This window comes from Actinoalloteichus sp. AHMU CJ021, from assembly GCF_002895405.1.
GTDB lineage: Bacteria > Actinomycetota > Actinomycetes > Mycobacteriales > Pseudonocardiaceae > Actinoalloteichus_B > Actinoalloteichus_B caeruleus.
Genome location: NZ_CP025990.1, coordinates 3,738,897 through 3,969,582 on the forward strand (window position 1 = coordinate 3,738,897; position 230,686 = coordinate 3,969,582).

177 protein-coding genes, 4 tRNA genes, 3 rRNA genes and 10 pseudogenes (1 of these 194 running past the window's edge) are annotated in these 230,686 nt (G+C 70.1%); 108 read left to right on the forward strand and 86 right to left on the reverse strand.

Annotated elements, in window-relative coordinates; all coding sequences use genetic code 11:
- Positions 1-185: 185 nt before the first annotated feature.
- The 4 genes from C1701_RS16210 to C1701_RS16225 all read right to left on the reverse strand — a co-directional run bounded on the left by C1701_RS16210 (position 186) and on the right by C1701_RS16225 (position 3,835).
- The gene (locus C1701_RS16210) at positions 186-482 is read right to left on the reverse strand and encodes a hypothetical protein (RefSeq protein WP_026419075.1); all 297 of its coding nucleotides are present in this window, start codon (positions 480-482) and stop codon (positions 186-188) included.
- 373 nt (positions 483-855) lie between these two features.
- Complete coding sequence (locus C1701_RS16215) at positions 856-1,641, reverse strand: AfsR/SARP family transcriptional regulator (protein WP_026419076.1); 786 nt, start codon at positions 1,639-1,641, stop codon at positions 856-858.
- A 500-nt stretch (positions 1,642-2,141) separates the two neighbouring features.
- Positions 2,142-3,173: an AraC family transcriptional regulator gene (locus C1701_RS16220; RefSeq protein ID WP_051314008.1), complete on the reverse strand. Its 1,032-nt coding sequence runs from the start codon at positions 3,171-3,173 to the stop codon at positions 2,142-2,144.
- 233 nt (positions 3,174-3,406) lie between these two features.
- Positions 3,407-3,835: an MmcQ/YjbR family DNA-binding protein gene (locus tag C1701_RS16225; protein ID WP_081715483.1), complete on the reverse strand. Its 429-nt coding sequence runs from the start codon at positions 3,833-3,835 to the stop codon at positions 3,407-3,409.
- Positions 3,836-4,059: 224 nt separating this feature from the next.
- On the opposite strand from C1701_RS16225, the gene C1701_RS16230 reads away from it, so the two are divergent.
- The 10 genes from C1701_RS16230 (at position 4,060) to C1701_RS16275 (ending at position 15,552) form a co-directional block, all read left to right on the forward strand.
- Positions 4,060-5,871 carry an NPCBM/NEW2 domain-containing protein gene (locus C1701_RS16230; RefSeq protein WP_026419078.1) on the forward strand — a complete coding sequence of 604 codons (1,812 nt, stop codon included), beginning with the start codon at positions 4,060-4,062 and terminating at the stop codon, positions 5,869-5,871.
- A gap of 125 nt (positions 5,872-5,996) precedes the next feature.
- Positions 5,997-6,446 (forward strand): MarR family winged helix-turn-helix transcriptional regulator, encoded by a 450-nt coding sequence (locus C1701_RS16235; protein WP_051314009.1) that lies wholly within the window; start codon positions 5,997-5,999, stop codon positions 6,444-6,446.
- Complete coding sequence (locus tag C1701_RS16240; RefSeq protein WP_103056157.1) at positions 6,443-8,227, forward strand: DEAD/DEAH box helicase; 1,785 nt, start codon at positions 6,443-6,445, stop codon at positions 8,225-8,227. The genes C1701_RS16235 and C1701_RS16240 overlap by 4 nt, the downstream gene beginning before the upstream one ends.
- A complete protein-coding gene (locus tag C1701_RS16245; RefSeq protein WP_051314011.1) occupies positions 8,224-8,853 on the forward strand; it encodes a hypothetical protein in 630 nt (209 codons plus the stop codon). Before C1701_RS16240 ends, C1701_RS16245 begins: the two co-directional genes overlap by 4 nt.
- A gap of 389 nt (positions 8,854-9,242) precedes the next feature.
- Positions 9,243-10,184 carry a DUF5996 family protein gene (locus C1701_RS16250; RefSeq protein WP_026419079.1) on the forward strand — a complete coding sequence of 314 codons (942 nt, stop codon included), beginning with the start codon at positions 9,243-9,245 and terminating at the stop codon, positions 10,182-10,184.
- A 426-nt stretch (positions 10,185-10,610) separates the two neighbouring features.
- Complete coding sequence (locus C1701_RS16255; RefSeq protein ID WP_103056158.1) at positions 10,611-11,819, forward strand: cytochrome P450; 1,209 nt, start codon at positions 10,611-10,613, stop codon at positions 11,817-11,819.
- 52 nt (positions 11,820-11,871) lie between these two features.
- On the forward strand, positions 11,872-12,090 hold the full coding sequence (locus C1701_RS16260) for a ferredoxin (RefSeq protein WP_443098119.1): 219 nt from the start codon (positions 11,872-11,874) through the stop codon (positions 12,088-12,090).
- A gap of 428 nt (positions 12,091-12,518) precedes the next feature.
- Entirely contained in the window at positions 12,519-13,562 is a 1,044-nt protein-coding gene (locus C1701_RS16265; RefSeq protein ID WP_337661736.1) for a DUF418 domain-containing protein, read from the forward strand.
- Positions 13,563-13,690: 128 nt separating this feature from the next.
- Positions 13,691-14,878: a histidine kinase gene (locus tag C1701_RS16270; protein ID WP_155886149.1), complete on the forward strand. Its 1,188-nt coding sequence runs from the start codon at positions 13,691-13,693 to the stop codon at positions 14,876-14,878.
- The gene (locus C1701_RS16275; protein ID WP_026419081.1) at positions 14,875-15,552 is read left to right on the forward strand and encodes a response regulator; all 678 of its coding nucleotides are present in this window, start codon (positions 14,875-14,877) and stop codon (positions 15,550-15,552) included. The genes C1701_RS16270 and C1701_RS16275 overlap by 4 nt, the downstream gene beginning before the upstream one ends.
- Before the next feature lie 61 nt (positions 15,553-15,613).
- On the opposite strand, the gene C1701_RS16280 is transcribed toward C1701_RS16275, so the two are convergent.
- A complete protein-coding gene (locus C1701_RS16280) occupies positions 15,614-16,255 on the reverse strand; it encodes a TetR/AcrR family transcriptional regulator (RefSeq protein WP_051314013.1) in 642 nt (213 codons plus the stop codon).
- 77 nt (positions 16,256-16,332) lie between these two features.
- On the opposite strand from C1701_RS16280, the gene C1701_RS16285 reads away from it, so the two are divergent.
- Positions 16,333-17,529: an alpha/beta hydrolase gene (locus C1701_RS16285; protein ID WP_103056160.1), complete on the forward strand. Its 1,197-nt coding sequence runs from the start codon at positions 16,333-16,335 to the stop codon at positions 17,527-17,529.
- Between the two features lie 127 nt (positions 17,530-17,656).
- Positions 17,657-18,010: pseudogene (locus C1701_RS27520) on the forward strand (TetR/AcrR family transcriptional regulator); the annotation flags it as partial.
- Positions 18,011-18,356: 346 nt separating this feature from the next.
- On the opposite strand, the gene C1701_RS16295 reads toward C1701_RS27520, so the two are convergent.
- The 4 genes from C1701_RS16295 to C1701_RS27530 form a co-directional block, all read right to left on the reverse strand.
- Entirely contained in the window at positions 18,357-20,015 is a 1,659-nt protein-coding gene (locus C1701_RS16295; RefSeq protein ID WP_103056161.1) for a PD-(D/E)XK nuclease family protein, read from the reverse strand.
- A gap of 276 nt (positions 20,016-20,291) precedes the next feature.
- Entirely contained in the window at positions 20,292-20,609 is a 318-nt protein-coding gene (locus tag C1701_RS16300) for a hypothetical protein (protein WP_103056162.1), read from the reverse strand.
- A 219-nt stretch (positions 20,610-20,828) separates the two neighbouring features.
- Complete coding sequence (locus tag C1701_RS27525) at positions 20,829-21,365, reverse strand: AAA family ATPase (RefSeq protein WP_337662302.1); 537 nt, start codon at positions 21,363-21,365, stop codon at positions 20,829-20,831.
- Positions 21,362-21,883 (reverse strand): hypothetical protein, encoded by a 522-nt coding sequence (locus C1701_RS27530; RefSeq protein WP_337662324.1) that lies wholly within the window; start codon positions 21,881-21,883, stop codon positions 21,362-21,364. Before C1701_RS27530 ends, C1701_RS27525 begins: the two co-directional genes overlap by 4 nt.
- A gap of 305 nt (positions 21,884-22,188) precedes the next feature.
- Here C1701_RS27530 and C1701_RS16310 point away from each other — a divergent pair, with 305 nt between their 5' ends.
- The 4 genes from C1701_RS16310 to C1701_RS16325 all read left to right on the forward strand — a co-directional run bounded on the left by C1701_RS16310 (position 22,189) and on the right by C1701_RS16325 (position 27,819).
- Positions 22,189-23,028 (forward strand): SAM-dependent methyltransferase, encoded by an 840-nt coding sequence (locus C1701_RS16310; RefSeq protein WP_337661737.1) that lies wholly within the window; start codon positions 22,189-22,191, stop codon positions 23,026-23,028.
- Between the two features lie 959 nt (positions 23,029-23,987).
- Positions 23,988-25,112 (forward strand): J domain-containing protein, encoded by a 1,125-nt coding sequence (locus C1701_RS16315; protein WP_026419088.1) that lies wholly within the window; start codon positions 23,988-23,990, stop codon positions 25,110-25,112.
- Between the two features lie 1,258 nt (positions 25,113-26,370).
- The gene (locus C1701_RS16320; protein ID WP_035274231.1) at positions 26,371-27,360 is read left to right on the forward strand and encodes a hypothetical protein; all 990 of its coding nucleotides are present in this window, start codon (positions 26,371-26,373) and stop codon (positions 27,358-27,360) included.
- Between the two features lie 273 nt (positions 27,361-27,633).
- Complete coding sequence (locus tag C1701_RS16325; protein WP_026419089.1) at positions 27,634-27,819, forward strand: hypothetical protein; 186 nt, start codon at positions 27,634-27,636, stop codon at positions 27,817-27,819.
- A 624-nt stretch (positions 27,820-28,443) separates the two neighbouring features.
- On the opposite strand, the gene C1701_RS16335 is transcribed toward C1701_RS16325, so the two are convergent.
- The 5 genes from C1701_RS16335 to C1701_RS16355 form a co-directional block, all read right to left on the reverse strand.
- Entirely contained in the window at positions 28,444-29,415 is a 972-nt protein-coding gene (locus tag C1701_RS16335) for a ferric reductase-like transmembrane domain-containing protein (protein ID WP_026419090.1), read from the reverse strand.
- On the reverse strand, positions 29,405-30,736 hold the full coding sequence (locus tag C1701_RS16340) for a hypothetical protein (RefSeq protein ID WP_103056164.1): 1,332 nt from the start codon (positions 30,734-30,736) through the stop codon (positions 29,405-29,407). Before C1701_RS16340 ends, C1701_RS16335 begins: the two co-directional genes overlap by 11 nt.
- 121 nt (positions 30,737-30,857) lie before the next feature.
- A complete protein-coding gene (locus tag C1701_RS16345) occupies positions 30,858-32,024 on the reverse strand; it encodes a SagB/ThcOx family dehydrogenase (protein WP_103056165.1) in 1,167 nt (388 codons plus the stop codon).
- Between the two features lie 613 nt (positions 32,025-32,637).
- Positions 32,638-33,552, reverse strand: a complete 915-nt coding sequence (locus C1701_RS16350) for an NYN domain-containing protein (RefSeq protein ID WP_103056166.1) — start codon at positions 33,550-33,552, stop codon at positions 32,638-32,640.
- A 120-nt stretch (positions 33,553-33,672) separates the two neighbouring features.
- Entirely contained in the window at positions 33,673-34,248 is a 576-nt protein-coding gene (locus C1701_RS16355; protein ID WP_026419092.1) for a sigma-70 family RNA polymerase sigma factor, read from the reverse strand.
- A 46-nt stretch (positions 34,249-34,294) separates the two neighbouring features.
- Here C1701_RS16355 and C1701_RS16360 point away from each other — a divergent pair, with 46 nt between their 5' ends.
- Complete coding sequence (locus C1701_RS16360; RefSeq protein ID WP_051713362.1) at positions 34,295-35,068, forward strand: zf-HC2 domain-containing protein; 774 nt, start codon at positions 34,295-34,297, stop codon at positions 35,066-35,068.
- A gap of 250 nt (positions 35,069-35,318) precedes the next feature.
- Here C1701_RS16360 and C1701_RS16365 read toward each other — a convergent pair whose 3' ends face one another.
- The gene (locus C1701_RS16365) at positions 35,319-35,978 is read right to left on the reverse strand and encodes a TetR/AcrR family transcriptional regulator (protein WP_103056167.1); all 660 of its coding nucleotides are present in this window, start codon (positions 35,976-35,978) and stop codon (positions 35,319-35,321) included.
- A gap of 184 nt (positions 35,979-36,162) precedes the next feature.
- On the opposite strand from C1701_RS16365, the gene C1701_RS16370 reads away from it, so the two are divergent.
- From C1701_RS16370 to C1701_RS16385, 4 genes are all read left to right on the forward strand, one after another.
- Entirely contained in the window at positions 36,163-36,951 is a 789-nt protein-coding gene (locus C1701_RS16370; RefSeq protein WP_103056168.1) for an enoyl-CoA hydratase/isomerase family protein, read from the forward strand.
- Positions 36,944-38,551: an AMP-binding protein gene (locus C1701_RS16375; protein ID WP_103057069.1), complete on the forward strand. Its 1,608-nt coding sequence runs from the start codon at positions 36,944-36,946 to the stop codon at positions 38,549-38,551. The genes C1701_RS16370 and C1701_RS16375 overlap by 8 nt, the downstream gene beginning before the upstream one ends.
- Before the next feature lie 113 nt (positions 38,552-38,664).
- Entirely contained in the window at positions 38,665-39,297 is a 633-nt protein-coding gene (locus C1701_RS16380) for a GNAT family N-acetyltransferase (RefSeq protein WP_026419096.1), read from the forward strand.
- 149 nt (positions 39,298-39,446) lie between these two features.
- Positions 39,447-40,679 (forward strand): DUF4241 domain-containing protein, encoded by a 1,233-nt coding sequence (locus tag C1701_RS16385; RefSeq protein WP_103056169.1) that lies wholly within the window; start codon positions 39,447-39,449, stop codon positions 40,677-40,679.
- 325 nt (positions 40,680-41,004) lie between these two features.
- Here the strand turns inward: C1701_RS16385 and C1701_RS16390 are convergent, their stop codons facing one another.
- Positions 41,005-41,361 carry a hypothetical protein gene (locus tag C1701_RS16390; RefSeq protein ID WP_155886150.1) on the reverse strand — a complete coding sequence of 119 codons (357 nt, stop codon included), beginning with the start codon at positions 41,359-41,361 and terminating at the stop codon, positions 41,005-41,007.
- A 286-nt stretch (positions 41,362-41,647) separates the two neighbouring features.
- Here C1701_RS16390 and C1701_RS16395 point away from each other — a divergent pair, with 286 nt between their 5' ends.
- A complete protein-coding gene (locus C1701_RS16395) occupies positions 41,648-42,385 on the forward strand; it encodes an IclR family transcriptional regulator (protein WP_245588826.1) in 738 nt (245 codons plus the stop codon).
- 446 nt (positions 42,386-42,831) lie between these two features.
- A complete protein-coding gene (locus C1701_RS16400) occupies positions 42,832-43,590 on the forward strand; it encodes an alpha/beta fold hydrolase (RefSeq protein WP_026419099.1) in 759 nt (252 codons plus the stop codon).
- A gap of 69 nt (positions 43,591-43,659) precedes the next feature.
- On the opposite strand, the gene C1701_RS16405 is transcribed toward C1701_RS16400, so the two are convergent.
- Complete coding sequence (locus tag C1701_RS16405) at positions 43,660-44,652, reverse strand: LLM class flavin-dependent oxidoreductase (RefSeq protein WP_035292205.1); 993 nt, start codon at positions 44,650-44,652, stop codon at positions 43,660-43,662.
- Between the two features lie 517 nt (positions 44,653-45,169).
- On the opposite strand from C1701_RS16405, the gene C1701_RS16410 reads away from it, so the two are divergent.
- A complete protein-coding gene (locus C1701_RS16410; protein WP_026419100.1) occupies positions 45,170-45,907 on the forward strand; it encodes a hypothetical protein in 738 nt (245 codons plus the stop codon).
- On the opposite strand, the gene C1701_RS16415 is transcribed toward C1701_RS16410, so the two are convergent.
- The 3 genes from C1701_RS16415 to C1701_RS16425 all read right to left on the reverse strand — a co-directional run bounded on the left by C1701_RS16415 (position 45,882) and on the right by C1701_RS16425 (position 50,843).
- On the reverse strand, positions 45,882-47,033 hold the full coding sequence (locus tag C1701_RS16415; protein WP_026419101.1) for an acyl-CoA dehydrogenase family protein: 1,152 nt from the start codon (positions 47,031-47,033) through the stop codon (positions 45,882-45,884). The genes C1701_RS16410 and C1701_RS16415 overlap by 26 nt on opposite strands.
- Positions 47,034-47,070: 37 nt before the next feature.
- Positions 47,071-49,170, reverse strand: a complete 2,100-nt coding sequence (locus C1701_RS16420; RefSeq protein WP_026419102.1) for an ATP-binding protein — start codon at positions 49,168-49,170, stop codon at positions 47,071-47,073.
- Positions 49,171-49,244: 74 nt separating this feature from the next.
- Positions 49,245-50,843 (reverse strand): carboxyl transferase domain-containing protein, encoded by a 1,599-nt coding sequence (locus C1701_RS16425; protein ID WP_026419103.1) that lies wholly within the window; start codon positions 50,841-50,843, stop codon positions 49,245-49,247.
- Positions 50,844-50,969: 126 nt separating this feature from the next.
- Here C1701_RS16425 and C1701_RS16430 point away from each other — a divergent pair, with 126 nt between their 5' ends.
- From C1701_RS16430 to cutA, 5 genes are all read left to right on the forward strand, one after another.
- Entirely contained in the window at positions 50,970-51,602 is a 633-nt protein-coding gene (locus tag C1701_RS16430) for an SACE_7040 family transcriptional regulator (protein ID WP_245588827.1), read from the forward strand.
- A gap of 343 nt (positions 51,603-51,945) precedes the next feature.
- On the forward strand, positions 51,946-53,550 hold the full coding sequence (locus C1701_RS16435; protein WP_155886151.1) for a hypothetical protein: 1,605 nt from the start codon (positions 51,946-51,948) through the stop codon (positions 53,548-53,550).
- 286 nt (positions 53,551-53,836) lie between these two features.
- A complete protein-coding gene (locus tag C1701_RS16440) occupies positions 53,837-54,115 on the forward strand; it encodes a hypothetical protein (protein WP_026419106.1) in 279 nt (92 codons plus the stop codon).
- Positions 54,116-54,399: 284 nt separating this feature from the next.
- Positions 54,400-54,732 carry a hypothetical protein gene (locus C1701_RS16445; RefSeq protein ID WP_103056170.1) on the forward strand — a complete coding sequence of 111 codons (333 nt, stop codon included), beginning with the start codon at positions 54,400-54,402 and terminating at the stop codon, positions 54,730-54,732.
- A gap of 232 nt (positions 54,733-54,964) precedes the next feature.
- Complete coding sequence (cutA, locus tag C1701_RS16450) at positions 54,965-55,276, forward strand: divalent-cation tolerance protein CutA (RefSeq protein ID WP_245588828.1); 312 nt, start codon at positions 54,965-54,967, stop codon at positions 55,274-55,276.
- Between the two features lie 310 nt (positions 55,277-55,586).
- On the opposite strand, the gene C1701_RS16460 is transcribed toward cutA, so the two are convergent.
- Positions 55,587-56,801 (reverse strand): acetyl-CoA C-acetyltransferase, encoded by a 1,215-nt coding sequence (locus C1701_RS16460; protein WP_026419110.1) that lies wholly within the window; start codon positions 56,799-56,801, stop codon positions 55,587-55,589.
- A 151-nt stretch (positions 56,802-56,952) separates the two neighbouring features.
- On the opposite strand from C1701_RS16460, the gene C1701_RS16465 reads away from it, so the two are divergent.
- Together C1701_RS16465 and C1701_RS16470 are read left to right on the forward strand one after the other, a co-directional pair.
- Positions 56,953-57,894, forward strand: a complete 942-nt coding sequence (locus tag C1701_RS16465; RefSeq protein ID WP_030105230.1) for an SGNH/GDSL hydrolase family protein — start codon at positions 56,953-56,955, stop codon at positions 57,892-57,894.
- 221 nt (positions 57,895-58,115) lie between these two features.
- Positions 58,116-58,541, forward strand: coding sequence for an SSI family serine proteinase inhibitor (locus tag C1701_RS16470; protein ID WP_026419112.1), 426 nt, complete (start codon positions 58,116-58,118; stop codon positions 58,539-58,541).
- 181 nt (positions 58,542-58,722) lie between these two features.
- Here C1701_RS16470 and C1701_RS16475 read toward each other — a convergent pair whose 3' ends face one another.
- A complete protein-coding gene (locus C1701_RS16475) occupies positions 58,723-59,901 on the reverse strand; it encodes an MFS transporter (RefSeq protein WP_026419113.1) in 1,179 nt (392 codons plus the stop codon).
- Between the two features lie 222 nt (positions 59,902-60,123).
- On the opposite strand from C1701_RS16475, the gene ald reads away from it, so the two are divergent.
- The 10 genes and pseudogenes from ald to C1701_RS16520 all read left to right on the forward strand — a co-directional run bounded on the left by ald (position 60,124) and on the right by C1701_RS16520 (position 75,269).
- Entirely contained in the window at positions 60,124-61,242 is a 1,119-nt protein-coding gene (gene ald / locus C1701_RS16480; protein ID WP_030105232.1) for an alanine dehydrogenase, read from the forward strand.
- 428 nt (positions 61,243-61,670) lie between these two features.
- Positions 61,671-61,823 (forward strand): hypothetical protein, encoded by a 153-nt coding sequence (locus C1701_RS16485; protein WP_245588829.1) that lies wholly within the window; start codon positions 61,671-61,673, stop codon positions 61,821-61,823.
- Positions 61,816-62,463, forward strand: coding sequence for a hypothetical protein (locus tag C1701_RS27535; protein ID WP_337661738.1), 648 nt, complete (start codon positions 61,816-61,818; stop codon positions 62,461-62,463). The genes C1701_RS16485 and C1701_RS27535 overlap by 8 nt, the downstream gene beginning before the upstream one ends.
- Before the next feature lie 381 nt (positions 62,464-62,844).
- Positions 62,845-64,080 (forward strand): ATP-binding cassette domain-containing protein, encoded by a 1,236-nt coding sequence (locus tag C1701_RS16495; RefSeq protein WP_026419115.1) that lies wholly within the window; start codon positions 62,845-62,847, stop codon positions 64,078-64,080.
- Positions 64,080-64,931, forward strand: coding sequence for an ABC transporter permease (locus C1701_RS16500; protein ID WP_026419116.1), 852 nt, complete (start codon positions 64,080-64,082; stop codon positions 64,929-64,931). Before C1701_RS16495 ends, C1701_RS16500 begins: the two co-directional genes overlap by 1 nt.
- A gap of 397 nt (positions 64,932-65,328) precedes the next feature.
- Positions 65,329-69,045, forward strand: a complete 3,717-nt coding sequence (locus tag C1701_RS16505) for an ABC transporter ATP-binding protein (protein WP_103056172.1) — start codon at positions 65,329-65,331, stop codon at positions 69,043-69,045.
- Between the two features lie 93 nt (positions 69,046-69,138).
- Positions 69,139-72,900 (forward strand): multifunctional oxoglutarate decarboxylase/oxoglutarate dehydrogenase thiamine pyrophosphate-binding subunit/dihydrolipoyllysine-residue succinyltransferase subunit, encoded by a 3,762-nt coding sequence (locus tag C1701_RS16510; RefSeq protein ID WP_081715478.1) that lies wholly within the window; start codon positions 69,139-69,141, stop codon positions 72,898-72,900.
- 722 nt (positions 72,901-73,622) lie between these two features.
- A complete protein-coding gene (locus tag C1701_RS27540) occupies positions 73,623-73,772 on the forward strand; it encodes a hypothetical protein (protein ID WP_337661739.1) in 150 nt (49 codons plus the stop codon).
- Between the two features lie 260 nt (positions 73,773-74,032).
- Positions 74,033-74,455, forward strand: a pseudogene (locus C1701_RS16515) (DUF3558 family protein); the annotation flags it as partial.
- 220 nt (positions 74,456-74,675) lie between these two features.
- Entirely contained in the window at positions 74,676-75,269 is a 594-nt protein-coding gene (locus C1701_RS16520; RefSeq protein ID WP_103056174.1) for a DUF3558 domain-containing protein, read from the forward strand.
- Between the two features lie 560 nt (positions 75,270-75,829).
- Here C1701_RS16520 and C1701_RS16525 read toward each other — a convergent pair.
- A complete protein-coding gene (locus C1701_RS16525) occupies positions 75,830-76,867 on the reverse strand; it encodes an IS110 family transposase (protein ID WP_443098120.1) in 1,038 nt (345 codons plus the stop codon).
- A gap of 497 nt (positions 76,868-77,364) precedes the next feature.
- Between C1701_RS16525 and C1701_RS16530 the strand changes: the two genes are divergently transcribed.
- The 5 genes and pseudogenes from C1701_RS16530 to C1701_RS28160 all read left to right on the forward strand — a co-directional run.
- Positions 77,365-78,453, forward strand: a complete 1,089-nt coding sequence (locus tag C1701_RS16530; RefSeq protein WP_337661740.1) for an IS110 family transposase — start codon at positions 77,365-77,367, stop codon at positions 78,451-78,453.
- A 459-nt stretch (positions 78,454-78,912) separates the two neighbouring features.
- Positions 78,913-79,326: a hypothetical protein gene (locus C1701_RS16535; RefSeq protein ID WP_030229001.1), complete on the forward strand. Its 414-nt coding sequence runs from the start codon at positions 78,913-78,915 to the stop codon at positions 79,324-79,326.
- A gap of 55 nt (positions 79,327-79,381) precedes the next feature.
- Entirely contained in the window at positions 79,382-79,975 is a 594-nt protein-coding gene (locus C1701_RS28155) for a DUF3558 domain-containing protein (protein WP_081893303.1), read from the forward strand.
- 5 nt (positions 79,976-79,980) lie between these two features.
- A complete protein-coding gene (locus tag C1701_RS27545; RefSeq protein WP_337661741.1) occupies positions 79,981-81,048 on the forward strand; it encodes a hypothetical protein in 1,068 nt (355 codons plus the stop codon).
- Between the two features lie 108 nt (positions 81,049-81,156).
- Positions 81,157-82,365: pseudogene (locus C1701_RS28160) on the forward strand (nucleotidyltransferase family protein); the annotation flags it as partial.
- Positions 82,366-82,414: 49 nt separating this feature from the next.
- On the opposite strand, the gene C1701_RS16560 reads toward C1701_RS28160, so the two are convergent.
- Positions 82,415-82,897 carry a hypothetical protein gene (locus tag C1701_RS16560; protein WP_103056177.1) on the reverse strand — a complete coding sequence of 161 codons (483 nt, stop codon included), beginning with the start codon at positions 82,895-82,897 and terminating at the stop codon, positions 82,415-82,417.
- The gene (locus C1701_RS16565; RefSeq protein ID WP_337661742.1) at positions 82,828-83,385 is read right to left on the reverse strand and encodes a DEAD/DEAH box helicase family protein; all 558 of its coding nucleotides are present in this window, start codon (positions 83,383-83,385) and stop codon (positions 82,828-82,830) included. Before C1701_RS16565 ends, C1701_RS16560 begins: the two co-directional genes overlap by 70 nt.
- Before the next feature lie 622 nt (positions 83,386-84,007).
- Between C1701_RS16565 and C1701_RS27550 the strand changes: the two genes are divergently transcribed.
- Entirely contained in the window at positions 84,008-84,370 is a 363-nt protein-coding gene (locus tag C1701_RS27550) for a hypothetical protein (protein WP_337662325.1), read from the forward strand.
- Positions 84,371-84,668: 298 nt separating this feature from the next.
- Positions 84,669-84,911 (forward strand): hypothetical protein, encoded by a 243-nt coding sequence (locus C1701_RS16575; RefSeq protein WP_337661743.1) that lies wholly within the window; start codon positions 84,669-84,671, stop codon positions 84,909-84,911.
- A 244-nt stretch (positions 84,912-85,155) separates the two neighbouring features.
- On the opposite strand, the gene C1701_RS16580 is transcribed toward C1701_RS16575, so the two are convergent.
- From C1701_RS16580 to C1701_RS16590, 3 genes are all read right to left on the reverse strand, one after another.
- The gene (locus C1701_RS16580; protein WP_103056178.1) at positions 85,156-85,485 is read right to left on the reverse strand and encodes a hypothetical protein; all 330 of its coding nucleotides are present in this window, start codon (positions 85,483-85,485) and stop codon (positions 85,156-85,158) included.
- 77 nt (positions 85,486-85,562) lie between these two features.
- Positions 85,563-85,931, reverse strand: a complete 369-nt coding sequence (locus C1701_RS16585; RefSeq protein ID WP_337661744.1) for a hypothetical protein — start codon at positions 85,929-85,931, stop codon at positions 85,563-85,565.
- 626 nt (positions 85,932-86,557) lie between these two features.
- Positions 86,558-86,902 carry a VOC family protein gene (locus C1701_RS16590; protein WP_103056179.1) on the reverse strand — a complete coding sequence of 115 codons (345 nt, stop codon included), beginning with the start codon at positions 86,900-86,902 and terminating at the stop codon, positions 86,558-86,560.
- 74 nt (positions 86,903-86,976) lie between these two features.
- Here C1701_RS16590 and C1701_RS27555 point away from each other — a divergent pair, with 74 nt between their 5' ends.
- The 4 genes and pseudogenes from C1701_RS27555 to C1701_RS16610 form a co-directional block, all read left to right on the forward strand.
- Positions 86,977-87,729: a hypothetical protein gene (locus tag C1701_RS27555; RefSeq protein ID WP_337661745.1), complete on the forward strand. Its 753-nt coding sequence runs from the start codon at positions 86,977-86,979 to the stop codon at positions 87,727-87,729.
- A 725-nt stretch (positions 87,730-88,454) separates the two neighbouring features.
- Positions 88,455-88,883, forward strand: coding sequence for a hypothetical protein (locus tag C1701_RS16600; protein WP_103056180.1), 429 nt, complete (start codon positions 88,455-88,457; stop codon positions 88,881-88,883).
- Positions 88,880-89,479, forward strand: coding sequence for a DUF3558 domain-containing protein (locus C1701_RS16605; protein ID WP_103056181.1), 600 nt, complete (start codon positions 88,880-88,882; stop codon positions 89,477-89,479). Before C1701_RS16600 ends, C1701_RS16605 begins: the two co-directional genes overlap by 4 nt.
- Positions 89,480-89,929: 450 nt before the next feature.
- Positions 89,930-90,337, forward strand: a pseudogene (locus C1701_RS16610) (DUF3558 domain-containing protein); the annotation flags it as partial.
- On the opposite strand, the gene C1701_RS16615 reads toward C1701_RS16610, so the two are convergent.
- Positions 90,334-91,689: an SLC13 family permease gene (locus C1701_RS16615; RefSeq protein ID WP_443098121.1), complete on the reverse strand. Its 1,356-nt coding sequence runs from the start codon at positions 91,687-91,689 to the stop codon at positions 90,334-90,336. The pseudogene C1701_RS16610 and the gene C1701_RS16615 overlap by 4 nt on opposite strands.
- Positions 91,690-92,191: 502 nt before the next feature.
- On the opposite strand from C1701_RS16615, the gene C1701_RS16620 reads away from it, so the two are divergent.
- Complete coding sequence (locus tag C1701_RS16620; protein ID WP_103056182.1) at positions 92,192-93,778, forward strand: alanine/glycine:cation symporter family protein; 1,587 nt, start codon at positions 92,192-92,194, stop codon at positions 93,776-93,778.
- 638 nt (positions 93,779-94,416) lie between these two features.
- Positions 94,417-95,217 (forward strand): MFS transporter, encoded by an 801-nt coding sequence (locus C1701_RS16625; protein ID WP_337661746.1) that lies wholly within the window; start codon positions 94,417-94,419, stop codon positions 95,215-95,217.
- A 2,520-nt stretch (positions 95,218-97,737) separates the two neighbouring features.
- Here the strand turns inward: C1701_RS16625 and C1701_RS16640 are convergent.
- Positions 97,738-98,010, reverse strand: a pseudogene (locus C1701_RS16640) (DUF3558 domain-containing protein); the annotation flags it as partial.
- A 1,618-nt stretch (positions 98,011-99,628) separates the two neighbouring features.
- Here C1701_RS16640 and C1701_RS16645 point away from each other — a divergent pair.
- Positions 99,629-99,838 carry a hypothetical protein gene (locus tag C1701_RS16645; protein ID WP_337661747.1) on the forward strand — a complete coding sequence of 70 codons (210 nt, stop codon included), beginning with the start codon at positions 99,629-99,631 and terminating at the stop codon, positions 99,836-99,838.
- Positions 99,839-100,495: 657 nt separating this feature from the next.
- Here the strand turns inward: C1701_RS16645 and C1701_RS16650 are convergent.
- From C1701_RS16650 to C1701_RS16670, 4 genes are all read right to left on the reverse strand, one after another.
- The gene (locus tag C1701_RS16650; protein WP_103056185.1) at positions 100,496-100,894 is read right to left on the reverse strand and encodes a hypothetical protein; all 399 of its coding nucleotides are present in this window, start codon (positions 100,892-100,894) and stop codon (positions 100,496-100,498) included.
- A gap of 1,357 nt (positions 100,895-102,251) precedes the next feature.
- A 5S ribosomal RNA gene (gene rrf, locus C1701_RS16660) occupies positions 102,252-102,368 on the reverse strand.
- A gap of 89 nt (positions 102,369-102,457) precedes the next feature.
- Positions 102,458-105,579 (reverse strand): 23S ribosomal RNA (locus C1701_RS16665).
- 372 nt (positions 105,580-105,951) lie between these two features.
- Positions 105,952-107,466 (reverse strand): 16S ribosomal RNA (locus tag C1701_RS16670).
- Together the 16S, 23S and 5S rRNA genes form the textbook arrangement of a ribosomal RNA operon.
- Before the next feature lie 22 nt (positions 107,467-107,488).
- Between C1701_RS16670 and C1701_RS16675 the strand changes: the two are divergent.
- Positions 107,489-107,731, forward strand: a pseudogene (locus C1701_RS16675) (DUF3558 domain-containing protein); the annotation flags it as partial.
- 483 nt (positions 107,732-108,214) lie between these two features.
- Here C1701_RS16675 and C1701_RS16680 read toward each other — a convergent pair.
- The 5 genes from C1701_RS16680 to C1701_RS16695 all read right to left on the reverse strand — a co-directional run bounded on the left by C1701_RS16680 (position 108,215) and on the right by C1701_RS16695 (position 110,821).
- A complete protein-coding gene (locus C1701_RS16680) occupies positions 108,215-108,868 on the reverse strand; it encodes a DUF3558 domain-containing protein (RefSeq protein WP_337661748.1) in 654 nt (217 codons plus the stop codon).
- On the reverse strand, positions 108,865-109,155 hold the full coding sequence (locus C1701_RS16685; RefSeq protein ID WP_026417089.1) for a hypothetical protein: 291 nt from the start codon (positions 109,153-109,155) through the stop codon (positions 108,865-108,867). Before C1701_RS16685 ends, C1701_RS16680 begins: the two co-directional genes overlap by 4 nt.
- Before the next feature lie 23 nt (positions 109,156-109,178).
- Complete coding sequence (locus C1701_RS27560) at positions 109,179-109,313, reverse strand: hypothetical protein (protein ID WP_272500032.1); 135 nt, start codon at positions 109,311-109,313, stop codon at positions 109,179-109,181.
- 495 nt (positions 109,314-109,808) lie between these two features.
- On the reverse strand, positions 109,809-110,366 hold the full coding sequence (locus C1701_RS16690) for a DUF3558 domain-containing protein (protein ID WP_245588660.1): 558 nt from the start codon (positions 110,364-110,366) through the stop codon (positions 109,809-109,811).
- A 29-nt stretch (positions 110,367-110,395) separates the two neighbouring features.
- Entirely contained in the window at positions 110,396-110,821 is a 426-nt protein-coding gene (locus C1701_RS16695; protein WP_103056187.1) for a hypothetical protein, read from the reverse strand.
- A 220-nt stretch (positions 110,822-111,041) separates the two neighbouring features.
- Here C1701_RS16695 and C1701_RS16700 point away from each other — a divergent pair, with 220 nt between their 5' ends.
- The 4 genes from C1701_RS16700 to C1701_RS27565 all read left to right on the forward strand — a co-directional run bounded on the left by C1701_RS16700 (position 111,042) and on the right by C1701_RS27565 (position 114,680).
- Positions 111,042-111,452, forward strand: a complete 411-nt coding sequence (locus C1701_RS16700) for a hypothetical protein (protein WP_337661749.1) — start codon at positions 111,042-111,044, stop codon at positions 111,450-111,452.
- Between the two features lie 1,342 nt (positions 111,453-112,794).
- Positions 112,795-113,184, forward strand: a complete 390-nt coding sequence (locus C1701_RS16705) for a hypothetical protein (RefSeq protein ID WP_103056188.1) — start codon at positions 112,795-112,797, stop codon at positions 113,182-113,184.
- A 15-nt stretch (positions 113,185-113,199) separates the two neighbouring features.
- Positions 113,200-113,838 carry a DUF3558 family protein gene (locus C1701_RS16710; protein ID WP_103056189.1) on the forward strand — a complete coding sequence of 213 codons (639 nt, stop codon included), beginning with the start codon at positions 113,200-113,202 and terminating at the stop codon, positions 113,836-113,838.
- A 5-nt stretch (positions 113,839-113,843) separates the two neighbouring features.
- Positions 113,844-114,680 (forward strand): hypothetical protein, encoded by an 837-nt coding sequence (locus C1701_RS27565; RefSeq protein ID WP_337661750.1) that lies wholly within the window; start codon positions 113,844-113,846, stop codon positions 114,678-114,680.
- A 37-nt stretch (positions 114,681-114,717) separates the two neighbouring features.
- On the opposite strand, the gene C1701_RS16720 is transcribed toward C1701_RS27565, so the two are convergent.
- Complete coding sequence (locus tag C1701_RS16720) at positions 114,718-115,635, reverse strand: universal stress protein (RefSeq protein WP_337661751.1); 918 nt, start codon at positions 115,633-115,635, stop codon at positions 114,718-114,720.
- Between the two features lie 2 nt (positions 115,636-115,637).
- On the opposite strand from C1701_RS16720, the gene C1701_RS16725 reads away from it, so the two are divergent.
- A tRNA-Thr gene (locus C1701_RS16725) sits at positions 115,638-115,713 on the forward strand.
- Positions 115,714-116,351: 638 nt separating this feature from the next.
- A tRNA-Thr gene (locus C1701_RS16730) sits at positions 116,352-116,427 on the forward strand.
- 224 nt (positions 116,428-116,651) lie between these two features.
- Here the strand turns inward: C1701_RS16730 and thiG are convergent.
- A pseudogene (gene thiG / locus C1701_RS16740) lies at positions 116,652-117,023 on the reverse strand (thiazole synthase); the annotation flags it as partial.
- Here thiG and C1701_RS27570 point away from each other — a divergent pair.
- Positions 117,010-117,153: a hypothetical protein gene (locus C1701_RS27570; RefSeq protein WP_337662326.1), complete on the forward strand. Its 144-nt coding sequence runs from the start codon at positions 117,010-117,012 to the stop codon at positions 117,151-117,153. The pseudogene thiG and the gene C1701_RS27570 overlap by 14 nt on opposite strands.
- 963 nt (positions 117,154-118,116) lie before the next feature.
- Here the strand turns inward: C1701_RS27570 and C1701_RS27575 are convergent.
- Entirely contained in the window at positions 118,117-118,521 is a 405-nt protein-coding gene (locus C1701_RS27575; RefSeq protein ID WP_337661752.1) for a hypothetical protein, read from the reverse strand.
- Positions 118,522-118,992: 471 nt separating this feature from the next.
- Positions 118,993-119,475 (reverse strand): SMI1/KNR4 family protein, encoded by a 483-nt coding sequence (locus tag C1701_RS16750; RefSeq protein ID WP_103056191.1) that lies wholly within the window; start codon positions 119,473-119,475, stop codon positions 118,993-118,995.
- Between the two features lie 121 nt (positions 119,476-119,596).
- Between C1701_RS16750 and C1701_RS16755 the strand changes: the two genes are divergently transcribed.
- Positions 119,597-119,902 carry a tyrosine-type recombinase/integrase gene (locus tag C1701_RS16755; protein ID WP_337662304.1) on the forward strand — a complete coding sequence of 102 codons (306 nt, stop codon included), beginning with the start codon at positions 119,597-119,599 and terminating at the stop codon, positions 119,900-119,902.
- 536 nt (positions 119,903-120,438) lie between these two features.
- Here C1701_RS16755 and C1701_RS16760 read toward each other — a convergent pair.
- Both C1701_RS16760 and C1701_RS16765 read right to left on the reverse strand, forming a co-directional pair.
- Positions 120,439-127,218: a polymorphic toxin-type HINT domain-containing protein gene (locus C1701_RS16760; protein ID WP_103056192.1), complete on the reverse strand. Its 6,780-nt coding sequence runs from the start codon at positions 127,216-127,218 to the stop codon at positions 120,439-120,441.
- A 52-nt stretch (positions 127,219-127,270) separates the two neighbouring features.
- Positions 127,271-130,585 carry a LamG-like jellyroll fold domain-containing protein gene (locus tag C1701_RS16765; RefSeq protein ID WP_337661753.1) on the reverse strand — a complete coding sequence of 1,105 codons (3,315 nt, stop codon included), beginning with the start codon at positions 130,583-130,585 and terminating at the stop codon, positions 127,271-127,273.
- A gap of 1,074 nt (positions 130,586-131,659) precedes the next feature.
- Between C1701_RS16765 and C1701_RS16770 the strand changes: the two genes are divergently transcribed.
- From C1701_RS16770 to C1701_RS16805, 8 genes and pseudogenes are all read left to right on the forward strand, one after another.
- Positions 131,660-132,514 (forward strand): helix-turn-helix domain-containing protein, encoded by an 855-nt coding sequence (locus tag C1701_RS16770; RefSeq protein WP_337661754.1) that lies wholly within the window; start codon positions 131,660-131,662, stop codon positions 132,512-132,514.
- Complete coding sequence (locus tag C1701_RS16775; protein ID WP_103056195.1) at positions 132,511-132,702, forward strand: DUF397 domain-containing protein; 192 nt, start codon at positions 132,511-132,513, stop codon at positions 132,700-132,702. The genes C1701_RS16770 and C1701_RS16775 overlap by 4 nt, the downstream gene beginning before the upstream one ends.
- Positions 132,703-132,803: 101 nt before the next feature.
- Positions 132,804-133,007 carry a DUF397 domain-containing protein gene (locus tag C1701_RS16780; protein ID WP_443098161.1) on the forward strand — a complete coding sequence of 68 codons (204 nt, stop codon included), beginning with the start codon at positions 132,804-132,806 and terminating at the stop codon, positions 133,005-133,007.
- Positions 133,008-133,141: 134 nt separating this feature from the next.
- Positions 133,142-133,438, forward strand: a complete 297-nt coding sequence (locus C1701_RS16785) for a hypothetical protein (RefSeq protein WP_337661755.1) — start codon at positions 133,142-133,144, stop codon at positions 133,436-133,438.
- A 177-nt stretch (positions 133,439-133,615) separates the two neighbouring features.
- Positions 133,616-134,362, forward strand: a complete 747-nt coding sequence (locus C1701_RS16790) for a hypothetical protein (RefSeq protein WP_026418435.1) — start codon at positions 133,616-133,618, stop codon at positions 134,360-134,362.
- 1,320 nt (positions 134,363-135,682) lie between these two features.
- Positions 135,683-135,862: pseudogene (locus C1701_RS28165) on the forward strand (histidine kinase); the annotation flags it as partial.
- Between the two features lie 209 nt (positions 135,863-136,071).
- Complete coding sequence (locus C1701_RS16800) at positions 136,072-136,374, forward strand: response regulator transcription factor (RefSeq protein WP_337661756.1); 303 nt, start codon at positions 136,072-136,074, stop codon at positions 136,372-136,374.
- A 95-nt stretch (positions 136,375-136,469) separates the two neighbouring features.
- A tRNA-Ala gene (locus tag C1701_RS16805) sits at positions 136,470-136,545 on the forward strand.
- A gap of 432 nt (positions 136,546-136,977) precedes the next feature.
- On the opposite strand, the gene C1701_RS27580 is transcribed toward C1701_RS16805, so the two are convergent.
- Entirely contained in the window at positions 136,978-137,346 is a 369-nt protein-coding gene (locus C1701_RS27580) for a hypothetical protein (RefSeq protein WP_337661757.1), read from the reverse strand.
- 182 nt (positions 137,347-137,528) lie between these two features.
- Here C1701_RS27580 and C1701_RS16810 point away from each other — a divergent pair, with 182 nt between their 5' ends.
- Entirely contained in the window at positions 137,529-138,350 is an 822-nt protein-coding gene (locus C1701_RS16810; protein WP_016696954.1) for an SDR family oxidoreductase, read from the forward strand.
- Positions 138,351-138,390: 40 nt separating this feature from the next.
- On the forward strand, positions 138,391-139,317 hold the full coding sequence (locus C1701_RS16815) for a LysR family transcriptional regulator (RefSeq protein WP_103056197.1): 927 nt from the start codon (positions 138,391-138,393) through the stop codon (positions 139,315-139,317).
- Positions 139,318-139,811: 494 nt separating this feature from the next.
- On the opposite strand, the gene C1701_RS16820 is transcribed toward C1701_RS16815, so the two are convergent.
- Together C1701_RS16820 and C1701_RS16825 are read right to left on the reverse strand one after the other, a co-directional pair.
- The gene (locus C1701_RS16820) at positions 139,812-140,123 is read right to left on the reverse strand and encodes a hypothetical protein (RefSeq protein ID WP_103056198.1); all 312 of its coding nucleotides are present in this window, start codon (positions 140,121-140,123) and stop codon (positions 139,812-139,814) included.
- A 497-nt stretch (positions 140,124-140,620) separates the two neighbouring features.
- Positions 140,621-141,526, reverse strand: a complete 906-nt coding sequence (locus C1701_RS16825) for a helix-turn-helix transcriptional regulator (RefSeq protein WP_103056199.1) — start codon at positions 141,524-141,526, stop codon at positions 140,621-140,623.
- A 167-nt stretch (positions 141,527-141,693) separates the two neighbouring features.
- On the opposite strand from C1701_RS16825, the gene C1701_RS16830 reads away from it, so the two are divergent.
- From C1701_RS16830 to C1701_RS16840, 3 genes and pseudogenes are all read left to right on the forward strand, one after another.
- On the forward strand, positions 141,694-142,521 hold the full coding sequence (locus C1701_RS16830) for an SDR family oxidoreductase (protein WP_337661758.1): 828 nt from the start codon (positions 141,694-141,696) through the stop codon (positions 142,519-142,521).
- A gap of 436 nt (positions 142,522-142,957) precedes the next feature.
- The gene (locus C1701_RS16835; protein ID WP_103056201.1) at positions 142,958-143,158 is read left to right on the forward strand and encodes a hypothetical protein; all 201 of its coding nucleotides are present in this window, start codon (positions 142,958-142,960) and stop codon (positions 143,156-143,158) included.
- Positions 143,155-143,871: pseudogene (locus tag C1701_RS16840) on the forward strand (DUF2637 domain-containing protein). The gene C1701_RS16835 and the pseudogene C1701_RS16840 overlap by 4 nt, the downstream one beginning before the upstream one ends.
- A gap of 34 nt (positions 143,872-143,905) precedes the next feature.
- Here C1701_RS16840 and C1701_RS16845 read toward each other — a convergent pair.
- Both C1701_RS16845 and C1701_RS16850 read right to left on the reverse strand, forming a co-directional pair.
- On the reverse strand, positions 143,906-144,403 hold the full coding sequence (locus tag C1701_RS16845; protein WP_103056202.1) for a DUF6933 domain-containing protein: 498 nt from the start codon (positions 144,401-144,403) through the stop codon (positions 143,906-143,908).
- Between the two features lie 103 nt (positions 144,404-144,506).
- Positions 144,507-145,937, reverse strand: coding sequence for a Fis family transcriptional regulator (locus C1701_RS16850; protein WP_103056203.1), 1,431 nt, complete (start codon positions 145,935-145,937; stop codon positions 144,507-144,509).
- A gap of 205 nt (positions 145,938-146,142) precedes the next feature.
- Here C1701_RS16850 and C1701_RS16855 point away from each other — a divergent pair, with 205 nt between their 5' ends.
- The 4 genes from C1701_RS16855 to C1701_RS16870 are packed head-to-tail and all read left to right on the forward strand — an operon-like array spanning position 146,143 to position 154,073.
- Positions 146,143-148,011, forward strand: coding sequence for a helix-turn-helix transcriptional regulator (locus C1701_RS16855; RefSeq protein WP_337661759.1), 1,869 nt, complete (start codon positions 146,143-146,145; stop codon positions 148,009-148,011).
- 56 nt (positions 148,012-148,067) lie between these two features.
- Positions 148,068-149,651, forward strand: coding sequence for a class I SAM-dependent DNA methyltransferase (locus C1701_RS16860; protein ID WP_443098123.1), 1,584 nt, complete (start codon positions 148,068-148,070; stop codon positions 149,649-149,651).
- Positions 149,644-150,855: a restriction endonuclease subunit S gene (locus C1701_RS16865; RefSeq protein WP_103056205.1), complete on the forward strand. Its 1,212-nt coding sequence runs from the start codon at positions 149,644-149,646 to the stop codon at positions 150,853-150,855. The genes C1701_RS16860 and C1701_RS16865 overlap by 8 nt, the downstream gene beginning before the upstream one ends.
- Positions 150,855-154,073, forward strand: coding sequence for a type I restriction endonuclease subunit R (locus C1701_RS16870; RefSeq protein ID WP_103057074.1), 3,219 nt, complete (start codon positions 150,855-150,857; stop codon positions 154,071-154,073). Before C1701_RS16865 ends, C1701_RS16870 begins: the two co-directional genes overlap by 1 nt.
- 138 nt (positions 154,074-154,211) lie before the next feature.
- Here C1701_RS16870 and C1701_RS27585 read toward each other — a convergent pair whose 3' ends face one another.
- The 5 genes from C1701_RS27585 to C1701_RS16890 form a co-directional block, all read right to left on the reverse strand.
- Positions 154,212-154,937: a hypothetical protein gene (locus C1701_RS27585; RefSeq protein WP_337661760.1), complete on the reverse strand. Its 726-nt coding sequence runs from the start codon at positions 154,935-154,937 to the stop codon at positions 154,212-154,214.
- Between the two features lie 14 nt (positions 154,938-154,951).
- Positions 154,952-155,284 (reverse strand): helix-turn-helix domain-containing protein, encoded by a 333-nt coding sequence (locus C1701_RS16880; protein WP_103056207.1) that lies wholly within the window; start codon positions 155,282-155,284, stop codon positions 154,952-154,954.
- Between the two features lie 157 nt (positions 155,285-155,441).
- Positions 155,442-155,786 (reverse strand): hypothetical protein, encoded by a 345-nt coding sequence (locus C1701_RS16885; RefSeq protein ID WP_103056208.1) that lies wholly within the window; start codon positions 155,784-155,786, stop codon positions 155,442-155,444.
- Between the two features lie 48 nt (positions 155,787-155,834).
- Positions 155,835-155,999 carry a hypothetical protein gene (locus tag C1701_RS27590; RefSeq protein ID WP_337661761.1) on the reverse strand — a complete coding sequence of 55 codons (165 nt, stop codon included), beginning with the start codon at positions 155,997-155,999 and terminating at the stop codon, positions 155,835-155,837.
- Positions 156,000-156,201: 202 nt separating this feature from the next.
- Positions 156,202-157,398, reverse strand: a complete 1,197-nt coding sequence (locus C1701_RS16890; RefSeq protein WP_103056209.1) for a hypothetical protein — start codon at positions 157,396-157,398, stop codon at positions 156,202-156,204.
- A 240-nt stretch (positions 157,399-157,638) separates the two neighbouring features.
- On the opposite strand from C1701_RS16890, the gene C1701_RS27595 reads away from it, so the two are divergent.
- The 3 genes from C1701_RS27595 to C1701_RS16900 all read left to right on the forward strand — a co-directional run bounded on the left by C1701_RS27595 (position 157,639) and on the right by C1701_RS16900 (position 158,388).
- Positions 157,639-157,899, forward strand: coding sequence for a hypothetical protein (locus C1701_RS27595; protein ID WP_337661762.1), 261 nt, complete (start codon positions 157,639-157,641; stop codon positions 157,897-157,899).
- Entirely contained in the window at positions 157,892-158,134 is a 243-nt protein-coding gene (locus C1701_RS16895; RefSeq protein WP_245533498.1) for a hypothetical protein, read from the forward strand. The genes C1701_RS27595 and C1701_RS16895 overlap by 8 nt, the downstream gene beginning before the upstream one ends.
- 65 nt (positions 158,135-158,199) lie before the next feature.
- Complete coding sequence (locus tag C1701_RS16900; protein ID WP_337661763.1) at positions 158,200-158,388, forward strand: hypothetical protein; 189 nt, start codon at positions 158,200-158,202, stop codon at positions 158,386-158,388.
- A gap of 142 nt (positions 158,389-158,530) precedes the next feature.
- Here C1701_RS16900 and C1701_RS16905 read toward each other — a convergent pair whose 3' ends face one another.
- From C1701_RS16905 to C1701_RS16915, 3 genes are read right to left on the reverse strand one after another with little or no spacing between them, the layout of a single operon-like run.
- On the reverse strand, positions 158,531-160,513 hold the full coding sequence (locus tag C1701_RS16905; RefSeq protein ID WP_337661764.1) for an FtsK/SpoIIIE domain-containing protein: 1,983 nt from the start codon (positions 160,511-160,513) through the stop codon (positions 158,531-158,533).
- A gap of 26 nt (positions 160,514-160,539) precedes the next feature.
- A complete protein-coding gene (locus C1701_RS16910; RefSeq protein ID WP_103056212.1) occupies positions 160,540-160,872 on the reverse strand; it encodes a hypothetical protein in 333 nt (110 codons plus the stop codon).
- Positions 160,862-161,218, reverse strand: coding sequence for a WhiB family transcriptional regulator (locus C1701_RS16915; protein WP_337661765.1), 357 nt, complete (start codon positions 161,216-161,218; stop codon positions 160,862-160,864). The genes C1701_RS16910 and C1701_RS16915 overlap by 11 nt, the downstream gene beginning before the upstream one ends.
- Positions 161,219-161,638: 420 nt before the next feature.
- Here C1701_RS16915 and C1701_RS16925 point away from each other — a divergent pair, with 420 nt between their 5' ends.
- On the forward strand, positions 161,639-162,034 hold the full coding sequence (locus C1701_RS16925; RefSeq protein WP_103056214.1) for a helix-turn-helix domain-containing protein: 396 nt from the start codon (positions 161,639-161,641) through the stop codon (positions 162,032-162,034).
- Between the two features lie 152 nt (positions 162,035-162,186).
- Positions 162,187-163,344: a hypothetical protein gene (locus C1701_RS16930; RefSeq protein WP_103056215.1), complete on the forward strand. Its 1,158-nt coding sequence runs from the start codon at positions 162,187-162,189 to the stop codon at positions 163,342-163,344.
- Here C1701_RS16930 and C1701_RS16935 read toward each other — a convergent pair.
- The 4 genes from C1701_RS16935 to C1701_RS16950 all read right to left on the reverse strand — a co-directional run bounded on the left by C1701_RS16935 (position 163,321) and on the right by C1701_RS16950 (position 167,635).
- Positions 163,321-163,890 carry an NUDIX hydrolase gene (locus C1701_RS16935; protein WP_103056216.1) on the reverse strand — a complete coding sequence of 190 codons (570 nt, stop codon included), beginning with the start codon at positions 163,888-163,890 and terminating at the stop codon, positions 163,321-163,323. The two genes, C1701_RS16930 and C1701_RS16935, sit on opposite strands and share 24 nt — an antisense overlap.
- 931 nt (positions 163,891-164,821) lie before the next feature.
- Positions 164,822-164,929: transfer RNA gene (locus C1701_RS27600), tRNA-Ile, on the reverse strand.
- A 472-nt stretch (positions 164,930-165,401) separates the two neighbouring features.
- Entirely contained in the window at positions 165,402-166,514 is a 1,113-nt protein-coding gene (locus C1701_RS16945; protein ID WP_103056217.1) for a SagB/ThcOx family dehydrogenase, read from the reverse strand.
- The gene (locus C1701_RS16950; protein ID WP_103056218.1) at positions 166,514-167,635 is read right to left on the reverse strand and encodes a SagB/ThcOx family dehydrogenase; all 1,122 of its coding nucleotides are present in this window, start codon (positions 167,633-167,635) and stop codon (positions 166,514-166,516) included. Before C1701_RS16950 ends, C1701_RS16945 begins: the two co-directional genes overlap by 1 nt.
- A 487-nt stretch (positions 167,636-168,122) precedes the next feature.
- On the opposite strand from C1701_RS16950, the gene ileS reads away from it, so the two are divergent.
- Positions 168,123-171,299 carry an isoleucine--tRNA ligase gene (gene ileS, locus C1701_RS16955; protein WP_337661766.1) on the forward strand — a complete coding sequence of 1,059 codons (3,177 nt, stop codon included), beginning with the start codon at positions 168,123-168,125 and terminating at the stop codon, positions 171,297-171,299.
- Positions 171,300-171,336: 37 nt separating this feature from the next.
- Here ileS and C1701_RS27605 read toward each other — a convergent pair whose 3' ends face one another.
- The 3 genes from C1701_RS27605 to C1701_RS16965 form a co-directional block, all read right to left on the reverse strand.
- Positions 171,337-171,663, reverse strand: a complete 327-nt coding sequence (locus C1701_RS27605) for a hypothetical protein (protein WP_337661767.1) — start codon at positions 171,661-171,663, stop codon at positions 171,337-171,339.
- A 156-nt stretch (positions 171,664-171,819) separates the two neighbouring features.
- Positions 171,820-172,020: a DUF397 domain-containing protein gene (locus C1701_RS16960; RefSeq protein ID WP_103056220.1), complete on the reverse strand. Its 201-nt coding sequence runs from the start codon at positions 172,018-172,020 to the stop codon at positions 171,820-171,822.
- A gap of 62 nt (positions 172,021-172,082) precedes the next feature.
- On the reverse strand, positions 172,083-172,946 hold the full coding sequence (locus C1701_RS16965; protein ID WP_103056221.1) for a helix-turn-helix domain-containing protein: 864 nt from the start codon (positions 172,944-172,946) through the stop codon (positions 172,083-172,085).
- Positions 172,947-173,417: 471 nt separating this feature from the next.
- Here C1701_RS16965 and C1701_RS16970 point away from each other — a divergent pair, with 471 nt between their 5' ends.
- Positions 173,418-173,651, forward strand: coding sequence for a hypothetical protein (locus tag C1701_RS16970; RefSeq protein ID WP_103056222.1), 234 nt, complete (start codon positions 173,418-173,420; stop codon positions 173,649-173,651).
- A complete protein-coding gene (locus C1701_RS16975; protein WP_103056223.1) occupies positions 173,648-174,004 on the forward strand; it encodes a hypothetical protein in 357 nt (118 codons plus the stop codon). Before C1701_RS16970 ends, C1701_RS16975 begins: the two co-directional genes overlap by 4 nt.
- Before the next feature lie 136 nt (positions 174,005-174,140).
- Here the strand turns inward: C1701_RS16975 and C1701_RS16980 are convergent, their stop codons facing one another.
- The 4 genes from C1701_RS16980 to C1701_RS17000 all read right to left on the reverse strand — a co-directional run bounded on the left by C1701_RS16980 (position 174,141) and on the right by C1701_RS17000 (position 177,295).
- On the reverse strand, positions 174,141-174,323 hold the full coding sequence (locus C1701_RS16980) for a DUF397 domain-containing protein (protein WP_103056224.1): 183 nt from the start codon (positions 174,321-174,323) through the stop codon (positions 174,141-174,143).
- 40 nt (positions 174,324-174,363) lie between these two features.
- Entirely contained in the window at positions 174,364-175,107 is a 744-nt protein-coding gene (locus C1701_RS16985) for a hypothetical protein (RefSeq protein ID WP_337661768.1), read from the reverse strand.
- A 535-nt stretch (positions 175,108-175,642) separates the two neighbouring features.
- Positions 175,643-175,957 carry a hypothetical protein gene (locus tag C1701_RS16995; RefSeq protein ID WP_337661769.1) on the reverse strand — a complete coding sequence of 105 codons (315 nt, stop codon included), beginning with the start codon at positions 175,955-175,957 and terminating at the stop codon, positions 175,643-175,645.
- A 651-nt stretch (positions 175,958-176,608) separates the two neighbouring features.
- Positions 176,609-177,295: a PEP/pyruvate-binding domain-containing protein gene (locus C1701_RS17000; protein ID WP_103056226.1), complete on the reverse strand. Its 687-nt coding sequence runs from the start codon at positions 177,293-177,295 to the stop codon at positions 176,609-176,611.
- On the opposite strand from C1701_RS17000, the gene C1701_RS27610 reads away from it, so the two are divergent.
- The gene (locus C1701_RS27610; RefSeq protein ID WP_337661770.1) at positions 177,264-177,428 is read left to right on the forward strand and encodes a hypothetical protein; all 165 of its coding nucleotides are present in this window, start codon (positions 177,264-177,266) and stop codon (positions 177,426-177,428) included. The genes C1701_RS17000 and C1701_RS27610 overlap by 32 nt on opposite strands.
- A gap of 222 nt (positions 177,429-177,650) precedes the next feature.
- On the opposite strand, the gene C1701_RS17005 is transcribed toward C1701_RS27610, so the two are convergent.
- The 9 genes and pseudogenes from C1701_RS17005 to C1701_RS17030 form a co-directional block, all read right to left on the reverse strand.
- Positions 177,651-179,627 carry a hypothetical protein gene (locus C1701_RS17005; RefSeq protein ID WP_103056227.1) on the reverse strand — a complete coding sequence of 659 codons (1,977 nt, stop codon included), beginning with the start codon at positions 179,625-179,627 and terminating at the stop codon, positions 177,651-177,653.
- Positions 179,628-179,737: 110 nt separating this feature from the next.
- The gene (locus C1701_RS17010) at positions 179,738-180,451 is read right to left on the reverse strand and encodes a hypothetical protein (RefSeq protein WP_337661771.1); all 714 of its coding nucleotides are present in this window, start codon (positions 180,449-180,451) and stop codon (positions 179,738-179,740) included.
- 134 nt (positions 180,452-180,585) lie between these two features.
- Positions 180,586-181,122, reverse strand: a complete 537-nt coding sequence (locus C1701_RS17015; RefSeq protein ID WP_337661772.1) for a Crp/Fnr family transcriptional regulator — start codon at positions 181,120-181,122, stop codon at positions 180,586-180,588.
- Between the two features lie 222 nt (positions 181,123-181,344).
- On the reverse strand, positions 181,345-181,524 hold the full coding sequence (locus C1701_RS28170; RefSeq protein ID WP_443098124.1) for a DUF6314 family protein: 180 nt from the start codon (positions 181,522-181,524) through the stop codon (positions 181,345-181,347).
- 56 nt (positions 181,525-181,580) lie between these two features.
- On the reverse strand, positions 181,581-181,844 hold the full coding sequence (locus C1701_RS27615) for a hypothetical protein (protein WP_026419758.1): 264 nt from the start codon (positions 181,842-181,844) through the stop codon (positions 181,581-181,583).
- A gap of 373 nt (positions 181,845-182,217) precedes the next feature.
- Positions 182,218-182,382 (reverse strand): annotated as a pseudogene (locus C1701_RS27620) (non-canonical purine NTP pyrophosphatase); the annotation flags it as partial.
- 378 nt (positions 182,383-182,760) lie between these two features.
- Positions 182,761-183,222 (reverse strand): hypothetical protein, encoded by a 462-nt coding sequence (locus tag C1701_RS17025; protein ID WP_103056231.1) that lies wholly within the window; start codon positions 183,220-183,222, stop codon positions 182,761-182,763.
- 713 nt (positions 183,223-183,935) lie between these two features.
- Positions 183,936-184,484, reverse strand: coding sequence for an AarF/UbiB family protein (locus tag C1701_RS28175; protein WP_443098162.1), 549 nt, complete (start codon positions 184,482-184,484; stop codon positions 183,936-183,938).
- Positions 184,379-184,933, reverse strand: a complete 555-nt coding sequence (locus C1701_RS17030; RefSeq protein WP_443098163.1) for an AarF/UbiB family protein — start codon at positions 184,931-184,933, stop codon at positions 184,379-184,381. Before C1701_RS17030 ends, C1701_RS28175 begins: the two co-directional genes overlap by 106 nt.
- A gap of 1,011 nt (positions 184,934-185,944) precedes the next feature.
- Between C1701_RS17030 and C1701_RS17040 the strand changes: the two genes are divergently transcribed.
- Positions 185,945-186,286, forward strand: coding sequence for a hypothetical protein (locus tag C1701_RS17040; RefSeq protein ID WP_337661773.1), 342 nt, complete (start codon positions 185,945-185,947; stop codon positions 186,284-186,286).
- A gap of 78 nt (positions 186,287-186,364) precedes the next feature.
- Here C1701_RS17040 and C1701_RS17045 read toward each other — a convergent pair whose 3' ends face one another.
- Positions 186,365-186,925: an anthrone oxygenase family protein gene (locus C1701_RS17045; protein ID WP_337661774.1), complete on the reverse strand. Its 561-nt coding sequence runs from the start codon at positions 186,923-186,925 to the stop codon at positions 186,365-186,367.
- A gap of 1,275 nt (positions 186,926-188,200) precedes the next feature.
- Between C1701_RS17045 and C1701_RS17050 the strand changes: the two genes are divergently transcribed.
- The 6 genes from C1701_RS17050 to C1701_RS17075 all read left to right on the forward strand — a co-directional run bounded on the left by C1701_RS17050 (position 188,201) and on the right by C1701_RS17075 (position 194,222).
- Positions 188,201-189,436, forward strand: coding sequence for a hypothetical protein (locus C1701_RS17050; protein WP_337661775.1), 1,236 nt, complete (start codon positions 188,201-188,203; stop codon positions 189,434-189,436).
- Positions 189,437-189,447: 11 nt separating this feature from the next.
- Entirely contained in the window at positions 189,448-189,927 is a 480-nt protein-coding gene (locus C1701_RS17055; protein WP_103056232.1) for a hypothetical protein, read from the forward strand.
- A 438-nt stretch (positions 189,928-190,365) separates the two neighbouring features.
- A complete protein-coding gene (locus tag C1701_RS17060) occupies positions 190,366-190,938 on the forward strand; it encodes a hypothetical protein (RefSeq protein ID WP_103056233.1) in 573 nt (190 codons plus the stop codon).
- Positions 190,935-191,873 (forward strand): ABC transporter ATP-binding protein, encoded by a 939-nt coding sequence (locus tag C1701_RS17065; RefSeq protein ID WP_103056234.1) that lies wholly within the window; start codon positions 190,935-190,937, stop codon positions 191,871-191,873. The genes C1701_RS17060 and C1701_RS17065 overlap by 4 nt, the downstream gene beginning before the upstream one ends.
- A gap of 7 nt (positions 191,874-191,880) precedes the next feature.
- Positions 191,881-193,056 carry an ABC transporter permease gene (locus C1701_RS17070; protein ID WP_030106612.1) on the forward strand — a complete coding sequence of 392 codons (1,176 nt, stop codon included), beginning with the start codon at positions 191,881-191,883 and terminating at the stop codon, positions 193,054-193,056.
- The gene (locus tag C1701_RS17075) at positions 193,053-194,222 is read left to right on the forward strand and encodes an ABC transporter permease (RefSeq protein WP_103056235.1); all 1,170 of its coding nucleotides are present in this window, start codon (positions 193,053-193,055) and stop codon (positions 194,220-194,222) included. The genes C1701_RS17070 and C1701_RS17075 overlap by 4 nt, the downstream gene beginning before the upstream one ends.
- Positions 194,223-194,632: 410 nt before the next feature.
- On the opposite strand, the gene C1701_RS17080 is transcribed toward C1701_RS17075, so the two are convergent.
- Entirely contained in the window at positions 194,633-195,913 is a 1,281-nt protein-coding gene (locus C1701_RS17080) for a helix-turn-helix domain-containing protein (RefSeq protein ID WP_337661776.1), read from the reverse strand.
- Positions 195,914-196,500: 587 nt separating this feature from the next.
- Here C1701_RS17080 and C1701_RS17085 point away from each other — a divergent pair.
- A complete protein-coding gene (locus C1701_RS17085) occupies positions 196,501-197,286 on the forward strand; it encodes an aminotransferase class IV family protein (protein WP_245588954.1) in 786 nt (261 codons plus the stop codon).
- Positions 197,287-197,362: 76 nt separating this feature from the next.
- On the opposite strand, the gene C1701_RS17090 is transcribed toward C1701_RS17085, so the two are convergent.
- A complete protein-coding gene (locus C1701_RS17090; protein WP_026420465.1) occupies positions 197,363-198,310 on the reverse strand; it encodes an AraC family transcriptional regulator in 948 nt (315 codons plus the stop codon).
- A gap of 80 nt (positions 198,311-198,390) precedes the next feature.
- On the opposite strand from C1701_RS17090, the gene C1701_RS17095 reads away from it, so the two are divergent.
- Together C1701_RS17095 and C1701_RS17100 are read left to right on the forward strand one after the other, a co-directional pair.
- Entirely contained in the window at positions 198,391-198,570 is a 180-nt protein-coding gene (locus C1701_RS17095; protein WP_156038830.1) for a hypothetical protein, read from the forward strand.
- On the forward strand, positions 198,567-199,313 hold the full coding sequence (locus tag C1701_RS17100; protein WP_103056237.1) for a hypothetical protein: 747 nt from the start codon (positions 198,567-198,569) through the stop codon (positions 199,311-199,313). The genes C1701_RS17095 and C1701_RS17100 overlap by 4 nt, the downstream gene beginning before the upstream one ends.
- Before the next feature lie 89 nt (positions 199,314-199,402).
- Here the strand turns inward: C1701_RS17100 and C1701_RS17105 are convergent, their stop codons facing one another.
- Positions 199,403-199,726: a hypothetical protein gene (locus C1701_RS17105; RefSeq protein WP_103056238.1), complete on the reverse strand. Its 324-nt coding sequence runs from the start codon at positions 199,724-199,726 to the stop codon at positions 199,403-199,405.
- Positions 199,727-199,843: 117 nt separating this feature from the next.
- Here C1701_RS17105 and C1701_RS27630 point away from each other — a divergent pair, with 117 nt between their 5' ends.
- Positions 199,844-199,987, forward strand: coding sequence for a hypothetical protein (locus tag C1701_RS27630; RefSeq protein ID WP_337661777.1), 144 nt, complete (start codon positions 199,844-199,846; stop codon positions 199,985-199,987).
- Positions 199,988-200,069: 82 nt separating this feature from the next.
- On the opposite strand, the gene C1701_RS17110 is transcribed toward C1701_RS27630, so the two are convergent.
- Positions 200,070-200,270: a hypothetical protein gene (locus C1701_RS17110; protein ID WP_337661778.1), complete on the reverse strand. Its 201-nt coding sequence runs from the start codon at positions 200,268-200,270 to the stop codon at positions 200,070-200,072.
- Between the two features lie 19 nt (positions 200,271-200,289).
- On the opposite strand from C1701_RS17110, the gene C1701_RS27635 reads away from it, so the two are divergent.
- Positions 200,290-200,496, forward strand: coding sequence for a hypothetical protein (locus C1701_RS27635; RefSeq protein ID WP_337661779.1), 207 nt, complete (start codon positions 200,290-200,292; stop codon positions 200,494-200,496).
- A gap of 222 nt (positions 200,497-200,718) precedes the next feature.
- Here the strand turns inward: C1701_RS27635 and C1701_RS17115 are convergent, their stop codons facing one another.
- On the reverse strand, positions 200,719-201,498 hold the full coding sequence (locus C1701_RS17115; RefSeq protein ID WP_103057078.1) for a very short patch repair endonuclease: 780 nt from the start codon (positions 201,496-201,498) through the stop codon (positions 200,719-200,721).
- A 9-nt stretch (positions 201,499-201,507) separates the two neighbouring features.
- Positions 201,508-202,869, reverse strand: coding sequence for a DNA cytosine methyltransferase (locus C1701_RS17120; RefSeq protein ID WP_035292752.1), 1,362 nt, complete (start codon positions 202,867-202,869; stop codon positions 201,508-201,510).
- 82 nt (positions 202,870-202,951) lie between these two features.
- On the opposite strand from C1701_RS17120, the gene C1701_RS17125 reads away from it, so the two are divergent.
- Complete coding sequence (locus C1701_RS17125) at positions 202,952-203,824, forward strand: Eco29kI family restriction endonuclease (RefSeq protein ID WP_211257290.1); 873 nt, start codon at positions 202,952-202,954, stop codon at positions 203,822-203,824.
- A 595-nt stretch (positions 203,825-204,419) separates the two neighbouring features.
- Positions 204,420-204,728: a hypothetical protein gene (locus C1701_RS17130; RefSeq protein ID WP_337661780.1), complete on the forward strand. Its 309-nt coding sequence runs from the start codon at positions 204,420-204,422 to the stop codon at positions 204,726-204,728.
- 713 nt (positions 204,729-205,441) lie between these two features.
- Here the strand turns inward: C1701_RS17130 and C1701_RS17135 are convergent.
- Positions 205,442-206,428, reverse strand: coding sequence for a TauD/TfdA family dioxygenase (locus C1701_RS17135; RefSeq protein WP_337661781.1), 987 nt, complete (start codon positions 206,426-206,428; stop codon positions 205,442-205,444).
- 379 nt (positions 206,429-206,807) lie between these two features.
- On the opposite strand from C1701_RS17135, the gene C1701_RS17140 reads away from it, so the two are divergent.
- From C1701_RS17140 to C1701_RS17155, 4 genes are all read left to right on the forward strand, one after another.
- On the forward strand, positions 206,808-207,821 hold the full coding sequence (locus C1701_RS17140) for a class I SAM-dependent methyltransferase (protein WP_337661782.1): 1,014 nt from the start codon (positions 206,808-206,810) through the stop codon (positions 207,819-207,821).
- A gap of 53 nt (positions 207,822-207,874) precedes the next feature.
- The gene (locus C1701_RS17145; RefSeq protein WP_103056240.1) at positions 207,875-209,254 is read left to right on the forward strand and encodes a serine hydrolase domain-containing protein; all 1,380 of its coding nucleotides are present in this window, start codon (positions 207,875-207,877) and stop codon (positions 209,252-209,254) included.
- 87 nt (positions 209,255-209,341) lie between these two features.
- On the forward strand, positions 209,342-218,971 hold the full coding sequence (locus tag C1701_RS17150) for a non-ribosomal peptide synthetase (protein ID WP_103056241.1): 9,630 nt from the start codon (positions 209,342-209,344) through the stop codon (positions 218,969-218,971).
- A 7-nt stretch (positions 218,972-218,978) separates the two neighbouring features.
- Positions 218,979-230,686 carry the 5' portion of a non-ribosomal peptide synthetase gene (locus C1701_RS17155; protein ID WP_103056242.1) on the forward strand. It continues 631 nt past the right edge of the window, so 11,708 of the gene's 12,339 nt are visible here — the first part of the coding sequence; the start codon lies at positions 218,979-218,981; the stop codon falls past the right edge of the window.

Sequence of the window (230,686 nt, forward strand, 5' to 3'; positions counted from 1 at the left end):
GCGGGTTCGGCACCGGGGCCTCGCTGGACGGCCGATGCCCGGTGAGCGGCGGGACCACGAGCCGGCCGTTCCGCGTGCGCGGCCTGGTGGCCGGCGGTCACCCCGGTTCCGGGCCAGCCCCGCCCCCGCGGGGCCGCGCCGTGGCCGCCACGTCGCGGGGCCGGGAGTTCGACCACGGTCGAGGGTCACTCGTCGACGACGGTGACGACGTGGCTCTCGATCCCCTCGGTGGCGCTCAGCAGGGTCAGCATCCCGACGATGCTGAGCACGACGACCGCCGTTCCGGTGATCAGGACGAGGAGGGAGAAGCCTCGTCGCGTCCCCCTCCGCAGCCCCACCGCCCCGAACGCCATCGCGACCAGGGCGGGAACGGGAGCGAGCGGGAAACTGGCGATCAGCGTGACCAGCGCGGCGAACGCGCTGACCGCACCGCCGACGAACAGGCCCAGGTCCGAATCCGACCGCGGACGCGCGTCACTCACGCCGTTCCTCCCAAGGGGATCCGGCCGCCCGTCCGCGGCCGAGGACGACCACCGCCCCTGGCCTCCGATTGTGGCAGGGCAGCCACGTCGTGGGTCCGGTTCCTCCGTTCCCGCCAACCACCCCGGGCGGCGGGTGGCGCGGCGATCCCTTCGGCCACGTGTCCCCGAGGGGGGCCGCCGGCCGGGGCGGGTCCGGCGGGCGCTCGGTGGGGCGGCGCGGCGCGGCCGCCGTGGTCATGCCGCCGGGTGTTGACCGCCGTTCCCACGCCCGGTGGGGTCCCCGGGCGGTTTCTGGACGCCGCCCCGCCCTGGGGGGGCTCGGCCCAGGACGGTGCTCGCGGCCAGCGCCGGCCCCCCGGGGCCGTGACCTGGGTCAGAGCCGGGGCAACGCCCCGACCGGTTCGGGGCCCAGCGGCTCTCCCCGCAGTACCACCTCGTGCAGGAGTCTGAGCTCGTGCCCGGGGCGGACACCCGTCGCGGCGACCAGTTCCGACTCCAGCCGCTGGTAGCGGTGCACCGCCTCGACACGGTGACCCGTCGCGTACAGGGCCCGCACCAGTGCCGCGACGAGGGGCTCCGACAGCGGATGCCGCTCACTGAGCTCCGTGAGCGGGTCGACCGTCGCCGCGCCGTGGCCCAGGGCCCGCATCGTCTCGGCCCAGTCGAGGGTGACGGCCAGGTGGCGGTGTCGGAACCGGGACCTGCGGTGGGCGGCCCACTGTCCCGTCACCCCGGCCAGCGCCTCTCCCCGCCACAGCGTCCTCGCCTCCTCCAGGAGCACGCGCCGGTGGTCGAGGTCGTGGACGCGGGCCGCCGAGCCCGCCAGCGCCTCGAACCGGACGGCGTCGACGTGCAGGGGATCGGTGGCCAGTCGGTAGCCGCCGTCGTGCCGGAACAGACTCGCCACGGCGACGGGGCCCGTCCGGGGCAACGCGGCGAGCACCTTCCTGATCCGGCTGACGTGGGTGTGCAGGGTCCGGCCGGCCTGCGGTGGGGGGTGTTCACCCCACACCCGGTAGAGCAGCTGGTCCCTTGGCACGACGCGGTCGACGTCGACGAGCAGCGCGGCCAGCAGTGCCCGCTGCTGGGGGCGCATCCCGCCGGCCACCGCCGGGCCGGGGCCCAGGATGGTCACCGGGCCGAGAACACCGAACCACATCGTCACTCCTCCGGCACAGGCCACTGACGGGCGGGAACGCCAGTTCGGGAACCGTGCCGGCCACTCGGCCGCGCCAGACCGTGAGGCCGGATCGGGTGGTCGGGGGTGCGAGGCGGGCCTCCGACCGACAGCCACGCCGTCACCGGGCACGGGCGACCACCGTCGCGCTCCGGCCTCGTGGCTGACGGGGCCGCGTCGCCGCCGGCCATGCGACCGCGACGACGTGGCCCCTTCCCCCGCCCATGGAAGGTTCCCCTCGGGCAGGGACCACGCTAACCGGCGAACGGCTCAGTGTCCTTGACGTACAGTGGACGAGATCATGACGTTCCGAGGACGGCAGGACAGCGAGACGACTCGCTCCCTCGGCATGATCGGCGGTCCCGGAAGGTTCCGGCCCCGTACCGGGGCGCGGGCACTGGCCGTTCGGATCGCCTCACCGGCTGCCGCCGCCGTGGTCGACACGCCCCTGTGGTGTGTTCCCCCGGCGGGTGACCCCACCCTCAGCGGTCGAGCGCTCCGCCAGTGGAGCCGGGATCCGCCCGGTGGTCGCCGGGCCGCTCGACCTCGGCCCCGGGGTTGTTCCGGTAGTCCCTGGGCGTCATCCCGTAGGCGGCCCGGAACGCCCGGCTGAAGGCCGCGTGGTGCCCGAACCCTCGGCGCTCGGCGAGGTGGTGGATCGGCACGCCGGCGTTGCGCGGGTCCCGGAGCTCCTGCCGAATCCGCTCCAGACGCTCCCGCCGGACCCATTCGGACACCGTTTCCGCCTCGTCCCGGAACAGGCGGTGCAGGTAGCTCACCGAGATGTGGTGTGCCGAGGCGAGCATGGCGGGCGTCAGCGGAGCGCCGAGGTTCCGACGCGCGAAGGCCTTGACCCGGAGGACCAGGTTCCGCCGTCTGGCCTCCGGGGACAGCTCTCCCCCGTCGACCACGCCGGCGAACATCGCGGCCACCAGGTCGACGAGCACGCCCCCCAGCCGGGCGGCCTCCTCCCGGCCGAACTCCGTGGGGGCGGCGGCGAGCTGGCGGAGGAGCGCGCCCAGCATCGCGCCCATGCCGTCCTGGTCCGTCATCCGACGTCCGATCGCCCGCTCGGACTGCCGACGTGGCATGGGCAGGCTGTCCTGCGGCAGTTCCACCGCGACGCCGTGGATCAGCGAACCGCTGCCGTTCCGCACGTGCACCCGGTAGGTGTGGGACGTGTTGGTGGTGTGGAAGTGGTGGGGCCCGTGTTCCGTCTCCTCCTGGCGGGCACGGGACACGCCGAGCGTCCCGCCCAACATGTAGGAGAGGTGGTAACCCCCCGGGTCGGACTGGCGCACGAGCCTGGCCGTGCGGTCCATGACCACCGGTTGGAGTGCGACCGGCCACACGACCACCGGGCCGAGCTCGATCAGCCGACGAGTGACCCGGTAGGCCCCGGCGTACTCGCTGGACAGCTCCATGGGGGCGTGCGTGCTGGCCATCAACTCACGCCAGCGCTCGAACCGCTCCGCCTCCGGCAGCTCCTCGCTGCGGAACACCGTCTCGCTCATGCGTCCCCCTTCGCCCCGGCCTCAACGCCGTCGGCAGTCACGTCCGCACCGGGGCACCGTTTCCGGAACGGGTGACCAGAAGAACGACGGTGGGCACCGCGATCTTCCCAACCGGTCGGCGTCCTCCGAGCGTGTTGGTCATCCCGCCCATGCCCCGCCCGGTCCCGAGCTCCCGCCGGCCGCGGCGGGGAGCGGCCCCTGCCGGCTCCGCACGCCTGGGACGGCGGGGACGCTCACTCCCCGGTCGGGCGGCCGCTCGCCACGCCGGGTCGAGCGCGCACGGGGAGGGCCGCGACGACGAGGTCGTGGGAGTCCTCCACCAGCTCGTCGAGGAGGTCGTCCGGGAGTGCGTGCGCGAGGTCGACGGTGATCCAGTGCCGCTTGTTCATGTGGTACCCGGGGATGACGCCGGGGTGGCGGTCCACCAGGAGGGCCCCGTACTCCGGCTCGCACTTGAGGGTGACCCGGCCGTGCTCGCCGCCCAGCGCGACCAGGGCGAAGATGCGCCCGCCGACCTTGAACACGGCGGTGTCCTCCCCGAAGGGGTACTCCCGCCGCACGCCGGGCAGTTCCTCGCACAGTCTCAGGACGCGGTCACGTGGGTCGAGTCCCCGGCCGTTGTCCGGGTCCTGCCGCGGTGTCCCCTCCGGTGGTGTGGTCATGGCGGTGATCCTGCCCCTGCCCACCGACGGGCACCACGTCGGTCCGTCGGGTGCCCGCACGGGTGCGCCCGCGACCACTCCGGCGGCGGTTCACGTCCCGTTCACATTCCGGTGTGCTGGACGGTCACCGACCGGTGACCAGTCGCCACCCCGGACTGGCACCGTCGGCTGGTCATCGACCTGTCAGGTGGCCGGCGGGGCTCCGCCGGCCGGAGAGGACCACCATGCGCCTGCCCACCAGGGTGGCGGCGAGCGGCCTCGCGCTCACCGCCACCGTCAGTCTGGCGGTGCCCTCCGCCGCCACTCCCTCCGACGGAGCCGAGGGCGCCCCGGGCGTCACGAACGTCAGCCGATCCGCCTCGGCGCCACCCACCACCACCTTCGACGTGTTCAGCGACATCCAGGGCCACCTCGACGACTGGGACGACGTCCTGGCCGACGCGGCGCTGACCAACCCGGACTCGGTGGCGACCGTCATCAACGGCGACATCGTCGACCGGGGTTACGACTTCGAGTACGAGGCCGTCAGCGAGGTGCTGCGCGCGCACGGGCGGGACCTCCCGCTGCTCGCGGCGATCGGCAACCACGAGGCGTACGCACCCGCCTGGTGCGACCAGCACACCCTCTGCCAGCCGACCTGGCCCAACGGTTTCACCGAGGAGGGGCTGTACGAGTCCTTCCACGACTTCGCGGGTACCGACAGCGTCTACCAGGAGCTGGTCATCGACGACGCGGTCATGCTGACCCTGGGTACCGAGCGGCTCATGTGGTGGGAGAACCCGAACTTCGACGACCAGGTGTACCTGAGCGACACCCAGCTGGACTGGCTGCGGGACAGGCTCGCCCACCACGGTCGCACCGGGCGGCCGATCTTCGTCTTCACGCACTACCCGCTGGCGCGCACCGTCACCCAGTCCGACGGTGACGCCGGCCGCTACCACCTCCAGGACGCCGAGCTGCGGTCGATCCTGGGTGACTACCCGCAGTCGGTGCTCTTCAGCGGCCACACCCACGCCCAGGTCACCCACGACCGGTGGGCCACCAGGGTCCGGGTGCCCGGTGGGCACCCGGACGGGTTCCTCGCGGTGGACACGGCGGCGGTGCTCAACCACCAGTACCTCCAGGTCACCACCGGCCCCGAGGGCGCGGTGATCCGCGCCCGCGACGCCCGCACCGGCGACTACCCGAACGAGGTCCGCGTGCACTCGGTGGACCCGAGGGACACCTTCGCGGTGGTCGGGGTCCGGGCGGAGGCCAGCACCGTCGCACCGGGCGACGAGGTGGTGGTGACGGCGCGGCTGCGCAACCACGGTGCGCGCGCCCTGCCGCAGAGCGTCCTGCGTCCCGAACCGCCGGCGGGCTGGGAGGTCGTGGATCAGGCCGAGCGGATCGTGGGCCGAGTGGGCCGGGGCGAGGACGCGGAGGTCAGTTGGCGGCTGCGGGCGGCCGACGAGCCGGGTGAGGCGGCCGTCGGGGTGACCGCCGAGGTCCGGGGCGCCGAGGTACCGGTGGTCGTCGACGAGGCGGAGATCACGGTCGCCGCGGCTCCCGAGGGGGAGACCCGGGTGTCGAGCCTGCCGTTCCTCGCCGAGGAGAACGGCAAGGGCCCGGTGGAACGGGACTCGACCAACGGTGCGATGGGCCGGGGAGACGGGGGGCCGATCCAGCTGGACGGCGTTCGGTACGACCACGGTCTCGGCATGCTGGCTCCGGCGGAGGTCTCGCTGTACGCGGGTGGCCGGTGCTCGTCGCTGAACGCGGTCGTCGGGCTGGACGACGCCGCTCCGCAGGGCAGCCAACGCCGGCCGTTGCCGGTGGGCACCCCGGCTGGCACCGCGGTCTTCGTGGTGCTCGCCGACGGCGAGGAGGTGTACCGGTCCGATGTGCTCCGCCGGGGCGAGGCCCCCGAGCGGATCGAGGTCCCCGTCGAGGGCGCCGAGCGGCTGCGGCTGGTCGTGGAGGACGCCGGTGACGGATCGGCGTGGGACTACGCGGACTGGGCGGAGGCCACCCTGGAGTGCGCCGGTCGCGTCTGACGTGGTCGTGGCCCGGGCCGGCCCGTGGGTGAGCCCCGCGGGCCGGCCCGGGCCTCCTCATACCCTGCCCCGACAGGAAATCTTAATCACTAAGATTCTTGACGATTAAGCTATCATCGCGAACCGTGGATCGCGAAGCCCAGGTCGAGCGCATCGTCCGGCAACTCCCGCTCTGGATGTCGGCGGTGGACGCCGTGAACGACGGGATCGCCCGCGAGGCGGGGATCAGCGCCTCCGACCTCGCCTGCCTGCACGAGGTGATCGTCGACGGGCCCCTCCCGGCCGGCGAGCTCGCCCGGCGCCTCCGGCTGACCACCGGCGCCATCACGCACCTGGTGGAGCGGCTGGTGCGGGCCGGCTGGGTTCGGCGGTTCCCCGACGACACCGACCGGCGCCGGGTGCTGGTCGAGGCGCTGCCGGGTACCGGGGAACGGATGATGGCCAGCTACGCGCCCCTCGACCGGACGACCCGGACCACCCTCTCCGAGTTCACTGCCGACGAACTCGCCGTCATCGCCCGCTTCGTGGAAGGCAGTCTCGGGGCCACCCGAACCCTGGTGGACGGTGACGCGTGACCACCTCTCCCCAGTGGACCTACCTCCCCGACCGGGCCTGCTGGTTCGTGTGGTCGCCGAACGGCGGGGTCCCGGCCGCGCCCTCCCCGGACCTGCCCTCGGTGCGGGCCACCACCACCCTCGCGGTCCCGGACGGCGACGCGGTCACACCCCGGGACGTCCAGGGCGTGGAGGTTCCGCTGCTGGCCGGGTGGGACTGGCTGGGCACTCGCCGGGCGGACCCCGCTGACGCGGGGTCCCTCGCCGGGTGGACCCTGCTGGCCCGCGACCCGACGCGCTCGGCGCTCCCGCTCCCGGTCGCCGCGCACTGCGCCCCGACCCCGGACGGGGGGCACGTCCGCACGGCGGCCGCCACCCGCGATGACGTCCTCGGCGCGCTGGCGCTCCTCGACGGCCTCCGGGGCGGTGGGTTCACCGGAAGCCTTCGTGGCTACCAACTGGCCGGTGTGCGATGGCTCGCCGGTCGGCGGTCGGGGGCGCTCCTGGCCGACGACATGGGCCTGGGCAAGACGGTGCAGGCGCTGGCCCTGATCGCGAACCACCTCGATGAGGCGCACCTCGTGGTCTGCCCCACCTCGGTGACCCCGACCTGGAGGCGGGAGGCCGCCCGCCACACGCCCGAGCTCCGCGTCCTCCGGGACGGCGAGGAGCCGCGACCGGGGACCCTCACGATCGTCTCCTACGCCCGCCTGCGCCGAGCTCCCCACCCGTTCGGCGACCGCCGGTGGGGGATCGTGGTCTGCGACGAGGCCCAGCAGGTCAAGAACCCCCGAACGCTGGCGCACCGCGCCGTCGCGGGGCTCGACGCCCGGTACCGGCTGGTGATGACCGGAACTCCGGTGGAGAACGACCTGGGCGACCTGTGGGCGCTGGCCCAGTTGGCCACCCCGGGCTCGCTGGGCACCCGCCGCCGGTTCCACGACCGCTACGTGGTCCCGATCCAACACCGGGGTTCACCCTCCGCCGCCGCGCGGCTGGCGGCGCTGACACGCGAGTTCGTGCTCCGCCGCACCAAGGCGGAAGTCGCCCCGGAGCTGCCCGACCGGCAGGTCGTGGACCTGCCCTGCCCGCTCAGCCGGGAGCAGCGGCGGCTCTACCAGGCGGCGTTGGACGAGACGTTCACCGACGGCCTGGGAACCGGTCGCGGGCGGCGGGCCAGCGTGCTGGCGCTGGTGACCCGGCTCAAGCAGATCTGCAACCACCCCGCCCAGGCCCTCGGCCAGCGCGGCCCGCTGCCCGAGAGGTCCGGCAAGTTCGACCGGCTCGTGGAGATGCTCGACGAGTCCCTGGGCGGCGGCACCGGCTGCCTGGTCTTCACCCAGTACACGAGCATGGGCCGCCTCCTCGTCGACCACCTCGGACGGCGCCACGGTGTCACCGTCCCGTTCCTGCACGGCGGACTGACCTCGGATGCCCGGGACCGGATCGCGGGTGACTTCCAGGGCGGCGGCGGGCCGGGGGTACTGGTGTTGTCCCTGCGGGCCGCCGGCTTCGGCCTCACCCTGACCAGGGCGAGCACCGTCATCCACTACGACCGTTGGTGGAACCCCGCCGTCGAGGACCAGGCATCCGACCGGGCGCACCGCATCGGACAGGCCCAGCCCGTCACGATCTACACCCTGCGGACCGCCGGGACCCTGGAGGACCACATCGCCACCGTCCACGAGCGCAAACGAGGTCTGGCGGAGGCGGTCACCTCGGGCGGTGAGGCCGAGCTGCTCGCCCTCTCCGACGACCAGCTCCGCGATGTCCTCGCCCTCCGCCCGGGAGCCCCGTCGTGACCGCCGAGTTCGGTTCCACCGCATGGGGGAGGGCGTGGTTGCGGCGCCTCGAACCCGTGACCAGCGCCGGGCCCGACCCCGACCGGGTTCGCGCCCGCGGCCTCGCCAGGCGGGCCGTGCGGGACCTGCGCATCCGGGACAACCAGGTGAGCGCCGTGCTCAGCGAACGCGGTCGGGACCACGCGATCACGTTGACCGTGCCCGCGTGGTCGCCGGACGAGGTCCGGACGGCGCGCCGACGGCTGCGGTCGTCCGTCGGACCGCCCGGGGGGCTCCACGAGGACCTTCCCGACGACCTCGCCGCGGAGCTGGAGACCGCCGGCCCGCGCATCGCGCCCGACCTGGGCGAGCTCACCGCGACCAGCTCGACCGGCCCCCTTCGACGCGCCCACCTGCTGGCCGTCTGCTACGCCCTGGTCCAACGCGTCGACGAGGAGCCGGCTCTGGCGGTCCGGTTGCGGACGCCCGCCATCCAGGACGTACTCGCCCCACCCGCTCCCGCGCGGTCCTCGATGGTCCCGTTGGCCGAGCTCGACCCGCACGACTTCTACGACCCGCCCCCACCGGGTGGCAGTCGGCCGGGCCTGGATTCGCGGTCTGGTGGCGGTGGTCCCCGCGCCCGGTGACCGGCACGCCCACCCGCAAGACCCCGGCCCGAGGACGGCCACTTCCGGCCACCGGAGGTGGGCCGGGCGGGAGGACGTCCCGCCCCTGCCGGGTCGGATCCCGACCACGTGCCTCGTCCCCGGCGTGACCGGCGCCTCGGCGCCTCCGGCGGCGTGGTCCGCCGCGCCCCTCCCCGCCCGCCCCACGGGCTCCCCGCCGGGGTGACGCTGGCGGATGAGTACCCGGAACCTCGTTGACCAGCCGAGACGTCGACGGAGCCCACCCGCCGGAGGAGGTCGGGGCGGACGACGGCACAGCACGTGCCGCCCTGTCTCGACTGGTCTCGGTACACCGCCCTGCCAGGACTGACCGACATGCGTCCCCCGGTCCCCGCGCCTACCGTCGGGACATGGAGACCCTTCCCGCGATCCCGCTGGCGGAGTGGCGGCCGACCAAGGAGACCCTGCACCGCTACCTCCAGGTCGTCGGCAAGATCCGACTGGCCGCCAGTGCCCGCCGCAACCACTGGTGGAACGTCCCCTTCCACCTGACGGGGCGGGGCCTGACCACGAGGCCGATGAGCGGCGGGGAGGACGACCGGATCTTCACGATCGACCTCGACCTCGTCGCACACGAGCTCCAGGTGGCGGCGCTCGACGGCCGGTCGGTCCGCTTCTCCCTGGTCGGGCGGTCGGTGGCCTCCTTCCACGACCAGACCCTGTCGGCGCTCGACGAGCTGGGCGTTCCGGTGCGCATCCCCCTCGACCACCCCTTCGACCTGCCGGACCAGAACCGCCCCTTCACCGAGGACACGGAGCACCGCGTGTACGAGGCGGCGCACGCCCTGCGCTACTGGCAGGTCCTGAGTCGGGTCAACCTGCTGTTGGAGCGGTTCAGCGCGGAGTTCCGGGGGAAGATCAGCCCGGTACACCACTTCTGGCACACCTTCGACATCGCCGTCACCCGGTTCCGCGGGCGACCGGTCCCCCAGTCGGCCGACACGGACCCGGTCACGAGAGAGGCGTACTCGGAGGAGGTCATCAGCGCGGGGTTCTGGTTCGGCGACGACCGGGTCCCCGAACCCACCTTCTACTCGTACACGGCACCAGAACCGGAGGGACTGACGGGCCACCCCCTGGAACCGGCCGCCGCCCGCTGGGTGGAGGGTGGCGGGGGGAGTCACCTCGCGGTCCTGCCCTACGACGCGGTGCGCACCGCACCGGACGCGGAGGACCAGGTCCTCGCCTTCTACCGCGGCGCGTACCGGGCAGGCGCGGCCAGCGCGGGGTGGGACGTCGACCAGCTCGCCTGCCCGGCTGGCATCACCGACCCGGTCCTGGCCCGGAGCTGAGGCCGGCCGACCACGACCGGCCCCCGGGATCGAGGTGGCCCCCCGAGGGCCCCACCCCGAGGAGCACCAGTCGAGACCAGTCGAGTCCGGTTCGGGGCGACGACGGCAGCCGGGCGCGGCAGCACCGGACGAGGGGCGGCGGCCCGGGCGGATCGGGACCCCGGCCACGACGCACCCGGCGGCGGTGAGCGCGCTCCCGGAATCCAGGCACCCACCTCGGGTATGGACGCCCCGCGCGGCGTTGACCTAGGGTTCCGTCCCGAGTGGACGGGGTACTCCAGCGCCACCACCACGGTCCGCCCGTGGCAGCGGCTGGTGGAGCGGCGTCCGGGCGTCCCCGCGCTCGTCGGATCACGACCAGGCGGTTCCCGTCCGTCAGTCCGGCCGCGGCTGCCGGTCCCGGTGCCGCCACGAGGGAGCGCCACCATGTCGCCGGAACTCCGATTACCGCCCTACACCCTGTCCCGGGCGCCCGGCGCCCCGTTCGACCCCCCGGCTGAGCACACCGCCCAGTACGGGGACCAGCCCGTGGGCCGGGTGAGCATCTGGGACGGCAGGCTCGCGGTGTGGCTGGTGACCCGCTACGACGACGCCCGCGTCGTTCTCGGGGACCGCCGCTTCAGCGCGGCGCACGGCCACCCCTGCTACCCGAGCAGGTTCGAGGCGGAACCCCCTCGGCCCCGTGTCTTCTTCTCCTCCCAGGACCCGCCCGAACACGGCGCCCTGCGCTCCCTGGTGGCACGGGACTTCCTGGCAAGGCGGGTGACCGCACTGCGCCCCACGATCCAGCGGCTGGCTGACCAGCTGCTCGACGAGATGGCCAGCGAGAACCCCCCGGTGGACCTCGTCGGGCGGTTCGCCCAGCCCCTGCCCTCGCTGGTCATCTGCGATCTGCTCGGCGTCCCCTACCAGGACCACGACTTCTTCCAACGTGCCGCGTCGACGGTCATCAGCCTGCACGTTCCGATGGAGGAGAAGCTCCGGTCCTTCGAGGCCCTGCGCGCCTTCCTCCGTGACGTGGTCAACGACAAGCGCGGTGACCCGGAGGACGACGTGCTCAGCCGCCTCGCGGTCCGGGTGCGGGCCGGCGAGCTCACCGCCGAGGACGCGGCGGACCTGGGTGTCTTCCTGCTCAACACCGGGCACGAGACCACGGCGAACATGATCGGGCTGGGGGTGGCCGCGCTCCTGGACCACCCCGACCAGATCCCCCTGGTGGTGGCCGACGACGACTCCACGGCGCGCGCCGTGGAGGAGTTGCTGCGCTACCTGACGATCATCCACGCGGGCCAGCGCCGGTTCGCGACCGAGGATGTCGACCTCGGGGGTGTCACGATCCGCGCGGGCGACGGCGTCGTGGTGTCGCTCCCGGCGGCCAACCGGGACCCCTCGGCCTTCCCTGGTTCCCCGCCGGACCGGCTGGACGTGACGCGGCGGGCACGGCACCACCTGGCCTTCGGCCACGGGGACCACCTGTGCCTGGGGCAGCAGCTCGCGAGGGCGGAGCTGCGGATCGCGTTGCGCTCGCTGTTCGAGCGGTTTCCGGGTCTCCGGCTGGCCACCCCGCTCGAGCGGATCCCGTTCAAGCACGACGCCCAGATCTACGGGGTGCACGCGCTCCCGGTCCGTTGGTGACCGGGTTCGACGTCGTGACGGGGTGAGCACCCCGGTGTCCAGGAGGGGGTCCGTGATGCGGGTCAACGTCGACGTGGACGCCTGTCGCACCGCCGGGCAGTGCGTGGTGCTCGCGCCCGACGTCGTCGACCAGTCGGCGGAGGCCGGGCGGGTCATCCCGCTCGCCGCCGCGGCGGAGGCACTGGCGGCGGGGGTTCGGGAGGCCACCGTGCCCTGCCCTGCCCCGCATCCGGCTCACGCCCATCCGAGCGGAGGACCGGCACTCCGGTGACGTCGTCCATGCCGATCGGCCACGCCGGCGGCGTGGGGCCAGCGCGTCGCCGGCGGCCGCCGGGCCGGCGCGGCCACCCGAACGGCACGGCAGCTGGCGGGGACCCGTGTCAGCGGACACGGCGGACCGGAGCGTGACGCCGCACGCTGCCCGGTGCGACTTCCCCGGCCCCGCGCGGCGGGACGCCCCGGCATCCGGCCAGCCCCGGGTGGTGCCCGGGACCTCGGCTCCCGTCCGGGGCGGGCGCGTCGTGACCTCCCCGCGCGGCGGGTCCGGGCCCCCGACACCCCGACGACTTCCCCGGCCCCGAGCAGGCCGAGGGGGTCGGCTACCGCCGCCACCTCGGACGGTGCCTCCGCCTCGGGGAGGAGCCGGATCTCGTCATCGCGGGGGAGGCGGGCGCGGGCGCGGTGGGCCACCATCCACGCATGTCCTCGTTCCCATCACGTCCCAGCTCCGCGCCGACCACGGCGCCAGCACCACCCGCCCCGGTACGTCCCCAGGGCAGGGTGCACGCCCTCGACGCGCTTCGAGGCTTCGCGCTGTGCGGGATCATCTTCGTCAACATCCCGCAGACCCTCGACATGATGCCGGTGCTCGGGGACGCACCCGAGGTTCTGCGCCTGTTCGTGGTCGGCAGGTTCTACCCGATCTTCTTCCTGCTCTTCGGCGTGGGTTTCGGCCTCTTCCTGCGCTCGGCGGCCAAGCGCACCGACCGTCCCCGGCCGCTGCTGGTGCGCCGGCTGGTGGCTCTCGGCGTGGTGGGAGCCCTGCACCACCTGCTGCAACCCGGTGAGGTGCTGCTGCCCTTCGCGGTCACGGGCCTGCTGGTGCTGCTGCCGCTCAGCTTCTGCTCCGGCAGGGTCAACCTGGTCGTCGGTCTCCTGTTGACGGTCCTGGGGCTGGTGGCCGGCGTCGGAGGGCTCGGGCTGCTGCCCGGCCTCTTCGTGCTGGGTTTCGCCTTCGCGCAGCTCGGGGTGGCGACCCGTCTCCCCGAACGGACGACGGCGCTCGTCGTCTCCTCGGTGGTCGCGGCGGTGGTCGCCGCCGGCTCGTACTGGGTGGTGGTCCACAGCGGCGCCGCCGAGGGGGTGACCCGCCGCGTCGGTCTGCTGTTCTCGTTCTCGATGGCCGCCGCCTACGCCGCCGCGTTCCTCGCACTGCTGGCGGTCCCCGTGCTGGGGTCGGCCCTGACCGCGCTGCTGGCCCCGCTGGGCCGGCTGGCGTTGACGAACTACCTCTCCGCGACCCTGCTGTTCGTGGCGTTGGGAACGGCGCTCGGTCTCCCCGGCTCCTCCCACTGGGCCGTCGCCACCGCGCTCGGGGCCGGCATCCTGCTGGCCCAGGCGGTCTGGAGCCCGCTGTGGACCCGCCACTTCCGCTACGGCCCAGCTGAGTGGGCGTGGCGTTGCGTGACCTACTGGCGGTGGCTGCCAGCACGGGTGGCACCGGCGGACGGCGCCTCCCGGTGAGGAATTCCGGTGGGCGGCGCGGGCCGGCGGGCGGCCGGCCCGCGCTGGCACCAACCCGGCGGGTCCGGTGGTGGACGCGGGCCCTGACCGCCGCCGGGGCACGAACCCCCGTCGCCAGGGACGCGGTCGTGGCCCTGGGACTGGCGCTCCTGCTCGTGGTGGTCCGGGTCGGGGCGGCGCTGGCCGTCAACGGCGGCATCCTGCCGGAGCCGCTGTGGACCGTCGTCCTGATGAACCTCGTCGCCAGCGCCGACGTGGCGGTCCTCGCGATTCGGCGGCTCGTGCCCCGCACCGCGCTCGTGCTGGCCACCGTCGTCGTCCTGGTGGCCTCGCTACCGCCCTTCGTCTACCCGGGCACCGGTCTCGGGCTGGTGGTGTGCGCCTACACGGTGGGGAGCCTGTTGCCCCGCCGGCGGGTCGTGCTCACACTCGCCGTCCTCGCCCTGGTCCACGCGGTGGGTGGTCTGCTGTCGGTCGCGGTGCTCGACGGCCGCATCACCCCGCTGCCGACCTTCTGGGGCAACGACGGCACCAACGCGCGCAACCTGCTGCTGGCGTCGCTGTTCTCCTACGGCCTGGCCGGCCTCCTCGGGCTCTACACGCGGACACGGCGGGACTACCTCGACGAACTGGCCGCCAGGGTCGACCGGCTGACCGCCGAACGCGCCGAACGCGCCAAGGCCGCGGTGCGGGAGGAGCGCGCCAGGATCGCCAGGGAACTGCACGACGTCGCGGCCCACGACCTCTCCGCGATCGTCGTCCAGGCTGGGGCCGCGGACCGGCTGGTGGACCGCGACCCCGCCCTGGTGCGGGAGGCCTTGCGGGGCATCCGAGGTCAGGGGCGGGCGACGCTGTCGGCGATGCGGCAGCTGGTGGGCATCCTGCGCACCGACGCCCCCGAGGACGACCAGGGCCCGCTGCCCTCGATGGGGTCGGTCGAGGAGCTGGTGGAGGAGGCACGGCGAGCCGGGACGGTGGTCACGCTGTCGGTGTCCGGCCCCGAGCAACCGCTCCCGGTGGCGGTGGACGTCGCCGCCTACCGGCTGGTGCAGGAGGCGATCAGCAACGCCCGCCAGCACTCCCCCGGCGCCGAGGTGGCGGTCGTCGTGGTCCGGTCTCCCGAGGGTCTCGAGGTGGCGGTGCGCAACGGCGCCGCCACCACCGGTGGGGACGCGACGGGCTCCGGTGGCTACGGTCTGATGGGTATGCGGGAACGGGTGCGGCAGACCTCGGGTCGGCTGCGGGTCGGACCGACGGCGGACGGGGGTTGGCTGGTGACGGCGTGGTTCCCGACGGAACCGGAGGGGCGGGAGTGACGGTTCGGGTGCTGCTGGCCGATGACCAGGCGATGGTTCGCGCAGGGCTGCGCACCATCCTGGAGGCCGAGCCGGACCTGGCGGTGGTGGGCGAGGCCGCGGACGGCGACCAGGCCGTCCGTGAGGCACTGCGCACCCGGCCGGACGTGCTCCTGCTCGACGTGCGCATGCCGGGCACCGACGGCATCACGGCGTTGGAACGGCTGGCGGACGCCGGGCTCGATCCTCCGGTGTCGGTGCTGGTGGTGACGACCTTCGACCTGGACGAGTACGTCTTCGCGGCGTTGCGGGCGGGGGCGAGCGGCTTCCTGCTCAAGGACGTGGAACCGGACGAGCTGGTGGCCGCCGTGCGCACCACCGCCCGCGGCGAGGGACTCATCTCGCCGAGGGTGACCCGCCGGTTGATCGCCGAGTTCGCCCGCCGGTCGACCGACCCACCACCACGCGAGCCCACGCCGCTGCCCGCGCATCCGGGACTGACCGAACGGGAACGCGAGATCCTCGTGCTGGTCGCGCGGGGCCTGTCCAACGCCGAGATCGCCGCGACCCTGGTCGTGGGGCAGTCCACGGTGAAGACGCACGTCGGGAACCTGCTGGCCAAGCTGGGCTGCCGCGACCGGGTGCAGGCGGTCGTCCTCGCCTACGAACACGGTCTGGTCCGTCCCGGCGGCTAGCCCGGGACAGGGCAGGTCGGGTGCCGGGGGTGCCGGGGGTGCCGGGGGTGCCGGGGAAGGGTCAGTGCGCGGTCTCGTCCCCACCGGTGGTGGGTCGCCCCACCTTCGTGGTCAACGCCCGGACCGCCGCGTCCACCGCCGCCAGGTGCACCGCCCGCTCCTCGGGTGCGGGTCGCAACAGCAGCGACCACATCAGCCCGTCCATCAACGCGATGACCAGGCACGCCAGGGCCTCGTGGTCGTGGCCGGCTGGCAGTTCGCCCACGGATTCCGCGTAGGCGAACACCCGGGCCAGCTGGTCCCTGGCCGGGCGGTCGAGTGCGGTGATCACGGCCCGGAACGCGGGGTCCACGACCGCGCGGGCGGAGAAGGCGGCCCAGATCCGGGACTCGGCGAGCCGGCCGTCGTCGAGGGGGAGGTACTCGACGACGGCCGCCCGGAGCGCGTCGGGGAAGGACATCAGACCGGGGCCGAGGCGGATCTCCGCCATGCGGCTGGCGGCCCGGCTGATGGCGGTCTCCAGTGCGAACCGCAACATCTCGTCCTTGCTGCGGAAGTAGCGCTGGACCGCGCCGACCGAGCACCCGGCCTCCGCCGAGACGGTTCGGACGCTGACCGCCTCCAACCCCTCGCGCTCGATGATGCGGAGCAGGGCGTCCGCCACGTGGTGGCGGCGTTCCTCACGGTCGACGTGCCTCGGCATACCCCCAGTCTCGCGCATACCCCCACGTAGGAATACAGTCGTATTCGATACGAACGTATTCCTACGTGGGAGGTTCCATGTCCAACACCGCGAGCGGCCGCTCACGCCAAGCCGGCCGGTGGCTCGCCCTCACCGGTGGCGCGGCGACGGGCCTGGCCGGGGCGGCGGCCGCCGCCACCGCGCTCCTCCCCATGCCGAGCCTCGAATGGTGGGCGGTGGGTCTTCTGGTGTTGGAGTTCAGCCTGCTGGTCAGCGCGGCGGGAGTCCTGGGCCTGGTCCTCGGCCTCCTGGGCGGACGACGCGCCAGCGGCCGGGGGAGGCGCTGGACCGCCACCGCCGTCGTCGCGGTGAACCTCGCGCTGGTCGTCTCGGGGGCCCTACCCGGCCTGTCCGCCTGGTCCACCGCGCGGGACCTCGGCGCCCCCCTGACCCTCGGCGGCTACCTCGACGGGCTCAGCGGCGAGGCGGACCGGGGCCCCGACGCGACCGTCCGCTACGCGGAGGTGGACGGCGAGGACCTGATGCTGGACGTGTGGCGGCCCACCACCGAACCCGCACCCGACCGCCCGCACCCCGTCGTCGTGAACGTCCACGGTGGAGCCGAGGACGCCCCGCAGAGCCCCTTCCCCCGGTGGGACGTCTGGCTCACCGAGCTCGACCACGTGGTCTTCGACGTCGACTACCGGTTCTTCCGCGACGGCGACTGGCGGACGCCGCCCGGCGACCTCAAGTGCGCGCTGGGCTGGATCGCGGCCAACGCCGAACGGTACGGGGCGGACCCGGACCGCATCACCGTGATGGGCCAGTCGGCCGGCGGGTACCTGGGGTTGCTCGCCTCGTACACGACCACCGAGGAGCTGGGGCCGACCTGCGACGCCCCGGCGGAGCCGGCGGAGGTCTCCGCCGTCATCGCCTGGTACGCGCCCGGGGACGCGACAGCGGAGATCAGCAAGCACCCGAGGTTGGGCGAGGACGTGTGGCGCCAGCTGAGCGAGGAGACCTGGCGACTGGCCGACGAGGACTGGGTGCCCGCCTCTCCCAGCAGCTACCTGCGCCCCGACCTGCCGCCCACCCTGCTCATCCAGGGCGGGCGGGACGTCCTCCAACGGGCCGAGCGGACCCGGGCGTTCGCCGACCTGCTGGAGGAGGCCGGCGTCGACCACACCCTGGTGGAGATCCCCTACGCCGACCACCAGTTCGACCTCAGCTGGGGCGGTTTCGGCAGCCAGCTCGCCCGACACGCCATCAGCGAGTTCCTGACCACCCACGGGTGAGCGCGCTCAGCTGGGCGGCCGAGGCGGCCAACCCGGCTGGAGCACCCGACCGCCCGGTTCCGGGGCCGTGAACGCCACGGGGAGCAGGACGGTTCGTCTCGTCCCGCTCCCCGTGCCCTGTGCGCGGATGAGCACCCGGAAGGCGCCCGACTCCCGGCGGCACGGCGAACGGTCCCGCCAGGCGATCCTGTCCGCGACAAGGGACCTCATCGTCGAGCTCGGCTACCCCGGGGTCACCGTCGAGGCGATCGCGGCACGAGCCGGGGTGGGCGAGGCGACCATCTACCGGTGGTGGCCCACGAAGGGCGCGGTCGTCCTCCACTCGATCCTGGCCCTCAGCACGCCAGACGAGGAAGACCAGGTCATGCTCCCCGACACCGGGGACCTCGAAGCCGACCTCCGCGCCGTGTCGCGGGCGACCGTCGCCGAGTTCGCCGCCCCCGCCTTCGAGCCGCCGAGCCGCGCGCTGAACACCGAGATCACCGACGATCCCGAGCTGGCGGCCTCCTACGGGGAACGGCTCGGCGGCCCCTGGAGCGGGCGAAGCGGGAACGCCTCCGATCCGCGCGACGGGCCGGACAACTCGCGGCGGACGCCGACCTCGACCTGGTGCTCGACCTGCTGTACGCGCCCGTCCACCATCGTGGGCCGCCGCGGAGCGGACCGCTCGCCCGGAGTACGCGGACGCGCTGGTCACCGCGGTCCGCGCCGGCTTCCGACCGGCCTGACGCCGCCTCGCCGCCCTCGGACGTCCCCGTTGGCACGCGGCGGCGGCACCCACCGACCGCGCTCCCGAACCCGCCAGCCCCGATCCGCCCCCGGCGCGGTCAGAACGGCGGCGCCTCCACGGCGACGGCGGCGGCGCCACCCGCGCGGGACGCCGAGGCCACCTCCGCCGGGCGTTCCCCCCTGCTCGGGCACCACCCGCCGACCGGGCAGGTCCCACAGGCGGACGACGGGCGAGGCCGGAAGTCGAGATCACGGCTCCAGGGCGCCGCCGCGTCCGCCACCCGGCGACGGGCGGCCGCGAGCAGGGCCTCATCGGTGACGTCGACCGTGTACACCCGAGCCTCCTCCCGACCCAACACCTCCAGCTCCACCGCTGCCCCACCCTGGTGCGCGTCGGCCCGCACCACCGCCGCCAGCATCAGCACGTCCACCGCCAGCGCCAGGTAACGGACCATCGCGTCCTCGACGCCGGCCGGCAGATGCCCGAGGGTGCTCTTGGTCTCCCGCCACCGCCGTGCCGCACCCGCCCGGTAGACGAGGTCCGGACTGGCGGCCACCACGACGTCCGCCGTCGAGTCGTGGACCCGGTGGACCGGTTCCACCCGAACCGACGCCACCGCCTCACCGCGCAGCGGGCACCGGTCAACGTGCTGGCGGAGGAACGGCCACGCCGCCTCGTACTCCGAGTCGGTCAACACCTCCTGGTGGGCGGGCACCCCGGTGCCCGGTTCGGGAAGGTCCTCGACCACGCAGGCGACGGCGTCCGGCCTCGCGTGCGCGGCGGCCAGCCACCGGTGCACCGCGAGACCGCGCAGCTGCGCCGGCCCGACGCCGTCCTCCTTCGGCAGGTGCAGCACGTTGTCGCCGAAGTAGCGGGCCGGACAGCCGTGGTACCGGTCCAGTTCGGACGCGCTGACCGACCGGGTGTGGGTGGCGGGTTCGGCCAGGCCCAGCAACCCCGCCGCCCTCGGCATCGCGGGACACGTGGAAAGCCAACCGCACTGGTCGCAGTCGCGCCCCGGGCTCAGGCGGGTACCGCTGATGAGCTCGGCGATGACCGGACGCGCCTCCCGCTGGTAGAAGTCCCGCACCTGCGCCTGGGAACCGAGGTCGGCCACCACCGCCGTTCCACCGTCCCCCAGGCCCACCTCGACGACCGTCACCCGGTCCGGCCGCCCGTCGCCCTGCCGTCCGTCCGCCGTCGTCCCGTCCAGCGCGAGCTTGGCCGCCACGGCCGCCCACCGGTGGCTCTCCGCGCCGTCGCGGGCGGAGCCCACCCGCAGCCGACGCACCTCCCGCAGCGCACCGTCCGGGCTCTCGTAGTACAGGCCCCAGGCCGTCAGTTCCCGGTTCCCGTGCGTGATCTGCCGTTCACCGACCAGGGACAGCGGCCCCACCTCGTCGACCCGCTCGTCGTGGGCCTCCAGGTAGTTCCAGACCGCCGCGTCCAGGAAGCTCCGGGCCAGCGCGTGGAGGGTGACTCCGCTCCTGCTGACCTCCCGCCCCGCCGCGCGGATCGCCTCCTGCTCGTCAACACCCCGGTGCACCGAGGTGACCGCGCCGACCACGGCACCGAGCAGGAACGGCCACGGCTCGGGACGGCGGACGGACCTGTCCGCCGGAGCCACCCCGGGACGGGTCGCCAGGTTCAGCCGCCCGGGGCAACCGCCCCCCACCTGGTCGAGAAGGGAAGCCTTCACCCGCACCCGGTCCGGGCGCCCCCGGTAGGCCAGGTCCGCCGGCAACGGCTCGCTCATGTCGTCCTCCTCCCAGTGGGCGGGCGCCCGACACGTCCCGCCCCGCGTCCCGAGCCCGGACGGGGCTGGTGCCGTGGCCGCCCACCGCCTCCGGAAGCCGCGTGGTGTCCAGCCCTGGAGCGCGATGCGCGCTCGCGGCCCCCACGCCGTGGTTGGGCGGTCAGCGCGCGCCAGCCGATCACCCCGCCTGTATACCAACACCGAGGCGCGTGATCCCGGCTGGTCGTCGCCCCACCACTCGCCCTGGTCCGACCGGTCACCCGCATGGCGGGGGTCTCACCTGCCCAGGCGCGCCGCCACCTTGTCGATCTCGTCCACCATCTCCCGCCAACCCCGCAGCCGTGAGACGGGGCCCGCGGGATCAAGCCCGTTCAGCAGTTCGCGGCGGTGGGAGTTGCACCGCTGCCGCACCTCGCGGCGTCGACGGCCAGTCGCGGCAGCGGCCTCGAGCAGGCACCGCTGGAGGCGTTCCTTCGGGTTGCCGATCCGTTCCACCTCGCCCGGCGGCGGCAGCGGGATCGGCTGCCTGCCCCTCGGGTTCCCCGCCCGCTGCCTGATCGCGGCCCCATCCAGCAGGAGCCACGACTCCGTCATCCGATATCGGTACCACCGGGATCGCCTCCTGCGCGACGGAGCAGGAGGCGACCGCGTCCAGGATCTCGTTCCGCCGGGCATCCGAGCCCGCGTTGTCCGCGTCGCGGTGCACGACCAGGACAACCACCGGCTCCGACCTCAGCAGGTCCCGGAGGCAGTAGTCACGGCGTCTCGGCAGGTCCTTGGGGACGCGGGGCAGCTTCGTGAAGTCCGGTGTGCTCAGCCCGCAGCGGGACATCCCGTTCGAGGAAGGGCGTCTCCACGAGGCGCGCCAACGGTAGGTCCGAGGTCCCCTCGGCCAGGAAGAGTCCGGAGTACGAGGAATTCATGCCAACCCTCCTCGAAGAGCTGGGTCTGGGCACCGGGCGGCGTGACCAGGTAGGCAAGGACGTCGACTTCGGAGAAGCTCTCGCCGCGTCCGTCGTTGGCCCGGTCGCGCCAGGAACGGCGGAACGGCAGCAACGACAGCGCCGACACGATCCTCCCGTCAGGGAGTCGGCGGGGACGGAGATCGGCGAGGAGCAGATCGTCCTGGGAACACTGGCGCACGACACCCGGGGAATGGGTGTTGACGATGACCTGGCGGAACGGGTTGTCCGGATCGGGCTCCTCGCTGGCGTCCACGGCGAGGTCGCGGATGAGATCCACCACCGCCGACAGGTTCGCGGGATTCACGCCGTTCTCCGGCTCCTCCATGCAGATCAGCCCGGTGAACGTGGGGTCCTCCATCAACACGCAGAGCGCGAGGAACCTCAGGGTCCCCTCGGAAAGCCCGCGAGCGGGTAGCCGAAATCCCCCTTCTCCTGGAGGAGGAGCGTGAACACCTCGCGCACTGGATCCGGTTCCACGGCCAGTCGTTCGGCGCCGACGCCCACCAGGTCCGTCAGCCGGTCCACCACCCGCGCGAAGACGGCCTCGGGATCGTCCTGCCCGGCCGCACCGCCCGCCTTCTCGGTGGCGATCCGGTGCAGTGTCGAGGCCAGGTGCTTCCCGCTGGTACTCATCGACCTCGGCGCGGAGAAGGCGTCCGGAGCCCGCAGGGCGGAGGGCTCGAGCGCGAGCCTCCTCCAACTCCGCATCTCGCGCCGAGCCGCGAGGATCGTCGGGTAGTCGTTCGTGGTCACGGTGCTCAGCACGGTCCGTCCGGTACGCGCGGCGGCCCGAGGCTGGGGTTTCCCCCGGCTTCCCCCGTCGCCGTGCACGTTGATGACGGTGCCGTTCTCCCGCTCCTCCGTGGACAGGTAGGGCCCACCTGACCGCCGCCCCCTGACCACGCTGTCCCGGAACCGCTTCGACGGGCCGAACGGCAGGTGCCGCGCGGCCTCGGTTCGGTTGATGCCGTCGCGGCTGGACCGTCCACCCGCACGAGCTTCCCCAGGCGGGGCGCGCCTCCGCCGGCACGTGCGATCAGCGCAAGATCCAGGCTCGATCGGCGGTGACGAGCAAGGACAGATCACCGGTACTACTACTGCTGGTAGTCGAGCGAGCCGGCAGCGGAGCCACTGTTCACCCTTCGGACCCCTTTGCCTACTCTTTGGGGTGATCCATTTCCGGCGTTACGTGAGTGGGGCTGCTGCACATGTCAGGCGCGGACGAAGCACAGACCGGCGGATTCCTGCCGAGCGAGATCGACACCACCCGGCCCAGCATCGCGCGGGTCTACGACGCGTTCGTGGGTGGGAAGGACAACTTCGAGGTGGACCGCGAGGTCTACCGCCAGATCCTCCAGATCGCCCCCGAGGCCGCCGACACCGGCCGGCTCTGCCGGGCGTGGCTGATCCGGGTGGTCCGGTTCCTGGCGGGCGAGGCCGGGATCACCCAGTTCCTCGACCTGGGTTCCGGGCTTCCCACGGCGGAGAACACGCACCAGGCCGCGCAGCGGGTGAACCCCGAGGCCAGGGTCGTCTACGTCGACAACGACCCGGTGGTCGCCGCGCACGGACGGGCCCTGTTGGAGGAGAACGACCGCACCAGGTTCGTCGCCGGCGATCTGCGGCACCCGGCGACGCTGCTCGCGGACCCGGTCATCAGCGCACACCTCGACCTGTCGCGGCCGATCGCGCTGATCCACTCCAACACCCTGCACCACGTGCCGGACGAGGACCGCCCTGGCGAGGTGATGTCGGCCTATGTCGACGCGCTGGCCAGCGGCTCATACCTGGCCATCAGCCACCTGCACATGCCCGCTCCCGACGACGAGCACCACGCGCTGGCGCAGGAGGCCCAGGTCAAGTTCCTCCACCTCATGGGCAGCTGCATCTTCCGGAGCCGTGAGCGGATCGCCGGCTTCTTCGAGGGCGTGGAGCTGGTGGAGCCCGGTCTCGGCTACCTGTTCGACTGGTGGCCGGACGGCCCGCAGGACACCCCGCCAGCACGCGGGGACCACCTGCTGCTCGGCGGCGTCGGCCGCAAGCCCTGATCGCGGGCCGCGACGGCGAGGGGCGAGGGCGGAGGAGGCGCTGACCGGCCGCCGGGGCTGACCGCCCCGTCCGGGCACGGCACCGGCCAGCGCCGTCCGCACCGGGTCGGGGACCGCACCCCGACCCGGTGCCGGAACCGCCGGCCGCACGGCGAGCCAGGTGGGGATGCCGGATCCGGCCTCGAACCCGTGCGGAGACCGGCGGCACCTCGGACGGACGAACCCGGCGTAGCGGTCGACGGACGCCGTCCGCCAGCGAGCACCGGGCCCCGTCGGTCCGGTGACGGCGACATCCCGTCCTCGGCAACGGAGCCACCCGCCCGCCACCGGTCCGCGCCGAGGGCCACCGACACCGCCGTCGAACCGTGCCACCCCGGCCCGAGACGACCGGGCGAACGGACGCGATCGGCGCCACCTCCTCGCCCGACGGGCCCGGCCCGGCGCCCCGGCCGGTGGAACGCCCGGCTCCGCCAGCGCACCTGGGGAGAACGGCGTGTGCGCGGAGGACGAACGCTCCCCGGCCGCGAACAGCCTGCCGGCCCCACCGCCCGCCGCCCGCCGCCGCGGCCTCCTGTTGGCGCGCTCGGTCGGGCGCGATGGAACACGGACGGGGCCGCTCGGGGCGCGAGGCCGCCGAGAGCGCGGAGCACCGACCCGGAGCACGCGGAGCCACGAGCCCACCCCGCCGCCCCCGAGCACCGGACCAGGCCGCTCCCCCGGTGCGGGGCCGGACGCGGTGTGCGCACCGGACCGGGCGGCGATGCCACACCCGCGAAGCCGACGCCGGGCACCCGGGTGCCGTCACCCACCGTGGACCTCCCCCGCGAGAGACGTGCCTGACCGCCCCGGCACCATGATCAACGGACGCCCCCGCGAGGCGCACCCGGCGGCTCGCCCCGCCCGGGACGCCTCTCCTACCGTGTCCGCGCACGCACTGACGGCGATCGGAGTTCCGCACCGTGGTCGACCACTACGAACTGCTCGGTCTGTCCCGTGACGCGACCACCGCCGAGGTCAAGTCGGCCTACCGCCAGCTCGCCAAGACGATGCACCCGGACGCGGGTGGCACGGCGGGCGCGTTCCGGCTGCTCCAGGACGCCTACGAGACGCTGACCGACCCGCTCCTGCGCCGCCAGTACGACCGCGACCGTGCCAGGGCCGCCGCGCCGCCGGCCGCTCCAGGGGACTCCCGCTCGCCCTCCCGCTGGCACTCACGGCGACGCGGCCACCGCCGTCCCTTCGGCACCGACCCCGATTTCGTCCCGCCCACGCCCAAGGTGGATCCCGACGACCTCGACTGGTGGACGACCGTCCGGGAGACCGACCACGTCCGGCACGTCCCTCCCGCCGGCTGCGGGCACGCCCCACCTCTCGCGGCCACCGGGCTGTGGGCGGCGCTGCTCGCGCTCGCGCCGGTGATGGTCGGCTCGCCCGTCTCGCTGATGATGTGGCTGCTGCTGGTCGCGGCCGCCGCGGGCTGGGTGATCCGGATCGTGCGCCGCCAGCTGGCCGCGAGCCGGACGGACCGCGCCTTCGCCGAGGAGTTCGGTGACACCCGCGTCTTCGGCCGGCCGGGAGCGGAGCGGGACGAGGTCGCCGAACAGCTCACCGCCGACCTGCTGACGACGTACCTGACCCGGATCCCCGGGGTGCGGATCTTCCACGGGTTGGCCATGCCCGACTCCGTGTTCTCCGATGTCGACCACGCGGTGCTCTGCGGCCGCAGGCTGGTCCTCGTCGAGTCCCGGGCCTGGCTGCCCGGCCACTACGCCGTCGACGAGGACGGGGAGCTCTGGCGCAACGGGCACCCGTTCCGGGGTGGGAGCGTTCGCCTCCCCGACGTGGTCGCCGCCTACCGCCGGCTGCTGCCCGGAGTCGAGGTCCGGGGGGCGCTGCTCCTCTACCCGAGCCGGGCCGGCGAGATCACCACCGAGGAGGACGACGGTTCGATCTCCGCCCCGATGACCCCGGAACGGTTCGTCGACGAGGTCGGCGCATGGTTGGCCGAGGACCCCACGGCCGTGGACGCCGACCTGTTCAAAGCGGTCCTGAACCAGGTGGTGTCCGCCTCGGCCCGCTCCTGACCCGGGCCTTCCGGTGCCGGACGACCCGAGCGGCCGCCAGCGGACGGGATCGGCGTCCCACCCGAGGCATGACCGCGGCCCCGGTGGGGTAGTCAGGAGGTGCCGGCGCGGTCGTGTCCCCCGGGCTCAACACTCGGCCGTCGCGGAATACCGGTCCGGCCGGAGCCGCGTTCGGGTCATCGCCGTGAGGCGACCGCCGCGCCGGCCCTACTTGGGCTCCCGAGCTCCTCCGCCGGAGGGCAACCGCCGTCCGAGTGGCGCTCCCACCACGGTCGGTGTCGTGGACCGGTGCGCGACCAGCTCCGAGGAACGTCCTCCCCACCGGCGGGCCGTGCTGCGCCCGGCGCAGTACGACACCAGGTGCCGTCGGCCATCCGGACCAACCGACCTCGGATCCGTACCCACGGTGACCGAGCTGCGCGACCATGGCGGGAGGCGCACCGAGCACGGGAGGTCGTGGTGTCGGACCGCACGGAGGCATCACCGCACTCGCCCGCCCAGGAGCGCCGTCGACCAGCTCCTCGACGCCCTCCGCAGCGTGACCGGCGAAGTGCTCGACCACTCGCGCGGCGCGGCGTTCCGAGTAGCCCGTGGGAGGAGACCACCCGGACGCCGCCACCGCGCCGGACATCCCGGTCCCGAGCTTCTTCCGTTCCCCCACGCGGTGTCCCGTCCCAACCCTCAGCCGGTGCCCGACGTCGATTGAGGCATCAGGCCAGCCGGGCACTCCGCCACGGTCTCCGCGCAGGTCAGCACGGCCAGACCGCCACGGGGCGCCGCGGGTCAGGCCAGCGGTGAGGGCCACGGCTGAGGAGGGGCGGCACGCGAGCCCGGGCGGGGTCCCTGGCGTCCGGAGGAGCACGAGGGGGGTGGGCTGGACCGCGGGTTCGAACCAGGCCCGCGCCCGGGTGCCCGGCTCGGCCCGGCCGAGGCCCCTCCCAGCCCGACCACGGCCGCCCGACACCGCCGAGTGGCCCACCTGGCGCGCCACCGGCCACCGGCGCCGCTCTCCCCCGGACGCCCCCTCGGCGCGGCGGCCGTCCGCGTGGTCGCCGGTCCCGCCGTGGTCCGCCCGGATGGCGGCGGCTCGGAACGGGAACGGTGCGCACGGGTCCCTCGGGAGGCCCACCCGAACGGCAGCGGCTGCCCGCCGGGCGGTCACGGTGAGCAGTCGAGGCGCACGACGCCGGATGGCCGCTCCATGTCCCGCCGCGACGGATCCGCCGGCGGTGCCACCGCAGCGAGAGGACGAACCGCGATGAGACACCCCGCACGGTCAGGTGGGGAACGGGAGCCGCAGCGACTGCTGAACCTCGCCGCCGCCGAGCTGCGTCGTGGCCTTGCCCCCGGCTGGTCGTCCGTGCAGGTGCTCTGCCGGGCGGCCGGGCAGCACGCCGAGTGGGAGGTGTGGGTGGTGATGCCGGACGGCACCAGCCACCGCGTCCCACCGCCGGAGGGCCTGCCGCCGCTGCTCGACCGGGTCAGGACGACCATGTACCAGCCGGGGACCGGGACGTGGGTCAGCGGAGTCCTCGTCCTCGACCAGAAGGCGGGTTCCTTCGAACAGCGGTGGGAGTTCGACAGGGAACCCCGCTGGGCCATCCGACCTCCCCCCTCGGTCTGGCTGGAGGAGCTGCGCCGACACCCCCGGGACGACGAACGGCTGCCCAGCTGGTGGCGGGACCACCTGGCGCGGGTCCAGCCGACCGGGACCTCCCCCGCCAACCAACGCCCACCCACCGAGGTGGCGGCCCCGCCGACCCCCGACCGGCCGGACGGGGTGCCGCGACGCGGCCGGGCCCGGCCTGGCAGGGACCGCCGCGCGACGGCCGGCCCGCCCACGGCCCCCGGCACAACCCCAGCGGCGACCCGCGCCGAGTTGCGCCAGGCACGGGTGTTCGACGGTTCCGACCCCGACGGGCGCCCCCGTGCCACCCGCGAACAGGTCCCCCCCGCCGAACGCTCTCCCCTGCTCTCCTACCTGGAGAACGCGCCGACCGTGTCGGCCGTGGCCACCGGCCCCGACGAACTGGACCCCGCCCTGCCGGCCACCGTGCCGCACACCCTGCACTCCGACGGCGTCTGGGTCTGGTCCGGTGCCGTCCCCTACTACCTGCGCGAACACGACGTCCCCCCCGAACCGGACCTGGTGGCGCACGTGCGGTCGCGCCGGTTCCGGCTCCCCGTGCCGCCGGCGGCCGAGCTGGACCCGGTCCCCGGGAGCGTCGAGGAGCACGCCGAGGAATAGACCGAGGGAGGACGGCGTTGATCCGAGCGGTCGGCACGGGGCTGGTCCCCCGGGCTCAACACTCCTACCGTCGCGGAACACCGGTTCGGCCGGAGCCGCGTTCGGATCTCCGCCGAGAGGCGACACCCGTGCCGACCCCGACCCTCACCGATCCGCCCGCTCCCAGCGTCCGACTTCCCTCCCGCCGCTCCCGCGAACGGATCCGGCCCCGAAATCCTCAGGCGGATGTGCTCCGGACGCGTCCCGGCGACGACGTCGGGGTACCCCAGGAGCATGGAACGACACGACCGAGACGGGCTGAACCCGCAGCCGCCCCTGGCTCCGGACACGCCCACCCCGCCGGAGCTGGACGTCCGGCTACCGGAGTTGGACATCGACGCGGAGGACCTGGCGGCGGTGGACCCGGAGCTCGACACGGCGGACTCGGTGGACAGCTCCGACCAGGAACCGCCGGACTGACGTTGCCGCCGGTGCTGGCTCGACAGCGCCGGGGCCGCGGGTCCGCCCGGTCGCGGCCGCACTCCTAGTGCCGAGCCGCCCCGGTGGGTCCACGTTCGAGGAGGAGGCCCGATGACGCGCGACCGCCGACGGCGCCGGGGTGCGGGTGCGCGTGGCTCCCCGTCCTCGCCGCGTCCCGCCGACGGGACCCGTCACTCCACCTCCCGAGCCCCCGACGACCCGGCTCGACGGGATCGGGAGGAACCATCACCGGACTTCCCGGGCACACCCGAGCCGGACGACAGCCCACGGGAACCCACCCGTGACGACGTGCCGCCCGTGCAGGAACCCGACGAGCAGCCGACCTGGCCGGAACCCGACGCGGTCCCGCCCACCCCGGAACCACCACGTCACCCCCGCCGGCCGCACCCCGACCTCGGTCCGGACAGCGCACCCCCCGCATAGGCGCGAGCGCCCCAGCCGCGTCCCACGTGCGCAAGGGCCTCACCAGCCCAGCTCCGCCACGGCCATCGGTCGGCGCCCCCCGGCTCGCCTCGTCCCGGGGTCCGCTGGCCCTCGCCGAGGATGATCGGAGGCCGGCGCCCGCGCCGGCGCTCGGCCTCCCACTCCGCTGCCGTGCCACCGTCAGTGGCCGTGCCCCGAGTGGTCGTGCCCCTCGTGGTCCCCGTGGTGGTCGTGCCCCCCACCGTCACTCGTGCTGGTCTTCGGGTAGTCCTCGCGGTCGGCGCCCCCGGTGTTGCCGGTGGCGATGACGACGAGCAGTGCCACCACGACCGCCGCCGCACCGAGCCGCAGCACCAGGGAACCGACGTCGCGCGCGCTGAGGCCAGCGGACCACTCCGAGGGACGCCACGGCACCCGTTCACCACGCCGCGCCGGGTACAGGAGCCGCCACAGGAACAGCAGGGCCACCGGGATCTGCATCACCCAGAGAACGGTGCGCAGGCCACCCGTGAACCACACGTTGGTGCCCCACAGGAACGTGTGCCAGATCCCGAGCACGTAGACGACGATGATGAACCGGTGCGTCATCCGCCACAGGCGAGGGCCCATCCGGTTCCGCACGTAGTAGGTCAGCCCCATCGGCAGGGCCAGCCAGAAGGCGATCACACCGATCGCCACCGCGAACCGCCCTGGCGCGTGCGAGTAGAGCCCGGGCACGAACGCGCCGAGCAGGTCGTTCCCGCTGTCCCAGCTGAGCACCAGGGCGTGGGCGAATATCAGGGCGATGACCGTCAGGCTGGTCGTCCGGTGCAGCCGTTCGATGGTGGCGGGACGCAGCCTGATCCACGCCGGCCGGCTCCCGCCGACGAGCAGGCCGAACAGCACCGTGACCCAGGACCACAACAGGGCCGACCAGCCGAAAGCCTGGCTGAGCCAGTAGGGCCAGTTCGCGGCGGCGTCGGCCATGAAGGGCATCACCAGGGCCGTGTCCGACGTGCCGTTGTCGATCCGCCAGTGCAGGATCCCGTAGACCGACGCCGTCACCAGCAGGGCGATCGCCAGGTCCGGCAGCATGGCTCTGAGGTCGGACCGCAGGGTGCGGTCCCTCCTGTCGCGGCGCGGAGCGGGCGCCGCTGGTTCGTCAGTGTGCATTGCTCCTGGTCCTCCTCGTTCGCCCCGGCCGGCCACGGTGCCGACCGGGTGGGTCGCCGGCCCTTCCCCGGCCGGCGGACGACGGCGGTGTGGTGCTCCCCGCCGCCGAGATCTCCCCGTCCACCACGGCCAACCGACCGCGACACGCGAGCGCCAGCAGCGCGGCGAGTCCGCCGGAGGAGGCCGCGGCCAGGACGGCGGGCTGGTATCCGGACGACGCGGCCAGGCCGCCGAGCGCGTTGCCGGCGGCGGCGCCGGTGAAGGTCGCGGTGATGCCGCAGGCGACGGCCTCGGTGCCGGCCCCGGCGCGGGCGTGGCGGGCCACGAGATCGAGGGTGTGGACCACGACGGGCCCCGACCACCAGCCCGCGGTGGCGGCCAGCGCCACCGGTGTCACGGGCCCCTCGTCGACGGCGAGGAGCAGGGTGGCCGCCGGGTACCCGGTCAGGAGCAGCGGTATCGCTCGCGCCGGCGTGGCCCCGGCACACCGGCCACCGGACCACGGCCCACCGCGCACGCCGCCCACCCCGAACGACGCCACCGCGAGGCCGAGCACCCCGGACATGGTGTGTCGGCGCCCCAACACCGCGAACGCGACGCGCAGGGTGCCCAGCACACCGCCGTCCACCGCGGCGACGGCCAGTACCAGGGGGCACGGGGACGCGGCGAGGGCGGCGAGCACGCCCCTGGGCCGGCGACGCCTCCTCGCGCCAGCACCGGGTACGTCACCACCCGGGGCCGGGTACCGGCGGGCGCGGTCGGCCCGCCGCCGCCCCTCAGCGTCCCGGGTGGCCAGCAGTGCGAGGAACCACGACGCCACGCGGAGGACCAACACCACCCCGCCCGGCACCGTCGTGGCCGACCCCGCCGCCACCGCGATCGCGGCCGCCGACAGCGGACCGCCCACCAGGGCGAGGTCAAGGGTCGCGGCGTCCACCCCCAGCGCGGCCCGCCGGGTTCCCGGTGCGGGCACCACCTCGGACCAGGGGGCCCGCTGCTCCGGGGCCACCCGGAGCAGGGTGGCCCCGGACGCGAACGCCACCAGCACCGGGGCCGGCCCGGCGGCCGGCCCGCCCAGCGCGACCACCAGTGTGACGAAGCAGCCCGGGTTGGTCGGGGCGAGGACCACCGTCGACCGCCGAGGGCCGAACAGGTCCACCCGCCGACCCTGCCACGGCACGGCCGTCGCGTCGCCGATCGCCGCCGCGCCGCTCACCCACCCAGCATGTGCGTGGGAATCCGTGGCCTGTACCGCCAGCAGCAGCACTCCCACCGGGTACGTCCGGAGCGCCACCCTGGAGAGCAGTGCGACGGCCACCATCCCGGTGACCCCTGGTTGACCAGCGAGTTCCCGGTAGCGGGACGGCAGGGGTCGCAGCGGCCAGCTCCGGCTGGCCGCTGGTGCTCCGTCTCCTCCGGACGCGGCTGGTCGGCCGGCCGGCTCAACCGGTTCCGTGGGGACCCGCCGTCAGACTCGACCGGTCGACCAGCCCGGCGCGGGTGACCCCCTTCGGCATGCCGTTCTCGGCGAGCACGGGATGTCCCGCGCCGAACATGTAGACCGTGCCCTCCTCGAAGCCGTCGACACCGAGGGAAGCGTCGGTCTCGTCGTCCCGGAACGCGGCGCTCTGCCAGGCGCCCAGCCCGAGCGCGGTGGCCGTCAGCACGAAGGTCTGGCCGAGGTGTCCCGCGCTGAGCAGGGTCACCCGCAGGGCCCGCGAGTTCCGGTACTTGTACATGGTCCGTTCGAACACGGCGGTCACGAAGCACACGAACGCCGAGGGCGTGCACATCTCCGACTCGTAGGTCAGCCGGTGCAGCCGGGCCCGGTCGAAGTCGGCGTCCACCAGTTCGAGCGCGTGCGACTCCCCGTCGTAGTGGTACAGGCCGGGCGGGACCCCCTCCACGTCGAGCACCGCCACGTAGCCCTCGAGTTCGTGGCGGGCGCCACCGCACGGGCTGGTGCGCAGCATGAGCGTTCCCAGGTCACCGGCGTCGTAGAGCTGGGTGGGCGCGAAGGTGTAGTGCAGGACCGAGGACAGGTCCCGCATGCTCACCTCCGCCCCGGTGAACACGCGGTGGGTGCGGCGGCGCAGCAGGACGTCGCCGAAGTCGTCGGTCATCCGCCGCACGTCACGGGGCAGGTAGACCCGGGGAGCCCCCGGGTAGTGCTTGAAGATCGCCGGCGGGGTCCCCCCGGTCTCCCGCACCCAGCGCGCGTCCGCCCGCCGCTGTTCCACGCTGTCGCCGGTGTAGATCGCGTTGCGGGTGCCGAAGTGGAAGAACCGCGCGTCCTCGCCCCAGTCGCGCCAGGCCGTCAGGAACCGTTCCTCCCGGTCGGCGGCCGACCTGGGGATGAGCAGCCCGTCCTCGGCGAGGAGTTCCACCGCGGCGCGGACCGAATCGGGATCGTGGTCGGGGTGGTCGGCGACCACCGCCTCCACGTCGGTCCACTCCTCGAACAGGCTGAGCAGCCGCACCGCCTCGGCGTCCACCGCCACCGCGTTCTCCGTCTCCTCGTCGGTGGAACGCGGTTCCAGGTAGTTCTCCGCGGTGAGTTCGCCGTCGTGCCAGTACAGGGCGAGACTGCGCGCGCGTCGGTATTCCATGCCACCCCTGCTTCCGCTGCTGGGTCGGCCGCGCTCGAACGGCCGTGGACAAGCTTGACGTCGGGACCGGTGGGACCGACCCGGCTCCGCCCCCGCCACCGGGCGCGGGTGGGAGGGCCGGGAACGCGGTGGGGACCGCGTTCCCGATGGGTCGGCGGCCCGGCGGCGTCCGAGGACACCGGGCCGGACCGCCGACCGTCAGCCGCGGCACCGTTCGGCGACGCGGGTCCCCGCCCGGATCAGGCGTGGTTGTTCAGGATGCGGGTGCGGGTCCGCTTGCGACGCACCTTCAGCTCGACCTTCTTCTTCATCGTCGGCACCTCCCTTCACGATCGGCGGGACCGGGACGGGGTGTCCCGGCACTCGCGCCGGAACGGAGCAGGCGGTGCGACAGGCTGGTACCTCGGCGGCCGCACCTCCGGCGCTCGTCACCCCACGAGTCGCCCGGGACGCCCCCCTGGTTCCCGGCTCCGGCGCCGTGTTCCGCTCGTCCCGGCCGCGACCAGCGCTTTCCGCCACGACTATCACCCGGGCGGACCAGCGGCCGCCGCTCCGCCGGGCAGAGCGGGACAGGGCGGGCCGCCCGCGCGTCCGGGGCCGAGGCAGCCGAAGGTCAACCCGGTTCGGCCAGCTCCGAGTCGGTGGCCGGGTGGGGCCCGTCGGGCTGGGGCACCAGCCCGACCACGATGTCGGAGCCAGAACGCCCCACCTCGCGGACCACCTCGGCGGCGACGAGGAGCTCACGGAACCGGGTGAAGCCGTACCGCGACTCCCTGAACTCGGGGTCCACCCGCAACATCCAGGTCTTCAACGCGCTCGCGGTGGCCCGCGCGCTCCCAGCGGACTCGAAGGCCCGGCGCACCAGCGCGACCACCTCGTCGAGCGGGCCGGGCGCCCCGACGGGTTCCTCCCCACCGCCGGCGCCGACCTCGGGCGGCGGGTCGTCGCCGGTCGGCGTCGGACACCGGGACTCCGCCGAAGGCCCGGGAGAGGGGGCACCCGACCCGGTCGACATCCCCGCGAGAAGCCCGTCCCACACCACGTACTCGGAGCAGACGGAGGCGAGCCTCGGGCTCGCCGCCCGCCGAGGGCCGACGCCGACGACGCGACGGCCGTGCTCCCGGAGTTTCGTGACGAGCGGGGAGAAGTCGCTGTCCCCGGTGGCCACCACGACCGTGTCGAGGTCCGGGTGGACGAGGAGCGCCTCCATCGCGTCGACGGCGATGCGGATGTCGGCCGCGTTCTTCCGGGTCGCCCCGTGCCCGACCTGGATCAGGTCCACGCCCGCGTGTTCGAGGACCTGGTGGTACCGGCGGAAACGGGGGTCGGCCCAGTCCGCGTAGCCGCGCCGGATGCGGGCGCCGCCCCACGCGTGGCACAGCCATCGGACGACCGCCGCCGCGACGCCCTCCTCGGCGAGCGCGGGACCCGTACCGAGCACGAGGTTCTCGACGTCCAGGTACAACGCCACCTGTCCCCGCCGCCGCTCCGCCGGCGAGCACGGCACCCACCGTTCGTCGAAGGCCATTCCCAGCCCACCTCCCCGCCCGGCTGGCCCCGGCCGCACCACCCACGACGGCGACGTCCGCCTGGTGGTGGCCTCCCGTGGCTCTGCGGGCCTGCCCGCCCGGCCCCGGCCCTCCCGAAGTCAGCCGGTCCCCGACCGCGCCCCGTCGAGCGCGCGCATCAGATCGTCCCGGGCCCGGGCCACCCGGGACCGCACGGTCCCCACCGGGCACCCGCACACCTCGGCGGCCTCCTGGTAGGACAGCCCCAGCACCTGGGTGAGGACCAGGACCTCCCGCCGCTCCGGTTCCAACTCGTCCAGCAGGAGGTCGAGTTCGACCGCCCCCTCGAAGCCGCCCGAGGTGCGCCGCACCCGGGAGTGCGCGGCCTCGGCCGACCGTTCCCAGTCCTGCCCGCCCACCACCGTGGGACGCCGACCGGCGTAGCGGAGCTGGTCGACCACCGCTCGCCGCGCGATCGAGAGCAGCCAGGCACGGGCCGAGGAGCGCCCCTCGAAGGAGGGCAGCGCGCGCAACGCCCGCAGGTAGGTCTCCTGGGTCAGGTCGTCCGCGCTGTCCACGGTGGTCAGATGGGCGGTGAACCGCCACACGTCCCGCTGGGTGGCGCGCACGAACGCCGCGATCGCCTCGCGGTCCCCCGTGCCAGCCGCCACGGCCAACCGTGTGGTCTCGTCGTCGAAAACCCCACGCCAGGTCACAGATCAGTAGCGTAGCGCAGTGTCCCTACGGAACCGTGTCCGCCGAATGGCCGACAATCAGGGTGTGGAGTGCGAGACCTGCCGTGAAGCGTTGTCGGCCCGCATCGACGGGGAACGGGAACCGGTACCGGCCGAGGTGGTCGCGCGACACCTGGAGTCCTGCGCCCCCTGCGTCTTCTGGTACCGACGCGCACAGGCCCTGACGCGATCGCTGCGGGTTCGTCCCGCGCCACGCGCACCGGACCTCGTCGACGCGGTCCTGCTGGCCGCTCCCGCTGTCGGAACTCGGCGGCGGCGGCCCCCGGCCCACCTGGCGGTCAGGATCGCGTTGGCCGTCGTGGCGGTCGTTCAGGTCCTGATCGCCGTCGGGCCCTACCTGGGTGTCGACTTCGGATTCGGTCACGACCACTCGGGTGAGCCACACCTGCTGAACGAGAGCACCGCCTGGAACGTGGCCCTGGGCCTCGGCATGTTGTGGGCGTCGTTCCGAGTGGAACACGCGCGGGGCATGGTGCCGGTGTTCGCGGGCTTCCTGGTGGTGTTGGCCGGATTCTCGGTCTGGGACCTGGTGCGGGGCCAGGCACCCGTCGAGCGGGTGGCCTCCCACCTGGTCCTGCTCGTCGGCCTGGTCCTGCTCGTCGTGGTGCGCCGCCGGTCCTCCGGCCGCAGTCCCACCCCGGGTCGGCCGGATGTCGGCGACCGGCGGGTGAACGAGGCCGCGGACCGGGACTCGCGGGAGTCCCGGGAGGCGGACGGCTCTCCGCTGCCGGGCCGGCACCTGCACTCGGCGAGTTCCGAACGACACTCCTGGGTGGCCTGATCGGGGCCGGACCACCCGCGACACCCCCGTCAGCGCCCCGAGACGCCCGAGGCGTCACCACCCGCCCGTACCAGTGGCACCCGCCGACCCCGCCGGCACCGCCGGCTGCGCGGGGCTTCCCGCCGGCACCACCGACGGCCGCTCACCGGCCGGGGGCGCCCGCACCGCCCGAGGAACCGCGACCGCGCCGCGCGGGGCGGCGCCCCACCAGCACCGCGGCCCACGACCCTGGGCAGGCGGGATCCGCCGGTCAACCACCCCCTGGCCCGGACCAGATCTCACCGACCAGGCCCCGGCACCAGTCCACCTCGTCCACGAGTTCCAGTTCCTCCGCCCCCAACACCCGCGACGCGAGCTGGGCGTGCCCCAGCGCCACCTCGGACAGCGCCATCGGCCCTCCCGGGTCGTACCAGCGGGCCACACCGGTGCACATCTCCAACAGGGCGAGCCGCGCCATGCCGGGCGCCTCCACCCGGAAGGCGCCCGAGGCGCGGCCCTCGTCGATCGTGGTCCGCCAGTAACGCTCGTACTCGTCGCGCAGCGACATCACCCCGCCCCGGCGGTCCCCCGACAACGCGCGCAGTTCCCCGTCGACCACCCTGGTCTCCCTCGGCCGGAGGGCGTGGGTGAGGACGTGCAGCTGCACCAGCGCGTTCATCCTGGGACCGGCCCCCGCCCGCTGCTGGGTCACCCGTTCGGCGGCCAGGACGAGCCGACGCAGCCCACGGGACATGACATCGGCGAGCAGGTCCTCCTTGGTGCCCATGTAGTGGTAGAGCGACGCCGAGGACAGCCCCGCCTCCTCCGCCAGCTCCCGGATGCCCACTCCGTGGAAGCCCCGTTCCGACCACAGCCGTACCGCGGCGGCCCTGATCCGTTCCTCCGCGCCGACGGCGCCTCGCTGCGGCATTCCCGCCCCCGTTCCCGTCCGCATCACGCTGCGCGAGCGCCACGGCCGCGAGCAGGACGAACACCCGGTGACCGGTCACGCGCGGTACGTGCCCGGAGCGGGGTATTGACGACGTGAACACCCCGCTCCTACCGTCCGGTCCTGACTCTATCGATCGATCGATCGGACCGCGGAGGCGCCGGGGATGACCGTTGACTACCAGTACGAGAACGGGATCGCCTGTCTCCACCTCAACCGGCCGCACCGGCTGAACGCCGTCGTCCCCGAACTGACCGAGGCGCTGATCGACGGCCTGCGCCGCGCGGGCGGGGACGGTGCGGCCGTGGTGGTCGTGGCCGGGCGGGGACGCGCGTTCTGCGCGGGACACGACCTGCGGGAACCCACCCCCGAGGAGGACCCGCTCGGCACCAGGGCCAGGGTGGACCGCCTCCAGGACGTCACCAGGGAGATCCGCCGGTTCCCCGGGCCGGTGATCGCCGCGGTCCACGGCTACGCGCTCGGCGCCGGCTGCGAGTTCGCCCTCGCCTGCGACCTCGTGGTGGCGGCGGAGGACGCGTCCTTCGGTTTCCCCGAGGTCGGGGTCGGCCTCAGCGTCACGGGCGGCATCTCACGCCTCCTGCCCCTTGCGGTCGGCCCGATGCGGGCCAAGGAGGCGCTGATGCTCGGCGACCGGCTGGACGCGGAGACGGCCTCGGGACTCGGCCTGGTCAACCGGGTGGTCCCCGTCGGGACGCACGAGGCCGCCGCCCGCGAGCTGGCCGAGCGGTTGCGGGAGCGGCCCCGCACCGCGCTGACCCTCGCCAAACGTGTGCTCGACAGCGGGATGGACCACACCCTGGAACAGGCCATGTCGGTCGAGCTGGACCACGCCGTCACGACCCGCTTCACCTCGGAATCCGATGTGGGTCGGCAGGAGTTCGAGCGTCGCCGCGCCGACACGGGCTCCGACCCCGGGCGGGTCCGCCATGAGTGAGCTCGCGACGGGACCCGGTGGGCTCGCCGCCCACCGGGTGCCGGACCTGGTCACCGCGGTCCGGCGCGCGGCGGAGCGGTGGCCCGACCGGGTGGCCTGGACCTTCGACCTCGACCCGGGGTCGGCGGACCCGGACACCCCCCGTGCCGCGCCGGTCCGGCTCACCTTCGCCGAGGTGGACCGGCGCACCGCCCAGGTGGCGGCGGCACTGCGGGCCCGGGGGGTGCGCGCCGGCCACCGGGTGGCGGTCCTGCTGCGCAACCGGCCCGAGTACCCCCTGGTCTGGCTCGGTCTCGCCCGGCTCGGCGCGGTGATGGTCCCCGTCAACGCGAAGTACCGCGGCGTCGACACCGAGCACCTGCTCCGCACCGCCGGCACCCATGCCGTCGTGACCTCCCCGGAGTTCACGGACCTGCTCGCCGCGTTGCCCGCCACGCTTCCCGGCCTGGCGAACGTCCTCCTGGCCGAAGACCTGGCGACCGACCGGGGGGCGGCCCCCGTCAAGGACCACCAGCCGGAACCGGAGGACACGGTGAACATCCAGTTCACCTCCGGGACCACCGGTCGTCCCAAGGGATGTGTGCTCTCCCACCGGTACTGGACGGTGCTCGGCGGCGGCATGGTGGCGGAGTTCCCGCACCTGGGCGAGGCGGACGTGCTGCTCACGGCGCAGCCCTTCTCCTACGTCGACCCGCAGTGGAACGTCGTGGCGGCCCTGTTGGCCGGGGCGGAACTGGTGGTGCTCGACGGCTTCCACCCGAGCAGCTTCTGGTCGCGGGTGCGGGAACACCGGGTGACCTACTTCTACTGCCTCGGGGCGATGCCGACGCTGCTGCTGCGGATGCCCCCCTCCGTCGCCGACCGGGACCACCGGGTGCGGGCCGTGCAGTGCTCCGCGATCCCTCCCGCCCTGCACGGCGAGTTGGAGCGGCGCTGGGGCGTGCCCTGGTACGAGGCGTTCGGGATGACGGAGACCGGAGCGGACATCAGGGTGGGTGCCGAGGAGCACGACGAGCTGGTGGGCACCGGTTGCCTCGGCCGCCCCACCCGTTCCCGGGAGGTGCGGATCGTCGACTCCGACGGGAACCCGGTGCCCACGGGGCTGGTCGGCGAGCTCACCCTGCGGGGGCCCGGGATGATGCGCGGCTACCTCGACGATCCCGAGGCCACCGCCCGCGTCATCCGACAGGGCTGGTTCCACACCGGGGACCTGGGTCGACTGGACGAACGAGGGCGGGTGTACCACTGTGGCCGGTTGAAGGACATGGTCCGGCGGGCCGGGGAGAACATCGCGGCCAGGGAGGTGGAGGAGGTCCTGCTCACCCACCCGGCCGTGCGACTGGCGGCGGTCACCGGTGTCGTGGACGAGCTTCGCGGGGAGGAGGTCAAGGCCTACCTGGCGCTGCGGGAACCGGACGCGGTGTCCCCCTCCGACCTGGCCGAGTTCTGCGCCAGCCGCCTGGCCGCCTTCAAGGTTCCCCGCTACTGGGAGTTCCACCCCGACCTCCCCAGGACGGCGTCCGAGCGGGTCACCAAGGCGATCCTCGGGGAACTGGGCGGCGCGGTGTTCGACCGGTCCACGGGTTCCTGGTCGCCGTGACCCAGCCGCCCCGACCCGAGGCGCGGCATGGCCGCCCGGGTGGGCCGCCCGACGCGTCACGGCGGCGATGCCAGCACTCCCGTTCCACCCGCCCACGAGGTCTGCGAGAAGCGATGAACACGTCCCTGTCCCCCGTCTCCGCCCTGTCCGCCGAGGCGGCGGCCCGGTTGCGCCACATCTACGAGAGCGGGTTCGCCGAGCACCTCCGGGCCCCGTTCACCGAGGCGGTGGCCTCGGGACGGCAGGACGAGGAGGCACTGGCGCTGGTCGACGGCGACGGCGCACCGCTCGGCCTCGCGGTGCTGCGTCATCTCGGCGACACGCGATGGACCTACCTGCGGTACCTGGTCGTTGACGAGTCCCAGCGGGGGCGGGGGGTCGGCGCCGCGTTGTGGCGGGCGATGACGTCCCGGCTCGCCGCCGGGGGGCGGTCCCGGCTGCTCTGGGACGTCGAGGATCCGGAGGAGGACGGTGTCGACGAGGTCGAGGAGCTGGTCCGGCGCCGGCGCATCCGGTTCTACGAACGTCAGGACGGCGTGTTGCTCCAGGTCGAGGGGTACCTCACCCCTCACGACACCCCGGGAGGGCGGCCCCAGTGGGACCCGATGCGGCTGATGACCGCCCGACTCGCCCCGGGGGAGGAGGCGCACCTGCGGGACCTGGTGATCGCCGTCTACCGGCACCGGTGGGGCCTTCCCGAGGAACACGCCGTCGTCGCCAGCACCCTGGACCGGTCGGGGCTCTGACGTCGGAACCCGCTGCTCCCACCCGCGCCTGGTCGCCGCCCGGTCCGGGTGCGCGGCGGTGGGCGCCCTGGCCGGGGCGCCCGGCGGAACCGGTCGTACCGGGCACCGGCTAGTTTCCCGGGCGGAACCCGAGGAGCTGGAGGACGGCCATGACAGCGCCGATCATGAACGTGCGGTACGGCGAGGACTGGGACGCGGATGCCCGTGACCTGCTCGGGCCGCTGCGCACCGCGACCGCGCGGGCGCGGCACGAGGCCGGGACCCGGTACGCGGTGCTGCTGTCCAACGGGGACGCCCCGCAGGCCCTGCTCCAGGTGGGCGTGGCCGACCGCTACCTGGGCGTGTGGCTGTTCGACGGGCAGCGGCGCCGGGCGGCCCGCATCGAACTGCGGGAGATGCTGGAGGGGCGGCTCTTCCCGCTGGCGTTGGAGCACTGGGGTTACCAGGCCGAGGACCAGGCCGAGTTCGACCCGGGTGCCGCCCTCCACCGCGAACGGTACGACCACCGTGGCCGGGTGACGGTGCACCGGGAGCCGCGAGGCGCCGACGGACCCGCCAGCGAGACGGTGAACGTCATCGACGCCGACCCGTTGTGGAGGGACTTCCCCGAGTTCGGGGACTGGGTCCCCCTGCTGACCAGCCTCTCCGGCGCCTCCACTTCGACGTCCACCCCGCGTCCGACCCTTCGGGAGGCGGAGGACTCCGAGGTGGTGGAGACCCCGGTTCCGGCCGGGACCCGGTTGTGGGAGCCGCCGCGCCCCCTGCTGCCGGAGCGGCCGGATCGCCTCTTCGTCGAGGGCTGCCGGTCCGTGTTCCGCGACGGGCGGCCCGCGCTCAGCCGGGACCCGCTCGCGGCGGGGACGCTGGTGCTCCCGACCGGCCGGGTGGTGACCGCCGACCCGCATTCGGTGGAGGCGGACACCGATCCGCTGGTCGTGCGCCTGCCGAAGGGACGGCATCCGGTCGAACTCGCGCTGGTCGACACGGAGCGACCGGGAGAGGGACCGCTGGTGGCCGCCGCGCGCGTCCGGTGGGGTGGCGGTGTCCCGACGAGCTGGGAACCGGCGCTGCGCGCGGGCCAGGACCCGCTGGAACTGCGCGCGGGGGAGTTCTTCGGTTTCGGTGTGGACTCCGGGCTGGCCTGCCTCTGCGCGGCCGAGGCCACCGGATGGGCGGCACGCGTGGTCAGCGAGGACGCGGTCCCGCCGGTGGACGTGGAGAAGCCGGTCGAACTGGTGGACTCGTCGTCCGGGGGTTCGCTGGTGGTGTTCCGGGCCGGGGAGGGGGACGGCAGCTACCCGACGTGGCTGGGACGGGACGCGGAGGGCGCACCGTGCGCGCTGGTGGTCGACTTCCTCCTCGTCTCCACCGAGGACGAATAGCTCGCCGGGGGGCGCCTCGCGATGCCCCCTGGGACGCGGAGAACTGCCGTTCCCGGTGACCCTGCTGCCACTCCCCTGAGCCGGCGCGGGAGCGGACCGAGTAGAACGGGCAGCCGGTTGAGCGGGTGACGTACCAGCGCGACAACTCGGGTCCGCCGCCGACGGGGGGGAGGCGGGGATCGTCGACGGCGGACCGAGTTGGGGCGGTTCGGTGCCGGGCGGGGGGCGGCACGGCACCGAACCGCGTTCCGCACGACCCGGGGAGGCGTGAGGCGCGGGAGAGACGACGGGGACATCGTCTTCGCCGCCCCGGGTTGGCGGTGGTTCAGCTGAGGCAGCCCGAACGGGGCGCGGGAGCCGCGATCAACGGGGACAACCAGAGGTCGGGTGGGGGAAGTTCGAGCAGTTCGTTGAGGGTGTCGGCCAGGTGCCCGCCGCGCTGCCAGACGATGCCGCCCCGGCTGCCCGCCTGGTCGAGGACCATCCGGACGGCGACCGTGTCGGTCATGTCGTAGACGTAGACGGCGTCGAGGTACTGCTTCTCCCGCCGGTAGCCGACCACGCAGGACAGCTCACCGGCATCGTCGGTCATCAGCTCGAAATCCCAGCCGGCTTCCTTGATGAGCGCGAGACAGGAAAGCTCCGGATATTCGCGAAGCGCCTGCTCCCGGGTAATCGCCATGACCCCTCCTCGCCACCTCGACTTCGGCGCGACTCCGGACGGCGCTCCGGGTCGCTGCCGATCGCCTGGGGCGATGATGCCACACCGTGCACATTCTACCCAACTAGTTCATATTGTGCACCACATGAATTGGTTTCGGAAGCCATGAACGCCAGCCGAGGACAAACCGCGATGATCAGCGGAAATGGCGGGAGACACCGTCCCGAAAGTCGGTTTGCGTAGATAGTGCACAATAATTTGCCATCGAATTCCCAGGAAAGATCATCCAAGAGAGGGAGTGGCCGACGTGCTGAACGAAGACCGGCGACCCGTTTCGACAGGATCGCCGGCTGATTCCGCACCTCCTCCGGGAGCTAAGACCCTCGACACCGGACTGCGAATCCTGTGGGCCCTGCGAAACCACCCCGACGGCCTCACCCACGCCGAACTGACCAGGACGCTGGGCATCGAGCGCACCGCCGTCTACCGGCTCATCGGCACCCTCCAGTCGAACCGGCTGGTCACCCGGACCGAACGGGGCCGTTACCAACTCGCGCTCGGCGTCCTCGAACTCGGCACCGCCGTGCTGCCACACCTGCGGCGCGCGCTGGCCCCCGAGCTCCGGACCCTCGCCGAGAACTGCGGTGCCACCGCGTTCGTCACCGTGCTCGACGGCGAGACGAGCTGCGTCGTCGTCGCGGTCACCGAACCCTCGCGCACCTTCACCCACGTCGCCTACCGGGTCGGGACCCGGCACGAGGCGGGGCTCGGAGCCGCCGGCATGGCGATCCTGGCGGGGCGACCAGCCAAGCTCGACGAACGAGCGGAGGTCACCGCGGCGCGGGAACGGGGCTACTCGGTGACCAGCGGGGAGCTGCAACCGGGCGCCTGGGGACTCGCGGCCCCCATCGCTCCCTCCGACGGCCTCGCCGTGGCGAGCGTGGGCATCGTCTCGATCGGCACGCTGGCCGAGGCAGCGGTCGCCCCCGAGGTGCTCCGCGTCGCCAAACGGCTCGGACGCACGGTCACGGGGATCCGGGGGTGACTCTGGGCGGGTACCGGGCCCCGGAACCCACCCGAGTCGACACGGGGCGTGGACGACGCTTCACCCCGTCGGGTTCGCCTCGCCCCCGTACTCGTGACGGGCCACCACCCGCGCGGAGCAGGGCGGCCTGTCGGGGTTCGTCTGCCTCCCTCCCAGCGGAAACCTCCTCGTCCCCTGGAGGCGCGGCCGTCGTCGGCCCTCCACCGCGGGATCACGCAGGGTGATTCGTGGCGTCCCGTCCACATCGGCCAAAGGCTCCGACCGCAGGATTGACTTCACTGGCCAGGAGTCCAATCCTGGCATGATCAGCGATTCCGCCCGTCCGATCTCACGACCCAGTCCGGCTCGCCCTGTCCGGCCTGACCCAGTCCGGCTCGACCGAGACGGAAGACCCCAGCCCGAATGTGTCCGCCGACCCCACCCCGGTCAGCAGAACAGGAGCTGTTGTGGCTGTTCTCCCGCACGACGTCCTCGGTGACGGCCCGCACCACGTGCTGGCGCTGCACGGCTGGTTATCAGATCGGTCGGCCTTCGAGGCGATCACGCCGCAGCTGGACACCGACCGCTTCACCTGGGCGTTCATGGACTACCGGGGGTACGGCGAGGCGATGCGGATCGCCGGCGAGCACACGACTGCCGAGACCGCCTCCGACGTGCTCGCGGTCGCGGACTCGCTGGGGTGGCCGAACTTCTCCCTCGTCGGCCACTCCATGGGCGGGAAGGTGGCCGCGTCGGTGCTGGCCGAGTCGCCGGAGCGAGTACGCAAGATCGTCGGCGTGTCCCCCGTTCCCGCCTCGGGCGTACCCCTCGACGAGCGGACCTGGGAGTTGTTCTCGGGTGCGGCCGAGAGCGCGGCGAACCGCAGGGCGATCATCGACATGACCACCGGGGGCCGGTTGAGCGGGCGGTGGCTGGACGACATGGTCCGCCGCTCGCTGGACCGCTCGACGGTGACCGCCTTCGCGGAGTACCTGCGCGACTGGGCGCGCAACGACTTCCAGCAGAAGATCAGCGGTGACACCACTCCGATGCTGCTCATCGCGGGTGAGCACGATCCGGCGCTCAGCGCGGGGATGCTCCGGGACACCTGGGCACGTCACCACCCCAACGCGCGGGTGGAGCTGTTCCGCAACGCCGGGCACTACGCGATCGAGGAGGCGCCCCTGATCACGGTCACCCGGATCGAGGAGTTCCTCGCCAGCTGAGCCCGTCCGCGCTCCGGGGGAGCCGGGGCCGTGCGGCAGTGGGGCTCGCCGCACGGTCCACCGGCCGGCTCAGACCGGGTCGCGCTCGTCCGCCGTCGGCAACAGGGTGGACAGCCGCCGCAGGGACGCGTTCGCCAGCTCCGACGGCATGCCGCCGAAGTTGGTCAACGCCAGGAGGTGCCCCACGCCGAGCCCGCTGAGCTTCTCCACGCGCTCCCGCACCTCGTCCTGGTCGCCGAAGAGCACCAGGCCCGCGTCGGTGAGCTGGTCGTAACTGCGCCGGCTGCGGTGGTAGAGGCGGCTGTCGGTGTACTGCGCCAGCGCCGGCCCCACCTCGGATCGAACGTCGGGTCGGTCCCCGACGTAGGTGTGCAGGGCGACCGCGACCTCACCCCTGCCAGGCGCCCCGGACTCGGCGTACCCCCTGCGATAGCTGTCCACGATGGTCCCGAGGTCGCTGATATCGGTGGCCGTGGCGTAGGGGATCAGCATGACGTTCCGGCCCTGCCGCCCCACGTGGTACGCGGCCTCGGCCCGGATGACGGCCACCCACAACGGTGGCGGTGCGAGCGGGGTGACCGCGATCCGCACGTCGTCCACGTGGTGGTAGTGGCCGTGGTACGTCACCGGCTCCCCGGTCCACGCCTTCGTCAGGACCTCCAGCGCCTCGTCGAAGCGGACCCGCTTCTCCGAGTTCCCGATCCCGAAACCCGCGTACTCGTGCTCGAGGTACCCCGACCCCACACCCAGCGCCAACCGCCCGCCGGACAGCTGGTCCAGCATCGCGTACTCCTCGGCGAGGACCAGCGGGTTGTGGAAGGGCAACACCGCCACGGCCGCTCCCAGCCCGATGCGGTTCGTCCGCCGAGCGGCGGCGGCCAACAGCACCGGCGGCGAGGTCACGACCCCGTACTCGTGGAAGTGGTGTTCGGCCACGAAGTAGTTGGCGAAACCCAGTTGGTCCGCGAGCTCGATCTCGTCGAGCAGCTGATCGTAGAAATCGGAAATACTCCGGCCCAGGCTCGGATGGTGGTCGGTGACCGAGAAGATGCTCAGCTTCATTGCGGCGTGTCCTTTCCGGGCAGGGACGGCCTTCGACGTCGAGAAGCGGAAGAGTCGGCGGGGAACGGGAAGGGGCGCGGAGTCACGGGAACGACCACCGCCCCGGAACCGCCGATCGACGGCGGGGCTCCCCATCCCATGGTGGCGGGTGGAGCGCCCTGGTGTTCACTCGCCCTCCGGGGAGGCGGCTTTCTTCCGAGGCCACCTCCGGGCAGCTCCGGAGGAGAACTCCGAACGCCATGACCGGGTCCCGTGATCCGGCATGCCGACCACACTCTCCTGTTCACATAGTGCATGAGATAAGCACAATATGAACAGACAGTGCCGGCTGAACTTCGCACTGTCAATGGCTCCACCCGGTTCCCCACCCGCTTCGGCGGTTTCTCGCACGGCTGGGCAGCAGCGGGTGCCACGTTCCGCACAAGCCGTGATGGAGTGGGCGGTTCCTCCGGCCCCCGAGCCGCCTGGTTCACCCTTTCGCGGGGGATCTCCTCGCCGGATCAGGCACAATGCGATCGTGACCCATCCGAGTGGACCAGGGGGAAGGCCCACGCCGCGCCCGGCGGCCCCGCTGCTGCTCGCGCTCGCGGCGGCCACGGTGGCCGGTTGCACCAGCACCTCGCCGGGCAGCGCCGTCGCCGGTGGAACGCCCGCCGCCCCGCCTCCCCCCGAGCTCCCCCAGATCGCCGCCAGCGCGGACGTGAACGGCGTTCCCCCCGGAACCCCCACCGGTACCGGCCATCCCGACTACCCCGCGAGCAGCGCGTGCGACCTCTTCGTCGACGGCCTGGCCGAAGCGGCCGGCGTCAACGGGTTCGCGGTCCACGAGGAGAACGAACGCGGCCTGGGACTGTGCATCCTCGTCGACGGCACCACCCACCCCGGCCAGACCTGGGAACTCGGCGTGGTCGTCGACCCCCACCACGGGATCGCCAACGCCTACACCGGTGACGTGACCAGCATCGAGCCGACCACCGCCGACCCGTTCGACGCCAGGCTGCTGCGCTACGCCGACGGCATGTGCCGGATGGACATCGACGTCGCGGAGGACGCGACCGTCAGCCTCATGGTCGCCGTCGGCCGGACCGGGAGCGACCCGGCCCCCGAGGGCGAGGAGGACGAGGTGGCCCGCACGGACCAGGCCTGCTCGGTCGTGGCCGACATCAGCCCCGTCCTGGCCCACCACCTGCCCGCCAGGGCGGACGGCGACCAGGACGGGCCGACCACGCTCAGCGCAACCCCATCTCCCGGCTGATCAGCATCCGCTGCACCTCCGAGGTCCCCTCGCCGATCTCCAGGATCTTGGCGTCCCGGTAGAAGCGGCCCACCGGCGTCTCGTTCATGAAGCCGTACCCACCGAAGATCTGCGTCGCCTCCCGCGCGTTGTCCATCGCGGCGTTCGAACTCACCAGTTTGGCGATCGAGGCCTGCTTCTTGAACGACTCACCCCGCGACATGCGCGCGGCGGCGTCGTAGTAGGCCAGCCGCGCCGTGTGCGCGCGGGCCTCCATGTCAGCGATCTTGAACTGGATGGCCTGGTAGGAACCGATGTTCTTCCCGAAGGCCGTTCGCTCCCTCGCGTAGCGCAGGCTCTCGTCCACGCAGCCCTGCGCCAGGCCGACGCCCAGCGCGGCGATCGCGATCCTGCCCTCGTCCAGGATGCGCAGGAACTGGGCGTAGCCCCGCCCGCGCTCACCCAACAGGTTGGCCTCGGGGACGCGGCAGTCGGCGAAGGCGAGCTCGCAGGTGTTGGAGGCGTTCCACCCCACCTTCGAGTAGTGACCGGCTACCGTGAAGCCGGGAGTGCCCGAGGGCACGACGACCGCCGAGATCTCGTTGCCCGCCTCGGACCGGCCGGTCACCGCCGTGACCGTCACCAGGGAGGTGATGTCGGTCCCCGAGTTGGTGATGAACACCTTGGAGCCGTTCACCACCCACTCCCCGCCCTCCAGGCTGGCTCTGGTCCGGGTGGCCTGGGCGTCCGAACCGCCGTCCGACTCCGTCAGCCCGAACGCGGCCAGCCGACGACCGGAGCACAGGTCGGGGAGCCAGCGAAGGCGTTGGTCCTCGGTGCCGAACCGGTAGATCGGCATCGCGCCCAACGACACCCCCGCCTCCAGGGTGATGGCCACGGACGAGTCCACCCTGGCCAGCTCCTCCAGGGCCAGGCACAACGCGAAGTAGTCCCCGCCCATCCCCTCGTACTCCTCGGGGAAGGGCAGGCCGAACAGGCCCATCTCGCCCATGCCCCGGACGATGTCGTAGGGGAACTCCTCCCGCTCGTAGTACCCCGCGATCACCGGCGCCACGACGTCCCTGGCGAACTCGGCGACGGTGGCTCGCAGCTGCTCGTGTTCCTCGTCCAACCGGTAGTCGGGCATCGGCCGCTCCCCTGTCCTCGTGTGGTGGGTTGTCCCGTCACACCGGTCCGGGATCACCGGACGGTGCGGTCGCCGAGGTCGGGTCGACCACGGCGAGGTCCTCGTCGAGAGCCACTCGGCTGCCCGGCCGGACGAGCAGGGCCGCCACGCTCCCCGCTACCGGTGCCGTGACGGTGTGCTCCATCTTCATCGCCTCGACCACCAGCAGCTCCTGCCCGGCCACCACCTGGTCCCCCACGGCCACCCCCACGGTCAACACGGTTCCCGGCATGGGTGACCGCACCTGCCCGTCCGCCGTGGTCGCCGCCGGGGAGGACACCGCGGCCAACGGCTCGCGCTCCACCAGTTCCCAGGTGCCGCCCGCCCAGGCGAGCCACCGCCTGCCCCCCTCCCGCGCCACGGTGTACACCCGGGTCCGGCCGTCCACCCGCACGGTCAGCTCGGTGCCGTCGAGCCGCGCGCCACCCCGCACCGGGTCAGCCCCGCCCACCGACACCGCCGCGTCCTCGGCCCCACCCGTGACGAGGACGCGGTGCGCGGGCCGCCCCGGTTCCCCGAGCCACCAGGGCGTCGCCGCCGGACCACCCCAGCGCCAGCCGTCGGGCAGGGCGAACCTGCTGGCCACCGGACCGGCCGGTTCCCGGTCGAGCTGGCACCACAGGGCGCCCGCGACCAGCACCTCGCCCGGTGGATCAGTGGTCGGCAGGCGCTCCCCCTCGACGAAGCGCTCCACCAGCCCGGTGGACAACCGACCGGCCACCACGTCGGCGTCCCGGAGCAGTGCCCGGAGGAAGGGGACATTGGTCCGGACGCCGAGCACGGTGTGCTCGCCGAGCGCCCGGTCGAGCCGGCTCAGGGCCTCGCGGCGGTTCGGTGCCCACGCCACGACCTTCGCCAACATGGGGTCGTACCCGGTGCCGACGTCGACCCCGGTCGCGATGCCCGAGTCCACCCGCACGTGCTCGCCCCCCGGTTCCCGGAGCACCCGCACCCGCCCCCCCGTGGGCAGGAACCCCCGGGCCGGGTCCTCCGCGTACACCCGGGCCTCCACGGCGTGCCCGCTCGTGCCCAGCGCCGCCCGCACCGCCTCCTCCGCCTCAGGACCCCGGCCGTCCGTCGCCACCCCGAGCAGCCCGGGCAGACCGGCACCGTCGGCGACCCCGAGCTGCAGGGCCACCAGGTCCACCCCCCGACGCCCCTCCACCGTGGTCACCAGCTCGGTCACCGGGTGCTCCACCTGGAGGCGGGTGTTCATCTCCAGGAAGAAGAACTCGTCGGGCCGGTCGCCACCGACGATGAACTCCACGGTGCCGGCGCCCACGTAGTCGACGGCGCGGGCGACCCGGACCGCGGCCTCGCCCATCGCGGCCCGGGTCACGTCGCTCAGCACCGGCGAGGGAGCCTCCTCCACGATCTTCTGGTGTCTCCGTTGGAGGCTGCACTCCCGCTCCCCCAGGTGGACCAGGCAACCGGCGGAGTCCCCGATCACCTGGATCTCCACGTGCCGGGGGTTCTCGACATACCGCTCGGCCAGCAGGGTCCCGTCCCCGAAGGCCGCCACCGCCTCCCGACGCGCGCTCCGCACGGCCGAGGGCAGCTCGGTGAGGTCGCGGACCAGCCGCATGCCCTTGCCTCCCCCACCCGCCGAGGGCTTGAGCAGGATCGGGAGCCCGACGCGCCCCACCGCCGCCCGCCACTCCTGGTCGGTCAGGGGGGCGGCTGGGTCCTCGGCGACCCCGGGGAGCACCGGCACCCCGGCGGCCGCCACGGCGGCCTTCGCGCGGATCTTGTCCCCCATCGTGTCGATGGCGTCCGGGGAAGGACCGACGAAGACCAGCCCGGCACGACGGCACTCCGAGGCGAACCCGGCGTTCTCGGCGAGGAACCCGTAGCCGGGGTGCACGGCGCCGGCCCCGCTCCGGCGGGCGGCGGCGAGCACCGCGTCCACGTCCAGGTAGGTGGCCGGGCCGCCGTCCCCGCTGGTGAGGGCGACGGCCTCGTCGGCCGCCCCCACGTGCGGGGCCTCGGCGTCCTCCTCGGTGTGCACCGCGACCGCCCGCCGACCGGTCGCCCGCAGGGTGCGGATCACCCGCACCGCGATCTCTCCCCGGTTGGCCACCAGCACGGTGTCCGTCACTCGCACGTCAGGTCCTCCCTGCTCACAACGGCGGCCCCGGCACTCGCCAGGAACCGGTGGCGCCGGCCGGCCGGTCACATCCGGAAGACGCCGTAGCTCACCGGCGCCAGCGGCGCGTTCGCGGCGGCCGACAGCCCGAGTGCCAAGGCGGTCCTGGTGTCGGCCGGGTCGATCACCCCGTCGTCCCACAACCGCGCCGTGGAGTAGTAGGGGCTGCCCTGCTCCTCGTACTGCGCCCGGATCGGCGCGCGGAAAGCCTCCTCGTCGGCCGAGGACCACTCCTGACCCCGGGACTCGAGCTGGTCGCGGCGAACCGTGGCGAGCACGGAGGCGGCCTGCTCACCGCCCATCACCGAGATCCGCGCGTTGGGCCACATCCAGAGGAAGCGGGGGGAGTAGGCGCGCCCGCACATGCTGTAGTTCCCGGCGCCGAACGAACCACCGATGACGACGGTGAGCTTCGGGACCCGGGCACAGGCCACGGCGGTGACCATCTTGGCACCGTGCTTGGCGATGCCACCGGCCTCGTACTCGCGGCCCACCATGAAGCCGCTGATGTTCTGGAGGAAGACCAGGGGGATCCCCCGCCGGTCGCAGAGCTGGACGAAGTGGGCGCCCTTGAGCGCGGACTCCGAGAACAGCACCCCGTTGTTGGCGATGATGCCGACCGGGTGCCCGTGCAGCCGGGCGAAGCCGGTGACCAGGGTTGGTCCGTAGTCCGCCTTGAACTCGGCGAACTCGCTGCGGTCGACCAGCCGGGCGATGACCTCCCGGACGTCGTAGGGGACACGCGGGTCGACCGGGACCATGCCGTAGAGGTCGTCCGGGTCCACGGCCGGCGGTTCGGGCGGCCGGGTGTCCCACGGTGGCGGCGACGCCGGACCGAGGGTGTCCACCACGCCCCGCAGCAACCGCAGCGCGTGGGCGTCGTCCACCGCGAGGTGGTCGGTGACCCCGGAGACCCGGGCGTGCAGGTCGCCGCCGCCGAGGTCCTCGGCGCTGACCTCCTCGCCGGTGGCCGCCTTCACCAGGGGCGGCCCCCCGAGGAAGATCGTGCCCTGGTTCCGAACGATGACGGTCTGGTCGCTCATCGCCGGTACGTACGCCCCGCCCGCGGTGCAGGAACCCATGACCGCGGACAGCTGCGGGATGCCCAGCGCGGACATGGTCGCCTGGTTGTAGAAGATCCGCCCGAAGTGCTCGCGGTCGGGGAACACCTCGTCCTGGGCGGGCAGGAACGCGCCACCGGAGTCCACGAGGTAGAGGCAGGGCAGGTGGTTGTGCAGCGCGACCTCCTGCGCCCGGAGGTGCTTCTTCACCGACATCGGGTAGTAGGTGCCGCCCTTGACCGTCGCGTCGTTGGCGACGATCACGCAGTCGCGGCCCGAGACCCGCCCCACACCGGTGATGACCCCGGCCGCCGGCGCCGCGCCCTCGTACAACCCGTGGGCCGCCAGCGGTGACAGTTCGAGGAACGGCGAACCCGGGTCCAGCAGTGCGTTCACCCGCTCACGTGGCAGGAGCTTGCCCCGGGCCAGGTGGCGTTCCCGCGCGCTCTCCGGGCCGCCGAGGGCCGCGGCGGCCCGCCGGTCGTCGAGTTCGGCGACCAGGGCGAGGTGCGCGTCCCTGTTGCGCCGGTAGGACGCGGCGGCGCGGTCGCAGGTGCTGCGCAGGACGTCGATGTCCGTCACTCCCAGCCTCCCGATCCTCGACGGGGGACCGCCGACGACGTTAATGAGCGTTAACCCGGGCTCCCGCGAATGTTAATGCTCGTTAACACCCTCGTCTACCCTGGGCGGGTGGACCACGACGACTCCGAGGCGGAACGCCGGACACCGCCGCCGGCACGCCGTGCGAGCAGCCGCCGCGAGGCCATCCTGGCGGCCGCGGCCCCGCTCTTCGCCGAACGCGGGTTCCTCGGGGTCTCCATGGAGGACCTCGGCAAGGCGGTCGGGGTGTCAGGCCCCGCCCTCTACCGGCACTTCCGCAACAAGGAGTCGGTCCTGAGCGAGATGCTGCTCGACATCAGCCACCGGCTGCTCGACGAGGGGCGCCGCCGGGTCGCGGGCGCCACCTCACCCCAGGACGCCCTCACCACGCTGCTCACCTGGCACGTGGAGTTCGCCCTGGCCCAACCCGCCCTGATCCGGGTCCACGACCGCGAACTCCACAGCGTCCCCGCCGCCGACCGCCGCCGGATCCGGGCGGCGCAACGCCGCTACGTGGAGGAGTGGGTCGACGTCCTGACCCGGCTCGCCCCCGGGGCGCCCTCCGAACGGCTCCGCGCCGCCACCCACGCGGTCTTCGGGCTGCTCAACTCCACTCCGCACAGCGCGAACGGCGTCGACACGACCACGATGGCCCTCCTGCTGCGCCGCATGGCCGAGGCGGCACTCGCCGAGGCCATCGCCACCGGCGGGGAAGCATCCTGACAGCTGGATCCGCACACCGCTCCAGCCCCGGTCACCCGGTTCCGCCGGAGGGCGGGACGCCTCGGCGCGTCGCGCCCCCGCCACGCCCAGCTCGTTAACTAGAACAGGTCATTTTCCTCGCTCGAACGAGGGTTTTCTCCGCATCGAACTTCAACGGCCCCGGGAACGACGTCGATCATGCTCGGGTGCGGTGGCGGCCCGCACGAGGTGAGTGCCCCACTCAAACCGTTGCCGACCAAGGAGCGCGCTGGCGCCGCGACCACCGCAGAGCGCCGGCAGTCGGTCCGTCCGGTCCGGGCCCCACCACCCCAGCACTCGCGACGACACCGAGGAGAAACCCCCCTTGTCTTCCAGGACCTCGCGCACTCTGAAGGCCGCGGTGATGGCGGCCGGCCTCGCCGCGGCGGGCGCCGGCACCGGAGCCGCCGCCGCGGCCGAGCACACCGACGGGACGACGGACCTTCCCTACGTCCCCAAGGAGCTCGGCGTGGAGGTGCCGCTGAACACCTGCGGCCCGCTCGTCTACCACCCCTTCGGCACCGAGGTCGTTCCCTGCCTCGACACCGAGGCCAAGCTCAGCGTGCCCAACGTCCTCACGGCGCCGGGCCACGCCGTCGAGGCGATCGCGCACGGCCTCGCGCGGGACGCCCAGTCCCCCCAGTCCCCGCTCGAGCCAGGGGCCACCTCGGCGTTCACCACGGCGATCGGCGAGCAGCTCAACGAACTCTCCGGCCTGACCCGCACCAGGCCGGACATCGAGGTCGGTGTCGCCCCGCAGAACATCGGCCTGCTGGAGGACACCAAGTCCGAGAAGCTCGTCCACGCCCACGTGTGGGAGCGCCCCGAGGTGCACTCGGGTTTCTCCGCCGTGGACACGGCGGTCGAGGTGACGGCCGTCGAGGGCTACAACCTCGACCCCGAGCTGAACCTGAACCCGGTCACCCAGCAGGTGGGGCAGGCCACCCAGCAGCTCCAGGTCCACCGCCTCCTCTCCACCCCACCGGTGCGGGAGCTGCCGGTGGTGGGCCCCGCCGCGGACCGGGTCGTCTCGGGTGGCGGCGAGACGCTGCGCAGCACGGCCTCCGGGCTGGGCGAGACCGCTGGCCAGGCCCGGCGGAACCTGTCCGAGCTGGACGCGGCCGGGACCCTGGGGGAGACGGCGGGAGCGCTGCGCGGAGTAGCGGACGCGGCCGGAGCCCACGTGAGCGGAACGGCGCCCGCCGCGAGGGGCCTCGTCGACCGCCTTCCGGGCGCCGACCGCTTCGACGTGCCGCAGGACGGCCTCGCCGGGCTGGCATCGGCCGCTCGCCAGGAGCAGACGCCAGGCGAGGCCGACGAGCCGTCCACCCCCATGACCAGCACCGTCACCACCCTGTCCGACAACCTCTCCGGGGTTCTCGACCTCCTCCCCGGCCAGGAGGAGGCCCCAGGTGACGGCGGGACGCAGGCCGGCGGCGACACGAACGCCCGCATCCTGCCGGACCTGAGGCTGCCCGACCTCGGACTGCCCAGGTTGCCCGGTCAGACGCCAGCCGCCACCGCGGACCAGCAGGTCTCCGAGATCCCGCACTCCGTGGTGGAGAACGGAACGGCCGCCACCGGCCGCCTGCTCTCCGGGGTCGACCTGCCGGAACTCGCCTCCAGCCTCCCCGTGGGCGAGGCCGCGACGACGGAGCGGCTGCTGCCCGACCGCACCCTCCCGACGCTGCCCCTCCGGACCGAGCGGTCGCCCGAGACGCCGCAGACCCTGCCAGCACCGGCGGACCAGCCCCAGGCGGCGGCCGGGGGCGCCGAGGCCGCGCAGGACCCGGCCGAGCGGCCGCAGGTGCTGCCCGCCGCGGCGGACACGCAGCACAACGAGTCCTCCGGGGTGCTCGGCACCGCCCAGAACGTCCTGTCCCACGCGGCCGGATTCGCTCCGATGACGGGAACGCTGCCGCTCGACTGAATCACACGCGGAAACCACCGGGCGAAGGGCGAATAGGCCCTTCGCCCGGTTGGTGCTGCCCGCACCACATTCCCGGGTACGCCTTTTACCAAGCACCTCCCAGCCAGGAGGCCACCGTGGGAAAAATACCAAGATTCACTCTTTCAGGTACAGAACCCACAATTCTGCCGGACGGGGATGAATTACCGGTCGAAGTTGGGGCAGAATCCCCCCAGCGCCTCAGCGGGAGCCCTCCCCAGAGACGCTGCCAGACACTCACACGTAATTCCTGAAGGAAGGCACACCAGTGCGTACCTCGACTCGTATTGCAGGCGCCACCGCGGCGGCAACGCTCGGTGCTCTCGCCTTCAGCGCCCCCGCGTTCGCGGACGCCGCGGGCAACGACGGCATCAACGCCGTCAACGACAACAACATCAGCGCCGTGCCGATCCAGGCCTGCGGAAACAACATCGCCGCCGTGATCGGCGTCATCGTCCCGCTGGTCTCCCCGCAGATCAGCGACTGCACCAACGCCCCGATCCTCGACCACAACAAGGTCGAGGTCGAGGTCGAGCACGGCAAGTGACACAACCCGGCCGAGGCGAGACGCCCCGGATCAGCTGACTCAGCCGGCTGACCGACAACGCCGTCTTCCGTAAGGCCCCGGTGGGAGCTTTCCGCCGGAAATGCGCGTCACCGTTACTGCGCTTCCGACGAAAGAAACGCTGCCGCCACCCCAAAGCAACTCCTGTCGTGCGCGGCCGGCCGTCAATCACACGGCCGGCCGCGCACCGGGAGCTCCCGGCTCTCGCCCACTCCGGCGGCGACGGTCGACACCAAGCACGTTTCACCAGATCGAAAGGCCCACCAATGCGCACCTCCGCTCGTCTCGCCGGCGGCCTCGCCGGTGCCGCCCTCGGCGTCATGACGCTGGGTGCCACCGCGTTCGCGGACTCCGCGGACAACGACGGCATCAACCTGATCAACGACAACAACATCAGCGCCGTGCCGGTGCAGCTGTGCGGCAACAACGTGGCCGCCGTGATCGGCGTGATCGTGCCGATCGCGTCCCCGCAGCTCAGCGACTGCACCAACGCGCCGATCCTCGACCACAACAAGGTCGAGCTCGAGTTCGAGCACGAAGGCCACGAGGGCAAGGGCACCCCGCACGGCGGGTACGGCTCGCACCACGCCGGCTTCTGATCGGCACTGCCCACGGCAGGACACCCGGAAGGGCGTCGGTCCGCTCGGACCGGCGCCCTTCCGCACGTCCACGCCCGGGTGTCGCGGATTGCCGGGTGCGCGGGGGAGCCCCACCATGAGGCCCTGACAGTTCGCGTCCACCCGAACGGAGCAGCGCGTGTCGATTCCCGAACCACTACAGCCGGGGGCGGCCGTCCCGAACGATCCGGCTCTGCCCTCCGCTTACTGCCAGGTGACCACCACGACCGACTCCGAGGACACCGCGCTCCGGCTCGCCAGGGACATCGTCGAGACGGGCCTGGGCGCGAGCGCCCAGGTGCTGGGTCCGATCAGCAGCGTGTACCGCTGGGCGGGCCTGATCCAGGTCACGCAGGAGTGGCAGTGCGTCGTGAAGACCGTGATGTCCCGGTTGACCGACCTCACCGACCACATCGAGGCGATCCATGACCGGGAGGTCCCCGAGGTGGTGGCGACGCCGATCATCGGTGGCAACGAGGACTACCTGAACTGGGTGAGCGCGCAGGCCGCACCCGAGGACCTCTGAGCTCCCGGACCCGGTGTTGGTGCTGAGGGCCCCCGTCACGCCGGACCGCCGCTGACGTCGCCGCCGAGGGACGACGTGCCAGTTCCTCCGTCGGCGGGGCCGCCCATCCGCCAGGCGGCGACCCGGGCCCCGGCGGACACGAGGTCCCCTCGGGCCTGCCTCCACTCCCGCGCCGCGGCTCCCACCGCACCGCCATCGACCTTCGGGGGGCCGTCGAGACGCCGAGGATGTCCCGGGGAGGCGAAAGGGATCCCCGCCACGGGCTGGGCGACCATGACGGCAGGCGTCCGACCGGCGACGGCGGGCTTCCTCAGACCCGTTCGACCACCGTGGCGATGCCCATCCCCCCGCCCGCGCACAGCGTGACGAGCCCGTACCGCAGCCGCCGCCGCTCCAACTCGTCGAGGACCGTTCCCAGGAGCATCGCCCCGGTCGCGCCCAACGGGTGGCCGAGCGCGATCGCGCCTCCGACCACGTTCACCCGCTCCGGGGAAAGGCCGTAGTCCCTCGTGAACTTCATGGGCACCGCGGCGAATGCCTCGTTGATCTCCACCAGATCGATGTCGGAGATCGTGAGCCCCGCCCGGTCCAGCGCCCGGTCGACGGCGGGGCCCGGGCCGGTCAGCATGATCGTGGGATCGGCCCCGCTGACCCCGGCCGCGAGGATCCGGGCCCTCGGCCGCAGGCCGATCCGTTCGCCCACCTCCTCGTTCCCGACGAGGACGAGCGCAGCACCGTCGACGATCCCCGAGGAGTTCCCGGCCGTGTGCACGTGGTGGACCTCGGACAGCGAGTCGTAACGGCCCAGGGCGACCGCGTCGAAACCGCCGTCGCGTCCCACTTCGGCGAAGGCGGGGGCCAGTTCTCCCAGCGCCTCCACGGTCGTTCCCTCCCGGGGGTGCTCGTCCTGGTCGAGCAGGACCCGGCCGTCACGGTCCCGCACCGGAACGAGCGAGCGGTCGAACAACCCCGCGGCCCGGGCCTCGGCGGCCCGGCGCTGCGACTCGGCGGCGTACCCGTCGACCGCGGCGCGGTCGAAACCCTCGATCGTGGCGATGAGATCCGCGCCGATGCCCTGGGGCACGAACGCCGTGCGCCGCATGGTCTCGGGGTCGTTGGCCCACGGACCGCCGTCAGAACCCAGCGGGACACGGGACATCGACTCCACCCCGCCGGCCAGCACCAGTCCCTCCCAGCCGGAGCGGACCTTCTGGGCGGCGACGTTGACCGCCTCCAGGCCCGAGGCGCAGAAGCGGTTCAGCTGCACTCCGGCCGTGGTCTCGGGGAGGCCCGCGAGGAGGGCGGCGGTCTTGGCGATGTCGCCCCCCTGGTCCCCTACCGGGGTGACCACTCCGAGGACCAGGTCCTCGACCAACGCGGGGTCCAGGCCGGGTGCCCGCCGGCGCAACTCCTCGACGAGCCCCACCACCAACTCGACCGGGGGAACACCGTGCAGGGCTCCCGTCCGCTTGCCCCGACCGCGCGGGGTCCGCACCGCCTCGTAGACGAACGCCTCGGCCGTCATGTCACCGCCTCCGCTCCCTGGACGCTCCCTGGCCTCCACAAGCTACCGTTCAGTAGCCATCTCGGGCGAGTGTTCCGGCTGATCGTTGACACCACCCCACCCGAAGGTCACGATCACAAGGACATTCCTCCTTTCAGGCAAGGAAGTCGCGATGACCCGTTTCTTCCGCTCACCGCCGCGCGGAGTACGCACCCCACTCGCGGTCGCACTCTCCATCCTGTTCTCCGGTGTTCTCCTCGCCCCGGCCGCGTCGGCCGAAACGCCCGACCTCGTGCGGGACGACCGATCCCACCACCACTACGTCGCACTCGGCGATTCCTTCACCGCCGGTCCCCTGATCCCCTATCCACAGCTCAACCCGCTCGGCTGTTTCCGGTCCACCAGGAACTACCCGGCGGTGCTCCGGGCGTCCCTCGACGTGAACTCCTTCACCGACGCCAGCTGCAGTGGCGCGACCACCGTGGACCTGCACGAGCCCCAGAACGTCCTCGCTGGACGCAACGCTCCCCAGCTCGACGCGTTGCGGCCGGACACCGACCTGGTCACGCTGCAGATCGGTGGCAACGACATCGGCTTCAGCGACATCGTCCTGACCTGCGCGACGCGGAGCGTCACCGCGCCCACCGGGAACCCGTGCGAACGCCACTACACCGGCGGGGGCGGGAACGAGCTGCTGGACCGCATCGAGGACACCGCGCCGCTGATCGACCGGGCACTGGACGAGATCACGCACCGGTCCCCGTCGGCGACGGTGCTGGTCGTCGGGTACCAGACGATCGTGCCCGCCACTGGTGGCTGCTTCCCCCGGGTACCGATCGCGCGGGGCGACACGGCCTTCCTCGACGGCGTGCACCAGGCACTCAACGCCATGCTCGCCTCGGCCGCCGACCGGGCTGGCGCGGTCTTCGTCGACACCTACGGTGCCTCGCAGGGCCACGACTGGTGCCAGCCGAAGGGCGTGAAGTGGGTGGAGGGCGTCCTCCCCACGAGTCCGGCCTTCCCCGTACACCCCAACGAACTCGGAATGGCGGCCGTTGCCGACATGATCCAGGCGGAACTGTCCGCCCGGACCACCATTCCCGCGCTGGACTGAATCACGTCGCGGTGGCGGCAGTCGCCCACATTCGCGCCGACTGCCGTCACTCTGCGCCCCGATACACGAACGAGTTAAACCCGAACGAGTAGTTACTCCGTGGTTGCCTCGCGGCCGGATCGGCGAACAGGTAGACCCGATTTGCCCCCGCCGGCACGAAACCCGCCGCCATCCACTGGCGGGCACGACAACGCCCTCACCACACACGGAGGACTACCGACATGGCTCTGCACCACCTGGTCGTCAGCTCGCTCCTCGCGGGCAGCGCCCTTCTCGGCGGCGCGGCTCCCGCCGCCGGCAGCGAGCCGGCGGCCTCGCGACCGGCCTCGACCGTGTTGACCCTGAACGTGCGTCCGGTCACCCCGGCGAAGGCCGACGAGTCCCCCCTGGGCAGGACCGTCCTGCTCACCTGCGACCCCGACGGGGGCGACCACCCGAACGCGGAGGCGGCCTGCGCCGAGCTCCGGGACTCCGGGGGTGACCTCGAGGCGATCCGAGGCGACGGCAACGCCTTGTGCACGATGATCTACCAGCCCGTCGCCGTCTCCGCGCGGGGGACGGTGGCGGGGGTGCCGGTGGACTACGAGACCGAGTGGTCGAACTCCTGCACGATGGCCGCCGGCACCGGCGCCCTGTTCCAGTTCTGAGCCGAGCTCCGAGCGCGCCGGTCGACATCCCGTCGGCCGGCGCGTTCGTGCCAGCGGCCGCGAGGACCCGCTCCCCGCGATGCCGCACGGCCCGGCGCCGGGCCTGCCCTGGCGCGGGAAGCCGGCCGCCGCGCACCCACCTCGGTGAACAGCCCGGCCCCTCCCGCCCGGGCCCAGGTGCTCAGCGGGCCGCCCGGTCGGGCCAGGCCGCCGGCAGCACGGCGAGCACGAGCAGGGCGACCACCATGAATCCGGCACCGTAGCCGGCCTGTTGGACGACGAGGCCGATGGCGACCGCGCCGAGGCCGGTGCCCGCGTCGAAGCCGATGTTCCACTGCGTGCTCGCCAGCCCGTAGTTCCGCCGCTCGACCCGCTGGAACATGATCACCAGGGTGGCGTTCTGCACGACGCCGAAGCCGAGTCCGAACAGGACCATTCCGGTGAGGAGCACCACCGGCTGGTCCCCGAGCACGACCGCGCCGACGCCCGCACCGGCCGACACCACGGCGGGCACCAACAGCCGTCCGTTGCCGAACCGGTCTCCGAGGAGTCCCGCCGCCCACCGCCCCCCGGTGGCGAAGGCCTGCTGGGCGAGCAGCGCCGCCGGCACGAGAGCGGCTCCGGCTCCGGTGACCGCCAGGGGGAGGAAGGTCACCACCGTTCCCGAGGCCACCGCGGTCATCGTCAACACCAGGAAGGGGCGACGCAGCGCGCCGGTCCGGAAGGCCCGGAGCAGACCGCCCGCCTCCTGGCCCCGCACCGGGCGGGGCGCGGCCAGGCCGATCGCGGCGAACAGGGAGACGAGCGGCACCAGCCCAGCCGTCAGGAACACCGTCTCGTAGCCGAGGTGCTCGGCCATCCAGACCCCCAGCGGCAGCGCGCCGAGTCCCGCCAGTCCGACGGCGCCGCCGTAGAGGCCGGAGCCCTTGCCCCGCAGCCGTGGTGGCACCAGCTCGGCGACCAGGGCGGCGCAGGCGACCGTCACGATGCCGAAGCCGAGGCCGCGCACGGCTGAGACGGCGAGGACCACATCGATCCGGGAGGACGCGATCAGCAGCAACGCCGGCGCTCCCAGCAGCACGGCACCCGACAACAACAGGGTCCGGTACCCGAACCGGACGAGCAGCCGGGGCATGAAGACCTGCAGGCCGACCGTCGCGAACATGTAGACGCCGGTCGTCGCGCCCGCGAGCGCCTCGGCCGCCCCGTTCGCCGCGGCGAACTGGGGCACCACCGAGAGCAGGAGGTAGAAGCTGGAGAAGACACCGAACGTCGTCGCCAGCAGCAACATCATCTGCCGGCTCCACACGCCGGTGGCCTCGGCTGCGGGTGGCTCGCTCCGCGTCTCCCTGGTGCTCACGTGCCTGACGGTAGCTCGTCCCCTCGTCCGTTCGGCTGGTCCGGGTGGTGTGAGCGCCCCGCGAATGGGTTACTTCGCTTCTAGTCGCACCCGTGTGACCGGCGATACGTTCGACTCACCCGTGCGATGCCGAACACCAACCGGCATCGCGGGACCGACGGCGGGCCGCGGGCAACCGGTCGCCGCCCGCCGACCCGCCGCCATCCGACGGAAGGAAACACCGTGAAGATCGCCGTTCCCCGCGAAGTGAAGAACAACGAGTACCGGGTCGCGCTCACCCCCGCCGGTGTGCTCGAACTCACCGGGCTGGGTCATGACGTGCTGGTGGAGACCGGGGCCGGGCAGGGCTCCGCGATCAGCGACGCCGAGTACCACTCCGCCGGCGCCAAGATCCTCGACACCGCGGAGGACGTGTGGGCCAGCGGTGACCTGGTCCTCAAGGTCAAGGAACCCGTTCCGTCCGAGTACCCGTTGTTGCGGGCCGGCCAGGTGCTCTTCACCTACCTGCACCTGGCCAGCAGCAGGGAACTCACCTCGGCGATGGTGGACAGCGGTGTAACCGGCATCGCCTACGAGACCGTGCAGGCCCCCGACGGCACGTTGCCGCTGCTCGCGCCCATGTCGGAGGTCGCGGGCCGGCTCGCCCCGATGGTGGCTGTCGGGGCCATGCTGCGGCCCGCCGGCGGCCGGGGCGTACTCCCCAGCGGCGTTCCCGGCGTCCCACCCGCGAAGGTGACGGTCATTGGCGCCGGTGTCGCCGGGCTGAGCGCGGCCTCCATCGCGCTCGGGATGCAGGCCGACGTCGAGCTGCTCGACACCAGGGTCGACAGGCTGCGCTCGATCGACCGCGAGTTCCGGGGAAGGCTGCGCACGATCACCTCGAACCGGTACACCCTGGAGCGGTCGGTGCTGTCCGCCGACCTCGTCATCGGCGCCGTGCTGGTGCCGGGCGCGAAGGCCCCGAAACTGGTCGACAACGACCTGGTGGCGCGCATGCGGCCGGGTTCGGTGCTGGTGGACATCTCGATCGACCAGGGTGGTTGTTTCGCTGACTCCCGCCCGACGACGCACGACGAGCCGACCTTCCGGGTGCACGACTCGGTCTTCTACTGCGTGGCCAACATGCCGGGCGCGGTTCCCCACACGTCCACCCACGCGCTGACGAACGTGACGCTGCCGCACGTGCTGGCACTGGCGGAGCACGGCTGGCGGGGGGCGGCGGGGCGGGACCCCGACCTGGCGCACGGGCTGAGCACCCACGAGGGGGCGTTGACGAACCGGCCGGTCGCTGAGGCGCACGGGATGGAGTGGGTCGAGCCGGAGCGCCTGTTGGGCGGGTGACGGAAGGGCGGGGCGCCGAGGCGGCGCCGTACCGGCATCACGCTTGGCACGAGGTCGCGACGCATCGCGGCACAGGGGCGGCCCGCTCAACCGGCCTGGGGGTCACCGGGAGCGGGCCGCCACCGTCAAGTCTAGTCGCTCGGTACGGCTTGTGTTGACCAGGTCGTGGTGTATCCGGAGAAGATCACCCGACTACCAACCTTTAGCCCATCCGAGAGCGCCCGATCGAGTGAACCTCCACCGGAAGACTGAATCATTTTCATCTCGTGGCCGATGACTGCTCAGTGAACGCCTCGGTCGACCCGACAGCTCACCCGTCGCACACCGCGCGGCCCATCCGTCACGGGCGGACGGACGAGGCCGGGCGGCCGCCGGGGGGACGACGTTGGCTGATCGCCTGCCACGACCCCTTCGGCCGGGACCGATCGGTGACCGTGCTGGTCGACGACCAGGACGTACTCCTGGTCGCACCCCCCGGGGCGAGCGCGGTGCTGTCCACCCAGCAGACGCGCTCCCTACGGCGGTCGCTGGACCGCGCCGCCGTCACCACGAGGGACCACGACGGAGATGAACGTGACTGAGAAGGCGCTGCGCCAGGCGGTGATGGAACGCTTGGCGATGCTCGACCGCGCCGCCGAGCATGACGACGAGAACACCCTGCTGCCGCTGGCCCGGGCGGAACTGCGACGCCTGGCCGACGGCTGGCGACTCCTGCTCACCGTGCACCAACCGGCCGACGACGGGCGCTGCCGCGCCTGCCCGGGTGGCTGGCGGCGCCGCCGCTGGCCCTGCAAGGTGTGGCTCATGGCCCACCGTCACCTGATCGGGGACGGGGGTGGGCAACGACCGCGCCGGGGCCCCCTCGGTTCCCTCGGGCGAGGGTCGGCCAGGGGAACGCCGCCGCACCGCATGAGCCCGACCCACGAACCCGAACACCCCCTCCCGGTGACCCCAGCCCCCACCACTCCCGGCGGATCCGGGGCACCGGGACCGCCCTGGCCGGACGACGCGCCCTCCCCCACCGCTCCGGCCTGGCCGGCGAGCGACCAGGAAGCCGCCGAAGCCGCCAGTGCCGAGAGCACGTCCACCTCCCCGGGGCAGGGCCACGTGTTCGCCAGCCCGGTGGGCGGGCACCTCGAGACCGACAGCACCCGCATCCACCGGGCGAACGTGATGGAGCGCCAGTCGCGGCTGATGCGACGCCTCTCACCGAACGGCTGAGAGCGGCTCGCCATCCCCCGGCACGAGGGACACGTGCCCGAGGGCGGTGGCGAGAGCCGTGACCTCCGTCGTCACCGGGCTGACGCACGACGCGGTGCGGCCGGGAACGCCGCCGCACACCGCTCCGCCCGGGACGACGAGCCCCGACTCGGCTGCTCGGGGTGACGGGAACGCCGCCAGGACGGGCCCCGGCGGCGCCCCTCGAGCACCCGCCCGACCGCACCCGCTCGGCACCCGGCGGGTTCACTCCTCGACACCGCCCCGGCACGGTCGGTACTCCCACCGGCCCCCACCCGGCCCGGTACCCACGACCGCCCACCGGGGAACCGCCCCGTACGGCAGGATGAGCGCGTTCAGCCGCGCGGCGACGAGGAGGAATCCGTGCACGACGGCACAGGCCGGATCGTTGTGCAGGGCCTGACGAAACAGTTCGGTCCTGTCACGGCGGTGCAGAACCTCGACTTCACCGTGGAGCCCGGCTCGGTCACCGGGTTCCTTGGCCCCAACGGGTCCGGGAAGACGACCACCCTGCGGATGCTGTTGGGACTGGTGACACCCACCGCGGGCGTCGCCACCATCAACGGGCTCCGCTTCGACGACATCACCAACCCCGCCCGAGTGGTCGGCGCGGTCCTCGAGGCCCAGAGCTTCCACCCCACCCGAAACGCGCGGAACCACCTGCGCTGCTACGCGGCGGCGATCGGGCTGCCCGACTCGGCCGCCGACCGGGCCCTGGACCAGGTGGGGCTCGGGGTCGCGGCCCGGCGCGGCGTCCGGGGGTTCTCCCTCGGCATGCGGCAACGCCTGGCGCTGGCCACCGCGCTGCTCGGTGACCCGCAGGTCCTCGTCCTCGACGAGCCGGCGAACGGTCTCGACCCGGAGGGCATCGCCTGGCTGCGTGGATTCATGCGGTCCTTCGCCGCCGCCGGCAGGACCGTGCTCGTCTCCAGCCACCAACTCCGCGAGGTCGAACAGACCGTCGACAAGCTCATCATCGTCAGCCGCGGTCAGACCGTCTACTACGGCGGCCTCGACGACCTGCGGGCCACCCGTCCCAGCCGCGTGCTGGTCAGGGCGGACGACCCCAACAAGCTGGTGGAGGCGCTTCGGGCCGCCAACCTGACCAACCTGGAGACCACCCCGGACGGGACCCTCGCCGTGATGGGCGGCGCCGATCCGAGGCGGGTCGCCGACATCGCCCGCGACGCCGGGGTGGCCGTCTACGGGATCCAGGAGGACAAGGCGGACCTCGAGGAGATCTTCTTCCAGCTCACCAGCGGCCAGTACGGCGGCGCGCAACAGAACCTCTACACCCAGCAGCCACCAGGACCGGGCCAACCCGGCGGGTTCGGCGGTCCCCCGCCGCCGGCCGGGTACCAGCAGCCCCCGGGCTACCAGCAGCCCCCGGCCGGCTACCAGCCGCCACCCGGGTACCAGCAGCCGCCACCGGGGTACCAGCAGCCACCGGCCGGCTACTCACCACCACCCGGCTACCAGCCACCGGGGTACCAACCGCCCCCCGGCTACCAGTCACCCCCCACCGGTGACCAGGCTCGCCCGGAACAGCAACCGCCCGGCGGGGACCCCTCCGAGGGCAACCAGGGAGGAAACGCCTGATGGGCCGGCTCATCACCTCCGAGTTCCGCAAGATCCTCACGGTGAACCTGTGGTGGGCACTGCTCATTCCCGCCGCGCTGTTCACCTTCTTCCTCGCCTGGTTCGGCGGCGCCGTGGGTTCCTTCGCGGGCAGCGCGGCCGAGTTCGGCGGCGACTCCGTTCCGATCGCCGGGCTGATGTACGCGGCGGGCTTCAACCTGGCCACGGTCTTCGGCGCGATCTTCGGCGGTCTGTCGATGTCCGGTGAACTGCGGCACAAGACCATCACCACCACGTTCCTGACCGCCGACTCCCGGGCCGCCGTGCTCGGGGCGAAGCTCGTCAGCTGTGCCGCGGTCGGCGCGTTCTACGGTGTGGTCTGCGCGATCACGGGTTCCCTCGGCGCCTTCGTCGGTTACGGTGACGGCTTCCCCGCGGTGGGTGACTGGCTGCTGCTGTGCCTGGTCAGCATCGTCCTGATGGTGCTCTGGACGTTGTTGGGCGTGGGTTTCGGCGCGCTCGTCGGCAACCAGGTCGGGGTCGTCCTCATCATCCCGATCTACACGCTCCTCGGTGAGACCATCCTGGTCAGCCTGTTCTCCGAGATGGGTGGGAGCGCGGTCAGCCCGTACCTGCCGAACGGTTCCGGCAGTTTCGCCCTGCTCGGCCTGGCGATGGCCCAGCTGTTCTCCGTGGTCAGCACCCATGCGGGGACCGCGGACATCCCGCCGGAGGTGCGCGGCGACCTGGAAGCGGCCGGCGTCAGCGGGCAGTTCAACGACTGGTGGCTCAGCGGCCTGGCCTTCCTCGGGTGGGCGGCGCTGTTCGTCCTGCTCGGGTGGCTGCTCAACCAGAAGCGCGACGTCACCTGACGAGCGCGAGCCGCCGGCCCCACGACGGGGGCCGGCGGCTCTCCCCGGCTCCCGCCTGGCGGCTCGTCCGCCCCGGCCGACCTGACGGCCCCAGTCCGCGCGGACGTGGGCCCCTGCCACACCTGTCGGCGGCACCCACCCACCCGCCCGCGGGTTCCTCCTGCTGGACCGCCGGGCAGGGGTGCTGGCGCCGCACCGGCCGGTCGGACGTCGACGCCCCTCGGCGCACAGCGGGTGCGCCGCGCTGGGAAAGGCCTAGCCTGACCACGTGCCTGACAGCTCTTCCCCGAGTCCCGACGCCAGACCGGGCTCCAACTCCTCCGGCCCCGGTTCCGCCCGTTCCGCCCCGGAGGACGCCACCGGCCCGGCGCGTTCCACAGACGAGCCCTCCCCCGCCGTGCCGGCGGCCGGCTGGGTGCGGCGTCTCGCCTCGGCGAGCTGGCGCCACCGCGGGACCGTCCTGCTGGCCTTCGGGGCTTCGGTGCTCGGGGTTGGTCTCGAGGCGGCCGCGCCGCTGCTCACCAGGGTCGTCGTGGACCGAGCCGTGGACGGGAGCACCGAGGGGATCGGCCTGCTGGTGGGTCTCCTCTTCGTCCTGGCCCTGGTCCGTTTCGGGATGGCGTTCGTCCGGCGCTACGAGGCGGGACGCCTCTCGGTCGACGTCCAGCACGACCTGCGCCAGGCCGTATTCGCCGCGGTCAGCCGCTTCGACGGGGGCAAGCAGGACACGATGCGCACCGGCCAGGTCGTGTCCCGCGCGATCAGCGACCTCCAGGTCATCCAGACGCTGCTGGCGATGGCGCCCTTCTCCGCCGGCAGCGCCGTCCTCGCGCTGTTCTCACTGGTCGCCATGTTCTGGCTGTCGGCACCGCTGACGCTGATCGCGTTGGTGGTGTTGCCGCTGGCCGCGCTGACCGCGATGCGCAGCCGGCTCGTCCTCTACCCCGCGACGTGGGCCGCGCAGCAACGGGCGGGCGAGGTGGCCGGTCACGTCGAGGAGGCCGTGACCGGTGTGCGGGTGGTGAAGGGCTTCGGCCAGGAGGAACGGGAGGTCGGGCGACTGGAGGACAGCGCGAGGAAGCTGTTCGGCGAGCGGCTGCGGGCGGCGCGCCTCACCGCGTGGCCCAGCTCCCTGCTGGCCGCGCTGCCCGTCGCCGGCCAGGTGGGGGTGCTCGGTCTCGGTGGCTGGTTGGCACTGCGGGGCGAGATCAGCCTCGGCACCTTCCTCGCCTTCGCCACCTACGTCGCCATGCTCGTCGGTCCGGCCCGCATGCTCACCAACATGGTGGTCAGCGCGCAGTTGGCCAGGGCCAGCGCGGAACGGGTCAACGAACTGATCGACTCCCAGCCCGAGGTGCGGGAGGCCGAGGGAGCCGTGGCACTGCCGGAGGGACCGCTGGCCGTGGAGCTGCGCGGCGTCGGGTTCGGCTACGTCCGGCGGGAGCGGGTGCTCGACGACGTGAGCCTGCGGGTGGCACCGGGCGAGACGGTGGCCCTGGTCGGGGCCGCGGGCTCCGGCAAGTCCACGGTCGCCCTGCTGCTCCCCCGCTTCTACGACGTCCACACCGGGTCGGTCCGGGTCGGCGGCCAGGACGCCCCCGTCGACGTCCGTGACCTGCGGCTGGACTCCCTGCGCGGAGCGGTCGGGGTCGCGTTCGAGGAAGCCTTCCTCTTCTCCGACACCGTGCGCGCCAACATCGCCTACGGCCGGCCGGAGGCGACGGAGGAGGAGATCAGGGCGGCGGCCGCGGCGGCGGAGGCCACCGAGTTCATCGACCGGCTCCCCGAAGGGTACGACACGGTGGTCGGCGAACGGGGCATGTCGCTCTCGGGGGGGCAGCGGCAACGGATCGCCCTGGCCAGGGCCCTGCTCACCGACCCGAGGGTCCTGGTGTTGGACGACGCGACGTCGGCCGTGGACCCCGTCACGGAGGCCGCGATCCACGCCACGCTCCGCTCGATCACCCGGGGGCGCACCACCCTGCTCGTGGCGCACCGACGTTCCACGCTCTCCCTCGCGGACCGCATCGCGGTCCTGGACCGGGGCAGGGTCGTCGACGTCGGCACCGAATCCGAACTGAACCAGCGGTGCCCGTTGTTCCGCCGACTCCTCGCCGGCCCTGGCGAGGAGATCGAGGGCGCGGGCGACGACGGGGACGAGCCGGAGGGCGGGCCGGGAACGGTGCCTCGGGGCCGGGACCTGTGGCCGGCGGTCACCGACGAGGACGGGACGACGAGCCGCCCGGCGCTGGAAGCCGACCCGGATCTGGCCGCCCGGGTGGCCGCGCTCCCGCCGGCGAGGGACGTGCCCGACCTCCGGGGTGTGGACGCCAGCGCCCCCGACCCGGAGTTCCGGTTCCGCCGTCAACTCCGCGTCGTCAGGTGGCCGCTGGCACTGGCCGTGGTCGCGGTCGCCCTTGACGCCCTCACCGGGCTCGCGCTCCCCACGCTGGTCCGGCACGGCGTGGACTCGGGCGTCGGGCAGGGTGACGGTGGCGCGCTGCTCGTGGCGACGGCCGCCGGCGCCGCCGTGGTCGTGGTGTCGTTGCTGGCGGTCGCCCTCCAGACCGTGGTGGCCGCCAGGGCCGGGGAGACCCTGCTGTACCTGTTGCGCGTCCGCAGCTTCTCGCACCTCCAACGGCTGGGGCTCGACTTCTACGAACGCGAGCTGGCCGGGCGGATCATGACGCGGATGACCACCGACGTCGACGCGCTGTCCACCTTCCTCCAGACCGGGTTGGCGACCGCGGTGGTGAGCCTGTTCACCCTCATCGGGATCACGGTCGCGCTCCTGCTGACCGACCTGTCGCTCGCCGTGGTCGCGCTGCTGCCCGTCCCGGTGCTGGTCCTGGCGACCCTGGTGTTCCGCCGCCTGTCCTCGGCCGCGTACTCCGAGGCGCGGGAACGGATCAGCGCGGTCAACGCGGACTTCCAGGAGAACCTGTCCGGCGTCCGCGTCGCCCAGTCCTTCACCCGCGAGAAGCGGTCCGCCGCGGTGTTCGCGAGCCGCAGCGACGCCTACCGCAGGTCGCGGTTGCGCGCCCAGCGCTACATCGCCACCTACTTCCCGTTCATCGCGTTGCTCTCCGAGCTCGCCCAGGCCGCGGTCCTCGCCGTGGGCGCCTTCCGCGTCGCCGACGGCGGCCTGTCCCCCGGCGTGCTACTGGCCTTCAGCCTCTACCTGCGGCTCTTCTTCTCGCCCATCCAGCAGTTGTCCACCGTGTTCGACGGGTACCAGCAGGCCAGGGTCGGCCTGCGCCGGATCGGCGGGCTGCTGCGCACCCCGACGTCGATCGTGCCGGCCGCCGAGCCGGTGCCGGTGCCGGGCCGACTGACCGGGCTGGTCGAGTTCAGCGACGTCAGCTTCACCTACCCGGGGGCCTCGACCGCCGCGTTGTCCGAGGTCTCGCTCCGGGTGGCACCCGGCGAGACCGTCGCACTGGTCGGCGCCACCGGTGCCGGCAAGTCGACCCTCGTGAAGCTGCTCGCCCGGTTCTACGAACCGCAGGAGGGGAGCGTGCTGGTCGACGGCGTGGACGTCCGCGACTACGACCTGGCGGGGTTCCGCGGTCGACTCGGCGTGGTGCCCCAGGAGGCGCACCTGTTCTCCGGCGACGTGGCCGACAACATCCGCTACGGACGTCCGACGGCCAGCCGCGCGGAGGTGGAACGCGCGACGGCGGCGGTCGGCGCCACCGCGATGGTGGGCAGCCTGCCCTCGGGGTTCCACCAGCCCGTCGGTGAGCGGGGCAACCAGCTGTCAGCGGGTCAACGGCAACTCGTCGGTCTGGCCAGAACGGAACTGGTCGACCCCGACATCCTGCTGCTCGACGAGGCGACGGCCGCGCTCGATCCGGCCACCGAGGGGGCCGTGCTGGCCGCCAGTGGCCACGTGTCCGCCGGCCGGACCACCTTCGTGGTGGCCCACCGGCTTGGCACCGCGGCCAGAGCGGACCGGATCGTCGTCCTCGACGCCGGCCGCATCGTCGAGGTCGGCCCGCACCAGGAACTGCTGGAGCGCCGCGGCTACTACTACCGACTGTGGTCAGCCACGAGTAACCTGGGTGACAGTATCGATTCAGTGATCGATCAGGAACGCCATCTGGCCGGCTGACCCCGTGGTCTCGTCACAACCGTTCGCCGCGAAGGATTAGCCTAGAAATAGTGTCTGTAACCCCGAGCAGATGGATCGAGGCGAACGGGAGCCGTGTCCAGCAGCAGTCCTGCGTCACAGTTCGGCCCTAACGAGTGGTTGGTCGAGGAGATGTACGAGCAGTTCCTCACCAACCCGTCATCAGTTGACCCCGCCTGGCACGATTTCTTCGCCGACTACAAGCCAACGCAGAACAGCGGCGCCCAGGGCGAAACAGGGACGACCGACGGCACGTCGAGCACGCTGACCAGCAAGAACTCCAGCGCCGCCCCGGCACCCAAGGGTGGCTCCGCCACCGCTGGCGCCAGCGGCGACCACCCACGCAACGGCAAGAAGACAGTGCAGCAGACCACGAAGAGCAGCAACGACGCGGCCGGGTCGGCCGCCCCCGCCAGGAGCACGGCCCGTCCGGCCGCGAAGCCCTCCCCGAAGGACGCGGCGAGCGCCGCTCCCGCGAAGCCCGCGAAGAAGGAGGAGGAGCGCAGGACGCTGCGGGGCGCCGCCGCCGCGATCGCCAAGAACATGCAGCAGTCGCTGACGGTGCCCACCGCCACCAGCGTGCGAGCCGTGCCGGCGAAGCTGCTCGCGGACAACCGCATCGTCATCAACAACCACCTGAAGCGGTCCCGTGGCGGCAAGGTCTCCTTCACCCACCTGATCGGGTACGCGCTCGTTCGGGCGCTCGAGAGCTTCCCGAACATGAACCGCTACTTCGCCGAGATCGACGGCAAGCCGCACGTGGTGACGCCGGAGCACGTGAACCTGGGCCTGGCGATCGACCTGCCCGGCAAGGACGGCTCCCGCTCCCTCGTGGTCGCGTCGATCAAGAACTGCGAGGGCACGAACTTCCTCCAGTTCTGGCAGGCCTACGAGGAACTGATCCGCAAGGCCCGGACCGGCTCGCTCAAGGCTGATGACTTCGCCGGGACCACGATCTCGCTGACCAACCCGGGCACGATCGGCACCAACCACTCGGTGCCCCGACTCACCGCCGGACAGGGCGCCATCATCGGGGTGGGCGCCATGGAGTACCCGGCGGAGTTCCAGGGCAGCAGCAGCAAGGCCCTCGTCGACCTGGGCATCGGCAAGATCATCACGCTGACCTCCACCTACGACCACCGGATCATCCAGGGCGCCGAGTCCGGGGACTTCCTGCGCCGGGTGCACCAGCTGCTGCTGGGCGAGGACGGCTTCTACGACGACATCTTCACCGCGCTCCGACTGCCCTACGAGCCGGTCCGCTGGGTCAGCGACATCCCGGAAGGCTCGGTCGACAAGACGGCCCGGGTGCTGGAACTGATCCACGCCTACCGGACGCGCGGCCACCTGATGGCCAACACGGATCCGTTGAACTACCGGCAACGCAAGCACCCCGACCTGGACATCCTGTCCCACGGGCTCACGCTGTGGGACCTGGACCGGGAGTTCGCCGTCGGCGGCTTCGCCGGCAAGGAGCGGATGAAGCTGCGGGACGTCCTCGGCGTGCTGCGCGACTCCTACTGCCGCACCGTCGGCGTGGAGTACATGCACATCCTGGAGCCCGACGAGCGCGACTGGCTGGAGAAGCGCGTCGAGGTCCCCCACACCAAGCCGGACCCCGCCGAGCAGAAGTACATCCTGTCCAAGCTCAACGCCGCCGAGGCGTTCGAGACGTTCCTGCAGACCAAGTACGTCGGGCAGAAGCGGTTCTCGCTGGAGGGCAGCGAGACGACCATCCCGCTGCTGGACACGGTCCTGGACACGGCCGCCGAGCACGAGCTGGACGAGGTCGTCATCGGCATGCCGCACCGAGGCCGGCTCAACGTGCTGGCCAACGTCGTCGGCAAGCCCATCGCCCAGATCTTCCGGGAGTTCGAGGGCAACCTCGACCCGGGGCAGGCCCACGGTTCCGGCGACGTGAAGTACCACCTCGGCGCCGAGGGCAAGTACTTCCGGATGTTCGGCGACGGTGAGACCACCGTGTCCCTCACCTCCAACCCCTCCCACCTGGAAGCGGTCAACCCGGTGCTCGAGGGCATCGTCCGGGCGAAGCAGGACCGCATCGACAAGGGCGAGCAGGGCTTCACCGTGCTGCCCGTACTGCTGCACGGCGACGCCGCGTTCGCCGGCCAGGGTGTGGTGGCCGAGACGCTGAACCTGTCGCTGCTGCGCGGCTACCGCACCGGCGGCACCGTGCACCTCATCATCAACAACCAGGTCGGGTTCACCACCGCCCCGGAGCACTCGCGGTCGAGCAAGTACTCCACCGACGTCGCCAAGATGATCGGCGCACCGGTCTTCCACGTCAACGGTGACGACCCCGAGGCGTGCGTCTGGGTCGCCCGGCTCGCCGTCGAGTACCGGCAGGCCTTCGGCAAGGACGTCGTCATCGACATGCTCTGCTACCGCCGGCGCGGGCACAACGAGGGCGACGACCCGTCGATGACCCAGCCGAAGATGTACGACGTCATCGACACCATGCGCAGCGTCCGCAAGACCTACACGGAGTCCCTGATCGGCCGGGGCGACATCTCCGTCGAGGACGCCGAGAAGGCCCTGCGGGACTACGCCAGCCAGCTCGAGTACGTCTTCAACGAGGTGCGTGAGCTGGAGAAGCACCCACCGGCGCCCAGCCCCTCCGTGGAGTCCGAGCAGGTCGTGCCGACCAAGCTCGACACCGGTGTGCCGGAGGAGGTCGTCCGCCGGATCGCCGACGCCCACGTCAACCTGCCCGACGGCTTCACACCGCACCCCCGCGTCAAGCCGGTGTTGGAGCGGCGGGAGAAGATGAGCCGCGAGGGCAACGTCGACTGGGCCTTCGCCGAACTGCTCGCGTTCGGCTCGCTGACGATCGAGGGTCGCGACGTCCGGCTCGCCGGGCAGGACTCCCGGCGCGGCACCTTCGTGCAGCGGCACGCCGTCGTGATCGACCGGAAGACCGGCAACGAGTACACGCCGCTCCAGAACCTCGCCGAGGACCAGGGGCGCTTCATGGTGTACGACTCGGCGCTGTCGGAGTTCGCCGCGCTCGGCTTCGAGTACGGCTACTCCGTGGCCAACCCGGACGCCCTCGTGCTCTGGGAGGCCCAGTTCGGTGACTTCGTCAACGGCGCGCAGTCCATCATCGACGAGTTCATCTCCTCCGGTGAGGCCAAGTGGGGCCAGCGCGCCGACGTCGTGCTGCTGCTCCCCCACGGCCATGAGGGCCAGGGGCCGGACCACACCTCGGGTCGCATCGAGCGGTTCCTGCAACTGTGCGCGGAGGGGTCGATGACGGTGTCGATGCCGTCGACACCCGCGAACTACTTCCACCTGCTGCGTCGGCACGCCCTCGACGGCGTGAACCGCCCCCTGGTGGTGTTCACCCCCAAGCAGCTGCTGCGGCTCAAGGCCGCGGTCAGCCCCGTGTCCGACTTCACCGGCGGGAAGTTCCAGTCGGTGCTGGACGACCCGACGGTGAGCGACCCGAACGCGGTCCGCAGGCTGCTGCTGTGCAGCGGGAAGATCTCCTACGAGCTGCACAACGAGCGGGTCAAGCGCGGAGTGGACGACACGGCGATCGTGCGTCTTGAGCAGTTCTACCCGGTGCCCAAGCGGAAGCTGGCGGCGATGCTGGAGCGTTACCCGAACGCCACCGACGTCCGTTGGGTGCAGGAGGAACCGGCTAACCAGGGCGCGTGGCCGTTCCTGGGCCTGCACCTCCCGGACCTGCTGCCCGAGCGCCTCCGGGGCCTGCGGCGCGTGTCGCGGCGGGCCATGGCCGCCCCGTCCTCGGGGTCGCCGAAGGTGCACGAGGTCGAGCAGGCCGAGATCATGGCCTCGGCCTTCGGCGACTGACTCGCTGACGGGCACTGCTGAGTGACCGGGACGGGCGGTCGGATCGTGTGATCCGACCGCCCGTCCCCGTCAGTGGCTCCGGGGTGCCAGTGCCCGCGACTGGCTTCCCGGCGGCCACTTCTAACACTCAGCGCCTTGTCTCGGACTTCATGCGCAGCCCCCGGGAGACCGTTGACTTGTCCTTCAGCCGGCGCGGACGAACGCCGGATGCAGCACCAACGGGCAGGCCCCGAGTTGGAGGCCCGATGCCTCGTCCAGCACGGCCGACTCGCCCCGTACATGAAGGACACGTCCCAGTCCTCACCCGGCCACCACGCACCGATCTGAAACGTACTTCGACGGCGACCCCATGCTGCTACTGTGCTATTTGGCCTGGCGGTGACGCCGAGGGTCTGACGCCGAGGGTCTGGTGCCGAGGGTCTGACGCGAGGGGGCGTGCGGGCCAGCGAGGCCCGAGCAGCCTCGGGCGCCCGCACAGTGTGCTGTTGGTTGAAGTTCTCCTGGGGAGGAACCGCCGTGAGCGGCAGCTACGAAGTGGCCCCGGAGCCCTGCCTCGGGCCACCGCGGATTTCAAGGTCGCACGGGACGTAATCGCGGACTTGGAAGTTAAGGGAGCCTCCATCGCAGCGGAACACTCGACGCGCGGCGACGACGGCGTGAGCATGACCTCAGGAGAGCAGCTCGCTCGACTGGGCAGGGATCCAGGCGAAGGATCACTCGTCATGACCGCGGCCAAGCTCCGTGATGAGCTTGACAACACCATCTTTGCTTTCGAGCACATGCTTCGGGAATACCTGGAGCTTGAGCAGTCCTCCACCCTGCCTGAATACGACGGTGAGGTCAGCCAAATCAGCCTTCCTCCCGATTACTGAAACCTACAGGACCTGAACAACGGTCGTCGATTCGGCGGCTATTACGTCGCCATCTGAGGCAAGGAGCACTTTTCAGTGCAGAAGCACAATCGGCGTTTCGCGGGAACACTACTCCTGGCGACCACCTTGGTTCTCGCCTCCTGCTCCGCTGAGAACGAGCCGGAGCTACATCCCACTAGCGCTGCTGCCGAAGACACTGCCGCTTCGGCCGTTCCCGAGGAGCCGACACGGGAATCTGAGCTGCTCGCCCCCCTGTCTCGAGCCCACTTGACGCGACCAACATCGAGGCATGCAATCTGATTTACGCCCAGTCGGCCATCACCCTAGGGTATGACGCAGATTCAGCGAAGATGATTTCTAAAGAAATCTGCCTATGGAATTCCAATGAGAACACTGGCGCCACAGTCTCCCTCCGCACGAACATCGGCGAGGGCGGATTATCCGCGATCTACGAGATCCGCGACACTTTCGCAGTCTTCGACGAAATGACTGTCGGGAACCATCCTGCGGTACACGCCCACACCATCGAGGACGAATCGCGATGCGTGCTGTACACGGGCATCGCCGATGATCAGTACTTGTCAACCGACTTCATCCGAAACACTCTTGACAGTTTCGATTCATGTCAGGCCGCGATCGAATTTGCCAAGGCAGCGATCGCAGAGCTGCCAGCTGCTTCCTAAGGGGGCGCCATACATCCCGAAGCCACACCGCATGCCTTCGCGGGAAAGAACGCCAAAAAGCTCCGTCAGGACACATGGACCAGACTCAAGAGCTCTCCTACCTATTAGGAGCGGTTGGCAGCGGTGAACAGTAGCCGCTCAGCTGACGACTACCAGGCCATCTAAGGATCTGATTGCGATTATTAACCGTAAGATCAGCACAGCCCTGCTTCTTCCTGCAATGCTGGTGGCGACCGCCTGTTCCAGTGAAGGATCAGGGACTCCAGGTACGACAGGTCAATCGACTGTCACACAGAGCTTGTCGACGGTGAACACTTCCGAGACCGAGGATGGGCCAGGCTCTGGCGCCCCAACCGTGGCCGATCCTCTAGACGTGTCGGCTGTGGCTCCCTGCGACCTGATCCCGGACTCTGCTGCCGAACAAGCCGGACTCGACTCCGCGAGCAAACGGCTACGCCCTAACCACCGCGATCCCAACGCCCCTGAAGAAATGTGCCGCTGGGATTTCAACAACATGGAATACAGCTCGATCTCGGCTATAGCCAATATCGACCGAGGGGGCCTGTCCTCGGTATATGCCACCTCCTCGGGCAGGACGGTGTTCGAGCCTATGAGCATCGCGGGTTACCCCGCAGTACACGTGAACGACTCGTCTAACTCCGCCCGATGCCCCTTGTTCCTCGGTGTCGCCGACGACCAGACCATCCTCTTCGATACCCAGCTGAGCGCGAGCGCGACTGAGGACGCGTGCGAGATGGCAGTGCGGGTCGTCGAAGCAGCCGTCGCCGAGCTTGCCTCCGCATCCCAGGAGTAACGAGCATGCAACTCGAAACCACCTGCGAGTACTTCGGCGGCAAAAACGTCAACACCTGAACACAAAACTGAACGGAACGGGACACGGCGGCAACTCGTCCGATGCCTATACGTCATGGAGCACCGTAGCGACGAGTTTCGGACCTCGCCGAATACATCAAAGGAGGCGATGACACGAGCGGCTGGCGCGCGTCAGGGCGAAGCAGCCGACACCTCAAGGGCCGCCACCCTGCCACTAGTCACCTACACCGAGCAGGCGAAGGACCAGGCACGCGCTATCGGTCAGAGCACCTTCACGCAGGGAACTCACCGCACCTCCGCCGTCCTAACGTCCCCAAAGGGCAGGACGAGCCTCAGCTGGAGGGGTTCGAGGTCACCCTCCCCTCGTTACCGTTTTCGTAGTTCCTGATCAAGGAGTCGTGGTCGCCAGGCCCGGCATGACTGACGCCCCCAGTCGAACGCATGATCTGGAGGGTGGTGTCACCAGGCCTGGTGGCATCGAGGGACCGCTGATAGGGACACGGCCACCGATCGGGTAGGTCTCGATGCCCCTATTGTTCGTCAAGCAGCGTGCCGTGCTGGTGCAGCCGGTGGCTCGGGCGAGGTGATGATTCGGTAGAGCTCGCGGGCGATATAGCGTTTGAGGCACCGGACGGCCTCGCGTTTGGTCTTGCCCTCGCGGACACGCCGGTCGATGTAGTCGCGGGTGCGTCGATCCCAGCGCAGGCGGACCAGCACGATGCTGCGCAGCGCGGAGTTCGCTTGGCGGTCGCCACCGCGGTTGAGCCGGTGGCGTTGCGTCCTTCCTGAGGATGCTTCCACCGGGCTGACACCGCACAGCGCGGCGAACGACGCTTCGCTTCGCAAGCGTTCGGGGTTGTCGCCGGCCGCGATGAGGAGGGTCGCGGCCGTGTCAGGCCCGACTCCGTAGGTGTCGAGCATGGCGGGGTTGTGGCGGGCCAGGACAGCGGCGGTCTGCGCGTTGAGGTCGGCGATCTCCTGGCTAAGCCGGTCGATCCGGGCGGCGAGCAGACGCAGGGTGTACCGAGCCGCGGTAGCACTGTCGGATGGCGTGGCGGGCGTCCATGCGATGCACCGCTGCACGAGCTTGGCGGTGCTGAGATCGCGCAATTCGTCGCGCAGCGCAGGGTCGGCCGAGACCAGGACGGCCTTGAGCTGGTTGATGGCCTGGGTCCGGGACTTGAGGGCCGAGATCTTCGCCACCTTGAACATGCGCAGCATTTCCAGTGGCCCCTGCCCTCCCTTGGCCAACGCGCTGGCCTGCCCGTTCAGCACGGAGCGGGCTGCGGACTCGGCGTCGAGAGCGTCGTTCTTGCCGCGCCGCCGGCGGTTGGCCTTGTCAGGCTGGTTGACCTCGAACACGTCGATGTCAGCGGGCGCCAGGTGGCGGGCAAGCGCGGCTCCGTAGGAGCCCGTGCACTCCACGCCCGCGCGCCGAACGACGCCGAATCCGCGTGCCCACTTCACCAGAGCTTGATACCCGGCTCGCGTGGTCGGAAATGCTTTGCTGGCCAGCAAAACGCCCAGCGCCGTGACGACCGCGGCGACGTGGAAGTCCTTGTGGGTGTCGACTCCCACGACCACCTCCTCGCCGTCGCGAGCCTGGGACTGGGAGGAAGGACGAAGGGTACTCGGCACGGTCTGCTGGCTCCTGCTCTGATCGAAACGCCGGTGGCTGGCCGACGCCAAGCTGATCAGGCGGTCAGGACTGTGAAGATGCGCAGTGCGGCAAAGCCCCTATCGGGACACGCCCCACCAGCCCGGCGGCAGCAAGCACCGCCCCGGACCGAGGCCGACGGATCGAGACAAAGACACACCGGTCAGTCGTAACGCGGGTCAGGCCACGGCCCGGGGCGGCACCCCTTGATCATCACAGTCGTAACGTGGGTGCCGGCCGTCGATGCCCAACCGGCGACCACCCGCGACGGACGAAAGACAGTACGGATGACCAGCGGTTACCAGGTGTTCCTCGGCCTGGACGTCGGGAAGGGCGAACACCACTGCGTCGGCCTGGCCCCGGTGGGGAAGGGTTGCACGACGGACCGTTGCCCAACAGCGAACCGACGTTGCGGGCGATGTTCGACAAGCTCGCCAAGCACGGAACGCTGCTGGTCGTGGTCGACCAACCCGCCGCGATCGGCGCCCTGCCGATCGCGGTAACCCGTGCCTGCGGCCACGAAGTGGCCTATCTGCCCGGCCTGGCCATGCGCCGCATCGCAGACCTCTACCCCGGACGCGCGAAAACCGACGCTCGGGACGCGTTCGTCATCGCCGATGCCGCCCGCTCGCTGCCGCACACGCTGCGTCGGGTCGACGTCGGCGACGACGCCCTGGCCGAGCTGGACGTGCTGGTCGGGTTCGACGACGACCTGACTGGTGAGGCCACCCGGATCGGCAACCGCATCCGCGGCCTGCTCACCGGCGTCCACCCCGCCCTGGAACGCGCGATCGGCCCGAGAAACGGCCACCCGGCGGTGATGGAGATCCTGTCCCGCTGCGGCGGCCCCACCGGCATTGCCACAGCAGGCCGGCGCAAACTCTCACCGCGATCGCCACCGCGCATCCGCCCCGGATGGGCGACACACTGGTCACCGCGATCCTGGCCGCACTGGACGAGCAGACCGTCCGTCGTCCCAGGCACGACTGCGGCGGACACCGCCCTGCCGCGCCTGGCCGACAGTCTGACAAGCGTTCTCCTGCAATGCGAACAGGTCGCCACCGAGGTCGAGGGGATCCTCGATGCGCAACCTCGTGCCGGGGTCCTGACCTCCATGCCCGGCGTCGGGGTCGGGACCGCAGCCCGCATCCTGCTGGGGATCGGCGACGCCACCGGATTCACGTCCTCCGGCCACCTGGCCGCCTACGCCGGTTTCGCCCCCGTCACCCGCAGCTCCGGCTCCTCCATCAAGGGCGAACACCCCGCCCGCCGCCGGCAACCGCGAACTCAAACGGGCGTTCTTCCTCGCCGCGTTCGCGGCCTTGTCCGACACCACCAGCAGGGCCTATTACCAACGAAAACGCGACGAATGGAAGTAACACAATGCCGCGCTGATCTGCCTGGCCCGACGCCGCTGCGATGTCCTGTTCGCCATGCTCCGCAACAAGATCCGCTACCGGCACCCCGAGACCACTCCCACCCCGCCTGCGGCTTGACAACCACATAGGAACACCCCCACTTCCGAGACGGGTGTGCAGTGGCCGGGCGAGGCGGGACGCGTTCCGTTCAGCGCCACCGCACCATCCGCCGCAGGCGTAGGGAGGATCTGGTCGCCGGCACGGGCCCACACTGGTACCTGGTGGGCCGGCTCCCCCACCTGCGCGATAACAGACACCATCCCCTCCCAAAGGCCCGTTACCTGATCGTGTCCTTCGCACACGGGAACCCAGGGACCTCCACTCGCGTCATACATCCTGCGGAGGCTCCGCCCGGGTCCTCCCACAGGACTGCGGCAGCTTGGTCGGTTTCCCCCTGTCGGGACCGGCGACGCTGCTACGGTGCTGTTTGACCCGGCGGTGTCGCCGAGGGCCTGACGCAAGGGGGCGTGCGGGCCAGCGAGGCCCGAGCAGCCTCGGGCGCCCGCACAGTGTGCTGTTGGTTGAAGATCTCCTGGGGAGGAACCGCCGTGAGCGGCAGCTACGAAGTGGACCCCGAGGCCCTGCCTCGGGCCATCGCGGAACTTGAGGAAGCACGAGAATCCGTGCTCGACCTTCAGGCCGTCGCTACCAACATCGGGAGCCAACCGCCGACACGGGGCGATGATCAGATCAGCTTGAACGCTGGCGAGCAGTTCGCGCTGCTTGCCGAGTCGCCGCAGTCTGGCTCGCTCGGGCTCACCGCACAGGAACTCGTGACCCGGTTGGAGGAGACGATCGAGGCCTTCAAGGAGATGCTGCGCGAGTATCTCGAACTTGATGCGGCCGCGACTCTGCCAGAGTATGACGGCGACGTGACTCGGTTCGAGAGCTCTCCCACCTATCAGGAGCGGTTGGCAGCGGCGAACAGTCGCCGCTCAGCTGACGGCTACCAGGCCATTTAAGGATCTGATCGTGATTTCGAACCGAAAGATCAGCGCAGCCCTACTTGTTCCCGCAATGCTGGTGTCGGCTTCTTGTTCCAGTGAAGGATCAGGGACTCCAGGTACGACAAGTCAATCGATTGACACACAGAGCTCGTCGACGGTGAACACTTCCGAGACCGAGGATGAGCCGGGCTCTGGCGCCCCGACTGTGGCCGATCCTCTAGACGTGTCGGCTGTGGCTCCCTGCGACCTGATTCCGGACTCTGCTGCCGAGCAAGCCGGACTCGACTCCGCGAGCAAACGGCTACGCCCTAACCACCGCGATCCCAACGCCCCTGAGGAGATGTGCCGTTGGGATTTCAACAACATGGAATACAGCTCGATCTCGGCTATAGCCAATATCGACCAAGGGGGCCTGTCCTCGGTATATGCCACCTCCTCGGGCAGGACGGTGTTCGAGCCTATGAGCATCGCGGGTTACCCCGCAGTACACGTGAACGACTCGTCTAACTCCGCCCGATGCCCCTTGTTCCTTGGTGTCTCCGACGATCAGACCATTCTCTACGATACCCAGCTGAGTGCGAGCGCGACTGAGGACGCGTGTGAGATGGCAGTGCGGGTCGTCGAAGCAGCCGTCGCCGAGCTTCCCTCCGCATCCCAGGAGTAACGAGCATGCAACTCGAAACCACCTGCGCATATTTTGGCGGCAAGAACGCCAAACAGCTGAACACCGAGCTCAACGGGCCGGGACACGGCGGAAGCTCCTCCGAAGCCTATGCGTCCTGGAGCAACGTCGGGACGAGTTTCGGCGACCTCGCCGAGTACATCAAGGGCGCTCTGGCCCGTGCCGCTGACGCTCACCAGGGCGAAGCAGCGGACACCTCCAGAGCAGCGACACTACCTTTGGTCACCTACGCCGACCAGGCTCGTGAGCAGTCGCACGCCATCCGCGACAGCATTTCCAGTCAAGGCTTGAGCCGCACGAACGCGGTCCACAACATCCCCGAGGGGCAGGACGAGCCCAAGAAGGAGGGGTTCGAGGTCATCCTCCCCTCCAGCTGGACCGGGCACGGTGACCGCATGGAGGCCTACGAAGCGGAGAACGAGGCCGCCCGCGAGGTCATGCAGACCTACCAGAACGAGACCAACAACGTTCTGATGTCCGTCCCCTCCTTCGAGGAGGTCCCCAGCACCACCTACTCCGCCAAGGGCACCACCAACCCGGAGTCCATCGGGAACGGGATCCCCGGTGGCGCGCCCTCGGTGCCCAGTGTCGGCGGTAGCGGCGGCGGAGGGGGCGGCGGCTACGGTGGCGGCACTCCCGGTGGCGGGATGAACTGGAACGGCACCGGCGGAGGGGGCGGTGGCGGCGGTGGCGGCGGTTACACGCCCCCCAGCCCGTCCGCGCCCAACCCCGGAGCACCCGTCACCCCCATCGGAGACGGACCCGGCGCGGTCCGCCCCGACCTCGTCGCCCCCAGCCCCGGCGGGCAGTTCCCCGGCGGCAACCTGCCCCCCGGCGCCGGCCCCCTCCCCGGTGGCGGCCCCGGCGGCGGGTGGGGCGGTATGCCCCCCGGCGGGATGCCCCCCGGCGGCATGCCGCCCGGCGGGATGCCGCCAGGGGGCGGCGGCCCCGGCGGGCCCGGCAGAGGGGCACCGCGCGCTGGCCAGGGAGTGCCGGGCCGGAATGGCGGAACTGGAACGCAGGCTCGACGTGCCCTGCTGAGCAGGGGCGTGTGACACGGCCGAGGGCACCCACCGCCACGGTGCCTGAGCGGCCCTTCCACCGATACTGATCGTTCCCCTCGGACGGACCCGGGACGAACTACCGCCTGCGAAGGAACCATCATGAGCGCGCGAGAAGCGGTGCACGTCCCAGAATTCCTCGTCGTCTCCTATGCGCGGGCCTTCGGCGAGGCCGGCAGGGACTGGCTGGCCGCGCTTCCCGAGCTGGTCACCCAGTCGTTGGACCGCTGGGGAGCTCGTCGGAGGGCTGTTCTCCGGCAACTACCCGGGCGGTTCCGGCCTGACCGCGGGCGCGGTCTTCGGTCGGCTGGCCGGGTACGCGGCGGCCGGGGAGAGCGCCCAGCTCCGCGCCTGAGGGGCGGCACGGTTCCGGTCGGTGGGAGCAGCGCCCCCGGCCGGGACGGAGCCCGGGAGGCTCCCCCGTCGGGAGAGGTACCCAGCTCGGCGGGGCCGCGCGGTCCTCTCGTGAACCGCTTCCCCCGCCGGTACCCGCCCCCGGGTCCTTCCCGTGGACCGGTCTCGTCGTGCCTCCGGTGCTGCCGCGGGTGTGGGGTGCTGGTGGGGCTGCCCGCCGGCAGTCGACGCGCCGCCGGGTGGTGGTGCGGTCAGCGGGTGGCGGGGGATGCGGCACTGGAGAGGGAACGCGATGACCTCCGACCCCCACGCGCGGCCCCCCGAAGGGTCGACGGGACGTCCGCCGGCCGGAGACCGCCCGAACTCCTCCCCACCGCTGCCCAGGGGACGGCCACCACGACCGGTGGGCGGCCGCCGGTCGGACCGCTCGTTCCTCCTCCACCACGCTGCCGCCGGCCGGCTCGCCCCGACCTCGGACCCGTCCCGGGACCGCGGGCGGGCGGAGCCGCACCCGTACCACCCCCAGCCGGCTCCGGGCCGAGTTCGCACGGCCGTCCCGGCACGCCCGGTGGCGGACGCGGTCCGACGGGATCGGGCCGCCGGGCCGGATCCGCGCCCGCGTCCGGGCCGTCCCACGCCGTCCTCCGGAGCGGACCGGTGACCGGGTGGGCCGAGCGGTCGACCCCGACCGTCGCCGGCCTCGTGCTCGCCGCCGGGGCCGGCCGGCGCTTCGGTCGGCCCAAGGCCCTCGCCGCCCTGGACGGCGAACTCCTGGTCGAGCGGGCCGTCGCCGCGCTGGCCGCCGGCGGGTGCTCGCCGATAGCTGTGGTGCTCGGCGCCGCGCGCGACGAGGTGCGCCGGCGGGCCCGCTTCCCCGTTCCCGTCCTGGCGGTCGACAACGAGGACTGGGCCAGCGGGGTCGGGTCCAGCCTGCGAGCCGGACTGGACGCCCTGCTCCGGCGCGGCGCGCACGCCGCGCTGGTGGTACCCGTCGACCTCCCGGGGCTCACCCCGGCCGCCGGTCTCCCTTGGGGAGCTGGTTGGTGGCCCCCAGGACGTCGAGCACGTCGACGTCGAACGCCGCGCACAGCTGGGCGACCTCGTTGGCGATGGCGATGTTCGCGTCGATCCACCAGTTCGTGGCGAGCTTGGCGACCTCCGCCGCCTCCGGGCTCGGCAGCGGGTGGGTGGCCGTGCCCAGGGTGTCCGCCCAGAATCGGACCGTGGCGGCGGTGCTCGCCGGACCTCGGCCCCCCACGATGATCGGGAGGGTCCGGAGCTGGGCCAGGGCGGCACCCTCCGCCAGCCGTTCGGGGCAGAAGGACAACCCGAAGTCCCGTTCGGCGCGGAGACCGGACCCCTCCAGCAGGGGGATGACGAGGTTCGTGGTCGTCCCCGGCGACACGGTGCTCTTGAGGATCACCAGGCACCCCGGTCGGATTCGGGCGGCGACCTGGACGCAGGCCTGCTCCAACGCACCGGTGAGCAACGCCCCGTCCTCGTCGACCGGGGTCCCGACTTCGCCAGCTGCTCGGACTTCGAGCCCTGCTTCTCGTCGATCGCCACCACCGTGCCGGCGGTTTGCTCGAAGTTGCCCACGGTGGCCCGCAACTGCGCGTCGAGGTTGCGGCGGTCGGTGATGATAAGGACCTTGTCGAACACCGGTACTCCCGGCCGCAGACCCCGCTCCCGCGCGGCCGGGTCGAGCTCAACCGCGTTCGGGAGCGCGTGCAGCGAGGACAGGCGGTAGGCCAGCCACGCGATCGTGTTCGATTTGCCGGATCCGGCGGAGGCCATGACGAGGTAGTCGTGGCCGGTGCCGTAGCGGGCGGCGTGCGCGGTGATCTTCTTGACGGCATCCCACTGGTGGTAGCGCGGGAAGATCACGGACTTCCTTAACCGCCCATTGACACCCTTGTGGCGGTGCTCGTGCACGAACCGTTCGAGCATGTCGAGCCAGTTGTCCCGCTCCCACACCTGTTCCCACAGTGCGGTTCCTTTTCCGTGAGGAGGTTCGCGGCCCTTTCGGGAAAAGGCGGGTCAATCATCTCCCCCGATTTCCGGAACCGGCGACGGCGGTGGTGGGAAAAGGGTGCTCCACGTTTTTTCGGCGTGCCGTTCGCGCGGCGCCGGAAGCGGGGGCGCCCGAGGAGCGGGGGCGGCGTGGTGCCGTTCGCGGTGCGCAACGGCGGTGCTCTCTGGCGCGCTCCACTCGGCCGGATCGATGACCGTTCGGCCGGAAGGGGGGGTCACCTGTCGGGTGGCGGCGGGCGGTGGGGGATTCGCCGACGCCGGCAGGTGCGCGGCGGTCGGGGCGTCCGCTCGGATTCGTGAGTTCCGCGTGAAGTGGTCCGGTGGTCCGTGCTTTCCCGGACCACCGGCCGTGGCATCCCGTCCGCGACCGGGCACCGAGGGTAGTCCCCGCCGCCGGGGTTCCGCCACCGCCGCCGGCGCGCCGACCGGGCGGCGCCCGGTGACCGGTGGGGGGACCCTGGAGACCCGCCGGCGGCGGGCGGCTGAGGCGACCAGCCGTGGCGGGACAGGTCACGCGGCTGCGGGCGACGGCCCTGCGGCCACGAGGTTCGGTCCGAGGAGGAGGATGGTGTCCGAGAAACCCTGGGTGCTGGCCCTGCGGGCGCTGAAGCTCGGTGACGCGCTGGTGGCCGTTCCGGCGCTGCGGGCGCTGCGGACCGCCTTTCCCGACCACCGGGTCGTGCTCGCCGCGCCGCCCGAGCTGCGCCCCCTCGCGCTCGCCGGTTCCCTTGGCCGTCCGCTCCTCGTCGCGGCCCGCGAGCGGGGCGTGCCGCGCCTACCAGTCGGACCCGAACGACACCTCACCCCGAACCCCCGCACCCCCGACCGCCCGCACCCGCTGGACGATGACGGGGTGGCCGCTCCGGTGGAGGTGCGCCCACCCGCGTGGGTGGCCAGCCGACGTGGATCAACCGCGCACGGCGTGTGACCGTGACCGGACCGAGAGGGCGGCACACTGGTCGACGACCGCGACAGGTTCGCGGCGTCCGTCACGGCTGTGAGCTCCGGCCGCCCGGATCAGCAGCCAACGAACCCCGGCCAGCGCCGCACCTGGCCGGTGCTCGTCCCACATCAGCTCACGCGGACCACGCGATATCGCCGACGTCGACTCCGCGCCCGTTCTCCTCGGACTCCCTTCCAAGGGTCCCCGGGATCAACTGCGCCGTACGCACGAGGCGCGCCGCCAGCTTCCCGGCGTTCTCCGTGGTCCCGCTCGCGGGAGCGCGTTGCTCCGGAAACGGGCCAGCCGGCTGGAGGCGAAGCTGTGCGGTGACCCGGAGGACGAGGAGCAGCGGGAGCGCATGGAGGCGTTGCGCCGGAAACGGGACGCGCTCCGCGACATCGAGGCGACGGTGCTGGCGGCGGCGCGTGCCGAGGTGTTGGCGGCCCGGCAGGAACCCGGAGTTGATCCGGCGGCGGCGGACCGGGTGCTGCGCCGGTTGGACCTGAAGACCCTGCTGCTCGACTAGGCGACGCGCGACCCAGCCGGTACCAGCGTTGCTGGGAGTCGCGCCACGTCCAGCGGGGTGGGCCGGCCCTTCGCCGCCGGCCGGTCGGGTGGTCCCGCCCCTGGTCCTCCCGACCGGCGGGAGGACGGGGCGCGGCGGCTCCACCACCCTGGCTGGCGCCGGCGCGCCGCACCGGCGGCCACGGGGCACCGGTCCACCCGGTCCCCGGGAACACCGGCCGCGCCGCGCGCCGAGCCACCCCGGGTCAGCGCCTGCTCAGCGGCGTGGCCCCGGTCAGGGCCGGGCGGCGCCGAAGTACTCCACGGGGGTGCAGCAGGGCAGGACGTCCACCGGTTAGCCGCGCCGCCGCGTCCTCCACGACGCCGTCGTGCACCGAGTTCTGGTACTGGGTGACGATCACGGTCGGGACCGGATCGCCCTCCGCGACGGTGGGCGCCCGGCGGCGCACCTCGTCCAGCAGTGCCACCGTTCCCCGCACGGACTGGTCGCTGGCCGTGGTGACGAAGACGCGGTGCACGCGGGGGTCGAGCAACGCCGCCGCGTTCAACTCGCTCGCCCCGGCGCGCAGGTCCACCAGGGCGGTGCCCGCGCCGAGCGCGTGCGCGAGCCTCGCCAGGGATTCGGTGAGGAAGTAGCGGGATCGGCTGGGGGTCAGCAGGTCGCCCGGCGCCAGGCGAGGTGGTTCGGTCCGGTTCGGGTCGCGCCGGGCCGGCAGCAGGACTCGCCGAGCACCTCGACGGAGACCCGGTCGCTCTCGGCCTGGAGGTCGTTGAGCCGGGGAGCCAGCTCGTGGTATGGGACGAGGCCCAACTTGACCGACCTGTCGGTCGGGTCGTCGGGGTAGATCCGCAACTGGGTCCGCCGGGGGTACCCGCGTTCGTCCGACTCGGAGAAGGAGCTGGGCCTCCCGGCCTCCACTCGCTCCCCCGGGGTGCCCGGCCGGTTCTCGCCACGCGGTCGCACCCGGGCCGGGTCGGCCAGGTCCGCCGCGAGGACCGCGTCCCGGTCCGAGACGTCCACCCCTGGCGGGGCGTCGGGAGGCGGTGGACGGGGACCATCCGCTCCCGGGGTAGTGACTCCGCCACGGCGGCTTCTCCACTGCTCGGCAGCGGGCTGGGCGCGGAGGAACTGGGATCCCTGGGCCAGCGGCAGCGACGGACTGCTTCCCGCGCGACGGGGCGGCGACCTGATCGACGAGGAACCCCGGGCGTCCGCCACGACAACGGGCCACGACGCGGCCGGCCACGACTTGGTGGCGACGGAGCCGGCGAACGGGCGATGCCCGACCTCGACAGTGGCATCCCCGAACCACCTGCCGGGCACTCCGTATCCCCCAAACCCTGGTCCCCCACCACCGGGTGACCCACGATAGGGAGATGACCCACCGGGGACCGGACGAGGACATCGACGAGACCACCACCGAGGTGAGCCCCCCGAACTGACGCGGGTGCCGGGTGGGCCACCGGCCACCACCGGGGCTTCCGCTCGGGTGGGGCGGCGGGCCGCGCCGCGCCTCCGGAGGAGGGGGCGTGGGCGAGGGCTCGAGGCCCTCCGTCCCGGGGCGGCGGCAGCCCACGAGCCCGCCGGGCCGTCGGACCCGGCCCGTCACGCAGCGCGCTGACTGGCCGAGGTGGTGCGGCGGTTGGTCATGACGTGTGCGGGTGCAGGATGTGCGGCACCCCTGTCGGCGCGCACACCCAGTGGGCTCGGCTTCCCGGCGGGAGTTCCTCCAGCTCGTCGTTCGTGCCGACGCCGTGCGCCGCGAGGTGTCGGACGGCATCGTCGAGGTCGTCGGTGGTGAGCTCCAGCCAGATATCGGAGCGCGCGTAGTTGTCCACCCGGTCGAGCCACAGGGCGTAGGCGCCGAAATCGACCCGCGCCGAGCGCGAGACCATCCCGACCGGCGCGGCTGGTTCCTCGGTGACGTGGAGACCGAGCACGTCCCGGTAGAAGGCGACCGTGTCGTCGAAGCGCGCGGCGGGCAGTTTCATGGCGATGTTGGGGCGACGGCGCCACCCTGATCGGCCACAACCACGGCGGCACGCACCAGATCTACGGCGACGAGGTGCACCACCACGCGGACCTGGTCAACAACGGCACGATGTTCGTGATCCGGTCGGACGGGCGGGTCCGCATCAGCCACGACCCCCGGCACATCAGCCGGGACCACCTGCGCCAGCTGGCGGACCGCTTCGTTCCACCGCCCAACCACGCCAGGGCGGCGGACCGGCTGGCAGTGGAGGGCATGGTCCTGTTGACCGGACCGGCCGGGGTGGGCCGGCGCAGCGCCGCGCAGATGCTGCTGCACCACGACGACGACGAACGTGCCCGTTACCGGGAGCTCCCGGCGAGCTCCTCCGAGTCGGAAGGGGCGGCCCTCGGCTTGAAGGCCATCCTCGACCGGGAGGCGATCCAGCCGGGAGAACGGTTGCTGTGGGACCTCGCGAGCCGACCACCGGAGGACCCGGCCGAGCTGCTGTCCTGGCTGGACCCGTTCCGCACCAAGCTCCGGGACCGGCAGGCCCGCCTGGTCGTGGTCCTCAACGAGGACCAGCTCTCCCAGGTGTCGAACGAGTCACGGCCGCTGTTGGTCACGCTGGGGCGCCCCGACGCTCGCGCGGTGCTGGCGAACCACCTGCGGGCCGACGGAGCAGGCCGGGGAGTCCAGCATCATCCGGCCGGCCGCGAGGTACGTCGGTCCGCCCGCGCCCGTGCCGGTGCCGGCCTGACGGGTGGGGGCCGGTGGGTGTCCGGCGCCTCGGGCACCCACCAGGCCGCCGCCGGCGACCCACGCGGCGCGCCGAGGGGAGGGGGGTGATCAGCGGGACGGATGTGGGTGCTAGAGTTCATCCCCGGAACGGCGAGACGGGACGAGCGGACGTCAGGACTTGACACCGCGAATTCGGACCGGCTAGAGTCGTTGCTCCCTCCCAGTGAAGATCAGCGGCGAAAGCCGGGATCTCGCTTGTGCGTGTTGGCGAACCAGTCCCTTCGTGGCGGGTTCGACGTGCGCCCGGGGTGGGGTTGACACCTGAAGAACGGTCGGTGCGTCACGGCGCGCGGGCCGTGGGACGAGGTCGGTCGGAGAGCCGGACCCCCGACAGGGGTGAGGATCTCCGCCTGGTAGCGTTCCCGGGCGTTGAAAACAGCAACACCACTGAGCAGCTCGGACCTGACACGGTACGCGCTCGCCACCTGTTGGCGGATCAGCTCGTGGGGGACCCGGGACTCGGTGGAGGTCAGGGCCTCGGGCGGGTAGCCGCGCGGTGCGCGCCGGCCGGGGGGTCGGTGGGGTGATGACCCGGAACAGCGTCGCGACGCCGGTCCGCCGCTCGCCACTCGACCGGCACGGTCGGTGCTCGACGGGGGAACGCGGTCCGCGCCCCCGTCCTGGGAGGACCGCGCCCCAGCCGCCGGGGCGGACGCGGTGACGCCGGAGGCGCGACGGGGAACCGCCTGGTGGGGGACCGGGGCGGTGACCCGCGGTGAGGGGCCGCCCGTCGGGTTCGGCTGATCGGAATACACTCGTGGGTGGGAGGACTCATGCACATCGAGAGTGGCGGTGAGGGCGGACAGCCGACCTCCATGCCCGATACCGGCAAGATGATGGGCAGCATCGGACACTTCCGTGCCGCAGCAGCCGCCGGCAAGGTCACCATCGATCCGGACAGCGCCGAGGCGATGGCAAGGAAGATCGACGCCATAGCCGAGAGAGCAGGTGATCGGCTGATTCGGGTCCGCCAACTGGCTCAGCACGTCCCCCTCGGTTCGAGCCCGGTGGCCCTGCAGATGTCCGCGCAGACCAGGCTCAGCGCGGCCGGGACGCCGCAGTCCGCCGCGGAGAATCTCGAGCTCTACATCGAGGCGCTGACGGAGTTGGCTGCGGCCATCCGAGCCAGTGCCCGGCGCACTCAGGCCGCAGATGAGCAGACCGCAGCCGGGTTCGACCGGCTGGGAGGGAATGAGGCATGAGGCACAGGGGCGCGGGCACGTGGGGAACAGCCCTGGGGCTGGTGGCACTGCTGTCTGCCTGCACGAGCACGGAACAAGGAACCGCAGTCGCCGTGGAACCGACAGTGGATTCCTCCCTTCCAGGAAGCGCCACTCCTTCGACGCCTGGGAACCCCGGCGAACAGCCAGGGGTGGATGTGGAAGCAGAGCTGTCAGAAATGTCGCCCTGCGACATCCTCAGCGACGAAGAAGTAACCGCCCTAGGCTTCGGCCCAGAGACCGCCAGGTTCGATGACGTCGGCCTATCCTACGACTGTGTCTACCGTCCGCCGGGCGGAGGTAATCCGCTCATGGCAGTTCACTTGAACTGGAAGCGCAACGTTAATCAGCTGGATCTGACAAACTACACGGTTGAAGAAATCAGCGTAGGGCCATTGCGCGCGCTCCGCATCATTGACAAACCCGTGTTGACCCATTGTCAAATTTCATTGGACTTGAGTGAGCAGTCCCACGTATCAGTCTCTGTGCTTTTCGCGGAGACAGCAGAGCAGGCGTGCACCACAGCGGAGGAAAGCGCAGCGGCGTTAGAGCATTCATTGCCTCGGTCTTCAAACTGACCAGGCCGACGGAAGTGCTCACCGGGCCCGAAGATTCCAAATCGGGCACGCCCGCATCACTGGTACTCCCTCATTCCCCTCTCAGTGAGGGGCGTGGGCAACGCCAGGTGCGATGCCCGTGGCGGGGTCCCGGTAGGCAGTTTGCCTCCCACGGCACTCCACACTGGACATAAGGGGGCCAGCAATGTTGAGGCTGTTCAACCCCGCTACCCTAAGGGCCTTCCTGCCCCATGTCGAGGCGCTGACGGAGTTGGCGGCAGCCATCCGAGCCAGTGCTCGAAGCACTCAGGCCGCAGACGAGCAGACCGCAGCCGAGCTCAACCGGCTGGGAGGGAACGAGGCGTGAAGCGCAGGGATGTGGGCGTGTGGGGAACAGCCCTGGGACTGGTGACACTGCTGTCTGCCTGCACCAGCACGGAACAAGGAACCGCAGTCGCCGTGGACCCGACAGTGAATTCCTCCCTTCCAGGAAGCGCCAATCCGTCGGCGACTGCGAGCCCCACCGAACAGCCAGGGGTGGATGTGGCAGCAGAGCTGTCAGAAATGCAGCCCTGCGACATCCTCAGCGACGAAGAAGTAACCTCCCTGGGCTTCGACCCAGAGACCGCCACATTCGATGACGTCGGCCTGGCCTACGACTGCATCTACCGTCCGCCGGGTGGAGGCAACCCGCTCATGTCAGTTCAGTTTGCCTGGAATCTTAGCGTTGATCAGCTGAATCTGACGAACTACACGGTCGAAGAAATCAACGTAGGACCGTTGCGCGCGCTCCGCATCCTTGACAAACCCGCAACGGAACATTGTCAGATTTCGATAGACTTGAGCGAGCAGGCCCACGTGTCAATCGCTGTGGATTACGCGGGAACCCTCGAGCAGGCGTGCGCCATAGCGGAGGACACCGCAGCGGCGGTGGAGCCGTCGTTGCCTCGGTCTCCGAAGCCCAGGGCCACCCCGCCCATGATCGGCAGGAAGGTCGCGGCGGTCGCCGTGTTGCTGGTCAGCTCGGTCAGCGCCAGCACGAGCACGGTCACCCCGGCCACCAGGAGCACCACCGGGATGGCGCCAACGCCGGCGACCTGCTCTCCGATCCACTCGCTCAGCCCGGTCGCCGAGAACTGGCTCGACAGGCTCAGACCCCCACCGAAGAGCAACAGCACGCCCCACGGGATCTCCTTGGCGGTCTGCCAGTCGAGTACCGCCACCCCCTTCCTCGGGGCGACGGGGAGGACGAAGAGGATCACCGCCACCGCCATCGCGATCACGGCGTCGATGTTGCTCGCCCCGGTGACGAGGGGCAGGAAGATCCACGAGAGGGCGGCGAGGACGAACACCGCCAGCACCATCCACTCAGCCCGGCTGACAGGGCCCAGCGCGGCGAGTTCGCGGCGGATGAGTTCGCGGCCGCCGGGGATGTTCCTGATCCGCGGGGGAAACACGAAGCGAGTCAGCACCAGCCACGCCAGCAACATGAAGACCACCGCGAGCGGAACCCCGACGAGCATCCACTGCCCGAAACCGATGTGGATGTCGTGGGAGTCGCGGAGGTAACCCACCATCAGGGTGTTGGGGGGAGTTCCGATGATGGTTCCCAGCGAGCCAATGGACGCCGCGTAGGCGATTCCCAGCATCAGCGAGGTCCCGAAGTTGGAGTCGCCCTCACCCTTTCCGAGCTGCCGGACCAGGCCGAGCACCGAGAGACCGATGGGCAGCATCATCACCGCCGTGGCTGTGTTCGAAACCCACATGGAGATGAAGCCGGTCGCCAGCATGAAGCCGCCCACCAGTCGGCGAGGACTGGTCCCGACGGCGAGCACCGTCGCCAGGGCGAGCCGCCGGTGCAGGTTCCACCGCTGCATCGCCAGCGCGAGCATGAAACCGCCCATGAACAGGAAGATGACGTCGTTGGCATAGGGACTCGCCGCGTCACCCACCTCGGCGATCCCGAGCGCGGGGAAGAGCACCAGCGGCACCAACGCGGTCGCGGGCAGTGGGATGGCCTCCGTCATCCACCACACGGCCATCAGCACGGCTACCGCCGCGGTACCGCGTCCCGCTGGGGAGAGGGAGTCGGGGAGCGCGAGGAAGGCCGCCAGCGCGAGCACGACGCCGAGCCCGAGGCCTATCCACCGCCTCCGAACCGTGGCCGGGGGTTCGGCGGCCGCGGAGATCCGCTGGTCAGCAGCCCCCGCACCGGTCTCACCCTCGGTCACGGGGACTCGCCCCCGAGACTCCTCCGCGTGGGGTTCGCGCCCGGTCTGGTCCACCCGCCACCTCCCGTGAGTCACTGAGTGCGAAAAATACCCCAGACGTGTGACTCGTACCACTTCCACCGGTGGCGACCCTCGACCCTCGCCCCGCCCAGCGCGCAGGCGCCCCTGGCCCATCGGGACGATCGCGAGGCGTTCGAGCAGGAGCCGACTGTCGACCACGGGACCAGCCGGCCGCGGAGCGGCGAGTCCACGCTCATCGTCGGCGTGGCGGGGACCCGCCAGGAACCACCGGCGCGACGGCACTCTCCCAGAAGGAGCAATCGTGAACCATCCGTGATACGGATCACTACGGACGGCGACCAGGAACCCGGCAGCGTTCCCGTGGCTAGGGCATACGCCACCGCAATCAACCGAAACGGGGCAGTAACAATTGTTACGCTCCGCATCAAATTCGGCCCGCCCTCTTGCGGTGAACCGGGGTTTACCCGTGCACTGTCATGCCATGTCACACATCACGACGGCGACCCCGCCGCCAAGTCCGCCAACCGGCGACCCGGCACCCGTCCTCCTCGCGCAGGACGGCGGAGTCCTTTCCGGCGTCGAGGACGCCATCAACAGCGTCTTCGCACCCATCGAGTCATTCACGTCGTCCATCATCTTCGCCGAGATCACGGTCTTCGGGGCCGCGTTCCCGGTCATCGTCGCCTGGCTGGTCATCGCGGCGGCGGTGTTCACCGCGTACTTCGGCCTGGTCCAGCTCGGCAAGTTCCGGCTCGCGATCCAGATCGCGCGTGGGAAGTACACGCGCAACGACGAGCCTGGGGAGATCACGCACTTCCAGGCCCTCTCCTCGGCGCTGTCGGGGACGGTCGGCCTTGGCAACATCGCGGGTGTCGGTGTGGCGGTCACGGTCGGTGGGGCCGGCGCGACGTTCTGGATGATCCTGGCCGGGTTCCTGGGCATGTGCACCAAGTTCGTCGAGTGCACCCTGGGCGTGAAGTACCGCAAGATCGACGCGGACGGCACCGTCCACGGCGGCCCCATGTACTACCTCCGCCAGGGCATCGCCGAGCGCTTCCCCAACGGCTTCGGCCGCTCGCTGGGCAAGGTGCTGGCGATCGGCGCCTCGGTGATGCTGCTGTTCTTCGCCCTCGCCGGCGGGAACATGTTCCAGGCCAACCAGACCTTCGCCCAGTTGCGTTCGGTGACCGGTGGTGAGGACGGTCTCCTCGGTGGAGGGGGAGCCGCCTTCATCTTCGGACTACTACTCGCTGGCCTCGTGGCGCTGGTCATCGTCGGTGGGATCAAGTCGATCGGCAAGGTGACCTCGCGGCTCGTGCCGACGATGGGCGTCATCTACGTGCTGGCCTGCCTCGTGGTCATCCTCGTGAACGTCAATGAGGTGCCACGCGCCTTCGGTGAGATCGTCTCCGGCGCCTTCGCCCCCGAGGGCGTCGCGGGCGGAGCGCTGGGCGTGATGATCATCGGGTTCCAGCGGGCCGCCTTCTCCAACGAGGCCGGCGTGGGGTCGGCACCGATCGCGCACGCGGCGGTCCGCACCCGCCACCCGGTCACCGAGGGGCTCGTGGCGCTGCTGGAGCCCTTCGTCGACACCGTGATCATCTGCACGATGACGGCGCTGACGATCGTGATCGCCAGCACGGACTTCTGGCACGACGCCAAGGCGGCGGTGGCTGCTGGGGCTGACAGCCCGGAGGGCGTGACGGTGACGTCCAACGCCTTCGAGACCGTGCTGCCGTGGTTCCCCTACGTCCTGATGGTCGCGGTCGCGCTGTTCGCCATCTCCACGATGATCACCTGGAGCTACTACGGCGAGAAGGCCTGGAACCACCTGTTCGGGGCGGGGCGGGTCAGCTCGGTGGTCTACCGCGCGGTCTACTGCGCCCTCATCGTGTGCGGAACGGTCCTCACACTGGGGCCGGTGCTGAACTTCGCCGACGCGGTGCTGTTCGGTGTCGCCTTCTTCAACATCCTGGGCCTCTACCTGCTCGCGCCCATCGTCAAGCGCGAGTTGAGGGACTTCCTCGGCAAGCTGAAGTCCGGGGAGATCGTCCTGCGGAGGCGGTGACCGCACCGCTGGTCGCACCCTCGACCCTGGGTCTTCCTCGTCCCGTTCGGTTCGGGGAGCAGCCGGGTCAGCGCGGCCAACCGGCCGTGGGCGGGCGTTCGCGTCGTCTCGCGGTGACCCGTGCTCCGGTGGCCCAGCACCCGGCCCAGCACCCACTCGTCGTTCGAGGTGAGCACGGCCAACGTGCGGCGCACCTGGAGGTCCGGGGGCCGTGGCGGGGGGAGCCCACCCCTCGGCCAGCGCGGAGGGGGCGGTCCAGCCGGCCGTGGAGTCCCCTGGTGCTCCGCGCGGGCGCGCCGTGGCGTCCCCAGGGGCGGGCCGGTGGGGTGAGGACGATCGCCTCAGGCCGACGCCGACGCCGACGGGGTCGCGGGCGTCGAGGGCCAGCGGGCGGTCGAGCAGGGCCGCCACGTCCGCCCCTGGAGGCGCCGCTCGCGGAGGACCCCGGTGTGGGGACGTCGAGTGCGGCGACCAGGTTCCTGGGGTCCTCGTCCAACACCACGTCCAGCGGGTTCCGCTGGGAATCGAAGTAGTGGTGGAAGGAGGTCCTGCTCCTGCCGAGGGAACGGATGATTCGATTCAGGTATCATATTCGTAGCACGATTCCGGGAATTCCTGTTCGACGGTGGTCAGCAATCGTGGTCGCCCCGACCTACATCGCCGAGATCGCGCCGGCCGCCTACCGGGGCCGCCTGGGTTCGATGCAGCAGTTGGCGATCGTGCTGGGCATCGCCGCCTCGCAGCTGGTGAACTACGCGATCGCGGCGGCTGCCGGTGGGGCCCGTGGCGAACTGGGGCCGCTGGAGGCGTGGCAGTGGATGCTCGGGATCGAACTGGCTCCGGCGTTCCTCTACCTCCTGTTGACCCTGACGATCCCGGAAAGCCCCCGGTTCCTGGTGCGCACCGGCCGCGTGGGCCGGGCACGCCGGATCCTGGCCAGGGTGGAGGGCGCGGACGAGTCGACGGTGGACGAACGGATCGAGGAGATCCGGTCCGCTCTCGGCTCGGAACGTCGACCCACCCCGCGCGACCTCACCGGCGGCCGCTTCGGCCTGCTGCCCATCGTCTGGGTCGGGATGGGGTTGTCCGCCTTCCAGCAGCTGGTCGGCATCAACGTGATCTTCTACTACTCGGCGTCGTTGTGGCAGTCGGTGGGGATCGAGGAGAGCGATTCGTTGCTGCTCAGCCTGTTCACGTCGATCGTGAACATCGTCGGGACCTTCGTCGCCATCGCCCTGGTGGACCGGGTGGGCAGCACGCGGGGTTCGGTCACCTCGACACCCAGTTCGCGGGCGGCCTCCGTGGCCGCCGCGACCGCGCGGGCCGTCGTGGTCTGGGGGTCGGCACTGCCGTTTCCGGTGCTCACCGCGACATGGTGCCAGCTGCCCCGCGCGGAGACGACGGGGAGCCCTCGCCCGCCGCGACGATCTCCTCGGTGAGCTGGCGTCGCGAGTCCTGTGCGCCATGCCCGGTAGTGGTGCCCACGACGGCATCCGCGCAGGCCTCCGCCGTGTCAGCCGTTTGCCGAAAACCCGTAGGGACACCCCCTCGCTCCCGGGCCGGCGGAGTGCGCCGGTGGACGGTGTGGCGGCGGCCGCCGCGCACCGGCACGCACACCGTCGAGGGGCCGTGACCGTCCCGCACGCAGGAGGCGACGGACCCGGCAGCCCCGCCCCGAGCTCCCCAGGCGGCCCGCGCCCCGAGGACACCGAACCGTGGAACCCGGCAGCCCGAGATCAGGACTCCGGAGCCGGAGGGGGCCGAGCTCTCCGACTCCCGGGGCCCGGGAGCGGGCCCACCGAGGGGAGCGGGCCGGCGGGCCTCGACCCGCCGGCTTGCACACCGTCTCCTCGGCCGGGCAGACACCGAGCAGTTCCTCCCGCAGAGCGGAGACGAACAGCTCGTCCGACCACCGCGTGGACCGCGTGGTCAGGACGAGGGGCGCCCGGTTGGAGCCCCGGGTCGAGTCGTGCAGGTCCCTGATGCGGGTTCGGGCCGGCACGGTGGCCACGGGGGCGGTCGCGCTGTTCGGACGGGCCCCGGTCGCGCCGTCGGCGTCTCCGTCGTGGCCGAGGTCGAGGGCCCGCAGCACCCAACGTCCGTCCTCCCGTTCCGGCCACTGGGGGAGCGACGTGCGGCCCCAGGTGGTGTAGTCGACTCGGGCCGGTAGTCCCGGGGTGGGCGAGGTCGGCTCCGCGCACCGCAGGAGGACACCGGTGCGCGCGGGCAACGGCGAGTCCTGCCCGCCGAGTTCGGCGAGTTGGGAGAGCGGTGTGGCCGCCCCGCCCGGTCGTCCACCGTTCCCCGGGGGCGACGGCCGCCGACGGCACTCGCGCCCGCGCACCACCGCGTCGGGGTGCGTGCCCGGCCGAGCACCGGAGCCGGTGGCCTCCCCTCGGTCGCCTTCGGGCTCGCCCCGGATCGACCGGGTGCCGCACCCTCCGTGCCGGGCAGGGGCCAGCCGAGTCCCCCGAGCGCAGGGGCAACGATCGTCGGGGTAGGCGGCGTGGCGACCGCCCCTGGCGGGGACGCTCCGGGGCGGGGCGGGACACGCCTCCCCCGCCCACGTCGCGTTCGGCGCCGCCGGAGTGGGGTCGGGCGTCGGGGTGGGGCCCGGCTCCGCCTCCCGAACGCCCCCAGTGGCGGTGCGCGGTGGCTGCCCACCGGGTTCTCGCGTCGCCCGTCGTCCTCCGGCCGAACCTCGTCGACGGCCCGACCAGGTCAGCCGCCGAGTGCCCCGCCAGCTCCTGGCGCACGAGCCCCCCAACAAATCGTGCGCGGCTATTCACTCCTCACTCCCTCGACGTTATTGCCGGCGCACCCGCCCCGAGAAGTCCGTAACCCAGTCGGCGGTGGGGAATTACCCGGTTGGCCCAATCTTCGTGAGGATCGGGAGCGAGCACCAGGCCTTTGTTGTCCCCGGGTGACCAACGGCGGCGGTCACGATGCGCTTCCGCCGTACTCCGCCCCCAATCGGGTGCCGCCCGCTGAGACGGGACGCTGCTCTGACACCGGCGGGCTGGCGGCGCCGGTCAGGTGGTGAGCGGAGAAAGGGGCGTCAGGGCCCGTCGCACCTGCTGCCGTCCGGCGCGGTGTGCACCGGGTAAGGCAGCCGCCACCACGACAAACGAGCGGGTTGTCCGGTGGGCGCACCGCGTCCCGCCTGCTGGGACGCGGTGCGGCGGGGCGGCCCCCGGGGGTGGCCCACCGCGCGTGTTCCCTCACGTCGAGTGTCCCCGCCCAGTACCCACACCCGCTTCACCGCCGGGTGCGGACACTGCGCACACGCCCGGTCGGGGTGCGGTCGGCGACCACCCGCGAGAGGGGTCGGCACCGTCCGCCGTCCCGATCTGACTCTGGGTGCACGAGACGGCGACCACACGTACCGAATTCCGCTCGCGGCTCATAGACTGTCCGCCGTCAGGTGCGGAGTGCGGTAGTCACGGAGACGCGAGAAGGCCCGCCGCCACTACGCCCGCACCCGCTGACCCGCCCCCGGTACGGGTCCGAACGCGCCTCCCACCCAGCTGAGGCCTGGTGGACCGCCAGAGGACAGCGCCGAGCCAGGCCGAGACCGGCGGCCCCACCCCGCGGACGTGCGGCTCAACGGCAGCACTCCGGCACATCCGGCGGGCGCGCGAGGGGAGGCGCGCACACCCAGCCGGTCAGGCCGCCCTGGCACGCCCGAGCGCCGTGCCCACGGCACTACCCGGAGACGGGCCGACCAGTGACACGCCCACCTCGGACAAGCCGTGACCAGGAAGGAATCGTGCCCACTCGTCGGGTGAGTGGTCGTGCCGCATACCCGCGTCGCCAGGGCGTGGCCCCTGGCTTCCCGGCGGCAGGGGGAGAACGCCAGAACTCCCCCGAGGATCATCCGTTCCCGCACGAGCGGCAGCAGGATGTCCGGGTCCGTGAATCGTGTCAGCCGGACCCGGTGAGCTCCACCGTCAGCCTGGTCAGTCCGAAGACCGAGGCAATGAAGGCTCCAACGCCGCTGCGGTGCCCTCCGCTATGGCGCATGCCTGCTCGAGGGTTCCCGCGTAATGTACGAAAACTGACACATGGGCATCTTCGCTCAGGTGCAAGGAAATCTGGCAATGTTCTGACGCGGTTTTGCCAATGATGCGGAGTGCGCGTAACGGCCCTACGCTGATCTCCTCAATCGTGTAGTTTGTCAGATTCAGCTGATCGACGCTGTAATTCCAGTCCAACTGAATTGTCATGACCGGACGGTGCGAACGAGCAGCATCAGCGTCGGCGAGGCCGTCGTTCGAGTATCGATGCCATTCTGACCGGCATGACGTGGAGACGGATGCACTCGACACCTCGGGTGAGCGGCGGCAGGGGCGCGGTTCGCGTCGGATCTGGGGTGGAGCAGGACGAAGCGGCGACGGCCCGGGAGACACGCACTGGTTGACGACACCAGTAGGAAGGCTGCCCGCCCAGTAATGTGCTGAAAGCACTGTTAACGGGATATGTCCCAGCGGACTTGGCTTTCTGGTGTTTTCGGGGTATGGTTCGCGTTGTTGTTGATCGCTGTCGACAGGACGCCCGTGATGCCCGACCTGACAACGCAAGTGACCGCCGCCGAGATCTCCCGGCTCGCCATCCCCTGACCGGGTGAACGGAGGGCCGCTGCGAGCAGAATTGTCCCCCACCCCCGCTAGGAATGGGCCGAACGGCACCAGGAAACCTTGGGCTGCGAGGGGGATGAAGTGACCGGGTTTTATACCGACCCACAAGGTCGGGTACGTCCGCGTACGGGGAAGAAAGGTGGCGGAGGTGGCGGCAAGTTCGTCGCAGCCGCCGCAGTGGGGACGGTAGTGGCCACCGGCGCGTCCCTCGGCACGACTGGCGGGACGCTGTTCGGTGGTGGCCAGGTCGTGACCGGAGCGGGAAACCAGGCCGTCGCGCGAGTCGTTGCCTCCGTTCGAGGGCCCAAAGCTCGAATACCGCCATTTGGAGTACCCCTTACCGCCAATCCTGAGCTCCCACTGCTGAGGGTGCCTGCTCGCGGCCGAACTTTCAGCGAACCTCACTCGCTGCGCGAGACCCGGGGGGTTCACTGAAAGAGCAAGATCACCTGGATAGTTGACACGGCCGCGGATTGGGCTAAGTGGGTGAAACTTGACCGGTAGCCCCTGGCGGAAAAGTCACTGATGGCGTCGCTGGACGCCGGCCCGAACGAGCGCACGGAGTCCTACTCGCGGCTCAGCGACGCCCGAACGGAGGCGATCCAGAGGCTCCACCGGGGATGGCGATACGCACTCACCACACGGGCGTCGACCGACACCCAGATCGCCATAACCGCAGGTCGAGTGCCCCCAGCGCCTGAATTTCCGCCTGCGGACAGTTACCGGCGGTCGGACGCAACGGGGTTGACGGCGGAAATTTTCCCCAAACAACGAAACGGTTCTCACCGATAGTCACGAGAAACCACCGCCGCCCCACCGCCGAATCCCGATTTCGACGATCGCCGGTACTCCGTCCGGAGCATTCGGGGCGAATTCCTCGACGAGGAGGCACCGCCCGGGGCCACTTCGCCCCCGCTCTCCTCGACGAACACCGTTGTTCCGGCTTTCTTGGCTCCCCGATGAAGTCTGGGTAACATTCCCGCCCAGCCAGCCGGCACCGGTGGCCACCGTGAGGCCACCGCTCGACGACAAGCGTCCTGACCAGCCATCCCGCGCCGACACGAGAGACGGCGGGCGCCACCCCGCCTGGTATTCCGCGGAATTTCCGCCCGGGGAGACCCCGAACCGCGCGGACGACGCGGTCCGGGGCACCCACCCGCGCGGGTGGGTGCGGCACCCCGCCCCGGTCCACCACCGGCCCAGCCGGCCACGCGTGACGGGCGGCGCGGGCACCCCCGCGTCCTCGAAGGAGCGGGGCGGCGACCCGGTGGACGACAGGGTGCCGGACGAGGAGATCACCCACACCGACGCCCACGACCTCCAGGCCGGTAACGGCCCGGACCGGCAGCTGCCCCGGGGCGACCTCGCCCCGGCCGGCGCCCCGGGCGGGATCGGTGGCCGCGCGCAGGAGGCCGGCCAGTGACGGATGCCCTGGTCTGCCAGGACCTGACCAAGCGGTTCGACGCGCTGGCCAGGAACGCCCGGCCCGCGAGTGGGGCCGATCGGCGGCCCGCGCCGGAGGCCAACCACCGCACTCCCGCCGGGGGCGGTCGGAGTCAGAACGGGTCCGGCGAATGCCACCGGCGCTCCCGCGAACGGAAGAGAACCGCGTGCTCCACCCATTCCGAAGCGTTTTCCGCCGGATCCGTACCAGGCCGGTCCAGTCGTCGGCGGCGAAAGCGAGAATCGACGTACCGGTGGACGCCTCCGCAGGTCACAGGCCCATCGGTCGGAATCAGGTGTGCGGGTTCCCCGATTCGGAGGTGCCACCACCCCGCATCCGGGGGAATCCCCTGGGGCCGTCGATCGTGGCACCAGTCGACCGAGCAACTGGTGGGTGCTACCCCCCAGGATTCGATGTACCGGGTGGAGTGGAGTCGAGCTCCGCTCAACGAGACCCCAGGGGTGGATCGTTGGCTGGCGGTCGGCGGTGCCCAGCCGATGTCGGGCATGGCGGTCGAAGCCTTCACCGACTGGGAGACCGGGGCGGCGGGCCTTGGGGCTGATGAGCCCGCGGTGGTCGTGTGGACAGTGCCGGAACAGGACAGGTCGACCGAAGTGCCCTCAGCGGTCCAGTCGGTCACGGCTGAGGCGTTGAGCGTGGTGCGGGGCTGGTTGGCCGACCCGCGGTGGGCCTCGAGCCGGCGAGCTCCTCGTCCATCCGCCGCGAGTGCAACATCCTGGCGTCCTCGACAGCGCGCCGGCCGACGAGGGCGGCTTCCCTCGGATCCCCGACCGCCATGTGCAGGGTCGCCAGCCGCGCCCTGGAGAACGCCCGCGAGCGCGGGTAGGCGTCGCTGTGCAGTTGGATCGCGGTTCTCAGCCGGTCCGCCGCCTCCCCCGGCCGGTTCGCGGCGAGAGCGAGCGAGGTCAGCGCCCGCGCACTGCTGCCGGCGTGTTCGGCCTCGTCGTAGTAGACCAGCCAGGGCGGGTCCGCCTCCGGCTGCCGTTCCGCGAAGTGCGCGTCGGCGCGGTCCACCTCCGCTCGGGCTTCATCGTCACGCCCCCGGTCGGATCGTGTGATCCGACCGCCCGTCCCCGTCAGTGGCTCCGGGGTGCCAGTGCCCGCGACTGGCTTCCCGGGGCCTCGACGCCACTCCGACGGTCCATTCGTGACTCGAGCCTCCACCTCATCACCACCTGATGCGGGAGCCGGCAGGATGTGGACACCGCCACCGGCGCACCTGGGTCCGGCGCCTGTCGGCGTGGCCCCAACCGCGATAACAGACCCCGCTCCACCCCGAAGGCTCGTTACCTGATCGTGTCCTTCGCACACGGGAACCCAGGGACCTCCACTCGCGTCATACATCCTGCGGAGGCTCCGCCCGGGTCCTCCCACAGGACTGCGGCAGCTTGGTCGGTTTCCCCCTGTCGGTCCGGGATCTCCGGGGTGGAGCTGGTCCTCACCCGGCTGCACGCGGGCGGCAAGTTCGGTGGTTCCGGGTACAAGACATCCGGTGGCCTGCACGGCGTCGGCGCCTCCGCGGTGAACGCCCTGTCCCACCGGTTCGACGTGACGGTGCGCCGCGACGGCCTGGTCCACCAGATGTCCTTCGCCCACGGCGCCCCCGGCGTGTTCGACGGCCCCGGGGCGCGGGCCAAGTTCACGCCGCGGTCCGGCTTGCACGTCACGGGGAAGATGAAGCGGGACGAGACCACCGGCACCTCGATCCGCTACTGGCACGACGCCCGCTACTTCGAGACCGGCGCCGCGCTGGACGTGGAAGGGGTGCGGTCGAAGCTGCGGAACACCGCCTTCCTGGTGCCCGGTGTCACTTACGTGCTGCGCACGGCCACCGAGGACAGCATCAGCGAGGAGACCTTCCACTTCCCCAACGGGCTGCCCGACATGGTGGACTTCCTGGCGCCCACCGGTGATCGGGCGGTGTCGGGCACGCTGGTGGTCTCGGGTGAGGGGCGGTCGTCGCCCGGGAGGGGTTGGCGGGCAACCCGGCCGTGTTGTTCCTCGCGAGCCTGGCCGTCAACCTCGTGGTCGCCGCCATCGCCTTCGTCGTCCTGGGTGGCCTGCGGCTGCCCCGCACCGACGTGCGGGTCCCGTCCGAGCTGGAGCCGGATCCGACATCCGCACGGACATCCGCGCCGAGGGCCGAGACCCGGACGGCGACTGATGGGCCAGGCGGGGCGCGGGACCCGGCGGCGGGTGACGAGGTGCCAGGTATCGGTGCCTCCACCGGGGGTGGGGGCGCGGACGGCCGCTCCGACGCCACGTCCGGGACGGGCCCGAGCGGTGCTCCCCGGATCACACCGGCGCGGGCGAACCGGGAGCACCCACCAGGTGCTCAACCACATTCCCCTCCACCCACCGGTGAAAGAAAGTTCGGCGGCGTCCTACTCTCCCACACCCCCACAGGTGCAGTACCATCGGCGCTGAAAGGCTTAGCTTCCGGGTTCGGAATGGGACCGGGCGTTTCCCTCTCGCTATCACCACCGAAACACTCTAACCAACACCCCACCCCAACCAACCCCAGGGCAGGGAGCCAGTTGCACTCCCAGAATCACACAGTGGATGCGTAACACCTTCGTAGACAAGCCCTCGGCCTATTAGTACCGGTCAACTCCACACGTTACCGTGCTTCCATCTCCAGCCTATCAACCCAGTCGTCTACTGGGGGCCTTACCCCAACAAAGTGGGTGGGAGACCTCATCTTGGAACAGGCTTCCCGCTTAGATGCTTTCAGCGGTTATCCCTTCCGAACGTAGCCAACCAGCCATGCACCTGGCGGTACAACTGGCACACCAGAGGTTCGTCCGTCCCGGTCCTCTCGTACTAGGGACAGCCTTCCACAAGTCTCCAACGCGCGCGGCGGATAGGGACCGAACTGTCTCACGACGTTCTAAACCCAGCTCGCGTGCCGCTTTAATGGGCGAACAGCCCAACCCTTGGGACCTACTCCAGCCCCAGGATGCGACGAGCCGACATCGAGGTGCCAAACCATGCCGTCGATATGGACTCTTGGGCAAGATCAGCCTGTTATCCCCGGGGTACCTTTTATCCGTTGAGCGACACCGCTTCCACCAGCCAGTGCCGGATCACTAGTCCCGACTTTCGTCCCTGCTCGACCCGTCAGTCTCACAGTCAAGCTCCCTTGTGCACTTACACTCAACACCTGATTGCCAACCAGGCTGAGGGAACCTTTGGGCGCCTCCGTTACCCTTTGGGAGGCAACCGCCCCAGTTAAACTACCCACCAGGCACTGTCCCTGAACCAGATCATGGTCCGAGGTTAGACACCCAGTACGACCAGAGTGGTATTTCAAGATTGACTCCACGACCACTAGCGTGACCGCTTCCCAGTCTCCCACCTATCCTACACAAGCCGAACCGAGCACCAATACCAAGCTATAGTAAAGGTCCCGGGGTCTTTCCGTCCTGCCGCGCGTAACGAGCATCTTTACTCGTAGTGCAATTTCGCCGGGCCTGTGGTTGAGACAGCGGAGAAGTCGTTACGCCATTCGTGCAGGTCGGAACTTACCCGACAAGGAATTTCGCTACCTTAGGATGGTTATAGTTACCACCGCCGTTTACTGGCGCTTAAGTTCTCAGCTTCGCCCCGAAGGACTAACCGGTCCCCTTAACGTTCCAGCACCGGGCAGGCGTCAGTCCGTATACATCGTCTTACGACTTCGCACGGACCTGTGTTTTTAATAAACAGTCGCTTCTCCCTGGTCTCTGCGGCCACACAACGCTAGCCCGCGAAGGGCTTCACGCCACACGGCCCCCCTTCTCCCGAAGTTACGGGGGCATTTTGCCGAGTTCCTTAACCACAGTTCACCCGATCGCCTTGGTATTCTCTACCTGACCACCTGTGTCGGTTTGGGGTACGGGCCGCGTAGACACTCGCTAGAGGCTTTTCTCGGCAGCATGGGATCACCCTACTTCGCCTCATTCGGCTATGCATCACGTCTCACCATTAACAGAGAAGCGGATTTGCCTACCTCTCCTGGCTACACGCTTACACCAGTACTACCACTCACTGGCGGGGCTACCCTCCTGCGTCACCCCATCACTTGGCTACTACCAGCTCAGATCCCGCGCATGGCCACCACCCCACCCGAAAGCAGGACAGCACCACGGGCGGTTAGTATCACCAGCCTCGCCAGGGACGCATCCACACGGGTACGGGAATATCAACCCGTTGTCCATCGACTACGCCTGTCGGCCTCGCCTTAGGTCCCGACTTACCCTGGGCGGAATAACCTGGCCCAGGAACCCTTGGTCATCCGGCGGCAGAGTTTCTCACTCTGCTTTCGCTACTCATGCCTGCATTCTCACTCCCACACCGTCCACACCCGCTCACGCGACTGCTTCACCCAGTGCAGGACGCTCCCCTACCCATCCACACACCTACACCCACCCCCCAAAAGGAGACAGATGGAGCTCAACATGTGAATGACACGGCTTCGGCGGTGCGCTTAAGCCCCGCTACATTATCGGCGCAGGACCACTTGACCAGTGAGCTATTACGCACTCTTTCAAGGATGGCTGCTTCTAAGCCAACCTCCTGGTTGTCTGGGCGACCCCACATCCTTTTCCACTTAGCGCACACTTAGGGGCCTTAGCCGGCGTTCTGGGCTGTTTCCCTCTCGACTACGAAGCTTATCCCCCGCAGTCTCACTGCCGCGCTCTCACACACCCGCATTCGGAGTTTGGCTGACGTCAGTAACCTTGTCGGGCCCATCGGCCATCCAGTGCTCTACCTCGGATGAGAAACACACGACGCTGCACCTAAATGCATTTCGGGGAGAACCAGCTATCACGGAGTTTGATTGGCCTTTCACCCCTACCCACAGCTCATCCCCCAGGTTTTCAACCCTGGTGGGTTCGGGCCTCCACGCGGTCTTACCCGCGCTTCACCCTGGCCATGGGTAGATCACTCCGCTTCGGGTCTAGGACACGCGACTCTGACGCCCTGTTCAGACTCGCTTTCGCTACGGCTACCCCACCCGGGTTAACCTCGCCACGTATCACTAACTCGCAGGCTCATTCTTCAAAAGGCACGCCATCACCCCACAACGGAGGCTCTGACGGATTGTAGGCACATGGTTTCAGGTACTATTTCACTCCCCTCCCGGGGTACTTTTCACCTTTCCCTCACGGTACTAGTCCGCTATCGGTCATCAGGGAGTATTTAGGCTTAGCGGGTGGTCCCGCCAGATTCACAGCAAATTCCACGAGCTCGCTGCTACTTGGGATCCCCTCCAGGAGACACAGTGCTTTCACGTACGGGAGTATCACCCTCTACGCTGACGCTTTCCAGACGTCTTCCGCTAACACCATGTTTTCTGACTCCTCGCCGAGATGGCAGCCTCGACCGGTGGGTCCCACAACCCCGCATACGCAACCCCTGCCAGGTATCACACGTACACGGTTTAGCCTCATCCGCTTTCGCTCGCCACTACTCACGGAATCACGGTTGTTTTCTCTTCCTACGGGTACTGAGATGTTTCACTTCCCCGCGTTCCCTCCACACACCCTATATATTCAGGTGTAGGTGACCAGACATGACTCTGGCCGGGTTTCCCCATTCGGAAATCCTCGGATCACAGCTTGGTTGACAGCTCCCCGAGGCCTATCGCGGCCTCCCACGTCCTTCATCGGCTCCTGATGCCCAGGCATCCACCATGTGCCCTTACTTACTTGACCACAAAGATGCTCGCATCCACTGTGTAATTCTCAAAGAACAACCGGCCACCACCCCCACACCAGCACCACCAACCCCGCACACCCACCAGGGGCACGCCAGACGGTATGGCACTCGGGGACAGCACCACCAGAAGACCCACGCACCACGCGTGTTCCCTCAGGACCCAACAGTGCACCGACCACACCACCACCCCACCACACAGCAGCTTTCCCCACCCCCACCCGAAAGCAGGAGCCGTACTCACCACCACACAGCAGAACAGCCATGCGGGTAACCAGCAGTCCACAATTCCACTGAGCAGTCACCCCCAGAACACACGCCTGAGACAGTGACCACCCCACCACCGAAGCAGTGGGATACATGCTCCTTAGAAAGGAGGTGATCCAGCCGCACCTTCCGGTACGGCTACCTTGTTACGACTTCGTCCCAATCGCCAGTCCCACCTTCGACCGCTCCCCCCACAAGGGTTGGGCCACGGGCTTCGGGTGTTACCGACTTTCATGACGTGACGGGCGGTGTGTACAAGGCCCGGGAACGTATTCACCGCAGCGTTGCTGATCTGCGATTACTAGCGACTCCGACTTCACGGGGTCGAGTTGCAGACCCCGATCCGAACTGAGACCGGCTTTAAGAGATTCGCTCCACCTTGCGATTTCGCAGCCCTCTGTACCGGCCATTGTAGCATGTGTGAAGCCCTGGACATAAGGGGCATGATGACTTGACCTCATCCCCACCTTCCTCCGAGTTGACCCCGGCAGTCTCCCATGAGTCCCCACCATTACGTGCTGGCAACATGGAACAAGGGTTGCGCTCGTTGCGGGACTTAACCCAACATCTCACGACACGAGCTGACGACAGCCATGCACCACCTGCACACTGACCTTACGGAAACCCCATCTCTGAGGCGATCCAGTGCATGTCAAACCCAGGTAAGGTTCTTCGCGTTGCATCGAATTAATCCACATGCTCCGCCGCTTGTGCGGGCCCCCGTCAATTCCTTTGAGTTTTAGCCTTGCGGCCGTACTCCCCAGGCGGGGCGCTTAATGCGTTAGCTACGGCACGGAGGACGTGGAAATCCCCCACACCTAGCGCCCACCGTTTACGGCGTGGACTACCAGGGTATCTAATCCTGTTCGCTCCCCACGCTTTCGCTCCTCAGCGTCAGTATCGGCCCAGAGACCCGCCTTCGCCACCGGTGTTCCTCCTGATATCTGCGCATTCCACCGCTACACCAGGAATTCCAGTCTCCCCTACCGAACTCAAGTCTGCCCGTATCGACTGCACGCCCACAGTTAAGCTGTAGGTTTTCACAGTCGACGCGACAAACCGCCTACGAGCTCTTTACGCCCAATAATTCCGGACAACGCTCGCACCCTACGTATTACCGCGGCTGCTGGCACGTAGTTAGCCGGTGCTTCTTCTGCGCCTACCGTCACTTTCGCTTCTTCGGCGCTGAAAGAGGTTTACAACCCGAAGGCCGTCATCCCTCACGCGGCGTCGCTGCGTCAGGCTTTCGCCCATTGCGCAATATTCCCCACTGCTGCCTCCCGTAGGAGTCTGGGCCGTATCTCAGTCCCAGTGTGGCCGGTCGCCCTCTCAGGCCGGCTACCCGTCGTCGCCTTGGTAGGCCATTACCCCACCAACAAGCTGATAGGCCGCGGGCCCATCCTGCACCGCCGGAACTTTCCACCCACCCCCATGCGGGGGAAGGTCGTATCCGGTATTAGCCCCGGTTTCCCGAGGTTATCCCAGAGTGCAGGGCAGGTTGCCCACGTGTTACTCACCCGTTCGCCGCTCGTGTACCCCGAAGGGCCTTACCGCTCGACTTGCATGTGTTAAGCACGCCGCCAGCGTTCGTCCTGAGCCAGGATCAAACTCTCCATAAAGGTTTGATTCTGTTACATTCGACGCAGTGTTGATCAGCTGAATCTGACGAACTACACGGTTGAAGAGATCGATGTGGGTCCATTGCGCGCGCTCCGCATCATTGACAAAACCCCGTCAGAACATTGTCAAATTTCGGTGGACTTGAGCGAGCAGGCCCATGTGTCAGTTTATGTGCATTACGCGGGAACAGTCGAGCGGGCGTGCGCCCTAGCGGAGGACACCGCAGCGGCGGTGGAGCCTGTGCTGCCTCGTTCCCTCAGCTGACCGCAGCCGATGGGCGTGCTCGCCGGCCGTGTGCGTTGTCCGTCGAACCGCCCTGCGTGTTCGCTGGCGGAACGGGGGAGCTGGGAGGCGGAACGCGTGCCCTCCCGCCGACTGGTGGTCGTGGGTGCGGACCCGCCACTCGTCGACGAACCGGGAGTCAGGGTGAATGTGTCACCGTCCTCGAGCGAAGCCAGCTCTCGGCCAGCGGGCCAGGCGAGCAGCCGAACGACCGCACCACCGGAGGGCATCTCACCACCTTCCCCGACAACACGCCCCGACACCAGCACTGGAGTGTTCACGTGAGCGGACTCCGCGATTCGCGTAACCGGTTCGTCAGAACACATCAGCTCAGAGGGAGCAAGGCCAACAGTCGATTGCGCCGCGTGCGCTACCCCCAGGGGGGCAGCAGGGCCAACATGAGGCCAATCACCGCCCCGCCCACTCCAAGTCGACGTCCCGTCTTTGTCAATCGCATCTTTTCGCTCACCTTATCCTCTGGGTCCGCCGATCCGGACAACGCGATAAGTGCACGCAGCTGATTACTGCGGGCACCCACCTGAACGGCAGTTCTGGTTCGAGGACTCCGGCCACCCGCTCAGCGGACTCACACGCCTCCTCCCGAGACTCCGTGAAGCTGACCACGACCGTCGCGTGGGCTGATTCCCCGAGTTCCATCGAGATCTGGCATTTATTCGGCTCACGGTCATCCGTAATCAACAACGCGCGCAGCGGACCAACCTGGTATTCGGTCAGGTTGTAGTCGGTCAGGTTGAGCTCGTCCAAAGCTCGATCAACGCGAATGTTGATAGACAACAGCGGGGTCTCCAACGGCGCCACCGTATAACTACACGCATAAATAACGCCGACGTCTTCGAAGTCAGCAGTAGAAGGGTCGAACCCCAGGTCAGCAACTTGCTCGGCGTCGAGGACCTCGCAAGGCAGCACGCTCGCCAACTCCTCCTCAGACGACGGCCCATCTTCAACAGCCCTACCCGCCGTATCAGAACTACCTGGAACCGGCGTGGGGACGGAGAGAGCTTGCCCAGGGGTTTCCGAGGTGCAGCCCGTCACAACGGCGAGCAGGGCAACACCAGCAGTAGCCACAGCACAGCGATGACGGGGTGTCCAACCGATCATGGAAGGTCGTCTCCGGTGTTGGTCAGCAGGGTAGCGTTCTCAGCATCCCGATTCTGGGTGTTACGGGCGGAAGCCCTGATCGCTGCGGCAAGGTCCTCGAGCGCCTTGATGTAGAGCACGAGGTTCTCCCTGGCCGAAGTAGGCGTGCCCATCGCTGTCACCCGGTCCTGCTTGGCCATCGTCAACGCCACCGGACTGGAACCAAGCCGAACGTCCTGCTCCAGAAACTCGAAGTACCTGAGCCGCTTGCGGGCTCGGACGGCGATGGCGTCGATCTTGGCGGCCATGCTCTCGGCGCTCTCGGGGTCGATCAGACCTTGCCCGCCGCGGCCGCCGCGCCGAACGCCGCGACACTGCCCGTCATCTTCGCCGTCGAGGGAAACGCGGAACCGACACCGCCGCCGTCGCTCTCGATGTGCACACTGCCTCCCACATCCTCCGCCACGGACCGACCTCAGCCGGTACGCCGCACCGGCCAACGCTACCAACGGCGACGCCACGAACCAGCGGGAATCGGCGCACCTGTGCCGAACGGAGCAGCAACGCCGAACAGCAGAGCGCGAACCCGAACGAAGTCCGCCACCACGGCCCCCGACCCACCCGCCACCACCCTCGAGAGCGACGCGATCTCTGGTGACAGCTGGTCCGTTCTCACGCACCTACCGACACCCGTGTCCGAACCGGAAGCATCGAACGACCATGACGAACAGGCCAGGCCCATCGGAAGGCACGACCTGGCACCCGTCCGACACGGGTGCGCCGACGGACCGGTTCCCCCTCCCACCGCCCCCACCAACCCGCTTCCACATCTCCCGCAGATCCAGCAGAAGGCACCAAACAGCGTCTGCCCTCGACCGTGGCTGAGGCAGCTCAGCCAACCACACCGCTGCCTCTCGCACCCTCGCGATCAGTGCCACCCCACTCCCTCCGGAGGGTAGGCTCACCGCGCCTCACGGGGCAGTTCTGGTTCAAGGACTTCAGCGACCCGCTCAGCGGACTCACACGCCTCCTCCCGCGACTCCGTGAGGCTGACTATTACAGTAGCGTGGGCTGATTCCCCGAGTTCCATCGAAATCTGACACTTGTTCGGCTCACGGTCGTCAGTAATCAACAGTGCACGCAACGGACCAACCTGGTAATCTACGAAGTTGAAGTTGGTCAGATTCAGATCATCCAAAGCCTGGTTCGCGCCGATGTTGATAGACAACAGCGGGTACTCCAACGGCGCCGCCATGTAATGGCACATGAAAATGAGGCCAGCGTCTTCGAAGTCAGCAGTCGAGGGGTCGTACCCCAGGTCCGTAACTTGAACAGGGTCGAGCACCTCACAAGGCAGCACTCTGGCCAACTCATCGAAAGAAGACCCATCCTCGACCGAGGATGTGCCCGCTGTATCAGAACTACCTGGAACCGGCGTGGGGACGGAGAGCGCTTGCCCAGGGGTTTCCGAGGTGCAGCCCGTCACAACGGCGAGCAGGGCAACACCAGCAGTAGCCACAGCACAACGATGACGGGGTGTCCAACCGATCATGGAAGGTCGTCTCCGGTGTTGGTCAGCAGGGTAGCGTTCTCAGCATCCCGATTCTGGGTGTTACGGGCGGAAGCCCTGATGGCCGCGGCAAGGTCCTCGAGCGCCTTGATGTAGAGCACGAGGTTCTCCCTGGCCGAAGTAGGCGTGCCCATCGCCGTCACCAGGTCCTGCTCGGCCATCGTCAACGCCGCCGGGCTGGAACCAAGACGAACGCCCTGCTCCAAAACGTCGAAGTGCCTGAGTCGCTTGTTCGCACGAACGGCGATCGCGTCGATTTTGGCGGCCATGCTCTCGGCGCTCTCGGGGTCGATCGAGACCTTGCCCGCCGCAGCGGCCGCGCCGAACGCCGCGATGCTGCCCGTCATCTTCGCCGTCGAGGGAAACGCGGAACCGGCACCGCCGCCGTCGCTCTCGATGTGCACACTGCCTCCCACATCCTCCTCGCGGACCGACCTCAGCCGGTACGCCGCACCGGCCAACGCTACCAACGGCGACGCCACGAACCAGCGGGAATCGGCGCACCTGCGCCGAACGGAGCAGCAACGCCGAACAGCAAGGAGCGGAGACGCCGAACCGTGTGCCGCGAAGACCCGGGCCCGCAGGAGGCACGGCCGCCCTTGGCCCGCACGGGCCTCCTCGTCGATGCTCGACTCCATCGACGAGGGAACCCCGATCATGGCGGAGGCGATGGAGGCCCGCCGGGCCGGGTTACCGGTGGACTCGTCCAGGGCCCGGGAGATCGCCGACCGGTACTCGGCCTGGCTCTCCGGGGTGTGCGGCAAACCGGACTGCCCCGAGTTCCGCCAGCAGTCGGCGAAGCAGCTGCGGATTGCCCTGGAGCTGCACGGCACCAGGAACGCCGAGGCCGATCCCCACTGGGAGTCGCCGTTCACCGGCCCCCACGACCGGTACCTGGACCTGGTGGCCACCATCAACGGGCATCCCACGAGCGACGAACTCGTCGGCATGATGGCCGACCAGGTGCCCTACGCCTGGCTCGCCGACGCCCTCAGGGCCTCCGCCAGCTCCTCCGAGCCGGGGACGGCTGCCTGAACCAGCCCTCCGGTGGACGGGACGGTCGAGGACGCCCCAGGTCCGCCTGGGCCAGGGCCGGCGGGATGGCAGGGGACAGGCCCGCTCGGTGTGCGGCGCCACGGGCACCGTTACCGCTGCCCCACCGCTCGGGGCGAATCCGTGGTCAGGGCGGGGGAACCCGCCGGCCGTTCTTACGTCACCGTGACGGAACAGCCCGGTGTGGCTACGCCGGCGAAGATCCCTGCTCCACCCCGCCCAGGCGCCCCTCGACCCAGGGGCGCGGGGTTCACGACGTCACCGTCGAGGCACCCGCGCCCCTGAACCCGGCGGAGCGGCGCGGACTTGGGGGTTGTCCTCGCGCGGGGACGACCGCCCCGCCCCCTTCGCTGAGCCCCTACTCTTCCCCCGCCTTTCCGTTGGTTTCGTTTCGTAGTCACCAACCAAACGATACGAAATACCGTGTGCAGGTCAGCGCGTGATCGACCGGCACCACCGCTGGCGGGGACGTGCTCGCGCGGGGGCGCCCCGACGCTCGGCGTCGCGGGGGACCGTGGCGAATCTGGTCGTGGTGCGTCCGCTCGCGCACCCGGCCCGAGCGCGCCTCGCGTCTTGCACGTGGTCCACGCGGGGAGGGCTGCCGCCGTGCGGGTACGAGGTGTCGGTGGCGAGGTCCCGGGCGGGAGCCACCGGGTCGGCATCCGTGAGGGGGAGGCGGACGGAGTGGTCGCGCGCCGGCGGCGAGGCGTCCTCGCCGCGGGTGAGCGGAGCCCCGCGATCGTCACCCCACCACGTGGTGAGGGGAGTGCGCGGGTAGGAGCCCGGTGCAGGGGGGCTTCGCTCCTCGCCGGTCTTCTCCGTGCGCATGCGGTGATTTTTAGTGGCCGTTCGGATACCTTGAGTAATATGTGATAGACCGCTATCAGTACGGTGGTGGTCGGGGACACGCCCGAACGGAGGCGACAGCTTCCGGCCCACCGTCACCTTCGACGAGGACACCGGCTTCGTCCGCGAGCTGGAACACCCGCACGGGCCCCCACTGCCCGCCGAACAGTTGAGGTTCGGCGACGACGTGGAAACCGAGCTCGGCTCGACCGCCTGAGCGGCACGGGGTCCTCCGGGATCATCGACGCGGGGTTGGACGGTCCGGGGCGTGGAAGGGAGTGGGCCAGCCAGGCCGCAGGACAGTGTCGACGGGAGTGCGACCACCTCACCGGGCCATACCCGTCCGCTGAAACGGTGCTCCCGCCCCGCTCGGTGCCACTGCTGTCCTGCGCGCGGCGTGCCGTGCCCTGGGAGGGGACGAGAGCGGGGCGCCCGCACAGTGTGCTGTTGGTTGAAGATCTCCTGGGGAGGAACCGCCGTGAGCGGCAGCTACGAAGTGGACCCCGAGGCCCTGCCTCGGGCCATCGCGGAACTCAAGGAAGCTCTGGATTGCGTGCTGGACCTGCAGTCCGTATCTTCAAGACTCGAGTTCAACAAGCCGACACGAGGCGATGACGCCATCAGCCTGAATGCTGGCGAGGAGTTCGTGAAGCTCGCTAGCTCCCCCGAGTCCGGATCTCTCGCCCTTACGCTGATGAAGCTCCGCGATGAAATTCTCAACACGATCGACAACTTCGAGGACATGCTTAGGGAGTACTTGAATCTCGAGGAAGGCGCTACTCTTCCAGAGTATGAGGGCGAAGTGACGAAGTTCGAGTACTCCAAGGCATATCAGCAACTTGTGGCTGGCGGCCACCTCGCAATCTGAGAAGGAGCTGAACAGATGGTGGTACCGCATCGCCGCAAGTTTGGCCTAGCCCTCCTGACCCCCTCCATACTTCTGGTTGCCGCGTGCTCCAGCGCGGAGACAGGAGGCAGCGAAGGGGCTAACATTGAACCCTCAGAGCTGGCTCCGACGAACTCTGCTACGGCAATCGAAGATGGGGACAGTTCCTCACAGTCCGCTTTGCAGATATCCACGCCACTTGACCTCTCAGACATAGCGCCGTGCGATTTGCTATCAGACGAGGCAGCGCGAGCCACTGGGTTCGATCCAGAATCCAAGGACCTGCGCGCGAATGTTACTGACCCGACCGCCGATGGCGAAATTTGCCTATTGTCGGGCATCGAGGACGAATACTCGGGCGTCACCGTATCGGCAATGCCAGAACTGAGTATTTCGACGGCCTATGAAACAGCATCCGGATATGCAGTTTCCGAGCACCGCACAGTCGGCGACTACCCCGCACTCCACGCGAACAAAGTCGAGGATCCCGCACGGTGCCCGCTGTTCGTGGGCGTCGCCGAAAATCAAGTGCTTTTCGTCGACGCCAATATTCGCGAGGTAGAAGATGTCTGCCTTCACGCAACTGACGTGGCCCAAGCCATCATAGACGATCTTCCTCACGCATCTCAGGAGTAGCACACATGCATCTCGAGACCACGTGTGAGTACTTCGGCGGGAAAAACGCCAAGCAGCTGCACACGGAGATCAACGGTGTGGGCCATGGTGGCAGCCACGCTGAAGCGCACACAGTTTGGAACAATGTCGGCACAAGCTTCGGCGACCTAGCGAACTTCATCAAGGGTGCCATGGCTCGCGCGGCCGACGCCCATCAAGGAGAGGCAGCAGAAGCATCTAGAGCCTCCACCCTGCCGCTGGTCACCTACACCGACCAGGCGTCGAGCCAGGCTCAGGCGATCGGCCAAAGCATTTCCACCCAGGGTTTGCACCGTAGTTCAGCGGTCCACAGCATCCCCGAGGGGCAGGACGAGCCCAAGAAGGAGGGGTTCGAGGTCATCCTCCCCTCCAACTGGACCGGGCACGGTGACCGCATGGAGGCCTACGAAGCGGAGAACGACGCCGCCCGCGAGGTCATGCAGACCTACCAGAACGAGACCAACAACGTTCTGATGTCCGTCCCCTCCTTCGAGGAGGTCCCCAGCACCACCTACTCCGCCAAGGGCACCACCAACCCCGAGTCCATCGGGAACGGGATCCCCGGTGGCGCGCCCTCGGTGCCCAGTGTCGGCGGTAGCGGCGGCGGAGGGGGCGGCGGCTACGGTGGCGGCACTCCCGGTGGCGGGATGAACTGGAACGGCACCGGCGGAGGGCCGGGGACGCGGTGGCCGCCCGGTTCCGGTGGCATCGGGAGGTGGCGCGGTTCCTGGCGGAGACGGCGGCGCACGGGCCGGTGCTGGTGGTGCTGGACGACCTCCACCGTGCGGGTGAGGAAACGCTCCGCCTGCTGTCCTCACTGGTGAACGGCGGAGTCACCGGCCCCGTGCTGGTGGTGGGCACCTACCGGACGACGGACCCACCGCCGCCCCTGACGACGTTCCTGGGGCAGGTGGCGCGAGCCGAACCGGTCCGGGTGGCCCTGGGCGGGCTGGACCGGGACGAGGTGTCGGGGTTGGTCAGCTCGATCACCGGGCGCCCCGTGGACGCCGCGACGGCGGCGGCGGTGCGCGGACGCACGGGCGGCAACCCGTTCTTCGTCCGTGAACTGGCCCGCCTGCTGGACTGGTCCTCCGGCCGCGCGATGATGACCGGGCAGGACGCGTGGTGCAGCAGGGTGCGGCTGGTGGACCCCAACAACATGCCGGTGAAGCCTCCACGGCCCCGGCTGCCCACGATGATCATCCTGGCCCGTTCGGCCTGGCTCAACAGGCCCGGCGCGGGGCGGTCTCGCACCACTATGCGTCGCACCCGAACGTCCGGGTACCGCTCCTGCCAGCCGGCGAGGCGTTCGGCCAGTACCCGCTCCTCGGTGGCCTCCACCGCCTGCCAGTCGACCATGTTCCTGGTGAGTTCGAAATCGCTCTCGAAGGCCGCATCGACCCAGGTGTGCACCGCGAGCAGGTCGGCGTCCCGGAACGCGGCCTCGTCAAAGGCGAAGGCGATGGCGCGTTCGCTGGTGGGGGACCCGTCGACCCCGACGACGATCGGCCCGGTCTCCGGAGGCGGCCCGGTGGGGGTCCTGCCACGGATCACGGCGACCGGGCTGTGCCCGTGGGCGGCGAGTCCGGTGGCGGCCGAGCCCACCAGCAGGCTGGAGAAGCCGCCCCGGCCTCGAGAGCCGAGGACGATCAGTCGGGCCTGTCGGGACAACTCGATCAAGGCTGGCACTGGACCCTCCATCCGGGTCTCCGGCCGGATGTCGACGTTCGGGGCGACCTCGGTGGCGACCTCAGTGGCCCGGTTCAGGTACGCGGTCACCCGCCGACGTAGCTCAACTGGCAGAGCACTCGCCTTGTAAGCGAGTGGTTAGGGGTTCGAGTCCCCTCGTCGGCTCCACCGCTGTTCAGAGGGCATTCGGGTCGCGGCCGGGGGGGACGGGCTCCGCCTGGGGACCACTCGCCTCGCGGCTTTCCCCTCCGGCCGGCCCGGTCGTCCGCCGGCCGGGGCGCTCCACGTGGCCGTGCCGCTTCCCGCTCGTCGGCCCACCGCCGGCACGCGGTCGGTGCCCCGCACCCGAGTCGCGTTCCTGGCCCTCCGCTCCGGATCACCACGAGGCGGGGCGCGCCCCCGACTGGAGGGCCGCCGCACCGGTACCAACGCCCGTCGGTGTCCCCGCGGGTCGACACCCGCCGGTGAGGGCTGGGTGGTCCGCCGAGCCGTCGTGGAAGGTGTTCCGCCTGGGTCGGCCGCCGGGGCGGAGCCCCATCGCCCACCCCGGCGCGGCCGTGCCCGTGGCGGCTCCCGGGCGCCGGCGGTGCCGGGATCAGGACCGTCGGGGCGACGGGGACGGGCGGCAACCGGCGTGGCGGGGCTCCCAGGGCGGTGAGCCGACCGCGACCGGCGGTGGTGGCGCGGGGAGGCTGACCCCGTCGCTGGCCCGCTCCTCCCGCCCGATCCCGGCCCCCGCCGCCCCATGCGAGGCCCGGTCGTCCGGTGGTTCGAAGGGACGGTTCCTGGGGCGTGCGTGGTCACCCGCCGACGTAGCTCAACTGGCAGAGCACTCGCCTTGTAAGCGAGTGGTGACGGGTTCGGGTCCCCTCGTCGGCTCCACCGCTGTTCAGAGGGCATTCGGGTCGCGGCCGGGGGGACGGGCTCCGCCTGGGGACCACTCGCCTCGCGGCTTTCCCCTCCGGCCGGCCCGGTCGTCCGGTGGTTCGAAGGGACGGTTCCGGGGGCGTGCGCGGTGTCGATACGATGTGGTCGGCGACCGCGACGCCCCTGGGGCGTGCGCGGTCACCCGCCGACGTAGCTCAACTGGCAGAGCACTCGCCTTGTAAGCGAGTGGTTAGGGGTTCGAGTCCCCTCATCACCGCCGCGCAGCCCGCGTCCTCCAGCCGGCGCGCGAGTACCGGGTCGTCGTTGGTGTAGGCGAGGACGGTGAAGCCGTCGGCCACCAGTCGTTCGGCCGCGTCCAGCGTTTCGAACGGGTCCGGGAGCAGCGTGTCCTCGTCGGCGACGACCTCCAGTTTGACCCAGTTCGTGTCGAGCGCCTCCCTGGCGAGCTGGGCCGTCAGCACCGCCTCCGCCGCGCTGCGGCACCCGGCCGTGTTGGGCAGCGTCCCGACCCCGCACCGGCGGAGCAGGTCGAGGACTCCGGGGCCTCCCGAGGTGTCGGCCCTGCGGAGCGACACGGTGGTTGATGTCGTCCAGGCCGAGGACCTCGGACAGGACCTTTCCTCCTGCGTCGAGGACGACGTCGATGACGGAGCGGGTGTCGGCCAGGGTGGCGTGGGTGGTAGCGACCTGTTGCGCGGTGTATCCGTTGTAGGTGCGTGAGACGCGCGGTGTGGACCGCTGTGGAGTGGATCGCGGGGAATGCAGCTGTGCCTGGACGCGCTTGCCGAGCAATAGCACACTGCGCACGACCGTGGTGACGGCCTTGCCAAGCGCTGTTCTGCGTAACCGCTCAACGATGGCCTTGGCCTGGAGGTTCAACCAGCGGTACAGCAGCCCGTCAGGGTTGCTGAAGGTGACGGGGGAGGTGCCCGGCTGCTCAGGCTCCCAGTGTTGGAGCGAGCTGATTGAGTGCCTAGCTCGGCTCGATGGAGTCCGAGCCTGGGAGCCGAGCACGAACCCATCCGGCACCGCACCCGGCTCCCCTCGGGAAGACCTCGTCTTCACCATCGGGGCCGGCCGCCGTCACGATCCGCCGCTCGCTCGTCCGGCGCGCCCGAGTCGGAGGCCTCGCCCACTGACTCACCCAGCTGCGGGCTTTCGAGGGGGTGTATTGCTCCCGGCTGAAGCTTTCATTCCTGCAGGGAGTTCAGAGGACGGCAGGATTGGACTGGAGCGAGAGCGGGCTCATCCTCGCGACGCTGACCGGCTGGCCTCTCGACCCTGCCGACCTCACCTGCCGCTTCTTTACTGGGTCAGGCTCGGGCGCGCGTCCGCTTCCACGACCTACGGCACTTGACGACGCTCCTCCGGGAATGGGGAGTCGAACCCGTACTGATCAAGCAATTCCTCGGCCACGCCCCACGTCGGCGTCTACGCCCACGTACGACTCCGCCTCCAGCGTCAGGCCATCGACACCCTCGGCAGCAACCTCGGCCCGACCGACGCCCCGGACGACCCGCCCACCGCAGCCGTCGTCCGCTGACGTTGCCGTCACCGTTGCCGTCAAACGGCAGAAGGGGCCCACCGGAGATCGCTCCGGTGGGCCCCTTTCTCAGCCTTCTTTCCTCAGGAATTACATCGCCCAGGAATTAGAAAAGCATCAAACCATGCACCCAACGCAGTCTACCCGAACGAAGATGTGGCGCTCCCCGGGTTCTTGTAGGCGGCCGCTAGGTTCTTATCGAAGATCACGAGTAGAGCATCGGGCATATACGTGAATCCCGCACCTTCAGCCTCACCTAGTGCAATGACTAGGTTCGACCCGTCAGGGAATCCGAAGTTGTAGGCCCAAGGCATCTCTGGGCATCCCTCGTTAGGGATATGCCAGGCGATTCCGATACTCGCGATCGGAGCACCCAAGATTCTCCCCCAATCGACGTGGTCACTCACGTCGATCGGATTCCCGGGCAGATCGGTGCCCGCTTCCTCGGGGCTGATGAATTCAATTGCCATGCCTTCGTTGACGCCATCCATTGCCCAGCATAGAACCAGCACGGCCCCGCTCTCCATGCCCAGTTCAACGGCCATGTCGACTTCGTGAGCGCGTTCTTCCCTATGCCCTTCGGGCCAGCCCTCCCCTCGCGGCGCCACGTAGCGAACAGTTCTCACGGCCTCGCCCGAGACGGCCTCCCGGAGTTCAGCGAGCCCAGCACCGCTACGGGCCAGAGCATCCCACGGTTTGATTACCAACATGTCTGATACCGCCCGAAGTACTGGAACTGCCCATTTGCATCGAAGGTTGCCCAGCTCCCGCGTCCAGCCGGGTCCGGCGTAGTATACCGCGTCCCACCAGTGCAGGTTTCGGACTCTACAGGAGAATGGACGTGTGATGCCGAAATAAGGCGAAGTGCTCGAACCTCCTGATTTCGGGATTCCTGGTTGGTGGCCGTCGTCCACTGGTGACCCCGTCGATCGAAAATAAGGTCCCCTCCGCCGCCGCGCGAAGGGGACCTTCATCTTTTCGTGGAGGCGGTCGAACCCCCTTGAAGAAGGCGCTACCTAAATCGGCGAGCTATAGGGAATCAGTCGAGCCAAGAACTCCTCGAACGATCCCGCTACTGTCCGAGGGATGCGGTCTTCGTCGACGTATGCAACAGATGGCTCACCGTACGGGCCGGATTGGGAGTAGTCAAGCATTACAACGTCATGTCCGCCAGAAGGCATGTCGCAAATAACTACACCGACATCTGGATAGCCCCATTCAGCGATCGAGTCTGCGCTCCCCAGGCCGGAAGAAGAATCAATCCCCCATGTCCCTCCAACTCCGAGAAGTGCACGTACCTCGAAATGGTCGGCAGCCCACGATGTAGTGAACTCTGTAGGGAAACATCGCCGCTTCAACACTCCGCCATTCCTTATCGATAGAGCTGACACATAGCCTTCCGGGAGGCGCAGTCCTAGAGAATCTTCTGCGTGAAGAATCATGTCGTTGCTCAGTGGGGGGCCCGTGTAGTAGTCTCCGTCCTCAAACAACTCGTTCATTGCTAACTCCCTATGGAGAATCCGTCAGTGCGAGCTGTGCGCTTATGCTGCCAATCCCATGTGGAGCATGGAGGGCGGCAGAACTGGACTAAGGTGACAGGGTCGCGTCCTCACCACGCCGATCGGACGACCTCTCGCCCCGGCCAGCCTCCCCCGCCGCTTCCGCAGCTTCCTCAACCGGGCCGGACTCCGGCGCGTCCGCTTCCACGACCTCCGCCCCTCAACCACCACCCTGCTCCTGGAACAAGGCATCGACCTCGTCGTGATCAAGGAGCTGTTGGGTCACGCCCACATCGGCGTCACCGCCACCGTCTACGCCCACGTCCGACTCCGACTCCAGCGCCAGGCCATCGACACCCTGAGCGACGCACTGGCTGAGGGCGACGACTCCGAAGAGTCACCACCCTCAGCCGTGACCGTCTGCTGACGTTGCCGTCAGCGATGCCGCCAAACAAAGTTATGTAGGATTTTGGCCATCTGGTGCCACAGGAATATGTGCCACAGTCACTACGCCAAAGAATGAACTTTCCACCATAATGCGGTCACCTGGCGAATAGATCCAGAATTCCGGTGCGGAGTTTGCAATATCCGGCAGGTGAAGGATGGAAGATTCAAGACTCATTTCTATGCTTGGAATTGACAGGTTTGCCCAGAAAAAAATTAGGCTGCCAGCCATCGGGGTGAACTGTTGGACTACTGAGCTTAGTTGGACGGAATCCGATCCCATTGATCTGAGTACCAAATCATCAGCCACCGCGCCCCACGTGATCGCACCGTCGGAGCTGCGCGGGTAGCGACGGAGACTTTCGCGCTCGTACTGGAGATGCTGATCCAGATTCAGTAGCTGCACGCCCGGCTGGCCAGCCCAAGTTAGCAGTCGGTCACCTTGCTGATCTGCGCGAACCACTCGAACCATAGATTTGGGTAGGAGGTCTGGTCTGGTTCCGTATACATCGTCGAGCGTCATGAATTACCACCAAGTATTCTCGCGAAATCGTCTTCTGTCCCATTCCATGGCACTGCCCACTTGCGCGCCGAGTCTCCCTTTCCGACTTCCACGTTGATATGTGGGCCCTTCACTGGGTCGAAATCCATCCTGAATCGCTTGTATTCACCGTTAACCCGAGTAGTGAATCCCACTACCTTGTCGTAGGTCGTCGGTGCAGATTCGAGCCGTCCATGGTACGGCTTCCGCGTAGCTGGATCAACCTCACCCAACAGATCAAGCGCTTGGTTGCGGGCTTGTTCGAAACTGTCAAACCTGGGCAGGGTTACTTCCTTGCACGCCCCTCCGGAATTGTGGACAAGCACCGGCGTGGTGCCGGCCAGTACATAGTACGTGTGGATGATGTTGATGGTGAGGTTGTGGACGCGGTGGTGGTGGGGGTAGGTGTGGGCGTGGGTGATGGTGGTGTGGTCGCCGGTGGGGGTGAGGAGGGTGTCTCCTCGGGTGAGGTCGGTGGCGTGGGTCCAGTGGCCGTGGTCGTCGGCCCAGAAGGGGTGTTCGTCGGTGGCGGTGACGGTGCCCGGGAGCTGGTCGGGGCTGGGGGTGTGGCTGACGTCGACGAGGGTCTTGGGTCCCTCGTTGGTGATGGTGGCCACGACCCGTTGGGGCCCGATTTCCCCGGTGTCCGGGTCGGAGGCGAGGACTTCGTCCCCGAGTTGGATGTCCTCGATGGGTTTGTGGGTGCCGTCGGCGAGGAGGACGAGGGTGCCGGGGACGAAGCTGTTGACCCGGCAACCGGCGCTGCGGAGCAGCGCGGTGGCCTCGTCGCGTTCGCGCCGCCAGGTCCGGACGCGGCCGATGGCACGATCGATGGCCTTGATGACAGCAGGAAGTTTGCCCACTTTGTTGATAGGCATGAATCCGAGCAACATGACACCACAAGCCAGGATATCGGTCCTGGTAAAGCAGTCGTTGATGGTTTCTAGGTTGAGTACCTCAGCAAGAATGGTTCCGCCGGCATCAAGGACGATATCGATGACGGAGCGGGTATCGGCCAAAGTGGCCTGTGCTGCCGCTACCTGCTGTGCGCTGTGCCCGTTGTACGTACTCGAGACGCGTGGTGTTGGACGCCTCGGTGGGCTGGATAAGCGAGGGCGTTTGTTCCAGCTCCTAATAATCGGGACAGCTTTGGTGAAGGGAAGTCGCGCGATGGCATCCCAAAGATTTCTGGAAGTAAGTGCTTGAGAGCGACGAATGATTGGCCCGATGAAGAGCAGCCCGTCAGGGTCGCTGAAGGTGACGGGGGAGTTGTTGGCGTAGGCGTACCCGTGCAGCTGTTGCGGGTCGTTGTGGTCGATGATCGGGTCGACCGAGATGAAGCGTCCGATGTGGGGGTCGTACTCCCGCGCACCGAGACTGGTCAGGCCGGTGGATTCGTCGATCGTGCCCCCGACGAAACCCTTCTCCCCTGGCCAGTGGTCCCCGTCGAGGTCACCCCGTTGGTCCCCGAACGACGACATCCGCCGTCGAGTGACCTCCATGGTGCTGGCCGACACGGCGGTCAGCGATGTGCCCTGGTGGTCGCCGAGGAGGAAGGAGAGGTCCTCCCCGCTGCGCACCGCCACGACCTGGCCGTCGTGGTCGTAGTAGCGGGTGGTGGTGACTCCGCCGTCCTCCAGCCGCAGTTCCTGCTGCGGGAGGTAGAGCGTGGCCGTACCGTCCGGTTCCTTGCGGAGCAGACGGGCACCGTCCGCGGTGTAGATGTAGGAGGTGTCCTCCCCGTCGGGTCCGGTGACGGTGTCCAGGCGACCTTCCTCGGTCCACTCCAGGGCCTGGGTGGTGCCGGAGACGGTGCGGCTGGTGGTGTTTCCGGTGGAGTCGTAGGCGAACTCGTCGATGGACTCCCCACCGGGACCTTCGGAGTGCACCGAGAGGAGGGTGTGCGGCTGGGCCTCGCCCGCTTCGGGGTAGGTGAAGGTCCGAACCGTGTCACCGTCGGCGGAGTGTTGGGTTTCCTTCGTGCGGTTCCCGACGACGTCGTACTCGTAGGACGTCCAGTACGGCTGCGGGCCGCCGAGAGCCGCTGTCGACCGCTCGTCGTCGCAGTCGCCGCCGGGTGTCCAGGCGTCGGTCATCCGCCGGAGGTGGTCGTAGGCGAAGCACTGGGTCTCGACCGGCGTCTGGTCGGGCGCGGTCCCGGCTGGGCGGTCGACGATCGAGGTGATGTTGCCGGCCGGGTCGTAGCTGTAGTGCAGATCCGAGATGAGATCGCGTTCCGCTGTCCGGTGGGAGACGATGCGGTCGAGCCGGCGAGTTCCTTCCTCGTAGAAGTAGGTGAGCCATGACCGCTTGGTGCCCGTCCCCAACTGCAGGCGGAGTGTCTCCCCGAACGCCGAGTAGTTCGTCTCGCTGACGTACGGCACCTGGGTGACGGCGTCGGCATACACGCCGGTGGTCCTGGCCGGTAGGCCGAGCTCGCCGTAGATCCGGCTGATCGTTTCCTCGGTCAGATCCCCTGCGGCAGGTATTCCTTGGGCGCGGATCTGCCCGGTCTCGTTGTAGGTCGTGCGGTAGTCGTAGTTGCCCGCCAACTCGCCTTCCGACGCGGGAATGGACACCCGGGTGCGCTGTGGCCGCCCGCCCTCGTCGTACCAGGTCACCGAGGTGCTGTAGGCGTTGCCGTCCACGTAGCGGGTCGAGGCGGTGGGGAAGCCCTTCAACAGGGTGTCGTAGGTCCAGGCCGCCAGCTGGGTGCCCTCGGTGGAGCCTGCGTACAGCCCGGTTCGACGGCCGAGCGCGTCGTAGGTGTAGGCGAGGCTCTCACCTCGGGAGTCGGTTGTCCGGACGAGTTGACCCAGCGTGTCGTACTCGTTGGTGGTCACGCCCCGGTCCGGGTCCTCAGTCCGGATGGTCCGTCCACGCTGGTCGTACTCGTACGTCCAGATATTGCCGGCTGGGTCGACGACCGACGCCAGTTCACCCCGGGGGGTGTACGAGTAGGTGGTGGTGTCGTGGTCGCCGGTTGGTTCCCCGCCGTGGTACTGGCGCCGCTCGATCAGGTTGCCCCGGGCGTCGTTTGTCACCCGGGTCGCCGTTCCCCCCTCCGGTGGTGCGATGCTCGTCCAGTCCCCGCCGTAGCGGTAGCTGGTGCGCCATTGTTCGATGCCGAGCTTGCGGAAGATCTCCTCGGTGGGACGCCCGAGCCCGTCGTGGACCGTGCGTGTCTGGGCTGGGACGACGTTGTCGTCGACCAGCAGGAGGTCGGTCGCGGGTGGGTCCTCGTTGTAGTAGGTCTCGTTGGTGGTGGCCGCCAGCCCACGGGAGTCGTAGCGGATGTCGGTGATGACCCGGCCGCCAACCGGGCTGGGCAACTGGGTCTGGCGAGGGCGCAGCAGCCCGTCGTGCAGCTCGTGGCTGGTCCGGTAGCTGCGATCGTGCTGGAGGGCCTTCGTTGTCACCACCACCGGGCCAGTGGTGCGGACCAGGTAGCTGAACTCGCTGTTCGGCCTCCCGCGTGACTTCGAGTTTCCCGGGAGCCATACCTTGGTGAGCCGGCCCAACGGGTCGTACTCCAGGTCGGTGCGCAGGCCGTTCGGGTCGACCTCGGCGAGCGGTTCGCCCCAGGCGGGGTGCAGTTCGCTTGTGGTGGTGTGGCCGAGCGCGTCGGTGATCGCCACCTCGGTGACGGGGCCACCGGTGGCCGGGGTGTAGGCCGTGGTGCTGGTGTTGCCCGCCGCGTCGGTCGACTTGACCGCCCGTCCGTAGGTGTCGACCTCGGTGCGCTGGACTGTCGTGTGGACGCGGGTTGAGCCGTCCCAGTCGGACACCTCCTCCACCCGCGACACGTTGCCGCGTGTGGGGGGCGTGCCGTGGTCGGTCGCTCCGTCGTAGTAGCTGCGGACCTCGGAGTTCAGGTCCTCCGGGAAGCTGGGGGTGACGTCGCAGGACACCCCGAGGGTCTCGATGCGGCTGGCGTAGCTCAGCATCCAGCGCGCCTCGTTGGGGGCGTAGGTGGTGCGGATGCAGCGTTCGTCACCGGTGGTGCTGGTGTCGCCGAGGTCGTTGACCTGGGTGAGCAGACCGCGGTCGTTGAAGGTCCGGCGGACCTCGGTGGTCTGCCATCCGTCGTCGGTGCGGGTGTAGCCGCGGACGCGTTGGATGTCGGTCAGGTAGCCCCGGGTGGTGCCGCTGGTTCCGGTGGGCCCGTGCAACCACGGTTGGTTGATGGTCTTGGCCTGGACGGTGCCGCCGGGCTTGTCGTAGGTCAGTTCCTCGAGCAGGAATCCGGCCAGGCGTTCGTGGTCGCGGGTGGTTCCGCCTTCGGAGTCGGTGACGACGACGTCCCGGGTGCCTCCGGTTGGTGTTCGGCGGTCCCCGTCCATGCCCCGCAGGAACACCTGTTCGGTTCGGCTCTGGGTTCCGCTGTCGTCGCCTTCGGTGACCCGTACGCGTTCGTAGCCGCGCCATTGCGACCAGCTCCGGCGGTCCTCAGGGGTGAACCGGTCGTCGTTGTAGCCCCAGGCGGCGGGACCCACGTACTCGTAGTTGGTCTTTACCGGTTCGGAGCCGCCGGTGCGGTCGTCCTCGACCACGTCGGTGACGACGTACTTGTGGAACCAGTCCTGCACGACCTGTTGCCCGGGTGGCGCCCAGAACACGGGGTAGCAGCGCCACGCGTTCGTGTGCGGGGTGGGCAGGCGGTCCGACCGTCGGCAGTCCTGCGCGGAGTAGTCGACCTGGAGGACGCCTCCTGTCTCGTTCTTCACGGTCTGGATGCGCCGCTTGTACATCGGCGCGTAGCCCTCCAGGGCGTCGACCCGGTTGACCAGCTGCACCCCGTCAAAGTCGATGACGGGGGTGTCGGCGGTGCCGCCCACACGGCCCTCGTGCTTGATGGTGTCCAGCCATAACGCGGGGCTGGTGCCGTCACCGGAGGCGGGGAAACCGTGGGTCAGGGTCCAGCGGTCCACGTCGGTGTGCGTCGACCCGGACAGGATCTGGGTGGTGACCGATGTCAGGCGTTTCCGCGTCCAGAAGGTCGGCGTGATCAGTTCGGTGCAGGTCTGACCGGCCGCGCAGTTGTTGTCGTAGGGGGTGTCCGGCCAGCGGTGGGCGTTGGCGGTGGTCAGCTGGCTGGGGTTGCAGGCGAAGGTGTCGGTGGGTAGGCACCGCTCCGACACGCCGAACAGGACCCGGGCGGGGGCCGGCGCGTACTCGTCGTTCAACCGGTGGCCGTACTCGATGCGCTCCAACCACCCGGACCGCGCGTACACGGTGCCCTGTGACGGCTCGGCCGCGCGACCGTAGTGGTTGAGTTCCTTCTGGTAGTAGTACGTGATGACGTTGCCGTTGGGGTCGACGACGTGGTCGAGGTTCCACCGCCACGTCTGGTAGCACCACGAGGTGGCGAAGGTGGAACCGTGGCAGGGTTCGCCGGCCTGGTTGCCGTAGACGGGCACGTTCCACGCGGAGTTGGTCTCCGGCTTCCCGGCAGTCCATCCGGGGTGGCGGTTGCGGCCGAACACGTACTGGGTGCCGTCGGTGCTGGTCACCCGCCACCACTCGCCGTTGTTGTCGCCGTTGGATGCGCCGGTCAGGCGGGCGATCCGTGACCCGTCGTCGTCGACCATCCGCCAGGTTCCGCCGGAGTCCAGGAACAGTTCGGAGGAGCTGCCGTTGAGCACCAGCGTGGCGTTGTCGCCGTCCCAGCACTGGTCGCCGGTGCGGGGCTGGCCCGGGGCGAGGTCCTCCAGGCACGGCACGTACCGGCGTTCGATGTACCCGGACCAGAGGTCCCAGCCCTCGCCGACCCAGGAGGTCTGGTTGTTGGTGGAGGCGACCCGTCCGTCGACGGAGCCGGAGGAGTAGCCCAGCGCCAGTGCGGGGGGCGCCCCACCGGGGCTGGGGGGCATCCGGAACGGGTACGACCAGGTGAAGTTGCCCGCCGACCCGCCGGCGGTCCAGGACGCGGACGGGGAGAGCTCGGTGGCCGAGTAGTCGCCGCTGTCACCCGCCACGTCGGCGGTCACCGCGTAGAGACCCGGTGCGGCGACCGCCGGGGCCGTCAGGGTGCCCGCCTCGGTGTCGTTGTCGGCCTCGACCGGGTCGCCGGTCCCGCAGTCCTGGCCGGTCGCTGGTTCCACCGCGCAGTCGGGTAGGCGCACCAGCCGCAGGCGGCGGGACCAGTCTCCACCGTAGCCGTCCCGGAAGGCCGAGTAGTCGACCTCCAGGCTGATCGCGGCGTTCCCGCCGTCATCCTCCTGGGCGCGGGCCTGCCGCGTCCCCGCTTCGTCGGTGTCCACTTGCAGCAGCAGGCCGTGGACCCCGGCGCTGGTCGTGGTGTCCTGGTCGAGGATCTCCACGGACACCGAGGCCGGGGCCGGCAGCTCCGCCGCCATGGCCCGGGAGTCGCCCTCGGTGGCCTCCTCGGGTACCGGCGGTCCGACCCGGACCGGCAGGCCGGGCACCCGCACGAACGTGGCGGTGGCGGCGCGGGGTGACACGGCCTGGTCGAGGTCGACCTCCACGCGCGCCGGATTCGGCCAGTCCGCCCGCGGAACCGCGCTCTCGCCTTCGGCATTGGGGGGCAATGGCTTGGGCTGGTGCGCTGATCCGGGTACCGATGGTTCCGTCTGGAGTTCGGGGAGATCCACCTCGATCGGCTGAGCGACGGCCGGGGTGACGACCAGGGTCCCGCTGATCAGCGAGGTGATCAGGGTGAGCGTGATGGCCTGGCGAAGGGGCCGGCGTCTGTGTTCGGGTAAGAGCGGGTCCGGGGGCGTCGGACTGTCGGGCATGCCTTGTTACCTCCTGTCGTGGATGGGACGTCCGCAGCGCATGGGGCCGGAGTCAGGGAAGCGAGAGGTGGTTGATCTGGTCCTGGTTGAGCACGCCGGAGAAGACTCGGACGTCGCTCAGCGAGCCGTGCCAGTAGTCGGTGTCGGCCTCGGTATAGGTGGCGCGTCCGATCTGGATGCCGCCCTCGGCGTTCCACGAGGACACCCGGTCGTCGCGGCCCGCGAGTTGGCCGTCGACGTAGAGGCGGATCTCCTCTCCGACCGAGTCGTAGACGCCGACGAGGTGAGTCCACCTCCCGGCCAGCGCGTGGTCGTCGCTCTCCGCCATGTCCATGCCGCCGAGTTCGCGGGTCCAGGGCAGCATGAACGCCCACTTCCCGCTCGACGGCCGGTACTGGAGGAGGGAGCCGCTGACGTACCAGCTGCCCATGCTCACCGCGGTCTGCGCGGACGCCCCAAGTTCCTCCGTGCGGACCCAGGCGGTGATGGAGAAGCTCTGCGAGGTGGCGACGACGGGAAGCCCGTCGACGTGGCCGGTGCGGCCGTCGAGGTCCAGCACCGGGCGGCCCAGGTAGGCGTCGTCCCGCCAGGTCGCACCACCCCGGACGGTGCCGGGGCGGTTCCACACCGAGCTGTCCTGGGCGGTGTCGCCGGTGCCCTCGTCCAGGCCCCATCGCCCCTTCAGATGGGACTCGTTGAAGATGCGGGCCACCTCGTCACCGGTGAGGGCGCGGTCGAAGACCTGGACTTCGTCGATCGCCCCTGACCAGAAGTCGGACACCTGCCCGTTCCACTGGGCGGCGCCGATGCGCACCGGACCCGCGGCGTTCCACGGGGAGCTCACCGAAGCGGTGTTCTGCTCGACACCGTTGACGTAGAGGGTGATCCGCTGCTCGGCGGCGTCGTAGACGCCGGAGAGGTGGGTCCAGTAGCCGTCGGTCTCGGCTGGCTCGCGGGACAGCGCTCGCGCCGTGCCGGAGCTGGACCCGTCGGCTCTGGGCAGGGCGAAGGCCCAGCGGTCGTCGTCCCGGGAGTACTGGAGGTAGTAGCCGGAGGCCTGGGTCGCGTCCTGGCTGACGGCGGTGCGGAAGCGTCCCTTGTCGGCCAGGTGCACCCAGGCGGACACCGCGAAGCTGTCGTCGGTACGGATGCCGGCGGTGTCCGTGGTGAGGTGGCCCGTCGATCCGTCGAAGTGGGGCGCGGTGTAGTCGTGGCCGCCGTCCCACCGGACGCCGCCCACCACGGAGGCGGTGTGCCCGTTGCCGCTGGAGTCCGGGGTGGTGGCACCGTCGAACTCGTTGAACTTCCAGCGGCTCACCGGCGGGCTACCACCGGAGACCAGGTACGTGTACCGGGTGATGGGGGAGAGGTTGCCGGCCTGGTCCTGGGAGCGGACCCACAGCGTGAGCGGACCCTCGCTGGTCGGGGTGACCAGGACGGTGGCCGGCCCGCCGATGCCGTCGGCCTCCACCGGGGTCGTCGGGTTGTCGTGTTCGGTGGAGTACAGGTAGCGGATGACGTCGTCCACGCCGTTGGCGTCGAAGGTGAACTCTCCGGTGCGGCCGATGCCGCCGCTCCACTGGTCCGGTGGGTACACGGTCGAGGACACCGCCGGCGACTGGTGTGGCGCGGTGGTGTCGATGGCCATGCCGCAGTACTGGGAGAACGGCGAGTAGACGCGGCCGTCGTGGGCCCGCACCCGCCAGAAGTAGGCCTCGCCGTCCCGCAGCGCCCCCGAGGGCACCGTGATCTCCGCGAATGACCCCGAGGGGATTCGGGACACGCTGCGGGTACCGGTCGCCGCCTGTCCGACCGGCCCCCACTCGAAGTGCGCGGTCAGCAGCCCGCCGTCGGGGTCGGACACCCGAGCCCGCAGGCGGGGCGTCGTCGTGGGTATCCACGGCCGGTTGGCGCCGACGGCGCAGGCCACCACACCTCCCTGCATCGATGGCTGCGATGGCTGGTTGGGGTAGGAGTTGTAGTCCACGACCAGCACGGGGTTGGGGCGGAACCGCTTCCACGCGTAGGTGTCGGACTCGTTGGAGGCCTGGAGCCCGAGGGTGACGGTTGACCGGTTCTCGGCGGCGGACTGCCGGACGGCCGCGGTGGCGTCGAACTCCACGTCGCCGGCCGGGCAGTTCGGCCCCCAGCCCTTGGTGTCGGTGGACGTGTGCAGGTGGCGGATCCGCGCGGGCCGGTTGTTCCAGGTCGTCGCGGCGCTGATGTCACCGGTCTGCCACAGCTCGGTCGCTCTCGGCGCGCACGACCAGGAGTGGCGGGACCAGATGCGCAAGGTGGCGGAGAGGATCTGCTTGCCCCGCACGGGTTCGGTGCGCATCCGGAAGTAGGAGCGGTAGGTGGTGCCGGTGCGGGACTCGTACCCGACCTTCGCGCCCTCGTCCCGGTCGTAGTTCCAGTAGGACTGCGCCGGGTTGGCCCGGTTCACGTGCGTCCAGGCCAGGGTGGAGCCGGCGAAGCCCGGGTCGAGGTAGACCGGGTACACGGTCTCGGGGTCGTCCAGGATGTCCCGGCGTGGCAGCACCGCCAGTTCGCCAGGGCCGGCCTCGACGGGCATCGCGACCTCACGTCCGGACCTGACGGGTGCGTCCCCGTCCCCTGCGTCGAGGGTGCCGGCCGTGTCCTCGAGCGGGGCGGAGTCCCACATGAACGGAGTGCCGGCGGCGAAGATCTCCTCCCCGTCGTCGACGACGGTGGTCACCCCGGACTCGGGATCGGTGCGCACCTCGGCGTCGCCGACGTCGAGGGTGTACGACAGGCGGTCCAGGGCGGGGTTCCGCGCGGCCTCCGGCGTGGTGACCACCAGGACCTGGGAGAAGCCCTCGATGTCCGCCCGCAGCTCCAGGTCCACACCGGGCAGCACGTCCCGGTAGGTGGCGGTGTCGTCGGACAGCTCCGGTTCGGGTAGTTCGTCCGGCCAGTCCAGTGCGAGCCGGTGGTCGTCGTAGGCGAGGGTGGCCATCGGTTCCCCGTGGCCGTTGCCGAAGGCGATGTCGGTGGGCGTGCGCAGGGTGCGCACCCTGCCGTCCTGGTCGCGGTGGAGCGTGGTGTCCACCGGCTGCCAGCCCTGGTCACCCAGCACCCGCACTGGCCGGGTGTACTGCTCGAGCGTCAGGGTGCCGTCGGGGGCGGCGAAGACCTGCGCCGTCTCCGTCCGGTACGCCTCGATCTCCGCCCGTTCTCCCGTGCGGGCGGCTTCGGCCACCGCCGCCCGTTCCACGTGTGGCGCCGCCGCCTCTCCGTTGTTGGTCTCCGCGGCCGCGTGGCCCGTGGCGACCGTCGCTCCCAGCGCTGTGGCCGCGCACAGGGCGAGTGCCGTCACGGCCCGCCCCCGTCTCTGCTCCCCCACCTGGTGACACCTCTGTGATTCCGGGTCCGGTCAAAACGACGTGAACCTAGAGCGGTGCGGCACCGTTCGGGTACGGAGTGTGAGCTTCATGATCAAAGAGGGGTTGTTTTTGGGAATCGCGTAACGAATGTCGCGGGGTGGAAGATGAATAGGCCCTTTTTGACTGATCGGAGAATGGGTTATTTTCCTACCGTTCAGCTGTCGGGATGGCAAATCATTGCCGAGGCGTGGGCTTCGTGCTGTCCTGGCCGGTTCGCCATTTCCCGGGAGCTGTGCCGGCGACTGGAAGACGCGCCCGGTGGGGACGCGGTTGCGTCGAACGGCATGGGGATGCGGCGGCATGCATGCAGGGGTAACGCCCTTCGGCGACCGAGGCCGGCTGCTGAGAAGGAAACGGGGTGCCGGACACGCGCCAGCCTCCTCCGCCGTCTTCCCTGGGCAGGGTCGACGCGCGGCTCGGGCTCGACTCCTGCGTGGGCGTGTAAGGCTGCCGTCGACCCGATCCGACGGCTTTGACCAGCTGGTACGGAGATCGTCCTGCCGTTCCGCCCGATGGGCGTGGGCGCCCATCCGGGCTGTGGCGCCGCTGCTCGGTGCGCACCCCGCGCTGCTGCGCCACCAGACGTGCCGCACCTCGGTCGAGGACGGCGTTGCCCGGTGTGGGCGCGCCTCGGGGAGTCGGGCGGCGCGTCCGGCCTGTCCTGGGCTCGCGTCGCGAGCAGTACGGCTACGGGGATCGCGTGAGTGGGTCGGGAGGAGTTGTGTGGAGGTGTGCGGTAGTGCTGTCGCCGATCGTCTCCACGTTCTCCCTTACGTCCGATGAGGATCGCGGTGATGACCAGGAGACCGGCGATTCCCAAGACAACCGTCCCTGTGAGTAGCAGGAAGGAGGGAGATCCGGGCATGGAGTAGCCTCCTGGTCTGGCGATTTGGTACTTGAACCGACAATCGGATCAGGTCTGGTTCATGGAACATTGTTCCACTTGTTCCACCATAAAATCCTGTTCCGATCGGTGGAGACAATCGCCCGATGAGGTGGAAGGCGAACGTGATCACGCCGCGTACGCTGCCAACATGAAGCGGACTTCCAAGTTGCGTACGCCGAGGGCTCGGGCCGTTGGGCACGCGCTCAGGACCGCGCGCGAGGACGCAGGAGTCGGCGTGCGGGAGTTGGCCCGCCGGCTGAGTACCTCACACACCTGGGTTGGCCGTGTGGAGCGGGCGGAAGTCATCCTCACACCCGAGCTCGTGGCGACAATCGTCGGAGCGCTGGAACTGCCGCGTGACCAACGGGAGGCGCTCATCAGCCAGACCCGGGACCTGCCAGCCGCGTCCCCGTGGACCCCTTCAACGTCCCTTCCTGGGCAACTTGCGACACTCATCGACTACGAGCGCGAAGCAGCTCGAGTTACCTCCGTCGCCACCCTGATTCCCGGTCTCCTCCAGACTCGGGACTACGCACACGCGATGATCTCAGCGGGCACTGGATCGTACTCGTCGAAAGACCTGGTGCTGACTCGAATGGGCCGGCAGGAGGTGCTGAGAGGAAAGAACGCCCCGGAGTACACAGCGTATGTGGACGAGTCGGCGTTGATGCGCCGCGTCGGCGGGCCAAGAATCATGTACGACCAGCTTGATCACCTTATCGAGCATCCACATGCCACGATACGGATCGTTCCCCTCACGATGGGCCCACAGCCTGGGCTTCCGGTCGGAGCGATGGGAAATTTCGGCCTGCTGGAGTTCGTGGACGCTGCGCCCGTCGTGTACCTGGAGCATCTGACGACGGGAACCTACCTCGATCGTCGAGCTGACACTGACGCCTACGCGACTGCGGTCGATACGCTGGCTGGGGTGGCGTTGTCTCCTGACGACTCGGTCAAGACCATCGCCACATACCGTGACCAGTACGAAGGGCAGGCAGAATGACCACGCAGGAACTCACCGGGTGGCGGAAGGCGCGAGCGAGTGGCCCACAAGGGGACTGCGTCGAGGTGGGCGGGGCGCCCGGCGTAGCGGGTATCCGGGACAGCAAGAACCGGGGTGGTGGTGTTCTGGTCGTTGATCGTCAGGTCTTCGCGGCGTTCATCGACGCGGTGAAGCGGGATTGGGTGTGACTCGGCGGGGCGCCTGTGTGGGTCCCTTGCTGTTCTGGGGGAGCTGCGTGTGGTGCTCGGTTGGTTGATCGAGAAGGGTGGGCTTCATGGTGCGGCACGGTATGACCGGGTGGCGCAAGTCAACTCGCAGCGATGACCAGTCCAATTGTGTCGAGGTGGGTGGGGCGCCGGGCTTGGCTGGGATTCGGGACAGCAAGAACCGGGGTGGTGGTGTTCTGGTCGTTGATGCTCGGCCAACCAGCGGCGGCGGTCCGGCAGGCTGGGCCGATCCGAGGGCGACACGTCCGCCACCGGCTCCGGGGTGACCCCGGCGCGGAGGTTGTCGGCGAGGCCGGCCACCACGCGCCCCAGGCCAGCCCGGTCGCTGGCGGCGGCAACCCCGTCCCAGGAGGCGGGGAGCGCCAGCAACCCGGCCGAGAACGGACTCCGGAGCGGTGTCGTGATCAGCAGCTCGGTGGTCGGGTCCTCCTCCCCGGCCACCTCCTCCGTCCCCACCCCGCCCTTCATGATCCGGGTGACAGCCTCGGCGAGCCGCGCCGCCGCGTCCTCCACGACGCCGTCGTGCACCGAGGGATGGCCGGTCGCGCTGTCCGTGGCGATGCTGTGCGCGGTCGCCTTCGTCCTGGCCGCACTGGTCCTCGCGGTGACGGAACTCCGGCAGCGCCGCCACCGCGCGTCCCCGACCGGCGGCCACCCCGAGGCGTGGCGGACGGACCCGCGACCGGGAACCACCTGAGGCCGACCGGTGGGGGCACGGCCCAGCCGACCCACGGGCGACCACGACGACCGGCGGAACGAAACGGCCGTGTCCGCGCGATCGTCCCGGCGGTCATCCCCACCGGAAGGCGACCGCGCGGCACCGCGGCCGACAATTCGCTGGACAGGAGGGTGCCCGGCTCCGCATCCTCGCGGGATGGACCTGCGCACGGTGACCATGGTGGAGCGCCCCGACCTCGAGAACGAGTTGTGGGAACTCGACAGTGGCTGGCCCGCCTTCATCGACCACGACCCCGTCACCGCGCTGCTCGACCTGGCCGTGGACCGGTTCCCGGAGTTCCAGCTCGTCGTGCTCGACGGTGACGAGGTGGTGGCCAAGGTCCACAGCGTGCCGTTCCACTGGTCGGACCGCGACCCGGACGAACTCGGCCCCGGCGGCTGGGACTGGGTGCTCACCACGGCGTTCCTCCAGGACCGCGAGGGGATCACCCCGAACGCGGTCAGCGCCCTGGAGATCTCCGTGCGGATCGACCTCCAGGGCAGGGGCCTCGCCGCGCGCGTCCTGGCGCTGCTCGCCGACAACTGCCGGCGGCTGCGGTTCGGCGACCTAGTCGCGCCCGTCCGGCCCACCCACAAGCACCAGCGGCCCCGGCAGCCGATGGGCGAGTACGCACGGGAAACCCGGGACGACGGCCTGCCCGCCGACCCGTGGCTGCGGGTGCACGCCAGGGCCGGGGGTCGTCTGCTCCGCCCCTGCCCCGCCTCCATGACCATCGCCGGCAGCCTCGAGCAGTGGCGTGAGTGGACGGACCTCCCCCTGACCAGCAGCGGCCCCGTGGAGGTGCCCGGAGCGCTGGTCCCGGTCGTGGTCGACGTCGACGCCGACCACGCCGTTTACGTCGAGCCGAACGTCTGGGTGCACCACGCACTCGACCAGCGGTGACCACCCACCAACGGACCCCGACGCCGGCCCGGCCACGTCACCCACCCGGCACGATCACCCCTCGACCCCGGATGCGCCGGGCGCGACGGCCGCGCGCCTCACCCGAACCGGCGAGGGGCGCACCGGGAGCCGGTGGGCAGCCGAACAGCGTCCAGATCCGGGAAGGCGCGGGACCGTCGGCCTCACGCGGACGGTCCTCGGTCGCGGCGGCGTCCCCGAAGGGACCACGGTGAGGACTGGGACTGGACGGCAGCGGATCGGCGGGGAACCGCGCTCACGGCATCGCGCACGCCCCATGCGGCCGACGGGTCAACCCCACCACGAGAGGACCGGCTCCTGGTCGCACCGCGTGGCTCAGGGGACCCGCGGGAAACGACCGGCGCCGGCCGCCGGTGACGTGCCGTCCCCTGGGACGGCCACGGTCGGGCACCGACGGCCGCCGCGCGATCGCCGCCGAGTACCTGATCAACCTCCAGGTGCCAGCGGAAGGCGCCACCTGCTCCCTGTGACGCGGGTGCGCGGCGGGCGGGAACGGGGGCTTCCGGCCGTGACCCGCCTGGTCGGACCCTGGGACGGCGAGCGCCGCACCCGAACCGCCGCGCGGCACTGACGCCGGAGGTCCCCACGTGCTGGCGCCGGTCCGAGGATCGGCTCCAGGTCGCATCCGGGAAGGACGTCGTGAGCTCAGGGCGGAGGTCCTCGCCCCGCCGAGGGGGAGTGGGCCGCCGGAACGGGCGCCGCTCCGTTTCTCGTGGCACGTCGCCACGGGGCGCGGAGCGGTTCCCCGCTCGGGTTTCCGACACCGCCTCGGGACCGATCGCCAGTGTGATCGGACTGCCGGGCGGTACGGACTCGCGGAGAACCAGTCCGTACCGAGACAGGGCCCCTGAGCCCACACACGATGACACGTTCCGTGCCTTCAGTCCCGAACGAAACCAATCCCCCAATCGTCCGCCCGCGCCTCCTCGCGAACCGTCGACACCACCCACCCCCGGTCCGGCGTCGGTTGTCCGCCGTGACCGGACGCCCTCGTTCCGTCCTGCTCTGACGACACCACGATGGTCGACCGGTGGCCCCGTGAGGACCATCGACCTCAGTGGAGGGGGGCGCGGGGCAGTGGATGTGAACGAGCGAGAGGTGCCAGGCCGGCTTCCTCACGAACGCGGAACGCGACACCGCCGGGGCGGCCTGACCGTGCCCACCCGATTCGACATCCAACTACCGTGGCCGGCCCGAACCCGGAAACCCCCGTGGCGGTCGGCCACGGAGCTCGACAACGCCCAGCGAGCCGCCGTCGAGATGGCGGGGCACCGGGAACGGATGCGGCTGGCGGAGGACCTGCACGACATCCTGGGCCACAGCCTGGAGGTGGTCGCGCTCAAGAGCGAGTTGGCGTTGCGACTCCGGGAAGTGGATCCGGAGCGGGCCGACGCCGAGGTAGCGGAGACGCACCGGCTGGCGAGGGCCGCGCTGCGGGAGGTTCGGGAGGTGGCGAGGGAGCGGCGCCGGACGGAGTTGGGTGCCGAGATCGTGGCCGTGACGCACCTGGTCGAATCGGCCGGGATCCGGGGAACGACCGTCGGCTTCCCGGCGGTTCCCGAGCCTGGGACCCCGGCCTCGGTGATCCTCGGCCGGGTGCTGCGGGAGGCGACGACGAACCTGCTCCGGCACTCCGACGCGACGCGCTGGCCAACGGAGCGCGCGGCTTCGTGCCGAAGACGTCGCCGGCGGCGCTGTTGGCCGATGTGGTCCGCCGGGTTCACGCCGGTGGGCGGTACGTCGATCCGGACGTGGCCGCCGACGCGTTGGCCGTGCGGGAGAACCCGCTCACGGATCGCGAACGCCAGGTCCTCGCGGAGGTGGGGGACGGCATCACCGCGCGGTCGATCGCCCGCGTCGTGCACCTCTCGCCGGGGACCGTGCGCAACTACCTCTCGTCGGCGATGGCGAAACTGGGGGTGGGGACGCGGTGGCAGGCCGCCGAGCGGGCCCGGGACCACGGCTGGATCTGAACGGTCCCCACCGGGGCCGCGGCGCCCGGCTGGGTGGGGGTGGGTGCACCCCCCTCGTCCGGGCGCTGCTATGCTTTCGACGCACAACGGAACACGGGGCTGTAGCGCAGTTGGTAGCGCGTCTCGTTCGCATCGAGAAGGTCAGGGGTTCGATTCCCCTCAGCTCCACCATAGAGGGCCTACTGGCGCCTCGAATCCGCTTATCGAAGCAGGCCCGTCTCCGGTGGAGACGGGCCTACTGGTGTCCTGGGTGTCGGGCTGGACGGCGTGGTGGTGAGCACCGCGGGCGCCGCGCGTTCGTGCTCTGCGATGCGAGGTCCTCGTCGATCAGACGATCGTGGCGGCCCGTGCTTCCGTCGCCCGAGCAGGTCGCGCAGCCGGGTGGGTAGCGACGACGCGGCATGTGGGGCCGGCTCAGGGATCGCCCTCTGCTCAGCTGGATGTTGGGCGAGGGCGGCGGCCGTACCGCTCCCTGTGCGCGTGGACGAGGGTTCGCACGAGGCTCGGTTTGGGGGCGCGGCGAATGTTCTCCTTGGTGAAACGCGCCTCGTCGGCAGGGTGTCCTGATTCCCGGTCGTCTTTCAGGAATGAGCGCGCGAAGAATCATTCCTCCCCTTCGGGAATCTCCCGATGGATGGTGGTGATCGTGACAGTGTCGCGTCCTACCTGGAGACGATTCGCCCTCGGTCGATGCTCGTGCTGGCTGACCAGGTCGGTGTGCTGGTCAGGCTGCCGCGTCGTCGTCACCGGTGCGCGGGCGACTATGAGCCGGGTATCCGGTGTGGGAACACCAAGGCGTTTCGGCGTGGCTGCTGAGATGATGTTCGCGCTGGGGCGGTGACGACGTCGGTGGGTCAGGGCATGTCGGTCCCGGGTCCACCGCCGAATGTCGGTATGCGAGCCGCGCATGGCAGCAGTGCGAAGGTATCGCTTGTCGTCATTCCTGTTCTCCCGCAGGGTGGTGGTGACCACCAGGTAGGGGATACGGGCACCGTGAACGAAGCGAAGAGCGGGTCGGGAGTGGGGCCGCTGATCTCGTTGACCGGAGTGGTGGTCAGGAAGGTCGGGCGAGTCCGTCGCGGCGTGGACGCGGTGCGATCGCGCGCCGGATTCCACTCGACACCACAAAGCGGAGTAGAGAACAGGGAACCAGCATGACCACGTGGTTGATCACGGGGGCTTCTCGCGGTCTCGGTCGCGAGCTCGCCGAACAGGTCCTGGAGCGCGGAGACAGGGTCGCCGCGACGCTTCGGGAGCCCGAGCGGCTCGACGGCCTCGTCGAGGAACATGGTGATCGGCTGTGGCGGAGGCAGATGGACGTCACTGACACCGCACGGATCGAGAAGGTACTCGGGGAGGCGTTCGCCGACCACGAGCGTATCGACGTCATCGTGTCCAACGCTGGTTACGGCGTCTTCGGTGCTGGCGAGGATCTCACCGACGCACAGGTCGAGCGCGTGATCGCCACCAATCTCACCGGCTCGATCCAAGTCGCGCGCCGAGGCGTCCCGTTGCTGCGTGACCAGGGTGGCGGGGTGCTCGTCCAGCTTTCGAGTATGGGCGGGCACATCACCTTTCCAGGATTCGCGATCTACCATGCCAGCAAGTGGGGAGTCGAAGGCTACTTCGAGGCACTCGCCCAGGAGATCGAGCCGTTCGGGATCAGGACCGTCCTCGTCGAGCCGGGCATGGTCCGGACGGGTTTCTACGACGCGGCCGAACGGGTCCCGGTCAGTGAGCCCTATCGCGGCGGGCCCGCGGACTTTCCCACACCGAAGGTCGACGGCATGGTCGGCAGCCAGTCGGGCGTCGCACACGCGATCATCGAGGCCGTGACGTCCGGTAACCCGCCCCTGCGGCTGCTGCTGAACTCGGATGCCTACGACGCCGTCACCTCCACCGTGCGGCGACGACTCGCTTCGTTGGAGAGCCAGCGGGACTCCTCCCGTGCGGCGGACGAGGAACGCACCCGGTGATGAGCGGAATCCGCCGCCACTGGAGCGGATACTTGCTGACATGTCCGAGGTGACGCTCGTTGGCTTGCGCGTGGTGGTGGAAGTCGCTCGACGAGGATCCTTCACCTCGGCCGCCGAGGCGTTGGGTTACACGCAGTCCGCCGTGTCACGGCAGGTCAGCGCGGCGGAACGCGCGGTGGGAAGCCCTTTGTTCGAGCGGCGGGCGCGCGGTGTCCAACCCACCGCGGCCGGTGAGATCCTCCTACGGCACGCCAGGAAGGTCCTCGCGCACCTGGAGGCGGCCGAACTGGAGGTGGCCGGCCTGCGGGACCGGATCGCGGGCCGGCTGGTCGTGGGGGCCTATCCGACGGCCGCCGCCGCGCTCCTGCCCCAGGCCATCGCACGCTTACGCGCGGCTCACCCGGCGTTGACGGTGCGGCTCTGGGAATCCGGCAGCCCCACTCAGATGCGCAGGCTACGGGCGAGGCGCATCGAGGTCGCGGTGGTGGCCGTCGGGGACGGGCTGCCCGACTACGACTTCACCGGCCTGCGCACCGAGGCGGTCCGCACCGGCAGCGGACTCGGCGTCGCGGTCAGCATCGATCACCCGTTCGCCGAGCGGGACGAGGTGGACACCCACGACCTCGCTGACCAGGTGTGGATCGTCGGTACGAGCAAGGAGGACGAACCGCAGTTCGGCGCGTGGCCGACGCTTGCCCATCCCACCATCGGCTACGGGACGCCAAGCTGGCAGACACGCCTGGGTCTCGTCGCCGCCGGCCTCGGCATATCCGTCCTGCCCGGTCTGGCGGCTGGCACCGTGCCCCGGGGAGTGACGTGGGTGCGTGTTCGCGATACCGCGTTCGTGCGACGGCGCGAAACCCTGCTGGTCACGGACGGAGACCGTTCCGCCGCCGCCAGCGCCTTCATCCGCGCGGTTCGCGACGGGCTCCCCACCCCGGCCGAGGCGACCGAGCCATCCTCGTGATCCGACGAGCAGGATCGGCACCCGGGCACACGCCACGCAGGTCGGGCGGTGTTCCCGCGCTCCGACCTCGCACCGTCGGAGCAACGCGCTTCCTCGGTCCGGGTGGTGGTGAAACCAGGCGGTGGCGGGCACGTCTCGACCTGGTCGGGGGTGCATGTGTCTCTGACGTTCCCGCCGGGCCCACCGCGACCTGATGCGCCGCCGCCGGGACGCCCGGCTCACCCAGTGGGGCGCGTTCCTCGGAGGAAGCGGTCGACGGCGGCTTCCACGAGGTCCAGCCGGTCGGGCGATATGCGCGTGGCGCATTCGACCGCGCTCCGTGTCGAACACCGTTCGACCTGGTCACCCGTCACCCGTCGAATGACTCCCCGGGCGGGTCCCCTGTGCGCGTCCTGCCACTCCTCGCCTCGCCGCCGCCCACCGCTGCCCCCTCCTCCGGCTTCGGCCCGGCACCCGCCTCGGGCGGATGCCGGGCGCAAGAGCTCAGGGACGGCTCACCCCGTGAGGCCGATGATCTCCAGGAGCGGGCTCCGCGCATGCCATCCCGCCCGGTCGAGCTCCTCGGACAGCCCCTGCGGGTTGTCCGGCCGGCTGAGCTGGTCGAGGACGTCGTCCAGGACCCGGCGGCGATCCACGACGTCGGTCACCTCCACGGCCGTGGCCGGAAGGTCGACGACCACCGACTCCTTGAGGTGCAGGGTGAGGCGGGGGTCGGCCAGCAGGTTGCGGTACCAGTCGCGGGGAGGCTCCGGGCTCCACGACCACGGAGCCGGTCGACCACGGAGCCGGTCGTCGGTAGGCCGCATGCCGAGATCATCGGCCGCCCTCGGCCCACGCCTCCCGTGCCGCGCTGACCGACCTGCCGAACCGGGCCCTCCAGGGGCGCGCCTCCCGGCCGGGACGACGGTGGCACCCGGCACGTTCCGCTCCGGCCGGGTGCGGCTGCCCGGCGGAGGTGCGCACGGGGACCACCCCCGGACCCGCCCGGCTCACCGGGTCGGAGCCGCCCTGAGGGTGCTCTCCCGCCCCACCAGGTCGTCGCGGGCCAGCTCGGCCGCTCCCACGATGCCTCCCCGACCACCCAGGGCGCTCACCTCGACGCTGGCCAGCGGGCGGTGTGCTGGGGCCGTTCGATGACCAGGCCCAGCACCGTCAGTTCCGCCGGCGTCAGCTCCATGAGCATATTCTAGTACTAAAATACCAGCCGATGTCCAAGAGGTCTCATGGCGAACGTGTGCGCACGACGGGACCCAGCAGGCGGAGTGAGATCGCGAGACGGTGTGCGCCCTGAGACAGGCGGTCGTCAGCGGTGGCGCTTGGCGGGCGCCGTCGAGTGTCGTTCGTTCCTCGGGAGATCCGGGGAACCCGTCGGGGCCGTGCCGGCGAGGAGCCGTAGTGCGTGCGCCGAGCTGGACCCGGGCTCCGTGCCGTAGACCAGCAGGGTCTGGTCCGGGTCGTCGCCAGGCGTGAACGCCTGGTAAGTGATCGTGAGGTCTCCGACGACCGGGTGGTGGTACTGCTTCGCGCCGGTGCCTCGCTCGTGCACCCGGTTACGGGCCCAGAGGCTCCTGAACTCCGGGCTGTGAATCGACAGATGACCGACGAGCTGCCCCAGCTCGGGGTCCTCGGGATACCTCCCGGCATCCATCCGGAGCATGGCCGCCGTGTCGGCGGCAACCCGGGGCCAGTCCACGTAGAGCTCCCGGGCGTGCGGATCGAGGAACACGAAACGTGCCTGGTTCCGCTCGGGAACGGGCATCTCGGCGAAGTCCGCGACGAGGAGCGCGGCGAGCCGGTTCTGCCCGAGGACGTCCAGTCGACGTCCCAGGACGAACGCGGGTCGGAGCACCGCCTCCAGGTCGTCCAGTAGTGCCCGCGTCGCGGGGTGCAACCGCTGCCTCCGCGAGGCAGGCCGGCGGCGCGCCGGCCCCGGTCGCGCGATGGTGTGCAGATGCGCGCGCTCGGCCTCGTCGAGGCACAGGGCATCGGCGAGGGCATCGAGCACTTGCGGCGAGGCGCTCCTGCTCCGGCCCTGCTCCAGACGCGTGTAGTAGTCGACGCTGACGCCGGCCAGCATCGCGAGCTCCTCGCGTCGCAGCCCCTCGACCCGCCGCCGGCCCGCACCTCGGATACCGGCCTGTTCCGGTGAGAGACGAGCGCGCGCCGCGCGCAGGTAGTCGGCTAGGCGCGGCTCGAGGTGATGGGGCACAGCTCGAGTGTCCCAAGCCCGCCGCCGGCCGCAAGGGAGGAAGGGGGCCCAGTCCGTCCCAGGACACGGCGGGCCTTCGCCGAGCTCGCCGCCGCACCGACCATGAACCAGTAGCGGCCGCGCGGCGCGGAACCCCGTCGAAAGGAAGCACTGACATGTCTGTTTGGTTGATCACCGGCGCTGGCCGGGGCCTCGGTCTCGAGATCGCTCGGGTCGCCCTTGCCTCCGACGAGCACGTCGCGCTGGCCGCGCGCCGCCCCGAGTACCTGCCCGAGGATGTCCGCCACCACCCGAACGCGCTGCCGGTACGACTCGACGTGACCGACAGGACGCGGATCAGTGCTGCCGTTGCCGAGGTCATCGAGCGGTTCGGCTCGGTCGACGTGCTCGTCAACAACGCCGGCCGGGGCCTGCTCGGTGCGCTCGAGGAGATCACCGACGCGGAGGCACGCGCGCTGTTCGACGTGAACGTCTTCGGCCTCATCAACACCACCCGTGCCGTCCTGCCGAGCATGCGTGCGGCAGGCAAGGGCAAGCTCGTCCACATCGGGTCCCGGTCCGGCTTCGAGGGCGAGCCGGGCGTCAGCATCTACTCCGCCTCCAAGTTTGCGGTCGCCGGGATCAGCGAAGCCCTCGCGGCCGAGCTTGCGCCCTTCGGTATCCAAAGCATGGTCGTCGAGCCCGGCGTGTTCCGCACCGACTTCCTCGATGCTTCCTCGGTACAGCTGCCCGGAAGCCGCATCGCCGACTACGACGACACCCCGGCCCACGTCACCCTCGACTGGGCGGAGGAGGCGAACCACAAGCAGCTCGGGGACCCGGTCAAGGGTGCCGCTTTCATCTACCGGGTTGCCTCCGGCGACAAGCTCCCCCTGCACCTGCCCGTTGGCCAGGACGCACTGGACCGCCGCTCCGCCATGACCGAACGCATCGAACGCGAGACCGCTCCCTGGCGCGAAGCCTCGGCTGCCACCGCGCATACCGACAGCGGCTGACCCCACGAGGGGCCCTTCGAACCGCGTCCAGGTCCGCTCGTCCACGACCGGAGACGAGAGCCGCCGCGCTCTTCGTCCGCCGAGCGGTGTCGACACCCTGATGCGCGGGAGGGCCTTCGAGCATGAGCCGGCCAACCGCCTGCCGTCCGCCGCCCGCTCTCTCCGGAGCCCCTCCGGAGAGAGCCCGCACCTGCCGGGAGCCACCACGCTGCTCGACGTGGCCCCAGGGTCGGGCACTTGCGCGGACGAGTCTTGGCCATGAGCGCACCCAGAGTGCCACCCGCGTCCAACTCCGCTGATCCCTGTTCGATCGTTCTCCCAGGTCACGGGTGGTGGGCCTAACGCATCAGCATACGAACCGCGAAGTGTTGGTCGAAGGCCCCGAAATCACGATCCGCGCGGTGGGCACCCGTCGTCTGGCGGCGGGTGGTTCCCGATGAGCGGCGACACGATCAACGCCGGACTGACCGCGTCGCAGGCCGACGGGCTGGCCTGCGTGGCGTGCGGCGCTGACTATCTCCGTGTTCGTGTGCCGCATGTGCCGGTGGGTCGGTCGGTGACCGGCTCGCAGGTGTTCGCCTGCGTCGGCTGCTGCCCGGACGACGAGCGGCGCGCGGCGGGAGGTGTGCTGCGGTGAGAGCCACGGCCACCCCTCGGAGGGACCGCGCGCTATGGGTGCAGTGCGCGTGCACAGCGCGGGTCGCGCTCGGCGCGGCGTACGCCTCTTACCGGCACGGCCGCGAGTTCGCTTTGAGGTTCGGTGCCGACGAGGCGACGGCGGCGATCTGGCCGTTGATCGTGGACGGCATCCTGACCACGGCCACGGTCGAGTCGTGGAAGACGACCGGCCACCGTGACGGTGGCCGGTGGGCGGCTTGGGTGTCCTTCGCGTTCGGGATCTGCCTCTCGCTGTGCGCGAACGTGGCGGCGGCCCCGGAGCTGAGCGTATTCGCCGTGGCGGTGGCGGCATGCCCACCGCTGGCGCTGCTGCTGGCTGTCGAGTTGCTCAACCGCACGCTCAAACGGCACCGCGCCGAGACCGCCAACGAGACCACTGAGACGGGCGAGACCGGCGACGAGACGGCTCCGGTGGCGCGTCTCGCGGTGGTCCCGGACAAGTTTCTGTCGTCGGTCGAGCCGACCGCCGAGCAGCGGATGTGGGTGTACTACGTGACCGAGCGGGCCTAGGGCCGCACGCCGACCGGCGCGGAGTTGGACCGGATCGCGGGAACGAACAACTATGGCCGTCGCCTTCTGCGGGAGTGGCGGCGGCAGGGCCGCATCACGGATGACGCGGCGGTTGACCACCAGCGCACTAGATCGGTGCGCGGGGCCTTCGAACTCAAGTGAATGTGGTCGAACGTGCCTGGCGGCGTGTTCGGTGTCAGGTAGTGATCGCTTGCATCGTGGCGACGAGTTCGCGGTCCAGGCTGACGTTCCTGCTGTACAGCGGGCTGCAAGGGATCGCGGCCAGCAGGACGATGAGTTCGACGAGGTCCACAGTGGGATCGTCGTGGTGGTGGATCTGGGCGAGGCGGGTGAACTCGGTCATGACGCCCACAACGCTGCGGTTGGCGGTGACACCGAGCTGAACGTTCTGCATGTGCCGCCGTTCCTGGTCGACGAACGTGGCGGGAGCCTGGTGGACGGTCAGCGCCGTGCTGATCTGCTCGGCGATCCTGCTGGTCAGGGTTGCCGCAGGTGCCATTGGCAGCAGCACGGGCAGCAGCGTCATCTCGTTGACCAGCAGCACGATCCGAGGCCGCCAGAACAGGACAGTGGCATACCACGGACCCAGCAACGTCGTGCCCCGATCGTCGTCCCGCGCGGTAGACGGACCCGCCAGACGCAGCAGCTTCTTGGTGGCACGCACGATCAGCACCCGTCCATCCTCCCTCCACCCCACGACTGCGGCGGGCCAGGCGCTGGCTATGGATGAGGGCGACGTTGCCGGGCACTGCGGCAACGTCGCCCTTCGCCGTGAGTCACGCGGCACCGTGGGACTCGGTCGCGCTGACAAGTTCGGGACCGGTCGCGTGAGCACCGGCCAGTGCAACAAGCGCCTCGTCGAGCAGGCGTCGGACAGCCGAATTCAGGACGGTGCACTCGCTGTCGATCTTGGTCGCCGACTTCTGAATCGTGGCGGACAGCTTCTTGACCGAATCGATCTTCACCAGGTGATTGAGTGCTTCGGCGATCTTCTCCTCGGTCGTGGCGACCTGGTGAACGCCCTTGCGGCTTGCCGTCGCGATCGCGGTCGTGCGCAGGAGCATGATCACGGTGCGCAGGAGGTCGGGGCTGTCGTTGTCGGGGTCGAAGGCCAGCACGAGCCGCTGCGCCCCGATCACCCGGAGGGACTGCCCGCCGTTCTGGTCGATGGTGCGGACGAGGCCCAGCGAGGCGACGGCGTCGCGGTTGCGCTCGGCTTCGGCGAAGTAGTCGGTCCAGCCGGCGCGCGACGAGTCGGTCATCTCGATGACGACGCGGGCGACGCCGTCGTTCAGACTCAGCACACCGTCGCCCTTCTTGCAGCGAGGCAGCCGGCCCGTGGTCGTGCTGGTGTCCGTGTAGTCGTCGCCGAGGCCCGCGGCGATGCCCGTCAGCACGGTGTGCACCGAGCCTGCGTAGGACTCACCTTTGATCGGCGTCACCTTGGCGAGGGCGGTCGTGGCCTCGTGGACACGCAGCGCCGTCGACACCTCCTCGATCTTGCCCTTCAGCTGGGCATGTTGCTTGGCCAGTTGTTGAGTGAGCTGATCCTGGTGGGCAGAGAGTTCGGCGGCGTGCTTGGCCATCGGGGAGGTGGGGTCGGATGGGTCGAACTGCCGAGCGGCCTTGGCCAGCAGCTCAGCTGTTCCTGCGCTCACCTTCGCGTCGAGGTCGGTACTGAACTTGTCGAGCACCGGCTGGAGGCGCTCGACAAGTTCAGGGCTCTCACCGGCGAAGATTCGGCGCAGCTCGGAGTTGAGGTCCTGCTTCGCCGTCGTCACCGCCGTGGTGAGCTCTTTGCGGCTCTGGGTGTCCGCAGCCGTGATGGCTGTCTTGGCGTCACGGGCCGCCGCCATGACGGCTTCGGACGCTTCCTTCACCGCTCGGGCCGTGAGCTCTGCCGCTTGGGCGGTGGAGTGGGAGGTCTTGTCTCCGACGTCCTTAAGCAGCCGTTCGAGGGCTTGGGCTTCCTGGGCCTGTCCGGTCACGCTCAGTGCGTGGGCGCCGATGCGTACGGCCTCGGTGACGTAGTTCGTCAGGTCGGCGCCGGCGAGGGTGTCGAGGTTCTCCACGAGCGGGCCGCGCTCGCCGGAGACCCACCGCTGGGCCTCTCGTGCGACCTCGCGATCGTGGATCGTCAGTCGCTCGATGACGACCGCTGTGGCGTCGTTGTCGAAATGGGCTGGGTGTTTGACGTGCTGGGTCATTGTGTTCTCCCGTGGGAAGCGCTGCCGATGATCGACAGCGGGCCAACACAGGTTGAGCTAAAGCTGGTGGCCTTGTCGCACGCGAAACGTGGATAAGTCGGCTTATCACTTCTCCTGCCCGCGAGTCGGCCGTTCTCGATACTCTCTGTGTCGCGAGTCGGCGGATAGACCGAGGAGGTGTGTCGTGGCAGGTGGGGGGCCTACGTTGACGTTGCAGGACGTCGCTGATCTTGCTCGTGTCCGTCGTCCGGTCGTGAGCATGTGGCGCAACCGGCCGCGCGTCCGCGGTCTGCATGTGCCCTTCCCCGCCCCTGTCGAGGTCTCGGGTGGGATGGAGCGGTTCCGTCGCGAAGACGTCGTCGAGTGGCTGGACCGCACGGGCCGGGGTAACAACCCCGAGGCGAATCTCGACGCACCAGCGTTGAGCGTGCCCGATGACGTGCCCCTGGATGAACTCGTCACGTGGCTCTGCCTCGCGGTGTTGACGGGGGAGGAATTGGCGGAGACGACAGCGGAGAACCGCATCACCCTGGCGCGCGGTGTCGATCCCGACGACCGGGTGCTGTTCCGCGAGGTGGAGGCTTCCGTGCCGGCCGTCTGCACGCTGCGGTTCGTCGACGACCTGGTTGAGGCGTCGTACGGCCCGCGCGAGGCACTCGACCGGCTGGAGCAAGGAAGGGCAGTGCGGACACTGGGCACTCGTGGTCTCACCTCCGACGCAGTCGACCTCATCCACGCCGTCGCCGAAGCCTGCGCCCTCCACCTCGACTCCGAAGGCGTGCCGCTCGTGCACGTCGGCCCGGCGTCGAGCGTGACGCTCGCGCTTGCCGACACCTTCACCCATCTCGTGGTGCCCGGCGGCACTCCGGAGTTGCGGGACATCAGACGCAGGGCGGCGATTCGCGAGATCGAAACCTTCGATGACGCGGCAGGCCCTGGCGTCCGAGTGTTGTCGGCCATCGGCAGGCCCGCCGACGAGGTGCTCGATCTTGTCGACAACCTCGTGCTCGATCTCGGCGAGGGTGAACTCGCGGTCGTCGTCGGCCCGGCTGGCGTTCTGTGTGACGAGCTACGGGGAGAGCAGGAGCGGCACCGAGCGCAGACTCTCCGCTCGGAGAGCCTCGCCGTCGCACTACGCCTTCCTCGGGGTATGTGGCGTGAGGCGCACCGGCAAGCGCTGGGCCTGTGGGTCTGCGCGACCGGAGGGTCCATGCGACGGCCGCTGGTCGTCGACTTGGCCGCGTTCACCCGAGACGAGCTGGACCTCGGCGATCTCGCCTCCGACGTGACCGGGGCGTTGGTGGCCACGCGAGGTCGTGCCTACCGTTACCTTCGCCCGCACGACCTCCCGCCGATCCTGAGTGCCCGCACTGTCGTCGTACCCCGTGGGGTGCGCGCACTGCGGCTCGCGACGACGGAGGTCGAGCGGCACCTCGCCGTCATCAACGCGGCCACCCTGGTGACGAGCGAGCCGATCCAGCCTTTCGACGTGCTGGCCGAACGCGCCCCGGGCGCGATGTTGCTGCGCAGGCGGTCGCTGGGCGAGTTGAAAGACCTGGGGCACATGCGAGTGCTCCGCGGCAGCCGGATCGACCCCACTCACGACAATCCTGCTGGTTCCGTCACGGTCCTGTCCGCGACCGAGCCACATGGCACTGCGCATCTCGACCCGTTCGATGCTGCGCGGCTGTATCCGCGCGCCGTCCGAACAGATCCAGGGGATGTGGTGTTCGCGGAACGGCCACGCCCGACCGCGAGGGTCGACGACCATGGCGGATCGCTGGTGGCCTCCCCGTCGAAGATCCTTCGGATCAGTTCGCAGGCAGGAATCGGCCCCCACGCGGTAGCGGCGATCATCAACCGGCTGCCGAACGAGCCCACCGAGTGGCAGACCTGGAGCGTGCCGATCCTCGACACCTCCGAGGTGGAGCGGCTGGAAGAGGCGCTTCTCGCCGCAGCGAACCACGAGACCACACTGCGGCGACACCTGGACGCGACCCGGGATCTCGTCACCGCCATGATCGACGGAGTCGTCGCCGGCGCGGTGACTCTCACCACGCGGACAAAGCAGTAGGAAGGACAGGCAGCATGCCTCCCCGCACGAAGAAGGAACCGTCGGCACCATCGACGATGAAGGAGCTGAAGGACACCCTTTGGAAGGCCGCCGACCGGCTCCGCGGCTCGCTGTCCGCGAACCAGTACAAGGACGTCATCCTCGGCCTGGTGTTCCTCAAGTACGTCTCCGATGCCTACGACGAACGCCGTGAGGCCATCCACGCCGATCTGACGGCACAGGACTACGACGAAGAGCAGATCGCTGACCTGATCGACGACCCCGAGGAGTACCAGGGGTACGGGGTCTTCGTCGTGCCGCCCACCGCCCGCTGGAAGTACTTCGCGCAGTACGCCAAGGGCAAGCCCGCCGAAGGCTCCGAACCCACCAAGAACATCGGCCAGCTCATCGACGAGGCGATGGATCTCGTCATGAAGGCCAATCCGTCGTTGCAGGGCACGCTGCCGCGCCTCTACAACAAGGACAACATCGACCAGCGCCGCCTCGGCGAGCTGATTGACCTGTTCAACAGCACCAGGTTCAGCCGCCAGGGCGAGCACCGCGCCCGCGACCTCATGGGCGAGGTCTACGAGTACTTCCTCGGCAACTTCGCCCGTTCGGAGGGCAAGCGCGGCGGCGAGTTCTTCACCCCGCCCAGCGTCGTCCGAGTGATCGTCGAAGTGCTGGAGCCTGCGCGCGGGCGCGTGTACGACCCGTGCTGCGGCTCGGGCGGCATGTTCGTCCAGACGGAGAAGTTCATCTACGAGCACAACGGCGACCCGAAGGACATCGCCATCTACGGCCAGGAAAGCCTGGAGGAGACCTGGCGGATGGCGAAGATGAACCTCGCCATCCACGGCATCGACAACAAGGGCCTCGGGGCGCGGTGGGGCGACACGTTCGCCCGCGACCAGCACGCGGATGTCCAGATGGACTACGTGATGGCCAACCCGCCGTTCAACATCAAGCACTGGTCCCGCAACGTCGAGGATCCCCGTTGGAAGTTCGGTGTCCCACCAGCCAACAACGCCAACTACGCCTGGATTCAGCACATCCTCTATAAGCTCGCACCCGGCGGCAGCGCGGGTGTGGTCATGGCCAACGGCTCGATGTCGTCGAACTCCAACGGCGAGGGCGTCATCCGCGCCCAGATCGTCGAGGCCGACCTCGTCTCCTGCATGGTCGCGCTCCCGACGCAACTGTTCCGCAGCACCGGCATCCCGGTCTGCGTCTGGTTCTTCGCCAAGGACAAGCGCGCCGGCAAGCACGGCGCGGTGGACCGATCCGGTCAAGTGCTGTTCATCGACGCCCGCGAACTCGGCTACATGGTCGACCGCGCCGAACGCGCCATGTCGAACGAGGACATCGCCAAAATCGCCGACACCTACCACGCCTGGCGTGGCACCCGCTCCGCCGCACAGAAGCACCTGACCTACGAAGACATCCCCGGCTTCTGCAAGTCAGTTGGCCTGTCCGACATCAAGGCCGCCGATTACGCCCTCACCCCAGGTCGCTACGTCGGAGCCGCTGAAGTCGAAGATGATGGCGAGCCCATCGACGACAAGATCCAACGCCTCACTAAGGAACTCATGACCGCTTTCGACGACTCGGCACGTCTGGAGAAGGTCGTCCGCGAGCAACTGGAGCGGATCAATGGCTGACTGGACCATGGTTCGACTCGAAGAACTCGCCGCTAATGAGAAAAGTGCGATTTCCAAGCCGTACGGGTCCGCGATCCTCAAGGAGGACTACCGGCCCGAGGGAGTGCCCGTCGTGCGCGGAGTCAACCTTGCTCGTGGAATATTTCACGATGACGATTTTGTCTTCATTGAAGATGGACTGGCAAATCGGATGCCAGGCGCAGAGCTGAAGGCTGGCGACTTGGTTGTCACGCACCGGGGAAGTGTAGGGCAAGTCTCAATGATTCCCCGAACGCCAGCTTACGAGCGCTATATAGCATCGACAAGTCACGTTAAGGTTCGCCTGGCCTTCGACAGGGCAGTCCCGGAGTTCTATTACTACTGGTTTTCCTCTCCAGTTGGGAAACGGTCAATACTTGAGAATGCATCGACTGTTGGTGTTCCGGGGATCGCTCAACCTGTAGCAACCGTAAAACGTTTGCTAGTGCCGCATCCGAAATTGTCTGCACAATACGCGATCGCCGAGGTCCTGGGAGCACTCGATGAGAAGATCGCTGCCAACAGCCGACTCGTCCACGCAGTCAACGACTACTTGGCTTGCCAGCTTGATCGATTGTGCGAAGGTGCCGCGTTTGAAACTCTGCGGAAGATCGCCTCAGTGAGCACTAGCGTCAGGCGGCCCGTGCTTGGCGGCAACCTGCGCTACTTGGATATTTCGGCGGTGGCCGCAGGAACTTACGACCTCCCTCCGGTAACCAACTGGGAAGAGGCACCCGGACGAGCCCGCCGTGCGATAGAGGCAGGTGACACCGTGTGGTCAACAGTACGTCCTAACCGTAAATCGCATGCACTCGTCTTGGATGACGACCCGCTATTGGTGGGTTCAACAGGACTTGCCGTACTGTCCCCAAAAAAAGGCCGAATCGCTTGCACCTTTGAAAGCTCCCGGCGAGAGGAGTTTGTCCAGTACCTGGAAGGAGTCGCCGAGGGCAGCGCATATCCCGCTGTACGGGTAGATCGGTTCAACGAAGCCCCAGTCCCAGCATTGCGCGATGACCAATGGGACCACTTCGAATCCATCGCATTTCCGTTGCGGAAGCGGTCACATGCGGCAACAGTGGAAAACCGCTGGCTCGCCGCTACACGCGATGAGCTGCTGCCGCTGCTGATGTCCGGAAAGATCCACGTGAGGGAAGCAGAGAAGGTCGTGGAGGAGGTCGTGTGATGGTGGGGAAGCCGGGATTCAGTGAGGCGGATTGGGAGAGTGTCGCGCTGGAAGCGCTCGCCGAGCAAGAGTGGCGGTCGCTCCCAGGTGCCGCCATCGCGCCGGGTGCCGAGGATGGTCGGACGTCCTGGGATGACGTCGTGCTTCCTGGGCGGATGCTGGCCAAGATGCGGGAGTTGAACCCACAGGTGCCGGCGGAATACCTGGAGCAGGCGCTGGCGGAGATCGTCCAGCCGACCTCGCAGGATGCGATCGCGGAGAACTATCGGCTGCACCAGATCTGTACTCAGGGCTACCGCGGGATCAGCTACATCGACGCCGACGGCCTGGAACAGAACCCAACGATCCGGCTGGTCAGCCACCAGGTCGGCGACAACGAATTGCTCGCGGTCAACCAGGTCACCGTCCGCACGGCGGAGGTTGAGCGTCGCTTCGATGTGGTGCTCTACCTGAACGGCATGCCGATCGCGGTCTTCGAGTTGAAGCAGGCGGGCGCGGCCAAGGCCGATCTCGACGCTGCGCATGCCCAGTTGGCGACCTACCTGCGCGAGTTCCCAATGGCGTTCCGGTTCGCCGTGGTGACCGTGATCAGCGATGGGATCACTGCCCGCTACGGCACGCCGTTCACGCCGCTTAACCACTACTCGCCCTGGAACGTCGATGACGACGGCAAGCCGGTGAAGCTCGGCGAACCGCTTGATGACGTGCACCTCGGCACCGAGTTGGAGTTTCTGATTGAGGGGGTGTTCAACCCCGAGCGGTTCCTCCAGTTGCAGCGGAACTTCACCGCGTTCGACGGCGGGGCCGAGGGGTACGCGAAGCGGATCGCCAAGCCGCACCAGTACTTCGCGGTTACCAAAGCAGTTGGGTCGACGGCCGCCGCTGTGGAGAGCAACGGCAAGGCCGGGGTCGTGTGGCACACCCAGGGGTCGGGCAAGTCGATGGAGATGGAGCTGTACGCCCACCTGGTGGCCGCGCAGCCCAAGCTCAAGAACCCGACCATCATCGTCGTGACCGACCGCAAGGAACTCGACGGGCAGCTGTACGAAGCGTTCAACCGGTCCCGTTTGCTGAGCGAGTCCCCGATCAAGGTGACGACCCGCGCGCAGCTTCGCGAGGAGCTGGCCAACCGGGCGACGGGTGGCATCTATTTCACCACGCTCCAGAAGTTCGGTCTCAGCAAGGCCGAGAAGGACGCTGGGCTGGATCATCCGCTGCTGTCGGACCGCCGCAACATCATCGTCATCGCCGATGAGGCCCACCGGAGCCACTACGACGACCTCGACGGCTACGCCCGGCACCTCAAGGACGCGCTGCCCAACGCCGCGCTGATCGCGTTCACCGGGACACCGATCTCCTTCGACGACCGCAACACCCGAGAGGTGTTCGGTGACTACATCGACATCTACGACCTCACCCGTGCGGTCGACGATGGTGCCACCGTCCCGGTCTACTTCGAGCCGCGCCTGATCAAGGTCGGGTTGACCAAGGACGTCAGCGAAGAAGACCTCGACCGCGCCGCGGACGAGGCCACTCTTGGGCTTGACGAGGTGGAACGCGCCAAGATCGAGAAGTCCGTCACCGTGATCAACGCTGTGTACGGGGCTCCCGCACGGTTGGAGGCATTGGCTGCCGACATCGTCGCGCACTGGGAGACCCGCTCGGAGCAGATGCGCAAGTTCATCGGTTCCCCCGGCAAGGCGTTCATCGTCGGCGCGACCCGAGAGATCTGCGCCCACCTTTACGACGAGATCATCAAGCTCAAGCCGGACTGGCACAACGATGCCGTCGACAAGGGCGTGATCAAGGTTGTCTACTCCGGCTCGGCTCAGGACGTCATGCCGGTGGCCAAGCACGTCCGGCGTGACGGGCAGAACAAGGTCATCCAGAAGCGGCTCCGCGACGCCGACGACGAGCTTCAGATCGTCCTGGTCAAGGACATGATGCTCACCGGTTTCGATGCGCCACCGCTGCACACGCTGTACCTCGACCGCCCTCTCAAGGGCGCGTTGCTGATGCAGACCCTGGCGCGGGTGAACCGCACCTTCCGCGGCAAGCCGGACGGCCTGCTCGTCGCCTACGCGCCGCTGGCGGACAACTTGAGCAGGGCGCTCGCCGAGTACACCGACACAGACAGAGCCAAGAAACCGGTCGGCAAGCACGTCGACGAGGCCGTCGACCTCACCACCACGCTCATCGCCTCCCTCGCCGAACTGTGCGCCGGCTATCCCTGGCGGACGAAGCTGGATGGAGGCCCGAAGAGCTGGGTCAAGGCCGCCTACGGGCTCACCAACTACCTGCGCTCACCCACCACCCCCGGTAACCAGGTGCCGGAAGGCGAGGAAACGCTCGGCGACCGCTTCCGGAAGTTGGCCAACCAACTGGCCCGTGCGTGGGCGCTGTGTTCGGGCAACCAGACTCTCGAACACCTCCGCGTCACAGCAAGGTTCTACGAAGAAGTACGCGTGTGGATGGGCAAGTTCGACGCCCAACAGCGGCAGGCCGAGGGCAAGCCCGTGCCGGAGGAGATCCAGCGGATGCTCTCCGCGCTGGTGGCCACCTCAACCGCGTCCGGTGAGATCATCGACATCTACGACGCTGCTGGCTTGCCGAAGCCGTCGCTGTCCGACCTGGGGCCGGAGTTCCAGCTCAAGGCCCAATCGGCGTCGAACCCTCACCTCGCCATCGAAGCGTTGCGCGCGCTGCTGGTTGAGGAGTCGGATCACGTCACGCGGCACAACGTCGTGCGTCAACGAGCGTTCTCCGAGCGAATCGCCGAGCTGATGCGCAAGTACATTAATCAACAGCTCACCTCGGCCGAGGTGATCGCCGAGCTCATCGAACTGGCCAAGGAAGTCGCCGCGGAGGGCAACCGTGGCCAGCACTTCAATCCGCCCCTGTCCCACGACGAGTTGGCGTTTTACGACGCGGTCAGCACTAACGAGTCCGCCGTTAAATTGCAGGGCGACGATGTGCTTGCCCAGATCGCGCGCGAACTGGTGGCGGTCATGCGACGCGACGTCAAGACCGACTGGACGGTGCGAGACGACGTCCGCGCCAAGCTCCGATCGTCGATCAAACGGTTGCTCGTGAAGTACAGGTACCCGCCAGACAAGCAGCAAGAAGCCATCTCGCTCGTGATCGAGCAGATGGAGGAAATAGCGCCGCGTTATGCCTCGAATGGCATCGGAACCCAGGCACACGCCTCGTCATGTTGAGGATGCGCGCTGTGCTTTGTTGGTGATGATTCTGCGCCATGACAAACTCGACGCCCTTTGCTGGTCATAGGCGTACTAGGGTGACGGAACGGCCTGGATTGGTGGGAAGCTGGCCGGAACGAGCAATCCTGAAGCAGGTCACGCTACGGTTGACACCGTTTTGGCTATGGTGTCTCGTTGAGCCTGACAGGAAACAGTGCATCCATAGTCCGACGGAGTGCTGTGGCGGCCTGGCCGTCCCGCTCGGATTTCGGTAGCCGGACGAAGGCCAGCTCCGATTCGCATCGCTCGCGTAAGTCGTCGCGTTCGAACCAGCGCACCGGTGACGCGGGTCGGAAGGGCGTAGACGCCCTGCCCAAATGTCTCCATGATCAGCAGGTCATAGCGACGGTGGTCGTGCTCGTGCTCCGACGGAAGCAGGCCATCCGCCATGCGGTTCATCCATTCATCGCGAATCGCAGCATCGTCGTCTGGGTCGTCGATGTCCGGGTCGCACCCGTGGAGGTCTTCGGCGGTGCGAAGCCCGGGGAAGATGTCGTCGAGATCGCCGAGCTGTGGTGGCTCGGTATTCAGGATGACGATCCGCAGCGCGTACTCGTCAGCCAGGCAAATCGGACGAGGAATCCGTACACTGCTAAGCTCGCTGCCGATACGCATGATCCGTTTGCCCATGCGTACCAGCCAGTGGTTATTGACTTGGGTGAGTGCGATTTCGGGAAGATCGCGCAGCAGGTCCACGTCTCGGATGGCCGCCTCGCCCTTGAGGTACGCGGCGAAGGAGCCACCAAGACTAATGTTCAGGCACAGTTCCCCGTCTCGGCTGGGCGCAAAATCGGAGACATCTATGGTCGTGGACAGTGCCATCGCGTCGACAGGAGTTAGCCGGTGAACGAATTATTGAACAGTCGTACAATCTCCACGGTCTGCCGGTCAACAATTGCCGGGCCGTTGCTGACGCCTGTACCTGTATCCCCAACGGGTTCTGCGGTGATCAACTGCCGGAGGGTCGCGACACTGAGTTTGAGGGCCCGCGCAAACGCGCGAAGATTGTCTGGCCGGAACCCATCCAGCGCGTTGGCGGCAGTCGCGGTGTTCTCGAAGCGCCGCCACGTCGCCAGCGACACATCCGAACGTTGCGCCGCTTCCTGCTGTGTGATGCTGAGCTCCGCGCGACGCTGCTTGACTGGGTTTAATACCGCCTCAACAGGCATGTTTTCCTTGGGTGCTCGACGAGTTCTTGTCAAGTTAACATCTAAGGAGTGCTTGTGGTAGCGGTGCTCCACCAAACACCATGCCCTCAGCAATGACCAGTCCCAACTACAGTGGTCAACTGCCCACCTCTGGGCAGGCCAACGAACGACCGATGACTCAGGGGATCTGACCAATCGCCGGCGCCATCGGCTTGTACTCGTGCCGGGAGCAGTGCAGGCGCTGGCAGTCGTGAGCTGCCTTCCGCTTGTGCTCAACGAAGTGCTCGCCCCCGCAGAGCTTCCCGCACCGCCGGAGTTCCGCGTAGAGGTTCTCCAGGGTGCGGGTGGTCAGCTTGGTGAGCGGGACGTCTCCCACCGCCGGGCCGATGGTGCGATCCACGTAACCCTGGTAGCCGTCGCGTGTGCTCTGCTCGACGTCGGCGGTGCGAAGCCATTCCGAGATGACGTGCGCGAAGGTGATGGAGCTTTGGGTGCTGCGCTGTCGGTCGATCTCAGCCAGCAGTCGGGTGAGTACCCGGTCCGCCTCTCGTCGTGCTGCTCGGTCAGTACCTCACACGGTCCGAGTGAGATAGCGGTCCTTGCCCAGCACCGGGTCCACTCCGGAGAAGGCCCGCACCTGCAAGGAGCCGCCGCGCTGTCGGATGCTGCCGCGTGCTCGTCCTGTCCTGGTCGTCGCCAGGTGACGACGGTAGGCAGGAGTCCGGGCGAAGGTCATGGACGCCGACGACCCAGATGATCTTGACCTGAATCGTTCTCCCTGGTCACGGGTGGTGGGGCAGGTGGGGCTCGAACCCACGGCCAAGGGATTATGAGTGTTTGAAATCACACCGCATCGTTGCACTGTGCAGGTCACGGAGGCGTTGAGTGCGCGGTCCCTCGCCCTGAAGGCTCCCCTGAAAGCACGTTCATGGACAAGTTCATGGACAGGTGGCGGCACCGGCACTCCCGACCCGGCGACCACGCCGAAGGGGAAGCTCCCGCCTCACACGAAGATCCAGCTTCTGCGCGGACGTGAGCAGCCTGACTGATCCGAGTCGCGCCGCGCCCTTCCTCGCTTCCTCGGACTCCCGTTGTGCGTCTTGGTAGTAGCCATCGTCGTGGTACGCCTGAGCGAGATTGATCGAGATCGAGACGTACGCCCGCTGGAAAGTCCGGTCCATGCCTGCTCTCGTGCTGCTGAGGAGGTCCAGGGATACGTGTTGGCTCTGGTAGCTCAGGGCGGATATGCGCCAGCGAATCAGGTGGGATCGATCATAGACGATGAACGGCGTCTCGGCTTGATTTCGTTTATCGGGTAGCAGGCTCTCCGCGCGGTCGAAAGTCCTGATGCTCGAATCGGTTTCTCCCTTCTTGGCCAGCGCCTCTCCGTGTGCTGCGGCGAGCCAGGAGGCCAGCAACGGAGGGGTCCTGGTGGCGGCGAGATGGCATGCGGATGCGGTCATCTCGGTAGCCAGATCGATGTCTCCCGTGTCCAGGAGCACGACCGCTTGGCTGGCCTGAGCAAAGGACTCCAATGACCGGTCCTCCGCGTCGCGGGATACGGCACGAGCTCGGTTGTAGTGGTCCCACGCCTCGCGTATGTCTCCCTGATCGAGTGACTGCCAGGCCGCGAGGGTCAGTGCGTCTACCAGAATCCGTGACAGCTGTCGTCGTTTCCTGCTGTTGAAAAGGTCTCTCAGTAGTGCTTCCAGGTGGCTGATCTGTATTCGCAATTCGGGTAGGAGGAAGGACGCTCCGAACTGACGGTCGAGGGTGCGGGTGATCTCCAGACGTTGGCGGAGTAGTGCAAGCGACGTGTCATCCAGGCTTCGGGCGCGGGCGAGGCGCGCTCGGAGTTCCTCGGCGGCCTCCTCGTGGTTCGCCTCGTGTCGCACCGGCTCGTGCGCTGGGCTGAGGAGTTCGTCCACGGATCGTTCGAAGAGTGCCTCCAGCAGGCGACGGGTGGAGGGGCGGAGCGGTCCCAGGGGGCTTCCGTCGGCCCTGCGTCCACTGGACAGGCGCTGGACGTGGCGGACGCTCAGTGTGGCGTTGATGCCGTGTTGTCGGGCGAAGCGTTCGGCTTCCTCGCTGAACTCCTCCGCGGTCTGCCCGCGCTGGCGGATCAGCTCACCCATGACGGTTCGACCCGTGCCGGTGATTCGGTCCATCGCGCTGCCTGCCTTTCCGGGTCAGGGGATCAGCGCTGAACAGCATAGGTCGTCAGAGGGCGCGAAAGGTCGCAACCAGGTCGTTTCCTGTCGAAGTAGTGTGATCAACGCTGACTTCTGCTGTTGCTCGTACTTGTGACAGGAGGAGTCGGGGTGTCAGGAGACGAGACCGCTGCCCGCAGAGTGGAGCGGTTGTGGACAACATGGGTGACTTGCCTCTCGGACGGTCTGGACCACGCCGTCACCGACCAGGAGTACGCCCAGGGGCGGCAGGCCGGGAGCTACACGGCCGTCTGCGGGGTCACGCTGCTTGCCGCCCCTCTGATCAGCCCACCGCTGCCGTTGTGCGGCCGGTGCCTGAACACCGTCCGAGCCGCCCGGTCTGCGGCTCGACCGCCGAGTCCTCCGCGACGGGGGCCGCTCGGCTGGCTGCGGGGCTGGACGCGGGACGGCGGTCGCCGTGGCTGACCCGATCCTGCTCATCGTTCGGCTGCTACCAGGTCTGGTGGGGGAAACACGCCGAACCTGTCATCTGATCCCCATCTACCGGCATGTCCCACTACCCCGGGCACTGACCGCCTACTGCGGGCACCGGTTCGACGTGGACACGGTGGAGCCCTTGTGGCGGATCACCGGGATGCCGTGCAACGCCTGCCTGGCCCGCAGCCCTGGACCGAACCTCGAACTGGGCGGCTCGCGGTGATCCGGCGGTGGTTGCGGTGGCTCCGGCGGGCGGGCCGGCATCGGGGTGATCGTAGGTCGGTCAGCGTGCCGGAACTCGTCTCGCGGGCGACCGCGTCCGGGGCGGCGGTCCGGTTGGCGTGGAAGGCCGAGGAGGTGGACAGCGCGGGGTTGGTGCGGCCCTACGCGCAGAACCAGATCGCCACCGCGATCCTGCCCGTGGTGACGGGTGTGACGGACTCCGAACACGGCACTCACCCTTGCCGGAAGGACTGAGAACGCGCGATCAGACAGACGTCCGTTGGACCCGTCACACCCGTCACAGCGTGGGGAGATGCTGGTCAGCGCGGTGGGCGGCCCGTCACACCCTGTCTCGGTGTGACGGGCCGCCCTGTGACGCCGTGACACCTCCCAGGTTTCATCCCGTCCCCTGCCCCGTGGCGGAGGACGGGGTGGTTCGGGCGGTGGCGGCGGCCGCTCGGATGTCGCTGATCCGGTAGCCGCGCACCTGCCGGTTCCCGTGGGCGGTGGCCACCCGGTACCGGGTGGGGCGGCAGCCCGAGTCCCGCAACTGCTGGGCGAAGCGGACGGGGTCGACGCGCAGGGCGTTGACGAGTTCGGCGGTGGCGACGAACTCCCGGTCCTCCGGAGAGTTGTCGAGGTAGGCCAGCACGGCGGACAACGGTTCCGGAGGAGCCGTTGAGCCGGTGTCCCCAGACCGTGCGGGCGTTCCTGCGGGAGCGGTGGTCGGGCGTGCGCCGGTGGCGTGTCCCGTCAAGGTGCCGAGCTTCTCCCGCACGACCCGGCCCCGCCGACAGAGCATCCGCCAGTCCTCGTCAGCGAGGTAGTAGGTTCGCACGGTCGTCGCGACAGCCTCGCCGTTCTCGGTCTCCTCCGCGTCGGGGCGGAGAATGCCCACCCCCTTGTGTCCGGGCAACAGCCGGCTGCTGTCGTAGCCCCGGGAGTGCATCTGGTCTCCCAGCACGATGTTGCTGTCCCGCCAGTCCATGACCCGCAGCGCGAAGCGGGAACCCAACACCGCGCGCAGGCCGGAGGGGATGGTGCGGGTGTCCGGACGCTGGGTCGTCAGCACCAGCACCACGCCGGCCGCCGGCCCCTTCCTCGCCAGCCAGGTCAGCAGCTCGGCCACGTGCTCCCCGGTGGTGGTGGCGCGGTCCCGCACCGCGAGCGGTTCCCGGTGTTCGAGGGGCACGTGCACCTCGTCGATCAGGACGACGCTCACCGGCATCGCCAGTGCCGGGTCTCGGCTCAGTTCCCGGGTCACCTTCGACTCCGGACACCGGTCGTCGGGAAGCTGCCGCATCCGCCGGTAGCGGTCCTGGACATCACGCACGAGTTCCTCAAGCCAGCCGATCAGGTCGTGGACGTCGCTGTGGTCGTCACCGGAGAGGAACCGGTGAGCCAGGGTCGCGGCGGCATCCCAGTCCTTGCCCGCCTTGAAGTCGGCGACGTAGAGGCGGGCGTGCGGATCGAGGATCGCGCCGGACACCGCGACTCGCGCCGCGAAGGTCTTCCCCTGTCGAGGGAGCGCACCGATCAGCAGCGAGGTCCACACCAACGGGAGATCCACCTGCCGCTGGCGCGCGTCCACCCCGAAGGGCACCGGGTGCCACACGTCCCACTGGGCCACCGCGAGAACGGGCGTCCCGGTGGCTGGCCCTGCGTAGGGGTCGCGATCGGCCACCCACAGCGCCACTCGGCCGGCGTGCCCAGCCTCGCCCCGAACGCGTTCGACCACGAGTTGGGTCTCGTCCACGGCCAGCGCGGACGCCAACGCCTCCCGGTGGTGCAGCACGTCGGTGGCCTTGCGGGTGGCGGGAAGGTCGATGGTCACCGCCCACCCGGCGCCGCTGCGCCGCATCCGGTGCACCACCTGGAGCATCTCGTCTCGGCCGAGGAGCTTGGCGTCCCGAAACGCCGCCGCCAGCGGCCCGGGGTCCCAGGTCCACGCCAAGCCCCGCCGGCCAGCCAACACCGTCGCGCGCCCCGGCTGTCCCTCGCGACGTCGCCCCCACCACGACAGGGTCGCCGCGCACCCCACCGCGGCCACCCACGACCCGGTGGCTCCCCACAGCAGGTCCACGACCACGGCGGCGGCGGGGAGCAGTGCCAGGACGGTGAGGGTGATCCGCCAGCGCAGCAGCGACAGTTCCCGGATGTCGCGGTACTTCTCCGCCAGCTTGTCCGCCTGCTCGGCCGCACGGCGGTAGTCGCGGACACCAACCCAGGCTCGCCAGGCCCGCACTCCGGCCAGCGCTCCCCGCCCCACCGCGCGGAGGAACCGCAGGGGTAGGGACACCAGCACGCCCAGGAGGTCGACGACGACCCGGCCGGCTCTCGGTGGGGTGGGGGTGGCGGGTGGCCGCCGTGTGGCGACCACCCGTGCTCCCCATCGGGATCGGTTCCTCATCGGTGCCGACCGTCCTTCCGGCGGTCGAGGTCGTTGCTGGTGACGGTCAGCGCGCGGGTCAGGGTGTAACCGGCGAACAGCGCCGGGACTCCCAGGACGACCAGCAGCACCGAGGTGTCCACCCGCGCTGCCACCACCGTCCACTGGGTCAGGACGATGAGCGCGGCGCTGACCACGACCCGGCCGGTCAGGGACAGCAGGCGAACCCGCCCGTGCGCGCGTTCGGCGACGGCCTTCCCCCGGCGGGTGCCGGCGCGCCACAGCATCACGGCGGCCAGTCCCACCCCTGCCCCGGCCAGGAGGTGTAGCGTGCTCAGCTCAGCCAGCATCTCCGTTTCCTTCCCGGTTCTCCCGCCAGTGCGGGTACACCTCGCGGCGGTCGTGTTCGGACAGCGCGCCCCACACGCCGGTTGTGGTCCACCCGGCAGTGCGGAGTTCGACTTCCAGGCACGGAAGGCGCACCGGGCAACCGGCGCAGATCGCGGCCGCCAGGGCGCGGTCGGCGTCCGGCTCGCCGGTGAAGGTCGACCACGCTGGTTCGTCGCCGTGCGGGTCCATGCACGCGCCCTGGTCGGTGACTGCCCGCCACAGCACCTCGTGCGGCACGGTGGCGTAGGCGGTGAGCTGCTCGATGACGTCGTGGAGGGGCTGGGGCTCGTGTGCCGGCTCGTTCACCACGCGGCACCCCCGGCCCGGTGGAAGTCGCGGGCATCGCGTCGGTTGGCGGCCACCTGGGACACGTCGACCACGCCGCCCGAGTCGACAGCGCGCCGTACGAGGTCCTCCACCGCCCGGACCGGCACCACGTAGCGGGTTCGGATGCGGAATGACCGTGGCCATAACCCTCCGTTGCCCACTGGGTGGCGGATGGTGAACACATCGGCTCGCGGCGCCGATACGCTTACAGAGACCGAGTGGCACGGCAGGCAAAGCGTCCCCGAACTGCTACTCGAAGTATTCACGTCACTACTCCTTGCTAATCCGCTGACCTCAGCTGTTATTCCACCTTCTTGGCCGCTGATTGACGTTCGCAATTGCACCCATAGCACCCTGGGTCGCTAACGTCAGCGCTGAAAATCACGCACGGAGGCTGAAGTGGCGGAGGATTGGGTCGCGGTCGCTTACGCGGTGAACGCCCGCGCTCGGGAGCTTTCTCTCAAGCAAAAGGAAATCGCCGACAAATCGGGAGTGTCGTTGGCGATTGTGCGGGAGATTCAGCAGGCTCGTATTGAGCGACGACGGAACCCTAGGACGCTGGAAGCGCTTTCGTTGGCTTTGGATTGGCATCCCCGTCATCTGACGGCGATTCTTCATGGGGAGACGCCTCCCCCTTACAACCCTTCGGCCAAGCCGGCGCAGGATCCTCTGATTCCCCTGCTGCAAATGGTGATCCGGGAGTTGCGAGGGTTGCGAGCTCAAGTCGGGTTGCTGACTTCCCGGCTGACTGATGTCGAGAAGAAGCGCGATTCCTCGACTGGCAAGGGTGATTAGTCGAGTGCGGCCTGGGCTCGGGTCCGTCGTGCTCTGCATGACACAAGATGACCATTCCAAAAGGGGTTCACATCAGTGTCGGAACGTAACCCGACGCGAGTTACGTCGAGTTAACTCCGCAGGTCAGAACGCGTAAACCCACCGGAGGGTTCATGCCGGGACGACACCACACCCGCCCGCCCAGCAAGCTGCGCGCCGTCCGCCGGGAACAGGGGCGCACCCAGGAGAGCGTCATCCGCCTGCTCACCGGCCGCGCCCACCGGCTCAACATCGCGGTCGCCTCGGAGAGCGCGCTACGGGTGATGCTCTCCCGCTGGGAAAACGGGCACGACCAGGTGACCAACCCGGACTACCAACGGCTTTTCCGTGAGATCTACGGTCGCAGCAACGAGGAACTCGGGTTTCCCGCCGCGCCGGTGAACGAGGCCACCGAGGAGCTCCGCGAACGGCTCAGCCTCGCCCGCAACCTCGACACCTCCACTCTGGAGCTGTTCCAACGCCAGATCAACGACCTTCGCAGCGCGGACCTGAAATTCGGTGCCCTCACCGTCCTGGACCAACTGGATGCCCAGGTGCGGCAGATGGAGAAGCTGCGCGGGTTCAGCGTGAGCAGCGAGCACCGGCGCCGGCTCTCAGCGATCCTCACCGACGCCCGCACCCTCGCGGGGTGGACCGCGCTGGACCGGGGCTCAGCGCTGCGGGCCTGGAGCTACCACGAGGACGCCAAGGTCACCGCCCGCGAAGCCGAAGCACCGCACCTGCTCGCACACGCCGCCGCCCAGCAGGCCGTGATCCTCATCGACCTGGGAGAGATCGGCCAGGCGGTGGAGCTGATGGCCTACGCCCGGGATGTCGCGGCCGGAAACGTCGCGCCACTGTTGTCGAGTTGGCTGGCCGCCGCCCACGGGGAGGGCCTGGCCGCCGCCGGTCGTCGTGACGACGCGCTCCGAGCCTTCGACCAGGCGGCGGAGTTGCTGCCAGCCGACCCCGTGGACCCCCAGTTGCCGTTCCTGCTGCTCAACAGCGGCCACCTCGCCCGGTGGCGGGGCAGTGCCCTGCTGCGCCTTGGGGATCAGGACACGATCAACCACCTGGAAAGCGCGGTACGCGAGCTGGACACCGGCAGCAGGACCGTGCGCGGGCACACCGGGATGCTGGTCGACCTCGCCTACGCCTACGCTGCCGCCGGTGATCGCGAGTCGGCGCTACGCCACGCGCGGGAGGCCAAGCACCTAGCCTCCCAGATCGGGTCGGACCGGCAACGGCAGCGCCTCGCCGCGCTCGAACTACCCAGCGGCGGGCGGGACTGACCCGCCGGGCCGGGAGGCGGCGTAGTAGAGCAACGCCACGATGGCACCCGAGCCCAGCACCTCGCCTCGCCCGACCAGGTCCACCAGTCGGTCCAACGGAATCCACTCGATCCGCGCTGCTTCCTCCGCGTCCGTGGGCTCACCGACCTTCTCCACGCCCCGGATCACGAACACGTCCACCGGGGAGTCGACCATCCCGGGGAGGGGTTGGAAGGAGACCAGGTGCTCCGGCGCCGATGTGGGTCGGTAGCCGGTCTCCTCCTCCACCTCCCGTGCGGCGGTGGTGGCCAGGTCCTCCCCCTGCTCCACCAGGCCGCCGACCACCTCGTAGCCCCACTGGTCCACGGCGAAGCGGTAGCGCCACAGGGTCAACACCTCGTCGCGCTCGTTCACCACCAGGGCAACCACGACGTGGTTCAGCCGCACCACGTGGTGCTCGAAGCGCCGTCCGTCCGGCGGCTCGACCTCGACTAGATCCAGCTTCACCCACCGGTTGTCGTAGACCGTGCGCTGTCCGTGAGTCTTCCAGTCCAGGCGCCTCGTCATGCTCGGCAGCTTACGGGTCCGCAAGCACGGCGGGGAGCTGGCGGAAAGAAGGGAAAGGCGGCGGTTCTCACACGCTTACCGGGTGGAAGAACAAGCGGTGCCACCTGCCGAACTCCCCGGCGGCGTGGTTGCTGCGTGTACCCGCACGTCGGCCCTGCTATTCGGACGAGGGCAATGACGTGCGTTTGGGCAGGCGGCTGCCCAGAATCTCGGCTGCCTTGCGGTCGGTTCCGGCAACCCAGGCGGCGTAGACGCGGAGTGTGTTCGCTCCACCACCTCCATGCCCCAGGCGTCCGGCGACAGTGCGCAGATCCACTCCCGCTGAGAGCAGCTCGGTTGCGGAGTAGTAGCGAAGGGCATGTATGGGGGTTGGGTTGGCCAGTGCTGGGCCGTTCGTTCGTCGCGGTGTGTGCAATCGCGGCGGGGGGAGTAGGGGCGAGACGAGGCTGCGTCGCGTAATTATTGCTGAACTCGTTGCCAGGTTTCTCGCAGCGTCGCACAGCCCGATTCCGGGTGTCCCAGGAGCGATACGGTTACTGAATCGAGTGCCAGTCGGCGGTCTAGTGGGCCTTGGCGGTCTTCTCCCTGGCCGCTCTTTCGCTCGTCCCGAAGCTGGTGCGGACTTCCAGCATTCCGTGTCCGTTTTGATCGGGAGCAGCAGTCGGGTGAGTATCCGGTCCGCCCCCGCGTTGTGCTGTTCGGCCAGCACCCCGCACGGGCCGGGGAGGGGAACAGCGGTCTCTGCCCGTCACCGGATCCGCTCCGGGGAAGGCCGCACCGGCGAGGAGCCGTCGCGCTGTTGGATGCTGCCGCGTGCTCGTCCTGTCCTGGTCGTCGCCAGGTGACGACGGTAGGCAGGAGTTCCGGGCGAAGGTCATGGACGCCGACGACCCATATGATCTTGACCTGGATCGTTCTCCCTGGTCACGGGTGGTGGGGCAGGTGGGGCTCGAACCCACGGCCAAGGGATTATGAGTCCCCTGCTGGTTCTGGTGGTACCCGGTGTCCTGTCAGCGCCGTGGAGCCGTGCGCCTACCCCCAGGCGGTGCGGGGACGAGGTACGCAGTCCGACACTTCCGCACCGGCGCCGGCGGCCGCATCTCCCACCGTGCCGGGACCAGGGCGGGGCGTGGCGCCCAGCAGGGTCGATGCCCCGTGGCGCATCAGGTCGCCGTGCGGAACCGCGCGGCCAGACTGGCCAGGGCGGCCACCGGAAAAGCCCGTGAGGAGGTGGTGCCGCCCTCGAACCCGGTTCAAGTGGAGCCGGGCTCGGCGCCTCGCGGGACAGGGCGTTCCCCGGTGGCTCCGCGACCCACCCCGTCAGTCCTCGGGGCACCCGTGGCTCGCCGTGGCACGGGGCTTCGGCTCCGGTGGGGGCACGGTGCCCACTATCGGGTCTCAAGCGGCATGAGACTCAAGCCAGCACGGGCAGCCGGTGCCGGGAGGGCGGTCGGAGGCTGAGCGGTCGACGGCAGCCAGGAGTGCCGGGGCGAAGTCACGGGGAGGGGACGTTACCGACCGCGCCCGAATGCGGCGATGTAGATCGGTCCCACTTCGTGGTCTTTCACGTTGAGCGTGTGACACATGCGTCGGTCGTCGATCGCTGGCGTCTGGAAGCTCTTGAGTCCCAACGCTGTTCCGACGAGCAGAGCGGTGTGCATGAACGCGCCGCACTCGGCATAGACGAAGCGGTAGGCGCGCGAAAAGCGGTACTTCCAGCTGAACTGCGGCCAGTCGGCACAGACCACGAGCATGACTGGTGCGTGGTTGACGTAGCTCTGCCGCCACAGCAACGCATCGAGCTGATCGAGATCGTCGGCCTGCCTGACCAGGCCGAGTCGATGGTGTTCCGGGTCATAGTGGTACACGCCGAAGCCCTGTTCGAGTTCAGCGGGCGATCCGCTCCCACCTGTGATGACGTAGGCCGTGAAAGGCGTTCCACGGCTGTAGGACTGCGTGGTGTAGTACTGTGGCTTCTCCACCGGAAACTGCGGCTTGAACGTCCACGCCAGGAGTGTCGAGAGATCCTGAAGCGTGATCACCGTGTCCCGGAAGTCGCGGGTTGTCCTGCGTTCGCGTACGACCTGTTCGAAGGCCACATCGGGCACGGCTGGCTCTGGCAGGACGACCGTTGCCTGCACACTTGGGGTATACCGGGTTGGTGGGTCGGACTCGGGCTGGACATTATGCTCGACGTGGTATCGAGTCATGACCTTGGGATTGCCGGAGTAGTCATGGCTCCAGATCATGTTCCGGGTCGCCATGTGGAACTCAAGGGCGTCATCCCATTCGACGTCGCGCCAGAGCTGTTCACCTGCCGTGAGGGGCTGGGGCGTGGGTGACCAGTAGCCGTAGCTGATCAGGTCGCTGACGAGATCGACGGCTGCGTCACGGTTCAATCCGAGTTCCGTAATCAGCCGGGAACTGGCTTCCTCGATCGTCAGCGAGCTCGGCATTGTCGCCAGACATGCGGCAAGTTCGGCCGAGTGGGTCTGGAAGTGCTCGCGCTTGGACCCTTGTCCCCAGGTGACCTGGTATCCACTTCTCCCGTCGTAGGACCGCCGGACGGAAAGATTGGGCGGAAGGTGCAGGGTCGTGTCTCGGTCGGGCACGGTGTGAGTCACTAACGGATTCCGTTCTTGCCTATGCCGATCGCGTAGAGCGGCCCTTCGGCGCAGTCGTCGGTGAGATCGAGAAGCGGAAGTAGTTCCGCATCATTGATCGACGGGCAGTGGTAGGCGCCGAGTCCGTTGGCCCGTGCTGACAGATGGATCGCTTGGATAGCGTGGCCGAGTTCGAGCAAGACCATGCGGTAGGAGCGTGAGTAGCGGTACTTCCAGTTGTGGCGGGGCCACCGGCTGGTGATCACCAGCACGGCGGACGCAGTGACGATGCCACCCTTGCCGAAGCAAGCGGTATCGATGCCTGTGATCGCGCCACTGTTCGCGAGCTCCCTCAAGGTCCCGTCGACGGCATCGAAGTGGTAAGCGCCGGCGGGCAGCCCGGATACCGACTTGGCGATGACGTACGCCTCCAGCGGATGCCGCGCGCCCCCGGAGGGGTAGGGCTTGAGCAGGTGCTCGCCGAGGATGCCGCCGATGACGCGCTGAGCTTGGAAAGCCCCGGACAGAACCGCTTGCAGCTCGGCCAGGCCGACCCCTCGTTCTTCGAAACGGTTGATGGGTCCGGCTTTGACCAGCACATCTGCGAATGACACAGTGCTTCCGGTAGCGGCGTTGTGGTCAAACTCCGGCCGTGGCGACAACATGGGTTTGCGCGTTGGCGGCTGCGGTCCAGCCGTCGACAGGTCTTCGAGGATCGATCGGTAGTAGTCCTCGTAGCTGACATCCCCGAGGGTGTCCGGGTCGAAGGGCTGCCCGAAGGTGGCGTAGTGGAACAGTGCGGCATCGTCCCAGCCGTGCGCATCCCAGCGCCGTAATGCGTAAGCCAACTCGTCCACGTCGATAGCGTCGACGAGTACGTGAGCTTCGATGAGCTGGCCGACTACGTCACCTGCGTCGGCCGGGTGAAGCTCAAGCGAGGACGCCAGGGAATGGATCAGTTCGCCGTGAGTCGCGGGCGCGGACCGCGCCAAAATCCAAGTGACGAAGGCCGAACGTCCTTCGCCCTGGCCGTCGATGTCCACCCGTTGCCGGTCGAAGCCCGACCCTCCCCGGATGACAACGCGGCCGTCGGGGGCTGCGCGGCTGATCGTGGCCAGCGGGGACAGCGCGTATTTGGTCACTGATGGCACGCGGGAGCCCTCTACAGTCAGTTGTTCTGCTGGATGGCGTACGGGGCCGACTTCTTTGACCGTTTGACCGAGACCATGCCCTTCGCGGTCATGATCTGGGCTTCCCAGATCTTTGACGCGCTCTCCGAGCGTGGCGCGGTAGGGGCGGACTGAGTCTGTACGTTGGTCATCCCAGAACCTCTCGACGGGCAGGATCGCAGCCTGCGCGCAGCCTTGGTTGCAGCATGTGTACAAATCAGTTGCGTTGAGTAACGCTCATGCTAGCAGGTGGATCTTGGCACCAACATGCGTATTTTCGTGGGCGAACCAGCTCACAGCGCGTGATGCTGTGAGCTAATGATGGTCCGTACGGGGCACGCGGAGGACGTGTGCCGGTCCAGAGCCGCACGAGGGCGGACACGCATCCGAGCTACAAACGGCAGGTCGATACCCTGGAACGAGCCGTACCTACCCGCTGGCTCGGCATGGAGGAGTCCTGTTGTCCGATCAGTCCCCTTACACCCCGCTGCCCTCTCGGGTGGAGTTGCCCGCCGTCGACCACGAGGTCTTGACGTTCTGGCGTGAGCAGGACATTTTCGCCCGGAGTGTGGACCGGACCGCGGGCGGCCCGGAGTGGGTGTTCTTCGAGGGGCCGCCCACCGCGAACGGCAAGCCGGGCACACACCATGTCGAGGCCCGCGTCTTCAAGGACATCTTTCCACGGTTCAAGACCATGAAGGGCTTCCACGTGACCCGCCGTGCCGGCTGGGACTGCCACGGGCTGCCGGTCGAGATCGCGGTGGAGAAGGAACTCGGTCTGTCCGGCAAACAGGACATCGAGAAGGTCGGCATCAAGGAGTTCAACGCCCGGTGTCGGGAGTCCGTCCAGCGCTACATCGGCGAGTTCGAGGAGATGACCGAGCGCGTTGGCTACTGGGTTGACATGGCCCATCCGTACTGGACGATGACACCCGAGTACGTCGACAGCGTGTGGTGGGCGCTGAAACAGATCAACGACAAGGGCCTGCTCGTCCAAGACCATCGCGTGCAGCCATACTGCCCGCGTTGCGGCACCGGGCTGTCGGATCACGAGGTCGCCCAGGGATATGAGCCGATCATCGACCCCTCGGTGTACGTGCGGCTGCCGATCGTCGGTGAACTGAACGGCATCAGCGGCGTGGAGCTCCTGGTGTGGACGACCACCCCGTGGACGTTGGTATCCAACACCGCCGTCGCTGTGCACCCCGAGGTCACCTACGTGGTAGCACGCACTGAACGAGGCACGTTCGTCGTCGCTGAGCCGTTGCTTCCCACGGTGCTCGGCGACGAAGCCGAAGTACTCGCGTCCATGCCGGGAAGCAGCCTTGAAGGAGTGCGCTATGAGCGGCCCTTCGAGTTGGTTGACATCCCGGACTCCCATTTCGTGATTCCTGCCGACTACGTGACGACCGAAGATGGCACCGGACTGGTGCACCAGGCGCCCGCGTTCGGCGCTGACGACCTCGCCGCGTGCCGAAGGCACAACCTGCCAGTCGTCAACCCGATTCGCCCGGACGGGCACTTTCTTGCCGATGTTGGCCTGGTTGGCGGCAAGTTCTTCAAGGACGCCGACTCCGTTCTTGTCGCTGATCTCCAACAGCGCGGTTTGTTGTTCAAGGCGCTGAACTACGAACACCAGTACCCTCATTGCTGGCGGTGCCACACCCCGTTGATGTACTACGCCCAGTTGTCCTGGTACATCCGAACCACCGCCAAAAGCGCCGAGTTGCAGCGGGAGAACGAGCGCACCAATTGGTACCCCGAGCACATCAAGCACGGGCGGTTCGGCGACTGGCTGAACAACAACGTCGACTGGGCGCTGTCGCGCAACCGCTACTGGGGAACGCCTCTGCCGATCTGGCAGTGCCCGGAGGGACACCTCACGTGTGTCGGCTCGCGCGCCGAACTCGGACTACTAGCGGACAAGGACCTGTCGAACCTCGACCCGCACCGTCCCTACATCGACGACGTGACCTTCGCCTGTCCCACCTGCGGCGTGCGGGCCACCAGGGTCAGCGAGGTCATCGATGCGTGGTTCGATTCGGGTTCCATGCCTTTCGCCAGCATCGGCTACCCCTATGTCGAGGGCAGCGTCGACAAGTTCGAGAAGGGATACCCCGCTCAGTTCATCTGCGAGGCCATCGACCAGACCCGAGGATGGTTCTACACCCTCATGGCCATTGGCACGTTGGTGTTCGACCGCTCCTCATACGAGAACGTGGTTTGTCTCGGGCACATCATGGCCGAGGATGGCCGCAAGATGAGCAAGCACCTCGGTAACATCATCGAGCCCATTCCGTTCATGGAAAAGCACGGTGCCGATGCCCTGCGCTGGTTCATGCTGTGCACCGGTTCGCCGTGGTCTCCACGCCGTGTTGGGGACACTCCGTTGGAAGAGATCGTCCGCAAGGTCCTGCTGACCTACTGGAACACGACGTCGTTCTTCACCCTCTACGCTAGTACCAGCTCGTGGACGCCGAGCACTCACACCGCGGATCGGGCCGATCGGCCGGTGCTCGACCGGTGGGTGCTAGCTGAGCTTGACCACGTGGTAGCCAGCGTTGACGTGGCCTTGGAGAACTTCGACACGGCAGGCTCCGGGCGCGTCCTCGCCCAGTTCGTCGACGACTTGTCGAACTGGTACGTCCGGCGCTGCCGCGCCCGCTTCTGGAACGGCGACCCCAACGCGTTGGCGACCCTGCATGAATGTCTTCACGTCGTGACGAGGTTGCTCGCCCCGTTCGTGCCGTTCATCACCGAGCAGGTCTGGCAACACGCGATCAAACGCGGTGACCCCTCGACCACGGACTCGGTCCACCTGGCCACCTGGCCATCTCCGGACCCAACTCGTGCCGACGACAGGTTGCGCGCCAACATGGAGATCACGCGCCAACTCGTGGAAGTCGGCCGGGCGGTGCGCAAGTCCACTAACGTCCGCGTGCGTCAGCCGTTGCGCCGCGCGCTCGTCGGTGGCTCGGGGACCCGCGAACTGCCGAGCGAGCTGCTTGCCGAGATCGCCGAGGAACTCAATGTTCGCGAGGTCACCCCGCTCGCCCAAGCTGGGGAGGTCGTCGACATCACTGTGAAGCCGAACTTCCGTGCGCTCGGTAAGCGGTTCGGTTCCCGAACCCAGCAGGTCGCCAAGGCCATCGCCACCGCGGAGGACAGCGAACTCGCTCAACGCCTGAAGGCTGACGGCCAGGCACCGGTGAATCTGGACGGGGAGGAGGTCGTGGTCTCTCTGGACGAGGTGTCCCTGACCGAGGTTCCTCGTAGTGGCTGGGCGGTCACCAGCCAGCAGGACGTGACGCTCGCGCTGGACATCACCATCACACCCGAGCTACGCAGGGCCGGCCTTGCCCGTGAGGTCATCCGGCTGGTGCAGACGGTTCGGAAGGAAGCCGGGTTCGAGGTCACCGACCGGATCGTGCTTTCCTGGGCCGCGCACGGGGAGACGGCTGAGGCGCTGCGTGAGCACGACCGCGAACTTGCCGATGCGGTGCTCGCGGTCGAGGTCGCCGAACATTCACTCGCGAACCTTCCCGCCGAGGCGAACGCCTCCAACACCGTCGTACGACAGGACGATGAACTCGGAGTGTGCTTCTGGCTGGTGAAAGCAGCCGCGCCCAGCGTGTGAGGGTTTCGTACCGCTCCGGCTGGGCTTGCCGAGATTGTCACGCGGCGAGCACTGAGACAGCCCGCCGCGAGCCCGCCCAGCGGTTGTCATCGCAGAGCAAGGAGTTGGTGAACGAGTATCGCTTGCGGGTGTTGCAGTCGGAGAACTCCGGCACGACAGCGGCGTCAAGGTTCGCTCGCCAGGTCGCAGGTGCATGGCCTCGCCAGTCGCGCCAGATGCGTTCGAACGCCTTGTAGGAGGAGGAATCGACCGTGGTGCCGGAGCTTCGCGGTGAGGGCGTCCCAGCCTGGCTCACGCGGGAGGCGACAGGACTTGATTGGTGACGCCCCACGTCGCCGACGGAGTACAGCGCGTTCTCGTTCACGGCGCCCACTATCGGGTCTCAAGCGGCGTGAGACTCAAGCCCGCACGGGCAGCCGAGACGTGACGACAAGGTAGGGGAGCGGGAGCCGGCCGGGTAGGGCGAGCTCGGGGAGGTCCGAGTGGCGGCTCGCCAGGAACCGTCGAGCCGCCCGCCGGCTCAGTAGCGGCCCTGCTTGAGGGCGTCGAGGAAGGTGGTGAAGGTGGTGGTGTCGAGGTGAAGGGTTCCGCCGTCGCGGTTCTTGGTGTCGCGGATGCCCACCACGTTCGCCGCTCGTCCGATCTCCACGCACGTGCCCCCGTTCGCATTGGTCCGGCTGCTCGTCCGCCAGGACATCGCAGGGGTGGGTATCGAACTCATCAACTCTCCAAGTGTGGTCACGTGGTCAACGAACTGATTTTCCGTACGGAAGGCGGGCACGTCTACCCCCTTGCGAGATCGACGAGCAGCGTCCGCGAGCTTGCTGGACCTAGTGCGCACTTCGCGGCTCCCTCGAAGTGGGATCTGAAGGCGCGCACCTCCTCTGCCAGGTCGAGGTAGACGCCATACGTCAGGTTTTCGAGATACGCGACGTCGCCTAAGTGGTCCTCGGCGAAGCTGAGGACTTCGTAGGCCGAACCGAGGGCTGGGTAGGAGCCCGCGTTCGCTGGGACGATACGTATCGTGACGTTGGGCAAGTCGGCCAGGCTGACCAGGTGACGTAGTTGTTCACGCATAACCCTGGCCCCGCCAATGCTCATGCGGAGTGCGGGTTCCCAGATGACCGCGTCGACTGAGATGGCCTCGGCAGCATGGAGCCGTGCTCGTCGCGTCGCCCGGACCTGGACACGTTGCTCGATGGTGGAGCTCGTAGGCGGCGGTACGGCACCTCGCAGGAGTTCGCGCGAGTACTCATCGGTCTGCAAGAGCGCGGGGATGATCTGCGTTTGCAGAGTGCGCTCCTGTGATGCCTCCGACTCAAGTTCCACGAAGTCAGCAGCGGCAGGGCTCAGCACGGTTTCGTACTCGCTCCACCAGCCAGGTTCCTTCGCTGTCGCGGCTGCGGTGAACAGTCGCTCGCGCTCCGGTTCCCGCACGCCGTAGACGATGGCAAGCGCCAGCACATCGACACCTTGGATGGGTTGCGCGGCATGTTCCAGCTTGCTGAGTTTGGACGGAGCCCACTGCAACTGGCGTGCTACGTCCGTGGCCTTCAGACCTGCTTGGTCGCGCCACTTCCGAAGCTCGCGGCCCACCCGCCGCATACGTACTCCGGGCCGCCAGTCCTTGGGTATCTGCTGGTTCATGGCCTCCTCATTCCTCGGAGTCGCACCCTACGGCCTTCCCCGTTCGCCCTTAAGGGTGAAGTTGAAGAAAATTTCTTAAAAGAAAGTTGTGGATGAACTGGCGGTGACTCACAGTAGGGGATGTAGCTCTGTGTGAGAAGTACGAGAGGGGCCGGGCTAACTGGCAGGCCGCCCGGCCCCTCGTGACGAGAGGAACCGACGCAATGCCCGTCGATCCCATCCCCGGCCCAGCCACTGAAGCAGGCGTACGCCGCGTTCGGCCGGTCCGCCGACCTGATCCGCCACTACCTCGACACCATCACAGGCGGAAACCACTCAGGGCCGGTAACACCCCCTCCCAGCCCTGCGCCCGTAGTACCACCGGCCGCGCCACCCTCCGTGGGGACGTGGCGGGGAAAGACCGCGAGCGAGTACGCGAGGGGAAAAGGGGAAGGGATTGGCAGACGCTCGCCACGAGGAAGGAAGGCTATAGTGCGTGAGGTCGAGTCGGGGCAGCGGGTGAGGGAGCTTTGGGATGCTCTGCGCGTCGGCGGACACACAGTGGAATCTTCCACGTTCAACGGCCGCCTGATCTCGTTTTCCGACGGGACCTTGATGGGGATCAGGAAGACGGCGCGGACGACGCCGGGCGAACCAACGTTGGAGATCTGGCCGGGTGATGGAGGAAAAGTGGTCAAGGTCCATGTGGCGAAGGAGGCCCCGTGATCGACGCTGACGGCGTGAGTCACGATGTTCTCGAGTACATATGGGAGCAGGCGGAGTCCGATGGCGCGACTTTGCGCGATGTCATCGCTGCGCTGATCGAATATGGAACTCCGGGAATGGCAACGGTGGAGGAAGCGGGAAAACTCGCGGCTCACCTGGTGCGCACGGAGCTCCTGATTCCCGCCGAACTCGATGGCGACGACTTCGCGCCGTGGGGTTCCAGCCCGGGCCATTCCGCGGAGCGAATCGAGCGTGAGACGCTCAGGATCGCACGGGAGAAAAGACTTCCACTGCCCGGAGAAGTGGTGTGGCTCGTTGCTCCGCGAATCTCGGAACGGCAGCCTGAAGTCTGACCACGGCGATCTATGAGACCCGGGAGTACGAGGAGAACGGGCGCGAAGTCGACTTCGGCGATATCGCGTGGTTCGCATGAGCTGGGAGAACGAGCCCCCGACCTGGTGTGCTGGCTGGGGGCTCGTTGACCACTGGCTACAGGCGGCCGGACTTCACTGCCGCGAGGAAGGCCGCGAACGTGTCACGGTCGACGACCAGCATTCCGCCGCCACGGTTCTTGGTGTCGCGGACGGCCGTGAGGTCGGCGGCGCGACCGACTTCAACGCACTGCGCACTGTTACCACTGTAGCTTGACTTGCGCCAAGTCTGGATTTCCATGGTACTCCTACTCATACGTCACCGGCCGGGGACGGGTTGGTCAGGTCAAGGCGACGGTACGTCCCGGCCGCCGTCTCGCAAGGGAACGCGGTGGTTGGCACAACGGGTTCCCTGCCGTGAACCATGCCAGGTAGGAGCCGGAGTGCCCGGACACCCAGGTGCCGTGCACGTCCCGGGGCCGGGCCACCAGGAACACCGTCACCGGGGGCGTGTGGGCGCGGGACCAGGCCGGCGACCGCATCCAACGCGGGCCGTCGACGCGGTCGAACCGCAGGAACCACCGGCCGGCCTCCACCCTGAGCTCCGGTCGGGCGTCCTCCCGTTCCTGGCGCGGCCCCGGTTCCGTGCCCTGGTGAGGGGTGAACTCGGCGATCCGGTCGCCCGGTCCGCCGTCGAGCTCGGACGCGCGCAACGCCACCACCACCCCCCGGTTCGCCGCCGGGTCCCGGCCCACCGGGTGGTCCGGGGTGGGTGGCGCGGAGCGGGGGACCAGCGGCAGCCGCAGCTGGTCGGCGATCAACCGCGCGGTGAGGCCGTGACCGGCGTCGGAGAGGTGGATGCGGTCGACGTGCACGAGGTCCATGTCGGCGTCGTCCACGTCCTGCGTGACGGGGAAGTGGGCGGACACGTCGATGACGGCGACGTCGTCGAGTTCCTTCGCCAGCTGGTGCGCCGCCCGCGCAACATCGGCGAACTGCACGCGGCGCGGAATGACGTCGACGAAGCCGAGCGGACGTTCCGGGCGTTGCGCGATGACCTTGTGCTCGTCAAAGGCAGGGATCACGAGGAGACCCGGTATGTCGCCGAGCTCCTCCAGCGGCTTCGGGCGGTGAGCCCGAGGAACGTCGCAAGGCGGGGGTGAAGGCGGCCGCACGTCCCTCGGCGGTGACTGGTGGATCACCGCGACAAGATCGGCGAGGAGCCGCGGAGGCTTCGCCAGGCGTCCGAGTGACGGGCGGTCCGAACACCGCTGGGCCGGGGCCGCGAGCGCTGGTGAGCCCCGACACCCCTGGTATGCGGAGTAGAGGTGGCGGCGGGGCGTGCCTCAGCGGTTGGCGTCGGGACACGCCAGCATGTCTCGTCTCCCGGCGGGCCGGAGGAGGGGCCTGAACCGCAGCGGGCGTCGCGGCCGGTGTCATGGTTGGTCCAGGTCGGTGTGCCTGGTTCATCGCCGCGGTGTGGTGGTACCCGCACGGCGAGGTGCGACCGGGTCGGCGGCTGGCTTTCCACGGTCTGTCCCGGCGGGGGCGCGTGGGTGCCAGCGCTCGGCTGAAGTTCGTGGCCGGATCGCTCGACGCCCCGCCGCCGGGACGCCCGGCTCACCCAGTGGGGCGCGTTCCTCGGAGGAAGCGGTCGACGGCGGCTTCCACGAGGTCGTCGAGCAGTTCCGGTTCGACGATGTCGCCGTTGGCGAAGGTCGCGAGTCCCTGGAGGGTGGCGAGTAGGACGATGCCGATGCGTTCGGGGTCCCCCGCCTCCAGCGCGCCCTGGTCCTGCCCCTGGACGATCAGGCTGTTGAGCAGTGTGAACGGTGCGGCCGCCGCGTCGACGACCCGTCGCGCGCCCGGTCGGTGCTTGCTGGTGTACATGAGTTCGAGCAGTGTGATGTCGGATGAGCAGGTCCGCCTCGTCATCCACCCCGAGACCGTTCGCCGATTTCCACTCTGACGCGCGGAAGCGCCTTCGGGAGGAACCACCCCCTCCGCGTCCACCTGGTTTCCAGCGGATTCGGGAGGGATGCCGTCTTCCCCCCTCGAACGGCCACGACCGGCTAGCAGGGGACGTGGTTTTCCTCCGCGCCGCCCGGATCGAGCGGCGAGCGGGAAGGTCCTCGTGGACGTACATCATGTGCCCCGTGTGGACCGGATCGCCCACGTGGGGCCACCACCTGGGGCTCCGCCGACCCACCGTCGACGGATCCCCATCCCGCACGGGGCCGAGGCCGGCGGTGGGCGGCGCTCCGCCAGCCCGAGCGGAATGTCTTCGACCCTGACGGAGAGGAACAGCCCCGCGTACGCGGGGACGACAGCGGGAGCGGCGAAGGTCGGAGCTCGGCCGGGGTGGGGAGACCGCTCACGGGAAGTCCTCCTGAGGAGCCGGGGCCACACCGGAAGACGTGGACGGACCGGGGCCGACAGTAGGGCGTCGTTCCCACGGCCGACGAACCCCTTTCGACCCCACCACCCGGCGCGGGAGGCAGCCGGCCCGACGACGCGCCCGGACACCCGCCCCGGTCGGGACGTGCGCGGGATCCTCGGCCCGACGGCTCCACGAACCGGGCACCGTCAGAACTCGACCTCGGGGCGACGGAGCTCCACCACCACGTCCCGGTCCGCGATCCCGTGCTCCTCCCCGGGCCCGGCGCCGATCCCGCCCGGCAGGTACCGGAGCATGAAGACCTGGACGAAGGACCAGGTGGCGGGGGTCATGACGCTGGGGATGGCCTCGCCGAGGTTTCCGTTGGTCCAGAGGTAGTCGCCGAGCCGGCTGTCGTTCCACTCCTCACGCCGGGTGGCGGTTGTGCCGCTGCCCCGGTGGCGGCGCGGTCGAGGGGGGCTGGTGGCGGGTGGGCGGCTCTCGGCGGGCGTCCTCGTGGTGGTGTCCTCGGGTGGAGCGGAGGAGGGCGGCCTGGCGGGGGTGGTGTGCTGGTCGGTGGCGGGTAACGGGGGTGCGGGTAGTCCGGTGATGGGGCGGGCCTGGAGCAGGTGCGGGGTGCCGCTGTCGTCGAGCGCCCACTCGACGTCGCTGGGGTGGTCGTGGAGCGCGTCGACGCGCCGTCCGAGGTCGGCGAGCCGGGTGATGTCCTGCTCGGTGAGCACCGGGGCGTGGACGAGGTGGTCGTCGATGGCCTCCTCGCGGACGCCGCCGTCGACGGGGACGGTGCGGACGGTCTTGGCGCTGGTCGTGTGGTGGCTGGTTCGCCCGGTGCGCTGGTCGACGATGACGGTGGAGCTGTCGGCAGTCAGGTTCACCGCCGAGTACTACGGGTCGGAGCCCCACGGCAGGGTGCTGACGATCGCGGAGGCTGAACCGCTGTCCGGAAGTCCGGACCCGGCCCTGCTGCACGCCGTCGCCGACATCGCCGCGCACCTCCCGAGCCCCTGACCAGGGTTCCGGCCGCCCCTGCACCTGACCGGCTGGCGCCTCGCCCCGTCGGCCCTCGCATGTTCCCTCCGCTGCCGCCGCTGCGGCTTAGTGGTACCAGGTGGGATGTCATCGGTACGCCGGAGACGCCGGAAGGGGATGGGGGCGGGTCACTGGTACCCGCCCCCTGCCCGCTCCCACGGCAGACGGCGCGGGCGCGGGCTCCCCCTCGTGCCCGGGGGGCTACCCCTCCTCGTGGCCACCCGGGCGTTCGCGGTCCAACGTCCTCTCCGCTTTCCTGGCGGCACGCAGGATGTGCCAGATCCGGAGGCGCTGGGTGGGGTGGGCCGCAGCCAGGTCCGCCCCCGCCCGCCAGCGGCACCACCACCTGAGGTCGGGAACGACGGCTTTGGTCAGCCGCAGAAGTTCCCGCCGTGCCTCGGCCTCGTGGGACGCCCGGAATGCCAGATCGGCGAGACGGTTCAGCGCGATCGGGCCGAAGGTGGGATCGCGGACGACACTCCGGGTGAGGCTTCGCACAGCATCTCCGTTGCGTTCCGCGACGTCGGAGAACATTGTCCTGTGCCTGGGATCGGTCCAGAGCCCGGCCACCCACAGTCCGATGCTGAGTGAGACGAACCGGAGACCGGTGCTCTGGTGTTCCGCCCGTGTCCACGAGACCACGGTGTTCAGCACCGACCGCTCGAACTCGGGCCGACCGAGCAGTTCCAGGACGGCCGCGACGGTCGCGTTCTGCGGGGTGACGCGCGGCGATTGCCCGATGGCCGCCAGTCTGGCGAGGGTGTCACCGATGTCCTTCATCCCGAAACTGGTGGAGTACACCATCGCCGCCGTCGACTTCTGGTACGCGGTTCCTCCTGCTACCCAGCCCTCCAACAAGGTCCGCGTCGGCGCCTCCAGGGCCGGCTGGGCGGAGAGATCAGCGAGGGTCCGGGCGGCCAGCAGCCGCACGCGGTAGCTCTGCGCACCGGCCAACTGCTCGGCTACGGACAGCGGTTCGATCTCGTGCGAGCCACTCGTGATCGTGAGCAGGGCACGTCGGACGGCCTCGGGGAAGGCCAGGACCATGCTGTTCCCGAACGCCCAGTCCCGCAGGACCGCTCGGGTGGCCGGATACTGCCGCCAGGCATGACGCAGCACGGCACCCGCCCAACCCCGCCGTTCGAAGCGCACGGTTTCCAGGGTGAGCGTCCGATGGCCCGGGTGGACGCGGACCTCGGACAGCGCCCTGACGTCGCGTAGTGTCCGCGCCAGTGACTTGTCGAAGAGGCGGGGCGGGGCGAGCTTCTCGTCCTCAGCGAGTTCGGCACGGCGGAACCGTTCCTCCAGTGCCATGGAATGGGTGACGATCACCTCCTGCGGTTGGTACTCGAGGAACGCGACGGTGAGCGCGGTCGCGTACTCCCGGTGGCTCCACCCCTCGAACCAGTTCCGCACGGACGCGTCGAGGTCGTCGGAGAGCTCAGCTGAGGCATCGGCGAGCTCACATGTCCCCTCGTCGACCCGAATGGCGAAGTCCGCCGCGCGTACTGCCTTGTCCGGCGGGTCGTCCTCCGCCAACCAGCTCGTCAGGCAACGTTTCAGCACAAGCGTGGGGCCCTCAACCGAGCCGTCCGCTCCTCGACGTCGTCCGATGGTCTCCAGTGCCACCTGGGAGGCCGATGGTGGGCCAAGCGTGACCGTTGCCGTGGACGCGGATTCCGGTGCGCGAGAAGCTTGGTCGAGGACGATCACCAACCAGCACCGCGCCGCGCGCACGACCCCATGGATCTGGCGGAAGTCGCGGTCGGCGAGGGTGTTCCGCTCGAGTTCCGGTGCCTCCCACACGTAGCCGTGTCCTGGGGTGAGATCGTCGGGACGGATGCCCCGGAGCGGTGTCTCCGGGTCCAGTTCCGCTACGTCCTTCGGTGCGAGGTCGGACAGGAGCCGGCGCGCGGCGAACGACCTTCCAGCCCCTCGTCCGCACAGCACCACCACCCGGTTGTCCGCCAGAACTCGTGCCGCCAGCCCGAAGTTCCTCGGGTGCACGAATTCGTGGGTTACGTGGCTGATCTCCTCGGGCGTCACAGTGCGCACCACCGGGGTATCCCGGTCCTTCGGCCGAGCATGGACGGTCACCGGCCCGTACACGGTTCCGGCCTGGACGCCGAGCTGGTCGCCGAAGGCGGCGTTCAGCGCCTGGCCGGGGTGTCCGAGCACGAAGCGCGGCTCGTCATGGTCAACGTCAACACGCTGGTCGGACTCGTCCCCCCGGTGCTGGCGCGCTCCAAGGTAGGTCTCTTGGTCGGGGGTGGGTACGGACGGCGCGGTCATCGCTGGCCGCCGTTGAGAGTAACCCCACCGGTGATCGAACCGGCCTGAATGCCGTTGTTGTCCCCACTGACCGTGTTGGTGACGGCCCTTCCCGCTCCGCGCAGTTCGGGGACACTCCGATCAACAGGCTCGGTGAGGGCTTTGAGCGCGTTCGGGTCAATCCCGGGGACACGGACCCAGGCTGTTGACCGGTGCTCCTTGTTCCTGATCGGGAAGCGCACGAACTCTCCCTTCCGGACCAGGTTGGTGTGGTCTCCGCCGAACACCGTGTCCATCACCTCGTCCGAGACGATGAGGGCGCTGTTCACCAGGAACTCGGTGTCCCGCTGCCGGCAGCGCGCGAACAATTCGCGAAAATCCTGACTGTCGAGCATCCGCTTGAGCCTGATCCGGGCCGCGTAGTAGCCGGGAGTGTCACCCACCGCGCCAACCGCCACGGCCACACGGAGACGGATCTCGGGCTTGCGCCACCGGTTGTGGTGGGCGCATGCCGCGTCGAGTCGGTGGGCCGCGTCGACCAGGGAGCCGAGGGTTCCACTCGGCAGGGTCACCAAGGTTTCGTCGCCGATGGGTTCCAGGTGCAGGATGTCGGCAGGACTGAGTCCCACCTCGGCGAGGGATTCCCGCACCATGTGGCCGAGAGTGTTGTGAACCGCGTTCAGGTGGTGCCCGGGGTTCTTCGCGGAGTCGACCACGTCCACCGCGAGCATCGCGCGGTGTTCGGGAACCGGGTGCACTGGCATGCCTCCTTCTGGATGTCGGTTGCCACCGACACTGATCCCTGGGCACCCGCCGCTCCCCCGGAATTCCGGGATACTCGTGAGTCCGCCGTTCGTTCCTCGCGTCAGGGTTTGATCTCGTACCAGAGCCGCCCGGACCTCAATGTCCCTTCCGCTCGTAGCCGGGCATACGCGGCTTCGACGTGCTTCACCGACGCGGCGACCGCGTCGGCGACATCGCCTTGGCCCAGTCCTCGCACCCTCAGCTGGCCGTCTGGGAGCGGTGCCCCGAACGCGCGTGCCCAGCGCCCCAGCGAGAGCTCGACCCGGGTATGAACGTCAAGCCGCTGATCGCGGTGCCGGTCGTCGGCTGTCCGCTGACGCCGTCGTGCCGTGTGGTCGACGAGGGCGTGCACGTCTCGGTGCTCCCGGAGCAGGCTCCGGAAGGTCGAAGCCCCGACCCGGACAGCCGTGCCGCTCGTGAGCGCGACGACATGGGCGCTGCGCTTATCGCCGAAAAGCACACCCAGCTCACCAACGAGTTCGCCGCATCCGACGAGGTTCGTGATGCTGTCCAATCCCCATTCGGAAGGCAAGACCACCTTGAGGAGCCCGTCGACGACGAGGAGGACCTCGGTGCTGTCCGCGCCCGCGTTGACCAACCGGTCACCCCTGCGGAACCCACACATTCGTCCCGTGCGAATGAACCGTCGTCGTCCGCTGTCCACTGCTTCGTGAAGCACCAGGCATTATGGGTTCAGGTGGGTTGGATCCCCGTCTGCTTCACCAGTGAATCACTCGTTCAGAGCAGGCTTCCGAGGAGTCCTCGTGGTGACACCGTCACGGCCACGAGCCAGTAGGGCCGTTCCACGATGGCACCGGCCTCAACCGCCGCGGTGGTAGTCGGTGGCGATGACGTGGTTCTTGGCGGGGCCGGTGACCCGCCACCGCTGCGCCCACGCCCGGTGGGAACCGGGAACAACAGGGGGGCCGGGGTGTCCCGGTTCGACCCACCGGGCGACCGGGCAGCCACCACCCCCGACAGGCCGCGCGATTCCACACACGGGGAGGCGGGCAGGACACGACCCGAAGGGGAGGCACCGGGGGTGAGCGGCTGCGATCAGGAGTCGGTGGGGACGTCATCCTTCGGGACGACGACCGCACCGACCGGTCTCGGCCGAGGCGCGGAGGGTGGCCTGCGGCGGGGGCGACGGGGGCGGGGCCAGGGATGCCCGGCGGCGATCAACGCCTGACGGGTGGTGCGCCGGACCCGACGCAGCCGGATGGTTCCGCGGAGCGGGGGAAGCAGGACGCGGTCGGCCCATTCCACGGTCCACAGCAGGGTCAGGGCGGCCCAGGCTCCGAGGGCTGCGGACAGGATCACGCGACCCGGGGCGTGTGGGCGTGGAACGGCTCGGGACCGGGGGCCAGGGCGCGGCGAGGTGGTGGTGTGGAGTTCGGTGGCTGCTTCCCGTCCGCCATGTGACGCAGCCCTCATGCGGACGGCTCCGCCGAACGGCCCACCCCGCGCGGTGGCGGGGCGAGCGGGCGGGGGCCGGACGGCGGTAGGGCTGTGGAGAGCGCGGATGGGCCGTTGTGGTCAACCTTCGACGCCATCGGGGCCACGCCGGGGTGGTCCGTTCGTTCGACCACCGGCCGAGGAGCGTGAGCCAGCGGTGCCGGCGGTGGGGAACCGCCGATCCGCGCCAGGCGTCGAACGTGAGAGCCGTGTCGTCGACGAGCACCGGCGCCCGCCGGGTCCGGTAGGCCTGCGCGGCCTTGTGGCGGACCACCTCCTCGACGTCCAGGGACTGGATCTCCACCAGCTCGTCCCGCACGGGCGTGACGGGAACGCCCAGCAGGTGGGCGTACTCCGCCGCCTTGCCCGCGTTCCCGGTGATCAGGGAAACCGCTGTGATCATGCCGATCCTCCGGGTGCTCGGGTGCTCGGGTGTTCCGCGGCGGCGATGTCGCCCGCCGGGAGTTCCAGGTTGAACCGGTCGTGGCTGACCGACACCCGTCCGAACCCGGCGACCGTGAACGGGCGCACCTGATCGTCTCGCGGGTGCCGGAACATTCCGCCGGCGCGTCGCGTTTACTCGCGACGTGACTTCTGTACAGCGGCGGGCCAGGGTCCGCGGTACCCGACGGGCGCCCACCCGCCGCGCCTCGGGCCGCGGGCTGAACCGGCGACGGGCCGGCCGGTGGGCCGGAACCGCGTGGGGGGGGGCTCCCGGCCGGAGGTCACGCTTCCGGTGCCCTCGGGCAGGGAGCTCGCGCTCCGCCGGCCCGGCTGGCGGTCAGGGGGCGAGCAGCACGCTGGTCGTGGCCGCGGCGAAGAGCACCACCGCGAGGAGCAGCGCACTCCGCCACGGCACGTCCACGGTTCGGGTGATCGGCCGCTCCGGACGGCCTCTGGCCGCCTTCCTGGCCTGTTCGGCGGCCTCGGCGACCGCGTTCTGGAGGCGTCGGCCGCTCAGGCTCGACCGACGGGCACCGCGAGCGCGACGTCGCGGTCCGGGCCGAGTCGCCCCGCAACCCGGCACACCCGCGCGACCCGAAGCGGCCGTTCGGGCGAGTCGTCCACCCGCAGCCGACCCGCCGGCCCGCGACGGCAGGGTACGTGCCCGCACCGGTCCCCAGCACAGGGCACCGCCCGGGCTCCACATCAGGCAGGGGAGGTCGGCCGGGTCCTCCGGTCCGGCCGGGTGGAAGGGAGGACCCGCCGGGCCGAGGTCGGGATCGACGGCACCCCGAGGCATGGTGAGCGGGCTACCTCCGACCCACGCGACCCCGGTGCGCACCGCCGGGCGAGCCGCCCGCCCGGCGACGTGACCACCGGGGCGGCGTGACGACCGCCGACAGCCACTCCCCACGAGCCGAGGCCGGTCGAACTCCCCGTGGGAGGCCGGAGTGGTCCGTGGGACGGAGGGCGGCGGCGCGGCTGGCTGGGACGGGCATGTTCGGGCTCGAGCGGGGTCTGCGCGAGTTCGCGTCGTTCTGCCACCAACTCCGGTGGGATCCACCGGCCTCCGCCGGCGGGGAGGTCCGGGTGGCGGCGGCGGGCGGCGACGCGGACGACTACGAACCCTGGTGCCGCCCGCTGCGTCTCCTGGCCGCCGGGCGGATCGCCGAGGCGCGGGAGGCCGCGTGCCGCGTGCCGGAGTCGCCTCAGGACCTGTTCCTTGAGGCCCGGTTGTGCCTGCGGGCGGTGTCGGCGTCGCTGCTGGCGGACCGGGAGACCTCGGACCGCCCGCCATCTCGACGGCGGCTCGCTGGGCGTTGTCGAGCTCCGTGGCCGACCGCCACGACTCCAACACGCGGAAGTCCGAGTAGACGACCAGCGGCACCACCAGGAGCCCGAACACCACGGGGACCGCGAGCGACCTCCACGACGTCGTGGGGTCGACGACCACCAGCGTGACCGCGACGACGCCGAGGCACACGAGCCCCGTCACCGCGGCGGTGATGACCGTCAGGTGGCGCCGCGAACGTCCCACGCCGAGGTCGGCCACGGCGATGCCCGGCACCGCGAGCCAGAGCAGCCCGGCGCTGGCTCCCCAGGCACCCTGCGCGGAGTCCTGCCCGACCGACATGGTGAACGCGCCCCCGCAGACGCCGAGCCCCACCGCGACCGCGAGCGACGGACCGGACAACCCGACCGGCACCCGAGCGGTCGGGGAGCGGAGCGCGCGGCGCACGCAGGCCGCGTGGAGGGCCGCGAAGGACGCGGCTCCGAACAGCAGGACCTGAAGGCCAGGACGTCCTCGGCCGCGAGCTCCGTCCTCGGCCCCAGGAAGCGTTCGGCCCGCAGGAACCGCAGTAATTCGTCCGGGTCGTCGCCGAGGGCCAGCCGGAGCAGCACGCCGAAGGTCGGCGGCGGCCCACCGGGGAGGCGCGCGACCGCGCCGAAGTCGATCACGATGAGGCGTCCGTCGCCGTCGAGCATGAAGTTGCCGGGGTGCGGGTCGGCGTGGAGGAGACCCACCTGGTGCGGCGCGGAGAAGTTGAACAGCGACAGCAGCGTCCCCGCGTGGTCCCGGTCGTCCTGGGAGCCGTCGCGGATGATGCCGGCCAGTCCCGTTCCCTCGACCCACTCGGTGACCAGCGCCCGGGGCGCGCTCGCGAGCACGCGGGGGACGCGGACTCGACCCACTCGGTGACCAGCGCCCGGGGCGCGCTCGCGAGCACGCGGGGGACGCGGACGTTCGGGTCGTCGGTGTAGGCCTTGACGAACCGGCGTTGGGCGTCGGCCTCCACCCGGTAGTCGAGTTCCTCGGACATCCGTTCCTGAAGTTCGGTGAGCAGCGGTTTCACCTCGGTGCCGGGCACGATGCCCTGGATGAGGCGGCTGAACCTCTGGAGCTGGCGCAGGTCGGACATCAGGGCCTCGCCGGCCCCCGGGTACTGGACCTTCACCGCGACCTCCCGACCGTCGTGCCAGGTCGCCCGGTGCACCTGACCGATGCTCACCGCCTCGGGACCGATCGCCAGTGTGATCGGACTGCCGGGCGGTACGGACTCGCGGAGAACCAGTCCGTACCGAGACAGGCCCCTGAGCGCCCACACACGATGACACGTTCCGTGCCTTCAGTCCCGAACGAACCAATCCCCCAATCGTCCGCCCGCGCCTCCTCGCGAACCGTCGACACCACCCACCCACCCCCGGTCAGGCGTCGGTTGTCCGCCGTGACCGGACGCCCTCGTTCCGTCCTGCTCTGACGACACCACGGTGGTCGACCGGTGGCCCCGTGAGGAACATCGACCTCAGTGGAGGGGGGCGCGGGCAGTGGATGTGAACGAGCGAGAGGTGCCAGGCCGGCTTCCTCACGAACGCGGAACACCACACCGCCGGGGCGGCCTGACCGTGCCCACCCGATTCGACATCCAACTACCGTGGCCGGCCCGAACCCGGAAACCCCTCCTTGGGATAGCGGGCCAACCAGGCTTAACGACGCTGGCCCTTCCAGTCCATTGCGTGACAGCGTGGAGGCGAACTGCCCACCGTCACCCCCACCACGGGCATTGCGGATGGCATTGCCCACCGCCCACACCGTGGGAGAATGAGGACAGTGTCCTCGGCACGCCAGCGATGTGAGCGTGCCCGATTCGGAACGTCCGGGACCCGGGGACACCATGGTCGGCCTGATCAGTCCGAAGACCGAGGCAACGACGGCTCCACCGCCGCTGCGGTGTCCTCCGCTATGGCGCACGCCTGCTCGAGGGTTCCCGCGTACCGTCACCGACCTCGGAGACCAGTACTTCAGTTCGAGTGATCGGACGTTCAAGGAGTCGTTGAACCGCAGCGCTCGTAGCGCGGCGTGGCGCCTGATCCGCGAGCAGGAGGGCATTGACGACGTGGCGTGAGCGAGCTGGCATGCCGCCGGGGTTTTCGTCGAATCGGTGGACTCGCGATCAGGCTCGGGAGATCATGAGCTGCGAAGGGTCAGTCGGTGGAGTACGACCTTCGGAGGGGGAAGCCGCGTGGCGGGCACTGTCGGCGGTCGGTATGAGCTGCGCGACGAGATCGGCTCCGGCGGCATGGGCACGGTCTGGCGAGCATTCGATGTCGTGCTTGACCGCGAAGTGGCGGTCAAGCGAATCAACCCGCGGGTCATCGGCAGTGGGGAAGGGGTGCGGGAAGTCGCGAAACGCTTCCAGAGAGAAGCTCGCGTTACCGCCCGCATCCTGCATCACGGAGTCCCGCAGGTCTACGACGCCGGGCTCGACAGCGGGGTCGCGTTCCCGGCGGTGGGCCGGCAGCTGACCGTGGACGAGAACACCAGCACCTTCGTCCCCTACCCGGCGGTGCCCGCCTCCCCCTGACCGGGGTGGGGTGGCTCGCGGTCAGGGGTGGGGCGGTCAGTGGCGGCCAGTTCGGGGTGAGGCGGACGGCGGCGGCGGTCAGTCGAGGGCGAGGCCCAGTGCCAGGCAGGCGACGGCGGCGGTGGCGGTCACCGAACGGACGACGTTGGCGCGGGTCCAGCGGCGTTCGAAGGCGCGGCGGGCGGTGCTGGCGGTTCCCCCGGTGGCGGCGAGCGCGGTGTTCAGCGGCACGTTGACGGCGCCGGTGACGGCGACGGTGGTGAGGCTGAGGGCGAGTCCGGCGAGCGGCCAGGGCAGGGCGGTTCCGCCTCCGGAGGTGAGGTGGGTGGCGGCGGCGAGGGCGGCGAGGAGCGGGGTGCCGAGGAAGGGCAGGAGGAACCACGGGTTGGGGATGACCTCGTTGATCCGTCGCATCACCCGCACGAAGGTGTCGTCGTCGACGCGGCGCAGCGCGGGCATCACCCCGTAGGCGAATCCGGTGAACAGCCCGGCGACGAGCCCGCCGGTGATGGTGGCGGCGACGAGGGCGCCCGCGGGACATGGGGGTGCGCGGGGACGTGCCAGGGCCTGGGGGACGGCGTGGGACGTGCCGGGACGACCAGCCCGTGCTGAGGGACGCCACTGGACCAGCGTCGGCACCTCGTGACGAGCCCTGCCCAACGCAAGCCGCCGCCGAGGTCGTGGTGAGCGCCGACCGGTGAGTTCCCGGTGGAGCCGAACCGCCTCATCCGCCCGCGCGGCACCGAACCCGGGCTGGCAAGGAGGGTGGCCGCCGGCCTCGCTCGCCCCTCCTTGCGAACGAGGCCGGATCACCACGCACCCGGCGCGGGAGCGGTGATGGCCGATCAGGGGCGTTCCCGCACCTCCCACGCCCGGCTCGCGCCAGGCGCTCGAAGGCACCCCCGGCACCCGCCGCCGGCTCGCCTCCGCTCACCCGAGGGTGTGGCTGCCGGGGGGCGGCCAGTGCTGCCCCCGGCAGCCCCGCCCCACCCACTCGCTCAGTCGCCGGGCGGTCCGCACCTTCCCCGCCCGACCGGAGATGACACCTCTCAGGCGGCGCGGAGGTGGTCGGCGACGAGCCGGCCGAGCCGGGCGTGACCACGCGGGGTGAGGTGCACCCGGTCCGGCGCGATCAGTCCTTCCCCATGCCCGAGCCGCTGCCGCCGGGGTGGGCGCCCGGGACGGCCACGGGGAGCTGACCGCCGCCGAGGACGCCCCGGTTCCCCGTGCGGGGAACGCGCACCCGGGGTGTCCTCTCCGGTAGCCGACGCCACCGGTGGCGTCGATCGACATCGACGGTCGGGGCGATCGTCGGGAGCCACGATGGCGTTCCGCCTGCTCCGCCGGGCCGTCCTCCGCCCGGCGGGCGCTCCCTCGTCCGCGCCGTCCGGCGCGCGTGCGTGTTCGCCGACCGGGAGTCCAGCCGAGACCGGGTCCGGACGAACCGAGGAGCCCGCACCGTCGGCACGGCCAACGCATGACGAGCCGCGTTCTCGACGTGCTCGCTTCGAGGTGGAAGTCCGGTGCCCGTCAAGGGCCTGGCCGAGGACCACCTGACCAGCGAGCCAGCGAAGCCAGCCAACCCGGCGGCCCGGCGGCCCGTCGGACGGCGGCGTCCGGGGTGGCCGGCGGCGTCCCGCGCCGGCCGCGCCGTCGACCTGGCCGTTCCTGGCCCGTCCCGGAAGTGGCCGGACCGCTCCTCGCGCAGCGCCCGTGCGGTGGCCGTGCTCGCCGCACCGGCCGGTTCGGGCGCCCGCCCCGGCCGCTTCCGGCCGGGACACCCGCACCCCCGTGGGACCGCGTCGGGGGAGGGGGCCGGCGTTCCGGCAGTCGGGGGACGAGTACCGCGAACACCTCACATCGGACCCCGCGCACTCGATACACTCCCGCGCACGGCCAGCGGAGGAGCCAGCAGTGTCGGAGGACAACGCCCTCCTGCGCACCGCGCGGGAAGGCGCCCAGTCGCCCTCGTCGCCCGGCGAGTCGATGACGAGGCAGGAACTCGCGGACGCGGTGAACGTCCAGGTGAACCGCCTCAGCGGGGGACGCCACATCACCCCGGTGAACGCCAACCACATCGGCAAGTGGGAGCGGGGCGTGATCCGGTGGCCGGCCGCCCACTACCGCGCCGCGCTGCGCGACGTCCTCGGGGCCGCCACCGACCGGGAACTCGGGTTCACCCGGCCCGCCAGGGCACGGCGGTTATCCCCAGGCCCCACCACCGCCCCGCCCGAAGCGGACCACTCCCCACCCGCGTCGCACCGTCGGGCCGCCGTCGGGGGGAACGCCCGGGACCTGCTCGCCTCCCTCGCCGGCCCCACCGCCCACTACCGCCGGATGGAGCAGACGGTGTCCTCGGCCAGCCTCGGCCCGGCCGCCGAGGCGCACCTGACCCTCGCCGGCGAGGTCGTCCGCACCCGGTGCCGCACCCCCGAGGGCTACACCGTCCTGTCCGAGATCGCCGGCCTCTGCGCCTGGCTCGCCGCCGACCGGGGAGACGTCGACACCGCGCGGCGGCACTACGCGCGGGCGGTGCGGCACGCCGAACGGGCGGACAACCCGCTGCTGGTCGCCTACATGGTCGGCTCCCTCGGCCAGTACGTGGTGGAGACCGGCCAGCCCCGGGACGGGGTGGCCCTGTTGGACCGCGCCACCACCCAGCTCGGCGCGTCGTCCCCACCGGTCGCCCGGTCCTGGCTCTCCTCGCTGCACGCCGTCGGCCACGCGGCCCTGGGCGACCGCAGGGCGACTGCGGTGGCGCTGCGGCGTGCCGAACGGGACGCCGGCAGCGGCCGGGTGGAACCGGTGTGGCCCTGGGTGTTCGCCTTCGACGACGCCAGGGCGGCCCGCCACCGGGCGACCGCGCTGGCCCGCCTCGGGGACACCCGGGGCGCGATGGGTGCCCTCGCGGCGGCGGCACCCGCCCTGACCGCACCCAAACCCCGGGCCCTGGCGCAGCTCGACCAGGCCAGTGCCCTGGCCAGCGCGGGCCGGTGGGAGGAGAGCGACCGGCTGGCCGCCGAAGCGCTGCGCGTCGGGCGGGACCTGGGCAGCGAACGCATCCTGGTCCGGGTCCGTGCCCTCCACACGGCCCTGCCCCGCCGTGGCGGCGCCACGGCCCTCAACGAGGAGCTGACCGTGACCGACTGACGGGAGGACCGATGACCTGCTTGGCCATCACCGGGCACCGAGGACTCGGCCCGGACACCGAGGAACTCGTGGCCACCGAGCTGCGGCGCACCCTCGCCAAGCGAGCCGACGAGCCGCTGGTGGGGATGTCGTGCGTCGCCGACGGGGCGGACACGCTCTTCGCCCGGTCCGTCCTCGACGCCGGCGGGTCACTGGTCGTCGTCGTCCCGGCCGCCCAGTACCGCGACAGCCTGCCCGCCGGGCACCGCCCCGTCTACGACGCCCTGCTGGCCAGGGCCACCGACGTGGTGCGGCTGGGTTACCAGCGTTCCACCTCGGAGTCCCACATGCGGGCGGGGGTGCGGATGGTGGAGGAGGCCGACGAACTGGTGGCCGTGTGGGACGGGGAACCAGCGCGGGGCTACGGGGGAACGGCCGACGTGGTCCGGGCTGCCCGGGAACGCGGGGTGCCCGTCACGGTCGTCTGGCCCGAGGGAGCCCACCGCGACTGACCGTTCCGGGAGCCATCCGGTGGCCCGGGCCCCGCGACGGCGTGGCCCGGCGTTTCCGCTGGCCCTGTTCCTGACGCTGGCACCCCTCCGGTGGACCGTGCCCGGTGTGTCGGGGAGCCGCCGGCCGAACGGTCCGCCAGGCCTCCCACACGGGGGTGTCGTGCCCCACCGGCGGGAACTCCACGGCTCGGCGGCACACGCCCGGGACCTCCAGCTCGCGGCCCGCCGGCCTGGGCCAGGGAACGGCCGTGGCCGGTCCGGAACCGGACCGCCCCTCCCGGGCGGCCGGGCGGTCCCCCGTCTCCCGCGTCCCCCATCCCGAACCCCTTCGCCGCCGGATCCGGCGGCGAACACCACGACCACGCGTCACGGCACCAGACCACTTCGGTCCCGTGGCGATGGCCGTGGTCTTCCCACCACCACAGGAGGAGCCGCGTGATGTCCCTCGCACCACCACCGCAGGGCGTGCTCGTCGACCCGGGCGGGTCCACCCCCGGAACGCTCGACGCCGCCGACCCGGGCGGCGAACCCACCGCGTTAGCCCGCCCGCTCACGGACGCGCCCGAGGGAGCGGCCAGCGGGATCAGCGACCACCCCGACGGCGACCCGGTCGGGGGCCTCACCCCGCCCGAGTTCAACACCCCGACCGGTTTCCCGGGCGCCCGCGCCGTCGCCGTCCGCACCGGGGAGACCCCGAACCGCGCGGACGACGCGGTCCGGGGCACCCACCCGCGCGGGTGGGTGCGGCACCCCGCCCCGATCCACCACCGGCCCGACGCGCACCGGCCCAGCCGGCCACGCGTGACGGGCGGCGCGGGCACCCCCGCGTCCTCGAAGGAGCGGGACGGCGACCCGGTGGACGACAGGGTGCCGGACGAGGAGACCACCCACACCGACGCCCACGACCTCCAGGCCGGTAACGGCCCGGACCGGCAGCTGTCCCGGGGCGACCTCGCCCCGGCCGGCGCCCCGGTCGGGATCGGTGGCCGCGCGCAGGAGGCCGGCCAGTGACGGATGCCCTGGTCTGCCAGGACCTGACCAAGCGGTTCGACCACCACCTGGCCGTCGACTCGATCAGCCTCACCATCGCCCGCGGCGAGGCCTACGGCCTGCTCGGGCCCAACGGAGCCGGGAAGACCACCACCATCTCCATGCTCTCCGGGCTGCTGCGTCCCGACGCCGGCAGCGTCCACGTCGCCGGCCACGCCCTCGCCCAGGACCCGAGGGCCGCCAAAGCCCGCATCGGGTACGTGCCGCAGGAGATCGCCCTCTACCCGGAACTGACCGGACGGGAGAACCTCCGCTACTTCGGACGCCTCTACGGCCTGGCCCGCCGGGCACTCCAGAACCGCATCGCGGAGGTCCTCGACCTGGTGGGGCTCACCGGCCGCGCCGACGACAAGGTCGGCGACTACTCGGGTGGCATGCAACGGCGCATCAACATCGGAGCCGCCCTGCTCCACGAACCCACCCTCCTCATCCTCGACGAGCCCACCGTCGGCGTCGACCCGCAGAGCCGCAACGCCATCCTGGAAGGGGTCGACGAGCTGGTCGCCGGGGGCATGAGCCTGCTCTACACCTCCCACTACATGGAGGAGGTGGAACGGGTGTGCCAGCGGGTCGGCATCATCGACAAGGGCCGGCTGGTGGCCGAGGGCACCAAACGGGAACTGGTGTCCCGGCTGGGCACCTCCGACCGGGTCGAACTGGTGCTCGACGGGGACCTGACCGCCGCCGCCGACAAACTCCGGGCCGTCGCCGGGGTCACCGAGGCGGTGCCCACCGGGACGTCCAGCCTCCGCCTGCTCGCCGAGGGCAGCAGACACCTGCTGCCCACCTTCATCGGCGCGGTCGAGGGGGTGGCCACGATCACCGGCGTCGAGATCACCGAGCCCGACCTCGAGGCCGCCTTCCTGCACCTGACCGGCAGCACCCTCCGGGACTGAACGGGACATGATCAGATCACTTCTCGTGGTGAGCGGCCACGAACTCCGCTCCCGGCTCCGCGACGGCACGGCCCTGCTGCTCGCCCTGGTCGCCCCCGTCGCCCTGGCCTCCCTGTTCGGTCTCGCGCTCGGAGGTGAGGACCCGCCGCTGCGCGCGTCGATCGGCATCGTCGACCTCGACGGCGGCGAGTTCCCCACCAGCGTCCGGCGTGAGGCGCTGGCCACCGACGAACTCCGGGACGTCCTCACGCTGCGCGACTACGACGACGAGGACCAGGCCGGCGTGGCCGTCGACGACGGCGAGATCGGCGCGGCGATCGTCTTCCCCCCGGGCTTCAGCGACAGCGTGGGAGCGGGCGAGGGCGGCGAGGTCACCGTGCTCACCTCCGACTCGACCCCGCTGGCCGGGGTGATCGCCAACAGCATGGTGGACCAGATCTCCGCGCTCGTCGAGGCCAGGACCCTGGCCGTGCGGGCCTCCCTGGACGCCGGTGTTCCGGCCGACGAGGTGCGGCTCTTCGTGGAGGAGAACGGTGCCGCCGGCCCCACCCTCACCCTCGACGCCGACCCGATGGCCGGCGGCAAGGTCGACGGCGCCGTCCACTACGCGTCGGGGATGGCGGTGCTCTTCGCCTACCTGGTGGTCGCGACCTCAACCCGCGGCCTGCTCACCGACCGGCAGTTGGGCACGCTCAGCCGGCTGCGGGTCGCCCCGGTGCCCCGGTGGACACCGGTCGTCGGCAAGGGGATCGTCGGTTTCCTGCTCGCCATGACCAGCGTCTGCGCCACCTGGGCCTCCTCGGTGCTGTTCTTCGGGTTGAGCTGGGGGGACCCGCTGGCCGTGCTGGCGCTGTGCGGGGCGCACGTGCTCGCCGCCACCGCGATCACCATGCTCGTCGCCGGCAACGCCAGGACCGACGCCCAGGCCGACGGGTACAACCTGGGCATCGCCTTCGCCTCCGGGATCCTCGGCGGCAGCCTCGTCCCCCTCCACGCCCTGCCGGACTTCCTCCAGGCACTCGCCCTGTTCACCCCCAACGGGTGGACGTCGACCGGGCTGGCCGGCCTCGCCGCCGGCGGTGACCTCGCCTCCGTGGCCGGCCCGATCGGTGTGGTCTGCCTGATCGCCGTCGTCGCCGGGAGCCTGGCGGCCCTCCGGTTCCGGAAAGGACTCCTCGGATGAGCCCGTCCCGTCGGCGACCCCGGCCGATCCTGGCCCTGGTGGCGGCGAACCTGCGACGCCAGGCCCGGGACCGCACCGGCCTGTTCTTCATGCTCGTCATGCCCTTCGTGACCATCGCCTTCGTCGGTCTCGCCCTCGGCGGCGGGTCGGACGGGGGGACCCGGCTGCCCGTGGGGGTGGTCGCCGGGAACGACGACCCGGTCGCGGCTGCCGTGCTGGAGGAGCTGGCGGCCAGCCCGAACCTCGACGTGGAACGCCGGGACACCGAGGAGGAGGTGCGGGCCGGCGTCCGGGAGGGACGCCTGGCCGTGGGCCTGCTCATCCCACCGGGCTCCACCGAGCTGGAACTCGTCATGACCCAGACCAACGGCACCGGCATGGCCGCCCGTGGCGCCGTCGACGTCGCCGTGGGCCGGGTCTCGGCCGTCCTGGAGGCCACCCGCGCCGCCGAGGCGGCCGGGGCCACCCCCGAGGAGGCCGCCGCGTCCGTGCGGGCCGCCCGGGAGGACCTGGCCGGGGTGGAGGCCCGCGCCCCCGACGACGCCGGCCAGGGAACGGACCCGAGGGGGTTCGCCTACACCGCGCCGGCGAACCTCGTGCTGTTCACCTTCATCAACTCGATGGCGGTGGCCGCCGCGCTGGTCGAGACCCGCCGGCTGGGCATGGTCCGCCGCTCACTGGCCGCCCCCGTCCGGCCGAGCACCGTGCTGGCGGGGGAGGCGTTGAGCCGGCTGGTGGTGGCGGTGGGGCAGGCCCTGCTCATCATCGTCGTCAGCGCCCTGATGTTCGACGTCTCCTGGGGCGACCCGCTGGGCGTCGCCGTGGTGGTGGGTGCCTTCTGCCTGGTGGCCACCGGGGCCGCCATGCTGGTCGGCAGCCTGGTCCGCTCCCCGTCCCAGGCCCCGGCGATCGGCCCGCCGGTCGGGATCGTGCTCGGGATGCTCGGCGGGTGCCTGTGGCCGCGTGAGGTGGCCGGGGAGACCCTCACCACCATCGGCTACCTGTTCCCGCACGCCTGGGCGATGGACGGCCTGCTGACCCTCGCCCGCCCCGGGCAGGGCGCGGGCGAGGTGCTGGTGGAGACGGCCGTGCTGTTGGGGATGGCGGCGGTGCTGCTGGTGGTCTCCCTGGTGGTGTTCCGTCGCCGGGCCATGACGTTGCGCTGACCGGTCCCGCTGGTCGGGGCGGTCGGGGCGGCGCGCCCACCGCCCCGACCGGCGCCGGCGGAACCACCACCCCGCCGCCCCGCCACCCCGTGAGCAAGGGGGCCGCCGCCTCCGACGGCCCCCAGAAGTCCTGACCGGCGTTCCGAGGGTGCCGCGAGGACGAGGGGGAACGAGGTCGGCGGCACACCCTGACGGTCGATCGCACCCACCGGCGCGCTGGTCCGATCGCCGCCGTGCCGGGGGCGCGAACACCGGGAACGCTGGTGCTGCCGTCGCCGCCGGCCACATCGGCCACCCGGGCACCAGCACGGTCCGGCGAGCTCCCACCCACGACCGACCGTCCCGCCCGCCATCCGTCGACCCGGGAATCGGGAGGACGGGGGGCAGGGGTCCGCGCCGAGCCGTCGCCCTCAGGCCGCGACGCCCATGCGGTGGGCCATCCCCCTTGCCTCCCGTGCGGCGGGCTCGGCGAGCCGGCGGCCCAGAACGAAACGCACGGCCTCCCGCACCAGGGGATTGTTCCTGGTCAGCTGCGGCGCGAGTTCCTCGGCGCGGCGAAGCACCCGGACCCCCCGCTCCCGGGTCCGGCCCGCCCGGACAAGGGAACGGCCGTAGTCGGAGTAGAACTGCGCCTGCCGGCCCCGGTCGGGCAGCGTGCCCGGGTCGACACCCTCGGCGAGCCTTTCCACCAGGGTGTGCTCCCCGAGTTCCGCCGCGATCGAGACCCGCCAGAACGTGACGTTGGTGCGGCCGAACCACAGGTAGCCGAAACGTCCGGCGTCGGAGGAGAGCCGGTTCGCCACCACCTCCGCCTCGTGGAGGTGGTCGGCGGCACCTCGGGCGTCGGCGAGGGTCGCGTGCGCGAACGCCGCCGTCAGGTGCAGCTGCCCCGCCGCCTGCGCCACCCGGTGGTCGGACATCTCGTCCGCGAGCAGATCCAGCCAGCGGCCCGCCTGCCGGATCTGACGTTCCCGCCCCACTCCGCCGATCATGTGCGTGCGAACCCACAGCGCGTGCGCGGTGTGCTCGGGCCGGCCCAGGCGCTCGGCGACGCCCATGAGCCGGTCGGCCGCCACCCACGCCAGGGGGCGGACCCCGGTGTTCTTCGCGATGACCGCCGCCGCGTGGTAGCAGTCGGCCAGCGCGACCAGGGCGTCGGTGCGATGTGGCGAGGACGCACGGCCCGCTGTCACGAGAAGTTCCTCGACGAGCCGGGGAAGCAGGTACCCCTGGGCCGCGTAGTCGGCGCGGGGCCGCAGGTCGGAGTTCAGCCGGCGCACGTCGGCCGCCACCTCGCCCCACGGCCGGACGGGCCGGTCCGGGACGTCACCCACGCGGTGGTCGGCCAGCACGGCGGCGAGGTCCTCGGTGACCGCACGCGCCTCGGCGGCGACCGGGTCGGGTGCGGACCAGGCGAGCGGCCCGCTGATCTCGGACGGGGCGACCCGCAGGGCGGCGGCGAGGGCTTCCAGCGTGGACCGGCGTTCCACCGGACGCGTGCCGGTCTCGATGTGGGAGAGGTAGGACTTGGTGAAACCGGACAGGTCGGCGAGGACCTGCTGCGACATCCCCCGGGCGTGGCGCAGGGCGCGAATCCGCCGCCCCAGGTGTTCGGTGTTGTCCATCATGGTCCTCCTCGGCGGCGGGACCGCCCACGACACCTCGCCCTGCTCGTCCCTGGCTTCCAGCACGTGCCTCGTCCTGGGGGTATCGCGCGGGGAAGTGGCTCCGTCGCTCAGTGTAGCGGCGGGCGGGGGTGCCAGCGTGCGAGCGGACGGGGCCCGCTCCGCTGTGGACAGGGGCTCGCAGGGCCTGGTCGCCGCCTGGCCGTGACCGGCCGCCGCCGGAGCAGGGCCGGCAGGCGCCGGCGGGGCCAGCGGTCGGCCCGACCCCCCCAGCTCCGGTCGGCCCGTGCCCCTGCATCCTCGGGCCCCGGCTGGTCGGGCGACTCCCTCGCCCTGCCACCGCGAGCCGTACGGTCCCCACGCCGCGGGCGCGGCCGCGCACCTCGTCGACCTCGCACTCCCCGGGGCAACGGGGATCATCGCGTGGGTGAGGGCACCACCGATTCGTCGTCACTCACCCGGACGGGCAGCCCGCATGGCCGGGCCGGGACTCACGGTTGGCGCTCAGCCGCGCTGCCCACCGCGTCCGACCGTCCCCACCGCCGGTAGGGGCGCGCCCTCCCGGCTGTTCGCCAAGTGTCCCGCGCCCCGGCCCACGGCACCCGGCGCCAGGGGCCGACCGCGCGGGGGAGCTCCGGTTAGCATCGCTCGCCGTGAACACACCAGGCGTGCTCCACGCCGAGATCGACGGCCACCCCGCCACCGTCGACCAGCTCCTCCTGCCCGCGACGGTCAACTACGGACACGTCACCACGATGCAGGTCCGCAACCGACGGGTCCGGGGGTTGGCCGCCCACCTCGACCGGCTCGACGCCGCCAACCGGGAACTCTTCGGAACCGGGCTCGACGGCGACCTCGTCCGCCGGCGCGTCCGCCACGCCCTGGCCGCCCGCCACGACGCCACCGTGCGCGTCAGCGCCTTCCAACCAGAGGACGCCCCCACGTCGTCCCTGCTGGTCACCGTCCGCCCACCCGCTGACCCACCGTCCGCTCCGCGACGCCTCCGCTCGGTCCGCTACCAACGCCCGCTGCCGCACCTCAAACACGTCGGCACCTTCGCCCAGCTCCACCACGGCCGCCAGGCCAGGCAGGACGGTTTCGACGACGCCCTGCTCGTCGGCCAGGACGACCTGGTCACCGAGGGCACCGTCAGCAACATCGGTTTCCTCGCCGGGACCGAGGTCCGCTGGCCGGAGGCGCCCGCGCTGGCCGGTGTCACCGAAGGGCTCCTCGTCGCGGGACTGACCGCGCGGGGCGTGCCGCAACACCGCCGCCCGGTGCGCCTGGCGGACCTGCCCGGGCTGTCCGCGGCCTTCGTCACCAACTCGCGCGGGGTGAGCCCGGTCAGCCAGATCGACGACCACCACTTCCCCGTCGACCCGGACCTGATGAGGACGCTGCACCACACCTACGCCTCGGTGCCCTGGGACCGGCTGTGAACGGTGCGGCCGGCACGGGGAGCGGGCACCTCCCTCCACCTGGCCCCGACCGCCGACCCGCCGGCCTGGGGGCGCCTCAGCCGGCGGCCCGGCCGCCGGCCCGCCGGAACTCCCGGGGGCTCATGCCCCGCTCCCGGCGGAACGCCGTGCTCAACGCGAAGGCACTCCCGTAACCCACGCGCCGCGCCACCACCTCCAAGGTCGCCGTCGACCCGCGCAGCAGGTCAGCGGCCAGGCTCAGCCGCCAGTCGGTCAGGTAGGACATCGGCGGTTCCCCCACCAACTCGGTGAACCGCCGTGCCAGCGTCGCCCGCGACACCCCCACCTCGGCGGCCAGCGCGGCCACCGTCCAGTTCTCCCGCGCCCGGTCGTGGAGCAGCCGCAGCGCCGGACCCACCACCGGATCCCCGGCCGCCGAGTACCAGCCGGGGGCGGCCGAGCCGGACCGGGTGAACCAGGCCCGGACCGAGGACACCACCACCAGGTCCAACAACCGGTCGAGGAACACCTCCTGGCCCGGCTCGTCCCGCGTGATCTCCCACCCCAGCAGGGAGACCAGCGACCCCTCACCCGCCTCCGCCGGGACGACGGCCAGGGCGGGAAGGGCCGTCAGCAACCGGCGGCCCACCGCCGCGTCCGCGTGGTAGGTGCCCGTCACCAGGACCGTGCCCTCCGCCGAACCCCCACCCCACGACCGGGCCCCCAGACGCAGCCGCTCGCACAACTCCTCCCCGCCGACCGTGGCCGACCGGTCCCCGGGGTGGATGACCACCGTCGGCGGCAGCTCCGGAGAGCTGGCCACCCGGTACGGGTCGGGACCCCGCAGCAGGGCCACGTCCCCCGGCCGCAGCCGGGCCGCCTCCCCGGCATCCGGAACCACCCACGCCTCGCCCCGCAACGGGGTCAGCACCGTCAGCGGAGCCCGGTCCCGCACCAGCAGCGACCACGGCGGGTCCAGCACCGACCGCACCAGGAACGCGCCACGCGCGCGAGCGCCGTCCAACAACCCGGTCAACGCGTCCACCGCCGCAGCCTAGACGCTCGATGAGGTTCTCGAGCCTCTCGGCGATGGATCGTCTCACCGGCCCGGGGTTCACTGTGACCATGACACAGCACCACAGGGCGGCCGGGGGCCCCGTCCTCCTCGCCGCGGCCGCCACCGGACACCGGGTCGCCCGCCCCCCGCTGCCGGCGCCGCCGGCCCGCCCCGGTTCCCCCGCGGCCACCCCGCCCGCCGCCCCCACCGGCCCGGAGCGGGCGCCGGTCACCGGAGGCCGCCGATGAGCCCGCTGGGCACCGGCGCCCTCGTCGCCGCCACCATCACCGGCGGGCTCGTCGCCGGGCTGTTCACCGGATTCGCCTACGGGGTGCTGATCACCCTGGCGTGGTTCCTCGGACGGTACTCGGCCACCGGCCAGGCAGGGCGGGGCCGCGAGGCGCCGCCGGGTAGGTCGGGTGTGCGGGCGTTGCTCGTCCACGTCGGGCAATCCGCGTGTCCCGGGTGGTGGGTGGTGGCGGGTGGCGTGCGGACGAGTGCGCGGACCCTCCCGCCTGCCCCGCCACGTCCGGTGTCGACGCCTGCCCGGTCGGCTGCCGCCGACAGTGGTCCCAGCACTACCCGAGGCCGGGGTGGACATCGGCCGCGTGGCGTGCGCGTCGACGGGACGGCATACGGGACGAACGCGGTACCCGCCTGGCTGACCGCGACTGACGTGCCCGTCCTCGACCGGCTACCGGTGGCCCGGGGCGCGGCCGGGACGCCCGCCGAGGCGCGCGGTCAGACCGTGAGCGCGCGGTGCACCCCGACGTCGCCGTCCGGGTCGCCGCTGGGAGTCCCCCGCGGTGGACGCGGCGGGCACGAACGTGCCGGGCCCGCTCAACCTCCTGACCGGTGCCGCCGCCGATCGCCGCCCGCAGGGGTGGTGCCGCTGGTGATCGGGGCCATCGTCGTGCACGGCGGGAGGTGGGAGTTCGACCCCGTGGCCGGGGTCGTCGCCTGGACCCGGTTCGGCCCGGTGCCCTGCTGATCCTGTGACGGAACCCGGGTCGGCGCCGACCCGCCGACCACCCGGATCGACGCGATGTCGACCGGAGCATCGGCGAGGTGGGATTCGCTTCACCGATGGGACATCGAGCCGCCCCGACGGTGCGCCGGGGCCGGTCCGGTGGACCCGAGGTCCTCGCGGCGTTCGACGCTCTGGTGGGGGTGTCGGAGGTCGCCTCGTACGAACCGGTCGTTGCCGGCGCGCAGGGCGGTCCAGGCCTCGTCGGCCGTGCGGGGACGCCGGCGGCCGTGCGAGGGGAGGTGGGTGGTGCCACCGGTGGTGTTGGTCGTCGCGCTCGCCGCGGACGCTCCGACGGCCAGGGTGGCGGCGACTCCTCCACCCAGGCCGAACAGTCTGCGCCGCGACAGCCCTAATGCGCTGTTGGAGTTGCTCACATGCTTACGTTAATTGTTGCGCGAAGGAATGAGTACGCGTTTCCGCCGAGAATTTTCCGGACAATCGACGCCTATGGGATCACCGGATTCCGGTGGTGGTGGAAAAGCGCGGGATCGGTGTTCGCGCAGCTGCTGCTCTCCGCCGTCCGCCGGGGGCAGGGGAGCGACGGGGCCGGCACGACGCCGGACGGACGGGCCGACGTGCCCACCGACGAGACGTCGACCGGCACGCCACTGCCCGACCAGGACGCCAGGAGCTGAGACGGCGGGTGGGAGGGGCGTCCCGCGCGGCGCCCCTCCCACCCGCTCCCGTCAGCGCCGTCCCGCGCCCCCGGGGGACGAATTACTCACCAGATCGCCGTGACCAGGGCAGGCGAGTCGCCTTGAAGTTCAGCCCGTGCCGGTAGATCTCGGGCATCGAGTACTCGTTCTCCACGAGGAACACCACGCCGTTCGACTCCAGCAGGGCGATGTCCTCCAGGCTCAGCCCGACGTCCTCCCGCCGGAACGGCACCTTCCGCATCTCGTGGTCGAGGGTCCGCATCCGCGTGAAGATGCACTCGATGGCGGAGAGCTCCTGCTCGGTCGCCTCGATCTTCTGCCGGCTGCACGCCGGCAACGCCCGACGCATGGACATCGGCGTCAACAACCGGTCGGTCCACCTCGTCGATTCGGGGTCGTCGGCGGACTCCTCCGCCGCCTCCTTGAGGAAGGAGACGATGTCCCGGGCCTGGATCTGCTGGTTGGAGTGCCCACCCGACGCTGGGTGAGGCCGTCAAGGAGGCCGTCCACGGCCTCGCCGGCCACATGATCAACTTCTGAGCGGTGAGCCAGCCCCCTCCACTCAAGGATGGGGGCTGGCCATTCACTCCCGCTCCACCAATACGGTTCACCGCCACCGCACATTGTCGGTACTCACTCAGGGCACGACTGTCCACGGTTGGAGCCCAGTTGTAGCCATACCGCGGACTGGTTTGAGCTGGTGTGCGCCCTCACTCCGATGCCCGGTCGCTTTCGAACGTCTCCCCCGCTCGCACTACACGGCTGATCCGTTCGGCCGCATCCGCTGGGTCCTCGTGTTCCCACACCCTGATGACAGACCAACCGGCGTCACGCAACAGCCGATTGGTTTCGGCGTCTCGAACCCGATTCCCCTCGAGTTTCGCCGCCCACGCATCTGCGTTCGCCCTAGCTGCCCGAAGGTGCTCGGGGCAGCCATGCCAGAAACAGCCATCCACGAATACAGCTACGCGCTTGCGCGGAAAGACGATGTCGGCTCTACGCCGAGTTGTACCCAAGGGGCAGACGTCCACTCGGTAGCGCAGCCCCGCTTTATGGAGCAGGGACCGAAGGGCGATCTCGGGGCCGGTGTCTCGCCTGCGATTCGCTCGCATGACTGCCCGCGCGCTTCTTGACGACGCCTTCGACTGTGGTGGGAGCGGCTCTTCACCAACCAAACCTCGATCGAGAGCCAGACGCCAGGCGTCAGCTAGGTTTCGAGACCGTGTTGCCTGGTCTACCTCGCCGATGTACCGCTCCTCGGTCTTTCCGCCCTCCGACCAGCGAAGATAGGCCCGAATCCGTCGCTGCCCCTTCGCCAACCTGAGGGAGACCGACGCCCGTGCGAAGCGGCCATCTCCTAGTGCGACAGCCCGCCGATGGTGCCCACCCGCGGCACGGTCCTGCTCAGCGGAAGGTTTGACGCCTCGTCGCGGCTTGTAGGCTCGCGCCGTTGGCCAAGCGGCCTTCCAGGCGCGACTCGAGAGGTTCATCGTCACCGCCTAGTGCCCGACCATTTCAAGAGCCTCAGCTACCTTGTTCGCGATGAACTCGGCGAGCACCACTGGAACCGCGTTGCCGAGTTGACGCATCTTCTCACCCCGCGGTCCCGCCCCCTGCCACTCGTCAGGGAAGGTCATGACGCGTGCCGCTTCACGGACCGTCATGTAGCGATGTAGCCTGCGCCACCCGTCTGGCGAACCCACTTCCTGCTTACGTTCGTCCAGGAGAACGACCGACTCTCCTCCCGGAACACCGTGAACCCCCGCTTTGACAGTCTTCGCGGGCCGGTCCAGCTCGTTCGGGGTGTGCCCCTTGTAGATGCGCGCGTTGGGCCACCCCACATGGTCGGTGATGCTACCGCCTTGCTCGGTCTTCCTGTCCAACTTTTCCAGGTCTATCGCTGGAAGGGAAGGAAGATAAGTTCCAGTACCGTAGCCTCTCACAGCGTCGCGCAACGTCCTCCACGGCAGTACACCAAGTTCATCATTCTTGTCCTCTGACTCAAGACCCCGAGGAAGACGAGAAATGACCTCTTCCCGAACATATCCAGGTACATCACCGTGACGCTTCCAGTAAGATCCCCCCTTGAGCATGGTTCGATGCAAGGCCTCTTCACTAAACGGAGCCTTCTGCACCTCCGCAACAAATCGATCCACATCGACGCCAAGATCCCGCCGAAAGGCGACAATGATAACACGATGACGAATTTGCGGGACACCGTAGTCTGCCGCATTCACGGGAATATGTCGGACCGCGTATTTCTCGTCCAGCCCTCCACCTCCCCCAGCCTCAATCAGCGTACGCAACCTATCATTATGATCCTCCCATCTAACGATGGATCCACGCTCAACAGCCGGCAACGAAAGCTCGCGCTTTATGTACTCAAAGTATTCACGAAAGGACTTCCGCAGCAGTCCGCGAACATTTTCGCAAATTACGACCTTGGGGCGTATCTCGCGAACTGCCTTGAACATGGCGGGAAACATGTTTCGCCTGTCCTCGTCACCCTTCGCCGCACCACCGGCACTAAACGGCTGACACGGCGGCCCGCCCGCAAGAACGTCCACCCGCCCCCTAAAAGCACTGAAATCGAGATCTCGAACGTCACCAGGATAGAGCGGAGCCGGCTCCCCACGCCCGGGAGGAATCGGACGGGTGTCCATGACACGTCGCACCCCTTCGGAACCCAGGATGCGCGGCGCGCTCGCCTCGAGGGTCTCACAAGCACGCTTGTCGAACTCGTTGAACAGCAGAGACCGGAACCCCGCGCGATGAACCCCCATCGCCAGACCACCACCACCCGCGAACAGCTCCACACTGGAGCGGCCACCTTCTACAGCGGGTACTTGCTGCTCAGACATGCCAAAATCGTACCGCGGCCTTACTGCGAAGGATGAACCGGCCCAGAACTTCCAACCCATCGTGTCGCTCGGATCACGTAAGGTGCGCACTGCGAGGAGAGCAGAAGGGACCGACAAGGTGACACCAAGCCCCCCTAGAAGCGTTCACTTCAGTGATTTTCGACTCAGCATCACGAAGGCACTCGGGGACCAGCTCGCCGAATCATTGGACAAGCTCACGCCAGCTCCGCTCACAACTGAGAACCTGGACTGCGTCGAGAGGACAGCAGGCGTCTACCAGCTCTACCACCGCGAGGAGCTCGTCTACGTCGGCAAGGCCGACCAACCGCTTCCCAGCAGGATCCACCAGCACCTCCGAAAAGTGTCAGGTCGGCGAAACATATCCCTACAGGACATGAAGTTCACCTGCCTCTACGTCGCCGAAGATTTTTCGGCACTCGCACCGGAAAGACTACTCATCAAGACACACCGCAAAAATGGACTGGCCATCTGGAATAACAACGGATTTGGAAACAAAGACCCAGGAAAAAGGCGCGACGAAACCCTGGTCAAGGAGAACCATTTTGACGCACTATACCCCATTGACGTGGACCGGAAAATCTCTGGGCTACCCTCAGGGAAAGTTGAAGTAGGCGAATTACTGATCGAAGCGAGCAAGAGAATCCCATACACGTTCCGCTACGACAAGAAAGGACACAGCAAGAGTTTTCGCGGCATAGTGGACAGCTCGGACACGCTATCCATCGATCAAGTTTTCAGGCTGACCACAGCGGCACTCCCCGAGGACTGGCAGATTACCATCCTTCCAGGTCGCGCCATCATGTACCCCGAACCTCGAATTTACCCCAGCGCTTTGAGCTATTATCGGCGAGGGGCCGCAACCGAGGTCACCCCTCAGTACGGAGAGGCGGGACTGATCACCGAAGAGAGCGAAGACGATACGAACAGTTCTTGACACTTCGCCACGCTACGCAATACCTATTACGCGTGGACCACTGGTTCCTCACCACGCGCTGAGGATGAGCGAAACTCGCTAGGCGAGCTAACGTTCATGGCGAAACACCGCTCACCTCAGCCCCAATGGCCGGCCCGTTGTGGTTGAGCGGAGGCGAAGCCCTCGACTCAATATCCTTCCGTCCAAGGAGTGTCGCGTCGTCACACCCGCCCGTGGACTCCGTCGCTCAGAAGTAGGCGTGCACCGTGTAGCCGTAGTGGCTGACCATCCTGCCCACATGGGACTGTGCACGCACTGATCACGTGGCTATCATGCACTGATCACGTGACTGCGCATGCACTGATGACGTGGCTGTTCGGGCACTGATCACGTGTTTATCAGGCAGTGATCAGTGACTGACAGGCGCTGATCAGGGGACTGTGCACGCACTGATCAGGTGGCTGATCAGGAACTGACCACCTGACCGCGCATGCAGTGATCACGTGGCTGGTCGTTCACTGATCACGTGTTTATCATACGGTGATCACGTGACTGAGAGGCGCTGATCACGTGACTGTGCCGTCAGTGATCACGTGGCTGAGCAGGCACTGATATCGTGACTGAGCATGCACTGATCATGTGCCGGGAGCCGGCCTACGACGGCGCCATCCGGGCCAGGACGCACCGCTTCGTCAACAACAACGACGTCGTGCCCCAACTACCGCCGGAGCCCTTCTACCGCCACGTCGAACGGGTGCGGTACTTCGACTCGCGGGGCCGACTCCAGGAGGAGACCACCCTGCTCGGCGGCATCACCGACCGGCTCCGCGGACACACCGCCGACCCGCTCTCCCCCGGCGCGGACGCGCTGCGCGACCACCCGATCAACCGGTACCTGGAGTGCCTCGAGAAGAACCTCCCCTGAGTCCGGCGGACCCGGGCGGACGGACGACGCGGAGGCGGACGGCAGCGAGGTGACGGCGCCGGCTGACCGCCCCACCAGCTGATCCGGGCCGGGCGCGCCTCACCCAGAGCGCCGGAGGGCCGCCACCTCGCGCGACGCTCCACCACCGACCACCGACCACCGACCACGCGATCTCCGCTACCCCCGGCCGCCCCGGAGTCGAGCTGAGCCTGGCGGGTGGGCACGGCGGTACGCCCGACGGAACCGGCGGGCGGGTCGGTCACACCCGCCCGGCCACCCCTCCTCGGGGGTGGCGTGTCTGGGGTGGGCTCGTCGGTGACCGGCGAGCTGGCCCCGCGCCGGGCCGCTCTCGCGACGCTGCCGCGCGCGGTGCCGTGACCCGGAACCGGGCAGCGCGGCGCCCCTCCGGGCAGGCTCCCGCGCCCGGCACCCCGCTGGACCGCGGTGGACCTCGAACGGAAGTGGCCGAGCATCCGCGGGTGGCTGCCAGGGTGGGTGCCCCAGCTCCGGAGCTCCCCGTCCACACCCCGAATCGCTGGCCCGAACCTCCGACGCGGTGCCGGTCCCCGAACGGGAGTGCCCGACGGAGCCGGCGCGGCCGAGGCCGCACCGGATCACCCCGCCAGGAGGCGGTCCGGAACCTCCAGTGATGCCGGACCGTCTCCCGCGTCAGCGGCGGCGGAGGCCCACCCGCGTCGGGGCACCCGCTGCCCTCAGGCGGCTACCACCCGCGAACGCCGGTCCGAGCTGGCGTAGAGCCGACGCACGTCCCGGGTGAGGTTGACGCGTTTGAGCCAGCGGTCCCGCCCGTCGTACCTGGCAGCGAAGGGCTCCCTCCCGTGCACCACCCGGTAGTTGTCCACGAACACCAGGTCACCCGGGGCGAGTACGACCCGTTCGGCGGCCGTGCTCAGCCGTGTCTGCCACTCCTCCACCGCCTCCCGAGCCTCGTCGTCCCCGGGCGCGACATCCATGAAGTCGCGGTCGAACCGCAGGTAGGGACGTTGCTCTGGGCCGAAGAGGATGGACCCGGCGCTGTGCGGCCGGTCGATGTCGTCACCACCGGCCGTCAGCGTGGGAAGTGCCTTCGCGACATGGGAGTCGTCGGGGTAGAACCGGAACCGGGGTTGGCGCGACAGCCCTTCCAGCGAGTCCGGCACCGCCACGGTGTCCACCGAGGCCACCGTCGTCCCCACCTGGTCGTGGTTGCGCAGGCACAACAGGGCCACGTAGTCGCCCCGCAGCGGGTGGAAGACGTCCTCGGTGTGCAGGGACAGAGTTTTCGCGCTGCTGGCGCTCGTCAGCGAGTTCTCCATCCCCGGCGACGGGCAGATGTCGTGGACCAACCTCCCGTCCTGTTGGGTCGCCCAGGAGAACGGGTCGCCCAGCGGGCTCGAACACAACATCAGGAGCAGTTCCTCGGCGAGCCCTGACTGGTTCTTCGCGGCCATGTCCCACCCGGTGGGGGTCGGTGGGAGGTCATCGTCCACGGGCAGACCGCTGATCACCGAGAGGTCGGTCTCGGCCGAGCGGACACCGGCGAGGAATTCCCGCAGCCGCCGTGGAAGGCCCGTCGCCGCCCGGGTGATCGCCTCGACGTCGGTATCCCAGTCCCCCCGCTCCTGGGTGTCGAGGAGGTGGTGGGTCAGCTCGCGAACCTCGGTCCGCTCAGCGGAGCGCAACTCGAATCGTTTCACCATAAGGTTCCCTGCCTGAACTCGTGAACGGTCACTTGTTCGCCGCCGGGGTGAGGCGCGAGGACGAGAGCAACAGCCGCGATTCGGGTGGTCCGTCGGACTCTCGTCCGCTCCGCTCACCCGGTCAAGGTACTTCGTCGTGAACTGAATAGGCCGTTGCCGGTCGCCCTGTGTCCCGTGAGGTCCGACCACCCGTTAAGCAGCGGCTTAATGAACTGGTGCGCCCCGGGAACCGGGTGGATGCTGGGCGCGAGTCGTGCCGCCGGGGACAGGCGCGGAAATGGGTCGAACCACCACGTCGGACTGTGGGCGAGGGTGCTCCGAAAGGGTGTGAGAAGCGTTTTCCAAGCCACCGAACGTGGCACAACACTGTGGAGACAAGGTGTTAGATCAGCAAGGCAGAGCGGACAGCGGTCGTCACCTGGCCACCATCTTCAACTCCTCGGTCGTGTCGTGGTCCATCGCCGCGGCCTGGGAACTCGGATTGATGGACGAACTCGCCGAACACGGCATGCTCGACGCGGTGGACTTCGCGGCACGCCACCGCCTGCACTACCCCTCCACGAGGGGGATGCTCATCGCGTTGTCCTCCTCGGGCATCATCCGGCGACGCGACGATCTCGTCACCACCGGCCCGCACTTCGAGGAAGCCAACCGCACCCGATCCCTCTTCCACTGGCTGACTCGGGGTAGCTCCGCCCTCTTCGCCGCCATGCCCACCGTGATGCGGGAGGACAACCGGGTCGGGGACTACTACCACCGCGATCCGGTTGCGATCAGCCTCGCCTGCCGCGAGGCCAACACCGTGTGCTTCGACCCCGCGTTCTGGGCGGCGATGGACAACCTGGATCTCGAGGTGGCCACCGTCGCCGACCTCGGGTGCGGGAGTGGCGGGCGGTTGCGCCAGATCGCCGACCGCTATCCCACATCCCGAGGGGTGGGTGTGGACATCGCCGCGGCCGCCCTGGAGGTCGCCAGGAAGGACACCGAGAACGCGGGCCTGGGTGGCCGCATCACCTTCATCGAGGCCGACGCCACGAATCTCGGGGTACGCCCCGAGTTCGACGACGTCGAACTGGTCACCTCCTTCATGATGGGACACGACATGTGGCCCCGCGAGGACTGCGTGAAAACTCTTCGCGGAATCCGCGAGGTCTTCCCTCGCGTCCGCAGAATGCTCCTCGGGGATTCGACAAGAACGGTGGGTATCCCCGACGAGGACATTCCGATCTTCACGCTCGGATTCGAACTCGGACACGAATTGATGGGTGCCTACATCCCCACCACCCAGGAATGGCGTGACGTGTTCGCCGAGGCAGGCTGGACCTGTCGGCAGGAGTACCCCGTGCCCGTCCTGACCGACGCCGTCGTCTTCGATCTGGAACCCGCGAGTTAGCCGAACACGACCGCCGGCCGGATGCCGACGGCGCGGACTTGTGAGGAGGAGCAGTGGATTTCGACGCCCTCGCGAGGTCCCTGGAGGACCTGCGGAACCGGCACCGCGTGCCGGGCCTCCAGTGCGTCGTCCACCAGGGTGGCGAGCAGCACGGCCTGCGGCTGGGGCGGACCGCGCCCAGCGGACCCGACGTGCGCCCGGACCACAGGTTCCCCCTCGGATCGATCACGAAGGCGTTCACGGCTGCCGTGGTCCTGATCCTCGTGGCCGACGGAGACCTCGACCTGGACGACCCGGTCGAGGAAATCGTGCCGGAACTCGTCGGCGACGAGGTGGGCCTGGTGACGCCGCGGCAACTCCTCAGCCACACCAGCGGGCTCCCCTCGGGGATCGACGACGCCCCGCACGACCGCCCACGTGGCGGTTATGTGGTGGACCAGTGTCTCGGGGGAGGACTGGTCCACCCGGCGGGGTCCGTGTTCTCGTACTCCAACCTCGGTTACGTGCTGGCCGGACACCTGGTCGAACGCGTGACCGGGATGTCCTGGCAGCAGGCGGTGGACTCGGTGCTGCTCGCGGGTCTGGGGGCACGTGCGTCCCACGTCGTCGACGCCGCCGGCGACCACCACGTCCCCGGCCACGCCGTGCCACCCGGAACCGGGCCGCCCCGAACGGTGCCCCAGACCCTGCCGGCGCCGGCGGCGCCGGCAGGATCCCTCGCTCTCAGCGCGCACGACCTCGCCGCCTTCGGTGCGCTCCAGCTCCCCGACGCCGCGGGGAGCGCGTCCGGGGGCCTCTTCGAGCCCGGCGATCTCCACCCGATGCGGCACGACCAGACCGGCGACGGGCCCGCGGGCCCGTGGGGCATGGCCGACGGATGGGGCTTGGGCCTGGCCCTCTTCGCCGGCGGACGACACCAGTGGTGGGGCCACGACGGCACTGCGGACGGGACGTCCTGCCACCTGCGGGTGTGCCCGGACACCGGAACCGTGCTGGCCCTGACCGCCAACGCCACCACGGGACTGGCCCTGTGGGACGACCTCGTCGACCTGCTGCCCAGCCTCGGCGTGGACGTGGCCAGCCGGTCCTACTCGCGGTTGCCCGTCGACAGCCCCACCATCGACGCCCCCGACGAGTGCCTTGGCCGGTACGCCAACGGCGCCACCACCTACGAGGTGGTGCGCGGACCGCACGGGGCGCTGTCCCTGCACCAGGAGGGAATCCACTACGCGGACCTCGACGTGCGCCACGGGCTCGGCTTCCTGCTGCGGGAACGGATCGGAGCCCGAGCCACCTTCGTCGGCCGGTTCGTCCGCCCCGGCGGTGCCGGCCCTGTCAGCGGCCTGCAGATCACCGGCCGGATGGCCCGCAAGGTGATCGGATCCGCGACACCGGGCCGTGCCCGACGTGACACCCGAGGGGCGCTGACGTGAACCACCCCGACCGGGACCAGACCTGACGCGCGTCGCTCGCGAGCGCACCGGCACCCACCCCCGTCAGGAAGAAGGCGCTTCCCCACCATGAACCTTGACGCACCAGAACTCCCCGCCACCGCGGAACCCGAGACCGAGGCCCCGCGCGGCGGACCCGACACCCGCCGCGACGCCCTCGACACCACGCTGCCTCGACTCGTGTCCCGCTGGGCCCGCGCCACCCCCGAGGAGACGGCCGTCCAGGCGGGGCGGACGAAGCTCACCTACGCCGACCTCGACCGGGCCTCCGACCGTTGGGCGCACCGACTGCGCGCGGCGGGCGCGGCACCGGGGACGAGGGTCGCGGTCTGCCTCCCCCGGGGCGTCGAGGTCGTGTGCGCCGTCCTGGGCATCCTCAAGACCGGGGCCGCCTATGTCCCCCTCCACGGCGGCCTGCCGGCCCGGCGGACCGCCCAGGTCACCGAGGACGTCGGCGTCACCCTGGCGGTCACGGACCCGACGACCGCCGCCGCGCTCCCACCATCCGTCACACCCCTCGTCGCCGAGGACGACGACAGGTCCTGGGAGCACCCGGACGTGCGCCCCGCCGGCGACGACTCCCACCCCTCCGCGCTCGCCTACGTGATCTTCACCTCCGGGTCCACCGGCCGCCCCAAAGGGGTAGGGGTGACCCACCGCAACGTGGCGGCGTTCGTCCTGGACCACCGCTGGGACACGTCCGGAGCGGAACGCCACCGGGTCCTGTTCCACTCCCCGTACGCCTTCGACGCCTCCACCTTCGAACTGTGGGTGCCGTTGACCTCGGGTGGGACGCTGGTCGTCGCAGCCCCCGGCGAGGTCGACGCCGACACCCTGCGCCGGCACGTCCGGGAGGACGGCGTGCGGACCGTGCTGCTGACCACGGCGTTGTTCTGCCTGTTCGCCGAGGAGGACCCGGACTGCCTGGTCGGACTCGAGAGGATCGTGACCGGCGGGGAGGAGGCCCGGCTCACCGCCGTGTCCGCCGTCCTCGCGGTCGCGCCCGACCTGCTCATCCTCAACGCCTACGGTCCGACCGAGACGACCACGATCGCCACCACGGCGGTGTTGGACCACGCCGCGCTCGGTCAGGAACGAGCCCCCCTCGGCGGGCCGATGGACCACACCACCGTGCGTGTCCTCGACACCCGGCTTCGTCCCGTACCCCCCGGCCAGCCGGGCGAGCTCTACATCTCCGGAGCCGCCGTGGGTCGGGGCTACGTCAACCAGCCCTCGCTCACCGCCGAACGCTTCGTCGCCGACCCCTTCTCCGCCGCCGGCGGCCGGCTCTACCGCACCGGTGACGTGGTCGAACCACAGCCGAACGGGGAACTGCGGTTCCGGGGGAGGCTCGACGACCAGGTCAAGATCCGCGGCTTCCGGGTGGAACTCGCCGAGGTCGACGCCGTCCTCGCCCGCTGCCCCGGAGTCGCGCAGGTCGTGTCCACGGTGCGGGAGGACCAGCCGAACCGGCCCCGCCTGGTGAGCTATGTCGTCGTCCAACGGGGCCGGCCGGCCACCGAGCAGGAGATCCACGACTTCGCCGCCGCCCGCCTCCCCGACTACATGACGCCCTCGGCGGTCGTGGCCCTACCGACGATGCCGCTCAACCGCAACGGCAAGATCGACCGGACAGCGCTCCCCGCCCCCCGCCTGACCCGTTCGACCGCCCACGTCGGCCCCCGCGACGAACTCGAGGCCGCGCTGTGCCACCTGTGGGAGGAACTGCTCGGCGTGGACGCGCTCGGGATCCACGACGACTTCTTCGAACTCGGCGGCGACTCCCTGACCGCGGTCCGCGCGGTCTTCCGCACCCGGGAACTCACCGGCACCCCCGTTCCCGTCTCCGTCCTCACCCGCGATCCCACGGTCGCCGGGTTCGCCGCGGCCCTTACCGGAGCGGGCACCACGACCGAGCCGTTGACCGCCCGCGGCACTGATGTCGCACCTCTCTCGGCGACGCAGCGGGGACTCTGGTTCCTCCACGAGTTCGACCCCACCGCAGCCGAGCACAACACCCAGGTCGCCGTGACCCTGAGCGGCCCCCTGCACCACGGCGCCCTCCGGCGCGCCGTGCACGACCTCGTCAGTCGGCACGCGGCGCTGCGCACCGTCGTCGACGACGCCACGGGCGAGGCGGTGCAGCGCGTCCGCCCCACCGAGCACGTCCCAGTGCACCTCGTCGACCTCAGCGGTCGAGGACCCCAGCAGGAGCAGGCCTGGTCCGCCCTGGCCCTAGCCGAGGCCGCCACCCCCTTCGACCTGCGCCGAGGACCACTGCTGCGGCTCGTGCTCGTCCACGCCGCTCCCGAGGAGCACCGGCTCCTGCTCACCCAGCACCACATCACCACGGACGGTTGGTCGGCGCGCCTGCTCCTGGAGGAGCTGCTCGCGCTGTACCACTCCGCCGTCACCGGAGCACCGCACGGATTGCCTGACCCGGGTGTCCAGTACACGGATTTCGCCCACTGGGACGAGCTCCGTCGCGAGGACCTGGACCTGGCTCCCCTGATCAGGTGGTGGCGCGACGAGATCGGGGGCGTTCCGCCGCTCGACCTCGTCACCGACCGGCCGCGGCCAGCGGTCCGCACCGGATCGGGCGCGGTCCGCCGCACCTCCCTGCCAGCCGACGTCGTCGCCCAGCTGCGGGACCTCAGCGAGGAGCGGCGCACCACCCTGTTCACCACGCTCCTCACCGCCGTCCAGATGCTGTTCGCCACCCACGCCCGGCAACGCGAGTTCGTGATCGGCACCGCCCGCGCCGGTCGGGACCACCCCGACCTGGACCGCACCCTCGGGTTCTTCGTCCGACAGGTCCCGCTGCGCGCCGTCGTGCCCTCCGACATCCCCTTCGCGGACCTCCTGGACAGGGTGCGGCACAGCCTCGTCGGTGCCTTCTCCCACGACGAGGTGCCCTTCGACCGGCTCGTCACCGAACTCGCCCCGACCCGGGACCTCAGCAGGCCGCCGCTGCTCAACGCGATGGTCATGCTCCAACAGAACATCGTCGACCCGTGCTCCGCCGCCGGCGTCGACGTCCGCCCCCTGGACCTGCCCCGCTGCTCCACCCAGTACGACATCCTGGTCGAGTTCTGGCCGGGTTCCGACGGCGACCTCGTCGTCGCCGTCGAGTACGACGACGCGTTGTTCGAAACCGCCACCATCGACCGGCTGGCCAGCCACCTCCGCCACCTCCTGGAGTCCGTCGCGGCGCGGCCGGACCTGACGGTGGCGGATCTGACGGTCCTCACCCCCGACGAACGGCAGCTGGTCACCCGCCGGTGGAACCACACCGCGGTTCCCTACCCGCGCGAGCGGTCCCTGCACCAACTCTTCGAGCGCCAGGCGGTGCGGAGCCCGGAGGCGCCGGCGGTCCAGTTCGGTTCCGAGGTGCTGAACTACCGCGACCTGAACCGCCGCGCCAACCAACTGGCCCACCTGCTCGCCACCCGGTGGGACGTCACCCGAGGCGACCACGTGGCGGTGTGCCTGCCACGCACCCCCGAGCTGGTCGTCGCTGTGCTGGCCGTGCTCAAGAGCGGGGCGGCCCTCGTCCCCCTCGACCCGGAGCACCCCTCGGAGCGTCTCGCGCACCTCACCGCGAACGCGGAGGCCACCCTGGTCCTGACCAGGACCGCCCTGCTCGAACGGCTTCCACGGGACCGCCGACGGATCGCGCTCGACACCCTCGACGTCTCCGACGAGCCCTCCCACGACCCCGGGCTACCGACCTCCGCCGGTGACACCGCGTGCGTGATGTACACCTCCGGTTCCACCGGCGAACCCAAGGGCGTCGTGACCACCCACCGCGCCTTCGTCCGCACCTTCCTCGGCACCGACTTCGTCGAGTTCGGACCCGATCACGTGTCCCTGTCGACCGCCCCCGTGTCCTGGGACGCATTCCACCTCGAACTCTGGTCGACCCTGCTGCACGGAGGACGCTGCGTCCTCCAACCAGGGCCCCGGCCCGACCCCGAGGTGATCTCCGAACTCGTCGCCGCGTACGGCGTCACCACCCTCTGGTTGTCCGCGAGCCTCCTCAACGTCATGGTCGACCACCACCCGCACGTCTTCGACTCCGTGCGGCAGGTGATGACCGGGGGCGAGCCCGCATCCCCCACCCACATCGCCGAGATCCTCCGGCGCCACCCGGACCTCACACTGGTCAACGGTTACGGACCGGTGGAGAGCACCGTCTTCGCCACCGCCCACCGCATCACCGCCGCCGACGCCGAGCGGGGCCGCGTCCCCATCGGCATGCCCATCGCCAACACCCGCGTCTACGTGCTCGACCCCGACCGACACCCCGTTCCCGTCGGGGTCCCCGGAGAACTGCACATCGCTGGTGACGGCCTCGCCGAGGGCTACCTGGGGCGGGACGACCTCACCGCCGAGCGCTTCACCACAGCGCCGTTCGCGCCCGAGGAACGCCTCTACCGCACCGGCGACCTCGGGCGGTGGCTCGACACCGGCGTGCTGGAGATCCTGGGCAGGCTGGACGACCAGGTGAAGATCCGGGGGTTCCGCGTCGAACCCGGCGAGATCGAAGCCGCGCTGCTGGCGCACCCGTCCGTCACGGCGGCGGCGGTGACCACCACCCAAACCGCCGGCCACCGCCAACTGGTCGCCCACGCCGTCGTCGATGGCGCACGACCCGAACCCGGCGGGGCAGGCGAGACCGGGGCCGCCGCGCTGCGCCAGTTCCTCACCGCACGACTGCCCGACCACCTCGTCCCCAGCGCGATCGTCGTGCTCGACGAGCTCCCCCTCACCCCCGCCGGCAAACTCGACCGGGCGGCGCTCCCCGCCGTCGCCGCCCGTCGGCGTGACCCGGGCCCGGGCGCGCCCTCGGACACCGTCCAGCGTGCGCTGGCCCGCATCTGGGCGGACCTGCTCGGCGTCGAAACGGTCGCGGCGGAGGACAACTTCTTCGAACTCGGAGGCGACTCGATCCTGAGCATGCGTGTCGTCGCCAGGGCCAGGGCCGAGGGCATCACCCTCACCTCGCGGGACCTGTTCGCCCACCAGACCCTCGCCCGCCTGGCCCTGGTCGCGCGCCACCGCGACGACGACGCGGGACCGCCGGCACCGGAAGTGGGCCCCGTCGCCCCCCTCACCCCGATCCAGCAGTGGTACGTGAACCAGCGACGGCCCCACCCCGGCCACTTCAACCAGGTGCTGTCCCTCCGCCTGACCCCCGACCCCGACATCGACGCGCTGCGCCACGCCCTCGGCGCGGTGATCGGCCACCACGAGGCGTTCCGGATCCGGGTCACCGAGGACGGGAAAGGCCTGGTCCTCGCGCCCCCGGTGGACGCCGACGTCCTCCAGGTCGTCTCCTCCTCCACCGCGCACCCCGAGGAGCGGACCGCGATCGTCCGCGCCGAGACCGACCGGGTCGGCGGGGCGTTCGACCTGGCGACCGACGTCCCAGTCCGGGCCAGCCTGATCGGCGGCGACGGCCCCGTCCTGACCATCGGAGCCCACCACCTCGTCGTGGACGGAGTGTCCTGGCGCGTCCTCGTCGACGACCTCGACACCGCCTATCAGCAGGCCCGGCGCGGCGAACCGGTGAGGCTGCCCGCGCCGACCACCACACCACGGCAGTGGTCCACCGCGCTGGCCGCGTACGTCGCCGCCGGGCGCCTCGACGACGAACTCGCGCACTGGCACGCGGTCCACGCCGCCGGCATGACCCCCATCCCCGTGGACCGCGATGGCGAGAACACCGTCGGCACGGCACGGGTCCACCGCACCGTCCTCGACGAGGACGCCACCACCGCGTTGCTGCACGACACCGCCGGTGCCTACCGGACGCAGGTCAACGACCTCCTGCTCAGCGCGCTCGCCGGGGCGGTCGGCCGGTGGACGGGCGAGTCATCCGTGACGGTCGCCCTGGAGGGGCACGGCCGCGAGGAACTCGTGGAGGGAACCGACCTCACCCGCACGGTCGGCTGGTTCACCAGTCTGTTCCCCGTCACCGTCGAGGTGCCCGACGGTGGGGGGTTCGGCGCCCTGATCAAGGGAGTGAAGGAGACGCTGCGGGCGGTGCCCCGGCGAGGACTGGGTCACGGCGCACTGCGGTACCTCGCGCCCGAACACCGCCCGTACCCCCTCATCCCCGCCCGGGATCCCGAGATCAGCGTCAACTACCTGGGGCAGCTGGACTGGCGGACGTCCGAACTCGTCCACGACGCCGCAGGGGGGCTCAGCCTGCACGAGCACCAGGACCAGCCCCGACCACACCTGGTCGACGTGGTCGCCAGCGTGGCCGGCGGGCGACTGGAGATCGCCTGGCACTACTCACACGCGGTGCACGACGAGTCCACCATCGCCCGGGTCGCCCAGGACGCCCTGGACACGCTGCGGGCGCTCATCGACCACTGCCGCGACCCCCGGACCAGCGGCCGCACCCCCTCCGACTTCCCCCTCGCGGGTCTCGACCAGGCCGACGTGGACCGGATCGTCGACCAGCGCGGGGATGTCGAGGACCTGTACCCGCTCACCCCCATGCAGGCGGGCATGCTCTTCCACGGGATGCGCGGGGACGAGGGCGTGTACCTCGCTCAGGTCTCGTTCGCCCTCGGCGGTGTCAGGGACGTCGACACCCTCGCCCGCGCCTGGCGGCTCGTCGTCAACCAGGTGCCGGTGCTCCGCACGGCCATCGTCCACCGGCGCGACGGGGAACCACTCCAGGTCGTCCACCGCGACGTCACCCTCCCGCTCGAGACGCACGACTGGTCCGGCTCGGACCCCGCCACACGGGAGACCGCGCTCCGCGAGCTCGTGGACCGCGACCGTGCCGCCGGGATCTCCGTCACGCAAGCACCACTCGCCAGGGTCGCCCTCGCCCGCGTCGACGACACCACCGTCCAGGTGCTGTTCACCTTCCACCACCTGGTCCTCGACGGGTGGAGCCTGTTCCAGCTGTTCGGCGACGTCTTCGCCACCCACGCCGAACTCGCCGCCGGCGGGGACGCGGGAGGCGTTCTGCGGGCACTCGCCGCCAGACCGCCCTACCGCGCCTACGTCGACTGGCTGGCCCGGCAGGACAGGGACGCCGCGACGCGGCACTGGCGCGGCGTGCTCGCCCCCGTCACCACCCCGACCGGCCTGCCCTACGATGCGGCGCCCCCCGGAGGGGCCGCGAGGTCCACCGGGCGCACCAGCACCGCCCTGTCAGCGGCCGCCACCATGCGACTCCAGGAATTCGCCCGCCGCGAACGCCTCACCGTCAACGCGGTCGTCCAGGGAGCGTGGGCCCTCGTCCTCTCCCTCCACTCCGGAACCCGCACCGTCTGCTTCGGCGCCACCACCACCAACCGGCCCTCCGAACTGCCCGACGCGGAGTCCCTGTGCGGGCTGTTCATCAACACCCTGCCCGTCGTGGTCGACGTGGACCCCACCCGGCCCATCCCGGCCTGGCTGCGCGACCTCCAGGACCAGCAGGCCCGGTCCCGGGCCCACGACCACCTCTCCGCGGCGGAGGTCCGCCGGTTGAGCGGCGTCCCGTCGGGACGACGGCTCTTCGACAGCGTGCTGGTCTTCGAGAACTACCCGGTGGACGAGCGGACCGCCACCGGCGCGGGCCTCACCATCGACCGGCTCACCGCGAACGTGGAGACCACCGAACTGCCGCTGATGGTCACGGTCTACCAGCAGAGAACGCTCGCCCTGAACGCCGCCTTCGACGAGGAGGCCTTCAGGACGACCACCGTCGACGCCCTGCTCGACCGGGTCGTCACCCTGCTCACCGCACTCGGGGAAGGCGGCGGGGACCACCTCGTGGGGCGCCAGCCCTGGCTCGCCCCCGCCGAACACCGGGACCTCGTGGTGGCCCGCAACGGCACCTGGCGCACCCGTGAACCGCTGACCCTGCCGGACCTGCTGGCCCGAGCCGCCACCGCCGTCGAGCCGTCCCGCGTGGCGATCAGGACACGGAGCGGTGAGATCTCGCGCGAGGAGCTCACCGGGCGGGCCAACCGCCTCGCCCGGTACCTCGTTGACCGGGGTGCGGGTCCCGAGGCGCTGGTCGGCGTCGCCCTCCCTCCCGGGGACCTGCTCGTCGTCGCGCTCCTCGCCGTCCTCACCAGCGGCGCCGGGTACGTGCCCCTCGACCCCTCCCACCCGGTCGGCCGCGTCCGGTCCGTCCTCGACTCCTGCTCGCCGACCCTACTGCTGACCACCGCGGACATCCTCCTGGAGTGGAAGGAGGCGGAACTGGGCACCCTCCCCCCGGTCGTCGCCCTCGACACCTCGTCCGTCGTCTCCGCCCTCGCCGAGCAGGACCACACCTCGCTCTGCGACGCGGACCGGGTCGCCCCGCTCCTACCCGCGCACCCCGCCTACGTCATCTTCACCTCCGGGTCCACCGGAACCCCGAAGGGCGTCACCATCTCCCACGAGTCGCTGACCGACTACCTCAGCTGGGCGGGCAGCGCCTACCCCGGTGGGGCCGGCCACGCCGTGGTGCACTCCTCCATCGCCTTCGACCTGACCGTCACCTCACTGTTCGTCCCGCTCGTGCTCGGCGGGAGCGTCGAGTTCGCCGACCCCACCGCCCCCGTTCCTCGGGAACGGAACGGTGAGGAGGTCGCGGCGTCGTTGGTGAAGGTGACCCCCAGCCACCTCCCGCTGCTCGTTGATCCGGCGGCGCCGCCGATGCGCGGGGAAATCGTCGTGGGAGGGGAGCAGCTCCTCGGCGGAAGCCTGGCCGAGTGGCGACGACGCAACCCCCAGGCGACCGTCGTCAACGAGTACGGCCCCACCGAGGCCACCGTGGGTACCGTCGAGTACCGCATCGGCCCCGACGACCCGCTGCCGGATGGCCCCGTCCCCATCGGCCGGCCACGGTGGAACACCTCCGCCTACGTCCTGGACAGCCGGCTCCGGCCGGTCCCCGTCGGCGTCACGGGTGAGCTGTACCTCGCCGGCACCGGCCTCGCGCGGGGATACCTCGACGACCCCGCGCGCACGTCCCACCGCTTCGTGGCCAACCCCTTCACCGCGGGTCAACGGATGTACCGCACCGGGGACCTGGTCCGGTGGAACCGGGACGGCGACCTCGAGTACCTGGGCCGGGCCGACGACCAGGTGAAGATCCGGGGACACCGCACCGAACTCGGCGAGGTGGAGGCCGCCCTGGCCCGCCACCCCTCCATCGCCTCGACGGCAGTCGTCCCCGTCCATGCCGACGACGGCGTGTGGCTGGCCGCCTACGTCATCGCGAAATCCGGGCACCGCGCCCCAGACACGGGCGACCTGCGTCGCGTCGCCGCCCGGTGGCTCCCCGAACACGCCCTGCCGAGGACCGTGGTCCCGGTGCCCGAACTCCCCCTCACCCCGAACGGGAAGGTGGACCGGGCCGCGCTACCCGCCCCCGGACGGCCCGAGGCGACGACCCGGTACCGGGAACCCGCCACCCCCACCGAGGAGATCATCGCCCGGATCTGGTCCGAGACCCTCGGGCTGGGAAGTGTTGGCGCGGACGACAGCTTCTTCGAGCTCGGCGGCGACTCGATCCGAGCGCTGCGGGTCATGCAACAGGTCAACCGCACGTTCGCGGTGTCCGTCACACCGCACGACGTGCTCAGGGCGGTGACGGTCTCGGCGCTGGCCCTGACCGTCGAGGACAGGGTCCTGTCCGAACTCGAACGCGCCGCCACCGGCGGCGACCAGCCCGGCTTACGAGGAGAGTGAGGACGCTATGTCGGCTTCCCACGAGGAGCGTGTCTCGGCCCTGCCCGAGGACCTGCGTGAGCTGCTCCGGAAACGACTCGCCGGGCAATCCTCGCCGGCCGCCCCCGCCCCAGGGCCCGGAATCCCGAAGGTGGACGGCGAACCCGCGCCGCTCGCACCCAGCCAACGCCGGCTGTGGATGATGCACCAGTACGAGGCCGGTGGTGCCGGCTACAACAGCGCGTTCGGGGTTCGCCTGCGCGGTCCGCTGGACGTCCCGGCCCTCCGACGCGCCCTGAACGCGCTGGTCGAGCGGCACGAGGCGCTGCGCACCACCATCCAGGTCCTCGAGGGGACACCGACGCAGCGAATCGGGCCGCCGGGCTCCCACGAACTGGAGGAACTCGACTTCCGCGACGCCGCGAGGCCGGCGGAATCGCTCGACGAGGCCGTCATCGCCTTCGTCGACGAACCCTTCGACCTGGAGCGGGGGTCGCTGTGCCGCATCCTGCTCGCCCGGCTGTCCGACGCGGAGCACGTCCTCGTGCTCTGCGCCCACCACATCGTCATCGACGGCTGGTCCACCGGTGTGCTCCTCGACGATCTCGGGCCCCTGTACTCCGCCGAGACCGGAGCGGCCGCGACGGCACCACGACACCCCTCCGGTCGGTACGTGGACTTCGCCCACTGGCAACACCGGCAGCTCGGAACCACCGAGGCCGAGCGCCAGCTCGCGTACTGGCGGGAACGCCTGGCCGGCGTCGAACCCCTCGAACTGCCACTCGACCGCCCCCGGCCAGCCGTGCGCCGCACCGAAGGAGCCACCACGTCCTTCACCGTGCCGGCCGGCCTGACCGAGCGGCTCCGCGACCTGGGTTCGACCCACGACACCAGCCTGTTCACGGTCGTCTTCGCCGGCTTCCAACTCCTGCTCGCCCGGTACTCCCCGCAGGACGACATCACCCTGGGCACCACCGTCTCCGGCCGGGGACGACCAGAGTGGGACCGCACCGTCGGCTTCTTCGCCAACAACCTCGCGATCCGAACTCGAATCGACCGCCGATCGGACTTCGCCACCCTCCTCAACCAGGTCCGGGCCACCCTGCTCGACGCCTACGCACACGACCTGGTCCCCTTCGACCGCGTCGTCGAAGCAGTCCAACCCAAGCGGGACGCCAGCAGGGGCCCGATCTTCCAGGCACTGATGCTGATGCAGAACACCGACAGCCCGCTGCCCGAGCTCGCCGACGACATCACGGCGCAGGAGTACGCCTTCCCCCGGACGACCACCAACCACGACCTCCTCCTGGAACTCACGGTCCACGGCGACGAACTGCGCGGTCACATCCTCTACAGCACCGCACTGTTCGACGCTGACACAGTCGACCGGTTGGCCCGCAACTACCTCGTCCTGCTCGAGTCCGCGGTTCACGACCCGCGTCGTCCCGTCAACCGCCTCCCCGTGCTCACCGCCGACGAGCGGCGCGCCGTACTGCTGGACTGGAACGACACCGACCGGGACACCGGAGCGGGAACCCTGCTCGACCTGCTCGCCGAGCAGGTCGAGAACCACCCGAGCCGACCGGCCCTCGTCGGCGAGGACACCGAACTCGACTACGCCCGTCTCGACCGACTGACGAACCAGTGGGCGCACCACCTGCGCGACCTCGGTGTCGACGCGGAAACCCGGGTCGCGGTGTGCCTGCCGCGCTCCGCGACACTGTGGACGGTGGCACTCGGCGTGATCAAAGCCGGCGGGGTTCATGTCCCCCTCGACCCCGAGAACCCAGAGGAACGCCTCCGTTACGTGCTGGCCGACGCGAAGGCGCGGGTGGTGGTCTCCGACCGGCGGACCTTGGACCGGATCGGGAGCGCGCTGCCCGAGGACGCCGCCGTGGTCGCGGTGGACGACGCCGACCAGCGCTGGCGAGACGCCCCCACCGCCCCGGCGGCCACGCCGACACCCGTCGACCACGCCGCCTACCTGATCTACACCTCCGGCTCCACCGGCCAGCCCAAGGGGGTCCTCGTCGGGCACCGAGGCCTACCGGCCCTCGCCCGGGACATGGCGGACCGGTACGGGATCACCTCCGAATCGAGGGTCGCGCAACTCGCCTCGTCCAGTTTCGACGTCTCCGTCAAGGAACTGCTGATGGCCCTGGCCTCCGGCGCCGCCCTCGTCCTGGCTCCCGGAGCCGGGCCGCTCGTGGGCGAACCGTTGCTGGCGGCCCTCCGACGCGGCCGCGTCACCCATGCGATGCTGCTGCCCGCAACGCTCGCCAGCGTCACCAGGGTCGATGCTCCCGACCTCCGTGTCGTGGCCACCGGAGCCGAGCTCTGCCCGGCGGAGACCGTGCGCCGGTGGAGCGCCCCCACCCGGAGGCTCTACAACTCCTACGGCCCCACCGAGGCCACCATCGCCGTCACCCTCAGCCCCTCGGCCCTCCCGCCGAACCCGGGGACCGCCCCGCCGATGGGAGCCCCGATCCGCCGGACCCGCCTCCACGTCCTGGACGACGCGCTGTGCCCGGTCCCGATCGGAGCGCCCGGCGAACTCTACGTCGCCGGTGACTCGCTGGCCCGCGGATACCTCGGTCGTCCCGCCGGCACCGCGGAGCGCTTCGTCGCCGACCCCTTTGACGCGAGGGGCGGCCGCCGGATGTACCGCACCGGTGACATCGTCCGCTGGCTCGCCACCGGAGAGGTCGAGTACCTCGGCCGCGCGGACGACCAGGTCAAGGTCAGCGGATTCCGCATCGAACCAGGGGAGATCGAGAACGTTCTGCTCACCCACCCCGCCGTCGCCCAGGCCGCGGTCACCGTGCGGGACGACCCACCGACGGGCCGGGCCCTCGTGGCCTACGTCAGCCCGGCCACTACCCCGGCCCCCTCTGGCGCGGACGTCCGTGCCCACGTCGCGCTGCGCCTGCCGGACTACATGGTTCCGGCGCGCGTCGTCACCCTCGACGAGCTCCCCCTGACCGCGACGGGCAAGGTCGACCGGGCCGCGCTGCCCGCCCCGACCGCGACCCCGCCCAGCGGAGCGGCCGCCTCCGGCGCGAGCGAGTCCGAGCGGTTGCTGTGCGGGTTGTTCGGTGAGGTGTTGGGGGTGTCGTCGGTGGGTGTTGAGGACAGTTTCTTCGAGTTGGGTGGGGACAGCATTCGGGTGATCGAGTTGGTGTCGCGGGCTCGTCGTGCGGGTGTGCGGTTGGCGGTGAAGGACGTGGTGGTGCATCAGACGGTGTCGGGGTTGGTGGGGATGAGCGAGGACATCGCTGGCAGCGGGTCGACGCCGAGCGGTGGAGGCGGACACTCGGAGGGAGCGCCGCTGGGGCCCGTTCAGCGCCGCTTCTTCGAGGACCGGCGTCACCCCGAGCACCTCACCATGTCCGTCCTCCTCGAACTGGACGCCGACGCCGAGGCCGCCACGGTCGAGCAGGCCGTCGAGGCCGTCGTGGAGCGGCACCCCGCACTGACGACCCGCTTCATCCGGACGGCAGATGGCTGGCGGCAACAGCCCGGCGGCGGACACCCCACCTCATCCCAGTTGACCGTGCGGGACCTGGGCGGACTCGACGTCGACCGGTGGCCCGAGGCGATGGACGCCGTGGCGGCCGAAACGCAGGCCTCATTGGACCTCGCCGCCGGTGCCCTGTTCAAGGCGGTGCTGTTCCTCCTCGGTGACGAACCACCACGCCTGTTCCTCACCGCCCACCACCTGGCCGTGGACGGTGTCTCCTGGCGAGTCCTGCTCGCCGACCTGGAGCGGGGCTACCTGCGGGCCCGTGACGGGGAACCAGGGCTGGAGCCACCCACCTCCGCGTCCTTCACCGACTGGACGCGGGCACTGCTCACCGCGGTGCGTGCCGGGCGCTTCGACGACCAACTGGGGCACTGGACCGCTGCGGGTGACACCCGAGGGGCAGGAGCGCCGCCCGTCGACAACGACGGGGACAACACGGTCGGGTCCACCCGCGTCCAACGCTTCCGCCTCGACCGTGCCGACACCCGTGCCCTGCTCACGACCCTTCCCCGAACCCACCGCGCCCAGCTGCACGAGGTGCTCCTCGGCGCCGTCGCGAGAACCCTCGGGGCCTGGACCGACCAGGACGAGGTGGTGATCTCCCTGGAGGGACACGGCCGCGAGGACCTGGTCGGAGTGGACGTCTCGGAGACGGTCGGCTGGTTCACCAGCGTCTTCCCGATCCGCGTCCCCCTGCCCCCTGACCCCGAGGACTGGGACGACCTGCTGCGCACCGCGAAGGAGACCTTCAGGTCGGTCCCCGACAAGGGGCTGGGATACGGCGCGTTGCGCTACCTCGGAGATGCCGACGCCGAGCCGCTCCGCCGACAGGAACCCCCCTCGACCAGCCTGAACTACCTCGGTGTCTGGCGGGGGAACGCTGACTCGGGCCTGTTCCGCGACGTGGGCGAGGACATCGGGCGGAACGCGCCGGACGACGAGGCCCGGGCCCACGAGCTCGAGATCGTGGCGATCGTCCGCGACGGCTGCCTGGACATCAGCATCACCCACTCCGTCAACCGGCATCACGAGTCCACGGTGCGGCGGTGGGGAGACGTACTGGTCGACAACCTCCGCCGCGTCGTGCGGCACTGCCGCGAGGCCGGATCCGGTGCGTACACGCCGTCCGACTTCCCGCTGGTCTCGCTCACCCAACCGCAGCTGGACTCCCTCACCGCCGGGCCGTCCCGCGTCGAGGACATCTACCCGCTCACCCCGATGCAGGCCGGGATCCTCTTCCACAGCCTGGCGCTGGCCGATGGAGAACACCGGGTCACCGGCGCCTCGCCGTACCTGAACCAGCTGTGCCTCACGCTGCGCGGTGTCTCCGACGCCGAGGCGTTGCGCGACGCGTGGCGGGCGGTCGTCGCCGCCACGCCGGCCCTGCGCACCGCTGTCCGCTGGTCCGACGTGGAGGAACCGGTCCAGGTCGTGCACCGCGACGTCGACCCGCCGGTCACGGTGCACGACTGGCGCGACCTGGACGAGGACACCCGAGCGGAGACCCAACGGGCCCTCCTCGCCGAGGACATCGAACGGGGCATCGGTCTCGCCGAGATCCACACGGGGCGAGTGCACATCGCCAGGACCGCCCCGGACACCGTCGTGGTGGTCTGGATAGCCCACCACCTGGTCATGGACGGGTGGAGCCGTTCCCAGCTGTTCCACGACCTGGTGCTCCGCTACTTCGCGGGGGTCCGGGGCCAGGTACCGCGCCTGACCACCCGCCGCCCCTTCCGCGACTACGTCACCTGGCTGGGGAGCCAGGACGTCGACGCGGCCGTCGCGCACTGGACCGCCACGCTCTCCAACCTCGACGGCCCCACGCCGCTGCCCTACGACCGACCGCCCGGCCCCGACCACGAGGCCCGATGCGGAGGCAAACTCGTCGCCCTGCTGACGGCGGAGGAGACCGAGCGGCTCCGGGCCGTCGCCCGCCGGCTCAGGATCACCGTGAACACCGTGCTGCAGGGGACGTGGGCACTGCTCCTGTCCCGTTTCGCCGGCTCCACCGACATCGTCTGGGGCACCACCACGTCGGGACGCTCCGCCGACCTGCCCGGTGCCGGCACCATCGTGGGCAACCTGATCAACACCATCCCGCTCCGCGCCAGGATCACCCCTGGGACGCGTCTCGCGGACTGGCTGCGCGACCTGCACCTCCACCAGGCCACCTCCGAGCAGCACTCGCACCTCGCGTTGTCCGACATCGCCCGTCGCGGCGGTCGAACCCATTCAGGGCGGCTGTTCGACAGCCTCGCCGTCTTCGAGAACTACCCTTTCGACGCCACCATCGAGGACCTGCGCGTCGAGGACGTCATTGGCACCGACACGAACACGTTCCCGCTGTGCCTGAGCGCCTACGACCAGGGGCGACTGACCACCGAACTGTTCTACGACGAAGCCCTGTTCGAGGAGGGCACGGCACGGGCGTTGCTGGCGGGGTACCAGGTACTCCTGCGGAGCGTCGTGGAGTCCCCGGACCGTCCCGTCGCCGACCACTCGCCGCTGAGCCGCGCGGCACGGCGTGACTTCCTGCTGGCCAGCGTCGGCCCCCGGCCCGCCTCGTCGGTCCATCCCGGCGGGATCCACCGGCTGTTCACCGAGCAGGCGGCCCGTACCCCGACGACCGTCGCGTTGCGGGGTGGTGGGGAGGAGATGACCTTCGCCGAGCTGGACGAGCGGTCCAGCCGGCTCGCTCACGCCCTGATCGAGGCCGGCGCGACCCGGGGACGCGTCGTCGGGGTGGCGCTGCCCCGGGGAACCGACGCCGTGGTCGCGATCCTGGCCACCCTGAAGGCCGGCGCCGCCTACACCCCGCTCGACCCGGGCCTCCCGACCCGGCGGCTCACCAGCATCCTCGCCGACTGCCCGGTGAGCGTGATCGTGCACAGCTCGCGGGACCGCCTCGACCCGAGTCTCTTCGAGGCCGCCGCCTCCCTCGACGTCGTGGCCGACGCCGGACTGATCTCCGGGCAGCGGAGCACCCCACCACCGGTCGTCGTCCTACCTGGCGATCTCGCCTACGTCGTCCACACCTCCGGTTCCACCGGCAGGCCCAAGGGGGTGATGGTCGAGCACGCCAACCTGACCCACATCGCCTCGGCCTGGGATCGCCTGTACGGGCTGCGGGACAAGCGCCTCCAGCTGGCGTCGGTGTCCGGGGTGTCCGTCGACCTCTTCTTCGCCGACCTGCTCCGATCAACGTTCTTCGGCGGAACGATGGTGATCGTCGACCAGGAGGTCGTCACCGATCCGCGGCGGCTCCTGGCCGCCCTCCACTCCCACGGGTGCACCGCGATGGAACTCGTGCCCACTCTGGCCCGGACCCTGGTCGAGGAGATCGACCACCACGGCGGCGCGTTGCCGGAGCTCGACCTGATGTTCGTCGGCGGTGAGGGATGGCCGACCGCGGACTGCGCCGCCCTGCTCCGGCACCTCACCGGGGCGACAACGGTGTTCAACTCCTACGGGGCCACCGAGATCACCGTCGATTCCTGCGCGTTCGTGCCCACTCCCGACGTCGACACCAACCCGGGTTTCGTCCCTATCGGTGGCCCCATCGACGACACCAACGTCTACCTGCTCGACGCGCATCTCGGCCCCGTCCCCCAAGGGGTCGTCGGTGAGCTGTACGTCAGTGGCGGGGGAGTCTCCCGCGGCTACCTGGGCCAGCCGGGGCTGACGGCGCACCGCTTCGTCGCCGACCCGTTCTCCGACGAGGGAGGACGTCTCTACCGCACCGGTGACCGGGCCCGCCGCCGCTCCGACGGGGAACTGGAGTTCGTCGGGCGCGTCGACCACCAGGTCAAGATCCGGGGCCACCGCGTCGAGCTGGGGGAACTGGAGACGGCGATGGCGCACCACCCCGATCTCGTCGCGGCGGTGGCGGCGCTCCGTGGAACGGAGCACCGCCCGCTGCTCGTCGCCTACGGCGTCCCCGCACCCAACAGCAGCCCCTCCACCGACGACATCCACCGCTTCCTCAGCGTCCGCCTGCCCACCCACCTGCTGCCCTCCTCGGTCGTGTTGCTTCCCGAACTGCCGACCACGACCAGCGGAAAGGTCGACAGGAACGCGCTACCCGACCCGGACGAGCGCGGCCGGCGGCCACGGGCCGGCCTCGACCGACCCCGGGGCGAGGTGGAACGCGTGGTCGCCGCCACCTGGGAGGCCGTGCTCGGCGTGGAGCGGATCGGGGCGACCGACAACTTCTTCGAACTCGGGGGCGACTCCATCCGCACCATCCAGGTCGTCTCCCGGCTCCGAAGGGCGTTCGACGTCAACCTCTCGCCGCAGGTGGTGTTCGCCGAACCCACCGTGCGCGGCCTGGCCCGGCTGGTCGACCGGTCCGGCGCCGCCCGCATCCCCGCCAGGACCCGCTCCGGAGCGACGCCGCAGTCCTACGCGCAACAGCGCCTGTGGTTCCTCCACGCCTTCCAACCCGGTGGATCCGAGTACAACTCCCGGATCGTGCTCCGACTGGACGGGCCACTCCACGCCGAGCCGTTGCGGCAGGCGCTGGCCACGCTCGCCGCCCGCCACGAGGCACTGCGCACGACGTTCGACTCCGCCGAAGGGCACGCCGTCCAGGTCATCCACCCCGAGGGAACCATCCCCCTCGCGGAGCGGGACCTGAGCGGCGAACCCGGAGAACGTCGTGCCAAGCTCCTCGACGAGGCACTGTCGGCCGAGGCCCGGCGCACCTTCGACCTGCGCACCGGCCCACTCGTCGTCGCCACCCTCTACCGAGTGGCGGCGGAGGAGCACGTCCTCTTCCTCAACATGCACCACATCGTCACCGACGGGCGGACAGCCGAGATCCTGCTCACCGAACTCGCCGCGCTCTACGGCGCGGCGTTCCAAGGAACCGACGCCGGACTTCCCGAGCCGCCACTCCAGTACGGCGACTTCGCGCGGTGGCAGCGGGAGCGGCTGGCGGACGGCCGGCTCGACCAGGGGCTCGATTACTGGCGAGACCGGTTGCGGGGCCTGCCCGCACTGGAACTGCCCCTCGACCGGCCACGTCCACCGGTGCGCACGACCAGGGGCGACAGTGTCGGGTTCGCCCTGCCCCGCGACATCTCCGACGGCCTGGACGCGTTCGCCCGCCGGCACGGGACCACCGTGTTCACCGTGCTCCTCGCCGCCTCACAGTGGCTCCTATCCCGCTACACCGGACAGCGGGACATCCCGGTGGGCACGGTGGTCACCGGTCGGGACCACCCCGACCTCCAGGACGTGGTGGGCTTCTTCGTCAACACCCTGGTAGTCCGGAGCGACGTCGACCCGGACCGGGGTTTCGACGCGCACGTCGACCAGGTCCACACCGTCCTCGCCGAGGCCTTCTCCCACCAGGGTGTTCCCTTCGACCTGATCGTCGACAGCCTCCAACCGGACCGCGACCCCAGCCGGTCCGCGCTCTTCGATGTCATGGTCGTCATGCAGGACGGCGGCGGACCGGTGCCCGACTTCGGCCGAGCGCGGGCCGAGGAGGTCGACATCACCGGATCCGAGGTCGCGTTCGACCTGACGATCCAGTTCCGCCGGGAGGTCGGCGAGGTCCTCGGGGCCTTCGCATACCGGACCGACCTCTTCGAGAGGGCCACCATCGACCGAATGGTCGCCCAGCTGCGGCAGCTGCTCGACGCCGCCCTCACGGCCACCGACCGCCCGATGGGGGAACTGACCACCCAAACCATCGGCGAACGCCAACTGCTGTCGGCGTGGAACGCCTCCGAGGCGCCGGAGGACTCCCGGTCGGTGCACGAACTCTTCGCCCGCCACGCCCGCCGCACGCCGGACGCCGTCGCGGTGGTCGCCGGCGGCGAACGGTACAGCTACCAGACGGTCGACGCCCGGGCCAACCAACTGGCCCACCATCTGATCGCGCGGGGCGTCGACCGCGACGTCCTGGTGGGGATCTGCCTTCCCCGAGGTGTCGACCTCGTGGTGGCGGCGCTCGCCGTTCTCCGGGCGGGTGCCGCGTTCGTCTCCCTCGACCCTGAGTACCCGAGGGCCCGGCTGGAGCAGCTCGTGGACGACAGCCAGGTCCCCCACCTGCTGACCTCCCTTGGGCTCCGCGACGAGCTGCCCCCGCACACGGCGGCCGTGATCCTCCTGGACCAGGACGCGGCCGAGATCGCCGGACGACCCGCCACCGATCCCCAGGTCCCCGTGCACCCGCACAACCTCGCATACGCCGTCTACACCTCCGGCTCGACCGGGCGACCGAAGGGGGTGCTGGTCCACCACGGGGCGCTGGCCGCCGCCGCGCGCAACGCCGCCGTCCGCTGTGGACTCGGTCCGACCAGCCGAATGCTGCAACACCTCTCGTTCAGCTTCGACGGGGGCATCTGGGACCTCGCCCTGGGCTGGTACGCGGGGGCCGCGCTCTGCTTCGCCGAGGGGGCCAGGACCACCGACCTCGCTGACGAGATCCGCCAGCTGGGGATCACCGCCCTCTTCGCCCCGCCCGCTCTGCTGGACACGCTCAACCCGGAGGACCTGTCCGGTCTGGAGGTGGTCGGCGCGGCCGGGGAGACCTGCCCGGTCGAGCTGGCCAGGCGCTGGTCAGCCCATCACCGCCTGGTGAACGTCTACGGGCCGAGCGAGACCACGCTCGTGGCCACCATGCACGACGCCCGTCCCGGCCCCGGGGAGGACACCGTTCCCGTCGGCGGGCCGCTGCCCGGCGTGCGGCTCCACGTCCTCGACTCCCGTCTCGCGCCGGCCCCCATCGGCGCACCCGGCGAGCTCCACATCTCCGGGGTCGGCGTGGGGCGCGGTTACGCGAACGATTCGGCACGAACCGCCGAGCGATTCGTCGCCGCACCCCACGGCCCGGCCGGCTCCAGGATGTACCGGACCGGTGACATCGTCCGGTGGCGGGCCGACGGGACCCTCGACTTCGTGGGCCGGACCGACGACCAGGTGAAGATTCGCGGGTTCCGTGTCGAACTGGCCGAGGTCGAGACCGCGTTGCTGCGGCACCCGGAGGTCACGAAGGCCACCGTGGTCGCTCGACCCGACGGGAGCGGACACCACCGGCTGGTGGCCTACGCGGTCCCCCGCTCCCACGATCCCGAAATGGCGTCGGACCTCCGCGACTTCGCGAGCCGGGAGCTGCCCGCCTACATGGTGCCCGCCCTGTTCCGGACCCTCGACGCGCTACCCCTGAGTCCCAACGGCAAGGTGGACCGGAACGCGTTGCCCGACATCGACGGGGAGGAGCCCACCGGGGGCCCCGACGGTGCGGAACCTCCCGAGGGGGAGGTGGAGACCGCCATCGCGGAGACGTGGGAAACCGTCCTCGGCGTCACCGGGGTGGGAGCTCACGACAACTTCTTCCAGCTCGGTGGCGACTCGATCCTCAGCATCCACGCCGTCACCGCGGCCCGACGCAAGGGCTACTCGGTCACCACGAGGAACCTTTTCCTGCACCAGACGCTCCGCGGGTTCGCGGCCACGGCCGTACCCGAGCAGAGCATGGACGTCGCGAACCACCCAACGGCGACCGACGAGCCATTCCCGATGACCCCGGTACAACGGTGGTTCTTCGAGCGGCACCCCGCATACCCCGACCACTTCAACCAGTCCGCGCTCCTGGAACTCCCACCGGACCTCGATCTCGACGCGCTGCGCTCGGCGTTGAACGCCGTGGTCGAACGCCACGCCGCGCTCCGCACCCGGTTCCCAGGGGAACTGCGGAACCTCGGGCGAGCCCGTCACGCGCCTCCCGGTGAGCCGGTTCCCCTCGAAACCCTGGACCTGACCGGGACGCCGAGGCAGCGGTGGGAAGCCAGGATGGCGGAGGCGGCGGCGAGGCACAGCGGGCTGCTCGACGTGGCGAACGGACCGCTGGTGAGTTCGGTGGTCTTCCTCCGAGGCGCGCAGGCACCGCTGTGGTCGCTGGCGATCCACCACCTGGCGGTCGACACCGTGTCCTGGCAGGTGGTGTTGGAGGACCTGGACACCGCCTATCGCCAGCTCACCGGCGGTGCGGTCGTGGACCTGGGGCCGGCGACGACGTCCTTCCAGCACTGGGCGGAGGAGCTGACCAGGAGAACCAGGGAGGGCGTGTTCGACGGCGAACGGGGACGGTGGCGGGCGGTGGAGCCGGCGCCGCCGCTGCCGAGGGACGCCGTGGCCGAACCAGGGCCGGGCGCGACGGGATCGGTGCTGACGGAGTTCGACGAGGACACCACCCGCAG

What these genes read in the sequence shown, in the direction of transcription:
- C1701_RS16215 (WP_026419076.1), bottom strand. Translation starts at nt 1,641, where the DNA reads ATGTGGTTCGGTGTTCTCGGCCCGGTGACCATCCTGGGCCCCGGCCCG.
- C1701_RS16220 (WP_051314008.1), bottom strand. Translation starts at nt 3,173, where the DNA reads ATGAGCGAGACGGTGTTCCGCAGCGAGGAGCTGCCGGAGGCGGAGCGG.
- C1701_RS16225 (WP_081715483.1), bottom strand. Translation starts at nt 3,835, where the DNA reads ATGACCACACCACCGGAGGGGACACCGCGGCAGGACCCGGACAACGGC.
- C1701_RS16230 (WP_026419078.1), top strand. Translation starts at nt 4,060, where the DNA reads ATGCGCCTGCCCACCAGGGTGGCGGCGAGCGGCCTCGCGCTCACCGCC.
- C1701_RS16250 (WP_026419079.1), top strand. Translation starts at nt 9,243, where the DNA reads ATGGAGACCCTTCCCGCGATCCCGCTGGCGGAGTGGCGGCCGACCAAG.
- C1701_RS16255 (WP_103056158.1), top strand. Translation starts at nt 10,611, where the DNA reads ATGTCGCCGGAACTCCGATTACCGCCCTACACCCTGTCCCGGGCGCCC.
- C1701_RS16265 (WP_337661736.1), top strand. Translation starts at nt 12,519, where the DNA reads ATGTCCTCGTTCCCATCACGTCCCAGCTCCGCGCCGACCACGGCGCCA.
- C1701_RS16280 (WP_051314013.1), bottom strand. Translation starts at nt 16,255, where the DNA reads ATGCCGAGGCACGTCGACCGTGAGGAACGCCGCCACCACGTGGCGGAC.
- C1701_RS16285 (WP_103056160.1), top strand. Translation starts at nt 16,333, where the DNA reads ATGTCCAACACCGCGAGCGGCCGCTCACGCCAAGCCGGCCGGTGGCTC.
- C1701_RS16295 (WP_103056161.1), bottom strand. Translation starts at nt 20,015, where the DNA reads ATGAGCGAGCCGTTGCCGGCGGACCTGGCCTACCGGGGGCGCCCGGAC.
- C1701_RS16300 (WP_103056162.1), bottom strand. Translation starts at nt 20,609, where the DNA reads ATGACGGAGTCGTGGCTCCTGCTGGATGGGGCCGCGATCAGGCAGCGG.
- C1701_RS16310 (WP_337661737.1), top strand. Translation starts at nt 22,189, where the DNA reads ATGTCAGGCGCGGACGAAGCACAGACCGGCGGATTCCTGCCGAGCGAG.
- C1701_RS16320 (WP_035274231.1), top strand. Translation starts at nt 26,371, where the DNA reads ATGAGACACCCCGCACGGTCAGGTGGGGAACGGGAGCCGCAGCGACTG.
- C1701_RS16325 (WP_026419089.1), top strand. Translation starts at nt 27,634, where the DNA reads ATGGAACGACACGACCGAGACGGGCTGAACCCGCAGCCGCCCCTGGCT.
- C1701_RS16335 (WP_026419090.1), bottom strand. Translation starts at nt 29,415, where the DNA reads ATGCACACTGACGAACCAGCGGCGCCCGCTCCGCGCCGCGACAGGAGG.
- C1701_RS16340 (WP_103056164.1), bottom strand. Translation starts at nt 30,736, where the DNA reads ATGGTGGCCGTCGCACTGCTCTCCAGGGTGGCGCTCCGGACGTACCCG.
- C1701_RS16345 (WP_103056165.1), bottom strand. Translation starts at nt 32,024, where the DNA reads ATGGAATACCGACGCGCGCGCAGTCTCGCCCTGTACTGGCACGACGGC.
- C1701_RS16350 (WP_103056166.1), bottom strand. Translation starts at nt 33,552, where the DNA reads ATGGCCTTCGACGAACGGTGGGTGCCGTGCTCGCCGGCGGAGCGGCGG.
- C1701_RS16360 (WP_051713362.1), top strand. Translation starts at nt 34,295, where the DNA reads ATGGCCGACAATCAGGGTGTGGAGTGCGAGACCTGCCGTGAAGCGTTG.
- C1701_RS16365 (WP_103056167.1), bottom strand. Translation starts at nt 35,978, where the DNA reads ATGCCGCAGCGAGGCGCCGTCGGCGCGGAGGAACGGATCAGGGCCGCC.
- C1701_RS16370 (WP_103056168.1), top strand. Translation starts at nt 36,163, where the DNA reads ATGACCGTTGACTACCAGTACGAGAACGGGATCGCCTGTCTCCACCTC.
- C1701_RS16375 (WP_103057069.1), top strand. Translation starts at nt 36,944, where the DNA reads ATGAGTGAGCTCGCGACGGGACCCGGTGGGCTCGCCGCCCACCGGGTG.
- C1701_RS16380 (WP_026419096.1), top strand. Translation starts at nt 38,665, where the DNA reads ATGAACACGTCCCTGTCCCCCGTCTCCGCCCTGTCCGCCGAGGCGGCG.
- C1701_RS16385 (WP_103056169.1), top strand. Translation starts at nt 39,447, where the DNA reads ATGACAGCGCCGATCATGAACGTGCGGTACGGCGAGGACTGGGACGCG.
- C1701_RS16390 (WP_155886150.1), bottom strand. Translation starts at nt 41,361, where the DNA reads ATGGCGATTACCCGGGAGCAGGCGCTTCGCGAATATCCGGAGCTTTCC.
- C1701_RS16405 (WP_035292205.1), bottom strand. Translation starts at nt 44,652, where the DNA reads ATGAAGCTGAGCATCTTCTCGGTCACCGACCACCATCCGAGCCTGGGC.
- C1701_RS16415 (WP_026419101.1), bottom strand. Translation starts at nt 47,033, where the DNA reads ATGCCCGACTACCGGTTGGACGAGGAACACGAGCAGCTGCGAGCCACC.
- C1701_RS16445 (WP_103056170.1), top strand. Translation starts at nt 54,400, where the DNA reads ATGCGCACCTCCGCTCGTCTCGCCGGCGGCCTCGCCGGTGCCGCCCTC.
- C1701_RS16460 (WP_026419110.1), bottom strand. Translation starts at nt 56,801, where the DNA reads ATGACGGCCGAGGCGTTCGTCTACGAGGCGGTGCGGACCCCGCGCGGT.
- C1701_RS16465 (WP_030105230.1), top strand. Translation starts at nt 56,953, where the DNA reads ATGACCCGTTTCTTCCGCTCACCGCCGCGCGGAGTACGCACCCCACTC.
- C1701_RS16470 (WP_026419112.1), top strand. Translation starts at nt 58,116, where the DNA reads ATGGCTCTGCACCACCTGGTCGTCAGCTCGCTCCTCGCGGGCAGCGCC.
- C1701_RS16500 (WP_026419116.1), top strand. Translation starts at nt 64,080, where the DNA reads ATGGGCCGGCTCATCACCTCCGAGTTCCGCAAGATCCTCACGGTGAAC.
- C1701_RS27540 (WP_337661739.1), top strand. Translation starts at nt 73,623, where the DNA reads ATGACCGCGGCCAAGCTCCGTGATGAGCTTGACAACACCATCTTTGCT.
- C1701_RS16520 (WP_103056174.1), top strand. Translation starts at nt 74,676, where the DNA reads ATGCTGGTGGCGACCGCCTGTTCCAGTGAAGGATCAGGGACTCCAGGT.
- C1701_RS16530 (WP_337661740.1), top strand. Translation starts at nt 77,365, where the DNA reads ATGTTCGACAAGCTCGCCAAGCACGGAACGCTGCTGGTCGTGGTCGAC.
- C1701_RS28155 (WP_081893303.1), top strand. Translation starts at nt 79,382, where the DNA reads ATGCTGGTGTCGGCTTCTTGTTCCAGTGAAGGATCAGGGACTCCAGGT.
- C1701_RS27545 (WP_337661741.1), top strand. Translation starts at nt 79,981, where the DNA reads ATGCAACTCGAAACCACCTGCGCATATTTTGGCGGCAAGAACGCCAAA.
- C1701_RS27550 (WP_337662325.1), top strand. Translation starts at nt 84,008, where the DNA reads ATGGTGTCCGAGAAACCCTGGGTGCTGGCCCTGCGGGCGCTGAAGCTC.
- C1701_RS16590 (WP_103056179.1), bottom strand. Translation starts at nt 86,902, where the DNA reads ATGAAACTGCCCGCCGCGCGCTTCGACGACACGGTCGCCTTCTACCGG.
- C1701_RS16600 (WP_103056180.1), top strand. Translation starts at nt 88,455, where the DNA reads ATGCACATCGAGAGTGGCGGTGAGGGCGGACAGCCGACCTCCATGCCC.
- C1701_RS16605 (WP_103056181.1), top strand. Translation starts at nt 88,880, where the DNA reads ATGAGGCACAGGGGCGCGGGCACGTGGGGAACAGCCCTGGGGCTGGTG.
- C1701_RS16620 (WP_103056182.1), top strand. Translation starts at nt 92,192, where the DNA reads ATGTCACACATCACGACGGCGACCCCGCCGCCAAGTCCGCCAACCGGC.
- C1701_RS16680 (WP_337661748.1), bottom strand. Translation starts at nt 108,868, where the DNA reads ATGATCGGTTGGACACCCCGTCATCGCTGTGCTGTGGCTACTGCTGGT.
- C1701_RS16685 (WP_026417089.1), bottom strand. Translation starts at nt 109,155, where the DNA reads ATGGCCGCCAAGATCGACGCCATCGCCGTCCGAGCCCGCAAGCGGCTC.
- C1701_RS16700 (WP_337661749.1), top strand. Translation starts at nt 111,042, where the DNA reads ATGCTCGACTCCATCGACGAGGGAACCCCGATCATGGCGGAGGCGATG.
- C1701_RS16710 (WP_103056189.1), top strand. Translation starts at nt 113,200, where the DNA reads ATGGTGGTACCGCATCGCCGCAAGTTTGGCCTAGCCCTCCTGACCCCC.
- C1701_RS27565 (WP_337661750.1), top strand. Translation starts at nt 113,844, where the DNA reads ATGCATCTCGAGACCACGTGTGAGTACTTCGGCGGGAAAAACGCCAAG.
- C1701_RS27575 (WP_337661752.1), bottom strand. Translation starts at nt 118,521, where the DNA reads ATGGCCGTTGAACTGGGCATGGAGAGCGGGGCCGTGCTGGTTCTATGC.
- C1701_RS16750 (WP_103056191.1), bottom strand. Translation starts at nt 119,475, where the DNA reads ATGAACGAGTTGTTTGAGGACGGAGACTACTACACGGGCCCCCCACTG.
- C1701_RS16760 (WP_103056192.1), bottom strand. Translation starts at nt 127,218, where the DNA reads ATGCCCGACAGTCCGACGCCCCCGGACCCGCTCTTACCCGAACACAGA.
- C1701_RS16770 (WP_337661754.1), top strand. Translation starts at nt 131,660, where the DNA reads ATGAAGCGGACTTCCAAGTTGCGTACGCCGAGGGCTCGGGCCGTTGGG.
- C1701_RS16775 (WP_103056195.1), top strand. Translation starts at nt 132,511, where the DNA reads ATGACCACGCAGGAACTCACCGGGTGGCGGAAGGCGCGAGCGAGTGGC.
- C1701_RS16780 (WP_443098161.1), top strand. Translation starts at nt 132,804, where the DNA reads ATGACCGGGTGGCGCAAGTCAACTCGCAGCGATGACCAGTCCAATTGT.
- C1701_RS16790 (WP_026418435.1), top strand. Translation starts at nt 133,616, where the DNA reads ATGGACCTGCGCACGGTGACCATGGTGGAGCGCCCCGACCTCGAGAAC.
- C1701_RS16810 (WP_016696954.1), top strand. Translation starts at nt 137,529, where the DNA reads ATGACCACGTGGTTGATCACGGGGGCTTCTCGCGGTCTCGGTCGCGAG.
- C1701_RS16815 (WP_103056197.1), top strand. Translation starts at nt 138,391, where the DNA reads ATGTCCGAGGTGACGCTCGTTGGCTTGCGCGTGGTGGTGGAAGTCGCT.
- C1701_RS16820 (WP_103056198.1), bottom strand. Translation starts at nt 140,123, where the DNA reads ATGCGGCCTACCGACGACCGGCTCCGTGGTCGACCGGCTCCGTGGTCG.
- C1701_RS16835 (WP_103056201.1), top strand. Translation starts at nt 142,958, where the DNA reads ATGAGCGGCGACACGATCAACGCCGGACTGACCGCGTCGCAGGCCGAC.
- C1701_RS16850 (WP_103056203.1), bottom strand. Translation starts at nt 145,937, where the DNA reads ATGACCCAGCACGTCAAACACCCAGCCCATTTCGACAACGACGCCACA.
- C1701_RS16860 (WP_443098123.1), top strand. Translation starts at nt 148,068, where the DNA reads ATGAAGGAGCTGAAGGACACCCTTTGGAAGGCCGCCGACCGGCTCCGC.
- C1701_RS16865 (WP_103056205.1), top strand. Translation starts at nt 149,644, where the DNA reads ATGGCTGACTGGACCATGGTTCGACTCGAAGAACTCGCCGCTAATGAG.
- C1701_RS16870 (WP_103057074.1), top strand. Translation starts at nt 150,855, where the DNA reads ATGGTGGGGAAGCCGGGATTCAGTGAGGCGGATTGGGAGAGTGTCGCG.
- C1701_RS27585 (WP_337661760.1), bottom strand. Translation starts at nt 154,937, where the DNA reads ATGGCACTGTCCACGACCATAGATGTCTCCGATTTTGCGCCCAGCCGA.
- C1701_RS16880 (WP_103056207.1), bottom strand. Translation starts at nt 155,284, where the DNA reads ATGCCTGTTGAGGCGGTATTAAACCCAGTCAAGCAGCGTCGCGCGGAG.
- C1701_RS27590 (WP_337661761.1), bottom strand. Translation starts at nt 155,999, where the DNA reads ATGACCTTCGCCCGGACTCCTGCCTACCGTCGTCACCTGGCGACGACC.
- C1701_RS16890 (WP_103056209.1), bottom strand. Translation starts at nt 157,398, where the DNA reads ATGGGTGAGCTGATCCGCCAGCGCGGGCAGACCGCGGAGGAGTTCAGC.
- C1701_RS16910 (WP_103056212.1), bottom strand. Translation starts at nt 160,872, where the DNA reads ATGCTGGCTGAGCTGAGCACGCTACACCTCCTGGCCGGGGCAGGGGTG.
- C1701_RS16930 (WP_103056215.1), top strand. Translation starts at nt 162,187, where the DNA reads ATGCCGGGACGACACCACACCCGCCCGCCCAGCAAGCTGCGCGCCGTC.
- C1701_RS16935 (WP_103056216.1), bottom strand. Translation starts at nt 163,890, where the DNA reads ATGACGAGGCGCCTGGACTGGAAGACTCACGGACAGCGCACGGTCTAC.
- C1701_RS16960 (WP_103056220.1), bottom strand. Translation starts at nt 172,020, where the DNA reads ATGAGTTCGATACCCACCCCTGCGATGTCCTGGCGGACGAGCAGCCGG.
- C1701_RS16965 (WP_103056221.1), bottom strand. Translation starts at nt 172,946, where the DNA reads ATGAACCAGCAGATACCCAAGGACTGGCGGCCCGGAGTACGTATGCGG.
- C1701_RS16980 (WP_103056224.1), bottom strand. Translation starts at nt 174,323, where the DNA reads ATGGAAATCCAGACTTGGCGCAAGTCAAGCTACAGTGGTAACAGTGCG.
- C1701_RS16995 (WP_337661769.1), bottom strand. Translation starts at nt 175,957, where the DNA reads ATGACGAGGCGGACCTGCTCATCCGACATCACACTGCTCGAACTCATG.
- C1701_RS27610 (WP_337661770.1), top strand. Translation starts at nt 177,264, where the DNA reads ATGACGGTGGAGCTGTCGGCAGTCAGGTTCACCGCCGAGTACTACGGG.
- C1701_RS17010 (WP_337661771.1), bottom strand. Translation starts at nt 180,451, where the DNA reads ATGCTCGCGGTGGACGTGGTCGACTCCGCGAAGAACCCCGGGCACCAC.
- C1701_RS17025 (WP_103056231.1), bottom strand. Translation starts at nt 183,222, where the DNA reads ATGCCTCGGGGTGCCGTCGATCCCGACCTCGGCCCGGCGGGTCCTCCC.
- C1701_RS17055 (WP_103056232.1), top strand. Translation starts at nt 189,448, where the DNA reads ATGACCTGCTTGGCCATCACCGGGCACCGAGGACTCGGCCCGGACACC.
- C1701_RS17060 (WP_103056233.1), top strand. Translation starts at nt 190,366, where the DNA reads ATGTCCCTCGCACCACCACCGCAGGGCGTGCTCGTCGACCCGGGCGGG.
- C1701_RS17070 (WP_030106612.1), top strand. Translation starts at nt 191,881, where the DNA reads ATGATCAGATCACTTCTCGTGGTGAGCGGCCACGAACTCCGCTCCCGG.
- C1701_RS17075 (WP_103056235.1), top strand. Translation starts at nt 193,053, where the DNA reads ATGAGCCCGTCCCGTCGGCGACCCCGGCCGATCCTGGCCCTGGTGGCG.
- C1701_RS17095 (WP_156038830.1), top strand. Translation starts at nt 198,391, where the DNA reads ATGACACAGCACCACAGGGCGGCCGGGGGCCCCGTCCTCCTCGCCGCG.
- C1701_RS17100 (WP_103056237.1), top strand. Translation starts at nt 198,567, where the DNA reads ATGAGCCCGCTGGGCACCGGCGCCCTCGTCGCCGCCACCATCACCGGC.
- C1701_RS17110 (WP_337661778.1), bottom strand. Translation starts at nt 200,270, where the DNA reads ATGCGGACCCTCGACCACGAGATGCGGAAGGTGCCGTTCCGGCGGGAG.
- C1701_RS27635 (WP_337661779.1), top strand. Translation starts at nt 200,290, where the DNA reads ATGGCGGAGAGCTCCTGCTCGGTCGCCTCGATCTTCTGCCGGCTGCAC.
- C1701_RS17115 (WP_103057078.1), bottom strand. Translation starts at nt 201,498, where the DNA reads ATGAACCTCTCGAGTCGCGCCTGGAAGGCCGCTTGGCCAACGGCGCGA.
- C1701_RS17120 (WP_035292752.1), bottom strand. Translation starts at nt 202,869, where the DNA reads ATGTCTGAGCAGCAAGTACCCGCTGTAGAAGGTGGCCGCTCCAGTGTG.
- C1701_RS17135 (WP_337661781.1), bottom strand. Translation starts at nt 206,428, where the DNA reads ATGGTGAAACGATTCGAGTTGCGCTCCGCTGAGCGGACCGAGGTTCGC.
- C1701_RS17150 (WP_103056241.1), top strand. Translation starts at nt 209,342, where the DNA reads ATGAACCTTGACGCACCAGAACTCCCCGCCACCGCGGAACCCGAGACC.